Source organism: Subtercola sp. PAMC28395 (assembly GCF_018889995.1).
In the GTDB taxonomy this organism is placed as follows: Bacteria; Actinomycetota; Actinomycetes; order Actinomycetales; family Microbacteriaceae; genus Subtercola.
Genome location: NZ_CP076547.1, coordinates 2,691,997 through 2,922,682, shown reverse-complemented (window position 1 = coordinate 2,922,682; position 230,686 = coordinate 2,691,997). Strand labels below are relative to the sequence as shown.

Genomic DNA, 230,686 nt, shown 5'->3' with positions numbered 1-230,686 from the left:
CCCGGGCAGCAGCAGAACAAGTTCAGCTCGAACCCCACTGTCTCGCAGGCGCTCAACCTGCTGAAACAGGGCTCGACCGACGTGATCAGCGGTAACCTGCTGACCCTCCCGGTCGGTGGCGGGTTACTTTACGTGCAACCGGTCTATGTCAAGTCACGAGGTGAGACGAGTTACCCGCTGCTGCAGAAGATCCTCGTGGGCTTCGGTGACAAGATCGCCTTCGAAGACACCCTGAATGCGGCCCTCGACGACCTCTTCGGGGGCGACTCTGGCGCGACCGCTGGCGACGGTAATACCCCCTCTCCGGGAGCTGGCACTGGGACGGGCACTGGCACGTCGACAGGCACCGGCACGACTACGCCGTCGACAACCAACAATGCGGCTCTCCAGCAGGCGCTGAACGAGGCGCAGGCGGCATTGACGGCGAGGGATGCTGCGCTCAAGGCGGCCGACTGGGCAGCGTACGGCGTCGCTGACGCGCAGCTCAAGACGGCCGTTGCCGCAGCGATTGCGGCCAGCGGGCAGTAGGCGAGCGGAGCGGGCAGCCGGAGCCGGCTTGGTGGCCGGTTCTCGCGCCGGTTGTCGCTCCGAAATTGCTCTCGTCGTGCAGCCGAAAGGGCCCCGCGGTCGACTGCCCTTGAACCCTGTGGTAGTGTTACATCTTGTGCCGCGGGGTGGAGCAGTTCGGTAGCTCGCTGGGCTCATAACCCAGAGGTCGCAGGTTCAAATCCTGTCCCCGCAACAAAAGAAAGAAAAGGTCCGGCCTCTGGCCGGGCCTTTTCTTGTTTCGCGGGGTGTCCCAATGCCGGTATCGGGGTTGAGTCCGTGACGCCAATTCGAGTCCGGTGCGGCTGTCTCGATCTGTCGCAGCAGGCTAACTTGGGCAGAACTGCGCGCCGCGCCTCGCCGCCTGGGGCTGGCTGCGAGCGTACGCACTGGGCGGGGCTGCCGTCTTTCTTGGACGCGTCTTGTCCTCCACATTTGGTGTACGAAAGTGGTTGACCACTGGTGTTGATGACGGCCCTCGTTTAGTGAGGGATTGTCAGTGGTGGGTGTTTGAATGGGGGTATGAATACACCAGCTGCCGGAGGTTCCGGGTCGTCGCCTGAGGGTCTTGATGACCCGCGGGTTGCGGCGTTGCGTGCGGCTGTAGAAGCGGTGGTGTCGTCGGGCGGGTTTGGGGCTGCCGCGCCCTGCGGGCTTGCCGACGAAGAACTCCTCGCGTGGGTGGTGACGGGTGAGGCGCTGTTGCGGTGTGCGGAGGGGATCGTTGTGGAGGCGGCGGGGGAGCTGGCTGAACGATCTAAACGTGAGCATGGTGATGACCGGTTGACGGTGAAGCATGGCTGCGCGGATGTGGTGTCGTTGATCAGTGGTTTGACGGGGGTGTCGAAGAAGACCGCGGCAGCCCGGGTGAAGTTGGGTATGGCGGTGCGGTCGTCGATGTCGGTGGTGGGTTTGGTGAATGAGAGTAACTTCCCGTCCGTGCAGGAGGCGCTGCGGGAGGGTCGGCTCGGGGTCGATAGTGCGCAGGTCATCACCCGGATGTTGGGGGATTCGGCCAGGCGGGTGGGGTTCGGTGCGGATCTGCATGAGTGTGAACGGATGTTGGTGCTCGCCGCTGACCCCAGGGCGGATGTGGGGCTTTCGTTGTCGGCGGATCAGGTTGCGGTGATGGTGGCGCAGTGGCAGGGGCATCTGGATCCTGATGGTGCCGAACCCACAGCTCGGGAGTTGGAAGAGAAGCGCGGGTTGTGGCTGCGGCAGCAGGTGGACGGTACGTTCAAGGTCGGTGGGCTGTTGACGGCGGTGCAGGGTGCGAAGTGGCAGGCCATCGCCCAAACCATCCTCAGCCCCCGACTCCCCACATTCACCAGTGACGAGAACGCCGACTACACCGACGACGACACCGGCGACGACACCGACGATGAGGTGAGTCCGGTGTTGGCCGACAGCCGCACGCGTGAGCAGTTGTTGGTGGATGGGTTCACGGCGTATATCGATCGGGTTGCGGGGTTGCCGGGTATGCCGGTGTTGTGTGGGGCGCGTCCGACGATCAACGTGCACGTCACCTTGGAAGATGTTGTCGACGGGCGGGGTGTGGGCTGGGTTGACGGGGTCGACCAGCCCGTCCCGGTGGCAACCGTCGAGCAGTTGCTGTGCCATGGGGATGTGATTGCGACGGTGATGCGGGAGGGGCGGGTGTTGCAGCACGGGAAGACGAAACGGTTGTTCACTCCGGCGCAGAACAGGGCCCTCGCCGCCCGCGACGGCGGATGTGTGTGGCCGGGGTGCGGGAGACCCCCGTCGTGGTGTGAAACCCATCATGTTCTCGATTGGCGTGACAAGGGTTATCTGCCCGGCCGAACAGATGTCGACAACGGGGTACTGCTGTGTCACTTTCATCATTCGAACGTGCACAAGAGCCGGTGGAAACTCGTCATGATCACGGGCGCACCGCACATCGTCCCGCCGCCCGAGATCGACTGGACACAAACACCCAGGCCATGCACACAACGACGAACAGCCGGCCACGATTTGCGTAGGTCTGCGTGAGAGTACAACGGCGGGGGACACATCCAGGTCGAATTTCGAGTTGCGCTCTGATCACCCTCGATGGGGCATCTGGTCAGGATATTTCGGTCCCAACGGAAGCCGTCCGCCATAACCTCATTGATCGAGCTGAGAGCCATAAACTACTGGGGAACGTGAGCTACAAGACAAGTGCGCAGTGGATCGAAGAACTCGACAGGTAGCAGTTCAGGGAGAGTTCAACTAGATCGAGGGGGCTTTGTGCAGTCGAAAGCTAGTGCAGAGGAAATCGTCGCTGCTCTGCAGCTTGAGCCGAATCAGACGTGCGGGTTCGTTCGGGTGACATATGTGAGCGGTCTGGCAGTGGAGGCAAATGTTCTTGCGCCGCCGTTCGAGGCTGAGCGGGCCGTGGGAAGTGCGCTGTACTTTCTGGTGACTCCGCAGGCGCCGGTGAAGCTTCATCGGATCATGAACGACCAGCTCTATCACTACTACCAGGGCGAGGCGCTGGAGTTGCTGCTGCTTCATGATGACGGCAGGAGCGAACGGCTGGTGATCGGCCCCGACATTCTGGGAGGTGAGCAGGTGCAGTTCCTCATTCCTGGCGGCACGTTCCACACTGCACGGGTGAGAGGGGGTAGCGGCTGGTTTCTGGGCGGGAGTACGGAGTGGCCAGGAGTCGTGCCACTCGACGTCGAGCTCGGAGACGTCGACGAGCTCGCGGCCAGCCATCCTGAAGTGGCTGAGGAAATACGAAAATTCTCAGTCGCTGTGTGAGCGCCAGCTCCGGTGTACTCTGAGGTGAACAAACGACAGGGGAGCGCACGTCAGTGCGCTGAGAGTGCGGCTCGCCGCAGACCCTCGAACCTGCTCCGGTTAGTACCGGCGAAGGGAGTCGGGAATCTCAAGAGTGCTTGGTGATTCCCCCAGATTGAATGAGTGCTTGCGGCAGTCCGTGACATTCGCGCGAATCTGGAGGAGTTTCTGCGCATCTTCCCCGTGGTATCCACTGGATTCAACGGGACAGGAATAACAATGACAACAGACAAGACAGCTGCCGGTACACGTGCAGCACGAAACACCGAACCATCCTCCAGCGAGAGAATCAGCTTCACCGCGTCGGGCCGCCTGACGGCCTGGCGGGGAATCGACCTCATCACTGCGGCGATGCTGGCCGTGGCGTTCGGTGTGGTCTTCTGGGGCTTCGACACCTTCGTCTACCCCGTGGTGGGCCTTGCGTCAGCGGGCTTCCCTCCGCTCGGCGAACTGGCGTTGGGGGTGTGGCTGCTTCCCGCCGTGGTGGGTGCGCTGGTCATCCGTCGCCCGGGAGCCGCTCTGCTCACCGAGCTGATTGCGGCCAACGTCGAGATGCTGCTGGGTAACCAATGGGGCGTCGCCGTGCTGGCCTCAGGCGCGTTGCAGGGCCTCGGGGTCGAGATCGTGTTCGGACTGCTGCTGTGGAGGCGCTTCGGAGTGCCGGTTGCCATGGCCGGCGGTGTGCTCTCTGCGGTGCTCGAGATCGTCGTCTACGAGTGGTGGGCATACGTTCCCGGGTTCTCGTGGACCTGGCGCTTCGTGTACCTCGCGAGCGGAATGGTGTCGGGCGCGGTAATCACCGGCATCGGCGGGTGGCTGCTTGTGCGGGCCCTGGCGCGCTCTGGCGCACTGAACGCGTTCCCTGCGGGGGCCGAGCTGCGTGAAGCGCGCGCTGGAAAGTGACTCGCGCTTTGCCAGTGATCTTCGCTGCCAGATGAAGTGGGCGGTGAACTGTGGAGGCTGATTCGACGGGGGCCGTGACCGGTGCTCCGATCGCCTCGTCTGGTCACGGCTCTTTTGGTCACTGCTCATCTGGTCACTGCTCGTCTGGTCACGGCGTGCCCGTAGACGGCCTGACAGCAGACGGCGTGCCTGTAGGCGGCCTGACAGCAGACGGCGTGCCTGTAGGCGGCCTGTCTGTGGATGGCCTGTCTGCGGGTGGCCAGTCTTTGGGTGGCCTGTCCGGAGGCGACGGCGAACGCACTGGCGCTCCGGATGCCCTGCCCAGCGCAGGTGCAGATCTCGAAGTTCTCGGGCTCACCTGGCGTCCTTTCGGTCGTACCGAGCCCATCTTGCGTGGTCTCGACCTGCATGTGGGTGCGGGGGAGCGTGTTCTCGTCACCGGGCCGAGCGGCTCGGGCAAGAGCACGCTGCTCCGCGCCCTTGCGGGGGTCCTGGGAACCACGGAGTCCGGCGGGCTCTCGGGTTCGGTGACGGTCGATGGTGTGGACCGGGGTGATGGTGTCGACCGGTGTGATGGTGTCGACCGGGGTGAGGGCCTCGACCGGGGTGAGGGCCTCGACCGGGGTGAGGGTGTTGACCAGGTTGCGGGCCTCGACCAGGGTGACGGCGTCGACCAGCTTGGCGAGGCTGGAATGACGAGCGTCGGACTCTTGCTTCAGGATCCGGGCGATGCTCTCGTGGCCGCGACCGTGGGCCGGGACACTGCGTTCGGGCTGGAGAACCAGGGCGTCGAACGCGCGCAGATGGGTGCACGAGTCGTGCGGACGCTCGATGCGGTGTCGTTCCCCTACGGAACGGACCATTCGTCGAGCCGGTTGTCGGGAGGGGAGGCCCAGCGCCTCGCCCTCGCCGGGGTGCTGGTCATGGGCCCGCGGCTGGTGCTGCTCGACGAGCCGACGTCGATGCTCGACCCGGTTGCGGCCGCAGCGGTCAGGGAAGCCGTGTGGGCGACGGCCGCAGCATCCGGTGCGACGGTCATCGTCGTGGAGCACCAGCTTGCCGAGTGGTTGCCCCGGGTCACGCGTTTGGTGGTGCTCGGCGAAGGTGGTGAGATCGTCGCCGATGGGGAGGCTTCGGCTACCCTGGTCGCCCATCGTGATGCCCTTGCCCGCGCTGGTGTCTGGGTTCCAGATTCGGCCCCGCCTGCGCCGCAGAAGGTGTCGGCGGAGCTGTGCCAGGCCAGACCAAGAGGGCCCGTCAAGCCGGCCAATCACGCCAAGCCGGCCAATCAGGCCAACCAACCAGGCGGGCCCCTCGTGAGCGCCCGAAACGTCGGCGTCGCCCTTCAGCGAGCAGCGTCGTTCGGCCAGCAGAGCTCAGCACGCGCAGCCGCTGTGCCGGTGCTCGTAGACGTGACCGCCGACATCTTCGCCGGTGAGATCACGGCTGTCGTGGGGCCCAGCGGGGCAGGAAAGTCGACGTTCACCGCCCTGCTCGCCGGCCTCTCGAACCCGACATCCGGCGACGTCGTGTGGGAGGGTGGCGGCCTGGAAGGCGCTGCCGAAACCAGCGCTGCCCGGACCAGCGCTGCCGAACAACACCCTGGCCGGTGGGCCTCGCGGCGACTCGCTGAGCGCGTGGGGTGGGTGCCGCAGAACGCCGAGCTGGCGATTGTGGCCCGAACGGTGCGCGACGATGTGCTCAGCACGAGCATCCGTCTCGGGTACGACGCCCACGAAGCGCATAGTCGAGTGGATGCCCTGCTCGCCGCTCTCGGCCTGACAGCCCTCGCGGCCGAAGATCCTCACCACCTTTCGGGGGGCGAGCTCCGGCGGGTCGCCCTGGCCGGTGCCGTCGCGCACGGGCCGGCGCTGCTCGTGCTCGATGAACCGACAGTCGGACTCGACCGCCACACCTGGTCTGCGGTCGCGGGTGTCATCGTTGCTGCGCGCGACGCGGGGGTGGCGGTTGTCGTTGCGACGCACGACCCGCTGCTCATGCAGCTCGCCGACCGGACAATTCGGCTCGAGGGCGGTCGGGTCGTGGGAGGTGCTGGGAGTGAGCACGCAGAGCCACGTGGCACTGCGGTGGCGGGCGCATCCGCAGAGGCAGCACCTGCAGAGACAGCACCTGCAGACGCAACACCTGTAGAGATGACACCCGCAGAGACAATGCAACAGCCAGGCGTTCGCCCGGGGGGAGCCGGGCATCCATTCGGGTTCGTCAGACAGGCATCTGCACGGCTTGGTCTCGCGCGGCGCTGCGGGCCGCTCTCACTGCTGGCTGGAGGGATGCTGATGCTGGTCGGGTCGCTGTTCATCACGAGCATCGGGCAGGCGATCATCGGTGTCGCCGTGCTGCTTGTGGTGGCACCTGTGGTGATCGATCTGCGATCGATCCGGCTGCGGCGTCTTGCCCCGGGGCTCCTTGCGGCCGCGTCGGTCGCCTTCTCCACCTGGCTGCTCAGCCCTGATCAGAGTCTGTTGGCCGGAGTCACTGCAGGGCTTCGGATTGCGTTCTTCGTGCTGCCCGGCGTGCTGTTGGCGGGGTATATCGAGCCGTCGTCGCTCGGCGACCATCTCGGGCAGCTGCTGCACCTACCTGCGCGGCCCGTCGTCGCTGCGACCGCCGCGCTGCAACAGTTCTCCATGCTCAGCGAGCAGTGGCAGCAGCTGCAACGGGTGCGGAGGGTGCGCGGGCTGAGCGCGGGCCGGTCACCATTCAGACGTGCTTCGCAGTTCGGCTCGCTGACTTTCGCTCTTCTGGTGCAATCGGTGCGCAAGGCTGGGCGCATGGCGGTGGCGATGGATGCCCGGGGCTTCTCCCGCCTCGAAACACCCAGCCACACACGAACCTGGGCCGAGCCGGCCCATTGGACTCGCGCCGATACCGTGTTGCTTGTCGTTGTCGGACTGGTCGCGAGCGTGCCGTTGGTGTTTGGTTCTGTGTTTGGCTCAGTGTTCTGATTGGGCTCAGTGTTCTGAGGGCTCAGTGTGCTGATTGGGCTCAGTGTTCTGACACGGCTCAGCGTTCTTAAGACTGCCAGGCTGCGCTGATAAGTCCGGTTGCGTGGGCGACGTCGAGTTGGCCGCAGATGGCGCTCACGACGGCCACGCCCGCGGCACCGGCAGAGCGAAGGGCGGGGATGCGCTCGGTGTTGATACCGCCGATCGCGACACATGGCCACGGGCTCGCTGCGGCAATGTGAGCGAACCCGTCAAGGCCGCAGGGAGCGGCAGCGTTCGGCTTGGTCTTCTGGTGCCAGACGGGGCCGACGCCGAGATAGTCGATGGTGCGCGGGGGTGTGGCCCGGGCATCCGTGACGTGGTCGAGGGTCTGGGCCGAGAGGCCGAGCAGCGCGTGGGGGCCGAGGAGCTGCAGGGCCGCGATGACGGATAGATCTGACTGCCCGATGTGGGCTCCCTGCGCACCGATGGGTTCCACGAGATGCACCCGGTCGTTGACGAGCAGTGGAATCGATGTGCCGGCGAGAACCGTGATGAGCGACCTGCCGAGGGTGACGAGTTCGGCGTCGGTGGCATCGGGGTCGCGCAGTTGCACCATGGTCACACCTGCATCGATTGCGGCCGCGACAGTGGCGGCGACGCCGAACGCACCGCAGAGGCGGGTGTCGGTGACGAAGTAGACCGAGAGGTCTAGCGCCCGAAGCGCGCTGGCCTCGAGCCCGCTCACGACAGGCGCGTCAGTTCTTCGAGGCGTTCGGGTGTGAGCGTGGTGAGCTCGTCGAGCAGGCCAACGGCGAAGCTGCCTGTTCCTCGGCTGTAGACGGCTGCACGGTCGGCCACCACAGTGAGCGTGGCCGTTGCGGCCGCAGCGGCGAGCAACGCGTCGTCGACCACCCCGCTGAATCCGGCCATGAGTGCTCCGAAGGCGCAGCCGACGCCGGTGCGCCGGTGCGGCGCCGGCTGCGAGCAGCACATTGGCGGTCCACTGGGCGACGACGATGTTTGTGATGCACTGGACCAGCGGCGGGCTCTCCCGTAAAAGGCGAAGCGCGTGGCCGATCGCCTGTGCGGTCACGGGTACAGAGTTGCTCCTGGATTCGCCGGGGCTGGTAGGGGCGGAGTAGAGGGCAGAGTCGGGGGCAGGTTCGGAGCCACTGAGGTGACGTCCCTTCGCTAGTTCGAGCTAGATCAGGTTCGACGGGTATGTTCTCAGCGCCAGTGCGCACCCCGCGTCGATCACCACCCCAGACCACGGGTCGAAGGGGATTCCTCACTCATCGCGGGCTAGCGCGGCGCGCAGGTTATGACCGCTCTCAGACGCGCTTCCAGACGTACTCGAGCTCTGGCCTGCCGGGTGTGCCGTACCGGGGCGATCTCACGACGGTGCCTTCGGCGGTGAGGTGTTCGAGGTATCTCCGAGTGGTGACGCGCGAGAGTTCCAGTGCCAGTGCGAGCTCGGCGGCAGAGACAGGCACAGGCTCGGCGCGAAGACGGGCGACGACGAGCTGAAGGGTCTCCGTCGTGAGACCCTTCTCGAGTCCGGCCGGCCGGGCGCTGCGCAGTTGCGCCAGCGAATCGTCGACGTCGTTCTGGGTGGTGACACCGTCGACGAGGTCGAAGCCGGCCCGGAATGCCAGATAACCCCGCAGCTTCTCGGCGAACACAGAAAAGGTGAATGGCTTGATGAGGTACTGCACGATGCCGAGTGAGACTGCGGCGCGCACCACTGAGACATCACGTACGGCAGTGATGGCGATGACGTCGACGTCGAGGCCAGACGAACGGATGTGCCGACACAGTTCGATGCCATGGATGTCGGGCAGGTTCATGTCGAGCAGCACGAGGTCGATCGAGCTCACGCCTGAGGCGCCGCCCGGCGTGCGCGGATCGACGCTGTCACGCAGCATCCGGAGTGCGCTCGTTCCGTCATTCGCCACACCCGCGACAACGAAACCGCCGACCCGTTCGAGGTAGGTCGCGTGGGCGCTCGCGGTGATCGGCTCGTCGTCGACGACGAGCACTCGCACGCTGTTCACCATTTCACGCTGTTCACCATTTCACACAGTTCACCATTTCGCGCTGTTCACCATTTCACGCTGTTCACGGGTTGCGGCGAGCTTTCGGACGCCGCTTGCCCGAGTCCGGTTTGCCCGGGTCCGGTTCGCCCGGGTCCCGTTTGCTCGAGTCCCGTTTGCCCGGGTCCGGTTTGATCACGACTTGGCTTCGTGATCGGAAGCGTGACGGTGAACGAGGCTCCCGTCGAAACCCCGGTGCCAGGGGTGCCGGCCGCATTCACGTTGCTCGCGACGACGTCTCCGCCCAGTCGCCGCACCGACTGTTCCACAAGTGCCAACCCGATTCCGCGACCTGTCTGCCCGGGGTCTTTCGTACTGTAGCCGCGAGTGAAGGCCCGGCTCAGATCGGTGATTCCCGGGCCGTTGTCAGTGACGGTGATCATGACCTCGTGGTCGCGACATGAAATGGCGACAACGACCTTCGGATGATGCGCAGCCACATTCGGCGCAGCCACGCTACAAGCATCTACCGCACCTGTACCTCCCGCACCCGCATCTCCGGCACCCGCATCCAGGGCATTGTCGACGAGGTTACCGATGATCGTGACCAACTCGACCGGCGGCAGATCGCCGAGGTCGAGACCGTCGTCGACACGCACATCGAACTCGACTCCGCGTTCGGAAGCCTGCGCCGATTTGCCGAGCAGGAGGGCGGCGAGCACGGGCTCGTCGACAGAACCGATCACCTCGTCGACGAGCGTCTGGCCGACGTGAAGCTCGTTCGACGCGAAGGCCAGGGCTTCGTCGCGCCTGTCGAGCTCGATGAGCGCGATGATCGTGTGGAGGCGATTTGAGAACTCGTGGGTCTGCGACCGGAGGGCATCGGAGAGGGTGCGCATGGTGGTCAGCTCTCCGGTGAGTTGCTGCAGTTCGGTGTGGTCACGGAGCGTGGTCATTGTTCCGATCCGGCGAGCAGCCCCTGCCGTCGCGGAGGAGATCGCGGGCGACTGGTTCACGATCAGCACTCGGTCGTCGGTCAGCACCGGCTCGTCCACGGCCACGGCGCCGCTGGCGAGCAGTTGCCGAAGCCCATCGGGCACGGCGAATCCCGCCACCGGCGACGGGCTGGCGGGCAGCAACTGCCGAGCCAGCCCCAGTAACTCGGCCGCCTGGTCGTTGTAGAGCACGACGTTGCCGTGCGGGTCGGTCAGGATGACCCCTTCCCGCACGGAGTGGAGGACGCCCTCGTAATACCCGAACATCCGGCTCATCTCCTCGGCACCGAGGCCCCAGGTGACGCGCCGGAGGTACCGGCTCAACAGCCAGGAGGCGAGTGCGCCGAGCGCGAGAGTGAGCGCCGCGATTCCGAACACGATCGGGAGTCGGGAGCTGAGAGTGGCGCCCAGGCTGCTGACCGTGACGCCGGCGGACACCAGCGCGACAACTCGTCCGTCGGAACTGAACACGGGCGCGACCGAACGCACAGAAGGGCCGAGCGTTCCTGCATACGTCTCAGTGAAGGTTCGCCCTTCGAGGGCTGGCTCGATGGTTCCCTGGAACGGCTTGCCGATCTGGCTCGGATCGGGGTGCGTGTAGCGGGTGCGGTCGGGAGCCATGATGGTGATGAAGTCCGTCGATGTGTCGGCCATCGCCGTCAGAGCGTACGGCTGCAGGGTGGCACTCGGATCAGGTGACTGCACCGCGTCGAGGACGAACGGGTTGTCGGCGACCGCAGTCGCCACCACCAGTGTCTTGGCATCGGCGTCGGCGTTCACATCGGCCTGTGCATCGCTCCAGAGCCAGAGTGTCGCGATCGCCGTGAGCACCACGATGGCGGCAACCTGCAGCACGAAGAGTCGGGTGGCGATGGTCCACCTGCCGATTCGGGCCTTCATCGTGCCTCACTCGCTGAGTTGATGTGTGCTGAGTTGATGTGTGCCGGCTGATGTGTGCCGGCTGACACCTGCCGTGCTCTCTACGATATGCCGCTCCCGACCCGGGACCCGCGAACAGTATGAACGCAAGTTCCGGGTGACGGCGTGTGGAGCGCAGGCTGGTGCAGCTGGTTTCCAGTGCCGTCGACGAAGACGTGGGCGGCTCCCTTCACCAAAGGAAGACCGATGTCACAGACGCATTCACCAGCGAGCCCGGCCGGACGCCCGCCGGTCAGCCAGCCTGGAAGCCAAACTCCGCGCCCGGCGCGGCACCGTCGACTCGACCGATCGCATTATCTCTACATCGCTGTGATCGTGGCGGTTGGTGCAGGTATTGCAGTCGGTCTGCTCGCCCCCGAATTCGCGAAGGGATTGAAGCCGCTCGGTGATGGTTTCGTCTCCCTGATCAAGATGATGATCGCGCCCATCATCTTCTGCACCATCGCCCTCGGTGTCGGGTCTGTCGCCAAGGCGGCAACGGTCGGCAAGGTCGGCGGTCTCGCGCTCGGGTACTTCGTTGTCATGTCGACTTTTGCGCTCGCGATCGGCCTGCTCGTCGGCAACCTGATCCACCCGGGTGAGGGGCTGAACATCAGCACCACGTACGATGCAACGAAGACCGCCGCCGCATCGTCGACCGACTTCGTTCTCGGCATCATTCCGACGTCGTTCTTCTCAGCACTCACGAGCGGCAGCATCCTCCAGGCCCTCTTCGTCGCGCTGCTCGTAGGCTTCGCCCTGCAGAAGATGGGCTCGAAGGGTGCGCCCATCCTCGAGGCCATCCGCCAGCTCCAGCAGCTGGTGTTCCGAATTCTCGCGATGATCATGTGGGTAGCCCCGCTCGGTGCATTCGGCGCGATCGCCGCAGTCGTCGGGGCGACGGGCGTCGCAGCGCTGGTTGCGCTGGGCACTCTGATGGTCGCGTTCTACATCACCTGCATCCTGTTCGTCTTCGGCATACTGGGCGTTTTGCTGAAGGTCGTCACCGGTATCAACATCCTCCGGGTGATGAAGTACCTGGCGCGTGAATACCTGCTCATCGTCTCGACCTCGTCGAGCGAGGTCGCGCTGCCCAGGCTGATTGCGAAGCTCGAGCACCTCGGCGTCGCCAAGCCCGTCGTGGGCATCACCGTGCCGACCGGTTACTCGTTCAACCTCGACGGTACGGCGATCTACCTCACCATGTCGTCGCTGTTCATCGCCAGCGCGCTCGGCACCCCGCTCAACATCCCCGAGCAGATCTCCCTCCTCCTGTTCATGATGATCGCATCGAAGGGCGCCGCCGGAGTCACCGGTGCGGGCATCGCGACCCTCGCCGGCGGCCTGCAGGCACATCGCCCCGACCTCGTCAACGGCGTCGGCCTCATCGTCGGCATCGACCGGTTCATGTCAGAAGCCCGAGCCCTCACGAACTTCACCGGCAATGCGGTCGCCACCGTGTTGATCGGAAAGTGGACCAAACAGATCGACATGGTGCAGGTCGACCGGGTGCTCTCAGGCGAACTGCCGTTCAACGAGTCGACGATGAGCGCCGACGATCACCTCAGCGCCGACGAAGAGGCGTATCGCGCCCGCCGGCTGGCAGACGAGAAGGCCCTGGTCGATCAGAAAGCGCTCGCTGGCGAGAAGGCGCTGGATGATCGGCCGCAGTTGGTCCGCTGACGCGCTCCCCACGCTCGGCGGCGGGCTCGGGCGAGGGCTCGGGCGAGGGCTTGGGCGTGCGCGGCAAGATCGGCCCGGAGGGCAGCCCTACGATCGCGCAGCGAGCAGCTGCTGCATGTAGGCGATCTCGCCCGTCTGGGCGGTGATGATCGTGTTGGCGACCGCCAGCACAGTGGAGTCGGCCGAGCGCGCCACGAGCGCCTCGGCCATCTGCACGCCACCCTGGTGGTGAGCGATCATCAGGCTCAGAAAGAGCTTCTCGGCCTCCACGCCGGTCAGGGTGCCCAGCCGATCGACGTCGGCCTGGGAGGCCATGCCCGGCATCGTCTGCCCAGGGATCACCGGGCCCGGACTCGCTTGCCCGGCACCCATGTCCATGCCGTGATCGGCGTTGCTCTGGTCGAGCGTCGGGAGGGTCATCCAGGTCATCGCGGGTACCGGTGAGGCCTGTGGCAATCCCCACAGATTGAGCCACGCGAACATCTGACCGGCCTGCTGGCCCTGCGAGGTGGCGATGTCGTAGGCGAGCTGCCTGATCTCGGGGTCGGTTGTCTGGTCCCGGATGATCATGGCCATGTCGATCGCCTGCTGGTGGTGCACCTGCATGTCGCGGGCGAAGCCGGCCTCCGCGCTCAGGGTGCCGGGAGTCTGCGTCACGGGCGTGGTGATGCGCCCGACCACGAGTCCTACGACCAGGAGGAGCACGCCACCCAGGATGAGGGCGATGCGCAGCCTGATGCGTGAACTCACGTCACGAGGCCGGGGGCGGTGATCCCGCCGGTGCAGGCTGCCCCGGGCTCAGGCGAATTCGGCGACTGCCAGTACGTCTTGATGAAGTCCGCGAGACGCGCGTCGCTCACCCCGGTGAGCTGGATCTGGGCGCCCCAGGCCGACGCGACCACGGGGGAGGGCAGACCGACGAACGGTGACAGGACGATATACGTCGTCGGAAGGGCGGCGCGCAGGGTGGCGAGCTGGTCTGCGGTGACCTGCGATGCGTCGTAGGTCACCCACACAGCGCCGTGTTCGAGGTCGTGCACGGCATTCTCGCTCGGTACGGGCTGGTTGTAGACCCCGCAGTTGAGCCAGACCGGGTTGTGGTCGCCGCCGGCCGGAGGAACCTGCGCGTACGTCACCGTGCCGGAGACGTGGTTGCGGCTGAGCCCGGGGAACGTCTGCACGCCGTCTGCCTTCGTTGCAACGGGTGCGGGCGTGGAGCCGCTGCCGGTGACGACAAAGACGATCACCAGCACGATGACCAGGCCTGCTGCCCCGATGAGCGAGCCGATCGTGATGCGGCGGTTGCGCGCGGCCCTGGCCTGGGCGCGTTTCATCGCTTCGACCTTCTCGGCCCTGCGAGCCTCCCGTTCCTGCTTGACCGTCAGATTCTTTGGATTCTCTGGCTGTGAATTCTCTGGCTTCGGGTTCTCTGGCTGCTGGTTCTCAGGCTTGTCTTTTTCGCTGGGCACCACGCCAGAATAGCGATCGAAGATCACAGAAAACTGTTAAAGCGACAACTATGAAGCCGCCGCCGACTTCTTGGCAGTGCGTTTGGCCTTTGTCTGCTTGGTCGCCCCTGCGTCGCCGTCGCTGTCAGCCGACTGGCTCTTCTCCGCGCGGCTGCGTTCTACACTGCGGCGCAGCGCCTCCATAAGGTCGATGACGTCGCCACCTGGGCCTTCGCCACCGGGGCCTTCGCCACCCGCCCCGTCATCACTGTCTCCAGCACTCTGCCCGAACGTCGCCTCGGTGTCGATGGAATCCCCGTGTTCGAGCTTCGCGTCGATCAACTGCCGGAGCTGCACCTGGTAGTCGTCGCTGAACTTCTGCGGCTCGAAATCGGCCGAGTATGAATCGACCAGGCGCGCTGACATCTCGAGCTCCTTCGCCGAAATGGTCGGATGATCTGCGAGAGACGTGAACTGGGCATCACGCACCTCGTCATCCCAGAGCAGGGTCTGCAGCAGGAGTACATCGCCGTGCACACGCAGCGCCGCGAGTCTCGACTTCTGCCGGAGTGCGAACTTCACGATCGCGGTCCGATCGGTCTGCCCGAGGGTCTCGCGAAGAAGCACATAGGCTTTCGACGACTTCGAGTCGGGTTCGAGAAAGTAGCTTCGGTCGAACCTGATCGGGTCGACCTGGTCGCTGGGCACAAACTCGACCACGTCGATCTCGCGGCTCTTCTCCGCCGGCAGCGTGGAAATGTCGTCGGCCGTGATCACCACGGTGCGTTCTCCGTCGTCGAACGCCTTGTCGATGTGTTCGAAGTCGATGACCTGACCGCAGACCTCGCAGCGGCGCTGATACCTGATTCGCCCACCGTCGGCGTCATGAACCTGGTGCAGGGCGATGTCGTGGTCTTCGGTTGCGCTGTACACCTTCACCGGCACATTCACGAGGCCGAAGGTGATGGCACCCTTCCAGATCGATCTCATGACACCAGTGTTGTCCGCTTCTGCGTCAAGTGCTAGAGGCAGTGCCGCGTGCAGTGCCGCGTGCAGTGCAGCGTGCAGTGCAGCGCGCGCATACGTCAAGCGCTGGCGCGCGGGCTCCCGTCGCGATGATGATAGGGGTTATGAGCGAGAAAGCCGCTACCAACATTCGCGAGAAGGCTTCCGAACCAGTGACCGTCTCGGTCGGTGGCCACCGGCTGCGGCTCACCAACCTCGACAAGGTGCTCTACCCCGAGACGGGAACCACGAAGGCTGATGTGCTGCAGTACTACTCCGACATCAGCGAGGTCATGCTGCCGTACATCCGCGACCGCCCGGCCACGCGCAAACGCTGGGTGCACGGAGTGGGCACTGCCGGGCATCCCGAGCCGATGTTCTTCCAGAAGAACCTCGATGACTCGACACCCTCGTGGGTGAGGCGGCGCACGATCGCCCACTCCGATCACGACAACGAGTACCCGCTGGTGAACGACCTCGCGACGCTCACCTGGCTCGCGCAGATCGCCGCCCTTGAGATCCACGTGCCGCAGTGGCGGTTCGGCAGTACTGCTGGGGGTCTGTCTGCTGGGGGAGTGGCTGCTGGGGGAAGCGCTGCCGGGGCAAGTACTGCCGGGGCAAGTACTGCCGGGAGAAGCACTGGAAGCGCTGGAGCTGCCGGCAACCCCGACAGGCTCGTGCTCGATCTCGACCCGGGTGACGGAGTCGGGCTGCTCGAGTGCGCGGAGGTTGCCCGGTTTGCCCGCGAGCTCCTGCAGGGCATGGGGCTTGACCCGATGCCGGTGACGAGTGGGAGCAAAGGCATCCACCTCTACGCGGCGCTCGACGGGTCGCAGACCTCGGAGCAGGCGTCGGCGGTGGCACACGAGCTTGCGCGCGCGCTCGAGGCCGATCATCCACATCTCGTCGTGAGCGACATGAAGAAGTCACTGAGGGCAGGCAAGGTGCTGGTCGACTGGAGCCAGAACAGCAGAGCCAAGACGACGGTCGCGCCCTATTCGCTGAGGGGGCGGGAACACCCCACCGTCGCCGCACCGCGTACCTGGCGCGAGCTGGCTTCGCCAAAACTCGCCCAGCTCGAGTACAGCGAGGTGCTCACACGGGTGAAGCGGCGCGGCGACCCGCTCGCGGTCATCCTCGACGCTGACCATGTGGGTGACGCTGACCATGTGGGTGACGCTGACCATGTGGGTGACGCTGACCATGTGGGTGACGCTGACCATGTGGGTGACGCTGACCATGTGGGTGACGCTGGGGCAGCTTCCGCGCCAGAGCGCGATGCGCTTCACATCTACCGGTCAAAACGCGATCGAACGAAGACTCCAGAGCCGGTTCCGGATACTCCCCCCGAGCCGGGCGACGGCAACACCTTCGTGATCCAGAAGCACGCTGCGCGGCGTCTGCACTTCGACTTCCGGCTCGAGCGCGATGGCGTGCTCGTGTCGTGGGCCATTCCGAAGGGGCCGCCCACAGACGGGCATCAGAATCACCTCGCCGTGCAGACAGAAGACCATCCCCTCGAATACGGCTCGTTCGAGGGGAGTATTCCGCGCGGGGAATATGGCGCAGGCACCGTCGAGATCTGGGACGAGGGCACCTACGACCTCGAGAAGTGGAGACCAGGAAAAGAGATCATCGCCACGCTCCATGGCACCAGGGAGGGAGGTCTGGGTGGCGATCGAAAATTCGCGCTGATCCACACAGGCAGAGGTGACAACGCCGACAATTGGCTGATCCATCTGATGAGCGAGAAGTACAGCGCCCAGAGCGAAGCACGGCACGCTTCGCTGCCTGCGCAGGAGGACGACGAGGCTCCAGCCATCAATTCGGCCCTGCGAGCGGCACGGGAGTTGCACGACGGCGGGAAGAATGGTGCCGGGCAGAACGGTACTGGCCAGAAGAGTGTCTTTCCTATGCTCGCCACAGCGGGATCGGCAGCAGACGTGAGTTCGGGTCACTGGGCCTACGAGATGAAGTGGGACGGCATCAGGGCGATGGCGTCGATCGACGTTCCCGTGTCGCGCAACAGTGGGGCCGACGGCTCACCTGCAGGCAGCTCGGTGGTTCGACTCTCGAGTCGCAGCGGCAGTGACCTGACCCAGAAGTACCCTGACCTGCTCGATGCACTCACGGATTCGGCGAACGGCCGCCGGCTCGTGCTTGACGGCGAGATTGTCGCATTCGATGGCTCCGGTCGCCCGAGCTTCGGTCGTCTCCAGCAGCGCATGAACCTGCAGGGCGAGGCCGACATCTCCCGGGCGGTGAAGGCCGTGGCTGTGCACTACATCGTCTTCGACGTCGTCGAGGTCGACGGTGCATCGCAGCTGAAGACGCCATACTCAGAGCGCCGGATGCTGCTGGAGACTCTTCTGGAAGCGCCAGCTGGCTCGAGGGTGCAGGTGCCGCCCGTCTTCGACGGGGACTACGACGCGGCCTTCCAGAGCAGTGTCGATCTGGGACTCGAGGGGATCGTCGCCAAGCGGGTGAACGGCACCTACAGCGCGGGCAGGCGCTCGCGGGCATGGATCAAGATCAAGCATCACCGGGCACAGGAGGTCGTGGTCGGCGGCTGGCGGATGGGAGCCGGTCGACGGGCGAACGGAGTGGGTTCACTCCTGCTCGGCATTCCTGCGACCGGCCTTCCCGGGAGAGGACTTCCTGCGGGGAACTTTGCCGCGAACGGCACTCTGCAGTACATCGGCCGCGTCGGCACGGGGTTCTCCGACGCAGAACTCGATCTACTCATCGAGAAGTTTGCAGGCATGGAGAGTGACGAGTGCCCCTTCGGTGACCTGCCGCGCGAAGCTCGGATGGGCGCTCGCTGGTTGAGACCCGAATTTGTGGGAGAGGTCGAGTTCGTCGAATGGACGGCCGCCGGAATTCTGCGCCAGCCCACCTGGCGCGGCTGGCGCCCGGACAAAGCACCCCGCACTGTCGTACGTGAATCATGAGCGTGGATCATGAGCCCGAATCGTGAGCCCGAATCGTATGCGTGCCCGTCATCACTGAACCACTCGACTGCAATAGGATGGTGTCATGACACAGTTAGGTAAAGGCCCCGTTGAATCTCGGCAGTCATCCGGGGGAGTTGTGACGGTCGTGTCTTTGGTCGTCTCTCTCGCTCTGTTCATCGGAGGAATGTTCCTCTTCGGATTCGCATTCGAGTACCCCGACTTTGCAACCCTCATCTTCGCCTCCGGCCTCGTAGCCGTCACCCTCGGCGTGTTCATTCCGCTGCAGCTGCTGCGCCATGTCGACGGGGCGTAGTACGCACACCACCTTGCTGTGAAGAGAGGGTGTCTGGCCACTGTGGCCAGACACCCTCTCTTCTGCTTTTCGGCGCTGAGCGCCGTGCGCGTTACTTGTAGTCGCGAATGAAATTCGACGCCAGGGTTTCAGAGAAACCACCGTTGGCAATGTCTGGCAGTCGCAACAGCGTGATTCCGTAGAATCGCCGCACCGAATCCCGGTCGAAGGCTGCACGAATGTGCGTCCACCCGTCGTTGTCGACATCGCCGTCTGAGTAGAGGCCACCATTCAGGGCATTCTCGCCCTTCACTTCGACTCCTGCCGCATAGGCCGCGTCGGCGATCCAGCCGACCTGGTCTGCCGCAGCCGAGTAGGCGAGCTTGCCTCCGTCCCAGAGCTTGTTGGGCTTCTCGAGCTCGGTGTAGTGAAGAATCACGTGGTGGGTTCGCGGCGACGTGCCGTCACCGTGCACATCGGCATCGTGGATCATGTTGAGAATGGCATCGTACCCGTGACCACTTGCCGCCGAACTCAGGTCGACGTTCGACGAGATGAGGCCTGCGGCGATCTCAGGGGCCCGGGTGATGGGGCTCGCGCTCATGGTCTGCCAGTGCACACCCGGGATCTTCTCGCTGAGTGTGACCGCCTGGAATCCGCCGTCGAAGGCTTCGATCGCCGTGTTCAGCATCTCGCGACCGTGGTTCACCAGGCTGTCGTTGTTCCACTGCGTGAAATCCTTGCCGTACTGGATCTTCAGGTACGAACCAGAAGTGAAGAATCCGTCGTGGTCGTTCGGCGGGGTGATGGTGGCGAGGGTGAGGCCCGGAATCCCCCAGGCGGTGGCCGCACCGGCAACAGAGCCGTACTTGGCCAGCACCCACTGGGTGAAGGAGGCCCGCGCTGCGGGCGAATAGGTCTGCAGAACGCCCCTGTTCGGGAACAGACCGGGTGAACCCGCGACACCGCCATCCTGGTAGTCGTAGGACGGTTCGCGCAGCTCGCCGGTGGGGCCGGAGCTGATGGCGATCTCGCTGACTTTTCCGCGGTAGTCGGTCGAACCAGAGGTGTAGTGGTCTTCGAAGGCATTCATGAAGGCTTTGACATAGCCCAATGCGCGGGTCGAGGCCATTCCCCAGGGAGCAATCGCAGCGTGGCTGACGTTGCCGTACTCGCTCTGGTAGTAGTTGTCTGCGGGATGTGTTCCGACGACACCGCCGTAGTTGACCGGATCCCACACGAAGTCCGGCATGCCGATCTTCGTCTTGCAGTCGCCGTCGTCGCCAGGGCCACCGCCGCACTCGTGAGTGGACATGATCGGCACGATGCTGAGGCCGGCATCGCTGATGGCCTTGAATTCCTTGTCGTAGTAGGCCCAGGTGTAGTTCGTCGGCGAGAGCGCGACTTTGCCCCACCACACATCCACTGAGATTCCGGTGATGCCCATCTTCTTGGCTTCAGCCAGCTGTTTGACGAAGGCCTGCCATTCGGGGCCGTCGGTCGCCCAGTCGCCGATCCAGAGACGTGCCATGGCGTTGACTGTGGGGGAGTCTCCCGGCGACGCCATCGCAGCGCTCGGGGCGACCACAACGCCCGCGGCCAGCACCGCCGTGACTCCGACCGCCGCACCCCAGCGTTTGGCTGAGGTTCGCAGGCGCGAGGATATCTTCATTGATTTCTCCAACTCTTGCAGGTTTCTTCATGCGCAGAGCCTCCCAGCATGAAGAAACAAGCATAGCTGAGAAAAAGTCAACTAGCTGTGAATATCCAGTACACCCTCAACAGCCCGTGGACCGTAGCAAGGCGGAATCAGGCATCCACTCCGTCGCTCGACCCAGCCGCTCGAGCAGCAAGGGCGGATTCATACTCCTTACGGACGTCGACCATGTCGAGCTGCCGAACCTGTTCGATGAGGTTCTCGAGGGCAGGTTGGGGGAGTGCGCCCGGCTGGCTGAAGATCGGGATTCCGTCGCGGTACACGACGAGCGTCGGGATGGAGGTGATGCCGTAGCTTGCGGCAAGGGCCTGCTGGTCTTCGGTGTCGACCTTGGCAAAGGTGATGTCGGCGTTCTTGTCGCTTGTCGCCTCGAAGACCGGGGCGAATTGGCGGCACGGCCCGCACCAGGCCGCCCAGAAGTCGATCAGCACGATGCCGTCGGCGACAGTCTCGTCGTGAGTCTCTTGTGTCAGTGTCTGCGTGCTCATGCAGAGTGAAACACTCAGATCTGTGCGGTATTCCCCGCTGTGAGGTTGGCCGCTTCGCCCACGGCTGGGGAAGCAGCCAGGACTGCCGGCCCTTGTGCGCTGCGTCGTGAGCGTCGCGCCGGGAGCTCGGGTTTGACGAAGACCGAGCGCATGTGGTCCGAGGAGAGGTAGTCGGCAACCCCGATGAGCACCAGGCTGAAGAGGATCTGTTCGGTGATCATCCAGAGTGGGTACAGGCCGGGGATGGCCGCGATCACCAGTGTGACAACGGGAAAGATCTTACTGAACAGTTTCAGACGGGAATATGCCCAGTAGTACCCCGCGCGCGCCCGCCAGGAGAAGTAGAACAGTGTCAGGGTGATTCCGAGCACGACCAGGCCGCGGAACCAGACCGCCCACGCCACGGTCTGGCCGTTGAGCGTGAGTGTGAGCGCAATGACGAGTGCGGCTGTTCCCAGAACGAACTCGAAGGCCAGCAACCAGGTGATCGCTGTGAACGCCCGCCTGGTTTTTGCGTGGGTGCGCTGTTCCTCGGGAATGCGGAAGCCCGCCAGACGCCCAGCCGCCAGCCGGTCGATGCGGTCGAAGATCATGCCTCGATTCTAAGAGGTTGCGTCAACAGGTGGCGGTCCGGGGGAATCGGGTGTGGTGACTGCCCAGTGGCTGCACTCCCAGAGGCTGTCCTCCCATAGGCTGAACTGCTATGAGAGCCTCTGGACCCACATCCTCCGCCACAACTGCAGGAGCGGCGCGGTGAACGTCGCTTCGCGTTCACGCGTGGAGTCGAACCTCGCGGTCACCCTGGGTGTTGCTGTGGCGCAGTTCGCGCCGGGTGCCGATGGCGTGGCGAATCTCGACGAGATGGGCAGGCTCGCGGCCACCGCGGTCGCCCGCGGAGCTGGGCTCGTGGTCTTCCCTGAATACTCGTCCCATTTCTCGTCCCCGCTGGGCCCCAACGCCCTGGCTGCAGCACAGCCACTCGACGGGCCGTTCGTCCAGGGTCTCAGTGCCCTGGCGCAGCGATCGGGCGTGCATGTGGTCGCCGGCACCGTCGAGAGCGGTGATGACAATCACTACTACAACACTCTGGTCGCTGTCGACCCGTCTGGCGAGCTTGTCGCGCGCTACCGCAAAGTGCACCTCTACGACGCCTTCGGCCAGCAGGAGAGCGAGTGGATGCGCGCGGGTACCGTCGAGCATCCGGAGACCTTTCTGGTGGGGGACTTCACCGTCGGGCTTCAGACGTGTTACGACCTCAGGTTTCCCGAGTCGACGCGCTGGCTAGTGGACGCGGGGGTCGACCTGGTGCTGGTGCCGGCCGAGTGGGTGCCTGGCCCGACGAAGGAGCGGCACTGGACGACGCTGCTCGAAGCGCGCGCCATCGAGAACACGGTGTACCTCGCTGCTGCAGATCACACGGCTCCTGGCGGGGTGGGACTGAGCATGGTCATCGACCCGACCGGAGTGCCCATTGCGGTGCTCGGGGCCGAGGCCGGTGTGGCTGTGGCCTTCCTCTCGCGGGCGCACCTCGAAGAGGTCAGGCGGGTGAACCCGGCCCTGGCTCTGAGACGGTTCGCCGTTTCGCCCAAGCAGGTGACGTAGGGCTGGTGAAGTAGGGCTGGAGTCGCTGGGCTGGTGTCGCATGGCCAGCGACCCAGGCTAGCGGCCCAGGGCTCGTGACTCACCGCTCGTGACTCACCGCTCGTGACTCACCTCTCGCGGCTGAGGCGACCGAGTTGCGCCGCTGCGCGGTCGAGAACCTCGATCTTCTTGCAGAAGGCGAATCGCACGAGCGATGAGTATTCCGCCGCGAGTTCGTCGTGGCAGAACGCGGAGATCGGAACGGCGACGACGCCGGCGAGTTCGGGCAGATCGCGGCACAGCTGCACGGCATCGTCATAACCGAGCGGTCTGGCATCTGCGACGACGAAGTATGTGCCGTGGGAGTCGAAGACCTCAAAACCGGCCTTGACGAGTCCGCTCGAGAGCACGTCACGCTTCGAGCGGAGGTCCGCGGCGATGCCGGCGAAGAATTCATCGGGCAACGCCAGCCCCGCGGCGATAGCGGGTTGGAACGGCGCACCGTTGACGTAGGTCAGAAACTGCTTCACGGTGAGGATCGCGGTGATCAGCTTCGCAGGGGCCGTGATCCAGCCGACCTTCCACCCGGTCGTGTTGAACGTCTTGCCGCCAGACGAGATCGTGATCGTGCGCTCCCGTGCGCCGGCGAGAGTCGCCACAGGAAGGTGCGGCTCGTCGAAGATCAGATGCTCGTAGACCTCGTCGGTCACGATGAGCGCATCGTGTTCGTGGGCCAGTTCGACGATCAGCTCAAGGGTCTCCCGGCTCAGCACCGACCCGGTCGGATTGTGCGGATTGTTGATCAGGATGATGCGGGTGCGGTCAGTGACGGCTCGCCGGAGATCGTCGTGGTCGGGTTGAAAGTCGGGTAGGCGAAGCGGCACAGTTCGGTGTTCACCGCGGCTGAGTGAGATGAGGGCGCCGTAGGCGTCGTAGAAGGGTTCGAGCGTGACGACCTCGTCGCCGTCGTCGACCAGACTCAGGATGGTCGCCGCCAGCGCCTCCGTGGCGCCCGCAGTGACGAGAACCTCCATCTCAGCATCGAGCTCGAGCCCATAGAACCTCTTCTGGTGCTCAGCGATCGCGTGCCGCAGTTCCGCAATACCTCGCCCCGGTGGGTACTGGTTCTGGCCCTGGGCGATGGCTCGTCGGGCTGCGTCGAGAACTTCGGCGGGGCCGTCTTCATCGGGAAAGCCCTGCCCGAGGTTGATTGCCCCCGTTGCGGAGGCGAGGGCGCTCATCTCCGCGAAGATCGTCGCCTGGATTGCTCCATCGGCTGACAGGAGGCCAGCACCTTCTGCTGTGCGCTGCCAGGGACCGCTGATCGACATGATGACCAACTTACAAGATGCCCCGTCTCGGTAAGTCCGCCCAGGTCGAGCTCGGCTGCACGAGTGGCGCACACTTGCCATGAACTCCCTATGAATGGTCGGAGCCGACTGAGTGGAAGATTACGCTTGCAATCGCGCTCGATCGAACGAATCGCTGGGTTCCCAGCGTCGCTGCCGGCCGGCGTACCGGCAAGACGGCATCTACGTGTTCAGCTTTCGTTGATTGAACACTCAGGTTCGCCGGGAAAGCTTGCACTGCTTGGAAGGAGCACCCCGTGTCAGACAGCACTGAAAACGACAGCACTCACAGCGACAGCACTCACGACGGCAGCACTCAGAACAACGGCACCGAAAACGTTCGCGCTGGGAACACTGGGGCTGAGAACACCAGCGCTGAGAGCATCAGCGCTGCGAACACCAGCAACCCTGGCGACGTGATTCCGAACGGCGCTCCAGGCGCCGATCGCGCGGCGGCTGGAACGAACGTCACCGGCGTTCTCCCCGACAACACCACGGCCGTGCTTCCAGCCGGCTTCGGCGCCGAGCAGCCCACCATTCCGATTCCGCCGATTGCGCCGGTGTCTCCCCAGGGCTCCGAAGTCGCGCCCGCATCTCCGTACGGTTCGACCCCGGTAGCCGGCGTAGCGCCCTATGGCGGTGCTGCACCTGCCGCGCCCGTTGCCGGCCAGGCTCCGTACTACCCTTCCCAGCCAACAGGCACCACCCAGACCGCGCCCCTGCCGGACTACGGCAACGGCGCATTCGGCCAGCCGGTCGGTGGCGGACCCTACGGCCCAGACGGGCGCCCTGTCGCTGCGGCTCCGGCACGACGACGCGGTGGAGCTGCGCTGATCGCTGCGCTCGCCATCGGCGCGCTCATCGGTGGCGCATCCGGTGCGGGCATCAGCGTGTGGGAGCTCAGCCAGAACAATTCGGGTTCGACACAGGCGTCGAGCCCCCAGACGATCAACGTGAACAACCCCGGCAGCGTGAACGACATCACCGCCGTCGCCGTGAAGGCGTCGCCGTCGGTCGTCACGCTGTCGGTCACCGATGGCACGACCACGTCGGGTACCGGGTCAGGTGTCGTGCTCTCGTCTGACGGCTACGTGCTCACGAATACCCATGTCGTCACCCTCGACGGCGCGACGGCCAGCCCGACTATCTCCGTCACTGCTGCCGACGGCAAGATCTACGTCGGCAAGGTCGTCGGCACGGACCCTGTAGCCGATCTTGCGGTCGTCAAGCTGCAGGATGCCAGTGGCCTGACCAAGATCGAGTGGGGAGACTCGTCGAAACTCAACGTCGGCGACACCGCAATCGCGATCGGCGCACCACTGGGCCTCTCGGGCACCGTGACGAACGGAATAGTGAGCTCGCTGAACCGCAGCATCACTGTGGCATCGTCAGCTGCTCCGAAGAGTTCCGGAGAACAGGCGACGCCCAACCCCGGCAGCACCGGCAGCCCCTACGACTTCTGGAACTTCGACATCCCCGGTCAGGGTGGCTCCCAGTCACAGGCCCCGTCGACGGCGAACAGCACCATTTCCCTTGCCGTCATCCAGACCGATGCCGCGATCAACCCGGGGAATTCAGGCGGGGCGCTTCTCAACTCGAGCGGCCAGTTGATCGGAATCAACGTGGCGATCGCCAGCGCCGGTTCGACGAGCTCCTCCTCGGGCCAATCGGGCAGCATCGGCGTCGGCTTCTCGATTCCCGCCAACTTCGCCAAGCGGATCTCCGATGAGATCATTGCCACCGGTTCGGCAACCCATGGGCTTCTCGGTGCATCCATTTCGGCATCGACGGATTCGTCCCAGTCTGTTGTCGGCGCCCTGGTGGCCGACGTCACCAGCGGTGGAGCTGCTGCGGCAGCAGGCATCCAGAAGGGTGATGTCATCACAGCGTTCGATGGCATTGCGGTCACCGATGCGACCGATCTGACCGCCCAGGTCAGGGTGCTTCCGGCAGGCGCGACCGCTACGGTCACCTACCTTCGCGGTGACAAGTCGAGCACGGTGAACGTCACCCTCGGACAGCTGGCCAGCTGACTCGGTAGGCCCACCGATACACACTCCGGGGCTCAAATGGCCACCTGATAGGCTCATCGTTGCTAATGGCGCGATGGGCCTATCGGTCTGTTTGCACTCCCATCCACCGAGCGGAATAGATGATCGACTCCACCCCTGGCCCGACTTCGCCTGGCCCGTCTGTGATACCTCCGGTCACGGCTGTTCTCGCCGTTCGAAATGACGCACAGACCATCGAGCGGGCGGTCAGGAGCATTTTCGCGCAGCAGTATCCGCTCGAACTCGCAGTCGTGATCGCCTCGGCGCCGAGCACAGACGGCACACGCGAGATCGTTCGGGCTCTCGCGTCTGGCGATCCGCGGTTGAGTGTCATCGAGACGACATCGGCATCTCCGGCGGTTGCTCTCAACGAAGCCATCGCGGCCGCGACGAGCGCGGTTCTCATCCGGGTCGATCCACGAAGTGAGCTGCCTTCCGACTACGTGAGGGTGGCAGTCGAAGCAATGGCACGGACTGATGCAGCGGCACTCGTCGGACGAACCAGGCCCGTCGGAGAGACGCCGTTCGAACGGGCGGTGGCCACGGGCTTCCGGCACCGCCTGGGTCTCGCAGACGACCCTCTGCGTTCGCCTGGCCAGGCGGAGGGCCCCACGGGGCAGCCGAATGATCACGTCCTTCGTCGGCGAATGTTCATCGACGCAGGACTCTACAGCGAGGAGCTCAGGCACGGTCAGAGCTGGGAGATGAATTCGAGACTCCGTGACGCCGGTAACACGGTGTGGTTCACGCCAGAACTGGTGTACTCGTACAGGCCTCCGTCGAGGGCTGTCGCACTCACCAGAGCCCTGTTTGCTGACGGCCTCTGGCGAGGGGAGTTCTTTCGCGCCTTCCGGGACGAGAGTGCTCTCAGGTTCAGGCTCCCTGTAGCGATCGTGATCGCGACGATCGCCGGGTTCATTCTCGGTGCCATCGGACTGTTCGGCATCGTCGCGGGGGCGCTCGGAGCCGCCTTCGTCGTCTCGGTGATCCTCTTCGCCCTGATCCTGGCACCGGCGGCCTACGTGGTCGTTGTGCTGACCCTGGCTGGCATTGTCGCGGTTCGTGAAGACCTTCGCACCGGGGCCTGGTTTGCCCTCGTTATGCCGTTCATCCATTTCAGCTGGGGTTTGGGATTCATTGCGGGGTTCCTGAACATCGAGGGTGCGGCAGACACCCTCATCGTGGACTTTGAGTGAAGACAGTGCTCCAGGACGCCCCCGTGGCATCGGTGATCTTCACACACACGTGACGAGGGCCATCGTGCCGTTCAACTCGAACTCGCGCATGGAGTTCATCATCGCCGGGCGAGGCGGTGTTGTCGACAGAACCAGTCCAGGCGGCCGCGAACGAGACTCCATCGAACGACGGATCGATCTGCCAGAGCACGATGGGTGATCCGAGGGGCGACATGCGATCGTCGAGTCGGATCGTGGCGTCGTGCCACAGGGGTTCGGGAAGATGCCAATCGACAGTTGCTGCGAAAGGCCGCAGCTTCGTCACGGGCGGTATGACTACAGGCATGATGCATTAAAGCACCAACTACAGACACCTCAAGCTCGACCTTGTCTTCGACGCGGCTCTGACCGCCTGCATCGCCCGGCTCAGAAGCTCATGCGCCACAGGTACTCTTCGCCAGTCGGTCGGAACCACCGCACCAACAAGACGGTTCGTCTCGACAGGTCTTCCCCTCGAATAGTGATGCCGGCACATGCACCGACTTCGAGCACACGTGGCTCGCACGCCGGCATCACTCCGGAACCCAGGAGACAGAAGGTCACCCCCACCAGCCGCTCATGACCGACATTCGTGATCGTGTACTGGGGGGCGCGGGAGCGGTCGACCCGGAGGGGTACGGCGTACGCCGCCTCGGGGAGCGGGTTGCGGTTCTCGACACCTCTGGCCATGGCGAGAATTCTAGAAAGAGCCTCTGACTCAGACGATGTCGTCGATGGTGAAGAGATCAGAGTTGTTCAAAGTCCCGTTGCCGACGGTTCTGGTGGAGGAGACGGTTCTGCCAGGGCGTGGCGTCGGAAGGGCCTCAATGACCCGGGTGACGCTGGCAGCCACCGGCGGCCCCGCGGACTCTTCGCTGGGGTAGTCGGAGTGTTGATGTCGTCTGTGGGACCCGCGATCCGGACTGTGGGCTCTGTTCCCGCAGGGAACTGCAGAGGGGCAGGGCCGAACGCAGAGCGAGACTGCACGATGACACGGCGTCCCAGCATGAGGTTTCCGCCGCCCCCGATGACGGCCCCGATGCCGAACGGCATCATCCTGCCGATGGCGGTGCCTCCGGTCCAGACCGCGAAATGCTTGAGGAAGGTCTTCTTGACCTGGTCTGCAACCGGCCCGACCGTGGCCTGGGGCAGATTGCGTGTGATCAGCGTTCCCCAGAACTGCGTCAGAGGCAGGCCTGACCCGCCGGCCTGCCTCGCGAGGTTCTGAACGAGATCCGCACCACCGCTGCCCATCATGAGAGTCATCACCAGCGCCCTCGCCCTGTCGGGGTCACCCACGGCGATGCCGTGCACTTCGGTGATCGACTGGGCGAAGAGCGCACTCGCTTCGAGAAACCCCAGCGTCTCGACGCCGGTCAGCGCAAGTGACGCGCCCGTGCCGACGGCAGGAATCACGGCTGTGGCGCCGACGGCTGCGCCCCCGGAGGTCACGGCAGCAAGATAGTGCCTCTCGAGAATGGCGATGAGCTGTTGGGGAGTAGCTGCCGGATGCCGACGCCTCAGACCCTTGATATGTGCGAGCACAACCGGGCGATGGATGCTCAGCACCCTGTCTAAGCCTCTGATGGCCTGGGAACCGGGCTGCGACGGCGAGTGTGCCTGGGTTCCGGGGTGATCGTCGGACGTGCTGTCGCTCATCAACTTCTCTCCACTGCATCATTGGCCCTGGTGTCATCGGCCACTGCGTCATTGGCATTACGCCTTCGGCGTCTCGAGCGGTCAATTGTACGGGGGCCCGCCGAGCGATGGCAGGGCACAGCGCCGTCGCGATCCACTGTGATATACATGCACGAGTCGTCGCGACACACAACGTTCGCCAGGCAGCATTCACGGGGCAACACAGGGATTGATAGGTTGGTGTAGTGAGTTCAGCTTCTGACTTCTCCCCCGATGACGGCACAGCTGTCAGCGCGCCCGATGAGGTCACCGCTGGGTCTGCAGAATTCGACGCTGACGGATCAGGCACGGTCGAACAGCGCACATCGCCAGCGCGGGTGACCGGCTCGAGTACTCCGGCACGGAGGGCGCCGGCCCGGCCGAAGACTGCTCCCAAGAACACGCAGAAGCCAGCGCCCACCCGCAAGCCTGCAGCCGCTTCGACCGCAGAAGCCGATACCACCAGCACGGAGTCGCCGGCTCCAGCCAGAAGACCACAGGCGCCCCGCCGCCCTGCCGCGCGTACACCTGCTCCGCGTACACCTGCTCCGCGTACACCCGCCCCTCGTACAGCCGCCCCGCGTACACCCGCCCAGAAGGCGCCTGTCCGGAAGGCCGGAGAGCGAACCACGCCGGTGAAGGAGACTCCAGCACAGGAGCTGCCAGCACAGGAGCTGCCAGCACAGGAGTTGCTGGCACAGCAGATTGTCGAATCCGAAAGCGTCGAACGGCGCGTTACCGCTCCGCTGGAACCAGTCGAGCAGTCGCCGGAGGCGCCCGTGACCGCCGCGGTCCTGGTCACGATGTACGCCGACCCGGATGAGTCGAACGACGCGCACGATCCCGACGAGCCGGGCGATGAGGTCGACGCCGTGCACGGAGTCGACGCAGTGCACAGTGTCGACGCAGTGCACAGTGCCGACCCAGCGCACAGGGGGGCCAGCCTTGCTGTCGACACGGAGGGTGTGGCCGACACGGGTGACACGGTCGACCCCGTTGATGTCGTCGAAGCGATCGAGACCGCGTTCGTGGCCGCAGAAGTTGCTGAACTGCGTTCAGCCGAGCGCATCGACCAGGTCATCCGGTTTCAGGAGCGCGACGAGATGTGGACTTCCGAACTCCCGAACAGTTCAGCTGAGGCGATCGACGACAGTGTGCTCTCCCTGACTGGCGTGGTGAAGCGTTTCGGGTCGACGATCGCCGTGGACGGTATCGACCTGCACGTCCGGCGGGGAGCGTTCTACGGCATCGTCGGGCCGAACGGTGCCGGGAAGACCACCACATTGTCGATGATCACCGGGCTTGTTCGACCGGATGAGGGGTCGATCGTCGTCAACGGCCTGGATGTCTGGAAGGACTCTGCCGGGGCGAAGAAGATGATCGGTGTGCTGCCCGACAAACTGCGTCTCTTCGATCGGCTGACCGGTCGCCAGCTGCTGCACTATTCCGGCTCCCTGCGCGGGTTGAAAGCCCGGGAGGTGAAAGAACGCAGTGAAGAACTGGCAGAGGCCTTCGGAATCCAGGATGCGCTGGGGCGGCTTGTGTCGGACTATTCGGCGGGTATGACGAAGAAACTCGCACTCGCAGCATCGATGATCCACTCTCCCAGCATGCTCGTCCTCGACGAACCTTTCGAAGCCGTCGATCCGGTTTCTGCCGATATCGTCACCGACATTCTCAAGCGGTACGTTCACAAGGGTGGCACCGTCGTGCTCTCCAGTCACAGTATGGACATGATCGAACGCGTCTGTGACGGGGTCGCGATCATCGTTCACGGTCGGGTTCTCTCCAGCGGTACCGTGGAGGAGGTCAGTGCAGGCTCGACGCTCGAAGACCGGTTCATCGAACTGGCCGGAGGCCACAAAGCAGTTGAAGGCATGGAATGGTTGCTCAGCTCATTCGACTGAGGCTTGCCCTCCTCTCGAATATCTTCAGCGGAACGAGACGTCGTGCCGTCGGTGTGACTGTCGGCCTTCTTCTGGCAACGATCGCACTCGTTTCAGTGTGCCTGCGCATCGTAAATCTGGCCGCCGAGCCGTCGTCGACTGTCAGAACCGCCGTTGTGCTCTCGGGTTCTGCTGTGGTTGCCGCTTTCTTTCTCGTTCCGATGCTCTTCCAGCGGAGTGATGCTATGGATCCGAGGCGGTTTGCCGTGTTCGGCTTTGCCCCCCGATCGTTGGCCTTCGCATTGGTCGCCAGTTCGATCGTCGCCCTTCCTGTAGTCGCGGCTGCTCTTTTCATGCTGTCCACGGTGGTGGCCTGGTCCCAGAACGCCGGTGTCGCGATCGTCGCGCTGATGGCTGGAGTCCTGGGCCTGGCGACGTGTGTACTGTTCGGAAGGCTGTCGTCGTCGCTTGCCGCGTACTTCCTGTCGAGCAGACGCGCACGCGAGGTGGCCGGAACCGTCGGCGTCTTCGTCATCGTTATTCTGGCGCCGGCCGCGGTGCTCCTGCTGAGCATCAACTGGGGTACAGAAGGGGCAACCTGGGCCCAGCGACTCGCCGGAATCCTGGGCGTGACACCATTGGGTGCGGCGTGGTCGATCCCTGCTGCCCTGGCCGCGGGCGACGGAGCCGGAGCATTCGTCTCGTTCGTCATTGCAGCGGCCACCGTTGCTGTTCTGTGGGCGGCGTGGCAGCTTCTCTCAGCGACCATGCTCACGTCGACCAGGCGCGAAGACGAGTCTTCGGAGCCGAGTGCCCTCGGGTGGTTCGGGCGCCTTCCCTCCACCCCGTCTGCGACTATCGCTGCCCGGAGCCTCACCTACTGGTCGCGCGATCCGCGCTACTGGGTCCCGCTGCTCATCGTTCCGGTCGTTCCGATCGTCATGGCTGTGCCGCTTGTGCTGGTCTCGTTCCCCTTGTCGTCCTACGCACTCATTCCCTTGCCGGTCATGTGCCTCTTTCTCGCATTCATGGTGCACAACGACATCTCGCTCGACAACTCGGCCGTCTGGCTGCACATCGTCTCGGGTCGGCGCGGAGTGGCCGACCGGCTCGGCCGGGTCACCCCCGTGATCCTGATCGGAATTCCCCTCATCGGGATCGGTTCGGTGGTGACGGTGCTTCTGGCCAACAACAGTGCGGCGTTGCCCTCCGTCCTCGGTGTGAGCACCTGTGTTCTGCTTTCGACCCTGGGGCTTGGCAATCTGATCTCCGCGCGTTTTCCGTATGCGGCAACGCGCCCCGGGGACAGCCCGTTCACGCAGCCCCAGTCGACAGGATCGACGTCGGTGTTCGTTCAGGTCGCTGTCGTCGTCGGTACCCTGGCGCTGACCCTACCGAGCATCGCCTACGCCGTCGCCGCCGACTTCGGTGACAGCGAAGCGCGCTGGAGTTCGTTGTGGTCGGGAGTCGGCGTCGGACTGCTTGTGTTCATCGTCGGCACCCTCGGGGGCGGAGCGCTCTTCAACCGCCGGGGACCAGAAATCTTGGCGACAACGCTCCGAGGCTGACAACACGCGGTTAGAATTTTCACATGGATTCTTCGTTCTTCATGTCACTCTCCGAGCCGGGTGCTCTCCCCGACGGCGGCGGCACGGCAACGCTCGACCGGGAGCTCGAAGAGCTGCTCGCCACCGAGCAGATGGAGCCGGGCGACCACGAACGCTTCTCCCACTACGTGCAGAAAGACAAGATCCTCGAGTCCGCTCTCACGGGCAAACCGGTGAAGGCCCTCTGTGGCAAGAAATGGATCCCGGGTCGCGACCCCGAGAAGTTCCCCGTCTGCCCCACCTGCAAAGAGATCTACGAGAAGATGCAGAACGACTGAGCTGCAGCCCAGTTCAGAGACGCTCAGCCCACATACTCGGTCGGGATGATCGGCTCTCCGCCCCTGGCGAGACGCAGTCCCTGCTCCGGCAGTTCTGCGATGGCAGCAGCATGATATTCGCGTGCGCGACTCACGCCCGTGGCACCGGTGAACGAGTCGTCGATCTGGCCGTCGGTCACCAAGGTCTGGGTCAGTTGGCGGCCCGCAGCGGTGATCGTCGGAGATGAGCCCGCCGTGGTTGAACCCGTCGGAGATGAACCCGTCGGAGATGAACCCGGTGAAGCGGTGCCCACGTAGAGCACCTCGGCCGTGGCCGTTCCGTCGTGCCCAAGCCGACGGAACGCGACCTTGCGGCCGCCGACAGTGGCCTTGTTTGCCGAGCGTTTGGCCACGGGAATCCATCGGCCGGAATCGTCGGTGTGGGCGACGAGCTTGTAGACCATGCCGGCGGCGACCGAGCCGGAGCCTGTGACGAGCGACGTGCCCACTCCGTACGAATCCACCGGCGATGCCGCGAGAGCAGCGATGGTGTACTCGTCAAGGTCGTTGGTGACGGTGATCTTCGTAGTGGTGTTGCCGAGAGCATCGAGCCTGGCCCGCACCGATGCAACAAGGGCCGGAAGGTCTCCGGAGTCCAGGCGTACTGCTCCAAGCTCAGGACCTGCGACGGCGACGGCGAGTTCGGCGCCCGCGGCGACGTCATAGGTGTCGATCAACAGCGTCGTGCCTGGCCCCATGGTGCTCACTTGCGACCGGAAGGCCTGCTCTTCGGTGTCGTGGAGGAGGGTGAAGGCGTGGGCGGCGGTTCCCATCGTGGGAATGCCCCACGTTCGGCCGGCCTCGAGGTTCGACGTGGCCTGGAATCCGGCAATGTACGCGGCCCGCGCTGCCGCCACGGCCGAGTGTTCGCCTGTGCGACGTGAACCCATCTCTGCGAGCGGGCGGCCATGGGCTGCGGAGACCATTCGGGCAGCAGCACTCGCAACGGAGGAGTCGTAGTTGAACACGCTCAGGATCATGGTTTCGAGGATCACGCCCTCGGCGAACGACGACTCGACCGTCAGGATCGGTGACCCGGGGAAGTACAGTTCACCCTCGAGGTACCCGGTGATCGTGCCCCTGAAACGGTACCCAGCCAACCACTCGAGTGTGTGCGCACCCACGATGTTGTTGTCGGCGAGCCACTGGAGTTCAGGTTCGCCGAAGCGGAAATCCCGGATGAGTTCGAGCACGCGGCCTGTCCCGGCCACGACGCCATAGCGACGGTCGTGGGGGAGGGTGCGGGCAAAGACCTCGAACAGGCTGCGGCGGTGCGCAGTGCCGTCGCGCAGGGCCGCATCGAGCATCGTCAGTTCGTAACGGTCGGTGAGAAGTGCTGTCGAAGTACCCACCATCGAAGCCTACTGGCCCGGGGTGGCCGGTCGGAGTGTGCGCCGGGTGAGCGCCAGAAACCATCGAACGGCCGAGTCGGTCTGCGCGCGCCCCCCGCTTGGAGGAAGGGAAGGTAGGCTGTGTGGCTGTGAGCGACGCACCCATTGGCATCTTCGATTCCGGGGTCGGCGGGCTCACCGTTGCCCGATCGATCAGGGACCAGCTGCCCAGGGAATCGCTTCTCTATGTGGGGGATACCGCCCATTCGCCGTACGGGCCGCGGCCCCTGGCCGAAGTGCGGCAGTTCGCGCTGGCTGTTCTCGACGATCTGGTCGCCCAGGGTGTCAAGATGCTCGTGATCGCCTGCAATACGGCGTCGGCCGCCATGCTCCGCGACGCGCGGGAGCGGTACTCGGTGCCGGTGATCGAGGTGATCCAGCCCGCAGTCCGTGCCGCGGTCACTGCCACGCGCAACAACAGGGTCGGTGTCATCGGCACGGTCGGCACGATCAATTCACGCGCCTACAACGATGCCTTCGCGGCGGCGCCGCACCTCGAGCTGGTGACACAGGCATGCCCCCGGTTCGTCGACTTCGTCGAAGCAGGCGACACGTCGAGCCCCGAGCTTCTGGCTGTCGCTGCCGAGTACCTCGCACCCCTGAAGCGGGCGGGGGTCGACACAGTGGTGCTCGGATGCACCCATTACCCCTTTTTGAAGGGTGCCATCCGCGTGGTGATGGGAGCCGGCGTCACACTGGTCTCCAGCGACACCGAGACGGCCAACGATGTCTATCGCGAGCTTGTGGAGCAGGGCATCCAGCGCGTGGCGCCCGGCGAACCAAGCTACCGCTATGAAGCAACGGGCGAGAGCGCTGACGAGTTCCTCCGACTTGCGCACCGCTTTCTCGGGCCGGAAGTGTCTGCTGTCGATCTCGTGGAGACCGGCGTGATCTCGCTTCCGCCCTTGTTCGCCACACCGCCGGCCTAGCGCCGACCCGCTGATTCGCCCCCCACCCCGACCCTGCTCGCACCCTGGAGAAGAACTCATGACCGACACCTCATCTGCACCCCTGGTGCGCCACGACGGCCGTGCTGTCGCAGACCTCCGGAACGTCACCATCGAGCGGGGCTGGAGCACTCAGGCGGAGGGATCCGCCCTCATCTCGTTCGGCAACACGAAAGTGCTCTGCACTGCTTCGTTCACGAACGGCGTTCCCCGCTGGATGTCGGGCAAGGGCAAGGGCTGGGTCACAGCGGAATACGCCATGCTGCCGCGCTCCACCAACAGCCGTATGGACCGCGAGGCCGTGAAGGGGAAGATCGGCGGGCGCACACACGAGATCTCGCGACTCATCGGGCGCTCGCTGCGAGCCGTCGTCGACATGAAGGCACTGGGTGAGAACACGATCGTGATCGACTGCGATGTCCTCCAGGCCGACGGAGGCACTCGCACAGCGGCCATCACGGGCGCCTATGTCGCCCTGGTCGACGCAATCGAGTGGGCCCGCGAGAAGAAGTTCATCGGCCAGAAGTCGAAGCCCTTGATCGACAGCGTGTCTGCGGTGTCCGTCGGCATCATCGACGGCACTCCGATGCTCGATCTGGCCTACGTCGAAGACGTTCGGGCCGAAACCGACATGAACGTCGTCGTCACCGGCAGGGGGCTCTTCGTCGAGGTGCAGGGCACGGCTGAAGGTGCTCCGTTCGACCGGTCAGAGCTGAATTCCCTGCTCGATCTCGCGCTCGTCGGCACCGCAGAACTCGAGCGGCTGCAGCTGCTCGCTCTCGGATCCGAAGCCTGAGCGAGAACCGACAGTGAGCGTGCGTATCGTTCTGGCCACCCACAACCAGCACAAGGTCGACGAGTTCCAGAAGATCCTCGGTGCACGGCTGCCTGAGCTCGAGATCGTGCGTTACGACGGCCCGGAGCCGGTCGAAGACGGGGTGACCTTTGCCGCCAATGCCCTGATCAAGGCCAGGGCTGCCGCTGTGCACACCGGGCTGCCCGCCCTGGCCGACGACTCGGGACTGTGCGTAGACGTCCTTGGGGGTGCGCCCGGCATCTTCTCGGCCCGCTGGGCAGGCCACGGCAAGGGAGACGTGGCGAACCGTGACCTTCTCCTGGACCAGTTGGCCGACCTCCACGATGAAGACCGGGGCGCTGCCTTCGCCTGCACGATTGCGCTTGTCGTCCCTGCGGGCGTACACAGCTCACAGATCAATGAGCACGGCTCACAGGTCGAACACGGCGTACCGGATGCTGAACCCGTCGAGCGCGTCGCGACGGGCCTCTGGCGTGGCTCCCTGGTCCGCAGCTCCCGTGGCGCGAACGGCTTCGGCTACGACCCCATCTTCGTTCCCGAGGGTCTCAGCGTCACGGCTGCCGAGTTGACGGCCGAGGAGAAGAACGCCCGGAGCCACAGGGCACTGGCATTCGAGAACCTGATCCCGCTACTGAGAATGAGCGTCATTCCCAACTAGAGCGACCCGGTTCGGCGCGCTGGCCAATTCGGCTCCGCCTGCCTAGTCTGGGGCCGTGACTCTTGTCTCAGAGGCGTCACATCGACGAGCGAGGTCTGGCACGAGAATGAGTGGGCACGAAGCAGGGCACAGCCACGCAAGCGGCTCCACCAACCGTGCACGTCTCGGCATAGCGATCGCGATCGTCTCCGTCGTGCTCATCCTCGAGGTCGGTGGCGCGATCGTCAGCGGCTCGCTGGCCCTGCTCGCCGATGCCGGGCACATGCTCTCCGACCTGTTCGGGCTCATCATCGCCCTCATCGCCTCGATCATCGCGCTGCGCCCAGCGTCAGACCGGCACACGTTCGGCTTCCAGCGCGCAGAGGTGCTTGCGGCGTTGCTCAACGGAGTGATTCTTGTCGGTGTTGCGGTCTACGTCGCCGTTGAGGGGGTGACCCGGCTCCTGAACCCCGGCACTGATCACGTGCAGGGCGGCACGATGCTGGTCATCGCGGGTGTCGGGCTCGTTGCCAACGTGTCGGCGCTGCTGGTGTTGCGCGGTGGCGATACGAAGTCCTACAACATGCGGGGAGCGTACCTCGAGGTGCTCGGCGACACGCTCGGGTCCCTGGCTGTGATCGTTGCCGCCATCGTGATCCTCACCACGGGATTCGTCGCCGCTGACGCTCTTGCCTCTCTTGCCATCGCTGCGATGATCGTGCCGCGCGCCTTCGTACTGATCCGAGACGTGGTCGGCGTTCTCGTGCAGTCGGTTCCCCGGGAGACCGACGTGCAGCAGATCCGCGACCACATCCTGCGGACCCCCGGCGTGCTCGAGGTTCACGACGTGCACGTGTGGGCCATCACGTCGGGGGAGCCGGTCTTCTCGGCGCACGTGGTCGTCGACAGCAGCGTCTTCGTCGACGGCACGACGGGAGCGGTGCTCGACCAGCTCTCCGAGTGCCTCGCCGAGCACTTCGACGTGGAGCACTCGACCTTCCAGCTCGAACCGGCTGAGCACGCGGGGCACGAACCCGGGCAGCATCGCTGAGCCACTTCCCGCAACCGGGAGCGGTAGTCACTCGCTGGGCAGGATGATCGCCAAGCGTTGAACTCAGTCGGCGGCGTGTCCCTTGCCTGGCCGGCGGTTGAAGACCTCGGGGTCGAGCAGCAGTTCTTCGGCTGCCCCGGTGGCCTCGACGGCGTCTGCGTCGGCAGCAGAGGCCAGCTTCTTCGACTTGCGGGCCGACATGACAGTGTGCAGAACGGTGGGGACCAGCGTGATCACGACAACGGCGAGCAACACGACATCGATGTACTTCGCGGTGAAGTCGGCGACAACCGGGATCTGGCCGAGGAAGTACCCGAGCATGACGAATCCGCCACCCCAGATGATGGCACCGATCGCGTTGTAGAGGCTGTACTTGCGGTAGTCCATGCGCCCGACGCCGGCAGCGACCGGGGCGAAGGTGCGCACGACCGGCACGAATCGTGCGATGACGACGGCAAAGCCGCCGAACCGTTCGAAGAACGCATTCGTGCGTTCGACGTTCTTGATGCTGAAGAACCCGGATTCCTTGCGTTCGAAGATGCGTGGACCTGCCTTGCGGCCGATCAGGTACCCGGCCTCACCACCGATGAATGCCGCGAGGGCGATGGCGGGGGCCACGAAGTAGATCGGGACGCCGATCGTTCCGGTGAAGGTGAGCAGCCCGGTGAAGAAGAGCAGCGTGTCGCCAGGAAGCACGAATCCGACCAGGAGCCCGGTTTCAGCGAAGATGATGAAGCAGATGCCGAGCAGCGCCCAGGGGCCGAACGCGTTGATCAGCGTCGTGGGGTCGAGAAACGGTATGAGTGCGGTGTGCAACGTCAAACTCCAGTCGTCGTGCGGCCGGTTGGTCAGTGCCTGCGCCGGAGGAATCGACGCAGCCTGTGGCGCGTGCGGGAGAAGGGACTTGAACCCTCACGCTCGAAAGCACAGGTACCTAAAACCTGCGTGTATACCAATTTCACCACTCCCGCGGAGAACACCCCCAGTGTAATGGGTGCGTTCACGGGGGGACTGTGTTGGTGCGGGCCCTGCGAGCCTGCGGGTTATTCGGGGGGTGTGGGGGCGAGCATCCGGCGGCCGTTTCGGGGCCCCTTGCGAGGGCCGTCGCGGGGATCGCCTCCCGGGGCATAACGCGGTACGTACCGGAGCAGCACTCCTGCCCCCACGAACCCGAGAAGTCCGAGAACAGCGGCAGCCAGTGGCAGCGAGGCGACGGCAACGACGAGCGAGATCACCAAGGGCGCACCGGCCGTACCGAGGTCGCCCGTGAAGCGGAACGCACCGAGGAACGGCGCAGGGTCATCGGGTGGCGCGAGGTCGGCGCCGAGGGTCATGACGATTCCGCTGCCGATGCCGTTCGAAATGCCCAGCACGATCGTGAGCACAATGAACCAGATGAGTGCCGCAGGCAGGTCGTGCGTCAGCGAGAGGGTGATGAGCGCGACGCCCATCCCCAGCATCGACGGAATGACACTGAAGAGCCGCCCGAACCTGTCCATGATCTGGCCGCTGGTGTAGAAGAGGGCGAAGTCCAGGGCGCCGCCGACGCCGATGATCAGCGCCGTGCTGCTCTCGCTGAGCCCGAGGCTCACGGCCCAGAGCGGCAGGATGATCATCCGTGCCGCCCTCAGACCCATGACGAGGGCCACACCACTGCCGATGCGCGCCAGAAGCCCTCTGTACCCCCAGAGCGTCTTCACAAGACCAGAGGACTCTTCGGCGATGCACTCACCGCCCACGTCGGGGAGGCTGAGTTTCTCGATCGGGTCAGGCACGACGATGAGCAGCACGATGATCGCGACGGCACAGACGCCTTGGATCCAGAAGACCGACTGCGAGACGCCCGTCACAGCGATGAGGCCCGCCCCGAGGAACGGCCCGATGAACCAGCCGGCACGGAAGGTGCCGCCCAGGGTCGACAGAGCCCGTGCCCGGTAGGGCTTGGGCACGAAGGTCGTGAGGAAGGCATGGCGGGCCAGCGAGAAGATCGCGGCTGCCAGCCCGAGAAAGAAGATGCCGACACCGAACACCACGGGGCTGTCGGCCAGCAGACACAGCACGACCGCGAGGATCGCGAGGGCGGCGGCGTAGATCATTGCGCGGCGCTCACCGATTCGGCTGACCACCCAGCCACTCGGGATGTCTCCCACCAGCTGCCCGAGCATCGTCATGCCCGCGATGAATCCGGCGACGGCGAGACTGGCCCCGAGGTTGCTGGCCAGAGCGGGGATGAGCGGGATGATCGCACCCTCGCCGATCGCGAACAACAGCGACGGCAACAACGCCGGCAGGGCTATCTGCCGGAAGGAGAAATCGGATTCGGCGATTGTCACACGAGCCCTTCGCCGGTTGACGATCGCCGAGGGCACAGGGAAGTCTCGGCGATAGTACACATCAGTTAAGGAGTTTACGCGGCTGGCGACCAGTAGTCGCGGGTAGGCTGGGTGACCGTGTTAGAACTCGACCTCTCTGAGCAGATCGCCGCCCTTCGTTCGACCTTCGGTGACATCAGGTCGGTGGTCGACGTCGACAGCCTTCGTGAGCAGATCGCCGAGCTGAGCGAGCAGGCGGGGGTTCCCGACCTGTGGAACGACACCGAGAAGGCGCAGAAGGTCACGAGCGCCCTCTCGCACCGGCAGGCCGAGCTTGCGAAGATCGTGAGCATCGAATCGCGACTCGACGACCTCGAGATCATGGTCGAGCTCGCCAATGACGAATCCGACGAGGAGTCGGCGACCGAGGCCAGGGCCGAGCTTGTCAGCCTCCAGAAGGTGTTGGGCGAACTCGAGGTGCAGACCCTGCTGAACGGGGAATACGACCCTCGTGCAGCCGTTGTGACGATTCGTGCGGGGGCTGGGGGAGTCGACGCCGCGGACTTCGCGGAGATGCTCATGCGCATGTACCTGCGCTGGGCCGAGCAGCACGGCCACAAGGCGACCGTTCTCGACACCAGCTACGCCGAGGAGGCGGGCATCAAGAGCGCGACCTTCGAGATCGACTCGCCATACGCCTTCGGAACACTCTCGGTCGAGGCGGGTACGCACCGGCTGGTGCGCATGAGCCCCTTCAACTCGGCGGGCAAGCGCCAGACCAGCTTTGCGGCCGTCGAGGTGGTGCCGCTGATCGAACAGACCGAGGTGGTCGAGGTGCCGGAGACCGACATCCGCGTCGACGTCTTCCGGTCATCCGGGCCAGGCGGCCAGTCGGTGAACACGACGGACTCCGCGGTCCGCATCACCCACTTGCCGACGGGCATCGTGGTGAGCTGCCAGAACGAGAAGAGCCAGATCCAGAACCGCGCCGCAGCGCTTCGCGTTCTGCAGTCACGGCTGTTGCTTCTGCAGCGCGAACAGGAGAACGCGACCAAGAAGGAGCTCGCCGGAAACATCACGGCGAGCTGGGGCGACCAGATGCGCAGCTATGTGCTCGCGCCGTACCAGATGGTGAAAGACCTTCGCACGGACTACGAGGAGGGCAACCCCTCGCACGTGTTCGACGGAGACATCGACGGGTTCATCTCCGCGGGCATCCGCTGGCGCAAGCGCAAGATCGAGTAAGCGAGCGCGGCGTGCGCCCTGAACGGGCGCTCGCTTTGAGCGCGGCGCACTAGGCGCTCTGCTGCCGCACAGGGTTCTCCAAGCCTTCGCTGTTGGGCGCGTCGCTCAGGCCCGATGTGGGGCATCCTGCTTAGGCTCGACTCGATCATGATTCGATTTGACCAGGTATCCAAGATGTACAAGGGCACGGCAAAGCCGGCGCTCAACACGATCGACCTCGAGATTCTTCGGGGTGAGTTCGTTTTTCTCGTCGGCGCGTCAGGGTCGGGTAAGTCCAGTTTCCTGCGCCTCGTGCTGAAGGAAGACAGGCCGTCCAGCGGCAGCATCCACGTGCTCGGGCAGGATCTGGGGTCGATCTCCTCCCGCAAGGTGCCCTACTTCAGGCGCAACCTCGGGGTGGTCTTCCAGGACTTCCGGCTACTGCCCAACAAGAACGTGTTCGACAACGTTGCGTTCACCCTTCAGGTCATCGGCAAATCCCGGGGGTTCATCCAGGAGGCCGTGCCAGACGTGCTCGCGATGGTCGGGCTCGCTGAGAAGGCCGGCCGGCTTCCGCACGAGCTCTCCGGTGGGGAGCAGCAGCGGGTGGCCATCGCCCGCGCCGTGGTGAACAAGCCCGCCATCCTGCTCGCCGACGAGCCGACGGGCAACCTCGACCCGGTCACAAGCGCTGGCATCATGAACGTGCTCGACCGCATCAATGCGGGAGGAACGACGATCATCATGGCCACGCACGACAACGCCATCGTCGACCAGATGCAGCGCCGGGTTGTCGAACTGGTCAGCGGGCAGGTCGTCCGCGATGAGCGCCAGGGCGGCTACGGCAAGATCACCGAGATCAGCCTCCAAGACAGCGGAATGACCGCAGAGATCACCCGTCCAGACCCGCTGTCGCTGCGTATGCAGGCCACCGGAGCCATCGACCGGCCCGTGATGCCGCTCGTCGCGCCTGCACCGGTCGCCTCCCTGTCGACCGCCGCCGATGCGCGTGCTGCTGCACCTGCTGCCACCACCTCGATGCCTGCCGCAGCCTCGACGTCTGCCGCCACCTCGACGTCTGCCGCAGCCTCGACGTCTGCCACCACCTCGGCGCCTGCCACCACCTCGATGCCTGCGGCAGCCGTGCCGGCCTTCATCGGTGGGGTCACAGCCACTCCGGTGCCATCGGCGACACCGTCACGCGCCGTTCCTGTTGTTCCGCGGGTGCCCGTGGTGTCTGCATCCACCATTTCCCCGTCACCGGGTCATCCCGCCGCAGAAGACCCGGCCTCGCGGTCAGGAGGTGTCGATGATCCGTCCTCCGACGCTCACGGTGGTGAATCACCCGAGCCAGACTCCGCAGTATCCGGCACGGCGCCAGAAGACGACCTGGCGACGGCCTCACTGAGCCTCGCCGAGAAGCTCGGGCTGCGTGCCCCGGGCGACAGGCATGACCCGACCGCCGACCAGAAGGTGGGGCCCACCTCGTGAGACTCGCACTGATCCTCGGTGAGGTCGGCACGGGCCTCCGCCGCAACATGTCCATGGTCGTCTCGGTTGTCCTCGTGACCTTCATCTCGCTGACCTTCGTCGGTGCCGCCATCCTGCTGCAGATGCAGATCGGCCAGATGAAGGGCTACTGGTACGACAAGGCCCAGGTCGCGGTCTATATGTGCACTGCGACCTCCAGCAGTGCCAACTGCGCCAACGGTGAGGCCACTCCCGATCAGATCGCCGCCGTCGACGCCCAACTCAAAGGCTCGACGCTCGCGCCCTTCATCAAGACCTACGACTTCGAGAACCACGAGCAGGCCTACGAGAAATTCAAGGCGCAGTTCGCGGGAAATGACGTCGCCCGGTACGTCACCGCCGATCTGCTGAACCAGACGTTCTGGATCAACATGGTCGACCCCCAACAGTCAGAGGTTCTGGTCGAGAGCCTGACGACGGCTCCCGGGGTCGACTCAGTGGTCGACCAGCGAAGTTATCTCGAGCAGATCTTCTCGATACTCAACGCGGCGAGCTACACGGCAATCGGCATCGCTGCCCTCATGCTCGTCGCCGCGGTGCTGCTCATCGCCACCACCATCAGGCTCTCCGCGTTCTCACGGCGTCGGGAGATCGGCATCATGAGGCTCGTGGGCGCGTCGAACAGGTTCATCCAGACGCCCTTCATTCTTGAAGGCGTCATCGCAGCTGTGGTGGGTTCAGTGCTCGCAGGCGCGACGGTGTGGGCGATCGTGCACTTCTTCGTCGAGGGGTACCTGCAGAAGAACCTGCCGCTCACCGCCTTCGTCACGGTCCAGGATGCCCTGGTGATCGTTGCTCCCATCCTGCTCGTGCTCGGGGTGGTCCTGGCGGCCATCTCGGCGAAGTTCGCCATCACGCGGTACCTCAAGGTCTAGCTAACCCGCACAATCGGATAGACTGGTGGGCTGCCAGCAACACCACCACCAGAGCCAGGAGTCATCGTGCCACGCGAACGCGGAGAGAAGGTCGTCGCGACCAACCGCAAGGCGCGCCACGACTACACCATCGAAGACACCTATGAAGCGGGGCTCGTGCTCACGGGCACCGAGGTCAAGTCGTTGCGGGCCGGCCGGGCATCCCTCGTCGACGGCTACGGCTACATCGACGGCGGAGAGGCGTGGCTCGATGCTGTGCACATCCCGGAATTCAACCAGGGCAGCTGGAACAACCACCCGCCGCGCCGTAAGCGCAAGATGCTGTTGCACAAGGCGCAGATCCTGAAGATCCACAACAAGGTCAAAGAGGGCGGGTACACCCTCGTTCCCCTGCGGCTCTACTTCAGCGACGGTCGGGCGAAAGTCGAACTCGCGGTGGCGAAGGGCAAGCGGGAGTATGACAAGCGCCAGACGCTGCGCGAGCGGCAGGACAAGCGCGAGGCCGACAGGGCGATGGGAACGCAACGCAACCTGGGCGACTGACCCTCTCTGTCAGATCAACGCTCACCCGCCCCGATTGTACGCATGCCAAAAGTTGCGCGGTGACGTTTTCGCAGTGAACATCTCATCGTGATTGTGAGTGTTCCTTGCGAATGTCGGAGGCTGTGGTTATCGTCTCGGCATGACGTACATCACGGCAGAGAACCTTGAGAAGGTCTACACGCCACGGGGCGCGCCGCCCGTTCATGCTCTCGACGGCCTGACTCTCTCCGTACCGCAGGGCACCATCACGGCGTTGCTCGGGCCGAACGGCGCAGGCAAGACGACCACCGTGAAGGTGCTCACGACGCTGATCAGGCCGGATTCCGGCGTTGCGATGATCGGGGGTGTCGATGTGGCGAAACACCCCGAGCGCATCCGGCCGATCATCGGCGTCTCCGGTCAGTACGCGGCGGTCGACGAGAACCTGACCGGGTTCGAGAACCTCGACATGGTGGGGCGGCTCTACCACCTCGGTGCGAAGCAGTCCCGAGCCAGGGCCACAGAATTGATCGAGCTCTTCGACCTCACAGAGGCGCAGAACCGACCGGTCAAGGGCTTCTCCGGTGGCATGCGGCGTCGCATCGACCTCGCGGGTGCCCTCGTCACGCGGCCCCAGGTGCTCTTCCTCGACGAGCCGACCACGGGCCTTGACCCCCGCAGCAGGCTCGGCATGTGGGACATCATCAACTCCCTGGTCGGTGAGGGCACGACGGTTCTGCTCACCACCCAATACCTCGAAGAGGCCGATCAACTCGCCGACAGCATCTCCGTCGTCGATGACGGCAAGGTGATCGCCGAAGGCACGGCAGACGAGCTCAAGGCGTCGATCGGCGGCCAACGGGTGGAGATCAATCTCGTCACGGCGACCGACACCGCGGCGGCGGTCCAGATCCTGTGTCGCCACGGCTCCGGTGAGCCCGTGGTGTCGAGTGAGGGCCGAAGCCTCACTGTCGGGGCGATAGACGCGCCCGCGGTCCTGCAGGTCGTCCTCGGCGAATTCGGTCGGGAGAACATCGAATTGTTCGACGCGGGCATGAGGCGCCCAACACTCGATGACGTGTTCCTGCGACTGACCGGCCACGCAGCGACCGCGGTAGACGATGACAGCGACGATCAGTCCGGCGGCGATGGCAAGAAGACGAAAGCGAAATCGAAAGCAGCGGTGAAGTCATGACCACGATCCACACCCAGACTGGTGCTCCATCGACAGCGCGGCTGCAGCCCGAAACCGCATCAGGAACGGCGTTCGGCCACTTTTTCAGCGACGGCTGGATCACCACCCGCCGCAACCTGATCAAGATCAAGCGCGTTCCCGACATCCTGGTCTTCACACTGCTTCAGCCGATCATGTTCGTTCTGCTGTTCAGTTACGTCTACTCCGGTGTGATCTCCATTCCGGGCAGCAGCTATACCGAGTTCATCATGGCGGGCATCTTCGCCCAGACCGTGGTCTTCGGATCGACCTATTCCGGGTCGGCAATGGCGCAAGACCTGAAAGACGGCATCATCGACCGTTTCAGAACCTTGCCGATGAGTCCGTCGGCCGTGTTGGTCGGGCGCACGAACGGCGACCTGATCATCAACAGCATCTCGATGGTCGTGATGATGACCACGGGGTTCATCGTGGGGTGGCGGGTGCGGTCGAGTTTCTTCGAGGCCGTCGCTGCGGTGGGGCTCCTGTTGCTGTTCGCCTACGCTCTCTCGTGGCTGATGGCCTTCGTCGGCATGAGCGTCAGAAGCCCCGAGATCATCAACAACGTGTCGTTCCTGATTCTGTTCCCACTGACGTTCATCTCGAACGCGTTCGTGCCCTCCGACACACTTCCCACGCCGCTTCGCATCTTCGCCGAGTACAACCCTGTCTCGGCACTGGTGCAGGCAGCCCGGCAACTCTTCGGCAACGTTCCTGCCGGCACTCCCGTGCCCGACGTCTGGACGCAGCAGTACCCGATCCTCGCCGTGCTGATCGGCATAGCCGTCATGTTGCTCGTGTTCGTGCCGCTGAGCATCCGGAAGTTCGCCTCGATCACGACGCGGTGACACCTGCCTTGCCGGCACCGTGGCCAGCAGCGAGGTCGCCTCGGATTACAGGGAGAGTGCTCTGCCCGTCATCGTCTCGGCCATCGCCCACAGCTCACTGGCCGTTCGAATGTCTCGGGCCCGGTTGCGGGCACGCACCACGGCGGGGTCGCCCTTGAGCTGCCGCCAGCCGTCGGGCCCCCAGTACTCGCCGCCGCGGGCAACCGGGTCAGCCACCGCTCGAACGATGGGCAAGGCGCCGGCGTCTTTCCCCTGAGCGAATGGATCAAGGGCCGTGCGTACGAGCGCGTTGTACCGCCCGCTCTTGGCGATACCCGGTCGCTCGGCACTGAGGCCGTCGAGCGCGAAGCCCGGGTGGGCCACGAGGCTGCGGGTCGACAGTCCTGCGGACTGAAGTCGTCGGTCGAGCTCGAACCCGATCAGCATCGCCGCAAGTTTTGACCGGCCGTAGGCTCTGAAGCTTCGGTAGTCGACCTCGCTCATGACATCGGCGAGATCCATTTCGAAGAACTCGTGGCTGATGCTGCCGAGTGAGACGACGCGTGAACCCGGTGTTGCGAGCAGTGTCGGCATCACGTGGGCAATCAGGGCGAAGTGGCCGAGTACGTTTGTGCCGAACATCAACTCGAAACCGTTGTCGGTGAACTGCGGCTTGGCTGAGCCGAGGACTCCGGCGTTGGCGACAAGTCCGTCGATCGGTTCGCTGCCCAGCACTGCTGCAGCCGACTCCACGGATTCGAGGTTGGCAAGGTCGAGCTTGACGAAGCTGACAGAGCCGAGGGGCGCACGCGTCAGGATCGATGCTGCCGCTGATTCGGCCTTCTGCTCGTTACGGGCCGCAAGCACGACAGAGGCACCGCGACGGGCGAGAAACTCTGAGGCCCAGTAGCCGAGACCGGCGTTGCCACCGGTGACGACGAAGCGTTTGCCTGCAAGCGAGGGGAGTTGCGCGGGAGTCCAGCGGCCGATGCTCATAGCGAAGAGAATAGTCGACCGGGTCTTGAGGCGGCTGGGGATTGTGTTGGGCCTTACGAGGCGACAGGGCTCCGGGGTTCCGGCATTCGCCAACCGTGCAATCTGTCGGAAATGATGCGCCTCTACGATGAAGGCATGACCGAAGACGTTTCTTTCGAAGTGCCCACCATCGACATCACCGCGTATGTGGCCGGTGGTGACGCGGATGCTCGTGCCGAGGTTGCACGAGACCTCGACAGGGCCTGCAGAACGGTCGGATTCATGCAGATCATCGGACACGGTGTTCCCGTACCGGTGACCGACGGACTCGCCGAGGCGATGGACTTGTTCTTCGGGCAGGATCTGGAGACGAAGAAACTCGCGACGGCTCCCACCGGCGCGAATCGCGGCTACTCGGCGCCGAAGAGTGAATCCCTGAGCCTTTCGCTGGGAGTCGAATCCGCCTCGAGGATGAACGACTTCTTCGAAGCGTTCAACATCGGTGATGCGGCGTCCCTCCACCCTGACCTCGAGCTGCCGACCTCTATCTATGCCGAGAATGTCTGGCCAGAGCTCGACGCTCGTTTCGAGACGCAGGTGCTGGCTTACTACGAAGAGGCGCGGCGCGTTGCACAGACGATGACCGTCATTTTCGAAGATGCCCTCGGCGTCGAGCACGGTTTCTTCGAGCGCGTCACCGACCATTCGATCGATGTGATGCGCATGAACAACTACGCACTTCCTGAAGGCACCGTCGATCTCGATGGAGACCTCACCGGAATGGGGGAGCACACCGACTTCGGCATCGTGACCATCCTCTGGGCTGACCAGGTCGCCGGTCTCCAGGTGCTCGGTCGCGACCGCGCCTGGCATGATGTAGCACCGGCCGATGGAGCGCTGCTGATCAACCTGGGCGACGTCACCGGCCGGTGGACGAACGACCAGTGGATGTCGACCCTTCACCGGGTCAAACCTCCGATCGTGAATGGCACCATCCAGCGGCGCCGCTCGGCGGCGTTCTTCCATGACGGTAACTTCGACGCTGTGATACAGACGATCCCGTCAACGGTCACCGAAGCGACGCCCAATCTCTACGCTCCGATCACGATCGGCGACCATATTGCGCAGAAGCTCGCTGGCTCTCGCCAGGGCAAGCTCAACGAATCCGCAGCCTGCGATGCAGAGAGAGTGAAGTCTGCGCTATACTAGAGGGCTGCACTCGATTGCTGGGTGCGGTGAAAATTCAACAGCGCGCGGTAGTGACTCAAGCTTCTGCTTGCCCGGGGGGATGATCGGTTTCGACATTGCCTGAGTGAGTGTGAGAAGCGGGTCGAGGATGCAGGGTTAACTCGTAAACGCTCTCTGCAAACTATAAGTGCCAATCAAAACAGCACTGTTCCGGCCTCCAAGGCCGCTTTCGCTCTCGCAGCCTAAGCTCCTTGTAGCCCACTAAGGAACCGTCAGACCGGGAATGCCCTCTACCCGGAGCCTGGCGTTATCTAGAGGGATTGCTTGTGTGTTTCGCCTGAGGGCACGCAGGGACTCTTACTGAGGCTGGGCTTGTCGGATTAGGTGCCAGTGGCACATTCCGGAGCCGAGTAGAACGATTTCACTGGCTACACCCGTAGAAGGCACATGACCACAGCAGTGGACCGGGGTTCAATTCCCCGCATCTCCACCATTGCCCGCGACCGCGCGTTGTTGACCAGAAGGGTCGCCCGAGAGGGCGACCCTTCTTCGGTTTCGGCTGCGGAAGGAACACTGCGGGCGAGCCATCGCGGGTCCTCTTTAGCGCTAGCGCGGGAACACAGGGATGCTGCCGAGCGCAAAGATCCTGTCGGCGTATTCGCTGAGAGGTTCTCTCCACGCATCGCTCTCCGTGAGTAGCGCGCCCACTCCCACCACGTCGGCACCCGTGGCCACAAGGAGGCGCAGCGCGGCTGCCGTCGACGAGCCGGTTGAGATCACGTCGTCGACGAAAAGCGTTCGGCGCCCGGCCACGCTCGGGATTCTGTTTCGATCGAGCAGCAACGACTGGCCGCCTTCGCTCGTGATCGCATTGACCGGTTCGCTGAGGGCATCTCGAAGATGGATCTTGCGGGTCTTCTGCAGAATGAGGTAGTCGTCGAGACCGAGGCTGCGAGTGACCTCGATGGCCAGGGGAATGCCGAGCGTCGCGGGCGCGACCACGACGTCGGGCTTCACTGCGGCGAAGTGTGCGGCCAGTTCGGCGCCAGCCGTTGCGGCAAATCTGACGCCGTGGTCGATGATCATCATCAGCGCGATCGAGAGCGAATCCGAAACCGGCACAATCGGCAGGTCGACGCTCTGGCTACCGATCTGGGCGGTGTAGACGGCGGGGATGGGTTCTGATTCGTCTTTGCTCTTCGCGTCGTTCACGTTCCAACGCTACTGTTCGCGGACGTGCCTGAATTCCTTGTCGTCGGCGTTGCATCGGGGGCGATCGACATCCCTAGTTCAGTCGGGTGGCTTTCGGCGCGTCGCCGACCGTGGGCGAGACAGCAACGGGCGAGCCTGCAGCACTAGCCGCTCCGATCTTGCTGGGCCACCAGAACCTGTCACCAGTGAGGAAGACGAGAGCCGGCACCAGAACGGTTCGCACGAGCAGGGTGTCGAGCAGAACGCCGATGCCCACGATCACGCCGATCTGGGTCAAGGCGATGATCGGCAACACGCTCAGCACGGCGAAGACCGCAGCGAGAAGGATGCCGGCACTCGTGATCACCCCACCGGTCGCTGAAAGAGCGTGGATCATTCCTTCGCGGGTACCCAGACGCAGAGACTCCTCCCTGGCCCGCGTGACGAGGAAGATGTTGTAGTCCACCCCGAGGGCCACCAGGAACAGGAAGCTGAACAGCGCGACGCTGGTATCGAAGGCCGGAATCTTGAAGACCGACGTGAAGACCAGGTTCGCCGCCCCGAGGCTGGCGAAGTAACTGGCAACCACGGTGAGAATCAGCAGAACCGGCGCGACAACAGCCCGAAGCAGAACGAGCAGCACGATGAAGACGATGGCCAGGATCAGGGGGATGATCAGGGCCTGGTCGTGGGCCGCGGCGACCCTGGTGTCGAGGGCCGTGGCATCGCTGCCGCCGACGAGCGCGGCGGATGCGGCGTTCGGAGCGTCTGCATATGCCTGCCTGAGCGTGGTGATGGTGTCGAAGGCCTGTTGGGACCCCGGCTCGGCGTCGAGTGTCACGTTCAGCTGGGTGATGGATCCAGCCGACTGGCCGGGCGTGGCCGCAGAGACGCCGGGGGTGGAGGTTGCGATCGCCAGGGCGTCAGTCACAGCATCCGTCGGCACGATCACTGCTGTCTGGGCACTCTGCCCGGCGGGGAAGGCAGCGTCGATGACCGCCTGGCCCTGGGCCGATTCGGGGTTGCCCCTGAACTGCTGAACCTGCGAGAGACCGACCGAGATGCTGAGGGTGCCGATGGCCAGAGCACTCAGAACGACGACGCTGACGATCGTGACGACGGCGGGGCGCCTCGAGACGGCGCGACCGAGTCGGGCCCAGAAGCCGTGTTCGGTCGGCGATTCGGAGCCGAACCGCGGCACGAAGGGCCAGAACAGCCCACGGCCGAAGATGACCAGGGCCGCGGGAAGAACGATGAGCGCGAAGATCATGGCGGTCACGATGCCGATCGCACAGGCGAATCCGAGCGCCCGGTTTCCTTCGAGGGAGGCGAAGAGAAGGGTGAGAAGGCTGAGAGTGACGGTGCTGCCACTGGCCAGGATCGCCGGGCCCGCGCCGCGCAGAGCCATCGACATGGCGGTGCTGCGTTTGTCGTGTTTTCGGAGTTCTTCGCGGTACCGCGCTATCAGCAACAGGGCGTAGTTGGTGCCGGCACCGAAGACGAGCACCGACAGAATGCCCGAGATCGACGCATCGACGGTGAAACCGAATACCTGGGCAAGGTCTTTGACGATCACGCTGGCGAGGGCATCTGCGGAGCCGATCACGGCGAGCGGCACCAGCCAGAGCCAGGGGCTCCGGTACGTGATGAGAAGCAGAGCCGCGACGACGATCACGGTGACGAGAAGGAGTTTGAAGTCAGCGCCCTTGAACGCCGACGCAACGTCGGCCTGGAAGCCTTCTGGCCCGGTGAGGTAGGCGTTCAGTCCGTCGGGTAGATCAGCCTGTGCGGTAGCCCTCAGGCTCGTGACGCGCTCGCCCTGAGCCGTGCTGTCTGCCACTGCTGCCAGGGGCATCGGGATGAGCGCCGCGGTGCCGTCTTCTGAGTATTGCGCCGGGGGCAACTGGCCGCTGAGTGACTCGGGAGCCAGGGCTGCGGAGCGTGCCGCGATCGCCGTCTTGTCGGCCTCTGTGAGGGGTGCCCCGCTCCGGTCGAAGACGATCAGCGCGAACCCGGCATCAGAGTTCGGGAGAGTCTTCTGAAGTTCGGCGACCTGCGCGGACTGGGTCGTGGAGGGCAGGCCGGCGGTCGGAGCGATTGTTCCCGAGCTTGCCGGAGCTGTCGCAAAGAGGATGCCCGCGGCGATGACAGCGAGTGCCAGAACGATCCACGCGGTGAACTTTCCGCTCACGAACTCAGTGATGTGGCGCATGACCCTACCCAGTCTCTTAGTACCCTGATTATTAGGCAACTTAACCGTATCAGAGCCTACAATGGTTTTCATGTCGAATCCCGCTCCCGAAGCTCCGTCTCTGTTCGACGACGGTGCCCCGGCGATGCGACAGGCCAGTATGGTCTTTCGCGAGATCCTCTCGCTCATGGGTGATTTCGATCGCGTTCTCCAGGCGCATCTCAACGTGAACAGTACCGACCTCGAGGCCATGGAGCTGCTGATCGAACGCGGCCCACTGAGCCCCACCGAACTGGCTCACGGTCTGGGCATCAGCACCGCGGCGACGACGCTGGTGATCGACAGGCTCGAGAAGGTCGGTCATGTGGGTCGTGAGGCACACCCGAGCGACCGCCGGAGTGTTCGTGTGGTTCCCACCGTCGCCTCGGTCTCGGCGACCTTTGCTGCCATTCGGCCGCTCATCTTCGGTGTCGACGCTGTGCTCGACGACTTCACGGTCTCAGAACGAGAGGCGATCGAGTCGTATCTCTCCAAGGTGGCAGGCGTCTACCGCGAGGTGATCGACCAGTCCCACCCCGCCCACTAGCACTGGCGCGGGCGTTCGCCTGTAACGTGTTCGACTCTTCGGCTCGCTAACGTGAGGGCCGCGGCTCGGCCCTGTGGGAGCCCGCAAAGCAATGGACTGCTGGAGGATCATGCCTGAACACGCCCTGACCATCATGAACGCGATCGTGATTCCGATGGCCGACGACACCTCCTGGTTCAGAGGCTGGATGACCATCGACAGTGAGGGGCGCATCAGCGACCTCGGCGAGGGTGAGGCCCCTCCGCTCCAGACCGGCGAGACGGTCGATGCCCAGGGTGCTTTCGTGGCGCCGGGGTTCGTCTCAGCGCACAGCCACATCTTCACTTCGGGCATGCGCGGAATGACCCCAGGAGACAACCTCTACGGCTGGGTCGGTACGCAATCGAGTTTCATCTCGGCCGCAGACGAAGACGACATCTACTGGTTCACGTTGCACGGCTGTCTCGACTTCATCAACAACGGCATCACCTCGGCCTACAACTTCACCGATTCTCGGGTCGTCGGCCGCTATGACCCCACCACGGACCGCCGCGAGATCTTCTCGATCAGGAGTGAGCGGTACCTCCAGCGCCAGGTCGACGCGGCCCGCGATTCCGGGCTTCGCACCGTGAACTCGATCCGTCTCGACAGCGAGTTCCAGCCGGTGGACCAGGCGTTCGGCGTGTTCGCTGACGCTGTCTCGTACGTGACGTCGGAGGTGCCGACCGCTCTCAACCTCGGCACGAGCGTCTTCGGCGCGGTTCAATGGTCGGAGGCTGCGGGTGCGGCACGCGACGAGGTGCGCGCAATGGATGCCCACGGAATCGGCAACCAGGCCCACTTTCTCGAGACCAGCGAAGCGCTCGACCAACAACGCGAGAAGTTCGGCTGGTACGAAGACGCCGGGGCCCTCCGCGAGGGATTCCTCTTCGGGCATTTCGTTCACCCCGACGCCTACATGGCCGAGAGGGCGGCGAGTTCGGGCAGCGGAATGGTGTGGCAGCCGACATCGAACGGCCGCCTCGGCTCAGGTATCGCCGACATCGTGCGGTATCGCGAGCTGGGCATGCCCATCGGCGTCGGGCTCGACGACCAGTCGTGCACTGACATCAGCGATCCCTTCCAGAACATGCGCATCGGCATGTACACCCAGCGTGCGCTGCACGAGGATGCGTCGGTCATCATGCCGCGGGACATGATGCGGCTCCACACCCTGGGTTCTGCAGAAGCACTTGGTGTGGCCGATCGCATCGGAAGTCTCGAAGTGGGAAAATTCGCCGATTTCGTGGTGGTGAACCCCTCGAATCCCGACACAGGGCCCGTGTGGGATGTGTACGCGAGCTACGCCTTCGCCTGCGGTCTGCGCAACCTTGAACGCGTGTACATCGGCGGAACTCTGGCTTCTGAAAGTGGCCGAGCCGTGCATCCTGCCGCTGGCCGCGTGTCAGACGAGCTGCACGGCAGAGTACGCGATGCGGCCGCGAAGACGGGCCTCAGGCTGGCCTGGTGAGGTCCTCAGGCTTCTGGCTTCAGGCTTCTGGGCAGAACGCTACTCGGCCTGGCAGGCCCCAGAACTGACAGGGTCGGATGCTGCGACCTGAGCCAGCACGGGCTGGATCTGGTTCAGCGTGAGGGCGTAGCCGGTGTCTGCGTCAGTGGTCGATCGCGCGAAGACGACACCGACGACGGCTCCGTCTGTGTTGAAGAGCGGGCCGCCGGAATTGCCGGGGAGGACGGTGGTGCGGAGCGAATAGATCTCGCGGGTCACGGAGGTATGACCGTAGATGTCGAGGCCTGTCGCCTGCACCACTTGCCTCACGCGGGCGGTGACGGCCTGGTAGGGGCCGTTCTCGGGGTAGCCGGCGACCACGGCGGAGTCGGAGGCAGCGAGTTCTGTACCGAGCGCGAGGGGAGCCGCGGGAAGGTTGCTGACTTCGAGCACAGCGAGGTCGCTTTCGGGGTCGAAGACGACCAGTTGCGCAGCGAGCAGGGTGTTCGATGAGCTGGTCTGCACGTAGATGTCGGAGCCACCTGCCACGACGTGCGCATTCGTGATGATGCGGTTGTCGGCGACGACCCACCCGCTGCCTTCGGAGTCGGTGTTGCAGTTCGGGGCCGACGTGAGTACCTTCACCACACTGGCCGACGCCGTGTCGACAGCGTTCGGCACGCTGGAATCGGGAGCCTGCGCCCCGGCGATGATTTCGGCACCGTTCGAGAACACCGTCGGGAATCCGGCGCTGCCGAGGGCGCTGTCGAGGGTCCCGAGCGCGGTCGTGGCCGGCACGGGAGCCAGTCGGTTGAGCGTCTGCACGATCGCCGAGGAGTTGACCATCTGTGTGGCCTGGAGTTGCCCGGTCGACAGCAGGAACCCGCCCGCGAGCCAGACGACGATCGCCCAGGCGAGCAGCCCCATGGCGGCACCGACCAAGGAATCGATGCCCCTGGCGATCCTGAGCCGGCCGATGGTGCGCCGCAGCAGAACGGCGACAGCCCCGAAGACCGAGGAGGCGATCACGATGCAGAGCACGAAGACGACGCCGGCGACGATGGAACGCTGTAGGGAGCTGGTCCACCCGTAGCCGACCAGAGCGGTCACCACGAGGGGCGACACGATCGTGGCGGCCCAGGCGCCCACGGCGATGCCCAGCAGCGAAGCGGCCGTGACGACAGCACCGCGGCCCCAGCCGGCGGCGACTGCCACCACGGCGGCGACGATGAGCACAATATCGACAGCGAGTTCCATAGGCTTCCAATCTGGTCGAAGAAGCTGGGGGATAGCTGCGCGCACCGCCGTGCCTGTGGCCATGCGCGGTACTCGTCACGTCACCACGACCCGCCACGCGGGCCCAACCCATGAGACACGTTCGAAACCTCTCGTAACGTGTTGTCAATCTGTTCGCGCTAGCGTATTCCGGTGACCACTATCGCAGACCAGGATTTTTCGGGCCAGGATGACAGCACTGCCTCATTTCGTAAGGAGCCCACCCGCAAGGACATTCGCGACGAGGTGAACGAAGACCTCCGTGGCGACGTTCGGCTTCTCGGCAGCCTGCTGGGCCGGGTGCTCACCGAATCGGGCAGCTCAGAACTCCTTGCAGACGTCGAGAGGCTCCGGGCGCTGACCATCGAGGCCTACGAGAACGACGACGCCCAGGCGATCGAAGCGGCTGAAGAGCTCGTCGATTCGTTCTCCCCGACACGCGCAGCACAGGTCGCCAGGGCCTTCACGTGCTACTTCCACCTCAGCAACCTCGCCGAGGAGCACCACCGCGTGCGTGTGCTTCGTGCGCGTGACGCGGCCGGCGGGGCCGTCACGACCGACTCGCTTCCGGCAGCGATCGAGCAACTGGTAGGCGAAGTCGGGGCCGACGAGGCGTCGAGGCGCCTGCGCGAACTTCGTTTTCACCCTGTGCTCACCGCGCATCCGACGGAGGCCCGGCGCAGGGCGGTCGCTTCGGGTATCCGACGAATCAGCGAGCTGCTCTCCGAACGCGACGCCACCAGTGCTGGAACGCTCTCCGGAGCTGAGAACGATCGACGGCTCCTCGAGGAGATCGACGTGCTGTGGCGCACCTCACCGCTTCGAACCACGCGCCCGACGCCCCTCGATGAGGTGCGAACCGCCATGAACATCTTCGACCAGACCCTGTTCGAAGTGGTGCCCAGGGTGTACCGGATGCTCGATGACTGGCTGCTCGCAAACGACGCCGGTTCCCGACCGACCGAAGCGCCCGCGTTCTTTCGCCTCGGCAGCTGGATCGCGGCCGACCGCGACGGCAACCCTTTCGTCACTGCCTCGGTCACGAAGACGGCCGCAGCGATCGCGTCGGAACACATTCTGCTCGGCCTCGAGCGTGCGGCTACGCGCATCGGGCGCACCCTCACGCTGGATTCGGCCGACACTCCCGCCGACGCCGGGCTCAAGGCCCTGTGGGCGAGCCAACGGGCGTTTGCCGGTGAGGTGACGGCCAAGGTGGGTACCAGGGCTCCGAACGAACCGCATCGGCGGGTGCTTCTGGTGATTGCAGCCCGCATTGCAGCCACCCGCCTGCGAAATGCCGATCTCGCCTATTCCAAGCCCGAAGAACTGCTCAGTGACCTCCGCGTGATCCAGACTTCGCTTCGTGCCGCTGGCGCGAATCGCAGCGCGAACGGCGAATTGCAGAACCTCCTCTGGCAGGTCGAGACGTTCGGCTTCCATCTCGCAGAACTCGAAGTGCGGCAGCATTCCAAGGTGCATCGCCAGGCACTCGCAGAAGTGGCGGCCGGTGGTGAGCTCAGCGAGATGACCAACGAGGTGCTCGATGTCTATCGCACCATCTCCTACCTCCAATCTCGATATGGCCTGAACGCATCGCGTCGCTACATCGTCTCGTTCACGCAATGCTCCGAAGACATTGCGAACGTCTACGCGCTCGCGGAGGCTGCGCTCGGCTCGGCAGACGCCGCACCGACGCTCGACGCCATCCCGCTCTTCGAGACCTTCGACGATCTGCAGGCCAGCACGACGATCCTCGCCGAGATGATCGAGCTGCCCGCCGTGCAGGCACGCCTCGCCCAGACCGGTCGCCGCCTCGAGGTGATGTTGGGTTACTCCGATTCGTCGAAGGACGTGGGCCCGGTCTCAGCGACACTGGCGCTGTACTCCGCCCAGGAGAGGATCGCAGAGTGGGCACGCGACAACGAGATCGAGCTCACCCTCTTCCACGGGCGCGGCGGCGCACTTGGGCGTGGCGGGGGACCTGCAAACGAAGCCGTGATGGCTCAGCCACCGGGATCTGTCGAGGGCCGGTTCAAGCTCACGGAGCAGGGCGAGGTGATCTTCGCCCAGTACGGTGACAAGACGATTGCCGCGCGCCACATCGAGCAGATGGCGGCAGCGACCCTGCTCGCCTCGAGCCCGACGAACGAGAAGTCGAATGCCGACGCCACTGCGGATTTCCGCGACGTCGCCGCCACGATGGACGTGCGGTCGCGGGAGCGCTTCTACGAACTGATCAGAAGCGAAGGCTTTCCCCAGTGGTTCGCGCAGGTCACGCCTCTCGAAGAGGTGGGTCTGCTGGCGCTGGGTTCGAGGCCCGCCCGGCGCGGCCTCTCTGTGGAGTCTCTCGAAGACCTCCGAGCCATCCCGTGGGTCTTCTCCTGGACCCAGGCCCGCATCAACCTGACCGGGTGGTTCGGGCTGGGTTCGGCCCTGGCGGCCGTTGGAGATCTCGACGTTCTGCGCGACGCCTACGCTCGCTGGCCTCTGTTCACCGCCATGATCAACAACGTCGAGATGTCATTGGCCAAGACCGACGACAGGCTTGCGAAACGCTACCTGGCGCTCGGCGATCGTGATGACCTTGCGGCCCTCGTCCTCGAAGAGATGCGGCTGACCCGGGAGTGGGTGGGTCTCACGACAGGCCACGCCGAAGTTCTCGAGACGCGCCCTGTGCTGCGACGCGCAGTGCGACTGCGCAGCCCCTATGTCGACGCGTTGTCGCTGTTGCAGCTTCGTGCGCTCAGGGAGGTCAGGGCATCCGGTAGTTCTGACCCCCTGGACGAACCGCACCAGCTGCTGTTGCTGGCTGTCAACGGAGTCGCAGCCGGACTGCAGAACACGGGTTGATGCGACGCGGCGGTCAGGCCGTCGACTTCGGCAACGGGGTCGAGGATTCGCCGGGTTCTTCGATGAAGGTGAGCCCGGCCCCGCTGTTCGCAGAGGCCGTCATGGCGGTGATCCAGTCACGATTGATGGTGGGCACTCGACTCCCGCTGAAGCGGAAGTACAGCGGCACCGAGGAGTCGAGCCAGATGCTGCTCCGACCGTCACCCACGGAGGGGTCGTCCTTCCAGGAGAAGAAGAAGCTCTCACGACGTCGGAGCTTGGCGCCGATGACGATCTGCAGGTGGGTGAGGACCCGGTCGTCGAATTCTATTTCGGTGCCGGCGTCTCCGTAGACCAGTTTTCCCATGACTCTCCTTCGCTACGCGGGCCAGCCTGCGGTGTCGATTCGCCGACGCAGAGAAGGTGGTCTGGTTTCGCAACTACCCGATTGCCGCGAAACCAGACCACAGGATTCCAGAAGGTCGACAGCGTCAGAACTCGCATGCCGACAGTTCGGGAACTCCGACGAACGTGGCCTTCGTGGGGGGAGAGGCCACCGCGTCATAGATGAACTATGGCCCGGTTCTGCGCCGTAGACAAGCGTGATATTGGGCCTTGACGGAGGCTGGCGCGTCGCCTACCCTCGCTCGTTCACACAGGTCACGAGCAGCCCGGCCAAGTCGGTCTCGGTCCCGTCCGAACGGGTTTGGACGGGATTCAGATGGTCTGCGCGGGCAGTCCGATGCGCTATCATCAGTTCAAGTCATTTCAACCTTTACTCGAATCGATGCCCGATGACAGCCAATGAAGCAGCGCACGCGCCCCGTGTTGCCTCGTTGTCGCAGCCTGATTCGTTGCGCGCCGACGAAGTGGTTCTCGCCGTTTCTACCGTGATCTTTGCGCTGCGGGCAAGCGAGGCGGGCGCTCCTGCCACGCTGTGGTTGCCGGTCGTCCGCAGGATCCGTGAGCCGTTCCAGGGTCTCTGGGCTCTGCCGGGTGGGCCCGTGCGGGCCTCCGAGAGCCTGGCCGAGTCGGCCGGCCGAAACCTTCACGAGACCACGAGTCTGGCTCCCCAATACCTCGAGCAGCTCTACGCCTTCGGAACGGTCGACCGGTCGCCGGGACAACGCGTCGTCTCGATCGTGTACTGGGCGTTGGTCAGGCCAGACGAAGCAGAGCGGGCTGCGGAAGGCGAGAACGTCCGGTGGTACCCGGCCGATGACCTTCCTGAACTGGCGTTCGACCACAACACCATCGTCGAATACGCCCTCTGGCGACTGCGCACCAAGATGGAATACAGCCAGATCGCCCACGCCTTCCTGGGTGAGCGTTTCACACTGGCCCAATTGCGAGAGGTGTATGAGGCCGTTCTGCGAAGACCGCTCGACCCCGCCAACTTCCGGCGCCAGGTGGAGTCGACCAAGTCGATCGTCGCCACTGATGAACGGCTCTCTGGCGGTCGCCACCGGCCACCTCGCCTGTACAAGTACAACGAGTCGGTCGGGCTGGTCGACAACGGCCCGCTTCCCGGTCTCTAGTCGAGCCAGACGCGCCGAACCCCGCTTTCTCGACCGACTTCTTTTCCCCCCCGCCCCACCTACCACTTCGAACCCCCGTTCTGACACTCCCGAGGAGCGCCGCATGGCATCTGTGAACACCACCATCCAGTTGATCCGCCCCGGCGGACAGGTGACCAGTTGCAGCCCCGCGCTCAAAGACGCGCCCTGGAACTTCGACTCGGCGCCGGTGGCCGAATACGGGCCGGGTTCGTCGATGTTCGATGTCGCTCCTGTCGACACGCCGCGCCAGGGCGAGATCCCCGCGGAGTACCGACTCGCTTCAGACGAGGAGCTCGACCGCCGCATCCGTGCTGCCAAGGCGACGCTGGGTGACCGACTGGTGATCCTCGGCCACTTCTACCAGCGCGATGAAGTCATCACCTACGCCGATTTTGTCGGCGACTCCTTTCAGCTCGCCCAGGCTGCCAGGGCCAGGCCTGACGCCGAAGCGATCGTCTTCTGCGGCGTGCACTTCATGGCAGAAACGGCCGACCTGCTCTCAGGCCCCGGCCAGAGCGTCATCCTTCCCAACCTGGCCGCAGGCTGCTCGATGGCCGACATGGCCGACATCGATTCGGTGACGGAGTGCTGGGAGCAACTCGAAGAGCTGTACGGCACCGAGCCGGATGCGAGCGGGCGGGTGCCGGTCATCCCGGTCACCTACATGAACTCCTCGGCTGCCCTCAAAGGGTTCTGCGGCGAGCACGGTGGAATCGTCTGCACCTCGTCGAACGCGGCCACCGTGCTCGAGTGGGCGTTCGAGCGGGGCCAGCGCGTGTTGTTCTTTCCCGACCAGCACCTCGGCCGCAACACCGCCAAGGCGATGGGGGTTCCGCTGGAACGCATGCCGATGTGGAACCCGCGCAAACCGCTCGGCGGCAACGAGAGAGAGGCCATCCAGGATGCCCAGGTCATTCTCTGGCACGGATTCTGTTCGGTGCACAAGCGTTTCACCGTGGCCCAGATCGACCGCGCGCGGGCCGAACACCCGGGCGTACGTGTGATCGTGCATCCGGAGTGCCCGATGCCCGTCGTCGACGCTGCAGACGAGGCCGGTTCGACCGACTACATCAAGAAGGCCATCGAGAGGGCGCCAGCCGGTTCGACGTTCGCCATCGGTACAGAGATCAACATGGTGCAGCGCCTCGCCGCGGAACACCCCGAACACACGATCTTCTGCCTCGACCCGGTGGTGTGCCCGTGTTCGACGATGTACCGCATTCACCCGGGTTACCTCGCGTGGGTGCTCGAGGCGTTCATCGCCGGTGAGATCGTGAACCAGATCACGGTCGCCGACTCGGTCGCCGTGCCAGCGAGGGTCGCCCTCGAGAGGATGCTGGCGGCGAGGCCATGACCACCAGTCCCCAGGCACAGCCAGCGCCGTCCCGCGGCACGATCGTCGTGGTCGGCAGCGGGATCGCCGGCCTCGTGGTGGCCATCCAGGCCAGCCGCACACACGATGTGACCCTGATCACCAAGGCCGAGCTCGGTGAGAGCAACACGCGGTATGCCCAGGGCGGAGTTGCTGCGGCGCTCTTCGTCGACGACAGTGTCGAATCGCACGTGCACGACACTCTGGTTGCCGGTGCGGGGCTGAACCGCCGGTCTGCCGTGGAGGTGCTGTGCGCCGAGGGGCCTGAACGCATTCGTGACCTCATCAGCCTGGGGGTGGAGTTCGACCGCTCCGAGGGTGGTGAACTGGCCGCAGGGCTCGAGGCGGCCCACTCGCACCCTCGAATTCTTCACGCGGGAGGGGATGCGACGGGGGCTGAGATCGAGTCGGCGCTGGTTCGGGCCGTTCGGACTACGGCCTCGCAGATCCTCGAATTCACCTTCGTCGCCGACCTCGTGGTCGATGATGCAGGTGCTGTGGTTGGCGTCTCGATCATCGACGCCGAGGGAAGGCCATCGGAGCTTCGTGCTGATGCGGTCGTACTGGCCAGTGGGGGAGCGGGCCAGCTCTTCTCGCACACGACGAACCCCGTCGTGACCACCGGTGACGGCGTCGCGGCGGCCTATCGGGCAGGGGCCGAACTCTCCGACCTCGAGTTCTACCAGTTCCACCCGACGTCGCTCGCGGTGCCCGGGAACTTCTTGATCTCCGAAGCCGTGCGCGGAGAGGGAGCAGTGCTGCTGAGCAGCGACGGCCAGCGGTTCATGCTGGCCGTGCATCCGGATGCCGAGCTCGCGCCGCGCGATGTGGTGGCACGCGGGATCGCGGAGCAGATGCACAAGCAGGGGGGCGCTCCGGTACTGCTCGATGCAACGGCGCTCGGCGCAGACTTTCTCCGTCGTCGGTTCCCGAGCATCACCGAGGCCTGCCGTCGAAATGGCCTCGACTGGAGTGCGCAGCCGATTCCGATCACCCCGGCCGCCCACTACTGGATGGGCGGCGTCTCGACAGACAATTGGGGTCGCACCTCGCTTCGCGGGCTCTTCGCCGTCGGGGAGGTCGCCTGCACCGGGGTCCACGGGGCAAACCGGCTCGCCTCGAATTCCCTGCTGGAATCTGTCGTCTTCGCGTGGCGTTGCGTGCAGGCGCTGCGGGGTGAGGCGGAACCCGCGGACTGGCCGGAGCGCGTGGATGCGACAGATGGCATCCGAGGCGGTGCTGGCGACGACGGTGCTGGCGAGAACAGTGCTGGTGAGAGCGGTGCTGGAGACGAGGCCGTCGATCCACCCGACTTCGACCATGGCACGGGCGGCGGCGCAGCCCGGTCCATCGACCGTCTCGAGCTGCAGCAGCTGATGTGGGACACCGTCGGCGTCTACCGCGACGCCCGTATGCTGGGTCGGGCTCTCGATCGGCTCGCACAGTTGCAGCCGGCAACCGACACGCTGCACGATCGGGAGAACGCCAACCTGCACCTGCTGGGCACTCTGATCGCCCGCTCGGCGCTGGCCCGCGAAGAGTCGCGCGGTGCACATTTCCGTTCGGATTTCACTCAGCCGAGCCCGGAATTCCACCATCACCTGATCGCAGCACGAAAGGCGCGGGTCTCCCTGTGAGCACCTCGAACACCATGACGACCTCGTCCGCACCCATCGGCCAGCTCAGCAGCGCACTCACCCCGTTGCAGATCACGCCCATCGTCACGATGGCGCTGAACGAAGACGCCCCCTGGGGCGACCTCACGTCCCAGACACTGATCCCGGTCGACGCCCGTGCCTCCGCCGCTCTCATTGCGCGGGAATCCGGGGTCTTCAGCGGCGGTTCGGTCTTCGCTGCAGCCTTCACCCTGCTCGACCCGGTGGTCGTCGTCGAGGTGCAGGTGCCAGACGGCGCGGCGTTTGCGAAGGGCGACACTCTCGCCACGGTAATGGGCCCCGCCCGCTCCGTGCTGCAGTCCGAGAGGGTCGCGCTGAATTTCGTGCAGCGACTCTCGGGCATAGCCACCCTCACTGCCGAGTACGTCGCACTGGTCGCCGGCACTACTGCACGCATCGTCGACACCCGCAAGACCACGCCCGGCCTCCGTGTGCTCGAACGCCACGCCGTGCGCTCTGGAGGCGGGTACAACCACCGCTTCTCGCTCTCTGACGCCGTCATGGCAAAAGACAATCACCTCGCTGTCCTGACCCAGGATGGACGGCTGAGCGTCACCGAAGCGCTGAGGCAGGTTCGGGCATCCCTGTCGCACACCACGCACCTCGAAGCCGAAGTCGACAGGCTCGACCAGATCGAAGCCGTTCTCGCCGGTGGTGTCGACACGATCATGCTCGACAACTTCGGCCTCACAGACCTCCGCCGGGGAGTCGAACAGGTCGCCGGGCGCGCGATCGTCGAGGCGAGCGGCTCTGTGAACCTGGGAACGGTTGCTGCGATCGCCCAGACGGGTGTCGACGTGATCTCCGTCGGTGCGTTGACACACAGCGTGCGCGCCCTCGATCTGGGGCTCGACGTGACGATGACCGTATGAATGCCCCGACACGAAGCATCCCCGCATGATCTACCTCGACTCTGCCGCCACCACTGCCATACGGCGCGAGGTTCTCGAGGCGATGTGGCCCTACCTCACGGGAGATTTCGGCAACCCGTCGAGCACCCATTCGCTGGGGGAGCGCGCGTCGGCGGCGCTCGGGGAGGCCCGTGCCACGGTGGCGCGACTGCTCGGAGCGCGGGTGAACGAAGTCATCTTCACCGCAGGGGGTACCGAAGCCGACAACCTCGCACTCAAGGGAATCGCCCTGGCGAACCCACGGGGGCGACACCTCGTGACGACGCCGATCGAACACGAAGCCGTGCTCGAATCGTGCGACTATCTGCGGCGTCACCACGGGTTCGAAGTGACGCTGTTGCCGGTCGACGGCACGGGCCTGGTCGACCCCGAACGGTTCGCCGCCGCACTGCGGCCCGACACCACGCTGGCTTCGATCATGTTCGCGAACAATGAGATCGGCACAGTCCAGCCGGTTGCCGAACTCGCCGCTGTCGCCGCGCGGGCAGGGGTGCCATTGCACTCCGATGCGGTGCAGGCTGCCGGGTGGCTCGATCTCGACATCCGCCAGCTCGGTCTCGATGCTCTCACGATTTCGGGGCACAAACTCGGTGCACCGAAAGGTATCGGCGCCCTGGTTGTTCGCGGCAGGCTCTCCCTCGAACCGGTTCTCCACGGAGGCGGGCAGGAGCGTGGGGCGCGCTCAGGCACCGAGAACGTCGTCGGAGCGGTGGGGCTGGCGACCGCCCTCACACTTGCAGAACAGACCAGAGTAGATGACGCCCACCGTGTGAGGGCACTCCGTGACGAATTCATCACCACGGTGAAGTCGACGGTACCGGATGCCCTGCTGACCGGGCACGAGACCTCGAGGCTGCCCGGCCACGCCTCTTTCTGTTTCGCCAGAACCAGTGGTGAGGCAGTGCTTCTCGAGCTGGAGCGGCGGGGTGTCGTGTGCTCGAGTGGATCGGCGTGTGCGGCCGGGAGCGACGAGCCATCCCACGTTCTCCTGGCGGTGGGAATCGATCCCGGACTGGCGCAGACCGCCGTTCGTTTCACTTTCGGCGCCGGCACGACCGCTGGCGATCTGCAGCTCGCGGCAGCCGCTGTGCATGAGGCCGTGCTGGCCGTTCGTGGCCTTACCCCAGAACCTTCCGGCGGCGCAAGGCCCCCCCGAACAGGTGTACCCGCAACGTAAAATTGGGCCGCGGCCACCGCCGTTCATACATCTCGGGAGGGATACACCATCATGAATATTCTTGTTGCGATCATCGCGATCATCGCGATCGTGCTGCTCATCACCGGAGGCATCTCGTCGTCGCTGAGCTTCTTGATCTGGGTCGGAGTCGTGCTTCTGGTCATCGCCCTGATCGTGTTCCTGCTGCGCTTCATCACCGGCGGGCGCACCCGCGTCTGATCGTTCAGACACTCAAAAAAGAACCCGGCCCGCGATCGCATCGCAGGCCGGGTTCTTTTTTGCCGCGGTAAGGGTCGAGCTCTCCGTAAATTCGTGGAACCTGTGCCTTCACGGAACCGGGACCCTCACGGCACCTGACGATGGACCCTCGGGCGTACCACCGCCGGAACCCCGGTGATGAGCGAGTGCGGCGGGGCATCCGTCAGTACGACAGCATTGGCACCGACCGCGCTTCCCCTGCCGATGGTGATCGGGCCGAGAAGCTTTGCACCCGCACCCAGCAGCACATCGTCTTCGACTGTCGGGTGGCGGGGCCCGTGAGACGCACCTGTACCACCGAGGGTCACGCCGTGGTAGATGAGAACATCGTTGCCGACGACCGCCGTCTCGCCGATCACGACGCCCATTCCGTGGTCGATGAAGACCCGACGGCCGATGGTGGCACCGGGATGGATCTCGACGCCGGTCAGGAACCGGGCGAACTGCGAAACGAGGCGCGCCAGACCCTTCAGCCCATCACGCTGCCAGAGGCGGTGCGACAGGCGGTGCGCCCAGAGCGCGTGCATGCCGGAATACCCGAGCAGCACTTCGACACGCGACCGTGCAGCGGGGTCACGCCGCAGGGCTACGGCGAGGTCTTCGCGGAGGCGACCGAAGAAGCCGGGGGGCTGCGAAGGCTTCGGTGATTCAGCCACGAATGTCGTCGTAGAGCACCGACGAGACGTACCGCTCGCCGAAGTCGCACACGATCGCAACGATGGTCTTTCCGGCGTTCTCGGGCCTCTTGGCGAGCTCGAGGGCGGCCCACATGATGGCGCCCGACGAGATGCCCGACAGGATTCCCTCGTCGGTGGCCAACTGGCGCGACACACGAATCGAATCGTCGAGGCTCACGTCGATGATCTCGTCGTAGACCTCGCGGTCGAGAATGTCGGGCACGAAGTTGGCGCCGATGCCCGCGATCTTGTGCGGGCCCGGTGCTCCACCGTTGAGAATGGGCGAGTCGATCGGCTCGACGCCGACGATCTGGATGCCCGGCTTCTGCTCTCGAAGAAAGTGCCCTGCGCCGGTGATGGTCCCGCCCGTACCGATACCGGCGACGAAGATGTCGACGGCGCCGTCGGTGTCGTTCCAGATCTCGGGGCCGGTGGTGGCGTGGTGGATGGCCGGGTTGGCTTCGTTCTCGAACTGGTGCGCCAGAATCGCCCCCTCGGTCTCGGCAGCGATGCGGTTCGCCGTCTCGACGGCACCCTTCATGCCGTCGGCGCCGGGCGTCAGCACCAGCTCGGCCCCGTAGGCGCGCAGAACCACGCGGCGCTCCATGCTCATCGTCTCGGGCATCGTCAGAATCACTTTGTAGCCACGGGCAGCGCCGACCATGGCCAGCGCAATGCCGGTGTTGCCGCTCGTGCCTTCGACGATCGTGCCACCGGGCTTCAGTGCACCGGATTTCTCGGCTGCATCGATGATGGCGACGCCGATGCGGTCTTTGACGCTGTTCGCGGGGTTGTAGAACTCGAGCTTGGCCAGAATGGTGGCGTCGATGCCAGCCGTGAGCCTGTTGATACGGACCAGCGGGGTGTGGCCCACGAGGTCGGTGATGTTGTCGTAGATCTGTGACATGCGTTGCTGCTCCATTTGCTCGAAGTGCGTTGCTACAAGTGCTCGGCCAGCTCGGTCTGAGCGTGCCCACGGCGAGTGTGGGCGTCACGGAACAGCCTAGCTTTTCAGCAGTCGCACTGTTTCGCTGTGGAGGAGCCCATTCGTTGCAAGTGCACTGCCTGACCCGATTGCCGGATCTCCCTCAATGCTTGTGAAGACCCCGCCTGCCTCTTCGACGATGGGAATGAGAGCGGCGACGTCATAGGGCTGCAGATCGTATTCACCCGCGACGTCGACCAGGCCCTCTGCGACCATCATGTACGCCCACATCTCCCCGTAGGCGCGGGTGCGCCAGACGCTGCGACTGAGGCGGAGCAGGTCATCGAGGTGACCGGCCTCGTCCCACCCCTTGAGACTGTTGTAGCTGATGGAGGCGTCCAGAAGGTCGGCGACTTTGGATACGCCGAGACGACGGGGTTCTACAGTGAGGGCGCCGGGATCGGCTCCGTTGCCCTCTCCGGTGCTGTCTACAGGGCTGCCGCCGGCACTGTTCTCCGTCATCCATGCGCCGTTGCCGAGGGATGCCCACCAGCGCTTGCCCAGAGCCGGGGAGCTCACCACTCCGACAGAGGGCACGCCGTCGATCACGAGCGCGATGAGGGTGGCCCAGACCGGCACACCGCGCAGAAAGTTAGCCGTGCCATCGATGGGATCGATGATCCACTGCCTCGTCGATTCGCCTTCGGTGCCGTATTCCTCGCCGAGGATCGAGTCGCCGGTGCGCTCAGTAGCGAGACCCTCTCTAATGGCACGTTCGACTGCCCGGTCGGCATCCGTCACCGGTGTTCGATCGGGCTTCTGGTCGACCACGAGGTCGAGGGAACGAAAGCGGCGCAGCGAGATCGTGTCGGCTGCGTCGGCCAGCCGCAGTGCGAGGGCGAGGTCGTCGCTCAGGGAGAAAGTCACGCCCTCTACGTTAGACGATCCGGCCGTGATCACTTCTCGAGAGTGGTGATGATCTTCTGCAGCGATTCCAGGCGAGCCTTGCCGCTTTCGCCGAGCTCGCCAGCAGCGATGCGATCGACGATCTCCCAGTCGTGAGCCTGGGTGAGGGCGATTCCCTGGGCCTCAGGGGGAAGGGTGGCCGCCGGAATGGCGTAGTTCGCAAATGATCGCAGGATGTTGGCGGGGTCGACGTGTCCCAGACCGAACGAACGCACGCCGGGGGTGTCGATGATCCAGCCCGAACCTCCGTCGTCGTCAAGTACCCGCAGGCACACGGTCGACGATGAGGTGTGGCGACCCCTGCCGGTCACGTCGTTGACCCGGCCCACTGCGCGGTCCGTTCCTGGTACGAGCGCATTGACGAGGGTCGACTTGCCCACGCCCGAATGACCGACCGTCACAGTGGTGTGCCCGATGAGCAATTCCTTCAGTGCACCAATCGGAAAGGAGTCTTTGTCGCCGCTGATGATCTCGAGATCGAAGCAGTCGAACTGACGGAGAAACGGTTCGGGGTCGGCCACGTCGGTTTTGGTGATGCAGAGGATCGGTGCGAGCCCTGCGTCGAACGCGGCGATCAGGTACCGGTCGATCAGGTTCGCCCGCGGTTCGGGGTTGCCTGCGGCAACGACTATGAGCATCTGGTCGGCGTTGGCCACGATGATGCGCTCGACGGCATCGCTGTCGTCCGCACTCCGACGCAGCAGCGTGGTGCGTTCGTCGACCCGCACGATGCGCGACAGGCTACCCTCCGCGCCGCTGGTGTCGCCGACGAGATCGACCCGGTCGCCGGTGACGATTCCCAGACGGCCCAGCTCTCTGGCCCTGGATGCCGTGATCAGGGCCTCTTCTGGAGTGTTCTCGTGCACCAGCACGCCGAACCGACCGCGATCAACCGACAGCACCCGTCCACGAACCGCATTCGCGTGTTCTGGCCTGGTCTTGGTGCGGGGTCGATTGCCTTTGGGATTGGGCCGGATGCGAATGGTCGATTCGTCGAATTCATCGAATTCGTCTGGCTCGTCTTCGGTGCCGTCTGACCACCAGCTCACGCCGGTGCCCCGCTCTCATCGCTGCCCGCCTCAGAGTCGACTGAAGCAGAGGTGGGCGAAAGAGAACTGGGCGAATGAGGGCTGGGCGAATGAGAGCTGGACGGGACAGAGATGGAAGAAACCGCCTGGCCCCGATCGGTCGCGCCGAAGACCATGGCCTGCCAGAGTTCGGCGAATTCGGGCAGCGTCTTTGCGGTGGTGGCGATGTTCTCGACGACAACCTCGTCGACGGCCAGCCCGATGATCGCCCCGGCGTGGGCCATACGATGGTCGTGATACGTCTGCCAGAGCCCGCCGTGCAGGGGCCGGGGTTCGATGCGCAGGCCATCCTCGAGCTCGGTCACCGATCCGCCGAGGCGGTTGATCTCCGTGGCAAGTGCTGCGAGCCTGTCGGTCTCGTGGTGCCTGATGTGGCCGATGCCCGTGATGGTGCTCGGCGAATCGGCCAGAGCCGCGATCGCCACGAGGGCGGGGGCGAGCTCGCCACCGGTACTCAGGTCGAGCGTCACGCCCCGGATGCCCGAACCACCCGTCACCGTGACCCGATCTGCCTCGCGCGTGACGTCGGCGCCGAACAGCGGCAGTAGGTCGAGGAGATCGTCGCCGACCTGGGTGGTCGCCGAAGGCCAGCCGACGATGGTCACCGAGCCACCGGCGACAAGGGCTGCGGCGAGGAACGGTGCGGCGTTCGAGAGGTCTGGCTCGATGTCCACATCACGTGCGGAGATCGTTCCGGGGCTGATCGACCACTCGCCGGCGCCTGTGGTTTCGACTTTCACGCCCCGCGCCCCCAGGGCGGCGATGGTCATCTCGATGTGGGGCATGCTCGGCAGGCGATCGCCGTCGTGAGTGAGCCGAAGGCCTTCGGTGAACCGTGCGCCAGCGAGCAGGAGGCCGGAGACGAATTGTGAAGAAGAGGAGGCGTCGATGGTGACGTCTCCGCCCCGGACCTGGCCGGTTCCGTGCACCGTGAACGGGAGGGTGGATCGGCCGTCGGAATCGATGTCGACGCCGAGCGCTCGCAATGACGAGATCGTCGTCGCCATCGGCCGCTTTCTGGCACCCTCGTCGCCGTCGAACATGACGGGACCGAGTGCGAGTGCTGACACCGGAGGAAGGAATCGCATCACCGTGCCAGCAAGACCACAGTCGATCGTCGTGCTGCCGAGCAGTTCGTCTGCCGGTGTGATGACCCAGTCGGGGCCGAACCGGCCGGGGCCCGCGACATCGTCGATCGTGACGCCGAGCGAGCGCAGCGCGGCCACCATGAGGGTCGTGTCGCGGCTGTGGAGCGGGGAACGGAGGCGAGACGGTGCATCTGCGAGGGCTGAGAGCACGAGTTCTCGATTGGTGAGGCTCTTCGATCCCGGTAGCGACACCGTGGCCGCGAGTCTGTCGCGCGCGCGCGGAGCAGACCAGTCCGGGTTCGGCGGCAGGGGAGCTGCGTCGCCGTACGGATTGAAGTCGGGTGTGGAATATCTCGAGATCAGCATCAGTTGTCTAGGGTATCGGCGATTGATGGGATTTCGGAGGAGAGACGCATGGCGACAGCATCCACAGTGCTTGAACGGCCTTCGAATACGCGACCCACAACGACGTCGTCGACCCCATTCGCGCAGCTGCGGCGCGTCGTAGACTTGCCGGTGATGACATCACCAGACAGTGAACCACGGGCAGCAACAATTGTGTCTGCACCTGCAGACCCGCGCGCGCTTTTCGAAGAACAGGCCATTCCGTTCCTCGACCAGTTGTACGGTGCCGCGCTCCGGATGACGCGAAACCCCGCCGATGCGCAGGACCTCGTGCAGGAGACCTTCGTCAAGGCTTACGCCGCGTTCGCGCAGTTCGAGCAGGGCACGAATCTCAAAGCCTGGCTGTATCGCATTCTGACGAACACGTTCATCAACGTGTACCGCAAGAAGCAGCGTGATCCCTACCAGGGTACGACCAGCGACCTCGAGGACTGGCAGCTCGGCAATGCCGAGTCGGCCACGGCGACGGGTACGTCGAGCCGTTCAGCCGAAGCAGAGGCCATCGATCACCTGCCAGACAGCGCGGTGAAGGATGCCCTGCAGTCCATTCCCGAAGACTTTCGTCTGGCTGTCTACCTGGCCGATGTCGAGGGATTCTCCTACCAGGAGATCGCCGACATCATGAAGACCCCCGTCGGAACGGTGATGAGCCGGTTGCACCGCGGCCGCCGACTGCTGCGCGGGCTCTTGTCTGAATACGCCGAGGGCAGGGGAGTCGCTGTGAAGGCCGCGAACCCCGCCGCATCGGCGGAAGCCGCACCCAAGCGTGCGGCAGTGTCGAAAGGAACGAAGAAATGACCGACTGCGGTTGCACGAAGGCCAAGGCCGAACTCGAGGAGTTCCTGCACAACGAACTCGCCAGCACCGATGCTGCCGATATCCGTGAGCACATCGAGAACTGCAGCGACTGCTCGTCTGAGCTTCATATCGGTGTCGTACTGACCGAGGCCGTGCAGCGCGCCTGCAAAGAGGTGGCACCGGAGCAGCTTCGCGACCAGGTGCTGCTGAGCATCCGTGAGATCCAGAGCACACACACCGAGGTTCGTGTCACGCTCTGACCGACTGACGCCTGCCCGACTGACGCCTGCCCGACTGACGCCTGCCCGACTGACGCCGGACCCCTGACGAGCCCGAGGCCTGTCGAACAGCAACACGATGAGATATCGCCGGTCGAGTAGCGGCGAAGCCGCGTGTCGAAACCCCCGCCTTCCGGGTCCCGCTACGCAGCTCCGCCCCACAACTCCTAGAGGTTCAGGGCCTTCGCAAGCAGCTCAGCCTGCTCCTTCGCGTGACGCTTGGCAGAACCGGCAGCGGGTGACGCTGCTGCAGCGCGTGAGACCACGCGGATGGTGCGCTCGACCGGGAGGCGAACGGGCAGTTCAAGGCAGATGAACGGCCACGCACCTTGGTTCTGCGGCTCGTCCTGCACCCACACCAGCTCGGCGTTCGGGTACGTCGCCAGAATTCCGGCGAGTTCCGGTGCGGGAACCGGGTAGTACTGCTCGACCCTGACGAGTGCGATCTCGTCATTCGGGGTTTTCGCCAACTCGTTCAGCAGGTCGTAGTAGATCTTTCCGGCCATGAGCAGGACCCGCTTCACACCGGTCTTCTGCGCGTTGGACTCCGACCCGAAGCGGGCGTCGTCGATCACGGGTTCGAACTTGCCCTGCGTCAGGTCGTCGACCGAACTCGACGCGCCACGCAGGCGAAGCATCGCCTTGGGCGTGAAGACGATCAGCGGGCGTCGCGGCCGGGCATAGGCCTGGCGTCGCAGGAGGTGGAAGTACGACGCGGGGGTCGACGGCCGCGCCACCGTCATGTTGTTCTCTGCGCACAGCTGGAGATAACGTTCGATACGGGCTGACGAGTGGTCAGGGCCCTGGCCCTCGTAACCGTGCGGCAGAAGCAATACCAGCGACGAGCGTTGGGCCCATTTCTGTTCGGCCGAAGAGATGAACTCGTCGATGATGATCTGGGCGCCGTTGCCGAAGTCTCCGAACTGCGCCTCCCAGAGTACGAGTGCGTCGGGCCGCTCGACCGAGTAGCCGTATTCGAAGCCCATCGCAGCGTATTCACTCAGCAGGGAGTCGTAGATCCAGAACTTGGCCTGGTTGTCGCTCAGGTTGACCAGAGGCAACCATTCCTGGCCGTTGTCCCGGTCGTGGAGCACGGCGTGCCGTTGCACGAAGGTGCCACGACGGGTGTCCTGGCCCGCGAAACGCACCGGGGTGCCCTCGAGAAGCAGCGAACCCAGGGCGAGAAGCTCTCCGAACGCCCAGTCGATGCCGCCGTTCCGGCTCATCTCGAGGCGCTTCTGCAGGAGTTGCTGGAGCTTCGGGTGAACGGTGAAACCGGCAGGCGGATTGTTGAACGCATCACCGATGAGAGCCACGGTACTGGCGGCCACACCCGTCGATTCGGGTTCGCCGGCGCTCTCGTCCTCCTGTTGCGCGTCTGGGCGCTCGAGATCGGCGACGGGATCCAGATCGTCGGTGATGATGGGAATCGACGAGGTCTGCGCCGCGTGGGTTTCGGCGAAGGCCCGTTCGAGGCGGTCCTGGAAGTCGCGATGAGCGGCTTCGTACTCCTCCTGGCTGATGTCACCGCGGCCGATCAGCGCTTCGGTGTACAGCCGCCTGACAGAGCGTTTCGCCTCGATCAGGTTGTACATCAGCGGCTGCGTCATCGACGGGTCGTCGCCCTCGTTGTGCCCGCGACGGCGGTAGCAGATGAGGTCGATCACGACGTCGCTGTGGAATTCCTGGCGGTATTCGTAGGCCAGCTGCGCGACACGCACCACTGACTCGGGGTCGTCTCCGTTGACGTGGAAGATCGGAGCCTGGATCGACTTCGCCACATCGGTCGAGTAGACGGAGGAGCGTGAATCACTCGGCCGGGTGGTGAACCCGACCTGGTTGTTGATGTTGACGTGAATGGTGCCGCCGACGCGGTAGCCGCGCAGTTTCTCCATCTGAAGCGTCTCGTAGACGATGCCCTGGCCGGCCATTGCTGCGTCGCCGTGTACGAGGATAGGCAGCGTCGAGTACGTGCCCCGGGGTTTGCGATCCTGCTTGGCACGCACGATTCCCTCGAGCACGCCGTTGACCGCTTCGAGGTGCGAGGGATTCGCCGCGATGTAGACCGGAATCTCCTTGCCGTCGGCACTGGAGAACGTGCCCTCGGTGCCCAGGTGGTACTTCACATCACCCGAGCCCTGGACGGTGCGTGGATCCTGGGTGCCTTCGAACTCGCGGAAGATCTGGCCGTAGGTCTTGCCGGCGATGTTGGTCAGTACGTTCAGACGACCCCGGTGGGCCATACCGATGGCGACCTCGTCGAGTTCGTCGCTGGCGGCAGCCTGCAGGATCGCATCGAGAAGGGCGATCGTCGACTCGCCGCCTTCGAGGCTGAACCGCTTCTGGCCGACGTATTTCGTCTGCAGGAAGGTCTCGAAGGCCTCTGATTCGTTGAGCTTGGCGAGAATGCGCATCTGCTCGTCATGGCTCGGCTTGGCGTACTTGCGCTCGATCTTGTCCTGGATCCAGGCGCGTTGCACCGGATCCTGGATGTGCATGTACTCGATGCCCGTCTTCCGGCAGTACGAGTCACGCAGGATTCCGAGGATGTCGCGCAGGAGCGCGGTGCGCTTGCCGCCGAGCCCGCCGGTGATGAACTCGCGGTCGAGATCCCACAGCGTCAGACCGTGGCTCGCGATGTCGAGGTCGGGGTGGGTGCGCTGCTGGTACTCGAGCGGGTCGATGTCGGCCATGAGGTGGCCGCGTACACGGTAGGAGTTGATGAGCTCCTGCACCCGGGCGGTCTTGTCGACAGCGTCGAAGTCGACGCTGATGTCGGGCGCCCAGTGGATGGGAACGTACGGGATTCGCAGCTCGGCGAAGATGTCTTCGTAGAAGCCACGCTCTCCGAGGAGAAGCTCATGCACCTTCTTCAGGAACTCGCCAGAACCGGCGCCCTGGATGACGCGGTGGTCGTAGGTGCTGGTCAGGGTGATGACCTTGCCGATGCCGAGTTCGGTCAGCGTGCGAATGGATGATCCCTGGAACTCGGCCGGGTATTCGAGTGCGCCGGCGCCGATGATGGCACCCTGGCCCTTCATCAGGCGAGGCACGGAGTGAACTGTGCCGATGCCACCGGGGTTGGTGAGCGAGATCGTCGCACCCTGGAAGTCTGCACCGGTGAGCTTGCCCGAACGCGCCTTGGCCACGAGCTCGTCGTACGCAGCGAGGAATTCGCCGAAGTCCATGGTGTCTGCACGCTTGATGGCCGGTACCACCAGTGAACGTGTGCCGTCGGGCTTGGGCATGTCGATCGCGATGCCGAGGCCGATGTGTGCCGGCGACACGACGACCGGCTTGCCGTCGACGACGTCGTAGTAGACGTTCTGGCTGGGAAAGTCCTTGAGGACCTGCACGAGCGCCCAGCCGATGAGGTGAGTGAACGACACCTTCCCGCCGCGGGTGCGCTTGAGGTTCGAGTTGATCACGATGCGGTTGTCGATCAGCAGCTTCGCGGGAATGCTGCGCACACTGGTCGCTGTCGGCACGGTGAGGCTGGCATCCATGTTCGTCGCGAGGGACTTCGCAGGCCCACGCAGCGGTGTGACCGCGTCTTGTTCGGCTGCCTCGCGGTCACTCGGTTGCGCCCGCACGGTCGCCTCTGCGGGGATCGGCTGAGCGCGCGCCACCATCGACGTGGTTCGTGCGACCGGAGCCGTCGACGGTGTCGTGACCGGCACCGTGCCTGTGGTCACCGGCGGGGTGGAGGCTGGAGCTGCAGGCGTTGGTGCTGCAGAGGCTGGTGCTGCAGAGGCTGGTGCTGCGGCAACCGCTTCTGACTGCGCTGCTGGTGCTGCGGCAACCGCTTCTGACTGCGCTGCCGGTGCCTCGACTACGGCTGGTGCAGCGGCCGGGGCATCTGTGCCGACAGCCAGCTCTGAGCTGCTCGGCTTGTAGTGCTCGAGGATGCTCCACCACGACTCGTCGACCGAGTTCTTGTCGACGATGTACTGCTCGTAGAGCTCATCGACCAGCCACTCGTTTGCTCCAAATTCGCCCGACGAACCGTCGTCAGTTCCCGTTCCGGTCAACTGGCTTGACACAGCCGATCGCCCACTCTCGTCAAATTGCACGCTGCTGATAGGTATCGTGAGCACGCGCCGAATGACCGCGCAGAGTGAATCCTCACGCGCCGACACGTGCTTGTTAAGCCTAAACCCATCGGATGATCGTTCGTCACCGGTGTTTCGCCCACCGGAACTTCGCCCGAGCCGGTTCAGGCGAACAGGTCTAGCGTGGAGGCATGAAGTTCTTGTCACCGTCAGAGAAGACAGACCTGACCTACTCCGACGTCTTTCTCGTGCCCAGGCGCTCGTCGATCCACAGCAGGCTCGACGTCTCCCTCGCACCCGAAGACGGCACAGGAGCCACGATTCCCATCGTCGCCGCGAACATGAATTCGGTCACCGGGCCCAGACTGGCCGCAACACTCGCCCGGCGCGGCGGCCTCGGGGTGCTGCCCCAGGACATGCACCTACAGGACCTCGATGCGGCCATCCGCTGGGTGAAGGCCCAGTCGACCTCGTACGACACGCCATTCGACTTCCGGCCCGACGCGACGGTCGAAGAGGCACTGACCGTGCTCCCGGCGGTGGCTGGGCAGGGAATCGTGGTGCACGATGATTCGGGCACGTTCCTGGGTTGCATCCCCGCACTCCGACTGGCATCGGCCCTGCCCGATGCATCGCTGGGCGATCTGCTCCACGGTTCGCTCACCTCGCTTTCGGCCGACGATCTGGACTCGCCCCGCGAAGCCTTCGATGCGATGGTCGCCGCAGACCTGGATTTTGCTCCAGTCATGCAGCACGGCAGGGTGATCGGCACGCTGAGCCGAACAGGGGCGCTGCGCTCGACGATCTACGAACCTGCGATCGACTCCCACGGGCGCCTTCGTGTCGCGGCGGCGATCGGCATCACGGGTGACGTCGCCGCAAAAGCACGCGCCCTGGCGGCCGCCGGGGTCGACGTTCTGGTACTCGACACCGCGCACGGCCACCAGGATTCGATGGTGACTGCGATCCGTTCTGTGCGGCAAGCGGGCCTCGGCCTGCCGATCGTGGCCGGCAATGTCGTGACGGCAGACGGCGTCCGGGATCTCGCCGAGGTGGGCGCCACGATCATCAAGGTCGGAGTGGGGCCAGGGGCGATGTGCACCACACGCATGATGACGGCCGTCGGCCGCCCGCAGTTCTCTGCAGTGCTCGAGACAGCTGCGGCCGCAACGCTCTACGGAGCCACGGTCTGGGCTGATGGGGGAGTGCGCTACCCCCGCGATGTCGCTCTCGCGCTGGCGGCAGGCGCCGCATCCGTGATGATCGGGTCGTGGTTCGCCGGCACGATCGAAGCTCCGGGCATGCTGCGCAGGGATGCAGGGGGTCGCCTCTACAAGGAGAACTACGGCATGGCATCCGCCAAGGCGGTCACCGACCGGTTCGGCCGGCTTGGAGCCTACGAACTCGCTCGCAAACAGCTCTTCGCCGAGGGGATATCGAGCAGCACCATCTATCTGGACCCGCTCCGGCCATCTGTCGAAGACCTGCTCGACATGATCACCTCAGGGCTCCGGAGCTCGTTCACCTACGCCGGTGCGTCGAGCGTCGCCGAGTTCCAGGAGCTCGCGCACGTCGGAATCCAGTCGGCTGCCGGCTACGAAGAAGGCAAGGCCCTCCCCGTCAGCTGGTGATATTCGTACCTGGAGTCACGCGGCAGGCGATTCCCCAGCGTCGTCGATTGTGAGCCGGTACAATCGAGGTACCCATGGATGACCCTCCCTCACCCCGTTTGACGTGTTCGACCGCCGACTGCTCTGCCCGGGTCGGTGAGGCCCTGTGAGCACAGAGTTGCTGCTCCTTCTGCTGGGTCTCGTGCTCACTGTCGGCACCGGGTTCTTCGTAGCCAGCGAGTTCTCGCTCGTGAACCTCGACCGCTCCGACCTCGAAGGTCGCCAGGATCGCGGTGAGAAGAGCCTCGGGGCCACGATCGCGGCCCTGAAGATCACCTCGACGCACCTGTCGAGCGCCCAGCTCGGGATCACCCTCACGACCCTCCTCACCGGTTACACGATGGAGCCGGCCTTCAGCAGCCTGCTTCGGCCTCCGCTGGGTGCACTGGGGCTCTCGCCAGACGCGATCACGATCGTCGCCTCGACCCTCGCCATCCTCATCGCCACGCTGCTGTCGATGATCGTGGGCGAGCTCGTCCCGAAGAACTTCGCGCTGGCCCTGCCGATCCAGACAGCGAAGCTCGTCATCCCGTTCCAGCGGGTGTTCACCGCGGTGTTCCGCCCCGCGGTGACACTGCTCAACAACAGCGCTAATGCGATCATCCGGGCCTTCGGCATCGAACCGAAAGAGGAACTCTCCGGCGCGCGCACTGCCGACGAACTCTCCTCGCTTCTTCGCCGTTCAGCACTGCAGGGCAGCCTCGATGTCGACACGGCCACGCTGCTCAACCGCACCCTGCTCTTCTCGGGCCGCGACGCATCAGATGTGATGACGCCGCGACCGCGCATCGCCGCCCTCAAGCGGACAGATTCGGCGCAGGCCGTGCTCGACCTCACCCGCACCACGGGGTACAGCCGCTTTCCCATCGTCGACGAGAGCATCGACGATGTGGTCGGCATCGTGCATGTGAAACAGGCGGTGGCGGTGCCGAGGGCGAAGCGCGGCGACGTTCCCGTGGTTGCCCTCCAGAGCGAACCGCTCCGGGTGCCGGAGACCATGAACCTCGACGTGCTGCTCGGGGAACTGCGCGGTCGCGGGTACCAGATGGCCATTGTGCTCGACGAGTACGGCGGAACTGCAGGGGTCGTCACACTCGAAGACCTCGTCGAAGAGCTCGTGGGCGAACTCAACGACGAACACGACAGAACCAGGGCCGGCGTCATCAGAAGCACCAATGCGATCTCCTTCCCAGGCCAGCTCCGGCCCGACGAGGTGCTCGAACGTGCTGCCGTGCGCGTGCCCGAAGACGGGCCCTACGAAACCGTCGCCGGGTTCGTGATGAGCGAACTCGGGCGCCTTCCGCAGGTTGACGACGTCGTGCAGTTGCCCGATGGCGAATTGCGCGTCGAGAGAATGGATGGCCGGCGAATCGATCGCATCAGATTCACTCCGACCGTTCCCGGCGTCGCCGGCGAAGGGGCAGATGCAACGGTAGCTCTCGACCCCATAGCTCGCGACACGGTGGCGCCTGGCAGGGCAACGCCAGGTGCGGTTGGTGCACGAGTGACGAAGTCCGGCGTCGACAGGTCGCGGGAGTCGACCGGGGGTGAGAGTCATGTCTGATTGGGCCGGAATCGCGTGGCTGTTCGTGCTGTTGTTGGTGAACGCGTTCTTCGTGGCCGCGGAGTTCGCGGTCATCTCTGCCCGGCGTTCCCAGATCGAACCGTTGGCAGAGGGCGGAATGCAGCGTGCCAAGACCGCACTCTGGGCGATGGAGCACGCCACTCTGATGCTGGCGACCAGCCAGCTGGGGATCACCGTTGCGTCGCTGCTCATCCTGAACGTTTCGGAGCCGGCGATCCACCATCTCCTGGAGGGCCCTCTGGGCCTGACCGGATGGAGCGAAGAAGTCACCGGAACGGTCGCATTCGTGATCGCGCTCGTAGTGGTGTCGTTCCTGCACGTGGTCATTGGCGAGATGGTGCCGAAGAACCTGTCGTTCTCGCTTCCCGACAAGGCTGTGCTGCTTCTGGCACCGCCGTTGGTCTGGATCGCGAGAACCCTGCGTTTTGCGACGGTCGGATTGAATGCCACGGCGAACGGCGTCGTGCGCCTCTTCGGAGTCGAACCGAAGAGTGAAGCTGCGAGCACCTACACGCTCGACGAGGTCTCGAACATCGTTGCTCAGTCCACCAGGGAGGGTGTGCTCGACGACAACTCCGGTGCGTTGCACGCGGCGTTCGAGTTCACAGAGAAGAAAGTCGAGGCCGTTGCGTTGCCGCTTGAGCGCCTCGTGACTCTCGGCCCTGGTGCAACACCCGCCCAGATCGAGCATGAGGTCGCCAAACACGGCTTCTCGCGCTATGTGCTGGTCGACGGCGAGGGCCAGCCGACGGGGTATCTCCACCTCAAAGACGTCATAGACCTCGATGATGACGAATACGACAGGCCCGTGCCCGCCAAGCGCATCAGGCAGCTGGCGTCGATCTTCGACGGCACCGAGCTCGAAGATGCGCTGGCCACGATGCGTAGAACGGGTGCCCACGTGGCTCGCGCCTTCAACGAACACGGCGCGACCACCGGCGTGCTCTTTCTCGAGGACGTCATCGAGGAACTGGTCGGCGAAGTCCAGGACGCCACCCGCCGCAACTCCTGATACGACGATCTGCGCCTTGCAGCTCTGCGCGTCAGGAGTTGCGACTCGGTGAGTTCTAGAAGGCGCGCTCGTACTGCTTCGGCAGGTAGTCGAGGGTGACGCCCAACTCCACGGCTGCGTCGAGGGCGAAGTGGGGGTTGCGCAAGAACTGGCGTGCCATCATCACGACGTCGGCCTGGCCGCTTGCGACGATGTCGTTGGCCTGGGCGGCAGTCGTGATGAGTCCCACTGCGCTGACCGCCACCTCGGCCTCGTCGCGAACGTGTGTCGCGAGCCCCACCTGGTAACCGGGGCCGAGGGGAATCGTCACGCCGGAGAAGTTTCCGCCAGAGGAGATGTCGAAGAAGTCTGCGCCGGCAGCGACCGCCCATCCTGTGACAATCGCCGTCTGCTCCACGTCCCAGCCGCCCGATTCGACCCAGTCTGTTCCCGAGAGCCGCACGAGGATGGGCACGTTCTCGCCGACCTCGTCGCGCAGCGCGGTGACGACCTCGAGGAGAAGTCGGGCCCGGTTCTCAAGGCTGCCACCATAGGCATCCGTTCGCTTGTTGCTGAGCGGCGAGAGGAACTGGTGAATCAGATACCCGTGGGCCGCGTGGACTTCGAGCACGTCGAACCCCGCGTTCACGGCCCGTCGGCCGGCCGCCCGAAAGTCGTCGACGATGCGTGCTATCGCGTCGACGGTGAGTTCTTCAGGCACGTCATAACCGGGGAACGCCACGGCAGAAGGCCCGACGGCGCGCCAGCCGCCCTCCGACTCCGGCACGGTGCCGTGCTTGCCCGACCACGGGCGATTGGTTGAAGCCTTGCGGCCGGCATGGGCCAGCTGGATGCCCGCCACAACGCCCTGGGAGTGAAGGAACGCCGTGATTCGGGCAAAGGCGGCCTCCTGCTCGTCGGTGTAGAGCCCGAGGTCGTACGCCGAGATCCGGCCGACCGCGTTCACTCCCGTCGCCTCCGTCAGAATGAGACCGACCCCGCCCGTCGCGAACGAACCCAGGTGTGTGACATGCCAGTCGGTGGGGACGCCGTCGCGGTTCTCGACTGAATACTGGCACATGGGCGCGACCCAGAGCCGATTGCGAACGGTGGTCTCCCGGATGGTGATGGGGGAGAAGAGTGTGGGGTTCGACATGTATTTCACCTTTCGTCTGCCCAGAGTCAAATACCGCGGGGCGCGTGGTTATTCCGCGTTCACCGATAACGCGCTGTGTCGGGCATCCGTGCGTCCTATCGTTGGATCATGACTGGACCCACCGAAGCTGTGTCGTGGCGCGATTTCACGATGGCGGATGCCCGGGGCTACCTCGCCGCACCGACCCCCTCTGACGACAAGTACACCCGCGGCGTACTCGGTGTCATCACCGGCTCGCGCGCCTACCCCGGCGCCGCGGTGCTCGGAGTCGAAGCGGCCAGTCGCACCGGGCTCGGAATGGTGAGGTACCTCGGGCCGGGCCGGGCGACCCGTCTGGTGCTCCAGCGCAGGCCGGAGATCGTGACGGCAGAGGGGCGAGTGCAGGCCTGGCTTGTCGGTTCTGGAATGGATGCATCGGCCCGAAGTGGGCGCGTGACAGCAGAATTGGTCGAGGCGCTGGGGCAGGGGCATCCTGTCGTGGTCGATGCGGGCGCGCTGGACCTCGTGCACGCGGGCACGGGGAGCATGGTCATCACACCGCACGCATCCGAGCTCCAGCGCGTGCTCGGGGAGCGAGGCGTCGCCACGAGCGTCGAAGACATAGCCGAGCATCCTGAAGTCTGGGCGAAGCGGGCGGCAGACCTTCTGAAGGTCACCGTGTTGCTGAAGGGGCACGTCACCCACGTCGTGCAGGGAGACCGTGGCTACCGGGTGACGGCGCCGACGACCGAGCTCGCAACCGCCGGGTCTGGCGATGTGCTCGCTGGAATTCTCGGTGCTCTGCTGGCCACTCATGCCCAGGCGATAGGCAACGACCCGAGCGTGATGGCACGGCTGGCCGCAACGGCTGCAGTTGTGCACGGGCTGGCGGGCGAGAAGGCGTCGGATGGTGGCCCGATCACGGCCCTCGACATAGCGGAAGCGGTTCCCGCGGTCGTTTCAGGGCTTCGTTCGTCGTACTGATCCCGGAGCTGGCATCGTCTCTGGCCGAGCCAGCGGATCACTGCCGGGTTGTCACCAGCGAGAAGGTGATCGAGCCGGAGTCGTTCACCGATGCGAACCCCAGGTCGGGAGCAGTCACGTCGTAGTCGGCGAAGGTGATCGGGATGCTGCCCTGCACCGTGACGCTGGTCGCGGAGTGACTGACCTGGAGATCGACCGAAATGCTGTGGCTGACGCCGTGCATCGTCAGGTTGCCGGTGGCGTGGATCGTTGCCGGTCCGGCCGACGGCAATGGGGTGGACGGTGATTCAGTGGACGGCGAGGGGGTGGCGGAGTCGGTTGCTGGCAACGCGGCGACGGCGGGCGAAACGAGACTGAATGTCGCGGTGGGGAACTCGGCAGTGTGTGCAGCGTTCTGGGCCGCAGTGTTGTGGAGGAGACTGTCGGTCACAGAATTTCCGGTGGTCACCGGGTCCACATCGACGGTGACCTCTGCAGCCGTGATCGTGCCATTGTCGAGAGTCATCGAACCGGAGACCTGGGATGTGACGCCGGAGAGCGTGACGCTGTCTCCGCCGAGGTCGGCGCCAACCGAGTACCCTGCCCACGATTCGGCCGAGAGCGCCCACGAGCCGGAGAGGCCGGGCGGGTCGGCGAGGGTACTGGCGGAGCCGTCGGTGATCATCGGCACTTCACTGGGCGGGTTGGTCACTGAGCCGTGAGATGCCGAGCCGTCAGATGCGGTGCCGCCGAACGCCGTGCCGTCGGGTGCCGTGCGGGAGAGGATGGGCATTGCCACCGCGGCAACGATTCCGAGCGACACTGCCACTGCGCCCACGCACAGGGCCGCACTCAGCAATCGTCTCATCGTGGAATCCAGCTAAACAGCAGGAGGTGGCGGCTTGCTGGGAGAACCGCGCGTGTGGCCTGTGCCTCGCATCTGAAGTCGCCGTGCATCCTGATTCTGGTGCACGCCGTTTCTGGTGCACACCCTTTCTGGTGCACACTGTTTCTGGTGTATCCCGCCCGATGTCTCCCGCTTCAGGGCGGCCTCCGGTGATCGCACAGCGTCTACGCCTATGATTGCGGGGTGCGTCGACTGGCTGAAAACACCCCGCTCCTCTGGTCGGTGTTCATTGCGATCCACGTTTTCCTCGGATATGTGGGCCTCACTGCTGTCACACTGCCGTGGGGTGACGTGACCATTGTGTACAACTCGTGGATCAGCCACGGGCTCGAGGGGTACTGGGTCGGCATCGACGGCCCGTGGGTCTACCCTCTTCTCGCGTTGGTGCCGATGATCGCGGCGATGAGCCTGGGCAGCGGCCTCTACGGTGTCGGCTGGCTGCTGCTGGTCACCCTGGCCAATGCCGTGGTGCTGGGTTTCCTGCTCAATTCCCGGTCGACGTCGGTTCGCCCGAGCCAGCCCGGAGTCGACGCGCGTGGCGGTTTCGGCCCGCGAATCCGTTTCTACACTGCGTGGTGGTGGCTCGCCTTCCTGCTCCTGCTCGGTCCCGTCGCACTCGGCCGGATCGACACCTTCGAGGTGGACCTGGTCATTGTGGGTCTGCTGCTCGTCATCCGGCGGCCCGCGATTGCCGGGGTTCTGCTTGCCCTGGCCACCTGGGTCAAGGTGTGGCCGGCGGCCCTGATCGTCGCCGTCATCATCGCGACGAAGGACCGGCTGCGCGTAGTGGTCGGTGCTGGTGTGACCGCCGTCGCTGTCGCCGTCATCGGGCTGATGCTGGGCGCGGGAGCCAACCTGTTCAGCTTCATCACCCAGCAGACCGGTCGCGGCCTGCAGGTCGAGGCGCCGATCAGCCTGCCCTGGATGTGGATGACCTACTGGGGTGTACCGGGATCGACCGTGTACTACGACCAGGACATCCTCACCTTCCAGGTCAAGGGCATCGGTGGCCCGGTTGCCGACTTCCTCACGACGCCACTGCTCGCGATCGCGGTGCTGTGCGTCCTGCTGCTTGGCGTGTACGTCGTGCGGTCAGGAACATCAGTGACGAGAGTCCTTCCGAGTCTGGCCCTTGCCGTCGTGACCGCACTCATCGTGTTCAACAAGGTGGGTTCACCCCAATTCATGCTCTGGATCAGTGCGCCCGTGATTCTCGGGCTCATCTGGCAGGGCCGCGAGTTCCGATTGTTCGCCGTTCTGACGGCTGTTCTTGCGGCTCTGACGCAGGTCATCTATCCGTACCTCTACGACTGGTTGCTTTCGCTCGACCCGCTGATGTTGCTGGCACTCACCTCGCGCAACATTCTCGTCGTCGTGCTCTTCGCCCTTGCGGTGCGGTCGCTCTGGCGCACACGTGTTCGAACGACCGATGCGGTTCCCGCCGCGTCAGAAACGGTGAAGATCTGATGCTTGTTGCGTTCTCGGTTGCCCCGTCAGGGGTGGGAATCCGGAGCAGGTCAGTTTCGACGACCACGTCGGCGGGCGATTCCGTGGCGGAGACAGCAGCTGACGACGCCTCGGTTCACGATGCAGTGGCGGCAGCCGTCCGGATCGTGCGCGATTCCGGTCTGCCCAACCACACCGATTCGATGTTCACCACCATCGAGGGCAGCTGGGACGAGGTCTTCGAGGTGGTCCGCCGTGCTACTGAGGCCGTCGCGGAATACGGTTCCCGGGTCTCCCTCGTGCTGAAGGCCGACATCCGGCCGGGCTTCGAGGGGGAGTTGAGCGCCAAGGTGGAGAGGCTCGAGCGAGCGCTCGACCATTCCTGACGCCAGGGCCTGAATCGCGGAGGCGCGCAACCATGCTCGCTTCGTGAAGACTGTGTTTCGTCGACTCGGATCGAGTCGAATCGATTCGATCTTGTGCACGCAGCGATCTATCATGAAGCAGTGACTTCTCTTGCTTCGGGTGCTGGCACCCTCTCTGCTGGCCGCGTGCGCCTTGCGCTCCTTGCGCTTGCGCTCGGAGGTTTCGGCATCGGGTGCACCGAATTCGTCGCCCTGGGGCTGCTGCCGAACCTTGCGCACGACCTCCTGCCCGCGGTGTTCGCCGTCTCGACCGAGCAGGCCAATGCGCAGGCAGGTCTGCTCATCACGGCCTATGCTGCTGGCGTTGTCGTCGGAGCACCGACGATCGCCGCCGTCGCGGCCCGGTGGCCACGCAAGATCGTGCTGGTCTGGTTGCTTGCCGCCATCATCATCGGCACGCTGGCCAGCGCCACCCTGCCTTCCTTCGGACTTGTCGTACTCGCACGCTTCGCTTCGGGCTTGCCTCACGGAGCCTACTTCGGCATAGCTGCACTGGTCGCGGCTTCACTGATGGGACCCGGCAAACGCGGCCGGGGAGTCGCGCTCGTGCTCGGCGGACTCACTGTGGCCAACGTGATCGGCGTGCCGTTCGTGACCTGGGTGGGGCAGACGTCCGGCTGGAGAGCCGCCTATCTCGTGGTCACGGCCATCTTCGTCGTGGCTCTTGTCTCGGTGGTCCTCACTGTTCCCCGGCTGCCGGGAGACCGGAACGCGACGCTCCGGAACGAACTCAGTGTCTTCCGGAGATCGCAGGTGTGGTTCGCCCTCGGCATCGGAGCGATCGGGTTCGGAGGCTTCTTCAGCGTCTACACCTACGTCTCTCCGATCCTGACATCGATCACCGGCCTGCCGGAGTTGTTCGTTCCATTCGCACTGGCCTGCATCGGAGTCGGCATGACCGTCGGCAACTTTCTCGGTGGCGCTGCAGCCGACCGCAGCGTCAAACGGTCGATGCTGGTGTTCTTCGGCGTGATGATCGTTGCACTCTTTGTGCTGGTGCTGTTCTCGAGCACGCCGGCAGGATTGTTCATCGGGATCTTCTTCGTCGGCATCGCCGGGTCTGCGCTCTCCCCGATCATCCAGACCCGCTTGATGGATGTCGCCGGCGACAGCCAGTCGATCGCCGCAGCCCTCAACCACTCCGCTCTCAACACCGGCAATGCACTCGGGCCTCTGCTCGGCGGAATCGTGCTCACCGCCGGCCTCGGCTACATCGCGCCGATCTGGGTGGGCATCGCCCTCAGCCTGTGTGGTGTCACGCTCGCCCTCGTGGCGTTCGCGGTGGAGCGCAGGGGCCGCGCCGCGGCGGCCTACTCGGCTGACGTCGAGGATTCCGACAGCGAGTCGTTGCTCGCGACGTAGTCGTCGTGCAGCAGAAGGCCGTCCTGGATGGCACGCTTTCGCAAGGCGACCTTCGTTCCCACATCGATCCCGAGCACGCGGTACTTCTCGCGGATGCGCTTGAGGTAGCTCTTTGCGGTCTCTTCGGAGATGCTGAGCTGTTCCGCGACCTGTTTGACGGGTTCACCGCCGCCGTAGAGTGCCATGACCCGGCGCTCCTGGGCGCTCAACTTCGGTGCGCCACCCATCTCCTGGGCATTCAGTGCGAGATCGAGTTCGCTCGAAATGAAGGGTTCGCCCTTGGCTGCCGCACGAATGGCTTCGACGATCATGTCGGCTTCCTCGCTCTTCACGAGGTAACCCAATGCGCCGGCCGCGAGCGCTTCGCGGATGACGACGGGTTCGGAATAGGTGCTCATCAGCACCGTCTTCACTCCTGCAGATTTGAGAGCACGGAGCTTCACGGAGATCGGCAGGTTGTCTTTGAGGTCGAGGTCGAGCAGAACCACATCGACCGGGAACTCCGGGTCGGTGAGCAGGTCGGGCCAGGTCGTCACAGCGGCGACCATGCTGATGTCTGCCGCTGCCCCACGAATCCATTCGGTGAGAGCCCCGAGCAGCATCCGGTGGTCATCAACAATCGCCAATCGAATCGTGTCGTGTGACGCGGGCATCTGGGGCCTTCCTGGCGGAGCGTGTGGGGTCGTGCTTCGATCATCTTATGATTCCGGGGTGTCAACCTGTACATTGATGCGAATGTTCAGGGAACCGTGTCGGACGGTTTCCACATGGCTTCCTACGCGGTCGAGGGCACCCCAGATGGTCACATCGATTCTGCTCCGGGGGATCCCGTCTACGGAGATCTCCAGCGGAAAGAGAATCTGGTCGAGCTGGTTGCTGGCATCGTCGTCCTGCTGGGGTCCGATGGTGATCGAGATCTCGGTGCGCTGCCGGGTCGGGGCAGCAGCGATCAGCCAGATCGCTGAGAGCAACCCTTCCCGCTGGTTCTGCGACAGAAAGCCGGCGAGACCTGCCTGGTCGTAGAGATCAACCGTCGGGCTGAGCACCTCAGAATCATCGATGGCGTGCTGCAACCAGGTCTGCCGCCTCCCGGCGACCAGCCGCAGGCGTAATTCGCTCGCCAGCGACGACGCGGCAGCCGACTGCTCGGCGTTCAGCGGTAGGGCGATCCGCCCCGAAGCCACATCGCTGAGCAGTTCTTCTGCGGTCATGTCCAGGCGCGCGAGTTCGTCTGAGCCGAGGATTCCTATCGCGAAGCGAGGCGAGGAGATGGTTGCTTCGACGAGAGTTCGGTCGAGCTCACGATCGATGAAACGGCTGAACGACTTGACGATCAGGATGGCGATCAGTGTCGGTGCGAGAGCCGCGACGATCACTTCGATCTGGGGTTTCGAGCCCTCCGGGCCAGTTCCGACGCCGACGATGGTGACGATGAAGAGGAATCCAGCAAGTACCAGCGTCGCCAGGATGAGCTGGTTGAGCGGGCGGTACGCGACGAGGGCGAGCAGGGTGGCACCCGCGCCCACGATCACAGTAACTTCCGGCGTGCCCGAGGTGAAGCCGTTCGCAGAGACGACGTCGATGATCACGGCGACGCCGAGCAGGGCGAGTACGACGGCGAAGACAGGAGTCGGCAGGTGGCTCCCACGTGAGTTGGCGACAACGACTGCGGTGACGAGTGCGCCCGCCGTCAGGATCCAGGCCACGAGGGTGAGCCAAGGATTGTCGTAGGCACCCCAGTTGAGAATGAAGATGGCAAGCCCGCGAACCGAGAGGATGACCGCAGCGACGATCGCGCCGATGCCGAGGTATCCGATGCCGATGCGGGAATCCGATGCGACATCTTTGCGAAGTGCGTCGATGGCGTCGGGTCCGAGCGTGCGCGCTCGTACGAGCCTGGTCAGCAGCCCGCTCGTGGCCTCGTCGCCCTCTGATTTCATCGCGGTACCTCCAGCACAACGGTCGTGCCGGCGCCAGGGGCGGAGAAGATGCGTGCGTTCCCACCGACGTCCCTGATGCGCGCAACGACGGACTCTGTGATGCCCAGGCGACCCTTCTCGATTTCGCCCATGTCGAAGCCGACTCCGGTATCCGTCACCATTGCCCGGACCCCCGCAGCATTCTGGGTGATGGTCACGTCGGCCGAGTCGACCCCGGAGTGGCGACGCACGTTCTCCAGGCATTCGCCCAGTGACAGGAGAAATGCGCTGCGCACAGACTGCGGCAGCGTGATGTCGCCGTCTCCATGCCAATGCACGGTGAGTCCTCGGCGCTGGAACCGCTGCTGCAGGGCGCGTATGCTCTCGGTGACCTCTGCCACCTCGTTCGACTGCAGGGTGTAGACACCGGATGCGCGGGGCGCAGGCGTCTCGCCGAGTCGAAGTTGCCGCAGGAGCACGGCGTCTTCAGCGGCCTGGCCCCGCAGGGCATCCGGATCCACGCCCACTCCGGAGTGGGCCAGAAGGGTCAGCGTGGCCAACACTGTGTCGTGCAGGAGCCGTGCGCTCTGTCGGCGCTGTGCCTCGAGCTCACTCGCCCGGCGCTCCGCTTGGTGCGCGGTGCCGAGGCGGGCTATGCGGGTGCGGGCCCGCCTCACGCTGTCGTCGAGCCACACTCCGACGAGAACGTTCACAGACCAGCCGACGATGAAGATCGTCAAGGCCTGGGTGCGCACGTCGGGGCTCATCACCGGCAGTGTGGCGGCGAGGTTCAGCAGGAAGAAGACGATCAGCACGAGCCTGCCAGAGCGGGAGGACTGCAGGATGATGGCCATCGCGCCGATGCCCCCGCCGGAGAGCAGCAGAATGGCGCTGAGAATCGAAGGATGGCTGCCTTCGATCGTGCCCAGAAAGGCGCTGAGGAGAAGACCGGAGAGAGCCGCAGAAGCACCCCAGCCGAGCGAGCCGGTGCGGTTCATCATGAAGTAGCTGAGCACGATGAGCAGGTAGGCCGGGATGGCGATCCACACGGCGAGGGGGGGCACATCCCCTGCCAGGCCGAAGCAGGCCAGGGATGAGACCGTGAAGACGGTGCCCTCGAGCCACGCCGCCGTTCGAAGCAACGGCTCCTGGTGCTTGATCATGTGGTGCCCGGGGCACTGTGCCCATTCACCGTGCACGATCGTGCGCGCAGGCGCCGCGCAACCGCGCGCGTCATGGCGGCAGCACGCTGGAGGTCGGTCACACTGTCGATGCTAGCTGTTACGAGGTCAGCAGACGTTTCAATTGGGTGCCGACGGTGTCGTATTCAATGAGAAAGCCGTCGTGGCCGAATCGTGACGAGATCACGTGCGCCTGTGTGCCGTCGATATTGCCCCTGATGTGCCGAGCAATGAGCTGCTGGTCCTCGACCGGAAACAATCTGTCACTGTCGATCCCGATGATGAGCGTCGTCGCTGTGACCCGGCGCAGCGCCTCGATCACACCGCCCCTGCCGCGGCCGACATCGTGGGAATTCATCGCCTCGACCAGGGTGATGTAGGCGTTCGCATCGAAACGCCGGGTGAACTTGTTGCCGTGAAAGTCGAGGTACGACTCGACAGCGAAACGCCCGTGGTGCCCGAGGGGGCTGATGCCGCTCTGCCAGCTCCGTTCGAACCGGTCATTGAGTTCGGTCGGGCTCCGGTAGTTGAGAAGCGCCATGCGTCTGGCCAGAGCGAGCCCTTGGTGAGGTCCCTCGCCGATCTTCGCGTCGTAGTACGAGCCGTGGTGAAAGAACGGGTCTGCCCTGATGGCTTCGATCTGCACCGAATTCAACGCGATCTGGTCGGCGCTCGACAGGGATGGTGCTGCGATGATGGCCAGTCTCTGCGCTTTGTCGGGGTATTCGATTCCCCATTCGAGCACCTGCATACCGCCCATCGAACCTCCGACAACGGCGGCCCACGTCTGAACGCCGAGCGCGCCCATCAGGCGCCGCTGGGCACGTACCTGGTCGCGGATGCTGGTGTACGGGAACCGGGCTGCCCACTCCTCGCCGTCTGGAGCGAGGGAGGCAGGGCCCGTCGACCCCTGGCAGCTGCCCAGCATGTTCGGGGCGACAACGAAGTAGGTGTCAGTATCGAGCGCGAGGCCGGGGCCGACGATGCCGCTCCACCAGCCTGCTGTCGGATGCCCGGGGCCGGCGAGGCCCGTGAGGTGACTGTCGCCCGTGAGCGCGTGCGCCACCAGGATCGCGTTGTCCTTGTTCTCGTTGAGAGTGCCGAAGGTCTCGTATGCGATCCGTACGTCGGGGACGAACCCGCCACTCTCGAATGTCACATCACCGATGTGCGCGAATCGGCGGTTGCCGACGGGGTCACCGTCGCGCCAGGCCCCCGTGGCAGCGGGCTTGCCGAGAATCGACCGGATCTGCGCGTCGGTGATGAAATCGCTCGGTACGGTGTCTTCAGATATCTGCCAGTCCATGGTCTGTCCATTCTGGCTGAAGGAATGGGGTGGCCGGGCGACTGTTACGTCACCCGGCCACCCCATGGTCGCTGCTCAGCGTTATCAGAGCGCGTTCGCCCGGGCGACCTCACGTGCAGCGGCGAGGCCGGCCGCGAGGTCCGCCTTGATGTCGGCGATATTCTCGAGCCCCACCGAGAGGCGCACGAGGCCCGGTGTGACACCCGAGGTGAGCTGCTGCTCCGGGGTGAGCTGAGAGTGCGTCGTCGAGGCCGGGTGGATCACCAGGCTCCGTACATCACCGATGTTCGCGAGGTGCGAGAACAGGCTGAGCGTGTTGACGAGGGCGCGACCGGCGTCGACGCCACCCTTGAGCTCGAACGACAGCACCGCACCGACACCCTTGGGGGCGTACTTGTTCGCGGCGGCGTACCACGGGCTCGACGGGAGCCCCGCGTAGTAGACCGTTGCGACATCCTCGTGGCTGTCGAGCCATTCGGCAACGTCCTGGGCGTTCTGCACGTGGCGTTCGATGCGCAGGCTCAGGGTCTCGATGCCCTGGATGAGCTGCCACGCGCTCGCGGGGGCGATCGATGATCCGAGGTCACGCAGGAGCTGCACGCGAGCCTTGATGATGTAGGCGATACCGTCGCCCAGCGCCTCGGTGTAGGTGACGCCGTGGTAGGACTCATCGGGTGTGGTGAGACCCGGGAACTTCGCCGAGTTCTCACTCCACTTGAACTTTCCGCCGTCGACGATCACACCGCCGATGACCGTACCGTGGCCGCCGAGGAACTTGGTCGCGGAGTGCACGATGATGTCCGCTCCGTGCTCGAACGGGCGGATCAGGTACGGGGTCGCGATGGTGTTGTCCACGATGAGCGGCACGCCGTTCTCATGGGCGACCGTTGAGACCAGCGAGATGTCGAGAATGTTGATCTTCGGGTTGCCGATGGTCTCAGCGAAGAACAGCTTGGTGTTCGGGCGAACGGCTCGGGCCCACTCCTCTGCGTCGTCCTGGTTCTCGACGAAGGTGGTCTCGATGCCGAGCTTGGCAAGGGTGTACTTGAAGAGGTTGTACGTTCCGCCGTAGATCGAGGCGCTCGACACGATGTGGTCGCCGGCCTGGGCGATGTTCAGAACGGCGAAGGTCTCTGCAGCCTGGCCTGAAGCGACCAGCAGCGCTGCTGTTCCGCCTTCGAGAGCTGCAACGCGCTCTTCGACCACGTTCTGGGTCGGGTTCTGGATGCGCGTGTAGATGTTGCCGAATTCGGCAAGAGCGAAGAGGTTCTTCGCGTGGTCCGCGTTGTTGAAGACGTACGACGTGGTCTGGTAGATCGGCGTCGCGCGGGCGTTTGTCACAGGATCAGGTGCGGCGCCACTGTGGATCTGTTTGGTTTCGAACTGCCAATCGGCGGAATTGTCGGTCATCTGAAGTGTCCTTCGAGTTCTGGGGAGGAGGGCTGGGTGAACGCAGGGAGACGAAACGGTGCGCTCTCTCTGTCGTAACAGTAGGCACCAGCGGGGACAGCGTCAACGAGGAATGAAATACGAGGTAATGAGAACGAAATACCATCTCCGCTAGCGTTGTCAGAGAGAGTGCTTCTCCTCTCGCCAGTCACACTTCACAACAGTCATACTTCACACCAGGAACAGAAGGCGGATACTCGTGTCCCAGCAAAATCGTCGTGCCGTCGTCACAGGAGCGAGTTCGGGTATCGGTGCCGCCACGGTGCGCCGGCTTCGCGCCCATGGGTGGCCGGTGGTGGCCGTGGCACGCCGCGAAGACCGGCTGCGTGCGCTCGCCGAAGAGACGGGGGCGACATATTTCGTCGCCGACCTGACCGTTCAGGCCGATGTCGACGCGCTCGCCGTTCATCTCGCAGAAACAGGTGGCGTCAGCACCCTGGTCAACAATGCCGGTGGGGCCGTCGGGCTCGACACCGTCGAGCACGGCAGCATCCAGGACTGGCAGTGGATGTTCGAAATCAACGTTGTCGCGGTGAAACGCGTCATCACGGCCCTCCTTCCTCTGCTTCGCGCCTCGGTCGCAGGCGTACCGACGGGGGAGGGCGTTGCCGACATCCTCACGGTCTCGTCGATCGCGGGTCACATCGCCTACGAGAAGGGTGGCGGATACAACGCAGCAAAGTTCGCCGTGGCGGCCATGATCGACGTTCTGCGGCTCGAACTGAGCGGCGAACCCATCCGCGTTCTGGAGATAGCGCCTGGCATGGTGCACACCGATGAGTTCTCGCTGGTGAGGTTCAAGGGTGATCAGGCGGCGGCTGACGCGGTCTACGCCGGGGTTCCGAACCCGTTGACCGCAGAAGATGTTGCCGAGACCATCGTGACCATGGTCGAGTTGGCTCCGCACATCAGCCTCGACCTCGTCGTGATCAAGCCCGTTGCTCAGTCGGCTGCGTACAAGGTGCACCGTGGCCCCCTCGAAGTGAAGCAATAACCGGTAGCTTTGGTGGATGGCCGAGAGCACAGAATTACCTGAAACCGTCGTCGTCGAAGAAACCCCCGAACGCGAGGTGTTGGGGTGGCTGGAATTCGGTGAAGCGTCACGAGTCCTCGCGACGAGTGTGCTCGAAAGCGGGTTCGTGCCCGACTTCGTGATCGCCATCGCCCGCGGCGGGCTCCTGCCCGCCGGTGCCCTTGCCTACGCCACCGGCACCAAGAGCTGCGGCAGCCTGAACGTCGAGTTCTACAGCGATATCGAGACGACACTGCCTGAGCCGATCATCCTGCCGCCGATGCTCGACAACACCGCACTGATCGGCAAGAACATCCTGCTGGTCGACGATGTCGCCGACTCGGGGCGCACGCTGGCGCTTGTGGTCGGATTGCTGACGAAGATCGGCGTCACGGTGAAGACGGCGACGCTGTATGCCAAGCCCCGATCGGTGATCGAGCCAGACTTCTACTGGCGCAAGACCGACCGGTGGATCGTCTTCCCGTGGTCGGCCCACCCACCGGTGACGGTATGACGCGCATGGTCGCGGGTTCGGGAGAGAACCGGTGAGCATCCATCTGGTCGGCGGGGGCTGGCCCCCGGAAGATGATGGTGCCGTGTACCGCGAGTTCCTCTCGGAGAGCGCGGAGCGTGCCCTGCAGGCCGGTCGGCTCGAAGGCCCGCGGATTGCCCTGATTCTCGTTCGGGACGGCGACGGGCCAGAGAAGTATGCGGCTCTCGTTGCTTCTCTCGAACTTCTCACCGAACTCCAGCCGGTGCCCGTGCTCATCGCGGAGGGCGAGTCGGTGAATCCCACGCAGCTCGCCGACGTCGACGGAATCCTGGTCTGGGGTGGCCTGACTCCGGCGTACCGTGACAGCCTCGACCCGGCATTCGGCGAGATCCGGCGCCAGGTCTCTTCGGGAGTGCCCTACCTCGGGTTCTCCGCCGGAGCAGTGATTGCAGCAGACCGGGCTCTGCTGGGTGGCTGGAAGATCGGCGAGGTCGAAGTCTCGCCGCACGACGCGGCCGAAGATCTCGAGGAGATCACCATGGGAGAGGGCATCGGGCTCATCGACCTTGCGGTCGACGTGCACGCAGCCCAGTGGGGCACGCTGTCGCGGCTCATTGCGGCCACCGAGGCCGGCCTCGTCGAGAGCGGCATCGCCATCGACGAACACACGGCCCTGGTCATCGGCGAGGGCCCGCTTCGGGTCGTCGGTCGTGGCAGCGTGTGGACAGTGACGACCGAAGGCGGCGGAGTGCGGGTTGCGACGATGGGTGCGAGCTGACCGCCGCGCCTGGCTCGTCGCTTGACGAACTCGTCTCGCGAGGCCTGATGGACCCGGGTTGGGCAGCAGCCCTTCTCCCGGTGGCCCCGCAGATCCAGCAGATGGGCGAGTTTCTGCGCGCCGAAGTGGCGGCAGGGCGCGGGTACCAGCCCGCAGGTGACGACGTGTTCCGGGCGTTCCGGTACCCGTTCGGCGAGGTTCAGGTGCTCATCGTCGGGCAGGACCCGTACCCCACCCCCGGGCATCCGATCGGCTTGTCGTTTGCTGTCGACAGGCGGGTCGCGCCGCTGCCCCGGAGTCTTCAGAACATCTATCGGGAACTGAACGACGACCTCGGCCAGGCTCCGGCCGTGCACGGTGACCTCACGGCGTGGTCGCGGCACGGTGTGATGTTGCTCAACCGGGTGCTCACCGTGCAGCCGGGTCAGGCAGCTTCGCATCGGGGTGGCGGCTGGGAGGCGGTCACCGACCAGGCGATCAGGGCGCTGGTTGCCCGGAACACTCCGCTTGTCGCAATTCTCTGGGGCAAGGATGCGGCCACGCTCCGTCCGCTGCTCGGGGAGGTACCGGTGATCGAGTCTGCGCACCCGAGTCCGCTCTCTGCTCGCCGTGGATTCTTCGGTTCGCGGCCGTTCAGTCGGGCAAACGCGTTGTTGATCGAGCAGGGTGCAGCGCCGATCGACTGGTCGATTGACGGCGAGTGACCGGCAGCCTCACGCTGCCGGCCGTCACCCTCGCGCCTTCATGGGCCAACGGGGCCATTGCCCATTAGGCTGCTGCCATGCTTGAAGAGGAATACCAGCCCCGTCGCCAGCTGCCCGTTCACCTACGCCCTCCGGTGCAACCCGAGCCGGTCTTCGAGTTCACGATCCGCGATGCGACTCTCGCAGACATGCCGTATGTGCGCGAGATCTACAACCACTACGTGGCAAACACCGTTGTGACGTTCGATGAAGACGCCATGACGCTCAAAGAGTGGCGGGCGAAGTTCACCTGGGTCTCCAAGCTGAGCATGCCGTTCCTGGTGGCGGTCTCGCCGACCTCGACCGTGCTCGGGTTCGCCTACGTCTCGCCCTGGAAGCAGAAGGCGGCGTACCGCCGAACCGTCGAGGATTCGATCTACCTCGGGCCGGCAGCCACGGGCAAGGGTCTCGGCAAGGCGCTGATGAAAGAGCTCCTCACCCGGTCTAAGGCCGCGGGAATCAAGGAAGTTCTCGCGGTGATCGTCGACAAGGGCGCCGAGGGCTCGATCAGGCTCCACGAGAGTTTCGGCTTCGTCGAGGTCGGCAGGCTCGGCAAGGTCGGCTTCAAATTCAACCGGTGGCTCGGCACCGTGCTGTTGCAGAAGCACCTGAAGTAGACGCGAGCTGCGCTGGCATGGCGGACATTCACGACCTCGGAGCGCTCGAGCTCTGGCAGCTGCTGCAGAAGGGCGAGGTGTCGCCCACCGAGGTGACGGCACACTATCTGGGGCGCATCGCGAAGCTGAACCCCGGACTCGGGGCCTTTCATGAGGTGACCGCCGAACTGGCTCTGGTTCGAGCCCGCCACGTTGAAGAGAGCGTGCCGCGAACGACCACGCTCTGGGGGCTGCCCTTCGCCGACAAGGACCTCGTGCGGCGCAAGGGCGTGCGCACCACGTTCGGCTCCCGCCTTTTCGCTGACCATGTACCAGCAGACAGCGACGAGATTGTCGAGGTGCTCGACGCGGCAGGGGCCATCAGCCTCGGAAAGTCAGCAACGCCGGAATTCGGCCTGCCGAGCTACACAGAGAACCTCGTCGCTCCACCGGCGCGTAATCCCTATGACACAGCGCGTGGTCCGGGCGGTTCGAGTGGGGGAGCAGCGGTCGCGGTGGCCGCCGGACTGGTGCCCTTCGCTCCCGGCTCCGACGGAGGTGGGTCGATTCGCATTCCCGCCGCGGCAACCGGCCTCGTGGGCCTGAAACCGTCGCGTGGCCTCATCCCTGCCGCGTCGGGTATCGGCACGCTCGCCGGTCTCGCCGTCGGCGGGCCGCTTGCACGCTCGGTGACGGATGCTGCGCTGCTGCTCGACGGAATGATCACCCCGAGCGGCGGCACTCCGCACCACCACTTTGCGCTGAGGGCCCCCGAGAACCACGACGGGCCGTACCTCGGAGCGGCAATCCGGGGCGAGGGTCGCTTTCAGCTCGGAGTGCTGCTCGACTCCCCGTGGTCAGACGCCTACGACATCGCCATCGACCCCGAGGTGCTGGAGACGCTCGAACAGACGGTCGGCTTGCTCTCCGATCTCGGCCACGGTGTCGAGGAGCTCTCGCTCCTGCCGTCGCCGGAATACGCCCCCGCATTCCGCACGATCTGGCAGGCCGGAGCCGCGTCGATCCCCGCGGACGCCTCGAACGAACACCTGCTCGAGCCCCTCACCCGATGGCTTCTTCACCGGGGCCGTTCGTTGAGCGCTGCAGAACTCTCGGCGGCGCTGGGTGTGCTTTCGGGGTTCGAGCGGTCGATCATCCGGCAGTTCGACTCCTTCGACGCCGTTGTCACCCCGACCCTCGCGTTGCCTCCGCGCCCGATCGGGTGGTTCGACAGCGTCGATGCCGAGAAGAACTTCGCCCAGCAGGTGCAGTACACCCCGTTCACCTCGTTTGTGAACGTGAGTGGGCTGCCAGCGATCACGCTCCCCGTCGGCGAGACGCGGCCGGTCGCTGAGGGGCTCCCGGGCCTGCCCGTCGGGGTGCAGCTCATCGGTCGCCCGGGAGGGGAAGCCACACTGTTCTCCCTCGGGCGCCAGCTCGAACGTGTGCTTCGCTGGGAAGTCCATCACCCGCCGCAATGGTGAGCTCAGCGCTGCGATGAGGCTGAGGCAGTGACTGCGAGTCACCAGGTGCAGCGCATCAGCGGTAGCCGCCCTTCTCGAGCCCGGCTTCGATCTCGAAGCGATTCTTCAAGGGGTCTCGCCCGGCGAGAAAGTAGGCCAGTGGGAACGTGAGCCCGTACTTCTTCCACTGCAGCCGATGAATGGCCTCGTGTTCGAGCACAGTCGGCGAGGCGTTCGTGTCAGTCAGGTATACCCCGCCGATGCACGACCCGCCACGCGAGAACGACCAGGGCGGCATTCCGGTGAAGACGAACAGTCCGTCGACGCGGCGGATGCGGCCGGTGCTGAGCACGGCCCCCCAGACGACACCGACCAGGGTCGCGTAGAGGTATCCAGCCGCAGCGAGCGGAGGGGCGAGGAGGATCGGGCGGGCGATCGCGACCACCAGCCGCCGCAGGGGAGCAGGCACGAGTGAGCGCAGCGCTGCTGGCAGTGGGGCTGTCACGGTCTAGAAACTCGACGCGTCTCGGCCGTAGGTCTCGAGCAGTCGTAGCCAGACCTCGCTGAGGGTGGGGTACGACGGCACGGCATGCCAGAGTCGGCTGAGCGGCACTTCGCCGACCACGGCGATGGTGGCAGAATGCAGCAACTCTGCGACGTCTTGCCCGACGAAGGTCACGCCCACGATGACCTGTCGGTCTTCATCGACGACCATGCGTGCCTGACCTGAGTAGTTCTCGCTGGTCACGCTCGCCCCTGCGACATTGCCGATCTCGTAGTCGACGGCGCGCACGGAATAGCCCGCCTTCTGCGCTGCAGCGAGGGTCAAGCCGACGGAGGCGACCTCCGGGTCGGTGAACGTCACCTGTGGCACGGCTTCATGGTCGGCCGTTGCGACATGCGCTCCCCACGGTGCGATCGAGAGGCGTTTGCCGAGAGCCCGCGCCGCAATGACGTCGCCTGCGGCCCGCGCCTGGTACTTGCCCTGGTGAGTGAGAAGCGCCCGACGCGTCACATCTCCCGTTGCGTAGAGCCACTCACCAGACAGGGGCGTGCCGTCTTCGCCGACGACGAGCATCGTGTCGTCGGTCGGCAGCCAGCTGTGGGGCTCGAGGCCGATCGTTTCGAGCCCGAGGTCACCGGTGTTCGGTGTTCGGCCAACGGCAACCAGAAGCTCATCTGCGACGAGGTCTGTGCCGTCGACCACGAGGGTCACCTCTCCGCCAGCGCCGTCTCGTGATACCGAGGTGGGGGAGACCCCGAGTTGCACGTCGACGCCGAGTGCGAGCAGGGCATCCTTCACCCGCTCGCCGGCGAAGGGCTCCAGGTTGCCGAGCAGCGCACCACGTGACAGCAGCGTCACTTTCGATCCGAGCGAGGCGTACGCGGTTGCCATCTCACAGCCCACCACGCCTCCACCGAGGATGGCGAGCCGTGCCGGTACCTCCTGGGCGCTCGTCGCCTCGCGGCTCGTCCAGGGGGCGGCTCCAGCGAGACCGGGGATGTCGGGAAGCAGGGCCGCAGAACCGGTCGAGACCGCGATGGCGTGGCGTGCTGTCAGCTGCGTCACACCACCCAGGGCATCCGTCAGCGACAGCGTTTTGGGGCCCGTGAACCGCGCGAAACCCCGGAGCAGCGTGATGCCTGCGCCGGCGACCCACTCTGCCTGGCCCTCGTCGTTCCAGTTGCTGGCGATCGAGTTGCGCTGCTCGAGCACGGCGCGCACGTCGATCTGGCCGGTGACGGCCTCTCGTGCTCCGGAGACATTCTGAGCAGCGCGGAGTGCCGCACCGCTTCTCAGCAGCGCCTTCGAGGGCATGCACGCCCAGTACGAACATTCGCCGCCCACCAACTCGGCTTCGACGAGCGCGACGCTGAGCCCTCCCTGCACGGCCCGGTCAGCGACATTCTCGCCGATCGCACCCGCACCGATCACGATCAGGTCGAACGTTGTGTCTTCTGGTGAAGCGGTCATCGCTGCCCTCTCGATTCCGGGTCGAAGAACCCTGAATCCACACTACCGACCGACGAACTCGGCGGGCTTTCTTTGCATGAAGGCTTGCATTCCGATCGCTGAGTCCTCGCTGCCGACCAGCCTCACAAGCTCCGGTTGCAGTTCGCGTTCGGCTTCGGCGTCGCCCGATCGCACGGCGAGATGGGCGTTGGCGAGCACGGCCTGAACGGCGAGTGGCGCCTGGGCGGCGATGCGACCAGCGAGTTCGAGAGCCCGCGCGAACTGCTCGCCGTCGGGCACGACCTCCTGCACCAGGCCGATGCGATGAGCTTCGGTCGCATCGAACAGGTCGCCGGTGAGCATCCATCGCATGGCATTGCCCCAGCCGACGGCGCGCGGGAACCGCAGGGTGGCGCCGCCGAAGGGCAGGATGCCCCGCGAGACTTCGATCTGCCCGAACCTGGTTGAGGCGGCGGCGACAGTGATGTCGCTGGCGAGAATCAGCTCGATTCCGAGGGTGAGGCAGGTGCCCTGCACGGCCATGACCACCGGCTTGCTGAGGTAGTGGCCCTCGAGTTGCCAGGGGTTGATTCCGCCTTCGACCACGTAGTCGAGACCGTCAGGGCCGATTCGCGGGCCGATGTCGGCGAGGTCGAGACCAGCGGTGAAGTGGTCGCCGACCGCGTGTACGAGGCCGACCCGCAGTTCGGGGTCACGATCGAGTTCGCCGTAGGCCGCGGCCAGCTCCTCGAGGAGGGCGAGATCGGCGGCGTTGCGCTTTTCAGGCCGGTTGAGGCCGATGAGAAGAATGTGGCCCTGGCGTTCGACGGTGATACGCGTGTTCATGCTTCGATGCTACGTCGAACTCGGTGCCGGGACCTGTCAGCCGGCCCGCTGCCCGGACTCAAAGGGGCCGGGTCAGCGCCGAGATGATGCGCAGCACCGCTGACAGGTCGTCGGCGGCCGTATCGGGGCTCGACGGCGCGAACTGCGTTATTCCGGCCCCGACGAGGGTGAAGCGTCGGCGAACCGCGGTGATGTTCTCCACCAGGGCTGCCACGGTGAGACCGAACGGCTCCGGGTAGCTGATTCCGGCGATCTCGGCAGGGTCGAGAACGTCGAGGTCCACGTGCAGGTACACCGACGTCGCGCCGGTCGACTCGACTGCGGCAACCAGGGCGTCTCCGCGTTCCAGGTCTTCGCTGTGCTGGAGCTGGTCGACCGTGACGAGCCGGATCGCCTTCTCCTCGATGAAGGCCTCTTCGTCGTCGCCGTACGATCGCGTGCCAGCCAGCACCACCCGCGAGGCCGTGAGCGTCTCGCCGGCGGCAGGCACCAGCAACTCTGGACCGTCGCCGAGCAGCGTGCGCAACACCATTCCCGAGAACGCGCCGGAGGGTGATTCGTCAGGCGTCGAGAGGTCTGCGTGGGCGTCGAGCCACACCACAGCCAGTTCGGGGTGCTGACCGACCGCGCGGGCGACGGGCGCGAGTTCGACACCGCAGTCCCCGCCGATGGTCACGACAACGCCAGGTTCGCCCTCGCCCTCATCGGAATCGGCGCCGAGGGCCGCTGCAACCGCGTCCCGGATCATGCGTATCGAACTGGCCCGGTGCACACCCGTGTCCAGGCTTTCGCCGGCACCGAGCGGCACCTCGACACGCCGCGTCACTGCCGCCGGCAGGTCGCCCGCAATCGCGTCGGCACCGTCACTGAGCTGCATGGCCCGGCTCGAACCGGAACCCTGCCACTGGGGAACAACGAGAAAGGTAGCTGGCACATTCTCAGTCTGGCACGAGCGTTCGGCCAATTGGTTGCCAGGCATCCATCGCGTGTCGCACGGTACGTGGCCGCGAGGATTGTGACGGCACGTTACCTTGCGACTGGCCGTGGGGCTTGTGGAGCCGTTTACTTGAATCACGCACACGCCCTGAACGACGGATCGACCGCAACGAGGAGAATTCCGGATGCCTGACACCACCGCCACGAAGACGCTCGCCGTCGTCGAGGTGACGCGGTTTCGGCCCGATCGCCCGGAGTACCATGCCTACGTCAACACCCTGAATTCGGCCGTCGTCGCCGAAGGAGAGCGTCTCGGGTACTCGGTGCTCCGCGTTGGTGCCGCCGATGTGGGCACTGAGAAGCTGCTCGAACTCACCCGAAACGCCGACGCGCTCGTCGTGATGGGCGGCGAGGACATCGACCCGCGGTTCTACGGTGCGTCGTCAGGCTACCGGGGCGAGGGCAGGCACTGTGAAATCGCCGACGAGGCGCAGATCGCGTTGGTGCGTCGCGCGCTCGAGACGCAGACCCCGCTGCTCGGCATCTGCCGGGGACTTCAGATCATCAACGTCGCGCTCGGTGGCACTTTGCTCCAAGACCTGGGCGAACAGACCTCGCACACGAACGTCGGCGTGCCGGTCGAATCGACGATGACCCGACACGAAGTCGATCTGAGCGAGGCGAGCAGGCTCGCAGGCCACCTGGGGGCCACTCGGGTCGGCGTGCAGAGCGCACATCACCAGGCAGCAGATCGCATCGGTGACGGTCTCGTCGTCGTGGGAATCGCAGCCGACGGCACTCCGGAAGCACTCGAACACCGCTCGGCTCCGATCTACGGCGTGCAGTGGCACCCCGAAGCCCCCGGCGCTCCGATCGGGCAGCTCTCCCTGGTCCTCTCCGCACTGGCCAGTTCTGTGGTCGTGCCCGTCGCTGCGTAAAGCGGGAGCGGCGCCGACGTGCTTCGGCGCGGCATGCACGCCGAGAACCAGACGAGCACCTGACAGATTCGCCTGAGGCGGCCTGCAACGAGCCTGACGGTCAGGAACCCGGCGCGGCATGCAACGGCGAAACGCGCGCTCCTACGGCGATATGGTCGCGCGTCGTTGGTGCCGCTGGCTGCGCGCAGTCAGCGCGTGATCGTACCGACGACGCCGCTGGCAGCGGTCTCGGCGTGTTGCAGCTCTGCTCGCTCAGCGAGGCGAGGAATTCGCCCCATGATGAGGGCGATGGGCAGAGAGACGATTATCCAGACAGTGAGAAGAATGGCAACCAGTGCAAACATCATTGTGTGCTCCATGGGCAGGGTAGTCGGGTGTGGAGGAATGATCCGCCGACGGGCCCGAGAGGAGCCGAACCCGACGCTGGGTCACTGGTGCATTTCTCAGAGCATAACGGTCAGCCGAGCGGCGAATGACCGATTTCTGCGTGTCGCAGTCAAATAGTCCAGTATTCGTTCCGGGGTTGACTTTTTCCCCCTCAAATGAGTGAATTCGCGCTGAATTCCGGCATAGACGCCTGCCCGGCGGCTGTCACGCGGCGGCGGCCCACGTGCCCCGTTTCAGAATGCGACGTTGTTCGTGATGTCCCAGGCCGCCACGCTCGGTTTGAGACCCACGGCGAGGTTGGTGATCCTGATTCTCGCGAAGTTCAGTGTCACTGTTTCCAACCCCGGGGCATCCGCGGCGTTCGTTGCAGCCAGAGATGTCACAAGCACATCGGAGAGTTCGTAGGTGGTGCCAGTGATCGTCGTACCCGTTGACACGGAATTCGGATTTCGCAACCAGACGGTCGCGGTCGGGATGTGAGTCCCTTTGGCAATCGCTATGAAGAGCGAGATGCTGAGGTTCGATTGCTTGATGTCGAAGCTGATATCCCGCACGTTGACCTTGCCTGCCCCGCCGCCGCTACCCACATGGGTTGACCCAGAATTCGACGCACCGAAGACGAAATTCGAGATCTCGAAGGCCTTGTTCGCGAACTGCTTGTCGGTGGTACTCGATGACGAGTCCACCGGGATAGAGCTGAATGAGGCAAACATGTTCGATGGCATGGGAATTCTCCTACATTGTCGGTAATTGCGTGCTCGGTGGCTGTCGGTTCACGCTGGGCGGTCGTCGAGTGAAGGGTCTGCGTCAAGTAAGAACGATGGAGAATGCTCCCGTGCCGCGCCCACCGGAGTTGGGGTGAAGCGTTGTGGTGTAACTGCCACGGACCCCGCTGAACCGACCGGTGCCACCGGTGACGGTGAAGTGTCCGCTTCCATCATGACGAACGAGGCCTGATCCCGTTATGGTTCCGGCCCTTGCGGTGCCTTCGTCGAAGCTCAAGACCTGCGTTTCGACGGTCGCGTGGGAGTTGTCGCCGCGCTGAGGAAGGGAGAGAACCGTTCCCAGGGAGTAGAACGAGCCCGTGACGGGGCCGCCCGGCTGGTCATGCAGGTAGCCCGTCAGCGTCACGCTCGCTCCCACAGGGCGCGGTGCGTGGTCGCCGAGCGACTGCACAGCGCTCGCTTCCAGAGCGATGGCGTCGGATTGTTTTGGTTCTGCTGTTGCAGGTATGGTCGGGGCCGTGGCAGTGACCGACGCAGATGCGCTCGCACTCTCCGGTGCCAGCACCCCGCCGAGGCCTGCAGCCGAAGTCGCGATGACAAGCAGATTCCGTCGTGAAATCGGTGGCATGATTCTTCGCTTCCATGGTTCGTAGACGAAAAATCTGAGAGGGTCCCAAGTCCAGTGACCAGAGCCTAGCAACACTTCGCAATTCTCCACGGCACGCTCTTACAGCCTCAACCGTCGGGCTGTTGCGGTGCCGATGCTCATGCCTGCACGTCCCCCCGGAATCACAGCCCATATTACGGAGACCGCCACGGGGTGAGATCGCCCGCACAGACGCAGTGACTCTCCGTGAGCTCCGCGTTAGCCTGAGCCTTACCGCGCCGAAATCGTCGCGCAGGGCTGGTTGGTTGATGCGCTGCTGACAGGCGCAAAATGGTCGGTCACCCGACCGCAGAGAGGAGACATCGATGATTCTTCGACGTAGCCAAGGTGAGCTCAAATTGCATGTCGCGATCGATGTGGGCGCGGGCCCACCGGTTGTGTTGCTGCACGGCGTAGCATCCTCGTCGGTGACCTTCGCGAACGTGGTGCCGCTTATTCAGCAGAACCACCGTTGCATAGCGATCGACCTGCTCGGTTTCGGTGGATCGCCCATTCCTGAAAATTGCGATTACACCATCGGCGATCATGCCGCCGCCGTCGAGCGTGCCATCCGAAATCTGCACCTGAAGACCCCCTTCGTGCTTGTCGGGCACTCGATGGGCAGTCTGATCGCCGCCCGCCTCGCCGCCCGAACACGGCTCAGCATCGAAAAGGTGGTTCTCGTGAGCCCTCCGATCTACCTTTCTCCCGAGGAACTCAGTGACAAGCTCGATCGCGGCGTGATGGACTTCTACCTCCGCGCCTACAAGTACGTGCGGGAAAACAAGGAGTTCACGCTCCGTCATGCCGCGATCGTCGAGCGCTTCCTCTCCATACCCAAGGCGATGGATATCAACGACCGCACCTGGACCCCGTTCGTTAAATCGTTGAAGAACTCCATCGAATCGCAGACAACCATCAGCGACTTGGCCTCTATCACGGTACCCGTCGATGTCATTTACGGAAGTCTCGATGAATTCCACTCGGAAGGAGTGCTCAAAATCGTCTCGCGCCTGTCAGGCGTTCGTACACACAGAATCCTCGGCAGTGACCATCTGATCGGCAAACGCCTGGCCAAGGCAACGGCCTCTGCGATAGAAGGAACTGTCGTCGACTGAGGTGTAGTGACCACCGGGCATTCCAGCGAAAGTGCCCTCAAGGTCAATTCCTCTCGAGCGCCCCTCCAAGCCCCATAAATCCGTCTGAGGTGGTGACCTCGAGCGGGGCTGAGGCTAGGTTGAGACTATGGACAGTCGTGTAGGTCGGATAGTGCTCGTCGTTGTCGGTGCTTTTGCCCTCATTGTGGGCGCGGTGTTTGCCGGGCAGGGCGCAAATCTCATTCCCGGCAGTTCAATGACCGGTGACCGCATGTGGTTGTACATCGGAATTGTCGTCGCGGCGGTCGGAATCGTCTTGATTCTGCTGGGCCTGCGCCGACCGCGGCGAGGCCTGTGACAGATCTGTGACGGGTGTGCTCAGGGTGTCAGCCATCTCCCACCAGAGCCGGGCCAGGTCAAAGTACCGATCAGAAGGATCGAGCGGCCTGTCCCACGGCTTGTCGATGATGTAGTGGATGTTCTTCACTTTCGTCAGGTCCCAGACCAACGGGTGTTGGTGTGGCAGGGTCTTCAGCGCGTTGTACACGTAGGGCAGCGGAAGCCAGCGGTCGCGGTAGAACTCGTTGAGGAAGTCCTGCTCGGCGAATGGGTACTGTGACAGGTCGTCCACATCCGCTATCCGCCTCACCATCTCGGTGAGAACGGCCTCGTCGGGCGACAATACGATGAAGCCACCGTTCAGGTAGTTGTCGGTCGCTCCCGGCTCGGTGACGTGGTCCCCACCTCGGCAGTGAGTGTAGAAGCAGTTGCCCGGAGTCCAACTCGATGGATAGCTTGCAATCCGATTGGGGTTGCATCGGCATGCGTGGCACGCGGCAATGGCCCCGTCGGCCAGATCGAGCGAGAACAGCTCATCCATGTTCTGTGTCACCAGCATGTCGGCGTCAAGAAAGACGACACGCTCGAACTCGGTGAGTCCCCAGACGGCGAGCTTGGTCCACACCTCCGCGAAACGGGAGTTTGCGTAGTTGCTGGTCGACCCGTCGGCTGGGCGCAGGGGAATCACCTCGCGCAGGAGGCACCCATCGTCTCGGAGGACATTCCGGGCCTGCTCGTCGATTCCCTCAGTGACCATGACGACGAGTGGAGCCTCGCTGCCAGAAGCCGCCAGTGAGGCGTTCAGCGTCCGGACCCCAATTAGGTAGTTGGGCTGCGTCAGCAACGTCACCCAGGCGTTCATGGGCGGTGCTCCTCTCGTGGCAGGGTCACGTCAGTCGAGCAGTGCTTCAGTGAACGCATTGCCGAAGCGGTGCTGCGGGTCAAGGGCCTCACGCACGCGGCGGAAGGCTTCCCACTGAGGGTAGAGCGCCGCCCAGTCATACAGGGACTCGTCGAAGTACTTGCCCCAGTGCGGCCGGCCACCCTCCTCGGCCAGCGCTCGTTCCACCGCCCTCAGATAGCTCTCGCCCTCTTCAGACAGCGAGCCGTCGGCTGCGTAATAGACCACGAAGCCGAAGTAGCAGGTGTCCTGGTCGTGAGAGGGACTCAGCCACCCGTCGGATGGGCCGGTGCAGCGCAGGATGACCGGGTAGTGCATTCGGGGCTGGGTCTCCCGGTGCCACTTCTTGATCTTTGTGATCACCTCTCCGGCCCGAGCCAGCGGGATGGCGATTTCGACATTTATCTGGGGGGTGGCGATCCCTCGGCAGAAGATCTGGTACACATCACCCGTCACGTCGGTGAAGTCACGGAATCTCGTCACGGTTTGAAGCGGTTTGCCGTCGTCGGCGACGCCCTTGGTATCGTCGCGAAGGTGGCGCAGCGTCGACTCCACGGTGTCGTTCATCGTGTTGTTGGTGATCGCGTGCTGCAGCAGCTCGCCACCTCCGGCTCGATAACGACGTACCTCATCGGCGGTGGCCTCGTTGGCTTTCCAGACCTGGACCTGGTTCTCCTGGGGGAACCACCACGCCTTGACCAGACTGTTCTCCCGGTTCCACGTCTCCAGGTCAGCGTCGAGACGGTCGGCCCCGACGGCGTTCTTCAGGCAGGTGTAGATCATCGACTCCCGCGCGCGCAGCGTCACCGCCGTGATGACTCCCAGCGAGCCGAGGCTGAGCTGGACTGCAGGAAAGTCCGGGTGGTCACGGTCGAACTCTGTCACCGTGCCGTCGGCAAGCACCATCCGAATCGACAGTGCGGCCCCTGCGATCGAGCTCTGATTCAGGCCCTGACCATGGGTTCCGGTGGCCAGGGCGCCAGCCAGTGTCTGCTCGGCGATCACTCCGGGGGAGGCAGGTAGCATCTGCCCGCGCGCGGACAGGAATGCGTACACGTCGGCCAAGGGGGTCGAACCAGCGAAAGTCGCGGTGTCATCGGTGCTGGAGATCACGCCGCTGAGCCTGCTGAGGTCGAGGAGGGTGCCCATCCGGTCTGCGACCTGGATCATTCTGCCGGGCGACATCCGGCTGCCGATCATCCTGACCCGACCGTCGCTGGTTGACAGATAGTCGCACAGTTCTGCTTCAGTGGCCGGGGCGACGACCGACCCGGGCGGCCCGAGCGTGGAGTTCTTGGCCCAGTTGCGGAGACGTGTGTCCTCGCCGGCGAGCTCCTGCTCCTGGCGGGGGTAGGCGAGCGGCGTTGTTGTCATGGCGGGTCTCCTGTTCGAGTTCAGTCCTGCCCTCGGGGCCGGAATGTTCGGTAGAGCTGATTCACCGGCACCCGAGCTATGAGTCGCCATATTTCAGTCTAGGTACTTCCGGTCGACGAACTTCCACGTTGTGTAGAAATCTCGGAGACAACACAGCGAAGGCCTGGTCTCGGCGTTGACTACGCTGGAGCTATGACTGTGGTCTGCGTACCTGATTCAAATGCTCGAGAGCTTCTCGGTGACCTGCCCGACGGTGTCGAGGTGATCATCTGGAACGGCGAGCGCGACAAGCCCGAGCGCCTGGCGGAGACCGTCTTCTGGGTGCCGCAGGTCGAGGATTCCACAAACCTGGCCGACAAGTTCGCAGCCATGCCCAGGCTCGAGGTCACCCAGCTGACGAGCGCCGGCGTGGAGGACATCCTCGACTTCGTTCCCGACGGCGTCACGCTCTGCACCGCGCGCGGCGTGCACGGTTCGGCGGTCGCAGAGATGGTGCTGACGGTCATCCTGGCCACGCTTCGTCGACTGCCACACTTCGTCGAGGCGCAGCGACAGGGCCAGTGGGATCCGATGGAGGCTGACGACCTGCGCGACAAGCGGGTTCTGATCATCGGCGCCGGTGACCTCGGTGAGCAGACCGCCCGCCGGCTGAGGAGCTTCGATGCTGATCCGGTGTTCGTGGCCCACACGGCACGCGACGGTATCCATGCGATCACGGAGCTGCCGAGCCTTCTGCCCGAGGCCGACGTGGTGGTGCTGACGGTTCCGCTCACCCCCGACACGACTGGTCTCGTAGACGCCGAGTTCCTGGCCCTCATGGCCGACGGAGCTCTGCTCGTCAACGTCGCGCGCGGCAAGGTCGTCGACACCGACGCACTGCTCGCCGAGCTGACGACGGGTCGGCTGCGCGCTGCCCTCGACGTGATGGAGCCGGAGCCGCTGCCAGCAGGCCACCCGCTGTGGAAGGCACCGAACCTGATCATCACCCCGCACGCGGCCGGCTCCATCACGCAGGCCGGGCCGCGAGCCTTCGCGCTGGTGAACGCCCAGGTGCGGCGGTACGTATCCGGCGACGACCTCATCAACGTCGTGAAGGGCGCCTACTAGGCACTCAGGCTTAGGCGGTGCGGTGCGGCCGGGCTCTCACCAGACCGGCGGGTTCACGTACCACGACCCACCGCTCCCGGTGTTGTGGGCCGGAAAGGACTCCGGCGCTAGCCCGACCTTCGCCCGCCACCCGACACCCCATTTGGCGGTGAGACCGTCCAGGATCTCCGACCGGTTGCCCTCCGACGTCTGATCAGTCTGGTTCATCGTCTGTCGCCGAAGGTGCGAGACATAGGCCTCCTCGGTGACCACGCACCGAAGGCCGGCCGCGCGCACCCGGATCGCCAGGTCGATGTCCGCGCCATAGCCGTGCCCGGGAAAGGTCACCTCGTCGAGACCGCCCAGGTCGACGACGGACGGCACCGCGAACGCGATCGCAGTGCCATCACAGAAGTCGACGTCGCGAAGCATGTCGCGAGGGACGTATTCGGCGGCGGTCGGCGGGATCGTCTGAGCTCGTTGGTGCAACCAGAAGTCGTCGTAGCAGGCCGCTGCCAGCGCGATGTTTTCCGCGGCCCTCAACGGTGCGATCAGTCCGTTCAGGAATCCCGGCGACAGGCGGATATCGTTGTTCAGCACGACGCAGGCCGAATACCCTTCGCGCGACGAGGTTTGCAGGGCCCAGTTGGCGGCACCGATCCACCGCAGGTTTCGCCCTGGGCGATAGACCGAGATCTGCCCCTGAGGGAGCACGTAATCACCCGCGTTGTCGACAACGACGATGCGCACAGCCGGGTCGAGATCGCTTCCGTCGCGACACAGGTCGTGCACGACCGCATCGGTCAGCTCGGGCAGACCGAACGCGGGAATGACCACCAGGGTCGACGCGCCGTCACGTGAAGAGATCACTGCTCGGCGCGCGCCACGCGAACCCCGCGGTCGCCGTTCAAGGTGATCACAATCGTTGGTTCCCATCAGTTCGGGTGCACGTCGGCTTCGGCAGCTAACGATATCGGTAGCTCGACCGGCGCCGCGAACCAGACCGGCACGGGCATCCGGATCGTCGCTGTAGAACACGATGGCGACAAGGCGGTGATCCAGGTCACTGCAACCACGTCCCGAAGATCGACAGAAGCCGTCGTGCGCTGATTCCGCGCCGAACGTGCACTACTCACATGGTGTCTGATGGATGATCGTTGGCCACCGTCCTGATCGGAGCCACCCCGGTCATAGACCGTGCGATCCGGAAGGCGCAGTCGTGTCTGGGCGGGCGAGTGGAGCTGATCAGCCCAGTTGTGCGACAGCAGAGCGCAGCCGTTCGAGGGCGTCTCGAAGCAGGGTCGCGAGGTCAGCCTCACCGTCCGGTCCGTCGGCGATCCACACTGCGAACGCTTCCTTGAACGCCAGAACGCCCAGCTCTGCCGCCGTTGAGGCGACCTGGGTGTCGACTCCGCGGGCGCGGAGGGCGTCCGCCATGGCCAGTGCCATTCCAACCTGCTTGAGCGCGGCGCGCGCTTGTAGTTCTTTACTCGTAGCGATGACGGCCTCAAGGCGCGGGGCAAGCTCGCGGTTGAACGGTGTCATGGCAGAGGCGGCGTTGGCCAAGCCTGCGGCCACGGCCGAAAGCGGGCTCACTCCGCTGGGCGCGGCAGCGATCCCCTCGGTGAACAGGCGCGACAGTGTCTCCTGCCCAGCCGCGAGCACCTCGCGCTTGTCACTGAAGTGCCGGAAGAAGGTGCTCTTGGTGAGCCCGGCCCGTTCGGCGATCTGAGCCACAGTCGTCTCGTCGTAGCCCTGATCGGTAAACAACTCGAGAGCAGCAGCAACGAATCGTTCGCGTGCATCCGGTTCCCATCGAGACATATCTCAATCATATCGATGCGACTTGTGTCCCATCACGGTGTTACAGTGATGGGACACAAGTCGCATCAAAAAGGAGTCTTCATGCGAATTTTCATCACCGGAGCATCCGGCACGATCGGATCGACCGTCGTAGAAGAGTTGGTCGCCCACGGGCACGACGTTCTCGGGCTAGCCAGATCGAAGGAGTCCGCCGCGAAAGTCGAAGCCGCTGGCGCCACGGCCGTCCAGGGCGGTCTCGGCGACCTCGATGTCTTGACATCAGCTGCGCACGAGACGGATGGCGCCATCCATCTCGCCTTCAGCAACGACTTCACCGATCTCGAGCGCAGCATCGCAGAGGAGGGCCACGCAATGGACGCTATCGGCACCGCGCTTATCGGTACGGGTAAACCCTTCTCGATCGTGTCGGGCACCACTCTTGCCCAAGGCCGACCAGCGACGGAACAGGATCCGCTGACAACCGCAGGCCCGGTTGGAGGCCGAGGCATCAACGCCCAACGTATCCTCGACCTCTCGACGCAGGGCGTGCGCACCTCCGCCGTGCGGATGCCGCGATCGGTCCATGAGCGATTCGTTGCCTACGGTTTCGCGGGCATACTCATCAATACAGCCCGTCAGAAAGGCATCTCGGCATATGTCGGAGACGGCAGCCAGCGCTGGCCTTCAGTTCATCGTCGAGACGCCGCTTCTCTTTTCCGGCTGATGATCGAAAAGGGTGAGCCCGGTACATCCGTCAACGCCGTCAGCAGGGAGGGCGACAGCATGCTCGAGCTCGCGACGATCATCGGCGAACAACTCGATGTGCCCGTGCAAGAGGTACCCGCCGAGGCGTTCGGCCCACTCGGCATGATTTTCGGCATCGACCAGCCTGCAACTAGCACATGGACTCGTGAGACCTACGGTTGGGATCCCACGCACCCGAGCCTGATCGACGATCTGAAGGCCGGCCATTACCCAGCCTAAGCCTGGATTCACCGATGTTTTTGAGTGGTGAGCCGTTGACGGTTTCTGGGCAGTTCGGTGTTGCTGGGCGTGCTGGTGTTGCGTCCCTCGCTGGCCGCGGTGTTCCACTGGTTCGTTTCGTCGTTGCCTGGGGTGGCATGTTGGTCGGGTTCGTCAGCGTCGTGGTGGAGCCAGCGAATGCGTGACGAGCGTGGTCCATGCGGTTTCCCAGGGCCAGTTCTCGGGGAGATGCAGTCGAATGCGGCGCGCGGACGTCGCGATCCTCGCGGGGATGTTGATGAGTTTCTGGCGGATCGTCCCGGTCGTCGCGGACGCGAGAGCGGAGCCGGTGATGGTCGCGGCGGTGCGGGTGAGGTTGAACGCGATGACGGCGAGGACGAGCCAGGCGGCGTTGGCGGTGAAGACGCCTGAGGGCATGTGGGCGAGTGCGGAGTTCTTCAGGTCTGCGTTGACTTGCTCGATGATCGCGTGGCGGCGGTGGATCTGGTCGGCGGTGATCGTGTCGAGGGTGCTGGTGGTGAAGAACGCGTGGAAGCGGTGCGTGTCGAACAGGGTCGGCTGAGACAGCTTCTTCTTGTTCAGTTCAGGGATCCGCCGCACCACGAGGCGCCCGTGCACGTGGTCCTTCTTCGGTCTGGAGGCGAACGCAGTGAACGGGACCTCGGCGACTTCCGCGACAGAGGTCCAGGTGGCGGTGTCGGGGTCATAGATCGCGTTCGGATACTCGATCTTCGTCCAGGCATCATCCGGGATGGCGTGGATCGCGCGTTTCACCGCGGGATCCTGCCGGGCGGTGATCGACACGTTCGCGCCCGCGCGGAGCGCGGCGCTCACCGTCGCGTGTCCGTAGTAAGCGGAGTCCGCGCGCAGCAGCACCGGTGCAGCGTTCATCCCGGGGAGTCGGGTGACGGTCTTGAGCGCGTCGGCGACGATCCGGGCAGCGCCTCGTGGGGACCCGGCCGCACCCTTGCGGAGGCGCTGCCCGATGACCACGGGAGCGGTGGTGTCGGTCGATACGGTCGCGAGCAGCGCGTTGATGCCGCGGACACCGGAGTATCCGAACCCGGCGCCCTGCTTCTTCGGGCCGTGCACTTCGATGATCGTGTCATCGACATCAACGAACACCAGCCCGCCGTCGGCGGGCGGTGACACGATCGGAGCCTCAGCGGCGAGGTTGATCAGCAGCCGGGACGCGACGGCGTCGAGTTGGCGGACGTGCCCGAACGTAAACGATCGGAGGAACGACCCCAACGTCGAGGGGGCGTAGATCGATGTGAAGATCTTCCCCATCCCGCCGTGGCGCAGCACCGCCATGTCATCAATCGAATCCGCGCCGGCGACCATCCCGGACACCAGCGAGGACACCTTCAACCCGGCATTCGCGCCCTTGTCTGTCGGGACGCTCAACCACTGGTCGGCGAGGTCACGGAGGCCTGCGTTCTCGGCGAGGCGCATGACCGGGAGTAAGCCGACGGACGACACGAGATTCGGGTCATCGAATGACCAGGCAGCGGACCGGGAGACGTGAGAAACTTGCACCTGCGAGATGCCTCTCTTTTCAGAGTAATAGGACCTTAGACAAGCTCTATTTTCCCTGATCAGACAGGCATTCTCCGTTTAACGCGCCGACCTCAACTCATACTCCATCGGTGGATCCAGGCTAAGCGGGCACCACGACTTTAATCCGAACTCTAGCTCCACCACATCGGTTCGCCATCGGTTCCGGAAGCCCTGGCGGTACTGCCCGACACTCCGTTGTGTGAGGGTGTTGCGGAGCGCGTTCTCGAAGAGCGATTCGGTCGACGGCGTGGCCCGAATCCTGCCTGCTGCTCACTCAGTCCCTTGTTGCAATCGCGTCGCTCATGTGACGATGATGTTCTCAGCCTGCTATGGGAGTAAGGAACTGTGATGACTACACCCGCCGTGAACGTTCCAGGGGCAGACGCAATCGCTGAGAAATGGCGAGAACTCGGGGGAGAGGCGGGAAAGCTCGGCCCAGCCGAATCGGCGCCGGAAGACTCTGGTTTCGGGGCGCTCCAGAGATTTCGAGACGGATCCATCGCTTGGCACGAGCAGTTCGGCGCTCACGTCTTGTTCGGCGCGATCAGCGTTCGTTGGCTGGAAAGGACCAGGTTCCAATACTCGGCGTTCCCTATCGAGGATCAGCGGTCAGTGGCAGACGGCGCTGGTTCCCTTGTGCGCCTCCGCGGACTGGATCCGACTGGCAACCCGACCGAGGAGTTCGCTCTGTGTGCCACGTCGGATGGTCGCGCTTCTGAGATTGACGGCGATATCTGGCAGCGCTGGTCGGACTCCGGAGCGGAGTCGAGCCCGGTAGGGTTGCCGGTCGACACAGCGGGCACGACCATCGACGGCCTTGGCTGGCGCCAGGAATTCCAGCATGGCTGGATGTCCTGGCATCCTGTAGTCGGGGTCGCGATGTTGCATGGGGAGATCGCAGACCGTTGGGCAGAACTTGGCTTCGACCGATATGGCTACCCGGTAGCTGATCAGGCAGTACTGCCAGACGGGCGTGGCCAGCGCGCTGAGCTTGTGACACTGCAGGCCGACGGCGTCAGCGCAGCCGGCCCACTGCTGTACTCGACACCAGAGTTCGGCGCCTGGGAGGTCACCGGTGACATCCAGACTGAATGGACGCGGCGTGGTCGCGAGACAGGTGAATTCGGTTACCCAGTGGGCCCGCCGAATGATCGAGCTGACAAACCTGGTGTCGAGCAATTGTTTGAGAATGGCAAGATCGTCTGGCCGCCGGATCCGCCTGGCACCCCGGCACCCGTGGTCGCTACCGGGTCCATTCGATCTGGCGGGGCAGCCGCGTTGGGCGGGCGGGTCACGGTGCAGGTCAACCCGGATGGTTGTGTGCAGTGGTCAGGTCACGCGCACAACAGCGGTGCCGACAACTACGACTACGCCGTGCGCGCACTCCTCCGCTCACCGAATGCTGAGGCCCCCACGATCGTGGTGGGGCACTCGGGCAGCGTCTACGGCACCTTCCACTCGGGTTCACGTAACGATGACTGGAGTGAGATCATCCCTTCATTGGACCCGGATGGGTCAGCTTTACTAGAACTACTGCGCGGGTCAAAGCTGGAGACCGCGACCGAATACGAGAGTGGGATCGCTGGAGTACTGGAAACCATCGCCGGGTGGGCGATCAAGGCGGCGGTCGCCTACACGGCGGGAGCCGGCACGATCGTTCTGGTGTTTGTCGGAGTCGAGGCCGGCAGCCTGGCGGCAACCGGATCGCTGCTGCCTGGTGCGCAGATCATCAACGACATGTACTGGATGGCCGGACCCCTGGGCACCCTGGTCTCGCTCGGCGCGCAGGGGCTCATTGCGGCTGGTAGCCAGGAAACCGAGGTGACGCAAGAGCAATACGACTGGGCTAATGACACTGTGTTCAAGGGGGCTTTGCCGCCGCGCGAGTTGTTGAGGGTCACCGACTGGTCGGGAGTGGATGATCGCGCATTCACGTTCCCCCGGTTCGACGGCAAGATCACCCTCAACATGGGGCGCTCCGGCTACCCCGATCCGCGCGACTACCACACGTCCCGTCCGAAGCCGAAAACGTACGGCGAGACGTTCGTGCACGAACTCGTGCACGCCTGCCAGGCGCACCACGACAAGATGGGTCTTTCGTACCTCGGAAAGGGCATCTCCGCATGCGTCGAGGGAAAGGCGTCGTACAACTACCCAGAAACCGCCGACTTTGACTACACCACGATGGGATTGGAAGCACAGGCATCGATTGTCAGCGATTGGTACGCAAAGCACTATTCCTCCGACCGCCACGGGCCGTGGCCGGACGGTTTCGACGATCCATTCGACCGGTACATCACAGACAACCTTCGGATGGGCTTGTTCTAACGGCCTTCGGGAGGCGCCTGATGGTGATTGTTGAGGCAGACGACCCCATCAATCGGTGTTGCTATCGCGGCTCAACACGGTTATCGATTCGGGCTCGATGTAGAAGCGGACCTCGCCGGTCGTAATGTCAACGGAGGCCTTGACAGGTACCCGGTGGTTCGCGTTGATGCGTTTGCCCGCTGAAAGTTCAACCTCATACACACCTGAGGCGAACACATTCAAATTATCGATATGCGTCTTGTCCATGCACGAAATTTTCTCACGCAAATGCTCAACCGAGTGAAATGTCTACATATCCGGTATCGGCTGGCGGGTGTTTGTAGTTGTCAGGCAGAGACAAATCTCTCGAGCAAAGTGGCAATCACGCCCAAGCCGGCTACCACAAACGATGCGTTCTGCCAGGTCGACCAGCGATTTGACTTTTTGGGGAACCTGAACGGCCCGCCAGCGCCGGCCGACAGGTCGTACCCGGAGGCGATGCGATGGTGGAGTGTCTCTTTATCGAGGAACGGCTCACCTGCTGCGCGAATAGTGCGTCCGGTTCCCGAGGCCAACTGCTCAACGTCTTGGTTTTGCCGCGGGAGCGTCGTGTACCCGAATCCGACCTCGCTCGTGACGCGGTACGAGAAGATGACGCGAAGAGTATGGAATGCCATCGTGAACGCAATGAAACCACCGAGATATACGGACAGGATCAGGAGGCCAACGGGGCGGCGATCTTGAACGTTGAGGGCGAAGCCCAGGAACATCACGCCGGCGAATATCCAGGCATCGAGAGCAACTATTCTCATGGCCTGGCCGAGTTGTTCGGCAGTGGGCCCGGGAATCAGGCGACGCGCCACTACCCCGTCCCCGTACCCTGACGGAAGAGCTCGAGAGCCGCGATCAAGACTCCCGAGCTCAAAGCCCCGAGACCCGCGCCCAGGAGACGGGCGGAGGGAATCCGAGCAGTGTACGCATCGTCATCCTGGTCTGCCGCTTTCTCGTGCGCGGTCGCGCGTCGAATTCTGATGGCTCTCACGATCAGCAGCACCGTGCCGCCGAGACTCCCGAGTACGCCCCATATCAGGAGCAGGAAATTCGTCAGGTTCATCAGTTGCCGGTCGTCGTCACGAAACTATCCACGTCAGTGGTTCTCTACCGTCGACCAGCGAGCACGCTGAGGGTGAGAACAATCACAACCATGCCGAGGACACAGTAGGAGAGCGTCACGGCAGCGAGTGCTCGGCCTCGGCCGAGCTGCGGAGTTCGCTTGATCTGCGAAAGCGCGATGTGCCCCAGAATCAGGCCCGGTATGACACCGCCTACAAAAAATCCGACAAGAGCTAGGGTCGCAAAGAGATTCGTCTGCGGAGTTGGTGCAAGCTGCGGTGGAGGCAAGTATCGCGGGTCAATCGTGGACGCCGACGGGGGAAGCATCGACGGGGAACGCCCGTCTTCTGGCTCGATTTCGAGGCTCATGCGTGCATCAAAGCCACCAGTGCAGAGGCAACCAAAAATCCAGACACGAGCAATGTCACGCCCCCGCCGCATATTGCGCGGATACACGCCCCGAGACCACCAAGTCGCGCCGAGCGGGCGGCCCCGATCGAGCCGTGGATGACTGCTGTGCAGCCGAGCCCGAACGACAGGACCAGAAATCCGAGCATCCCAACACGGGCAGTGTGGCTCAGCTGATTGCCGAAGACCGCGACGACAAGGAAGAACACAAAGAATGATAAGCCGCTGGTTGTGGAGGCCACCAATGCAATCCTCGCTGGGCGATTCAATCCCGGGCGCATCGAGCGCGCGTAGCCAGAGCCGTACATCGACTTTCGCGGGGCCTTGTGAAACCGGTCTGTCCAGAGGAATCCGTCCCACCAACGATCTTGGCCGGTTCCCTCGGGGTCTTCATACCAGCCCGGCTTCACCTGCGGTGCGCTCGAGTCGACCGACTGGGAGGGTATCGTCATGGCACGAGTATGGCATCGCTTCGCGTTGAAACAGCGCAGCCATGTCTGCCTGTCAGGCGGCTTGCGGGCTTCGAAGGTTGCCGTGTCGTACGCTCGGAAGACCCCGACGAGTGCGCGGGGGTCTACGTGTGCCACCAGGGCCAGGATGGGTAGGAGATCCGCTGTGCTGAAAGTGCTCAGCTACAACTTGTGGCACGGTCGAGCCCAACGCGAACTGGAATTGCTCGCCACGACGTACTCTCCCGACGTGCTCTGCGTTCAGGAAGCCTATTCAACGAGCCTGCCGGAACGGCTCGGTGACCTGACACTGGCATCCGGTACGACCGGCAACCGTCTGGCTGTCGCGCTTTACGTACGCTCCGAACGCTTCACTGTTGAGGCGGCAGCGAAGGTGAAGCTGTCCATCTCACGGCATGACCGACTAGTCGGCGGAACCGATCACCGACTGGTCACAGCGCGTGTGCATGATTCGCAGACCGGGCGGCGCTTGGTCTTGGGGTCATTCCATGGCACGCCCTTCACAGACTCCAACGCGTTCCGACGCCTTCAGGTCGACGACGCCCATGAAGCTCTACGACGGCTGGGGCCCGGCCTGCCCACGGTGATGGCCGGCGACTTCAACCATCCCATCCTGCTCAGCATGCTCCATCGCCACCTCAAACGCCGCGGCTTCACGGTCGCGCGCACGGCCACCAGCACATTCCACAAAAACCGGAGCCTCGTGCGAGGTAAGTTCGACCTCGCCACCTTCTCCGGGCTCGATGTCAGCCGCGCCGAGGTGCTGCCCCGAGGAGCATCAGACCACCGGCCGGTGCTCTTCACCTTCGAGTAGGCTCGCTGAGCCAGCGAAACAGTCGGGGGACGTCGACCGGGGCTAGGGCTGGGTTGCGATCATGGACACGCGGGTTGGTCGGATAGCGCTCGTGATAGTCGGCGCGATCGCTCTCAGCGCGGGCGCTGTGTTTGCGGGGCAGGGCGCAATTCTCATTCCGGGCAGGTCGATGACCGGTGACCGCATGTGGTTGTACATCGGGCTCATTGTCGCGGCGGTCGGTATTCCGAACCGGCAGGTCAGAGCTGGTCGGGGTTTGCGACTTCAGTTGCGAGTGCGCCTTGCGCAGCTCCTGAACCCGAGTGACCACCGCCGTGACCACGCAGGACAAACGCCACACCGACTGCGACGACCGCACCAGCGATCGGGCCGACCACGTAGACCCAGTAGTCACTGAAGTCGCCCGAGACGAGATCGGGGCCGAAGGTGCGTGCCGGATTCATGGAGGCACCCGAAATCGGGCTGCCCCAGAGTCCGGCAAGTGCGATGTACGCGCCGACACCGAATGCCCCGGCGATGCCGATGTTCTGTGCGCCCGATGCTGTGCCCAAGATCACGCAGACAAGCCCGAAGGTGAGCGCGAGTTCCATCAGGAACGCGTTGGCGCCGGAGTAGCCGTCGGCTGGGTAGTTCGATCCGTACGACGACGAGACATGCACCACGCCTTCCAGAAACCAGGCTGCGAGCGAAGCGCCGATGAGCTGCACGAGCACGTACCCGGGTACGCGTGCCCACGGAAAATCACCGCGCAACGCGAATGCAATACTCACGGCCGGGTTCAGATGTGCACCCGATACCTTTCCCATGAACAGGATGATCGCGAGCACCATCAGCGCTGGTGCGACAACCGCGTCGGTCCGGGTGATGGTGTTCGGGAACGCCTGGCTCATCATGCCCCCGCCGGCCGCTACCAGCACAAGAAAGAAAGTGCCGAGCAGCTCGGAGAACAGTCGACGCCATTCCTGCGAGGAGTCGTGAAAGTCTTCGACAGACTGCGCAAAACTCGCTGGCGCATGCCGCATACGGCCGTGCAGCACATCCGAGAGAGCTGCGCGAACAGGACCTTCGGGCACTCGAGTGTCAGCCATGACCACAAGATAGACCCTGCACTCCGTCAAAGGCGAGACCCTCTCTGCATCGATCCAGACATCGCCATTGAGACATTGGCGCGCGGCCGGCCGGTGACGGCTTTCGGGTCACCGGATTGCGTTCACTTCCCGTTCATCACACGTCCGTCTGATGTCACCCCCATGTGGGGGGTTTTTGCCGTTGATTCTCCTTAGGCTCGACGGCGGAACCATATCGACAACCGAAGGGTGGATCCATGTCATACACAGTTTCTCAACTGAAACGGACCTCGTTCGTGGCGCTCGGCGCCGCAGTGGCGCTCGGGGCGATCACCGCATCTGCGATTCCTGCGTCGGCCGATGAAGGCCATCGCCAAGACGCGGAGGCCAAGCATGTGCTGCTGATTTCCGTGGACGGGCTGCATCAGAAGGATCTGGATTGGTACGTGAAGAACCATCCGTCGTCGTCTCTGGCCGCCCTTGTGGACCACGGTACGAGCTACACGCACGCACAGACTCCCGTGCCTTCCGATTCGTTTCCCGGCATGGTCGGGCAGTTCACGGGAGGCAATCCCGGAACGACGGGAATCTATTACGACGACACGTACAACCGGGCACTCCTGCCGGCGGGCACGACCGACTGCAAGAACGCCACCCCCGGAACCGAGGTCGCACTGACCGAGGCCGCTGACCAAGACCCGCTTGCACTGGACGCCGGGCAAGGTCTAGGCGGCCTGCCGGCGAGCATTCTGAACATGACCGGCCACCCCGAGACGCTACTGAACCCGGCTTCTCTCCCGGTCGATCCGGCGACGTGCAAGCCCGTTTACCCACATCAATACCTCAAGGTGAACACCGTCTTCGAGGTCGCCAAGAGCGCGGGACTGACGACGGCTTGGTCAGACAAGCACCCCGCCTACGAAATCCTCAACGGCCCCTCCGGGAAAGGAGTGGATGACCTCTTCACTCCCGAGATCAACAGCACGGCACCCGCACCCTTCACTGGCGACTGGACGAAGGACAACGCCGCAACCCAGCAATACGACGGTTACAAGGTCCAAGCAGTCGTCAACGAAATCGGCGGGAAAGACCACTCCGGCACCCATGCGGCGGCGGTACCGGCAATTTTTGGCATGAACTTCCAGTCCGTCTCCACCGCCCAGAAACTGCCAACATCGGATGGACTCACCGGCGGCTATCTCGCCGGCGGCACCGTGCCCGGCCCCCTGCTGAGCAAGGCCCTGGACTACGTAGACGCATCCATCGGAAAGCTGGAGTCGGCCTTGTCGACGACCGGGCACACCAAGGACACGACGATCATCCTCTCGGCCAAGCACGGTCAATCTCCAATGGACCCGAACCAGCTCACCAGGGTTCCGGACAGCACGATAATCGATGGACTCAACGAAGCGTGGAAGGCCGCCCACCCGGGGTCTTCGGATCTCGTGGCGTTCTCCACCGATGACGACATCATGCAGCTCTGGCTCGCGGACCACTCCCAGGGTGCCGCGCAATTCGCCAAGGACTATCTCACATCACACTCGGCTGCCGGTAACGACATCAGCACTACGGCGAAGACCGTCGCCACCTCCGGGCTCAGCACGGTCTACGCAGGCAGCGAAGTAGCCACCTACTTCGGCACTAAAGCCAGCGACGCACGGTACCCCGACATTTTGGGCATCGCGCAGACCGGCATCGTATTTACCGGCGGAACATCCAAGATCGCCGAACACGGCGGCGCCTCCGCCGATGACCGGGACGTACCCCTCGTCATCTCCGGCGACACGCACGACAAAGCCCGAACCGTGAACAGCACCGTCGAAACCACACAAATCGCCCCGACAATCCTCAAAACCCTCGGCCTGAACCCGAACAAGCTCCAAGCAGTGCAAAGAGAAGGAACCAAAGCCCTCCCGCAACACTGAGCAGCGTGCCCCAACCGAGGGGCTTCCGCAGAACACCACTCGCGGAAGCCCCTCTCAACGTCGGCAAGATTCGGGACTCTTCCAGACTTGCCGACGTGCCGCTTTACGGTGGCAGAGATTCAACGTGACTCCGTCACCCAGGCTTCACTGCCAGTCGATGATTTAGTCGCTCCTTTCGGATTTTCGGCGACCCCGCTCGACAACGACGAACATGAGGCTTCCAAGGCCGAATCGCATAACGTAGCAGGATGACCGAAGAAACGAGCCCCCCAATCGGTGAGGTTGCAGTGGCTGGCCGTCGAGCGCGACTCCTCGAGCTGGTCTACCGCGTCGGCATCATCATCAAAGGCATCGACGGACTCATCGAACTCCTTGCCGGGCTCCTTCTCTGGCTGGCACCGGGCGTTCTCCGGGCCTCGCTCGCGCCCCTCATGCGCACGGACTCCGACGACGAAACCCTACGGTTGTTCATTGCCCAATACGCCGGCCGCCTCGACACAACCCTTGCCGCCGGCGCGAGCGCTTTCGTGATCGTGTTCCTGCTCACCCACGGGATCGTCAAACTCGTGCTCGTCTACTGCCTGCTAAAGGAGTACCGGTGGGTCTACCCCTACGCGCTGGCTGTGCTCGGGCTGTTCGCCGTCTATCAGATCTACACGGTCATCCAGAAACCAAGCTTCGGCCTGATCGTGCTCGCCCTGCTCGACATCGTCATCATCTGGCTCGTCTGGCGAGAATGGCGAACCCTCACGCGGGCCGCGCGCGTCAATCCCGTGTGATCAAATACTGGTGGTCCGGATGCCCGATCCCATTGTTCTGATCACACCGCGTTCTTGACGACCTATTTTTGGAGTGCACTATGACGACACCCAGCTCACGGCCAGCCCGCACCGCCACGACAGAGGGGTTCAGTCGGCCCGATCTCATTCCCCGCCGCCTTGTCGCGAACGCGACAACAACAAGACTGCACCCCGCAGTGCTGTCAGAAGCGGAACGACGTGCCGCGAGTGTGCAACTGCGGGTCGCCGACGCGATTACCGCATTCGCGGGATCGATGAAATTCGTCTACCTGCACATCGTCGTGTTCGCCGCGTGGATGCTCTTCTTCGAACCAAGCCCGTGGCCTACGCTGACCCTTATCGTTTCACTTGAAGCGATCTTCCTTTCCACGTTCGTGATGATCGGACAGAACCGGCAGGCATCATTCCAACAGGCCAAAGCCGACCGGGACTACAACTCATCAGAGAAACTTCTCGAAGAAAACACCGACCTCACCCGCCTTGTCCACGAACTCAGCAAGCAGATCCACGCCGCAGTGCTCGCCGAAATCGCAAACCCAACCCTCGAGACGAAACCAATCGCGACGACTGACTATCGCAGCCCCTCAGATCGGACCTCTTGATCGACTTTCATTGGGTGGGTCTCATTGTCGGTCTTTTTGTAGTGCTGGGCGCAATCTGGGGCATTTTGAATCGGGAGCAACTTGCGAACTGGAATGCCGACTCGTTGAGGGCATTCCGTCCGGGCGCCGGTGAGCAGGCAGCAAAGAATTCCACACCCCGTCGCATGCTTATCGTCAGCGTTGGCGGCCTCGTGTTGGGCGCGATTCTCTTCGGGACAAGTCTGATTGCACTCGTCGGCCCGCCAGCATTGATTCCCCGTCCCGACCGCAACCAACTGGGTGGGATGATCAACGTCGTCGTCGCGATCACCTTCGGCTGCGTGTTCATCCTGATCGGTGCGGGGCTGGTAATTCGCAACCGCATGGCGATGAACTACATCAACCGCCGCTTCAGCCAACTCGCCGAGCGCTACCAATCAGAAGGACTACCAAGCCCGTGGGAGCGCCACACTGTCCCACAGAAGAAGCACATCATCTTTCTTGGCGCGGTCTGCATAGTCATCGGGATAATCGTGATGAGCATTGTGAGCTAGCTCAATTCACGGTCCTCTCCGACGGGTAACTACACGAGAACTCAAGGACAGACGCGGAACCGTCGCCCGTCGAAATCGACAATATCGCCCAGCTGGAGCTGCCTTCCTCGGCGCCGATCGACCACATCGTTTACCATCACATGGCCATTCACGATGGCGTCTTTCACGTCCCCACCAGAGTCGAGAATTCCAGCAAACTTCAGAAACTGCCCAAGGCGGATGATCCCATCACCGATCGAGACGTCGTCGACCGGAGCGTGGTTCACCATCTAGAAAGGCTAGCCGACCAAGCCATCCGCAAGTCGGACCTTTCGCGGGACAAACTTTGCGCGATCGGATAGCCCCGGCTCCCGGCGACCGGGAGGGTGGTTCAGAGTTGGATGTCTCAGCGCGCGACAGGCGATAGCGTTCAACTGTGACTAGCGCGAACTGGACAATGCTCGTTCTGGGGATCGTGTTTCTGCTCGTTGGTGGTTTATTTCCTGCCCGAAGACTTCGGCGAGCTGCCCGCATTTCAAACACCGAGAGAGCAAGAGACACGTGGTTGGGCCGGTACCGCGCCTACGCTTACGACCCGTTTCGGCTGAAGGTCGCCCTAGGCTGGTTTGTCGTATTCGGCGTCGGCCTCATACTCTTCGGATTGTTCTACCGCACGGCCTGACCGACCAGTACAGCAACGGTCACCATAGCTGGGACCTTCAGCGGAATGAACCGAGACGTCTGCGATACTCTCAATCAGGGTTGCCAGGGCTAGGAGTCCGTCCATCATTTACCGACGTTTTGCACGGGCTTGGGCACCCATCGTTGGTGAGGTCTTCGTGTCCCGAGTGTTCCGAGCACACTTGCCACTGATCTTGTTTGCCATCACCATCCTGATCTCGTGGGGAGTCACCCTCGTCAAGGATGCTTTCGCGAGCCCGAATCCTGTGATTTTCGGATCCGTAAACATCACGCTGTTTCTAGCGCAGTTCGTCGAGCTCATCGTCTGGGTTCTTCTTCTCGCCTCTCTCCGAAGAAACATTGCCAACAGATTGACCAGTGCTGGTATCAAGATCAGCTCAGAGCCGCGGATATTGTCTCCGTCTCGGTTCCTGCGCTGGTGCCTCGACCAGGGATTCTCTCGTGAACAAGCGGTCGCGGCCCTCAGCGTTACCACGACGCGACCCTGAGTATTAGCTACGCACTGTACGAGTCTCGAATCGCAATCGCGGGACGCCCACTGGGACAGAAGCTGCTCCCACCGAGGCAGCTGGTACGTGGGACTAGTTCATCTCGAATGTCAGAGTGCCTAGCTCTTTCATCGAGAACTCAAGAACTTCTGGAATAGTTGAGCCGTGAAGGGTCACAAGATGCGGTCCGAGATCTGCCACACCCGCGAATCCAACCGTCGACGTATGTACCCACAGAGCGAACTTGGTGCCATCGACAAGGATTGGAACTACCGACCAAACCGAAGCGTCAAATACTTTGTCGCCTAGTTCTTGTGCGTCATCATCCATCCTACGAAGACGCAATATTTCCTCATCGCGAGTGGATCCAGGGCTCGTCGCACTCAGCAGGAGCTCCTTCACTGCCAGGTAGGCGAACGCTCGCACGTCATCGACGAAGCAGTACACGCCGCCGTCGGCGTTTATACGTTTTCCCGAACGCTCGATCGTGCGAACGGTGTACCGTCCGTGACTGTCGATTCGAACCGAGTGATCCGACCCATCGTCGGACTCCGCGACCAGACGCAATAGCTCTGGGGTTGGAGACGGGATGAGGACAACAGCGGTGGAGACCATGGTTCTAGTCTCCTGCTCGACGCTTGACCCGACAACCGGACGCATTTTGTCGCGCCCAGCGCAATGAGACGACGTCGTCATGACGACGGCTGCCGAAATGGCAATCACCCTTTTCAGAATCGCAGAGGTGCCTCTGGATCCGGGGCTCTCAGAGGAACAGCTCGGAGCGTTTGAGGCGGAGTACGGTTTCGTGTTCGACATGGACCATCGTGAACTCCTCATGCTCGCTGTGCTGACCGGTCAGGGTTGGTTCGATTGGCGTCGTAGTTCCCGGGAGCAGACCCAGGCTCGACATCGACGAAGCGATACCACTCTGAACCGCATCGGCCTATCGAATTCTGGTCACCGTTGGCTGAGCTGGACCCGCGATTTCGCTTCGTGCGTGCACGCACCAGAGCAGCATCAGGAGTGGTTCTGAGATGCCAACCGTACGTCGGACCTTGTGCCATGGGGATTAGATTGTACTGGTTAGGCAGCTACGATGTCAGAAAGCCCACACGACCCCATAGCATACCGCGAAGCATGGTAGTTCTGAGCAGAGAAGGTTGGCAATGAGCGACGAGATTGGCAGTGCCGACAGCGAAACTGGTCCGAGTCTCCAACGTCGTCAGCTGCTGAAGGCGGGGGCATGGGCGGTACCAGTGATCGCCGTCGCGGCGGCATCGCCTGCGGCCAGAGCTTCTAACAACGGCATCGTGCTCGTATTCAATCATTTGGCGGCCTGGTATCTCTGGACGGGAGGTGACAAAACCGGAATGGGAATGTCCACTTCAGTTCAGGCCACCGGATCTGGCACATCGACCGGAGACGTCACCGTGACGATCACGACTGATAGTGCAGGGCTGTTGCCCGTCGCCCCAATTTTCGAGTCGCCGTCCACGGGGTGGAGCAACGTGTCGCAGGGCATCAACGGAACGAAGATCGCTTTCACTTTTCTGTGGCCAGGCCCGCTTCCCCTATATGCAAGCACAATAGAACTGAGATTCGCTCTGACCGGAGACGGCACGAAACTGAACGAGACTCCGAAAAAGGAGGTGCTCGCGCTCGCGCAGTCTGCGGGCGCTGTCGACGCGAACACGTCTACAACGGCAAATCTCCGGTTCAACTTCGAAGGCAAGGACGATGCGGAGCCCATCTACCTCCCAGGTACGTAGGTCAGCCGAATAGGCAATAGGCCCGGCAGCGGCCGTTGAATGTTTGGAATGAGCCAAATGCCGGAGGACCATACCAACGCGACCCGTGATCAGCATTCCGCGGGATCTGATCGCTCCGGTGCCAGCATGTCCGGATGGCTCACGTTTCGCGAAACACAGGGGGTGAGCAATTCGCCGCGTTCATGACGCTCGCCTTCATCGGACATCAAGAGTTCCACTCTGCCGTCAATGTCATCGTCCCCTCGATCGACCGGATCACCGACGACTCCTGGGCTACGGCTGCAAGCCTGGCGATCAGTGCTGGGGCCAACGTGAAAGCCGTTCAGCGCATGCTCGGTCATGCTTCTGCCGCGGTCACGCTTGACGTGTACTCGGATCTGTTCGATTCCGATCTCGACAGCGTTTCATTTGCGCTTGATCAGGCCATATTCAAATCGAATGTTGCCAGAACGTTGCCAGATGGTGAACCTGTGGGCAAGTTCGCTGAAGCCGCTTAGCTCCGCATCCCAGCGTTTATGCGGGTTGTAGCGGTGTGGCCCCACGCAGATTCGAACTGCGGCCCCTGCCTCCGGAGGGCAGTGCTCTATCCCCTGAGCTATGGGGCCAGGAGTGCGGTGTCTAGGCTATCACCGAGAATTAGGCCGTGCGATCCGTGGCAGGATCGAGAGTATGCAGAGAACGGTCAGTGCCCACATCGAATGTGTCATCGACGCCCCCGCAAACCTCGTCTTCTCGATAGCAGTCGCCGCAGGGTCGACCGTGGTCAGTGAGTCGGTCGAGTACCTCTACAACGGGCATCCACTGACCCAGATCGACGTGCTCGACGTGCACGGAACGCGGCTGCACGAATTCGATGCGCAGGCAGGCACACTGACCCTCAACTACCGGGCTGTCGTCGACGGTGATGCAGGCCCCATGCCGATTTCGAAGAACGATCTCATCACGTACCTTCGGCCGAGTCGATACTGCGAATCAGACATTCTGCTGCCCACCGCGCTCTCAGAGTTCAGCGGTCTGAAGGGCCGGCTTCTGCTCGACAGCGTGAGTTCGTGGGTGGGCGACAAACTGAGTTACGTGCCGGGTTCGAGCCTGCCGACCGATGGCGCCGTGCGTACGCTGCTCTCACGCCAGGGGGTGTGCCGCGACTACGCGCACCTCGTGGTTGCCCTGCTGCGCGCGCTCGATGTGCCTGCGCGGCTGGTCTCGGTCTACGCACCGGGGCTCGACCCGATGGATTTCCACGCGGTGGCCGAGGCCTACATGGACGGCCAGTGGTATGTGGTCGACGCGACGGCGCTGGCACCGCGCCAGAGCCTGGTGCGCATTGCGACCGGCCGTGACGCTGCAGACACCGCCTTCCTCAGCAACCACGGGGGCTGGCTTGCCCTGACGGCGCTCGAGGTGACGGCGACCGCAGAGACGCTGCCCTTCGACGACACCCGTGAGCTCGTGCAGCTCCACTAACTTCTCCGCCATTCCGCTCCTCAGCGATCCACTTTCCCGTATGTGCGGGAATCCGCGCTGATCACAGCACATCCGGGAAAGTCGATCAGGCGCGTTCGGTAGAGTTGATGCCCGTGACTCCCGAAGACCTCTCCAGCGCTCTGTTCGACATCGTGACCGCGAACATCGAGCGACGCGCCATCGAGAAGCAGCGAGTGGATGCTGCGGCAGAGGCCACCGCCGAGAACGCCGAAGCCCCGCTCGCGTCGCTGCCCACCATCACTGTGGCCGACGTTCTCGTCGAACGCCCGCGTAACCGCGACCACGGCGACTGGACCACGAACATCGCCATGAAGCTCGCCAAGTCGCTCGGTACGAATCCGCGTGCGCTCGCAGCCGAACTCGCCCCCGCGATCGAGGCCATCGACGGCATCGCCAAGGTCGACATCGCGGGCCCCGGCTTCATCAACATCACCTTCGAGACGGCGGCCGCGGGCGAGATCGTGCGCACGATTCTCGAGCAGGGCGACAGCTACGGCCACACGAACGTGCTCGACGGCCTCAGCGTCAATATGGAGTTCGTTTCAGCCAACCCGACGGGCCCGCTGCACCTCGGGCACACCCGCTGGGCCGCTCTCGGTGACGCCATTGCCCGGGTGCTGAGCGCATCCGGTGCCGAGGTCACCACCGAGTACTACATTAATGACGCGGGCAACCAGATGGACAACTTCGGCGCCTCTGTGCTGGCCGCAGCGAAGGGCCAGCCGACGCCAGAGGGCGGTTACCCGGGGGAGTACATCCAAGAGCTGGCGGCGAAGGTGCTCGCCCAGGTTCCCGACCTCCTCGAGCTGCCCGATGCCGAGGCGATCGCCGTCGCACGCGACCTCGGCTACCTGCAGCAACTCGAAGAGATCAAGCAGTCGCTCGAGAATTTCAACGTTCACTTCGACGTCTTCTTCTCTGAGCGCACGCTGCACGAGACCGACCCCGCCACGGGCACGAGCCTCATCGAGCAGGCTGCCGTTCGCCTCGCCCAGCAGGGGCACGTCTACGAGAAAGACGATGCCGTCTGGGTGCGCACCACCGACTTCGGTGACGACAAAGACCGGGTGCTCACGCGCGGCAACGGCATCGTTACCTATTTCGCCGCCGATGCCGCCTACTACCTCAACAAGAAAGACCGCGGGTTCACCGAGAAGATCTACCTGCTCGGTGCCGACCACCACGGGTATGTCGGCCGGCTCAAGGCGCTTGCCGCCGCCGCCGGTGATGACCCCGACGTCAACATCAAGATCCTCATCGGCCAGCTGGTCAACCTCAACGGAGCGAAGCTCTCCAAACGCGCCGGCAACATCATCGAGCTCGACGACCTGCTCGGCTGGGTGGGTGCGGATGCCCTGCGGTACTCCCTGGCACGATTCCCTGCTGACTCACCGTTGTCGCTCGACGGCGAGAAGCTGCGCGAGCGCACCAATGACAACCCGGTGTTCTACGTGCAGTACGCCCACTCGCGCACCCGCTCGGTCGCCAAGAACGCCGCTGCCGCCGGGGTCGACCGCAGCGCTTTCGAGCCGTCTTTGCTCACACACGAGACCGAGACCGAGTTGCTCGGTTCACTTCAGGAGCTGCCCAGGATCGTGTCGCAGGCGGCCGAGCTTCGCGAACCGCACCGCGTGGCGCGGTATCTCGAAGAGGTTGCCGGCCACTATCACCGCTGGTACGCCTCGTGCCGCGTGCTGCCGCTCGGTGACGAACCGGTCACCGACCTGCACCGCACCCGCCTCTGGCTGAACGACGCCACCGGCCAGGTCATTCGCAACGGGCTGAGCCTGCTCGGAGTTTCTGCTCCCGACCGTATGTGAGTCGCCGAGCCGCTGAGTCGCTGAGCCGCTGAGTCACCCTGTCGCTGAGGCGGTGGAGCGGCTGCGCCTCGCACAGAAAACTTTCAGCGAGTATGCAGCATCTCCCCGTGAGCGAACAGCAGATCACGGCCAGAATGAAGAAATGAAGAGACGAAACAGGGTCATTGCCATCGTGGTGGCTGCATCCGTGATTCTCGGAGGAGTTGTCGTCGTGGCAGATTTCGGGCTGAAAGCCTTCGCCGAGGGCCAGATTCGCACCGCTATCGTCAAGAATCTCCCCTCGAACGTGACGGGTGACGTCTCGGTCCAGATCGGCGGAGGCTCGTTCCTCGCACAGTACGCCTCGGGGTCGTTCAGCGAGGTGACGCTCAACAGTGACAATCTCACGGTGAACGGGGTGCCGCTGAAGGCGCACGTGGTGGCCCACGACGTGTCGACCGACCAGACGAAACCGATTCCCCGGGCATCCGGCACCCTGACCCTCGACCAGGAGGCGGTCAACTCCTTCCTGAGCATTCCCGGGTCGAGTGAGATCGTGCTGGCCGACGGAACCGTCGGCTACCAGGGCTCATTCCAGCTTTTCGGCCTCACGCTCGGGTATGACGCAACGGCCACGGCACAGCCAGTGGGCGGCACGGTGCAGCTGACCCCCACCGGTGCCACGCTCTCGGCCGGTTCGGCCTCACTCGACGTCGGCGGCGCGTTGAAGACGATCGTCTCGAAGCCCATCTCGATCTGCGTGGCCCAGTACCTGCCGAAATCGATGCAGGTCACGGCGATCACTCCGTCGGTCGGCTCCGTCGCGGTCGACCTCTCGGCTACCGACCTGGTGTTGACAGAGGATGCCCTCAAGCAGACAGGCTCGTGCGACTGACGGGTCAGCGCTGACAGCAATTACTGGCGCCAAGCACTGCCGGCCAGCACTGACAGGTCTGCGCTGACAGCAAGCACTGATAGCAAGCACTGATAGCAAGCACTGACAGCGAGCCCTGCCGGCCAGCATCGATCATGGCTTGGGCTGGTCGGCCACCTTCACTGCGATGTCGTAGGCGCCGCCCTTGATGCCCGAGATGGTGACGGCCGCGTCGTAGTGCTGGTCGGGGGAGTCGGCGCCGACGACATCGCAATGCACGACAGCCGACTCGGTCAGGTCGATGTCTTTGCTCCCGCAATCGACCGTCGTGCTGAGCCCACTCTGTTTGTCGAGCGAGGTCTTGACGTTCTTGGCGAAGTCCGCCGACGACACCGCCGGGTTCGCTGAGAAGGAGCAGGCTGTGAGCCCGAGCCCCACGCTCGTTGCCAGCAGAGCGGTGAGAACGAGCCGATTCGAGTTGATGATGCGCATGAGAGACCTCCATAAGTGACAAATGCTTAGGCAAGCATAGAGGAATACTCAGTACCGTGTGGCCCCGAAGTCACTCGCGCTTGTGCCGATGTCGGGTAGGATTTTCGCTGTCGACGGCTTCAGGAACCAATCCGGGTTCGCTCGCCCCTCCATCCTGCGAATCCGCCCGCGGTCGCTCTCCCTCCAAAGGTCTACCCGATGTCTGCCAACCCGCTCGCACCGTCGTGGCTCGCTGTGCCAGACGACGCCAACGACATCGCCCGCGCGGTCTGGTCACAGAATTCGGGGCGCAATGGCGGGGGTGAACTGTGTATCGGGGGAGTGACGGCCTCATCCCTGGCCGAGCAGTTCGGTACTCCCCTCTACGTCGTCGACGAAGCCGACGCTCGATCACGGGCCCGCGGGCTGCGTGAGGCCTTCGAGCGGGAGTTCGCGCGCATCGGCACCGGCGTCACCGTCTACTACGCCGGCAAGGCGTTCCTCTGCTCCGCCGTCGGCGAATGGATGATCGCCGAGGGCCTGAGCATCGATGTCTGCAGCGCGGGCGAGTTCGCGGTCGCGCTGGCCGCCGGCGTCGACCCGGCCCACGTCGGCTACCACGGCAACAACAAGTCCCTCCCCGAGATCGACAGTGCCGTCGAGCACGGCGTGGGCGCGATCGTGATCGACAGTGAGATCGAGATCGAGCGCGTCGCTGCGGCAGCTGCCGCGCACGGTAGAACCCAGGCAGTGCGTCTCCGGGTGAACAGCGGAGTCCACGCGCACACCCACGATTTTCTGGCCACCGCCCACGAAGACCAGAAGTTCGGAGTCTCGCTCGGCGATGCGCCGAGGCTCGTGGCAACGATCCGGTCACACCCCGAACTGCGGTTCCTGGGGCTGCACTGCCACATCGGCTCTCAGATCTTCGGTTCGGGTGGTTTCTCCGAGTCAGCCGCACGGTTACTGGCCGTGCACGCCGAGCTCCTGGCCGGCGGAGAGATTCCGGAGCTCAACCTCGGCGGCGGATTCGGCATCGCCTACACGACCGCAGACGACCCTACTCCGGTCGCCGAACTCGCCGCCCAGATCGCTGACATCGTCGGGGCGGAATGCGAGCGGCTGCAGATAGAGGTGCCGCACCTCGCGTTCGAGCCCGGTCGCGTTATCATCGGCCCCTCGACAGCGACGCTGTACACGGTGGGTACGGTCAAACCGGTCGTCGTGACGGTCGGAACGGAGATCGATGACGTCGAGGGTGCGCTCGACACGGCTCCAGACGACGCGAGTCCGGCCACAGCCATCCGCACGTACGTGAGCGTCGACGGCGGCATGAGTGACAACGCCAGGCCCGCCCTCTACGGCGCGGACTACAGCGTTCGCCTCGCCAACAGGCGATCCGACGCCGATCCCGCCCTGGTGCGGGTCGCCGGCAAACACTGCGAGAGCGGCGACATCGTCGTCTACTCCGACTACCTTCCGGGCGATGTGACGCCCGGCGACCTGCTCGCGGTGCCCGCCACCGGTGCGTACTGTTGGTCGCTGTCGAGCAATTACAACTTCCTGGGCAGGCCCCCGGTCGTCGCCGTGGTCGACGGCTCGGCCCGGCTCATCATGCGCGGTGAGACCGTCGATGATCTTCTGGCACGCGACCCGGGAATCGCGCGGGGCACGCGCAAGGCGCAGACGGTCGCCGAGCATCCGCCAGTCTTTTCCCCCACCTCCGAGAAAGCATCATGATCGAATACCGCAACCTCAAGATCGCCCTGCTCGGAGCGGGCAGTGTCGGTTCACGCGTGGCGCAGCTGCTGCTCGAGCACGGCGACGAGCTCGCTTCCCGGGTCGGCGCCGGCCTCGAACTGGTCGGCATTGCCGTTCGCGACATCGACGCACAACGCGACGTGGAGCTGCCACAGGAGCTGTACACGACCGACGCGGAGTCTCTGATTCTCTCTGCCGACATCGTGATCGAGCTGATGGGCGGGATCGAACCCGCGCGCACGTACATCCTGCAGGCGCTGCACTCCGGGGCAGACGTCGTCACGGGCAACAAGGCGCTGCTCGCACTGCACGGCACCGAACTGTTCGAAGCCGCGGAGCAGGTGGGTGCGCAGCTGTACTACGAGGCTGCCGCCGGCGGGGCGATCCCGATCATCCGGCCGCTTCGCGACAGTCTTGCCGGAGACAGGGTCAAGAGGATCCTCGGAATCGTCAACGGTACGACCAACTTCATTCTCGACCGGATGGATGTCGAGGGAGACAGCCTGGAGTCGGCGCTCGCCATTGCGACCGAGCTCGGGTATGCAGAGTCTGACCCTACGGCTGACATCGAAGGTTACGATGCAGCCCAGAAGGCCGCGATCCTGGCACGCCTGGCATTTCACAGCGCCGTACCGGTCGAGGCCGTGCATCGAGAGGGGATCACGGGTGTGACTCCCGCTCTCGTAGAGCAGGCGCGCCGTTCGGGATACGTGGTCAAGCTGCTTGCCATCTGCGAGCGGGTTACTGACCCGCTGACGGGCGAAGAGGGGATCTCGGCGCGGGTTCACCCGGCGCTTGTCTCGCGCCTCCACCCCCTCGCTGCCGTGCACGGCGCGAAGAACGCGGTGTTCGTCGAAGCAGAGGCCGCCGGAGACCTGATGTTCTACGGTGCCGGAGCGGGCGGGTTGGAAACAGCATCCGCAGTGCTCGGAGACCTGGTTTCTGCTGCACGGCGCCACGTCGCCGGTGGCCCGGGTGTCGCCGAATCGCTGACAGCGCACCTGCCGTTCGTGCAGATCGGCAAGGTGCTGACGCGCTACCAGATCACGCTCGAAGTCGTCGATGAGCCGGGCGTTCTGGCTCGGATCGCGGGATTGTTCAGCGAACACGACGTGTCTGTCGAGGCCGTGCAGCAGTCCGTCGGTTCACGACGAGACGGCAGCGTCGAGGGCGCAGGCACGCTCGCCGTCGTACCGGGTGCCGGCCCGCTCACCGCTACCCTTGTCATTGTGACCCATGAGTCCACCGAGGCGGCGCTGTCTGCAACGGTCGACGACCTGGCCACCCATGCCGCTGTCACCAGCGTGCAGTCCGTTATGAGAGTTGAAGGAAACTAGTGTCTTCGAACAGTAACCGCATCCCGTCCCGTCAGTGGAGGGGCGTGTTGCACGAATACGCCGACCGCCTCAACATCAGCGAGGCGACGCCGATCATCACGCTCGGTGAGGGAGGCACGCCGCTCATTCCCGCCCCGGCACTCTCCGCGCGCACGGGTGCGAAGGTCTGGGTCAAGTTCGAGGGCATGAACCCCACCGGCTCCTTCAAAGATCGCGGAATGACGATGGCGATCTCGAAGGCCGTCGAGCACGGCGCGAAGGCCGTCATCTGCGCCTCGACCGGCAACACCTCTGCCTCGGCTGCGGCCTACGCAACACACGCGGGCATCAAGGCAGCGGTGCTCGTGCCCGAAGGCAAGATCGCCATGGGCAAGCTCAGCCAGGCCATTGCGCACGATGCCGAACTGCTCCAGGTACAGGGCAACTTCGACGACTGCCTCGACATCGCCCGCGAGCTCGCTGCGAACTACCCTGTTCACCTCGTGAACTCGGTGAACCCCGACCGCATCGAAGGCCAGAAGACGGCTGCGTTCGAGGTCGTCGAGGTATTGCAGGATGCGCCCGACTTCCACATCGTTCCCGTCGGCAACGCGGGCAACTACACCGCGTACTTCCGCGGGTACTCCGAAGAACTTGAACGCGGTGCCACCACGAAGCTCCCGCGCATGTTCGGGTTCCAGGCTGCCGGCAGCGCCCCCATCGTGGTCGGTCACGTCGTGAAGAACCCGGAGACCATCGCCAGCGCTATCCGCATCGGCAATCCGGCCTCCTGGAATCTGGCGATCAACGCGCGTGAGACGAGCGACGGGTACTTCGGCGCCATCTCCGACAAACACATCCTCGAAGCCCACCGCATCCTCTCGGCCGAGGTGGGCATCTTCGTCGAGCCGGCGTCGGCCATCAGCGTCGCCGGCCTGCTCGAGCGCGCTGAAGCCGGCATGATCCCCGCGGGCTCCACCGTCGTGCTGACGGTCACGGGCCACGGTCTGAAAGACCCCCAGTGGGCCCTCCGCGCGGCCGACGGCAGTGACATCAAGCCCACCATCGTTCCGGTGGACGTCCCCGAGATCGCCGGTGTGCTGGGTCTCTCCAAGGCCACCGCGTGACGGCCACGGCCGCATCGGGCTCGCAGACGACTGACCTTTCGGGCAGGTCTGTCACGGTGCGGGTTCCCGCGACGTCGGCAAACCTCGGCCCTGGTTTCGACACCCTCGGGCTGTCGCTTTCTCTCTACGACGAACTGACGGTCTCTGTGCGCGACGCGCCTGGTGCGACAGTGGATGTCCGGGGTGTCGGTGCAGGCGAAGTCCCCACCGACGAGTCGAACCTCGTCGTGAAGTCGATCGCCCACACCTTTGCGGCCTACGGGCAGCCGATGCCCGGTCTCGACCTCATCGCCCGCAACTCGATCCCGCACGGCAGAGGCATGGGATCATCCGGTGCAGCCATCGTGAGCGGAATCATGGCGGCGCAGGGTCTGCTCGAGGGTGTCGTGGAGATCGACGCGCTCGGACTCCTGGCCCTCGCGACAGAGCTCGAAGGGCATCCTGACAATGTCGCGCCGGCACTCTTCGGCGGACTGACGATCGCCTGGGTGACACCGGAAGGCCCCCAGTTCAAGAAGCTGATGGTGCACCGAGGCGTCTCGCCGTTGGTGCTCGTGCCCCAGGCCACCATGTCGACGGCGCTGGCGCGCAGCCTCCAGCCGGCCACTGTTCCGCACGAAGACGCCATCTTCAACGTCTCGCGCTCGACGCTGCTCATCGCAGCGCTGATCCAGAGCCCCGAACTGTTGTTCGCTGCGACCGAAGACAAGCTGCACCAGAGCTACCGTGCCGCTGCGATGCCCGAGACCGATCGACTGATCCGTCTACTGCGCGCGCAGGGATTCCCTGCCGTCGTCTCGGGTGCTGGCCCGAGCATTCTCGTGCTCTGCAGCGACCCGGGCCAGCGGCTCGCCGCTGCAGATCTGGTGTCCGCAGAGGCCGCGACACCCTGGGACTCACTCGTACTGGCAGTCGACTTCAAAGGTGCTACAGTGATATCGCATCCGGTCGACGCCGCATAGTTCTTGTGCTGCAGAACGTCCCGGTCGCACATCCTCCACATTACCGCTGACGCTTGTTGTGCCGTGAAGTGCCACGATCAGTAGCCTCCGCCCAACGCAAACAAGCGCGTACAGCTCTTCTGCCGCAACTCATAAGACGGCAGAGGAAGGAAAATCACCTTAGTGACTGACATCAACATCCACGCTTCAGGCGTGGAGTCCCGAACAGATCTTGCGACCCTCAAGGTCTCAGAACTACAGACGCTCGCCGCGGCCCTCGGAATCGCGGGTGCGTCGAAGCTTCGCAAGGGCGACCTCGTGGCCGCCATCACGAACGCCCAGCCGGGCAACGCCGACACCTCCGTCGCCGGTTCGCCGGAGTCGGCCGCCGTGGTCGAGGCAAGCGAATCGCCGGTCGCGGCAGAGCCGGTGCTGCCCGAGCCAGAGGCCATCGTGCCCGAGGCCGTCGCGCCTGAAGCTGTTGCAGCCGACGGGCCCATCTCCGACACTCTCGAGGCATCTGCTGCCGCCGAGTCGCCTGCCGCAACTGAAGCGCCCGTCGTTGCCGACGTAGCGCCCACCGAGCTGGGGGCACCCCGCCGCCGCGCTTCTCGTCGCGTCACCACGGCTGCGCCGACCAGCGCCCCTGCAGTGGAATCGAAGGCGCCTGCTGCTCCGATCGTGACTGAGAATGCCGAAACTTCCGAATCTGGCAATGCGCCTCAGTCAAGCAACGGCGCAAGCGCCGGCCGTGGCCGCCGTTCGGCTGTGCAGCACGTGAACGCCGCTGCATCCGAGCACGCACCGCTGGTTCCCTCTGACGCCGAAGCGAGCCCCGCGCTCGACACGAGCAGGCTCGACGCTGTGCTCGACGCGGCAATCGCTGCCCAGGACGGCGCTGCCGAAACCACCGACAACGCGGGTGCTGGCAATGCAGGTGCCCCGCGCAACGAACGCCAGGTGCGCACCCCCCGCCTCACCCGCGCCCAGCGTGCGGCCCAGGCCGCGCGTGACGCTGCCGCTGGCATCGACGGCGCTCCTGCCGTCGACCGGTCACGTACCGAGTCGATCCTTCCCGACCTCCCGATCGTCGGTGGTTCCGATGCCGACAACTCTGCAGAGGGTTCTCGTTTCGAGGCCGAGGGCGACGAAGCCCGCGAGACCGGCGAGGGCCGGCAGAACGGCCGTAACCGAAACCGTCGTGACCGCAATGCCGACCGGAATGCCGATCGCAACCAGGCCGCCAACGGTTCTGCGGGCGCAGACAGGGCCGCGAACGACCGCAACGGTACTGATCGCAACGGCACCGAGCGAAACGGCGCGGAGCGCTCGAACGCAGACCGCACCAACAGTGATCGTCTGAACAACAACCAGCGTGGCGCGAACAACCAGCGCAACCAGCGGGATCGTAACGACCGCCAGGACGACGCGAGCTTCGACGAGCAGCAGCTCGATGAGCTGAACGACCGCCAGGGCCAGGGCCAGCAGAACCCCAACGACCGCAGCGCACGCAACCGCTACCGCGATCGCAAGCGTCGCGGCCAGGGTGGTCTTGACGACCTCGAGCCCGAGATCAGCGAAGACGACGTTCTCATCCCCGTCGCCGGTATCCTCGACATCCTCGACAACTACGCCTTCGTTCGCACCAGCGGTTACCTGCCGGGCAACAGCGACGTGTATGTCTCGCTCGGGCAGGTCAAGAAGTACAACCTGCGCAAGGGTGACGCCGTCGTCGGTTCGATCCGCCAGCCACGCGAAGGCGACAGCAATGGTCGCCAGAAGTACAACGCCATCGTCAAGGTGGAGTCGATCAACGGTCTTCCGATCGAAGAGGCAGCCAACCGCGTCGAGTTCTCGAAGCTGACTCCGCTCTACCCGCAGGAACGACTGCGTCTCGAGACCGAGCCGGGCAAGCTGACGCAGCGCATCATCGACCTGGTCGCCCCCATCGGCAAGGGCCAGCGCGGACTCATCGTCGCGCCGCCCAAGGCAGGCAAGACGATCGTCATGCAGCAGATCGCCAACGCGATCTCGACCAACAACCCCGAGGTTCACCTCATGGTCGTTCTGGTCGACGAGCGCCCTGAAGAAGTCACCGACATGCAGCGCACGGTCAAGGGTGAGGTCATCGCCTCGACCTTCGACAGGCCCGCTGAAGATCACACGATCGTCGCCGAACTCGCCATCGAGCGAGCAAAGCGCCTGGTTGAGCTCGGTCACGACGTCGTCGTGCTACTTGACTCGATAACCCGCCTCGGTCGTGCCTACAACCTGGCTGCCCCGCCGTCGGGTCGCATTCTCTCCGGTGGCGTCGATGCCGCGGCCCTGTACCCACCCAAGCGGTTCTTCGGTGCAGCACGCAACATCGAGAACGGTGGCTCGCTCACCATCATCGCGTCGGCGCTCGTCGAGACCGGTTCGAAGATGGATGAAGTGATCTTCGAGGAGTTCAAGGGCACCGGCAACATGGAGCTCCGTCTCTCACGCCAGCTTGCTGACAAGCGCATCTTCCCTGCTGTCGATGTCAACGCATCCGGAACCCGCCGCGAGGAGCTCCTGATGGGCGTCGACGAGACGAAGATCACCTGGAAGCTCCGTCGTGCCCTCGCTGGTCTCGACCAGCAGCAGGCACTCGAAATCGTTCTGGGTCGTCTGAAAGACACCACGAGCAACGTCGAGTTCCTCATGCAGGTGCAGAAGTCGATGCCTGCCGCTCCGGCGACCAGCCACAGCAATGGGCACACCACCAATCACAACGGTCACAAAGAGGATTAGGTAGACATGTTCGAATCGGTAGAGACTCTGCTGATCGAGCATGACGAGCTGCAGGAGCAGCTCGCCGATCCAGCGCTTCACTCGGATCCTGCTCGATCCAAGAAGGTCAACAGACGCTATGCAGAGCTGAGTCGCATCATTGCGGCCTGGCGTGAATGGCAACAGCTGACCGACGACGTCGAAGCAGCGACGGAGATGGCCGCAGAAGATGCGTCGTTCGCGGCCGAGCTCCCCGGTATGACCGAGGAACTCGAAGCCGCGACCGAGAAGCTTCGTCGGCTGCTCATTCCCCGTGACCCCAACGATGGCCGCGACGTCATCATGGAGATCAAGATGGGGGAGGGCGGGGCAGAGTCTGCCCTGTTCGCTGCGGATCTTCTACGCATGTACCTGCACTATGCAGAAAGCAAGAAGTGGAAGACCGAGATCATCGAGCAGACTTCGAGTGACCTCGGCGGCATCAAAGACGTACAGCTGGCCATCAAGGGCAAGTCGACAGACCCAGCAGAGGGTGTCTGGGCGCACCTGAAGTACGAGGGTGGCGTGCACCGCGTGCAGCGTGTGCCGGCGACTGAGTCGCAGGGGCGTATCCACACCTCCGCTGCCGGCGTGCTGGTCTACCCGGAGGTCGACGAGCCCGAAGAGGTCGAGATCAGCCCGAACGACCTGAAGATCGACGTCTATCGCTCGAGTGGCCCCGGTGGCCAGTCCGTCAACACCACGGACTCTGCCGTTCGAATCACCCACCTTCCGACCGGAATCGTGGTGGCGATGCAGAACGAGAAGAGCCAGCTGCAGAACCGCGAAGCGGGGATGCGCGTTCTGCGGGCCCGTGTTCTGGCGAAGCAGCAGGAGGAGATCGACGAAGCGGCCTCCGCAGTGCGAAAGAGCCAGATCCGCACGATGGACCGCTCCGAGCGCATCCGCACCTACAACTTTCCCGAGAACCGCATCGCCGACCACCGCACCGGTTACAAGGCCTACAACCTCGACGCCGTCATGAACGGTGCCCTCGAACCGGTTGTCGAATCGTGTATCGCGGCCGACGAAGAGGCGCGACTCGCAGAGCTCGGAGCCACGGCGGAGTGAGCACTGCAACGAACGCGACAGGTGCCGGCGTACTACGGGCACCTGCGAGGGACTGGTGACGATCATCCAGACCGACAGGCCAATGACCGTTCGCGTGCTGCTCGAGCATGCGACGGCGGTTTTGTCGCGGGCTGGTGTGCCCGACCCCGAAGTCGACGCCACCCTTCTGCTGGGCCACGTTCTGGGCGCTTCGCGAGGCCAGATCCAGGCGTTCACCTACACTGACGTGCCCGTCGGCCCCGAGGATGCCGTGGCGATCGCCGAGGTCATCGAGCGCCGGGCCGCACGTGAGCCCCTGCAGCACATCACCGGCACGACGGGCTTCCGCTCACTCGAACTCGCGGTCGGACCCGGCGTCTTCGTGCCTCGCCCCGAGACCGAATTCGTCGCCGGCCTCGCGATCGACTCACTTCGATCGATGGCAGATGAATCGCCGCTGGCCGTCGATCTGGGTACCGGTAGTGGCGCGATCGCCTTGTCACTTGCGACCGAAGTGCCGCACGCTCGCGTGGTTGCCGTCGAGAACTCGTCTCCCGCGTTCATCTGGGCGAAGCAGAACTTCGCGGCAGTGGATGCCCGGAATGCCCGCCTCGTCTTCATCGACCTTGCTGTCGCCCTGCCTGAGCTCGACGGGCTCGTGTCGGTGGTCGTCTCGAACCCGCCGTACATTCCGGCTGGCGCGATTCCCCGCGACCCTGAGGTGCGTCTGTTCGACCCGGAGCACGCGCTCTACGGAGGCGAAGACGGACTGGACGTCGTGCGTTCCGTTTCGCAAACGGCCCGGCGACTGCTGAGGGCCGGGGGAGCGCTCGTCATCGAGCACGGTGAACTGCAGGGGGCGGAGATCCGCACGCTACTCGCAGCCGACGGGTGGAACGCAACCGCGACCCACCGTGACCTCACAGGGCGCGACCGCGCCACCACCGCGCTCCGCTGACCCTCACCACCCACCTGTCGCGTTCCGCTGACCCGTCGCTCCGCTGACCTGTCGCTCCGCTGAGCGTGCTCTACCGACCACTGCTCGCCCGCTGACTACCCGCGGGGATTGCTGGGTGCGGCCAAACGGCCCGAAAATCGGCATCTTAGGGACGTTCGGCCGCACCCAACGGGCCTCGCGCCGTCAGCGCGTCCACTCGTTCGTCCAGACGCGGGGGTATGTGCACTCTGCACGCGCCAAGCCGTGTGGACGAACGAGTGGACGACGTGGAGTGCCGGAGTGCGATTCAGCGTGAATCAGCGTGCGGCGAAGGCGTCGATCGCCGCACGCATCGCGGCTCCGTCGGGCACGTGGTCGACCGAGGGAACCTGGAAGGCGTGAATTCCGAAGTTCTGGGCAGCAGAGACATTCCGGGCGTTGTCGTCGAGGAAGAGAGCATCTGCGGGTGCCGCGCCGAAGCGTTCGAGGGCGAGCTCGAAGATGTGCGGGTTCGGCTTCGTCACGCCGAGGTCTGCGGACACGAGGTCGTGGTCGCCGAGAATGTCGGCGACGTCGGGCGCAAGAACCGGCAGTGAGGTGCGAAAGAGGATGTTGTTGTTCGACAGCAGCGATGCGGTGCCCAGCGTGGTGGCGTACCGCAGGGCATCCACCGCACTGTCGCTGCGCGTCATGGCGGCTCCACGCGACTGTTGCCACGCCTTCAGCGTCAGAACGGTTCCCGTCGCCTCTCCCCACGCTTCGAGGTAGGCGTCGACCGTCGCGTACTCGCCACGGTCCGCGCGCTCTTCATGCCCCGCAACCCACCACGACTTGGCGAGGTGGTACTGCGTGCAGTTCGTCAGCTCAGCGAGAGCCGGCAACCGCTTGTGAAAATCGTAGGCGTAGAGGGTCTGGTCGAAGTCGAAGAGGTAGAGATCCACCAGTACAGTATTCCAGCCGCCGGGCCATCCAGCGGCGCGGGTTCAGGAGCCGCAGTCGGCGTCAAGCTATCATTGCAACCGATATGGCTGCCATCTACGACTGCACGGTTCCGACCGAACTACTGACGGGCATGCGACTCGCCCGGGCGGCGATTGCCCGCGGCGAACTCGTGGTGATCCCGACCGACACCGTCTACGGCCTCGCGGCCGACGCCTTCAATCCCGAGGCCGTGCAGCGCCTGCTCGATGCGAAGGGCCGAACCCGGCAGTCACCGCCGCCCGTTCTCATTCCGAATCTGCGCACCCTCGACGCCCTTGCCGAGTCGGTGAGCGAACCGGTCCGTGTACTCACCCAGAAGTTCTGGCCCGGCGGCCTCACCGTCGTCGTTGCAGCCCGCAATTCTCTGGTGTGGGACCTGGGCGAGACCGCGGGCACCGTGGCCCTGCGCATTCCTTCCGACCCGATCGCACTCGAGCTCCTCGAAGAGACGGGTCCGCTGGCGGTGTCCTCCGCGAACCTGACGGGCGAGCCCGCCGCGCTGACGGCCGAAGACGCCGAACGGATGCTCGGCGACAGCGTCGCGGTCTACCTCAGCCTCGGGCATCCCGGGTCGACTGCGCCAGCAGGTGTCGCGTCGACAATTCTCGATGCCACCGAACCGGATCACATCAGGATCATCAGGCGCGGGGCCATCACTGAAGAACAGCTCCGTGACGAAATCGGCGATGTACTGGCGACAGACGGGCCGGCCGGCTAACTGTGCGTTTCTATCTGCTGATCGGGGCCGTTTCGGCCATCGTCACCTTCGGGTTGGCCATTCTGGTCTACAAACTCAGTACGAAGTATCGGCTCTACCCATCCATCCGCGAGCGTGATGTACACACGCGCCCCACGCCGCGCCTGGGTGGGGTAGCCATGTTCTTCGGAATCGTCGTCGCCGTCGCCATCGCCTCCCAGGTGAGCTGGTTCGGTTTGGTCTTCGCGAACCCCGGGCCCATCCTCGCCATCCTCGGGGCTGCACTCATCGTGGTGCTGATCGGCGTGGCCGATGACATCTGGGATCTCGACTGGTTCACCAAGCTCGCCGGCCAGATCGTGGCCGCACTGCTGCTGGCGTGGCAGGGAGTGCAGATCGTGTCGCTGCCGATCGGCGGGCGAACGATCGGGTCGAGTGGAATGTCGCTGCTCATCACGGTGCTCGCAGTGGTGCTGGTGATGAACGCGATCAACTTCATCGACGGCCTTGACGGTCTGGTGGCCGGAGTTGCCATCATCGCGAACAGCGTGTTCTTCTTCTACAGTTACATGCTCACCAAGCTGACCTCGCCCACCGACTACTTCAACCTTGCGTCGCTCATCACGGCTGTGCTGATCGGCGCGTGCATCGGCTTCCTGCCGCTGAACTGGCACCCGGCGAAGCTCTTCATGGGCGACGCAGGATCGATGCTGGTCGGCCTGCTGATGGCGACGAGTGCGATCGCGGTCACCGGGCAGATCGACCCGACCCCGCTCGGCCGGTCGCAGCTGCTGCCGGCGTTCATCCCGATCCTGTTGCCGTTCGCGATTCTCATACTCCCGCTGCTCGACTTCAGCCTCGCAGTCATCCGTCGCCTCCGTGCGGGCAAGAGCCCGTTCAGCGCGGACCGGCAGCATCTTCACCATCGACTGCTCGACATGGGTCATTCGAAATTCCACGCTGTGCTGATCTTCTACGCCTGGACGGCGGTCGCCTCGATCGGCTGCCTGTTGTTCTTCATTCTGAACCCGTACTGGCTGGCGTTCATCTTCCTGGGCGTCGGGATGATCCTCTGCACTGTGCTCACCCTTGCGCCGCTCACGCGTCGCAAGGCACTCGAGGCGACTGTGCAGCTCGCACCCGCATCGAGCATCATTTCAACCGAAGGTGCTGTGCTTGATCCCCTGGATCAGGCCAGCGATGAAAGAGACGTGTGAACCGTGTCAGAAGATCACCACGCCCTGCCCGATGACGACACGTCGAGCCCCAATCCGAGCGCTGCGGTCGTGAATACCGGAGCGACGCTGAGTTCGACCCCGATTCTGATGAGAGCGCTGCGGGTAGCAGCGCTCCTCACTGTTGTGCTCGTTGTCGTCGGAGGAGTGGTCGGGTACTTCCTCGACGGATGGGTCGGCGTGGTGAGCGCTGTGATCGGTGCGGCCATGGCGTTCGTCTTTCTCGCAATCACGGCCACGAGCATCCTCATCGCCAACCGCTATTACGCATCTCCGTTGTTCACCACGCTGTTCTTCGCCATCGTGCTCGGGGCCTGGTTGCTCAAGTTTGTTCTCTTCATCATTGCGGCCCTCCTGCTTCGCAACCAGCCGTGGACGAACAACGGAATTCTTTTCACCTGCCTGATCATCGGTGTGATCGGCACTCTCGTCGTCGATGTGGTCGTCGTTGCACGTTCCCGTATGCCGTATGCAAGCGACGCGAAGCTGCCCTGACGCTGCCCCCGACGCTGCTGCGACGCTCGGGCACGGTTGCTGTGAACCCTCACAGAGTGCCGATCGCCACCCAACTTCTACAGAACGTCGAAATACGTGCGAAATTCGTACACTTCTCCGGTTTTTCGGGCACTTCTGTTCGTCCAGCAGGCCGAAAGCTTGATAGAGTCTAAATTGTTCGTTCCGCTGCCCCGGCTGGGTCTCGAGCTGTGCTTCTCAACTGCACAGCACTTGTTCATCGCCTGTGCGCAGCAATCCCACACTATTCGTCGACGCGAGAGCCGAGCTCCACGCCCCGATACAGGAGAAAGCGCTGATATCTAACGCTGTAAACCTGCTAGCCCCGTTAGCAACCGATGAAGGTGGCTTTACGGGTCCCTCCATCAATGAATTTTTTCCCCAGGTCCTTCTCTTCGCGGGTACTCCGTTCGAGATCAACAGGATCATGGTCATCAGATTCATCGCGGTGGCAGCCATTGTCCTGATCTTCTGGATCGGCACGCGCAAGATGAAGATCGTGCCGGGCCGTTTCCAGAGCCTCGTTGAGATGGGGCTCGACTTCGTTCGGGTCAACATCGCTGAAGACCTGCTCGGCAAGAAAGACGGCCGGCGGTTCCTGCCGGTACTGACCACGATGTTCTTCATGATCCTGTTCTTCAACCTGACAGGAATCATCCCGGTGCTCAACATCGCGGGTACCTCGGTCATCGGTGTTCCGATCGTGCTGGCACTGGTGTCGTACATCTGCTTCATCTACGCCGGACTCCGAAAGCATCCTGGGGCGTTCTTCAAGAACGCGCTCTTCCCGCCAGGTGTGCCGCTGCCGCTCTACATCATCGTCGCGCCGATCGAGTTCGTCTCGACGTTCATCCTCCGGCCGGTGACGCTGACTCTCCGACTTCTCATGAACATGGTTGTCGGCCACCTCTTGCTGGTGTTGTTCTTCTCGGCTACGTCGTTCTTCCTCTTCACCGCTGGCGGCTGGTATTCCTTGTTCGGCATCGGCACGCTCGCGTTCGGCTTCGTCTTCACGCTGTTCGAGATTCTGGTCGCGGTGCTGCAGGCATACGTCTTCGCGCTTCTGACCGGCGTCTACATCCAGCTCGCGCTGGCTGACGAGCACTAGGCACCCGACCAAGCGGGTACCGACGCAGAAGGCACCGTCCCTCAGCTTTTCGCAACACACCAGTTTTTGAAGCAGCACAGTTCACCAGCACCACCCAGTTACACCACAAACGAAGGCACCCCGGCAGAGGCCGGGTTCGCCCCAACGGAAGGAAACACTCGTGGCAGACATCTCAACCCTCGCGGCTCTGAGCGGAAACATCGCTACCGTCGGTTACGGCCTTGCGGCCATCGGCCCGGCCATCGGCGTGGGTATCGTCGTCGGCAAGACCATCGAGGGCGTTGCACGGCAGCCCGAGCTGGCTGGTCGTCTCCAGGTTCTGATGTACATCGGTATCGCGTTCACCGAGGCGCTCGCCTTCATCGGTATCGCCGTCGGCTTCATCTTCGTCTAAGCCCCGATCAGAATTCGATTTAGACGAGTTAGAAAGGAGGCGAAATGATGAGTGCCATCACAAACGCAGTCCTGGCTGCTGAGCCAACGCACAACCCGATTTTGCCCGAGACCCCAGACCTCGTCTGGGGCGCGGTGTGCTTCGTCGTACTGCTGGTCTTCTTCTGGCGTGCGATCCTGCCACGCATGAAGAAGCTCCTCGACGAGCGTGGCGAAGCCATCGAAGGCAACATCGAGAAGGCCGACGTGGCACAACGCGAAGCAGAAGCCATGCTCGCCCAGTACACGGCCCAGCTTGCCGATGCCCGCGTCGAAGCCGGTTCCATCCGGGACCAGGCCCGCACCGACGGCCAGCGTATCCTCGCTGAACTCAAGGAGCAGGCCACGGCCGAAGCCGCACGCATCGCGTCGAACGCACAGGTGCAGATCGAAGCCGACCGCCAGGCCGCCGTCGTCTCCCTGCGCTCCGAAGTCGGTTCGCTTGCCATCGACCTCGCCTCCGGCGTGATCGGTGAGAGCCTCAGCGATGACAAGCGTTCCGCAGCGATCGTCGACCGCTTCCTGGCTGACCTCGAAGCCAGCGAGACGAAGGCGTAGTCATGGGTAGCGCAACCAGAGAAGCTCTCGCGTCATCGAAGAAGGCTCTCGCCAGTCTTCCGGCTTCGGCGCTGACGGTCTCGACCGGCGAAGACCTCTTCGCAGCAGGCCGCATCATCGGGGAGTCCGCGCAGTTCCGTTCACTGCTCGGCGACCCGTCGACGGATTCGTCGCAGAAGTCGGCCCTCGTGAAGGGTGTCTTCCAGGCCGGTCTCGGTGCCGACGCCCTGTCACTGCTGACGGCGATCGCATCGGCCCGCTGGTCGAACTCCGATGAGCTTCTCGCGGGAATCGAGGAGATCGGCCTCCGGGTTGTTGCTGCTTCGGCTCCCGCCTCGGTGTCGATCGAGAGCGAGCTGTTCGAATTCGGCGAAGCGGTCTCCTCCGACTCCGAGCTCGAACTCGCCATCGGCACCTCACTCGGTTCGCCTGCGGCAAAGGTTGCGCTGGTCGATGCTCTACTCACCGGCAAGGCATCCGAACAGACACTGGTGATCGTTCGGCACCTCGTGCAGCAGCCCCGTGGCCGCCGCATCGCGGAACTGTTGCGCAACGCTTCAACCATCGTGGCCGACGCGAAGAACCAGTCGATTGCAACCGTCACGCTTGCTTCGCCGATAGCAGCTGAGCAATTGGATCGCCTCCGGGCGTCGCTCGGCCGCCTCTACGGCCGCCAGCTGACCATCAACCAGATCGTCGATCCAACCGTTCTCGGTGGGCTCCGGGTGCAGGTCGGTGACGATGTCATCGACGGCAGCATCGAGTCTCGCCTGAGCGAACTTCGACAGAAGCTGGCCAGCTGACCGGTTCCCCCACGCCACGGCGGCTCGGGAACCACCCACAGATTTTCACACTCAGAGGCTTCTGGCCTCACGGAACACGCTTCACCCAAACTCAAAGGATAGGCAATGGCAGAACTTACGATCAGCCCGGATGAGATCCGTAACGCTCTTCAGGATTTCGTCAAGTCATACGAGCCAACTGCGGCCAGCGCGGTCGAGGTCGGTTACGTCATCGATGCCGCTGACGGTATCGCCCACGTGCAGGGACTGCCCGGCGTCATGGCGAACGAACTCATCACCTTCGCCGACGGCACCCTGGGCCTTGCCCAGAACCTCGAGCAGGATGAGATCGGCGTCATCGTTCTGGGTGAGTTCAGCGGGATCGTCGAGGGCATGCAGGTGCAGCGCACCGGTGAGGTGCTCTCCGTGCCCGTCGGAGACGCCTACCTCGGTCGCGTCGTCGACCCGCTCGGCAACCCGATCGACGGTCTCGGTGAGATCAAGGCCACGGCTCGTCGTGCCCTCGAACTTCAGGCTCCCGGTGTGATGCAGCGCAAGAGCGTTCACGAGCCGATGCAGACCGGCATAAAGGCTATCGACGCCATGATCCCGATCGGCCGTGGCCAGCGCCAGCTGATCATCGGTGACCGCCAGACCGGTAAGACGGCCATCGCGATCGACACGATCATCAACCAGAAGGCGAACTGGGAGTCGGGCGACACGAACAAGCAGGTGCGTTGCATCTACGTCGCGATCGGCCAGAAGGGCTCCACCATCGCTTCGGTGAAGGGTGCCCTCGAAGACGCCGGAGCGATGGAGTACACCACCATCGTCGCGTCTCCCGCGTCAGACCCCGCCGGCTTCAAGTACCTGGCTCCCTACACCGGCTCGGCCATCGGCCAGCACTGGATGTACGACAGCAAGCACGTTCTCATCATCTTCGATGACCTCTCCAAGCAGGCCGAGGCCTACCGCGCGGTATCACTGCTGCTTCGTCGCCCGCCGGGACGCGAGGCGTACCCCGGTGACGTGTTCTACCTGCACTCCCGTCTGCTCGAGCGTTGTGCCAAGCTCTCCGACGAGCTGGGTGCCGGTTCGATGACGGGCCTCCCGATCATCGAGACCAAGGCGAACGATGTCTCCGCCTACATTCCGACCAACGTGATCTCGATCACCGACGGCCAGATCTTCCTGCAGTCCGACTTGTTCAACGCCAACCAGCGCCCCGCCGTCGACGTGGGCATCTCGGTCTCGCGGGTCGGTGGTGACGCCCAGGTCAAGAGCATCAAGAAGGTCTCAGGTACCCTGAAGCTCGAACTCGCCCAGTACCGCTCACTTGAGGCATTTGCGATGTTCGCTTCTGACCTCGACGCTGCAAGCCGCCGCCAGCTGGCTCGCGGTGCGCGACTGACCGAGCTCCTGAAGCAGCCCCAGTACTCCCCGTACCCCGTCGAAGAGCAGGTCGTCTCGATCTGGGCCGGCACGAACGGCAAGCTCGATGAGGTTCCCGTCGAAGACATCCTGCGCTTCGAGCGCGAGATGCTCGACTACTTCGCGCGCAACACCGATGTGTTGACGAAGCTGCGCGACACCAACGTGCTGTCTGACGACATCACGGCGGCACTGGTGTCAGGGGTCGACAAGTTCAAGCAGGAGTTCCAGACGGGTGAGGGCAAGCCGCTCGCTTCGGTGGGCAGCGAGAAGTTCGATGCGATGCCCAAAGAAGACGTCAACCAGGAAAAGATCGTCAAAGGTCGTCGATAGATAATGGCAGCTCAACTCCGGGTCTATCGACAGAAGATCAAGTCTGCCCAGACGACCAAGAAGATCACCCGGGCGATGGAACTGATCTCTGCGTCACGAATCCAGAAGGCGCAGAGTCGGGTGGCAGCATCCGGCCCCTACGCCCGTGCGGTGACGCGAGCGGTTTCGGCTGTCGCGACGTACTCGAATGTCGAGCACATTCTCACGACTGAGCCGCTCAAGATCGATCGCGCGCTCATCGTGGTGTTCTCGTCAGACAGAGGCCTCGCCGGTGCGTTCAGCTCCAACGTGCTGAAGGAATCCGAGCAGCTCGCCAGCCTGCTGCGCAGTGAGGGCAAAGAGGTCGCGTATTTCATCGTCGGCCGCAAGGCTGCGGCCTACTTCGCCTTCCGTAAGCGCCCTGCAGAACACAGCTGGACCGGCGGCACCGATCAGCCCACCTTCGAGGTCGCCAAGGAGATCGGTGACGCACTTGTCGAGATCTTTCTGAAGGATGCGTCGGAGGGCGGCGTCGACGAGATCCACATCGTCTACAACCGTTTTGTGAGCATGGTCTCGCAGGTTCCTGAGGTCGTGCGCTTGTTGCCACTCGAGGTCGTCGAAGGCGTGGAAGCCCCGTCGAGCAATGAGGTGCTGCCGCTCTACGAGTTCGAGCCCGATGTCGGTGATGTTCTGGATGCCCTGCTCCCGGTCTACATCGAAAGCCGCATCTTCAACGCCATGTTGCAGAGCGCCGCTTCTGAGCACGCTGCACGTCAGCGGGCCATGAAGTCTGCAAGCGACAACGCAGACAAGCTCATCCGTGACTACACGCGACTGGCGAACAACGCTCGCCAGTCGGAAATCACCCAGCAGATCTCAGAGATCGTGGGCGGCGCCGACGCGCTGACCCCGTCCCGCTAGCCGCTGCGCTCCCGCACACACGTTTTCAGAACCTTTAAGAAAAGGAAGAAGTTATGACACCGACAGCAACAGAGACCTCTCCAGCTGCCGCCGACGTGACGGCCGGCGGCATCGGCCGCATTGCCAGGGTCACAGGCCCGGTCGTTGACATCGAGTTTCCGCACGATGCGATTCCCGGTATCTACCACGCGCTGAAGTCGACGATCACGATCGAAGGCGAGACACACGTCATCACGCTCGAGGTTGCACAGCACCTTGGTGATGACCTCGTTCGGGCGATCGCGCTGAACCCGACGGACGGCCTGGTTCGCGGCCAGGAGGTGACCGACACTGGTGCACCGATCTCGGTTCCCGTGGGTGACGTCACCAAGGGCAAGGTCTTCAACGTCATCGGTGAGGTGCTGAACGCCGACGCCGATGGCACGATCAACGGTGAGAAGATCGAGATCACCGAGCGCTGGCCCATCCACCGCAAGCCCCCGGCATTCGACCAGCTGGAGTCGAAGACGACTCTGTTCGAAACCGGTATCAAGGTCATCGACCTCCTCACCCCGTATGTACAGGGTGGAAAGATCGGACTGTTCGGTGGTGCCGGTGTCGGCAAGACCGTGCTCATCCAGGAGATGATCCAGCGTGTTGCGCAGGATCACGGTGGTGTGTCGGTGTTCGCCGGTGTCGGTGAGCGCACGCGTGAAGGCAATGACCTCATCATGGAGATGGAAGAGGCGGGCGTCTTCGACAAGACCGCACTCGTCTTCGGCCAGATGGACGAACCGCCGGGAACGCGTCTGCGCGTCGCGCTGTCGGCACTGACGATGGCGGAGTACTTCCGTGACGTTCAGAAGCAGGACGTTCTTCTGTTCATCGACAACATCTTCCGCTTCACCCAGGCGGGCTCAGAGGTGTCGACTCTTCTCGGCCGTATGCCTTCTGCCGTGGGATACCAGCCGAACCTCGCCGACGAGATGGGTGTGCTCCAGGAGCGCATCACCTCGACGCGTGGCCACTCGATCACCTCGCTCCAGGCCATCTACGTTCCTGCTGACGACTACACCGACCCGGCACCGGCGACGACCTTCGCGCACCTTGACGCGACGACCGAGCTGTCTCGCGAGATCGCCTCTCGCGGCCTGTACCCGGCCGTCGACCCGCTGACATCGACCAGCCGTATTCTCGACCCCCGCTACCTGGGTGCCGATCACTACAACACGGCCGTTCGTATCAAGGCGATCCTGCAGAAGAACAAGGAACTCCAGGAGATCATCGCGATCCTCGGTGTTGACGAGCTTTCTGAAGAAGACAAGATCACCGTTTCGCGTGCACGCCGCATCCAGCAGTTCCTGTCTCAGAACACCTACATGGCGAAGAAGTTCACCGGTGTCGAGGGCTCCACGGTTCCGTTGAAAGACACGATCGAGTCGTTCTCGGCCATCGCCAACGGTGACTTCGACCACGTCGCTGAGCAGGCCTTCTTCAACGTCGGTGGTATCAACGACGTCGAAGAGAAGTGGGCTCAGATCCAGAAGGAAGACAACTAGTCGTGGCTGACGTCTCAGACTCCTCTGCTCCCCTTCAGGTGAGTGTTGTCGCCGCCGACCACGAAGTGTGGTCGGGCGGTGCGACGCAGGTGATCGCAAAGACCACCGAGGGCGAGATCGGCATTCTGCGCGGGCACGAGCCGCTGCTGGCCATTCTGGCCGAGGGCGAAGTCCGCGTGACGCTCGCCGATGGCAAGAGGATTGTTGCGAAGGCAGACGAGGGCTTCCTCTCTGTGGAGAACAACCGCGTGACGATCGTCGCCCGAGCGGCAGAGTTGGTTTCGTAGGAATTTGATCATTCTGCTGCCCCCTTCGGAGACGAAGCGTGATGGCGGCACCGACATTCGGCTCGACCTGACCTCACTCGCCTTCGGGCGTCTGAGGCCACGTCGGGCCGAAGTCGTTCGTGCCGTCCGATCGCTCGCCCGTGACTCTGAGGCGACCATTGCGGCCTTGAAGCTCGGGCGAACCCAGCACGACGAGGTTCTGCGGAATCGACGCCTTGCGCTGGCGCCAACCATGCCCGCGCTCGACCGTTACACCGGCGTCGTCTTCGACGGACTGGGCGCGTCCACTCTTTCGAAAGCCCAGCGGGCGTTTGCCTTCGAGCACGTCTTCATCCACTCGGCACTGTTCGGGCCGATCAGCTCGGGTGACCTGATCCCGGCGTACCGTCTCTCGCACGACTCCCGACTGAGAGAGCTGCCGAAGGCCGTCACTCTCAAGAATCACTGGGCCAAGCCGACGTCTGCCGTTCTCTCTCAGGCTCCTGGGCTGCTTCTCGATTTGCGTTCGGAGGGTTACGTCGATTTCGGGCCAGTCGATTCCCGGCCGAACTCGTTCTTCCTGAGGGTATTCACCGTCGACGACAGCGGCCAGAAACGTGCACTGAACCATTTCAACAAGAAGGCCAAGGGCGAACTCACGAGAGCGATCATCGAATCGGGAGTCGACTTCGCTTCTGTGGACGAGATCATCGAGTGGGCTCAGGCCACCGGGTTCGATCTTCGTCGGTTCGGGGATTCAGAAATCGCGTTGACCGTCTGAACCGCGGCATTCGCTGTCGCCTGGTTGTCTCAGTGGGGTCGAGGCACTACCGGGCGAGAAAGCACCCTTCGACGTGATCGTCGACGAGCCCCGCCGACTGCATCAGCGCGTACATCGTTGTCGGTCCGACGAAGCTGAAGCCACGCGAGCGCAGCTCCGCGCTGAGGGCTATCGATTCGGGGGTGGTTGCCACGAAGTCGGCAGCGGTTCTGGGTCGTGCACGTGAAACAACCGGGGTGAAACTCCAGACCAGGCGATCGAGCGCTCCCGTGCCGGATTCGGCGATCAGGGCTGCCGTCACTCTCGCGTTGTTGACGACAGCGCGGATCTTGCCGCGATGACGGATGATCGAGGAATCGTTCACCAAACGCTCGACGTCGGCCTCGGTGAAAGCCGCCACTCGGTCAATCTCGAAGTCGTCGAAAGCTCTGCGGAAGGCGGCTCTGCGTCGAAGAATGGTGATCCACGACAGGCCGGCCTGGAACCCCTCCAGGCTGATCTTCTCAAAGAGTGCCCGGTCGGAGTGGAGAGGTCTTCCCCACTCACGGTCATGGTAGCGCTGGTACTCCATGTCATTGCCGGCCCACGCGCATCGCTCGATACCGTCTGTACCCACCAGGGAGATCGGAGTCTCACTCATCGGTGTAGTCCACTATCGACCGCGGTGTGCGCTCGTGGACTCTGCTCACAGATGCCCGATACTCTCGTGGTCGAGGAGCCAGACCTTGGTGGGGATGCCGTTGCCGCCGCTGTACCCGGTGATCTTCTGGTTCGATGCCAGGACCCGGTGGCACCCGACGATGATGGGGATGGGGTTCGCCCCGACAGCACCGCCGACAGCGCGGCCCGAACCTGGTCGACCAGCGAGAACGCCGAGCTCGCCGTAGGAGATGAACTCTCCGTGACCGAGGGTAGCGAGTGACTGCCAGATGGACATCTGAAACGGTGTTCCAACAAGCTTGACGGGCACGTCGAACTCTTTGCGCTTGCCGTCGAAGTACTCCGTCAATTGGCGCGCAGCCTCGGTGAGAACGGCGTTCGGCTTCTCTGGCAACGCGTCGTGCGGCAGGGTGCCGCCGCCTTCGATGCTGAGGGAGAGCACGGCATCGTCGTCGGCGGTGAGTTCGAGGCGGCCGATGGGGCTGTCGACTCGCAGAAGGTAGTCGGGAATAGTGAGTGTGCTGGCTGTCATGTTTCGACTGTAGCTGGGTGCGAGCGGCCTGGACTGGCCACCATCGGACATTGTTCAGCTTCGTTGCCAGACGCCGAATGTGAGGGAGGAGTGTCTGGGGAGAGTAGCGTGATGACTCTCATGGATTCCCTCTCGACCCACACCGATTACGGCAGCATTCCGCTGTCGGCCAGCGACCTCGACCCCGATCCGATCGCCCAGTTCGCCCGGTGGCTGAGTGAGGCGGAGGCAGCAGGCTTCGCTGAGCCGAACGCTATGGTGCTCGGCACGATCGACGATGACGGTTCACCCAGCAGCCGCACGGTGTTGCTGCGTCGAGTCAGGGCGGAGGGATTCGAGTTCTTCACGAACTACGGTTCCCGGAAGGGCCGGGCGTTGGCCGGGCATCCGGTTGCCACTGCCGTCTTCCCCTGGTACGGGCAGCAACGGCAGGTCATCGTCACGGGTTCGGTCACCCGGCTCGATGCAGAGAGCAGCGACGCATACTTCGCATCCAGGCCACGGGATTCGCAGATCGCTTCCGCTGCCAGCCAGCAGTCCCAGCCGATCGAAAGCCGGGAGCTGCTCGAGCAGCGCATCGAAGAGCTGGCTCTGGCGTACCCGGAAGGAACGGCCGTGCCGAGGCCCGCGAACTGGGGTGGCTTTCTGCTCAGCCCCATCCGTATCGAATTCTGGAAGGGACGCAGCTCGCGCGTTCACGATCGCTTCGTCTACAATCGCCTCGCTGAAGGCTGGAGCATCACGAGGCTCCAGCCCTGAGAACTGAGTTGGGCGCGAGGGGCTCAGTGGCCGGTCAGCGGGCCCAGGAGCCTGGCTGTGAGTGACGATCTGCCGGTCATCCGCTCTTCGTGGTCGGCAACTGACGCCGACGTGAGGCCGAGGTTCGCCCCGATGAACCGCAGCGGTTCTGGTTCCCAGCGCGGTGACAGATGATTCACCCACGGCAGGCGTGTCAATTCAGTGTGTCGACCCGTGATCAGGTCGCTGAGGGTGCGGCCCGCGAGATTCGTCGTACTGAGCCCGTCGCCCACATAACCGCCGGCGAACGAGACGCCGGTCTTCGGGTTGTGGCCGGCCGAGGCATGCCAATCCCGGGGCACGCCGATCGGGCCACCCCAGCGGTGGGTGACTTCCGCGGCTGCCGCATCGGGGAACAGTTCGGTGAGTGTGTCGCTGAGGTGCGAGAAGACCCGCTCGACCTGGTCGTACGAGGGGTGGATGCTCGAACCCCAGTGGTAGCGCGCGCCCCTGCCGCCGAACGCGAAGCGGTTGTCTGCCGTGCGCTGGCCGTAGATGAGCAGGTGGCGGTAGTCGCTGAACGTGTTGCCGTGTTCGAGCCCCACCGAGTCCCAGAAGTCATCAGAGAGAGGTTCTGTCGCGATCATCAGCGAGTACAGCGGCAGGATCCTTCGCCCGACACCCGGCAGCTGGGAGCCGTAGGCTTCTGTCGCGATGACGATCTGGTTGGTGGCAGCGACTCCCGGCGCGGCGATCGCCTCGAAACCGGGCGACACCTGGTGGCCGCGGAAGTTTACGAAGTTCGGCAGCCACGACGTGACTTCGGTGTGCTCGTAGATGCGCACTCCGAGGGATTCGACGACCCGGGCGAGGCCGTGAACGAGCTTCGCGGGGTGAAGTCGGGCGCAGGCCGGGTCGAAGGCGGCAGCTCTCGCGCCAACCGGATGCCCGCGACCGGCGTAGTGCGCATGCGCCGGGTCGAAGTCCCAGTACTCCAATTCGTCGACACCGAAGTGTTTCGCCTCGTCGACGTCGGCCCTGGCCGATTCGACCTGCAACTCGTTCATCGCGTAGGTGATCGTGCCACCCCGTGCGAAGTCGCAGTCGATGCCCTCTGCCGCAGAGACCCGACCGACCTCGGTGACGGTGTCGACCATCGCCCGGCGCATCGCGACGGCCCGATCGAACCCGTAGGCGCGTTCGAGTGAGGCGGCGGAGCGGGGGAAGAGCGCAGAACACCACCCGCCATTGCGGCCGGAAGCTCCGAAGCCGACCGTCTCCTTCTCGAGGATCGCGATCGACAGGCTCGGGTCTGCTTTGGCGAGGTAGTACGCCGTCCAGAGCCCTGTCAGGCCGCCGCCCACGATACACACGTCGACATCGAGGTCTGACACGGGCGGTGGCCGCAGTCGCCCGGCCTCGCCGTCGGCTGACGCACCTGATTCGGCCCAGTAGTTGTTCGCGATCATCCGGCAGCCAGCCCTTTACGACTCCAACTCACAGCGCGGCTAGAGCTGCGCCCAGGCCTCGGTCAGAACCGAACGCAGGATGCCCTCGATCTCGTCGAACTCACGCTGGCCGATCGTGAGAGGCGGCGCGAGCTGGATGACGGGATCGCCCCGGTCGTCTGCGCGGCAGTAGAGGCCCGCATCGAAGAGTGCTTTCGAGAGGAAACCGCGCAGCAGGCGTTCCGACTCGTCGTCGTCGAACGTCTCCTTGGTCTTCTTGTCTTTGACGAGCTCGATGCCGAAGAAGTAGCCGTCCCCGCGCACGTCGCCGACGATCGGCAGGTCATGCAGCTTCTCGAGGGTGCGTCTGAACGCCGGCGAGTTCTCGCGCACGTTCTCGTTCAGCTTCTCCTCCTCGAAGATGTCGAGGTTTTCGAGCGCAACGGCTGCAGACACCGGATGCCCGCCGAACGTGTACCCGTGGTAGAACGAGGTGTTGCCGTGCTTGAACGGCTCGTACACCTTGTCGCTCACAATCGTGGCGCCGATGGGGGAGTAGCCGCTTGTCATACCCTTGGCGCACGTGATCATGTCGGGCACATAGTTGTACTCGTCGCAGGCGAACATGTGGCCGAGGCGGCCGAACGCGCAGATGACCTCGTCGCTCACCAGGAGAACGTCGTACTTGTCGCAGATCTCCCTGACCCGCTGGAAGTAGCCGGGGGGAGGAGGGAAGCACCCGCCGGAGTTCTGAACCGGCTCGAGGAAGACGGCCGCAACTGTTTCGGGCCCTTCGAACTCGATCATCTCTTCGATGCGGTTGGCGGCCCAGAGCCCGAACTGCTCGAGGTGGTCACCGTGCTCCGGAGCGCGGTAGAAGTTGGTGTTCGGCACCCGGAAACCGCCCGGGGTGACCGGTTCGAACATCTCCTTCATCGCCGGGATCCCGGTGATGGCCAGGGCGCCCTGCGGGGTGCCGTGATAGGCCACAGCCCGGGATATGACCTTGTGCTTGGTGGGCCGGCCCTGCAGCTTCCAGTAGTACTTCGCCAGTTTGAACGCGGTCTCGACGGCCTCGCCGCCGCCGGTGGAGAAGAAGACGCGGTTCAGGTCTCCGGGAGCGTAGTCGGCGAGTCGGTCGGCGAGTTCGATCGCCGAAGGATGCGCGTACGACCACAGGGGGAAGAACGCGAGCTCAGCGGCCTGCTTGGCGGCGACCTCGGCGAGCCGCTGGCGACCGTGGCCGGCGTTCACCACGAAGAGCCCGCTCAGCCCGTCGAAGTACTTCTTGCCCTTGCTGTCCCAGATGTGATGACCGTCACCCTTGACGATGATCGGAACGCCGTGGCCGTCTTCCATCACCGACTGGCGTGCGAAATGCATCCAGAGGTGATCTTTGGCCTTCTGCTGGAGGTCGGCTTCGTCGAACTTGGTCGACAGGCCGCTGGTGGGATGGGTGATGGTCATGAGTTATCTCGTTCCCCAGTTGTAGAGCTGTTTGTGCAGCTTCAGGTAGACAAATGTTTCGGTGGAGAGCACGCCATCGAGCGTGCGGATATCGGAATTCAGCAGCGAGATCAGGTCGTCGTCGTTCTCGCAGACGACTTCGACCATGATGTCGAAGGTGCCGGCCGTCAGAACCACATAGTCGACGGCCGGGAGGGCGGCCAGGGCATCTGCGATCACTCGGGTGTCACCGGTGACCCTCAGACCGACCATGGCCTGGCGGTAGAAACCGAGCTGGAGGGGATCGGTCACGGCAACGATCTGCATCACGCCGCTCTCGGTCAGCTTCTGCACCCGTTGCCGCACGGCCGCCTCGCTGAGACCGACGGCTTTGCCGATTTCAGCGTACGAGCGTCGACCGTCGACCTGGAGCTGTTCGATGATCGCTTTTGACGTGTCATCGAGATGGGTCGAACGAGGCCTGGTGTTCATGCCTCGATTCTGTCAGTGACGTAGGGGCTCAGCAAGTGAATCCGTAGCTGTTTTGCTGATTGACCTACGAAATCCGCCGAAAATGTCAGCGTGCCGGAGTCTCGTCTAAAGTTGTCACGTGCAGTTGCCCGCCCGAATGGCAGCGTATGGGAAAGAGAACACGCGTGACCCAAATCGGTGAGCAGACCGCAACCCTCCGGGTTGTCGGGCCAAAGCCTGAGGCAGAACCATTCACCCTCTCGTGGGCGGCTCTCAGCGATGTCGGCAAGAAGCGCGCTGTGAACGAAGACAGCGTGGTCGCAAACCCTCCGATCTTCGCGGTGGCAGACGGCATGGGTGGTCATGCGGCAGGCGATGTCGCCAGCGCGGCAGTGGTGAATCGTCTCGGAGCTGTGCACGGGTTGTCGTTCACGACGGGCGACATCATCGACGAAGCGCTGTCGCTGGCACTGGCCGACATCGATGTGGTCGGGGACGCGAATGCGCTCGGTACCGGAACGACAGTGACCGGCGTCGCTCTCACCCTGGTCGAGGATGAGCCGGTCTGGGCCGTCTTCAATATCGGTGACTCGCGGGTCTACCAGATGTTGGATGGCTCACTCGCGAGACTGACAGTCGATCATTCCGTGGTGCAGGAGCTCGTCGACGCCGGTCTGATCACTGCTGAGCAGGCCGAGACGCACCCCGACAGCAACATCATCACCAGGGCGGTGGGATTCCATGAGAAGCCTGCGCCCGACTACACGCTGCTCGAGGTCACGCCCGGCCAGCGACTCCTGGTCTGCAGTGATGGCCTGACGAAAGAACTCACCGATCACGGCATCGCTCACTACCTCGGCCGTGCCGGCAGCGCAGCAGAGGCCGCGAACAATCTCGTCGTCGCCGCGCTGACCAACGGGGGTCGGGACAATGTGACTGTGCTTGTCATCGACGTCGCGGCCGATTGACACTGCTGCGTGACACTGCCGCTGATGGCAATGCCCAGTGACGAAATCATCGGTCATCTGCAGAAATCGATGCTGATTTCGTAAAGATTGTGTTTCAAGATCGTTCTTTTCGTGGCTTTTGCTGTGATTCGCTGAGTCGGTGTGTCAGTATCAAAACACCTTTTTCGCGAGACCTTGGAGTGCACCACTCATGCCACTGACGCCACCGCGCGACCCGATGATCATCGAAGCCATCAAGCAATCACAGGCAATGCAGAACGCCAAGCGACTCTCGATGAGCCGCCGCGGCTTCCTCGGGGCCGTCGGGTTGGGGGCCGGAGCCCTGGGCCTCGCTGCCTGCGCACCGACCACAGCCACCAAGGCGGCGCTCACGCCGGCCACCGATGTCTCTGCCACAGAGAAGACCCTGATCTGGGACAACTGGCCTGCCTACATGGACGAAGACGCCGAAGGCAACCACCCGACCCTGGTGGGTTTCCAGCAGAAGTCCGGCATCAACGTCACGTACAACGTCGCCGTCGATGACAACAACACCTACTACGCCAAGGTGAAGGACCAGCTCGCACTCGGGCAGGACATCGGCACCGACACGGTGTGTCTCACCGACTGGATGGTCGCGAGGCTCGTACGCCTCGGTTACATCCAGGACCTCGACCACGCCAAGATCCCGAACATCTCGAACCTGAGCGAATCCTTCGCCAACCCCGACTTCGACAAGGGCCGCCAGAAGTCCCTGCCCTGGCAGGGCGGCTACGCCGGAATCTGCTGGAACAAGGAGAAGGTGCCGAACGGCATCAAGAGTATCGACGACCTCTGGGCCACGGAGCTCAAGGGCCGCGTGGGCGTTCTCTCCGAGATGCGCGACACGATCGGTCTCATCATGCTCTCCCAGGGAACCGACATCACCGGGAACTGGTCCGCCGACCAGTTCAACAAGGCGATGGATGTCTTCACCAAGGAGGTCAGCGACGGCCAGATCCGCAACATCAAGGGCAACCAGTACCTCAACGACCTGCAGAACGAAGACACCTTCGCGGCGATCTGCTGGTCGGGTGACATCACCTCGCTGAACGCAACGGCCGGTGACAAGTGGCAGTTCGCCATCCCCGACTCCGGTGGCACGCTCTGGAACGACACCTTCGTCGTGCCGATGGGCTCTCGTCACAAGGCCAACGCCGAAGCCATCATGGACTACTACTACGAGCCGGCCGTTGCCGCAGAACTCGCAGCGTGGGTGAACTACGTGACGCCGGTCAACGGAGCCAAGGAGGCGATGGATGCCATCGACCCCACCTTGGCCTCCAACCCGCTGATCTTCCCCGACGCCGACTACCTCAAGCAGGTCCACGTGTTCCGCACGCTCAGCGCCCAGGAGGAGAGCGACTTCGGCGCTTCGTTCCAAAAAGTGCTGCTGGGCAGTTGATGGCCGCCGGGACATTCGCCGAGAAGGGCGCCGACCTCGAACTCGTCGGAATCAACAAGCACTTCCCCGGCTTCACCGCCATCGAGTCACTCGACCTCTTCATTCCCGCGGGCTCGTTCTTCGCCCTCCTTGGGCCGTCGGGCTGCGGTAAGACCACCACGCTGCGCCTTGTCGCCGGCCTCGAGGAGCCGACGGCAGGACGCATCCTCATCGGAGGCAAGGACGTCACAGCGACGAAGTCGTTCCAGCGACCGGTGAACACCGTGTTCCAGTCCTACGCACTCTTCCCCCACATGACTGTTCTCGAGAACGTCGCCTTCGGTCTCCGTCGACGCAGCATCGCCAAGCCTCTCGACAAGGCGCACGAGGCTCTTCGGCTGGTGGAACTCGACCACCTCGCGTCGCGCCGGCCCGGCCAGCTCTCCGGAGGGCAGCAGCAGCGTGTCGCTCTGGCACGCGCAATCGTCAACCGCCCAGCGCTCCTGCTGCTCGACGAACCCCTCGGAGCTCTCGACCTGAAGCTCCGTCGCCAGATGCAACTCGAACTGAAAAACATCCAGACCGAGGTCGGCCTGACCTTCCTGCACGTCACCCACGACCAGGAGGAGGCCATGACCATGGCCGACACCATCGCGGTCATGAACAAGGGCGCGATCGAGCAGATGGGCGCGCCGGAAGAACTGTACGAACTGCCCAGAACCGCGTTCGTCGCGAACTTCCTCGGCCAGTCGAACCTGTTCACGGGGCCCGTCGTTTCAACGACTCCGGATGCCCTGACAATGTCGATCGCAGGCAAAACCCTGGTCATCCCTCGTGCCCGTGCCCAGCGCAACAGCGGAGTGATCACCGTGGGGGTGCGGCCAGAGAAGGTGCTGCTTCTCACCGAGGCTCCGGTAATCGACGGATCACGCAACGTCGTAGGCCCCGGCCGGGTGATCGATGTGTCGTTCAGCGGTGTGAGTACGCAGTACATCGTCGCGGTTCCCGGTGTCGGCGACATCGTCGTGTTCGCACAGAACATGATCTTCGGGCCCGTCGTGCACGTGGGAGCCGAGGTCTGGGTCAGCTGGAGCATCGAGCACAGCTTCGGGCTGGAAGATGCGCCGCTGCCCGACTCCGCAGTTTCAGACGAGGCGGCCGACACGGCGACGATAGCCACGCGCGCCCGTGTGGATGCACGCGCCGCCGAATCCGAGCTCGAGCAGGCCTGAGATGGCCTTCACCGCGTTCGCGAGTTCGACGGCGGCGGCTGAACCCGCTGTTCGCAAGCGCAGCTGGATCGCCCTGATTCTTCTGCTGCCGGGCATCCTGTACCTGATGCTGTTCTTCATCACCCCGCTGATCTCGCTGATCTTCACCTCTTTTCAGCAGCCGGTGATCGACGGCGACATCGGGCAGTACAGCGCCGGCTTCCAATGGCAGAACTACACCGATGCGGTCGGGCAGTACCTGCCGCTGATTCTGCGGGCTTTCGGGTACGCGGTGATCGCCACCGTGCTCGCGCTGGTCATCAGCTACCCGATGGCGTATTTCATCGGGGTGAAGGCCAGGCGCTGGCCACTCTTCCAGAGCCTGCTGCTGACCCTGGTGATCGCACCGTTCTTCATCAGCTTTCTGCTGCGCACGCTTGCGTGGAAGCAGATCATGAGTGACGAGGGGCCCATCGTGGTCGCGCTCAAGGCGCTCTCGATCTTTCCGGCCGACGGGCATATCACCGGCACGCCGTTCGCGGTGATCTTCGGCCTGACGTACAACTTCATTCCGTTCATGACGCTGCCGCTGTATGCGACGCTCGAGCGTCTCGACGTTCGGTACATCGAGGCGGGGAGCGACCTGTATGCCTCACCGTGGACGACCTTCCGCAAGGTGACCATTCCGCTCTCGATGCCCGGCATCGTGTCGGGCACACTGTTGACCTTCATCCCTGCGGCCGGTGACTACATCAACGCCAGCGGGGACTTTCTGGGAAGTTCGCAGACGTCGATGGTCGGTAATGCGATCGAGGCGAACTTCCTTGTGCTGCAGAACTATCCGATAGCGGCCGCACTCTCGATCATCCTGATGGCCGTGATTCTGATCATCGTGGGCATCTATGTTCGACGAGCAGGAACGGAGGACCTGATATGAGTGCACTCTCCACAGCCGGGCCAGGGGCCATCGCCGCTGATCTCGAAGCTCCGATGGCCGCGCCTCCCCGCGCGGGCGGCCGCCGGGTGAAGATCAGGTTCAAGGGTCTCGGGCTTCCGATCTACACGATTCTCGCGCTGATCTTCCTGCTCATTCCTATCGCCTACACCTTCGTGTTCTCGTTCAACGATTCGGGCAAACTCAACATCGCCTGGCAGGGTTTCACCTTCGACAAGTGGCTGCACGTCTGCGATGCACAGGGGGTCTGCGAGGCCTTCGGCAACAGCATCCTCGTCGGTGTGGTCGCCACGGTGCTCGCGACCGCACTCGGTACGGCAATCGCGATCGCGCTCGTGCGCTACCGGTTCAAGGCGCGCTCGGCGATCTCGCTGCTGCTCTTCCTGCCGATGGCGACGCCCGAAGTGGTGCTGGGTGCAGGGCTCGCGGCACAGTTCCTGTCGTTGGGGGTGAACAAGGGCCTCGGGACCATCATCATCGCGCACACGATGTTCTGCATCAGTTTCGTGGTGGTGACGGTGAAGGCTCGCGTGGCAAGCCTCGACCCGTCGCTCGAAGAAGCGGGGCGCGACCTCTACGGTTCTGCTTCAGCGGTGTTCTGGCGGATCACCTTTCCGTTGCTCGTGCCGGGAATCGCTGCGGCCGCGCTGCTCTCGTTCGCGCTGAGCTTCGACGACTTCATCATCACGAACTTCAACTCCGGCGCGGTCGACACCTTCCCGAAGTTCATCTACATCGCTGCGGCGCGAGGAATTCCGGCGGAGGCGAACGTCATCGCCTCCGCGGTCTTCCTCCTGGCGATCGTGATCGTGGTCGTCGCCCAGGTGTCACGAGCGGCCCGCGCAAAGAGGCTCGCGCGGATCCAGTAGGAAGAGTCTGGCTTCGATGCTCCGCTGCGCAGCCACTCAACCGTCGGATTCACGTCGCTGGTTGAGGAGCTGGGCAAAGCCCGGCGCATCGGAACCGATTGCCTAGGCGGCGATGACCGCTGAAGAAACCTGTATGGCGCCGACCGGCTCGGTGCCGCCGTACACAGTCAGGTCGAGAGCAGGCAGCACCCGGTCGACGTCAGCCTGGGCCAGTGCTCCGGCTGAGACGAGGAGCGTCAGGCCCACCAGCGAGGCCGCGCGCAGGCTGCCGTCGAGCATCTTGAGGGCCACCGTGGTTCCGTCAGGTGCCGCCATGACCATGACGCCCTCTGCACCGAGCTTCGAGAAGACGCCGAGTTCGTCGATGCAGACGGTGTTTGCGCGCCCCGGGCCGTCGATCGCCCAGCCGTTGGCGAGAACCGAATCGGTCAGGTACTGCGCTGAACCGTCGGTCGAAGACGTGATGCGACCGATGCCACGCGCCAGGCCCACCAGGCTGATCGCATGCACCGGCGCGCCGCAACCGTCGACCGCGGTGGCTGCAACACTCTCTCCGGTGAGGTTTTCGATCGTGCTGCGGATCCGTTGCTGCAGGGGATGGCCCAGTTCGAGATAGGTTTCTGTCGGCCAGCCGTTCGCTACGCAGGTGAGCAGCATCGCTGCATGTTTGCCCGAGCAGTTCATGTAGACAGATGCACGGCTGGAGCCCGCGCGTACGAGGCCGTCACGCGAGCCGGAGTCACCGGGCCAGTCGTGGGGGCACTGCAGGGCATCCGGTGTGAGGCCGGCCCGGTCGAGGATGCTCCGCACGACCGCAACGTGCTCAGGGGTTCCGGCGTGGCTCGCCGTCGACAGCACGGTCTGAAGGGGGGTCAGCTCGACGCCCGCGCTGGCAAGCGCCTCGGCGACCGCAACGGCCTGGAAGGGCTTGAGGCACGACCGGGGAATGATGGGCGCTTCGGGGTTGCCGAGGCTTCGGATCACCTGCCCGCCGGGGCCGACGACCACGGCCGAACCGCCGTGGCGGGATTCGATGAACCCACTGCGATCGATGAACGCGAGTTCGACGGCCTCTGACGTCGCGAATGTTTCTCTTGCCGTCACAGCGTGGCGAAGCCAGCATCGAGAACGCCCAGCGCGTCTTCGAGCAGTGCATCGCTGATGGTGAGGCTCGGAAGGAACCGCAGCACGTTTCCGTAGGTGCCCGCCGTCAGGATGATGACCCCGTGCTGGGCTGCGTAGGCCGCGAGGGCCGTGACTGCTGCAGGGTTGGGTTCTTTGGTGGTCTGGCCTGTTCCGGGCTGCACGAGTTCGATGGCGATCATCGCACCCACTCCGCGCACCTCGCCGATGACGTCGTACTTCTTCTGCAGTTCGAGAAGGCCCGCTGAGAGCGTCTGCTCGACCCGCGTGGCCTCAGCCAGCAGGCCGAGTCGCTCGATCTCTGCAAAGACGGCGATCGCCGCCGCCGTGGCAACGGGGTTGCCGCCAAAGGTGCCGCCGAGCCCGCCCGGCAGGGCGGAATCCATGATGTCTGCTCGCCCCGTGACGGCTGCGAGGGGGAGACCCCCTGCGATTCCCTTGGCCGAGGTGATCATGTCGGGCACGAGGCCGAAGTGCTCGCTGGCGAAGTAGGCACCCGTTCGTGCCATGCCGCTCTGGATCTCATCGGCGATGAAGACGATGCCCTTCTCAGTGCACCAGGCCTGGAGGGCAGGCAGGAAGCCCTCCGCTGGCACGACGAAGCCGCCCTCGCCCTGGATCGGCTCGACGACGAGGCAGGCGAGGTCGTACGACCCCACGGTCTTCTCGAGGTAGTTGATCGTGCGGGTCGCTGCCTCGGCGCCCGAGAGGCCGTCGTGGTAGGGGTACGAGTTCGGTGCGCGATAGACGTCGCCGGCGAAGGGGCCGAATCCGGTGGAGTAGGGGGCCGCCTTGAAGTTCATCGCCATGGTGAGGTTGGTGCGGCCGTGGTAGGCGTGTTCGAGAACGGCGACGCCGACCCGGCGGGTGTGCTTGCGGGCGATCTTCACGGCGTTCTCGACGGCCTCTGCGCCGGAGTTCGCGAGCATCGTCTTCTTGGCGAAGTCGCCGGGGGTGTGTTCGGCGAGGAGCTCGGCCACCCGCACGTACCCTTCGTAGGGCGTGACCGTGAAGAGGGTGTGGGTGACGTCGTGCAGCTGCGCAGAAGCTGCCTCGACCACAGCCGCCTCGGTGTGACCGACGGTCGTGACGCCGATGCCGGCCCCCATGTCGATGAACTGGTTGCCATCGACGTCGACCAGGATCGCGCCGTTGGCCCTGGCGATGTAGACGGGAAGCACCGACGAGACACCGGTGGGCACGACGGCCAGACGCCGGGCATGCAGGGCATCGGACTTCGGGCCGGGGATCGCCGTGACGATCTTGCGCTCCTGGGAAACGGTGAACACGGAACTGCCAATGATGTCGGTCATAGTAATAAAGATTACCCCCGACGTAGTCTGAGGAGGTGAACACCGAACACCACTACCGCGTCGACGTCGAATGGCAGGGAAATCGCGGTTCGGGAACCACCGGGTACCGCGACTACAGCAGAAAGGGTGTTGTCAGGGCCTCCGGCAAGATCGAACTGCCGACGTCTGCCGACCGGACCTTCCACGGCGACCGCGATCGCTGGAACCCCGAGGAACTGCTGCTGGCCGCGTTGGCCGAGTGCCACATGCTCTCGTACCTCCACGTCGCGGTTCAGCACGGCGTCGTGGTGACCGGCTACACCGACTCGGCCGAGGGCGTGATGGAGCAGGTCGGCCAGGGTGGCCACTTCACCTCTGTAACGCTCCGCCCCGTTGTGACGTTGGCAGACCCCGGGCAGGCTGAGCTAGCGAATTCGCTGCACCATGAGGCGAGTCAACTCTGCTTCATTGCGCAATCGGTCAACTTTTCTGTTCTACACGAGCCGCGGGCACAGTGAACGCCCCTTGACGTCACCACAGCCAGTGCCTGCCCTGCAACCAGTGTCTTCGTCGGGCCCGATGTCGAGCTACCAGCGGCGGGTTCTGACCGTTGCCGTGTTGTCGTCGTTCATCGCGTTTCTCGACGGCACCGTCATCAACGTGGCGCTTCCCGCGATCTCACGGGAACTCGGGGGAGGCCTTGCCGGCCAGCAGTGGGTCGTCGATGCGTACCTCATCTCACTGACCGCCGTCATCCTGCTCGCGGGTTCGCTCTCCGATGCCTTCGGTCGGCGCCGCGTGATCTTCTGGGGACTCGTCGGTTTCGGCGCTGCCTCTGTGCTCTGCGCCGTCTCGGTGACGGACGCGATGCTGATCGTCTCCCGGGGCATCCAGGGTGTCGCCGGGGCGTTGCTGGTACCGAGCTCGCTGGCGATCATCGTGGCGAACTTCGATGGGCCGGCACGGGCAAAGGCGATCGGCCGCTGGACAGCGTGGACGAGCACAGCGTTTCTCGCTGGCCCTCTGTTGGGCGGAGTGCTGGTCGACCTGGTGTCGTGGAGGCTGGTGTTCGCCATCAACGTCATTCCGATCGCGGTGACTCTCCTGGCCCTGCGCGGGATCGACCTCGAACCTCCCCGGGCCGTGAGGCCGGTGATCGACTATCGCGGTGCCATGCTCGGTATTCTCGGTATCGGGTTGCCGGTTTTCGCGCTCATCGAACACGGCAGATTGGGCTGGTCGAACCCGATCGTCTGGGGAGCGCTGGCGCTCGGCCTCGCCTCGTTCGGGCTCTTCCTCTGGAATGAGGCTGTCGTGAAGCACCCGATGCTCCCTCTCTCCCTGTTTCGGGTGCGCAACTTCTGGGTGGGGAATGTGGCCACAGCCTTCATCTACGCGGCGCTCTCGCTCGGCGGATTCGCCCTCACCCTTTTTCTGCAACAGGTTGCCGGTTACTCCGCCACCCAGGCCGGCCTGGCCTCTCTGCCGTCGACCGTGATCAGCATTTCGCTGTCGTCACTGTTCGGCACTCTTGCCGGCCGGTACGGTTCGCGCTGGTTCATGGCGGCCGGCCCGATCGTGGGCGCTGTGGGTTACCTGCTGCTCTCGCAGGTGACAGCGCAGGCAGACTATGTCAGCCAGGTGCTGCCCGGAACGGTTGTGTTCTCGCTCGGACTGGTGATGACGGTGGCCCCGCTGACCGCGGCCGTGCTCGGCTCGATCGACCCGGAGCGGGCGGGCATCGCGTCAGCGACCAACAATGCCGTCTCCCGCGTCGCCGGCCTCATCGCGACCGCAGCTGCGGCACTCATCATCGGCGATGCCCTCACGGTAGACGGTTTCTCTCGCGCTGCGCTGGTGACGGCGGCCCTGCTGGTGGTCGGCGGAGTCGTCTCCCTGGTCGGCATCCAGAATGCGAAGCGTGCTCCTCAGTTGAGGTAACCGGCAGATGAGGTAGCTGGCAGATCGCCGTCGTGTCGGCCGTCTAGCGCGCTGTGCGCTTCGGCAGCTTCGGCAAGCCCGACTGGTCGAGCCAGGCCGCGAACAGGGAGCGTACGGGCACTGGAGAGTGTGTTTCGACCAGAGCGATGAATTCCGGGGTGCTGACGTTGCCATGGCGATGCGTCGCTGCCCACTCGCGCAGAATCGTGAAGAAGACATCGTCGCCCAGCGTGGTGCGGAGGGCATGGAGCGTCAGTGCACCACGCTTGTAGACCCTGTCGTCGAACATCCGGGCGGAGCCCGGGTCGCCGATCACCAGGTCTTTGGGCAGGCGATTGATCTTGTTCCAGGCCTGGGTTGCTGAAGCGTCGGCCGTCAGCGAGCCCGACTCCTCGGCCCACAACCACTCGGCGTAACAGGCGAATCCCTCGTGCAGCCAGATGTCCTTCCAGTGCGAGATGGTGAGGCTGTTGCCGAACCACTGGTGCGAGAGTTCGTGGGCGATCAGTCGCTCAGAGCCTCCGACACCATCGATGTGGTTACGGCCGAAGATCGCCAGGCCCTGGGCTTCGAGGGGAATCTCCAGCTCATCGTCGGTGACGACGACGGTGTAGTCGGAGAACGGGTACGGCCCGAATGAGCGCTCGAAGAGTGCCATCATCCGTGGCTGGTCCTCGAAGTCTGCGAGGGCGTTCGAACGCAGGTCTTCGGGCAGCAGAACATACTGCAGCACTCCGCGCTGGGAGACCCCCATGGTCTCGTAGAGGCCGATCTGCACGGTCGCCAGATACGTTGCGACGGGCTCGCGCGACTCGAATTCCCACCGGGTGCGGCTGGCCCGCTGCGTTCGAAGCACCAGTTCGCCGTTGCAGAGCACCCGGTAGGCCGTCTCGGCCGAGAAGGCGATGGAGTACGTCGCCTTGTTCGATGGATGATCGTTGCAGGGGAACCACGAAGGTGCCCCACTCGGCTGCCCGGCCACGATCACCCCGTCAGAGAGCTCCTCCCAGCCGACCTCACCCCATTGGCTGCGCACCGGTTTCGGAAGCCCTGCGTACTTGATGACGACAGTGAACTCGGAGCCATTGTCGAGGGGGAGGGCCGGGGTGATCACGAGTTTTCGGGCCGTCTGGATCACGTTGGTCGCCCGGGTTCCGTTGACGGTCACCTTGTTGGCGACGAGGCCCGCGAAGTCGAGGCTGAACCTGCTCAATTTCTGGGTTGCACGCGCCGTGATCGTGGCCGTGGCGCTGAGCCTGTTGGAGCTAACCCGATAGTCGCAGTCGAGGTCGTAGTGCAGCACGGTGTAGCCGCCGTTGCCACTGGTGGGCAGATACGGGTCTCCGAGTGAACGGGCGCCCTCAGCGGCCAGGGCTGTCGACGTGGGCCGTGTGGAGCGCGGCATCAGGCCGTCGTCCCGGGAAGGTCGTCTGCCCAGGGAGCGATCGGATTCCCGGCCCACCGCGACCCGGCTGGCACGTGTTCTCCGCGCATGACGAGCGAGGCCGGCCCGACGGTCGCGTCTGCTCCGATCGAGGCGGCCGGCAGGATGACACCGTGCGGCCCCAGGGTCGCACCGTCTTCGAGGTCGACGGTGTCGAGGCTCATGACCCGGTCGTGAAAGAGATGGGTCTGCACCACGCAGCCCCTGTTGACCGTCGAGGCCGCGCCCAGGCTCACGAGGTCTGCCTCTGGCAGCCAGTAGGTCTCGACCCAGGCTCCGCGCCCGATTTTCGTGCCCAGGGACCTCAGCCACACAGCCAGGGCGGGCGTGCCAGTGGCAGAGCCAGCGAACCACGGAGCAGCAACCATCTCTACAAAGGTATCCGACACTTCGTTGCGCCAGACGAACGACGACCAGAGGGGATGCTCTTCCCGCCCGATTCTGCCCACCAGTGCCCACTTGGCGGCCGTCGTCACCAGCGCGGCCACCGCTCCGGCGAGCAGCATCACCGCCCCCGAGAGCACGATCGCCCAGCCGAGACCGGCAGACGCGACAAGGTACTCCAGCAGCACGACGACGCCGAGCCCGATGGCGACGCTGATCATCACCGGCACTATGCGCCCGATCTCCCACAGTGCACGCGCGACCCGGCGCCAGGCTGAGGGCTGGAAGGTGCGCGTCTCGTCGAATTCCGCGACCTGGCGCCGCAACCGCACCGGCGGGTTGCCGAGCCACGAGGAGCCACTCTTTGCCTTGCGCGGAGTCGCAGAGAGCACGGCGACCAGGCCGTTGCGAGGCACCGTTCGCCCGGGGCCCGTCATGCCGCTGTTGCCGAGAAAGGCGCGCTTGCCGACCCGGGCCTCGTCGATGCGGAGCCAGCCGCCTCCGAGCTCGTACGAGGCCACCATGGTGTCGTCGGCGAGGAACGCGTGGTCTCCGATCGTGGTCATCGCCGGCAGGAGCAGCACCGTGGAGGCTTCGACGTTCTTGCCCACCTTCGCCCCGAGCATCCGAAGCCACACGGGAGTGAAGAGGCTCGCGTAGAACGGGAAGAGGATGGTTCGAGCAGCATCGAGCAGGCGCTCGGTGGCCCAGACCTGCCAGCCGACCCGGGAGCGCACGGGGTAGCTCCCCGGGTGGATACCCAGGCCAAGGAGTCGGGCGAAGACGACCGTGAGACCTGCATAGACGATGCCGGCGGCGAGGGTGGCCAGCGGGATGGCGGCCAGCGCGCGAAGCGCCGCGTCGCCGAGGGTGGGCAGGAGGATCGCGGCCGGTTCGGTCACGACAGCAGTGCCTGGGTCGATTGTGAGCGGCGCGTGCCCCAGGCCGAGGAAGAGACCGACAACGACACAGCCCGCCAGCACAGCGAATGCCGGCAGGAGCGAGAGCACGATGGAGCCGAGGGCGAAGGGCACGAGCCAGCGGGTGTTGCGGGGCGGGCGGAAGTCGGGCCAGTTCGGTTTTGCCTTGCCGACCCGTTCGGCGGGGGAGCCTGCCCAGAGCTGGCCTCCCTGCACGCGCCCGGAGACGGCGGAGCCCGGCGCAACCTCGGCCCGGCGGCCGATGTGTGTTCCCGGCAGCAGCGTACTTCGCGCGCCGATGGCAGAGTCCGCGCCGATGTGCACCGAACCGAGGCGCAGAATGTCGCCGTCGACCCAGTACCCGGCCAGGTCGACCTCGGGTTCGACGGAGGCGCGTGCCCCGATCTTCAGCATGCCCGTGATCGGCGGCAGCGAGTGCAGGTCGACCCCGGGCCCGATCTTTGCACCAAGTGCCCTGGCGTAGGTGATGATCCACGGGGCGCCGGCGAGGTTCGTCGCTCCGACGAGGTTCGCGATCTGCTCAGCCAGCCAGAGACGCAGGTGCACGCTGCCTCCCCTGGGGTAGTTCCCGGGTTCCACGCCAGCCAGCAACGCCCGCGCGAACACGACGGAGATCGCCATGCGGCCGAACGGGGTGATGAGCAGCACGAAGCCCGCAAGAATCCACCACCACGACACCGTCGGCGCCCAGGCGAAGTCGCCGAAGAGGGCGAGCACATTGTTGGCAGCCAGAACATAGACCAGCCACCGCAGGCCCACGAGCACGTAGAGCGGAATGCCCAGCAGCGTCTGCGCCACCTGGGTGCCGAACGGGGTCGGGCGGACCGTGCGCCGTTCGCGTGCGGCGGCAGGTGCCCGCGCATCGAGTTCGGTGGCAAGGGCGCCGATTCGCGGGTGATCGTAGATGTCGGCGACGGTCGTCTCAGGGAAGCGCACCCGGATGCCCGACACCAGCTGGGCGGCCGAGAGGCTCCCACCTCCGAATGCGAAGAAGTCGTCGTCAGTGCTCGTCACTGGTGCTCCGAGAATGGCCGTCCACTGCACGGCGAGCCAGGCTTCGGTGGCAGAGAGCGGAGGCCGGGCATCCGAATCGCCGGCGCCGGGGGTGTCGTCACTGCGGCTGGCGTCACGGCGGGTGCGGTCGCTGACCGGCGTAGAGGGTGTCGGCAGCGGCCAGGGCAGGGCGGCCTTGTCGACCTTGCCAGAGGTGCGGGTGGGGAGCGATTCGACCACGGCGAGCAACGGCACGAGTGCACCCGGCAGCGTCTCGCGCAGCAGCTCAGAGGCGTGCTGGGTACTGAAGCCCGATACGGCCTCGGCCAGGGCGATGTACCCGACGAGGATCTGGTTTCCGGCCTGTGTTCGCTGCACCACTGCGGCTGCACTCGCTACTCCAGGCAGGGCTGCCAGGGCAGCTTCGACTTCACCGAGCTCGATGCGGCGGCCTCCCAGCTTGACCTGGTCGTCGGCGCGGCCCTGGAACAGCAATCCCTCGGCGCTGAAGAGCACGTTGTCGCCGCTGCGGTAGGCGCGATCCCAGCCGAGGGTAGGCATGGGGGCGTACTTCTCGCGGTCTTTGGCTTCGTCGAGGTACCGGGCGAGCCCGACTCCGCCGATGACGAGCTCGCCGATCTCACCTTCGCCGACGGGTGTACCGGAGCCGTCGACCACCGCGAGGTCCCAGCCGTCGAGGGGCAGTCCGATGCGCACAGGGCTTGTTCCGTCGAGCAGTGCAGCACACGCCACCACGGTCGCTTCGGTCGGCCCATAGGTGTTCCAGACCTCCCGCCCGTCGACGGCCAGTCGTGCGACGAGTTCGGGAGGGCAGGCTTCTCCGCCGAAGATCAGCAGACGGACGAGTTCGAGCGACTCCAGTGGCCAGAGGGCTGCCAGGGTGGGAACCGTCGAGACGATCGTGATGCCGTGGGCGATCAGCCAGGGCCCGAGGTCGACGCCCGAACGCACGAGTGAGCGGGGTGCCGGCACCAGGCAGGCGCCATGGCGCCAGGCCAGCCACATCTCTTCGCAGGAGGCGTCGAAGGCCACCGACAGCCCGGCGAGCACCCGGTCGCCCGGCCCGAGGGGCTCGGCCTGGAGAAAGAGGCGCGCTTCGGCGTCGACGAAGGCAGCGGCCGACCTGTGGGTCACGGCGACGCCCTTCGGCGTGCCCGTCGAACCCGAGGTGAAGATGATCCAGGCGTCGTCGTCAGGGGTCGGGCCACCGACGACCGGCATCGTGCCCGTCGGAGTGCCAAGGGTCGGGGGCGAGGACTGGCTGGCGCGCGGAGCAACGGCGCTCGCGAGATCGATCGTGCCAGAGGCGCCGATCACCCCGACCACTTTCGCTTCGCCGAAGACCAGTTCGGCGCGTTCCTCGGGGTCGTCGGCGTCGACGGGAACGTAGCTGGCGCCGACCGCGAGGGTCGCCAGAATCGAGATGTAGAGCACCCTGGTGCCCGAGGGGATGCGGATCCCGACCCTGTCGCCGTGTCGCACCCCCGCCGTAGCGAGCCGTGCAGCGGCCGCGTTGACCTCCCTGAGCAGTTCGCGGTAGCTGAGGGTGCCGGCCGCGTCTGCGAGTGCAGAGGCCTGAGGATGCTCGGCGGCAGTCGATCGCAGGACATCCATCAGCGTGCGAGGCTGCGGTGCCCGGCCGCCGCCCAGGAGCAGCCCGGGCAGGGCCAGGGCGGTGTCATCTGGGAGTGTGCTGCCGGGCATCCTGTTGGGCATCCTGTTCTGTCTGTCACCACGGTTCGGGCCGGGCTGCGTGAACCGAGCCTCGAGCGTCGCGTTCGGATTTTAGTGGTGCGCGGTGACGCGGGGGTGAACGGCCACAGTCTAAAGGCCGCCAGGGGGCCGATGAAGGACTTTCGGCGCGCGCCCTGTCGACTGCCTCGCGTATCATGAGGGTTTTGAACAGCTGAGGATGTATGCGTAAATTCGTCGTTATAGCTGCGGCCGCTGCGGTCGCGCTCACCCTGGCCGCGTGCAGTGGCAGCCCCGCAGCGCCGTCTGCCAGTCCGGTCGCCTGTGCGCTCACCGCGCCGGGCCCCGCCTCGGATTCCGTGAAGGTCAGCGGTGACTTCGACAAACACCCGACCACGACGTTCACCTCGCCTCTCACAAGCGACATCACCGAGCGCACTGTGCTCACCGAGGGTACAGGTGCCAAGGCCGGCACCGATATGCAGGCGACGATCGACTTCACGCTGTACAACGCGACCTCGGGCGCCGAACTGTTCACCACCATCAAAGACGGCGGCCAGCCCCTGCCCGTGATAGTGAACGAGTCGCAGTTCCTGCCGGGCCTCGTCAAAGCCGTCTCGTGCTCGACGGTCGGGTCGCGAGTGGTGGCCGTTGTGCCGCCAGGAGACGCCTACGGATCGAAAGGCAACTCGAGCCTCGGCGTCGCCGCCGGTGACTCGCTGGTCTTCGTCGTCGACGTGAAAGACGTCACTGCTGCGCCATCAGCCACGCCGTCGCCGACGGTCGACCCGAACATGCCCACGCGGGCGACCGGTGCAGACCAGCCCGCACCAGCCGGATTCCCGACCGTTGCACTGGCGGCCGACGGAACCCCGACGGTCACGATCCCGGCCAGCGACCCACCGACGACCGTGCAGATCTCCGACCTGAAGAAGGGTGAGGGCGCGGTCGTTGCGGCCGGCGACAACGTCACCGTGCAGTACCAGGGCGTCATCTGGGGTTCAGGCAAGGTCTTCGACCAGAGCTGGGGCAAGTCACCGGCGACGTTCGCGACCAACCAGGTGATCCCGGGCTTCACGCAGGCTCTTGTCGGGCAGACCGTCGGCTCACAGGTGATCGTGATCATTCCGCCCGACCAGGGCTACGGTTCGGCGGGCGTGCCGTCTGCGGGCATCTCGGGCACCGACACCTTGGTGTTCGTGATCGACATCCTCGCCACCGCACCGAGCAAATAGGCTTGGGGCTCTGATGTCAGCACGGCGGCGGGTCATCGTTCTCGGCTCGACTGGTTCGATCGGAGTGCAGGCGCTTGACGTCATCCGTGCCAACGGTGACCGGTTCGAGATCGTCGGGCTCGCCGCAGGCAGCAACAGGGTGGCGATGGATGCCCAGGCCGCCGAGTTCGGTGTCGCCGACGTCGCACTCGGGGCCGTCGAGGCTGAGCAGCTCGTTCGCACTGTCGACGCAGACGTGGTGCTCAACGGCATCACGGGCTCGGTCGGGCTCGGCTCCACGCTCGCCGCGCTCGAAATGGGCAGAACGCTGGCTCTGGCGAACAAGGAGAGCCTCATTGTCGGCGGCGAACTCGTGCGAAGCGTCGCGAAACCCGGGCAGATCGTGCCCGTCGACTCCGAGCACTCTGCGATTGCGCAGGCCCTCCGCTCCGGAACCGCGGCAGAGGTCGCGCGTCTTGTGCTCACCGCCTCGGGTGGCCCGTTCCGTGGCCGCTCACGGGAGTCGCTTCTGCACGTGACTCCCCGTGAAGCCCTGGCGCATCCGACCTGGGACATGGGCCTGGTCGTCACGACGAACTCGTCGACCCTGGTGAACAAGGGCCTCGAGATCATCGAGGCTCACCTGCTGTTCGATGTTCCCTATGAGCGCATCGAGGTCACGGTTCACCCGCAGTCGGTCATCCACTCGATGGTGGAGTTCATCGATGGGTCGACCATCGCGCAGGCGTCGCCGCCCGACATGCGCCTGCCGATCTCGCTCGGTCTCGATTGGCCGAAACGGGTGGCAGGGGTTGGTGTGCCGCTGGACTGGAGCTCGTCGCACAGCTGGACGTTCGAACCCCTCGACAGCCAGGCCTTCCCCGCCGTCGCGCTGGCGAAGCAGGTCGGCCAGGCCGGAGGTACCTATCCCGCGGTCTTCAATGCTGCGAACGAGCAGGCGGTGGCGGCCTTCCATGCCGGGCGCATCACCTTCCTCGACATCGTCGAGACGATAGCCTCGGTGGTGCAGCTGCACGAACGACCGTCTGGCGTACTCACGCGCGACTCGCTGGCCGATGCCGAGCTCTGGGCGCGCCGCGAGGCCGACCGCCTCATCGCCAGCGCGGGCTGAATCACTCGAGCTGTCACCGGGCGAACGTGAAGCGGGCGCTCAGCCCGCGCCCAGCGCCCGCCGGATCCCGGGCGGTATCGTGTGCAGGTGGAAAACGTGCTCCTGTTCATCGTCGGTGTGGTCATCATCGCGCTCGGTCTCGCGGTGTCCATCGCCCTGCACGAAGTCGGGCACCTCGTGCCGGCCAAGCTCTTCGGGGTCAAAGTCACCCAGTACATGATCGGGTTCGGCCCGACCGTCTTCTCGCGCAGGCGCGGCGAGACCGAATACGGCCTGAAGGCGATTCCCCTCGGCGGCTACATCTCGATGATCGGCATGTTCCCGCCCCAGAAGGAGGGCGGAAAGGTCAGGCGCACCAGTACCGGCTTCTTCAGGACCCTGGTGCAGGATGCTCGAAAGGCGAGCGCCGATTCGATCGGCGACGACGACGTGCGCTCGTTCTACCGGCTGCCGGTGTACAAGCGCGTGATCATCATGCTCGGTGGCCCGACGATGAACCTCCTGCTGGGCATCGTGTTCTTCGCAATCGTGCTATGCGGTTTCGGTATCGCCGGCCCCAGCACCACTGTCGGTTCGGTGAGCTCCTGTGTGCTGCCGGCGAGCAGCACCAGGCAGACGTGTGAGGCCGGCGACCCGGTGTCGCCGGGTGCCGCAGCGGGCATTCTCCCGGGCGACACGCTCGTGAGTATCGACGGCACGGCAGTGTCGAGCTGGGACCAGTCGACCGCGATCATCCGGGCCTCCTCTGGCAAGACGCTGGCGGTGGTCGTGACACGCGACGGGGCCCAGAAGACGCTCAGTGTCACCCCGCTTCTCACGGAGCGCGACACGACGCAGGTGGTGAACGGCCAGGTGCAGACGGTGACGGATGCCTCGGGCAAGGCCGTGACCGAACAGGTCGGCTTTGTCGGCATCGGTTACGCAAGCCAGCTGGTGCCACAGCCGATCACCTCGGTGCTGCCGTTCGTCGGCCAGAATGTGGCAGGTGTCGCAAACACGATCGTCAACCTCCCCCAGCGGCTGGTCGGGGTGGCGAACGCTGCGTTCGGCAACGGAACCCGCGACATCAACGGCCCCATCAGCGTTGTCGGTGTCGGTCGGGTGGCCGGGGAGATCGCAACGATCGACATTCCACTGGCCAGCAAGGTGGCGACCCTGATCGGGTTGCTCGGGTCGGTGAACATCGGCCTCTTTGTGATCAACCTCGTGCCGCTGATGCCCCTCGATGGCGGCCATATCGCCGGTGCCCTCTGGGAGGGCCTGCGACGCCGTCTCGCGAAGCTCTTCAAGCGGCCAGACCCGGGGCCCGTCGACACCGCGAAGCTGATGCCACTGACGTTCGTGGTCGTCATCTTCCTCGGTGGCGTCAGCGCCCTCCTCATGTACGCCGACATCGTGAACCCCGTGAACATCTTTGGCTGACCATCCCACTGAGCGAATGGGCTGTGCGGCGCATACTCCCAGGGGAGTACCCTCCACGCCTCGGTCGAGGGATGCCCGGCGGCGCACACTTCGATACGATTCTGCGCATGCCCAGTCCTGACCACGATCCCAGCGCTGATAGAACTCCGGAGGCCTGGGCGAATCGCGCCGACGCGATATCGAGGTGGGAGCGCCGGACCTCAGCAGACGCTCCGGCAGGCAACCGCTCAGGTCCGCCACGCTGGGCCCGTCTCTGGCTTCCTGTCATCATCTCGTTTCTCGTGCAGGTCGTACCCGCGCTGGTCGTGACAAACCGCGCCAGGCTTCCCCCCGAGCTGGCCCTGCCGATTGTCGCGCTTGCTCTGGTCGGGCCACTGGCTCTCATCGGGGCACGGCGCTTTCCCGGCCCCGTAGTGGCAATCGCCACCGCTGCCACAGCCGCGGACCTGCTCTTCACTCCGGGTTCCGGGGCGCCGTACCTGGCGCTGGCGTTCGCCGTCATCTCGGCGATCGTGCGCGGTGCCAGGCGGTGGGCCTTCGCGTCGATCGCGGCGGGCTGGGTGGTCGTGCTGGTGGGTTCTGCGACCCTGGGTGTTCCATGGCATCCGGGCAGGGTGTTGCTGACGGCGCTCGGCATCATCGTCGTGATGCTGATCGGTGAGGCCGTCCGTACGCGGGGTGAGCGCGTTGCCGCATTCCAGGCCGCGTCGAGAAAGCGCAGGGAAGACGCCGCCGGCGCTGAACGCGTGCGGATCGCCCGTGAACTTCACGACGTTCTCGCCCACTCGCTCTCGCAGATCAACGTGCAGGCCGGAATGGGGTTGCACCTGATCGACTCCCAACCCGAGAAGGCACGCGAAGCACTCAGCAACATCAAGGCGACGAGCAAGACCGCACTCGACGAGGTGAGGGGAGTGCTCGGCTTTCTCCGCTCTGAGGGAAACATCGGTTGGGGTGCAGAGGAGATCCTCAGTGAAGCTGCCCTCGTTCCCCAGGCCGACCTCTCGCGGTTGCCAGCGCTGGTGAAGTCCATCTCGACCGATGAGCTCAGCGTGCAACTGGACAACCGCCTGACCTCCGAACCGCCGCCCGGCGTGCAGTTGGCGCTGTACCGCATCGCCCAGGAGAGCCTCACGAACATCGTGAGGCACGCAGGGGCCACGAACGCGGAGGTGCTTCTCGTCGAGCATCCGGCTGACTATGTGCTGGCCGTGACCGACAACGGAACGTCGACTGACCACCGCGCGGCCAGCTCCGTCACCGAAGGCAGGGGGTTGCTCGGCATGCGTGAGCGCGCCGAACTCCTGGGCGGCCGCCTCGATGCCGGTCCGGCAACAGGTGGGGGTTTCACCGTGGTCGCGACACTGCCCAGAAGGAGCGGGCAATGACGGTTCCACTCCAGCCCCCTCATGCGCACGGGGTAGCCCTGTGATCCGGGTAGCGATCGCAGACGACCAGCAGTTGATCAGGGCGGGCTTCAGCGCACTGCTGGCGAACGAACCCGACATCGATGTCGTCGGCGAGGCCGCAACGGGCACCGCGGCCGTCGAGCTCGTAAAGCGGCTTCATCCCGATGTGGTTCTGATGGACATCCGGATGCCCGACGGCGACGGCCTCTGGGCCACCGAGCAGATCGCGGCAGACCCGGCGCTCGTCTCGACGCACATCGTCATCGTCACGACCTTCGAACTCGACGAATACGTCGGGCGCGCGATCCGGGCCGGGGCCAGCGGCTTTCTGGTGAAGGACACCGAGCCGGTCGAACTCATCAGAGCCGTTCGTGTCGTCGCAGGAGGAGAGGCGCTCCTCTCGCCGAGCGTGACCCGCCGTCTGCTCGAGCGTGTCGCGAGCGGGCTCAGGGACTCGTCGCACGCGGTGCAACTCGAGGCGCTCACCGACCGCGAGCGTGAAGTACTTGCCCTCGTCGGGCAGGGGCTCACCAACACCGAGATCGCCGGGCGTCTGTTCCTCAGCCCACTCACGGTGAAGACCCATGTGTCGCGCACGATGAGCAAGCTGGCCGCGCGCGACCGCGCCCAGCTCGTTGTCGTCGCCTACGAAGCTGGGCTCGTGCGGGCCGGCTGGAACTGAGGCGTGCCGCGGGAGTGATCTGGCGGGGCAGAGATGCAACCGGGGGAGTACCCCACGAGCATCCGCCGGCTGATGTGCGAAGGATGCCCGAACGGGAACCTTGATACCGGGCCCAAACGGGTCTTCTCGGCCCTCTCGGGTCGACTTGTTGAAAGGAACCATCGTGTTGACAACTGCTGTCGCTGCAGCCCCCACCCAGGCTGCGCTCACCCACTGGGGTCACTGGGGGGGCCCCGGCGGCTTCGGATTCCTGTTCCTGCTGATCCCGCTCTTCTGGATCGGCGTGGTCATTCTCATCGTCTCTCTCGTGAGTCGTCGTCGCCGCAAGTACTGGGCCGCGAACGGCGGGCACCCCGGCTGGGGTGGCCCGGGCTGGGGCGGGCGCGGCCCGTGGGGTGGCCAGAACTGGGGCGGCCAGAACTCGACCAGCGACGCTGAGAAGACCCTGGCCGACCGATTCGCCAGGGGCGACATCGACGAAGTCGAGTACCGCGCGAGGCTCGAGGTGCTGCAGGCAAACCGCCCGAGCGGCCCGACACCGCCCGCTGCCTGACTTCTGAATTCCACATTCTGACGAACCTCAGCCCCACCTCGCACGTATTCGGGATGGTCGGGCTGAGGTTCGTCCGAATTGAGCCGGACCGGCGTTCGGTGGGCCAGCCGGATGGGGGGTGAGGGTACCGATTGCGGAGGTAAGCTCGTGACGTGGCTGCAATCAACTTAGGGATGCCCAAGGTCGTCGAGACCCTCGCCCCCCGTCGCAAATCCCGTCAGATCAAAGTCGGCAAGGTACTCGTGGGCGGTGACGCCCAGGTCAGTGTTCAATCGATGTGCACAACACCGACGACGAACATCAACGCCACCCTCCAACAGATCGCCACGCTCACCGCGTCGGGCTGTGACATCGTGCGGGTGGCCGTTCCGAGCCGTGATGACGCAGAGGCGCTTCCGATCATCGCGAAGAAGAGCCAGATCCCGGTGATCGCCGACATCCACTTCCAGCCCAACTACGTCTACGCGGCCATCGACGCCGGTTGTGCAGCCGTCCGCGTGAATCCGGGCAACATCCGCAAGTTCGACGACCAGGTCGGCAAGATCGCCGCTGCGGCCAAGGCTGCCGGCGTGAGCATCCGCATCGGCGTCAATGCCGGTTCTCTTGAGCCGAGCCTGATGGAGAAGTATGGCAAGGCGACCCCGGAGGCACTCGTCGAGAGTGCGGTCTGGGAGGCGAGCCTCTTCGAAGAGCACGATTTCCACGATTTCAAGATCTCTGTGAAGCACAACGACCCGGTGATCATGGTCAAGGCCTATCGGCTGCTCGCCGAGCGCGGTGACTGGCCACTGCACCTCGGCGTAACCGAGGCGGGCCCGGAGTTCCAGGGAACGATCAAGAGTGCGACGGCCTTCGGAATCCTCCTGGGCGAGGGTATCGGCGACACCATCAGGGTCTCGCTCTCCGCTCCGCCCGAGCAGGAAGTGAAGGTCGGCCTCCAGATCCTGCAGTCCCTGAACCTGCGGGAGCGCAAGCTCGAGATCGTGTCCTGCCCGAGCTGCGGCCGTGCCCAGGTCGACGTGTACAAACTCGCGAACGACGTGACCACAGGGCTCGAGGGCATGACCGTTCCGCTGAGGGTCGCTGTCATGGGCTGTGTCGTCAACGGGCCGGGTGAGGCTCGCGACGCCGACCTCGGTGTCGCATCGGGCAACGGCAAGGGCCAGATCTTCGTGCGGGGTGAAGTCATCAAGACTGTTCCGGAGTCGGAGATCGTCGCCACGTTGATCGAGGAGGCAAACCGCCTCGCCGCTGAGATGCCGGCAAGCGCGACGGGCAGCCCCCAGGTCATCACCAGGAACTGAAGACACGTTGCTTAGCTCTGCTAATGAGCTAGGCTAACGATATGACCAGCCATGCCGACACCCCTGGGACGGGTCCCGAGACCGATCTCTCGTCCCAGCTCAGGCAGGCGGTTCTTCGCACCTCGCGCCGGCTCAGGGCCGAGAAGGCCGACAGCGAGCTGAGTGACACACAGTCGGTCGTCCTGGCCTACCTGTACAACCACGGCCCGAGCACTCCCGGCGAGCTCGCGCGTTTCGAGCGCGTGACCCCGCCCTCCATGAACCGCACGATCAATGCTGTCGTGGCCGCGGGGTACGCCGAGCGCAGCCCCTCCGCCGAAGACGGGCGCAAGGTCGTCATGACGCTCACACCGCTTGGCACTGCGCTGGTGCTCGAGACCCGTCGTCGTCGCGACGAGTGGCTGCACCGTCGGCTCGACGAGTTGACGGATGTGGATCGCCACACGCTGCTGCGGGCATCCGAAATTCTTCGAGGGATGGCCGACAGTTGACGGTGCCCACAGCTGTCAGCGAGGGCCGCCCCGTGTTGGTCGAGGCGCACTGGTGAGCGCGATGTTCCGCTCCTTCAGCGACTACAACTACCGCCTCTGGTTCGGCGGAGCCCTGGTTTCGAACATCGGTACCTGGATGCAGCGAATCGCCCAGGACTGGATCGTGCTGACGGTTCTGACCGACAATGACGCTGTGGCGGTCGGCGTCGTCATGGCCCTGCAGCTCGGCCCACAGCTGCTCCTCGTTCCGTGGACCGGCATGGTGGCCGACCGTGTCGACCGGCGCGTGCTGCTCATGTTCACCCAGGCGACGATGGGCCTGCTCGGCCTGGGGCTCGGGGTGATCGTGCTGAGCGGTACGGCGCAACTGTGGCAGGTGTACCTGTTCGCCCTGCTGCTCGGCATTGCCTCGGCGTTCGATGCGCCAGCCCGCCAGTCGTTCGTCTCGAACCTCGTCTCTGACAAGAATCTCCCGAACGCTGTGGCGCTGAACTCGGCCTCCTTCAACGGCGCACGGATGATCGGCCCAGCACTCGCGGGCGTACTCATCGCCGTGGTCGGTGCCGGCTGGGTGTTCGTGATCAATGCGGCGAGTTTCGCTGCGGTGCTCGTCTCGCTGACCCGCATGCGTCGGCAGGACCTGCGGGTCGCGCAGAAGGCGCGCGGTGGCCCCGGGCAGCTGCTCGACGGGTTCAGATACGTCTCCAGAAGACCGGATATCGTGATCGTCTTCGTTGTGATCGCCATCATCGGCACCTTCGGGCTGAACTTCCAGATCTTCACTTCAACGATGACGACCAGCGTATTCAAGCTCGATTCGACCGCCTTCGGGCTCCTCTCGTCGGTGGTGGCTGTCGGGTCGGTAGCGGGCGCACTCCTCTCTGCACGGCGTGAGACTCCGCGACTGCGGCTCATGTTCGCCGCCGCCGCGATGTTCGGCCTCAGCTGTCTGCTCGGAGCCCTCGCGCCGTCGTACCTGACGTTCTCCCTCGCCCTCGTGCTGTTGGGCTTCTCCGCCCAGACCCTGATGACGACCGCCAACGGGTCCGTGCAGCTGACAACCGCGCCGGAGTTCCGCGGCCGGGTGATGGCGCTCTACATGGCGATCTTCATGGGCGGTACGCCGATCGGGGCACCGATCGTGGGCTGGGTCGCCAACGTCTACGGTCCGCGCTGGGCGATCGGGGTCGGCGCCGCCGCAGGTTTTGCCGCTGCGCTGGCCGGGTTGATCTGGATGATCGCCCACCAGCATCTCCGCATCGCCGTGCAGGCGCACGGCTCGCCGCGGTTCATCGTCACCCACGATGGCGATGGTCGCAGCATCCACGTGCTCGAGACGACGCCGATCGTTCTGCCAGGAGACTTCAACGCCGAAAGAGAACAACTGAAGGATGAAATTGTGATCGACGAGGTCGAGAACAGGCGCTGAACGAGGGTGAATTGCGCTCTGAGGTCGTATAGTGAGATATTCTTAGTACTGGGGAATGCTCACTAACACGGGAGGCTATTGTGCCCACCACTCGTTCTCGCTTCGGTCTGCTTCGTGGCTTCAACCCGCGACTGGCCCGAGCCGTTGTCGGGGCAGCGGTGATCTGCGTGGCGACCTCGACGCTGTGGCCGGCGCTCGGCGGCACGGTTGCCGCCGATGCTGCGGGCACCGCTGCCGATCTGCCGCAGGAACAGGTGGCAGCGATCGGAGAAGCCGGTACGGTCTACCTCAGCGGCACCTGGTCGGGCTTCGTCGACTTTCCGAAACCCGATGGCAGCTCAGCATGGTCGAACGAGGTCGATGCGTCATTCAGCTGCAGCGGCTTCATCGCGAGCTCCGACGGCTACGTCGTCACCGCAGGCCACTGCGCTGACCCCGCGGAGGGCAAGACCAGCCTGGTCGACCAGTTCCTCAGCGACGAGGTGTCCAACGGAGACATCACTGAAGCCGACGCGCAGGCGTACATCGCCGCTGGTGCCGAAGAGAACTGGCCGGTGGAGGGGGCGCAATCGGGCGAACCGCCCGTGTTGGCGATGAAGGTCTACCCGGCCATCACCATCACCGCTGACAATTCCCAGAGCTTCGACGCTGTGCTGGTCGACGACAGGCCGATCGGCCAGGGCGACAGCGCGCTGTTCAAGATCGATGCCCGAAGCCCGCTGCCGGTTCTGCTCGTGTCGCCGAACGCACCCTCGACAGGCCAGACCGTCGACGCGATCGGCTATCCCGGCAACGTGTCAGGGCTCGTCAGTGGCAACCCCGAACCGACCTTCGCCCAGGGGCAGGTGAGCGGGCGGCAGCAGACCAGCGGTGGCCCCTTCACCCAGATCGGCGTCGCCATGAGCCCCGGTATGAGCGGAGGGCCGGTCGTGAACACCAGTGGAGACGTTGTCGGAACCGTGAGTTTCGGGCCATCCAGCGACACGCAGCAGCTCAATTTTGCGACAGCACCCGAGACGATCTCGGCAATCCTCTCGCGCAACGGTGTCACCAACAGACTGAGCGACCTCGACACGCTCTACCGAAAGGGCTTGAACGAGTACTTCACCGGTCACTTCCACGATGCCGCTGCCGACCTTGGCACGGTGACCACGCGCGACCCGTCCAACGCGATAGCGCAGCAATACCAGACCAAGGCGATCGCCTCATTCCCGCAGGAGAACACCACAGGCTGGGTGATCTGGGTCATCGTCGGTGCGGTTGTCTTCTTCGTCATCGTGATCGTGGCGGTCGTCCTTCTGCTGGTGTTGCTTCGCGCCCGACGCCGAAAACTGGCCACTACGCCACCCGCACCCGTGCCCGCACCCTTCGCTGGGCCAGACCCTTCCGGCACGGCTCGCCCGCTGCCTTCGGATCAGGCGCAGGGGCCAGGCGACCAGCAGGGGCACTGAGCGATACGGGGAGAACAAGCGGCACAGGCAGAACAAATAGACTCGTACAGTGCCAACACGTCTCACCAACTACTTTCTCAAGACTCTTCGCGAAGACCCCTCCGACGCTGAGGTGACGAGCCATCGGCTCCTCGTGCGTGCCGGCTACATCCGTCGGCAAGCGCCGGGGATCTTCGCCTGGCTGCCACTCGGGCTGCGGGTGAAGAGCAAGATCGAAGCGATCATCCGGGACGAGATGACGAACGCGGGTGCGCACGAGGTGCACTTTCCCGCCCTCCTGCCCAAGGAGCCATACGAGGTGACCGGTCGATACGTGGAGTACGGCCCGGGCATGTTCCGTCTGGAGGACCGGCGCGGTGCAGGCTACGTGCTGGCGCCGACGCACGAAGAGGTCTTCACGCTGCTGGTCAAAGACCTCTACAACAGCTACAAAGATCTGCCTCTGTCGATCTACCAGATCCAGGACAAGTACCGCGATGAGGCGCGCCCGCGGGCGGGGCTCCTTCGGGGCCGTGAGTTCACCATGAAAGATGCGTACTCGTTCGACTACACCGATGCCGGCCTCGACGCCTCCTACCAGGCGCAGCGCGATGCATACGAGCGCATCTTCACCCGGCTCGGTCTCGAATACGTGATTGTGAAGGCCGACGCCGGCGCAATGGGTGGGTCCAAGAGCGAAGAGTTCCTGCACCCCACCCCGGTCGGTGAAGACACCTTCGTGCGCTCCGCCGGTGGGTACGCCGCCAACGTCGAAGCCTTCACGACGCTCGTGCCCGACACGCTGCCGATCGAGGGGTTGCCTGAGCCGACGGTTTTCGACTCACCGAACACCCCGACCATCCAGACTCTCGTCGACCTGGCCAACGCCGAACAGCCCCGCGACGATGGACGAGCGTGGACGGCGGGCGACACGCTCAAGAACGTCGTTCTCGCCCTCACGAACCTCGACGGTTCACGCGAGATCGTGGTTGTCGGTATGCCGGGCGACCGCGAGGTCGACCTGAAGCGTGCCGAGGTCGCCTTTCAGCCGGCCGAGGTCGACGCGGCCAACGAGGCCGATTTCGCAAAATACCCGGAGCTCGTCAAGGGCTACATCGGCCCGTGGACTGAGGCCGGGGCCGTGCTGGGAGAGAAGTCTGCCACGGGCATCCGGTACCTTCTCGACCCGCGCGTCGTTGACGGTACCCAGTGGATCACAGGCGCAAACGAAGACCAGAAGCACGTCTTCGGTCTTGTTGCCGGGCGCGACTTCGTGGGCGACGGCATCGTCGAGGCCGCGAACGTGAGAGACGGTGACCCGGCTCCTGACGGCTCCGGCCCCATCGAGACGGCACGCGGCATGGAGATCGGCCACGTGTTCCAGCTCGGCCGCAAGTACGCGGAGGCCCTCGGGCTCAAGGTGCTCGACGAGAACGGAAAGCTCGTCACGGTGACGATGGGTTCGTACGGTATCGGTGTCACGCGCATCCTGGCGATCATCGCCGAACTGAACAACGATGCGAAGGGACTGATCTGGCCTCCTGAGGTGGCACCGTTCGATGTGCACGTTGTCGCGACCGGTCGTGATGAGTCGGTCTACGCGGCTGCAGAAGCGATCGTCTCGCAGCTCGAGGCGGCGGGCAAAGAGGTTCTCTTCGATGACCGGCCGAAGGTCTCGCCCGGCGTGAAATTCGGCGACGCTGAGTTGATCGGTGTGCCGAAGATCGTCATTGTCGGTCGCGGCGTGGCTGACGGAATCGTCGAAGTGTGGAACAGGGCAACGGGAGAGCGGGCAGAAATCACGCTGGACTCCGTTGCGGGCGCAGTGTAGCGGTTGCGCTCGGTCGATCACCCCGGGCGAACTCCCATCCGGGCGGACCTAGACTTGTTCGATGCGCAGTCATGGATCGACTGCACAACGCTCATCTGCACAACGCTCATCTACATCATGGTCATAAAGGACTCCCTTGACGAACAGCAATGCCACGTTCCGGCATCAGAACTCCGCTCTTCTGGCGGTCAAAGCGCGGCTCGCACCCCTCGTGGTCACGTCAGAAGAGATCGATGTTCGCCTCGCCGAGGCTCTGACGCGGCTCCGGCTGCCGACGGGCCTGCTCGAGCGGGTGGCCGGCGTCGTTTCACGCCGCAACTGGGATGAGACCCAGACGTTCGACCAGGCAGCAGCATCTGCCGCACAAGACGCCCTCGAGGCTGCGAAGGTCGACCCGAAAGACGTCGGTCTGCTCATCAACACCTCTGTGACGCGCAAGCACCTCGAACCGTCGGTCGCAGTGGGCATCCACCATGCCCTGGGGCTGCCGTCGTCGGCGATGAACTTCGACATCACGAATGCCTGCCTCGGATTCGTCAACGGCATGACGCTTGCCTCGCAGATGATCGACTCCGGTCAGATCAAGTACGCGGTCATCGTCGACGGCGAAGACTCGAACGAGATCCAGGCGAACACCATCCACCGGCTCTCGCAGCCCGGCATCTCACGCAAGGACTTCGTTAACGAGTTCGCGTCGCTCACTCTCGGATCGGGTGCCGCCGCCGCCGTTCTCGGCCCGGCCGATGCCCACCCAGAGGGCCACCGGATCATCGGGGGTATCTCGCGAGCCGGTACCGAGCACCACCTGCTCTGCGTCGGCGACAAAGATGGCATGTTCACGCACACGAAGGAGCTGCTGGCCGGAGGCATGGCTCTCGTGGTCGAAGCGTGGAAGGAAGCCAAGGGCCAGTGGGACTGGCAGAAGATGGACCGCTACATCCTTCACCAGGTCTCCGATGTGCACACCGACTCCATCGTGAAGGCCGCGAAGATCGATCGTAAGAAGATCCCGCTCACCTATCCGCTGCTGGGCAATGTGGGGCCGGCTTCGCTGCCGATGACCCTGGCACTCGAGGTCGAGAAGCTCATCAAGGGCCAGCGGATTCTCTGCATGGGGGTCGGGTCAGGCATCAACACAGCGATGACCGAGATCGTCTGGTAGTGATTCCGGCATCTCTCCCGCCTCGCGGTATGCCGGGACTCCGTGATGAGTGGTCCCGCCTGGTGTCGGCACCCGATTCCCTCGGTGGCTCACGCACGTGGCACATTCTCGACAATGGAGCCGAACTCGCGGCGGCCGGGCTGACGCCTACGGGAACGATTCTCTGCGTGCACGGCAACCCCACCTGGTCGTACCTCTGGCGAACCGTGTTGCAGCAAGCGACCGAATGGGCTCGATCTGGCGGCGATGCACCTCAGGGCGATGCATCTGAGGGCGACACCTCCCAGGGCATTGCAGAAGTCTGGCGGGTCATCGCCGTCGACCAGCTCGAAATGGGCTACTCCGAGCGCTCCGGCCAGAGCCGCACGCTGAAGACGCGCGTCGCCGACCTCGGCCTGCTGACCGAGACCCTCGAACTCCAGACTCCCGTCGTCACACTCGGGCACGACTGGGGCGGCGTCGTCTCGCTCGGCTGGGCTGTCGATCATCCTGACCTTCTGGCCGGCGTGATGCTGCTGAACACCGCGATCCACCAGCCAGAGGATTCGCCGCTGCCGGCCGTGCTTCGTCTCGTACTCCAGCGGTCTTTGCTCGTCACGAGCACGGTTCGCACCACCGGTTTTCTCGACACCACCCTCGCGATTGCTCATCCGGCTCTGGCTGGAGATGTACGAGCAGCCTTCCGGGCTCCCTATCGAACGGCTGCCAGGAGGGCGGGCATCGGTGCCTTTGTGGCTGACATTCCGGTGGATGACGAGCACGAGAGTTCTGTCGAGCTCAGCCGCATCTCCACGGCTGTAGCGAAACTGTCGGTTCCTGCACTCATGCTCTGGGGTCCTCGTGACCCTGTCTTCAGTGACCGCTACCTGGCCGACCTGATCACCCGGTTGCCCCACGCCGACGTGGCGCGATTCGAGCGAGCTGGGCACCTCGTGGGCGAAGACGTGGCCGTCGCGCCGATCATGATGACGTGGCTCGCAGAGCACATCACGGCTTCGGATGATCGCCAGCCCGTCAGCGCACAGGGCACTCATCCCGCAGCCGAGCACTCCGCGGTGCCCGCCGGTGATGAGATCAGTGTTGCCCCGTGGCGTCCGCTCTGGGCGACGCTCGACGAGTTCGCCGGAGACAGCACCCGGGCAGCAGAAACCGCCCTCGTCGAGATGGCTCCCCGCGGTTCCCGTGAGCAGCGTGTGGTCACCTGGGGGTTGCTTGGTAAACGCGTGTCGGAGATCTCAGAGGGCCTGCTGCAGATCGGCGTGAAGAAGGGCGACCGGGTGTCGCTGTTGATTCCGCCCGGTGCCGACCTCACAGCCGTCGTGTACGCCTGCCTCCGCATCGGGGCGATCATCGTGGTCGCCGACGCCGGGCTCGGTCTTACTGGTCTCGGGCGTGCCGTACGGGGCGCCCACCCCACACACATCATCGGAATCCAGCGTGCTTTGACTGCCGCCCGCGCCCTCGGCTGGCCTGGGCAGAAGATCTCAGCGGGTCAGCTCGGTCGGCCGCTTGCCTCCGTGCTCCGGGTCTCGCACTCACTGGGTGACATCGCCCGGATCGGCCGCGACGCCCGAAAACAACGGGGAGAATTGCCGCTCGGTTCTGACGATGCCGTCGGCGCAGATGTTGCTGTCGGCGCTGGTGACACCGCGGCTATTCTCTTCACCTCGGGCTCGACCGGCCCGGCCAAGGGAGTCGTCTACACCCACGGCCAGCTCAGTGCCCTCATCTCCGTGTTGTCACGCCAATTCGGCATCGGGCCAGGTACCGGTCTCGTCGCCGGATTCGCGCCCTTTGCCCTGCTCGGCCCGGCCCTCGGCGCAGTCTCGGTCACACCGGACATGGACGTCACCTCACCTCGAACGCTGACGGCGCAGGCGGTCGCCCAGGCCGCCATCGCGGTCGACGCCACCGTCGTGTTCGCCTCTCCCGCCGCCCTGGTGAACGTTCTTGCGACAGCGTCGGAGCTGACGCTGTCTGAACGGCGTGCCCTCGGGTCGGTCTCGACCGTGCTGTCTGCGGGCGCCCCCCTCGCCGTGCCGCTGCTCGAACGGGTTCAGAAGCTGGTTCCTGAGGCGATCATCCATACCCCCTACGGAATGACAGAAGGGCTGGTGATGACCGATGTCACACTGGCAGAGATCCTGAGGTCGGCAGCCGACGGCGGGGTAGCGGGCGGAGTGTGCGTGGGCAGGCCCGTCGCCGGGGTCAGCATTCGGATCAGCGCCCTCGACGCTCTCGGAGGAGCGACAGGCGAGCTCCTCGCTACGCCGGGAGTGACCGGGGAGATCGTCGTGGCGGCGGCACATCTGAAAGACCACTACGACCAGCTCTGGGTGACGGAACGCGAATCGCGGCGCGATCGTGATAGCGCCGCCAAGACCGCGTCGGGTCTCTCCGAATCGCGCTGGCACCGCACCGCAGACGTGGGCCACTTCGACGCGAACGGCCGCCTCTGGGTCGAAGGGCGCTTGTCGCATGTCATCTCGACGGCCGCGGGTGTGATCACTCCGGTCGGCCCCGAGCAGGCCGTCGAGAAGCTACCCGGAGTCAAGCGGGCCGCGGCAGTGGGCGTCGGGCCCAGCGGTGCGCAGCAGCTCGTCGTCGTCGTCGAACTCGACGGTGCGAAGCGTCTGCGCTCAGGGGTGACTCTGGCAACAGCCACTCTCAGTAGTGATGTACGAAACGTTGTGCGGGCTTCCACAGCCCACGTCGGGGGGAGTGACGTAGCCGCTGTGCTCGTGGTGAGCGACCTGCCGACGGATGTTCGGCACAACTCGAAGATCGACCGGATCGCTCTCGCGGCCTGGGCTGGCGACATTCTCGCCGGCGGGCGTCGGCACGCACCATGACGGTACTGGTCACCGGCGCGAGCGGAATGCTCGGGCGGGCGGTTGCCACCGAGCTGATCCGCGCTGGCCACACCGTGTCGACGTTCCAGCGCGGAGTGTCGGGCGTGCCTGGAGCGAGGGACGTTCGCGGCTCGCTCACCGATGAGCGGGAGGTGCAGCGGGCTGTCGAGGGAGTGGAGTCGATCATCCATCTTGCTGCCAAGGTGTCGATGGCAGGTCGCGTCGCCGACTTCGACGCGGTGAACGTGCAGGGCACTCGATCACTGTTGGAGGCGGCTCGCCAAGCCGGCGTCTCACGGTTTGTGATGGTCTCTTCGCCCTCTGTCGCCCACGCGGGAGTCGCGGTGATCGGCGACGATGCACTGCCGGCCGACCCCGCAAACGCCCGCGGTGACTACGCACGAAGTAAGGCTGAATCCGAGTTGCTTGCACTGGCGGCGGACCGGCCCGGATTCGCTGTCGTCGCGGTGCGGCCACACATCGTGTGGGGGCCCGGCGACACCCAGCTGATCGAGCGCATCGTCGAGCGCTCCAGACAGGGTCGCCTGCCGCTTCTGAGCGGGGGGCTGGCGCTCATCGATACGACGTATGTGGACAACGCGGCAACGGCGATCGTCGCTGGCCTCGGTCGTGCGGTGCAGGTGCATGGAGAATCCTTCGTCGTGACCAATGGTGAACCGCGCACCGTGAGGGAACTGCTGGCGGGAATCTGCGCTGCAGCTGGCGTGCCTGCGCCGCAGTGGGGAGTGCCGGCACCGCTGGCTCGGGCAGCGGGCGGCGCGATCGAACACTTCTGGGGCCTCAAGGCACGCGCCGACGAACCGCCGATGACGCGGTTTCTCGCCGAGCAGTTGTCGACGTCGCACTGGTACGACCAGCGACGCACCCGGCACTCTCTTGGCTGGGAGCCCGCGGTGAGCCTCGATGAGGGCCTTGGCCGTCTGCGCGACTGGTACGCAGCCCAGTAGTGCTTCGAAGCTTGCCCGTACTGGCGAGGACTGCGAGGCGTGCGACATTCGGCTATTCTTGGTAGCTGGACTGCAGAACTGAATACAGAAAAAGAAGGAGGCCGGCCGTGGACATCGACCTCAGCGTGCTCAAGCTCATGGAACGCGAACGTGACATCCCGTTCGACGAACTCGTGCAGATCATCGAGCAAGCGATCTTGACCGCGTACCTGAAGCACACCGGCCAGGCAGACCATGTCCCCGCCGGTTCATCGCCTTCACACAGCTCGTCAGCGCACAATTCGTCAGCGCACAGCTCGACCAACCACACTTCGACCAGCCACGGTGCGACCAACCACAGTGCGGCGACACCACCCGAGGCGCCCAAAGCACGGGTGCACCTCGACCGCAAGTCCGGTCATGTGAGTATCTTCGTGCCCGAACTCGACGACGAAGGCCTGGTCATCGGGGAATCCGAAGACAACCCGAGCGACTTCGGTCGCATCGCCGCGTTCGCCGCGAAGCAGGTCATCAACCAGCGACTGCGTGACATCGCCGACGACGCTGTGCTCGGCGAGTTCAAGGGTCGCGAGGGCGACATCGTCGCCGGGGTCATCCAGCAGGGCCCGAACCCCCGCATGATCCACGTCGACCTCGGTACGGTGGAGGCCATCATGCCGCCAGAGGAGCAGGTGGCCGGCGAGGCATACACCCACGGGAATCGCATCCGCGTGTACGTCACGGCCGTGACCCGTGGACTCAAGGGCCCGCAGATCACCGTGTCGCGAACGCACCCCTCGCTGGTTCGAAAGCTCTTCGCTCTCGAAGTGCCCGAGATCGCGAGCGGTGCCGTCGAGATCGTCTCACTCGCTCGCGAGGCCGGGCACCGCACCAAGATCGCCGTTCGTGCGACAGAACCGGGCATCAACGCCAAAGGCGCGTGCATCGGAGAACTCGGCCAGCGTGTGCGCGCCGTCACCAGCGAGCTCGGCAACGAGAAGATCGACATCGTCGACTACTCGGATGACCTGCCGACCTTCGTCGCGAACGCCCTGTCTCCTGCCAAGGTCACCAGCTCGTTCGTTATCGACGCTTCGCTCAAGGCTGTGCGTGCCCTCGTCCCCGATTACCAGCTCTCTCTCGCGATCGGCAAGGAGGGCCAGAATGCCCGCCTAGCCGCGAAGCTGACGGGCGCGAAGATCGATATTCAGCCGGACTCGATCCTCGAGGGCGACTGAATATCGGGCTTCGCGCCGTGCCGACGACGCGCTCAGCGTTGGCGACGCGGTTTAGACTCGCTGTATTCAGCCGGACTCGATCCTCGAGGGCGACTGAATATCGGGCTTCGCGCCGTGCCGACGACGCGCTCAGCGTTGGCGACGCGGTTTAGACTCGCTGTATTCAGCCGGACTCGATCCTCGAGGGCGACTAGCCGATCATCCATTGTCCGTGCGTTGCCCGTACAACGCCGGGTCATTCGGGCGGCAGCAAAATTGGCGGTGCTAGAATGAATTCCGTAAGAACGTGTGTCGGTTGCCGAACACGTGCCAGCAAGTCGGCTCTTCTGAGGGTCGTGGCCCACAATTCAGAGCTTGTTGCCGATGAGGCTGCTGTTCTGCCGGGTCGTGGCGCGTATCTGCACGCGACAGAGCGTTGTTTTCAGAATGCACTCAAGCGTCGGGCCTTTGGCCGGGCCCTGCGTTCTGAATCACAATTGGATACGGGCGCGCTGCGTGAAAAGCTGCGAACATCCGTCAACACCGAATCACTCAACAACGAAACCGTGAGTAAAGACACTGTGAACATCTAATGAGTAGCAACTAATGAGCGGCTCGAAATGAGTCCCGCACGTAGCTAAGGCCTGCCCCTTTTCGGGTGCCGGCCCGAACAAGGAGAATTGTGGCAAAACCACGCGTACACGAGATCGCAAGCGAACTCGGCGTCGACAGTAAGGTCGCCCTGGCGAAGCTCAAAGAAATGGGCCAGTTCGTCAAGGGGCCGTCATCAAGCATTGAACCGCCCGTTGCGCGTCGTCTCAAAGAGGCGCTGCAGGCTGAGAGCGCTGCCGCCAAGGCGACGGCGGGCGCTGGCACGAGTGGTGCGGGTGCTCCCGCAGCCGCATCGGCCGCACGCCCGGGCACCAGGCCCGGCCCTGCTGCGCCGAAGTCGCCGTCACCGGCTGCCTCGGCACCTGCGCCCTCAACTACGCCATCTTCAGCCACGCCCGGCGCGGCACGTCCTGGAGCTGCAACGGCTTCCGTACCTTCTGCGCCGACGGCCCCAGCCGCGGCGGCCTCTGCCCAGCCCGCTTCGCGCGATTCTGCTCCTTCGACTCCGTCAGCACCCGCTGCTCAAGGGTCGGCAGCACCAGTTTCGCCGGCAGCAGCACAGCCAGCACCATCGAGCACTCCCGCAGCCACCGCCGGTTCCACGCCGACGCCTTCTGCCGACGCCGCAAGCAGCGCTGCGTCAGTGGGCGCAACAGACGGAACTACTGGCTCGGCTCCTCGCCCCGGCAGCATTCCCCGTCCCGGTGGCCCTCGTCCGGGCAACAACCCGTTCGCCTCGAGCCAGGGAATGCAGCGCCCCGGCGCTCCCCGTCCCGGCAACAACCCCTTCGCCAGCCAGCAGGGCATGCAGGCCGGTGGCTCCGCCGCCCGGCCCGGTGCTGCGCCTGCAGCTCCCGGTAGCGGTGCCAGCAACATTCCCCGCCCTGGCGCTCCGCGCCCGGGTGCACCTCGTCCCGGCGCGCCGCGTCCGGGTGGTGCCGGCCAGGGTGCACGCCCCGGTGGCTTCGGTGCGCGTCCGGCAGGTGCCGGTGGCTTCCGCCCCGGTGGTGCAGGTGGGGCACGCCCCGCTGGTGCCGGTGGAGGCTTCCGTCCCGGTGGCGCCCCAGGTGCTGCTCCCGGTAACACCTTCGGCGCTCCTCGCCCCGCAGCGGGTGCCGGCGGCCGTGGTCGTGGGCCCGGCGGCGGTACCGCAGGTGCCTTCGGTCGTGGTGGCGGTCGTGCGAAAGCGCGCAAGTCGAAGCGTACGAAGAGAGCAGAATTCGAACTCAGAGAAGCGCCATCGCTTGGTGGCGTGAGTGTTCCCCGCGGTGACGGCACGACCGTTGTGCGTCTGCGTCGTGGAGCTTCGATCACCGACTTCGCTGACAAGATCGACGCGAGCCCGGGAAACCTGGTCACGGTGCTGTTCCACCTCGGTGAGATGGCGACGGCGACCGAGTCGCTCGACGAGGCGACCTTCGGAGTGCTCGGCGACGAGCTGGGCTACAAGATCCAGATGGTCTCACCCGAAGATGAAGATCGCGAGCTGCTGCTCGGCTTCGACATCGACATCGATGAAGAACTCGCCGAAGAGACCGATGACGAACTCGAGATCCGCCCGCCGGTCGTCACCGTCATGGGTCACGTCGACCACGGTAAGACTCGCCTGCTCGACGCCATTCGCAACGCGAATGTCGTCGCAGGTGAAGCCGGTGGAATCACCCAGCACATCGGTGCCTACCAGGTCATCGCGCCCCACGAGGGCATCGACCGTGCCATCACCTTCATCGACACACCGGGCCACGAGGCGTTCACCGCCATGCGTGCCCGTGGTGCGCAGGTCACCGACATCGCGGTTCTCGTGGTGGCGGCTGACGACGGAATCATGCCCCAGACGATCGAGGCACTCAACCACGCACAGGCAGCAAACGTGCCGATCGTGGTCGCAGTGAACAAGATCGACGTTCCGGGAGCAAACCCGGCGAAGGTTCGCCAGCAGCTCACCGAATTCGGCCTCGTCGCCGAGGAGTACGGCGGAGACGTCATGTTCGTCGACGTGTCTGCTCGCCAGGGCATCGGCATCGAGAAGCTTCTCGACGCTGTGTTGCTCACTGCAGACGCCGGGCTCGACCTGCGGGCCAACCCGAACAAGGATGCCCGGGGTGTCGCCATCGAGGCGAAGCTCGACAAGGGTCGCGGTGCTGTCGCTACCGTGCTCATCCAGTCGGGTACCCTCCACGTCGGAGACGCCATCGTCGCCGGAACCGCCTACGGCCGAGTTCGCGCCATGCACGACGAGAACGGTGTCGCTGTCACAGCGGCAACGCCTTCCCGCCCCGTGCAGGTGCAGGGTCTGTCGTCGGTGCCTCGCGCCGGTGACACGTTCCTGGTGACCGAAGAAGACCGCACTGCACGCCAGATCGCTGAGAAGCGTGAAGCCGTCGAGCGCAACGCCCTGCTGGCCCGTGCTCGCAAGCGCATCAGCCTCGAGGACTTCACCAAGGCGCTCGAAGAGGGCAAGGTCGAGTCGCTCAACCTCATCATCAAGGGCGACGTTTCAGGTGCTGTCGAAGCGCTCGAAGAGTCGTTGCTCAAGATCGAGGTCGACGATTCGGTTCAGCTCCGGATCATCCACCGTGGCGTCGGTGCCGTCACCGCATCAGACGTCGACCTGGCGACGATCGACAACGCGATCATCATCGGGTTCAACGTGCGCCCCGACCCGAAGGCCCGCGAACGTGCGGCGCGCGAGGGCGTGGATGTTCGGTTCTACTCGGTCATCTACAACGCGCTCGAAGACATCGAGAACTCCCTCAAGGGCATGCTCAAGCCGGAGTTCGAAGAGATCCAGTCGGGTGTCGCCGAGATCCGCGAGATCTTCCGTTCTTCCAAGTTCGGGAACATCGCTGGTGTCATCGTTCGCTCGGGTACGATCACGAGAAACGCCAAGGCGCGGGTCATCCGCGACGGTGTCGTGGTCGGAGACAACCTGGCGATCGAGTCGTTGCGTCGCTTCAAAGACGACGTCACCGAGGTTCGTACGGACTTCGAGGCCGGTATCGGGCTCGGCAAGTTCAATGACATCCAGATCGGTGATGAGATCGAGACGATCGAACTGAAAGAGAAGCCGCGTAGTTAGTCGTGGATGCGGGGGTCCTGCTGAGTTGCCATCTGGGCAAAGAGCAGGGCCCCTACCCCGATTTGCCCAGATGGCAACTCAGCAGGACCCCCCTCACGTCGGGGCCGGCTTCTCGTCCAGATTCGCTGGGCTGGGGGCCGGGAGCGTGGGATCGTTGTTGCAGAAGATTGTATTTGCGTAGTGAAGAGAAGTGGTGATTGTCGTGGTGGACGAAGCGCGGGCACGCAAGTTGGCCGACCGGATCAAGGTCATCGTGGCCAAGAAGCTCGAGCGTGGGGTCAAAGACCCGCGCATGGGGTTCGTGACGATCACCGATGTTCGGGTGACGGGCGATCTTCAGCACGCGTCGATCTTCTACACGGTGTACGGCACCGATGAGGAGCGCGCCGACAGCGCTGCGGCGTTGAAGTCAGCGACGGGAATGCTGCGGACAGAGGTGGGTAAGAACATCACGTCGCGCTTGACGCCGTCACTGGAATTCATCGCTGATGGAATCCCCGAGAATGCCAAGTTGATCGATTCGCTGCTGACCGAGGCTCGCAACCGCGATGCCGAGGTGGAGAGTCTGGCCAAGCAGGGCACGTACGCGGGCGATGCTGACCCCTACGTCAAGCCGCGGGTCATCGCGGACGAAGACGTGTTCGACGACGACTAGTCGCAAGTCGATCTCTGTGGGGCGCTAGCGAGCGTCACCGAACACGGCCCGCTGTACCGCGTTGGCCGTGAAGAAGTGGCCTGTGCGCTCGACTTCATGCACGAGCGCCACGAGGGCGGCGTTCACCGGCGCCGTCAGGCCTGCCGATTCGGCTTCAGCGACGACGGCTCCGTTCAGATAGTCGATTTCGGTCAGCTGGCCACGGCGGATGCTCTGCAGGGTCGATCCCGGGTTCGGAGTGCTGCCCATCCTGCGCCCCATCAGCTTCGGCAATCGGCTCCCGAGGCCCAGTGGCGCCTCGGAGAAGATTCGCAGGAGAAGGTTGTTGAGCCCCTGCACCTTTCCGTAGTGCACTCCCAAGGCGAAGCCGATTCGCACCGCCTCCCGCATTCCCGATGTGATGATGGGGTTCAATAGCGGGTGCGTGAGGGTCTCCTGCGCGCTCAGCCCCGTGATTGCGGGCATCGCGTTGACCTGGTTGACGATCAGCTTGGTCCATTGTGCGCCACGGAAGTTCGAGATTGCGGTGGTCGGCATGACGGTGTCGAGAATGGCAGCGGCGCTGATCGCTGCCGCATCCGCTGCACCTTCGCCGGTGCCGAGGTACGTCGGGCCCGCCGTGGTGATCGTGATCTTTCCCGGTGCGAGGTAGCTGGCTGCATAGAGTGCAAGCGCACCGACCCACTGCGGCAGCTGGTCCTCGTCGCCTGACGGTACCTCGTCTGCAAACACGCTGCGGGCTGTCGTCAGGGATTCGAGACCGTTCTGCACGACAACGACGGGAATCCCACGGAGATGCTCGGCATTCGCCGTGATGGCGGCCCGCGCATCCTGAGCCTTCGTGCAGATGAAGGCTAGCTCTGGGCGACGAGTGAGTGTCGGGTTTGCCTCTACTTGTGCAACGTGCGTGCCCCAGGCGCCTGTCAGAGTGAGGCCCTGTTGCCGGATGATCGAGAGATGCTCTCCGCGGGCTGTCAGCTCCACCTCGTGGCCGGCGCGGGAGAGGAGCGAGGCGATTGTGCCGCCTACGGCCCCGGCTCCGATGATTCCGATCTGCATGTGTGTTCCTTGGTGTGGATAGGTCAGGGGAGCCGGAGGCCGGAGGGAGACTCGATCGCGAGGCCGTCGGCCAGGAGACCTTCGATGGCTCGATCGAGTTGCGTCGATTCCTGCCAGACAGCCGCCAGACGTTTGCGCGAGAGTGTGCTGGTGTCGTCAGCGGGCAACGAGCGCAACTGTGCGAGAACGAGACCCCGCACCTGGCGGTCTGAGCCTTCGTATTTCTTCTGCGCGGCCTTCCGCTTGCCGTCGTACCCGGGGTACCCTCGCGCCCGCCACGCGCAGCTCCCCGAGATCGGGCACAGCTCACAGCGTGGCGCTCGAGCTGTGCAGACGACGGCACCCAGCTCCATGATGGCGGCGTTGAATGCTCGTGCTGCTGCTGGTTCGAGGGGGAGAATCTCGAGCATCGCAGCGAGGTCGCGGCGGCCACTCGGAGGGCCAGGTTCTGCGTCCCCTGTCACTGCGCGAGCGATCACCCGCCGGATGTTGGTGTCGACGACAGGGTGACGATCACCGAACGCGAATGCCGCGACGGCGCGTGCTGTGTAGTCGCCGACTCCGGGAAGGGCGAGCAGATCATCCACTGCTCGAGGCACCTCTCCGCCGTGTCGTTCAGTGATGGCCACGGCACAGGAGTGAAGCCAGAGGGCGCGGCGCGGGTAACCCAGTGACTGCCAGGCCCTGACGGCGTCGCCGGGGGAGCTCTCAGCGAGGGCTGCGGGTGTCGGCCAGCGTTCGAGCCACTCCTGGAGCCGCGGCACGACACGTGCGACGGGCGTCTGTTGCAGCATGAACTCGCTCACCAGCGTGCCCCAGGCCGAGAACCCCGGTCGCCGCCATGGCAGGTCACGCGCGTTTGTCGCAAACCAGTCGATAAGCGTTGGAGCTAGCTGCGGAGCGGTATCTCCGGCGGCGCTGGTATTCATCGAGTCCAATGTACGCGAGTTGCGCGGGTGCACAGATCGCCACCGTGCGATGCACGAGTTCACGAGTCGCTGGACCGGTGGCAGGCAGTTGGTGCTGGCCCACGGTCGTTGCCGAAACGTATGCTGGCTGCATGTCCGCCTACCCTCCGACACCGCGCAGTCAGTTCTTCGAAGCCCTGGCCGCGGAGATCGTGCACAACTATGGTCGTGGGCGGGCCATTGTTGCCGTCGATGGCGCCGTCGGCACGGAGAGGTTCGCTGACGACCTTGCCCTTTCCCTGCGAGACACTGGTCGAAGTGTCATTCGCGCACGACTCGATGACTTTCAGCTCCCGAGCGAGACCAGGCTGCAACGCGGGCCTGATTCAGCGGAGGGTTACTACTTCGACCGATATGACTACGCGGCTCTGAAGCGTGTGTTGGTTGAACCGTTTCGTCTGGGTGGGAGCGCGGGGTTCGTGACCGCGCAATTCGACACCCGACGCGACGCCGTGCTCGAGACTCGCTGGGTGACTGCGCCGAAGGATGCGCTGCTGGTCATCAGTGGCCCATTCCTTCAACGCCCGGAACTTCGGGGTGTGTTCCACTTTGTGACGTTCCTCGAGTCGGCGACGGCGATTCTTGATCCGGTGGTCGCCGAAGCGCACGAACTCTACCGGGCAGAAGTTCAGCCGCGCATGAGCGCCGGTGCGATTGTGTCCATCCGCGACGAGGACCACCCGAAACGCGAGTTCGCCGACCGCTGCTGACCGGATGATCGTGCTCATCTCGGATGCACCCGACACTCTGATCGGCGCCTCAGGACACGGGTGGTGTAACCGATGGCCATGATGAAGGTGTGTCCCTCTCCGGTTTGATCTGATGTCACTTTCAGATCGGTCTCAGAATGGCGGGGCATCGCTGATTCTGCCATCGTTGCAGCCATTTTCGACGTCGATCGAGCCATTCGGGCCCACGTTCATGTGTATGTCTGGGTCAGGGTCGGGGTCGGTGTCGGTGCCGGTGCCGGTGTCGATTTCGACGTCGGAGTCGGCGTGCGCGCCATCATCACCTTCGGTGCTTTCTTTGTCGTCGCCTGTCGTTTCGGTGAACTGCATGATGGGTTTCGCGAGTGGTGTGGGGTCGATGGTGTATTCGTAGCCGGCGGGTGAGGTCCAGGTGATGGTTGGTGGTCGCCCGTTGGTGTTGGGGGTTTGCAGGATGGTCCATTCGGTGTGGTGTTTGACTTTGTGGTGCGAAGCACAGAGGGGGCTGAGGTTGTCGTAGCTGGTTTCACCGCCGTCGCCCCAGGCGATGGTGTGGTCAAGGTCTGCGGTGGTTGATGGTTCGCAGGGTGTCGGGAAGGTGCATTCGGTGTGGGTGAGCCGGATCAGCTCGTCAAGGTCGGTGGGGGGTTTGTATCGTTGCCGGCCGTAGCTGAGCACAGCACCGGTGGCGGGGTCGGTGAGGATCCGGGTGAACGAGTGTGCGTGGCGGGTGATGGTGAGGGCGGTGTGCCGGTCGATCGGCCCGAACCCCTCCAGGTTCGCTGGCCCAGACGACTGATCGGGGTCGGGATTCCCGTGGTGGTCGCGGCCCAGCAGTGTGAGGGCGGGGACGGTGACGTTCACGCGGGCCCGGATACCGGGGGCAACCCGTGGGGTGTGGGTGTCACCGTTGAGCATCAGGTCGGTCAGGACGTCGACTTTCAGTTGGCTGAGGGTGCGGGGGTCGCCGTTGTGTTTCGCGGACCTGGCCATGTCGGTGGCCCGGTTGTGGATGGCAGCAGCTTCGACGGCGGCGGTGTACAGGGTCAGGTACGCCATCCCGTCAGACCCGGGCTCCAGATACGTACGCCTCCCAGTGACGGCGTCGGTGTGGCGTTGGCTGTCGGTGCGGGGTTGCACTTCTTCCACACAGGCGCGGGCGATCTTGTCGAGGCGTTGCACGGTCACTTTCCGCGCCCAGGGCAGTACTGTCTTCTCGTACCGTCCGAGCGCTTCCCGGGGGAGCGGGTGCGAACGGTGAACGAGGGTTTCGGTGTGCCGGTACGACACCCGCCCCGCCAACAGAGCCTCCCGCGTGGCCGTGAACGGGCCGGCAAGCCCTTCGCAGGTATCGACCAGCCGGCGCGCGTCGATCTCGGTGAGGTGTAAGGCGACGGCGAGCTCTAAGACGACTTGGCGTTGCACGATCTGGTCAGAGGACCACTGCGGGCCTCCACCCCCACTGCTCGCGAAACTGTCCTGGGTATGAAGCGCGAACCCCACCACCCGGGCCTCCTCGACCAGGAGAGCATGCTCTGCGTGCGCCGCAGCGATCGCCCGATGCGACACCACCACCGCAGCGACCGCAGCCGCAAAACGCTCCCGACGCAACGACGACGACGCTGATGACCGCGACCCTGAGGAGGCCGATCCCGTCTCTGAGCCGAAGCAATCGGGGCCCGTGAAAGTCGGATCAGTCGGGGAGGGATCAATCTCGTCATCAGTGAGTAATGCTCGTGTCATGGCGACAGTCAATCATTCGCCGCCGACACCAACAGCCAAAATCCGCGATCAGTGGACAACTCACAAAGCACGCCAGTTGTGGAGGAGAAGCCCCTTCTGCGCCAGCACCCAGCCGACTTCACCGCCAGGCAGCCACCGATGCCGATCGCTGTTAGCGTTGGTGGGTGACATCATCCGGCCTCACGAGTGGCATCGTGCTCATCGACAAGCCGCAAGGTCTGACCAGCCACGACGTCGTGGCTCGCACCCGCAAGCTGGCGGGCACCCGCAAGGTCGGCCACGCCGGAACGCTCGATCCCCTCGCAACAGGGCTCCTCGTGCTGGGCCTGAATTCATCGACACGTCTGCTCACGTACATTGTCGGTCTCGACAAGGAGTATGAAGCCACCATCCGGCTTGGCGAAGCAACGACTACCGATGATTCTGAGGGCGAGACAATCGAGTCGGCCGATCCCGAGGCGGTGCAGAATCTCACTGCAGCCGACATCGAGCGTGCGCTTGTTCCTCTGACCGGCGACGTCCTCCAGATCCCGAGCTCCGTCAGCGCCATCAGGGTCGACGGCAAACGCGCCTACACCCGCGTTCGCGAGGGCGAGACAGTGGTTCTGGATGCCCGGCCCGTCACCATCGCATCCATCGACGTACTTGATATCTCCCGTGCATCCTCCACCGCGCTTTCAAGCACCCTGACTTCGAACACCGCGCTTTCGAACACTCCGCTTTCGAACACCGCGCTTTCGAACACCCCGACTTCGACCACCTCGACTTCGACCACGGCTGCGTCGCCGCCCCCGGCCTTCGTCGACGTTGCCGTGAGGGTGACGTGCAGTTCGGGGACCTACGTTCGAGCCATCGCCCGCGACCTGGGGGAGGCGCTCGGCGTCGGCGGGCACCTCACTTCGCTTCGGCGAACTCGGATCGGCCCGTTCCAGGTGAACACGGCGCACACCTTGCCCGAACTCGACCCGGCACGAGACCTTGTGCCGCCCGCGACCATCGCCGCGAAGTTGTTTCCTGTGGTCACGCTCGATGCCGAGCGCTCAATCGACCTGCGGAATGGCAAGCGAATCGCCGTGGATGCTCCGAAGGGCTGCACCGTCGCCGCCATCGATCCAGCTGGGGAGCTCATCGGGTTGTTCGAGTCGAAGGGCGGCACGGCGCGCGTGCTGGTGAATTTTCCTTCCGATGCCCGCACGGCGGCAGAAGCGGCCGTAAAGCATGATGCCGTCACAGACGCCGCCGCAGATGAAACCACCGCTGACGAAACCACCGCAGACGAAACCACCGCAGTAGTGACCCCGGAGCAGGATCCCTCATGATCGAATGGTTCTCGACAGCTCAGATCGCGATAGCCGTTCTCGCCGGGGTGCTCTGCCTGGTGCTCGGGTTCGCCGGGAAAGTGCCGAACGACCTCACCATGGGGGCGACGGCACTCGTCGAACTGCTGTTGATCATCCAATTCGTGGTCGCACTGGTCTCACCGGCGCTCGGCAACAACCCTGCTGGAGACCTGCTGATCTTCTACGTGTACATGGTCTCTGCGCTGCTCGTGCCTGTTGCCGCAGCGTTCTGGGCCCTCATCGACCGCACACGATGGAGCACCGTCGTTCTGGGGGTCGCCTGCCTCGCGATCGCTGTGATGGTCTTTCGCATGAACGAAATCTGGTTCGTTCAGAACGTCTAAACTTGGCAGTGCCATGCCATCACCTTCTGCCCCCGACGACATCGGGCACACACCGGTTGTTCCCACGTCGAAGCGCTCCCGAATCTCGGGAGTGGGCCGGGTTCTGGTCGTCGTCTACGCCATTCTCGCCCTCGGAGCATTCGGTCGTTCCCTCGTGCAGATCCTCCACCAGTACAACGATGCACCCCTGGCCTACACGCTCTCCGCCGTCTCGGCCGTGGTCTACATCGTCGCCACGATCGCGCTGGTGGCAGGTGGGGCGTTCTGGTACCGCGTCGCGTGGGTGACGATCTCCTTCGAGATGCTCGGCGTTCTCGTCGTCGGTACCCTGAGCGTTGTGCAACCCGAACTCTTCGCCCATGCATCGGTGTGGTCGTTCTACGGCATCGGGTACCTCTTCATTCCCCTCGTACTGCCGGTTCTCGGCATGATCTGGCTGTCGAAGAACAAGCCCGCCGAGCGAACAGAAGGGGCGGCTGCCTGATGGACGTGTTCAGGTCGGTCTCTGACATTACGGCAGACTTCGGGCCATCGGCAGTGACGGTGGGCAAGTTCGACGGCGTGCACGAGGGCCACCGGGCGGTCATCGGCGAGGTGCTGAGCACTGCGCACCGGGAGGGCCTCCGCGCGGCTGTTGTCACCTTCGACAGGCACCCCCTGCGACTGCTGGCGCCAGAGCGCGCACCTGTCGCTCTCGTCGGTGTCGAACAGAAGCTCGAACTGCTGGCAGAGACGGGTCTGGATGCTGCGCTCATGCTCACGTTCGACGACGTCACCGCGAACCTCAGTCCCCGGGAATTCGTGGAACATATTCTCGTAAACGGTTTGCACGCGCGCGTGGTGATGGTGGGTGCGGACTTCCGTTTCGGCCATCACAGCGAGGGTACGGTTGCCGTGCTCCAGGGCCTGGGCCGCGAATTCGGTTTCGAAGTCCGTCTGATCCCTGATGTGATGCCCACGTCAGACCGGCGCGTGTCGTCTACCTGGATCCGCGAGCTCCTGGCAGAGGGCGATGTGGCGCACGCGGCCAAACTGCTCGGTCATCTCCCGGCTGTAGGAGGTGAGGTCGTCCATGGTGCCAAACGCGGCCGCGAACTCGGTTTTCCGACGGCGAATCTCTCGCCGCGCTCCGAAGGACTCATTCCGGCAGACGGTGTCTACGCCGGGTGGCTCACCGACGGCGACACGCGGTACCCTGCGGCCATCTCCGTGGGCAGCAATCCCACATTCGATGGAGTTCCTCCGAAACAGGTCGAGGCCTTCGTTCTCGATGAGACGATCGATCTCTACGGTCACGAGGTGCTGATCTCGTTCGCCCACTGCATCAGGGGAATGGTGAAATTCACCGGGATCGAGCCCCTCATCGACCAGATGAACGACGATGTGGAGCAGGTCAGAAGTCGCCTAGCGTGACCGGCTCGGGAGCTGATTCCGTACCTCGCCCACCCGTTCCACCACTTACGCGCCCGCTTCCGCTTTGGGCCGGGCGGTCGCTCGCCCTGGTGGGAATCATCCTGGTCGCTGCGAACCTCAGGGCTGCGGTTGCGGCACTCTCTCCGATCTATGCCGACATCTCGGCGGACATTCCCCTCAACAGCCTGGGAATCGGGGTCCTCGGAACGTTGACCCCCGTGTGCTTCGCGCTGTTCGGAATTCTGACTCCCCTCTTCCAACGTCACCTGCGGATCGAGTCCCTGCTCGTGATCGGGCTCGTCGCGACCATCGTCGGAACAGTGGTGCGAATGCTGTCGCCGACGTATGCAGTACTGGTCGTGGGCAGTGTGATCGTTTTCGCGGGCATGGGCGTGGCGAACGTGCTGTTGCCGCCATTGGTGAAGAAGTATTTCCTCGATCGCCTCGGTCTCGTCACGGCACTGTACTCGACGACCCTGGCGATCTCGGCCATGATTCCGGCCCTCGTCGTGGTCCAGCTCAGCTCTGAGGCGGGATGGCGGAGCGCTGTGGGGGTGTGGGGTGTACTCGCGGTCGCTGCGCTCGTGCCGTGGATCGTCATGTATTTTCGCGATGTCAGGCAGAACCCCGACGTCAGGCGAGTCGAAGGTGTTGTTGCCATCGCTCCGGCAGCGGTGGTCGGTAGAGTGAGGCACTCCCGTGTCGCATGGGCCCTGGGGATCCTCTTCGGTCTGACGGCGCTCAACGTCTATGCGGCATTCGCCTGGATGCCCCAGATCCTGCTCTCGATCGCCGGGGTCGATGAAGGGCAGGCCGGAGTCCTGCTCGCGCTCTACGTGGCAATGGGAATCCCGGCGTCTCTGCTCATTCCCGTCCTAGCGGCGCGTTTGAAGAACGTGGCTCTCCTGATCTGGCTTGGGGCAGGGTTCTACGCAACGGGATACCTCGGCCTCTTGATCGCTCCGACCGCGGCGCCCTGGCTGTGGATGATTCTCGCCGGGCTCGGCCCGCTGCTGTTCCCACTCTCACTCCTGCTGATCAACCTCCGCACGCGCACCCAGGAGGGAGCCGTCGCCCTCAGTGGGTTCGCCCAGGGCCTCGGCTACCTGGTCGGTGCCTCAGGGCCACTGGTTGTCGGGGTGCTCCACCAGGTCTCTGGCCAGTGGACGGGATCGCTGGTCTTTCTGCTCTGCACCGCCGTTGCCGTCGTCGTCGTCGGACTGATCGTCGCCAAGCCGCACTTTCTCGAAGACGACTGGCACAAGGGCGTGCGGGCTCGCTGACCGCACCGATCCGGGCTGTTGCCTCGGAATCAGGCAGACTGAGTCCATGCGCATCATCATCACCGGATCCAGCTCAGGCATCGGCCGGGCGGCCGCCACAGCACTCGCGGCCCTCGGCCACGACATCGCGGTCGTCGGGCGGAGCAGAGCCCGCGTCGAGGAAGTGGCCCGCGAGGTCAACGGAGACCCCTTCGTCGCCGATTTCGACAGCATCGCTGAGGTGCGAAAGCTCGCGGCCGAGTTGCTCGATAAGTATCCGCGCATCGACGCCCTCGCGAACAACGCTGGCGGCGTCATCGACAAGCGTGCCATCACGCCCGACGGCTTCGAGCGCACCTGGCAGAGCAATGTGCTCGCTCCCTTCGTGCTCACCCAGATGCTGCTTCCGCGCCTGCTCGAAAGCAATGCCACGGTCGTGTTCACCTCGAGTGTCGCCCAGAAATTCGGCACAGTCGATGTCACCGATCCCAACTCCACGGGCGGCGTCTGGTTGCGCGGCTTCTCCGCCTATGGACAGGCGAAACGCGCCGATGCAATGCTCGCGAAAGAACTTGCCCGCCGCACCCCCCTCTCCACCTACTCATTTCACCCCGGCGGCGTCGCCACCCGCTTCGCCGGCCTCGACCAGAGCCCGGTCTCCGGCCTCGTCCGGCGTTTCATGCGCACACCTGAGGAAGGCGCCGCCCTTCTTGTTCGTCTGCTCACCGAAGAGGTGCATGCCGCATCCGGCTCGTATTTCACGGCGTGGGACAAGCCGGACAAAGGTCTGGTGAGCCAGGCGCTCGACCCGAGCGAAGGTGCAAAACTGTGGGAGCTCCTCGAGCGCGAAAGCGCACAGCACCCGTAGCCGCCTGCACGCCTGAGCGACCATCTCGCTCGAAGTGACCGGGTGTCCGTCATTTCGTGCATCCACCCAGCGCAGCGGCGTAGCCTGTAACAGTGACGACTGAAGTGACGAATGAAGTGACGACTCAACGGACTGTATTGGTGACCGGTGCGACCGGCTACATCGGTGGGCGACTGGTTCCCCGCCTCCTCGACGCGGGGTTCGCGGTGCGGGTGCTCGTTCGCAATCCCGTCAAGCTTGCTGACGTGCCCTGGGCCGACCAGGTCGACATCCGACAGGGTGACCTGAGCGACGGGCCGTCCCTCGAGACCGTCTTCGACGACATCGACGTGCTCTACTACCTGGTGCATTCCATGGGCGGCAAAGGGCACTTCGACGGCACCGAACTCACGAGTGCCAAGAATGTTGCGCAGCGCGCTCTCGCTTCCCACGTGAAGCGCATCGTCTACCTCGGTGGGCTCCACCCCGAGGGTGTCGCCCTTTCAACACACCTGCGCTCGCGTGCTGCTGTCGGCAGTGTGCTCTTGCGGTCGGGGGTTCCGACGATCGCCCTGCAGGCGGGAGTCATCATCGGCTCCGGCTCCACGAGTTTCGAGATGATCAGGCATCTCACCGAAGTCCTGCCCTACATGCCCGCGCCCAAGTGGGTGCGCAACTTCATTCAGCCCATCGCTGTTCGCGACGTGCTGTACTACCTGGTGAAGGCGGCGGATGTTCGGCAGAGCCTCAATCGAACCTTCGACATCGGCGGCCCCGATGTGCTTCGGTACGGCCAGATGATGAATGGATACGCGGTCGAGGCCGGGTTGCACCAGCGGCCGATCGCCTCGCTGCCCGTCTTCACCCCGTGGCTTGCTTCGCAATGGGTGAATCTCGTCTCACCGATTCCACGCAACCTCGCCGTGCCGATCATCGAATCGCTGCAGTTCGACTGCGTAGCGAGTGAGCATGACATCGCCGACTACATTCCCGACCCCGAGGGCGGCCTCACCGGATATCGTCGCTCGGTGCGGCTGGCTCTCGAGAAGATGCGCTTGGGCCAGGTCGAGACGAGCTGGCAGGATTCGGATGTTCGCGGCGCCCCCAGCGACACCCTGCCAAGCGACCCGGAGTGGACGGGCCATACCGTCTACACAGACCTGAAGGTTCGCGAGACCGATGCGAAGCCGGGTGATCTCTGGCGCGTCATCGAGGGGATCGGGGGCGACAACGGGTGGTACTCCTTCCCGCTCGCCTGGACGATCAGGGGCTGGATGGATTCCGTCGTCGGCGGCGTGGGGTTGCGGAGAGGGCGGCGCAACCCGGATCACCTGCACACGGGCGACGCGCTCGACTTCTGGCGGGTCGAGGCGATCAAACGCGGCAGGTTCCTGCGCCTGCGCGCTGAGATGAAAGTGCCAGGGCGCGCGTGGCTGGAGATGACCAGCACCCCGGCCGCAGGTGGGGGCTCTGTGTACACCCAGCGTGCGGTGTTCTTTCCGACGGGACTTGCGGGTCGCCTCTACTGGTACTCGATCCTTCCCTTCCATGGCATCATCTTCAACGGCATGGCACACCGCATCACCGAGACTGCACGGGGCGAGGCGCTTCGTCAGAACGAGCATCCGAAACCCACAAAGAAAGCACCGGAGTCGGCTGCCACCACGGCAGAAGAGGTCGTCTGACCAGCTGTTCCTGTGCCCGCCGACCGTGTTCTGGTCATCGATTGACCGCCGGTCGGCGCGTGTTGCGTCACTGCGAAGCGACTGGCTAGGTGGACGTTTCGGGTGAGTCGGGGGAGAATGGGGGTTCGCGTAGCCCGAATCACGGCACACCCATACTTTCGGAGGCGAAGTTGCTCGAAAACACCACTCTCGTATTCCTCGGTGACAGCATCACCGAGCATGGCCGCTGGCAGGAGTGGTTCGGCAGCTACGAGACGCACAACCTCGGCGTTGGCGGCGACACGACCGACGAGGTGAAGGCCCGCCTCGACGATGTCGTCGCGCTAAGCCCCGGCACTGTGGTGTTGCTCGTGGGGTCGAACGACCTCGCCAAGAACCGTTCGGTCGAACACATCGTGCAGAACATCGAGACGATCCTCGTGACCCTGCGGAACGAGTTGCCTGACGCGGAGATCCTGTTGCAGTCGGTGATGCCGCGAGGGCACGAGTACGCCGACGAGATCCGCGACATCAATCGCCACATCTGGCAGTTCGCGTCGAGCGTGCGAACCCACTACCTCGACCTGTGGCCCGCACTCGCACTCCAGGATGGCGAGCTCAACCCGGAGTACACCGACGACAGGCTGCATCTCACCGAAGCCGGTTACGAGGCGTGGCTCTCCGAGCTGGAGCCGGCCCTGGAGCGCGTGCACGGCCTGCCGCCCAAGAGCAGGCCCATCCGGCTGCCCGAACTGCGAAACATCAACCTGGCCTGAACTGCCCTCGACTGCCCTGGCTCGGTCTGCCTCCGTCTGACGCAGCGCCGGCTGCGGATGCCCGTCAGCGGTGATGGTGTGAGACGACGCCGGGCGGCCGGGCCCCGACGACACTGATCGCCCGGGATGCCGTTGCCACTCCGAGGTCCCCTGCCCGTTGCAGCCTGACCGACTCCGAACCACGCATGCTCCCGCCCGGTTCTCCCGGGTTGAAGGGGTTCTCGCCGGCGTGCAACCCCTCGAACATTCCGGCGAGAAACCCGGCATTGAAGGCGTCGCCGGCCCCCGTTGTGTCACGCGGCTCTGCCGGAACGCAGTCGATCGTCAGTCTCAGCCCTGACTTGGTGGCGACCAGGGCGCCGCTCCGACCCAGTGTCAGCGCGACGACGTCGAACAGAGTGACCAGTGAATCGACGATCTCTGCCGGAGTGGTGTGGCCGGTCAACGCCCGACCCTCGTCGAGATTCGGGAAGAGCACGTCGGCCCCGCTCACACAATCGAGAAAAGCCGCGGCGCCGTGATCGTCGAGAAAGCCGGAGGAGCCCGGGTCGACCGAAACTGTAACCCCGTTCAGATGCGCCCTCTCGACGAGCGCCCTGAAGGCTGCCAGAGGCTGCCCGCTGAACACGGTGTACCCGGTGAAATGGAGGTGCGAAGCGACCACCAGCAGGGCGTCGCTGACGTCGTGTGGTGAAGTGAGGCTGTTCGCGCCGCGTTCGGTCAGCATGGTGCGGCTGTCATCGCGACCGACGATGACGACGATCGTTCCTGTCGGCAGGATGCTCTCACCCAGCAGGTGCGGAGTGACACCCGACTCGCGCAGCGCATTCGAGTGCCTGACCGTGTCGACCATGTTGGTGTGGCCCACGAAATCGACAAGCGTGCCCAGCGTGCCAAGCCATGCCGCGGTGTTGGCCGCGGATCCGCCCGGACGTCGTTCGATGTGCGCGAGAGTGTCGGTGTCGGGCCTGATCTGCGAGTCAGGTGTGACGATGATGTCATCGAAGACGTCACCTATGGTGACAACCCGTACGGCTCGGTGGTCGGCAGAGTCTTCGCCCGCTTCCGAACCGGTCACGGTCACCGACTGCTCCCGGCCGCGCTGGTCCAGGCTGTGGCGATCTCTCCGGCCAGCCGCACGTTGTTGCGGGCGATGTCGAGGTTCACTTCGAGGCTGCGACCACCGGAAGCGCCGACGATGTACGAGAGCAGGAAGGGCGTCACGGCCTTGCCGCGGATTCCGCGGGCATCCGCTTCGGCCAGGGCTTCGAGAAGCACCGCGTCGTGTTCGGCGGGTTCCCACTGAAGTTCAGGGGGAAGCGGGTTCGCGACGATGATGCCCTGGCCGTGGCCGAGGTCGTCCTGCCCCTGCATGACGGCGGCGACCTCCTCTGGTGAGTCGACCGACCAGTCGATCTGCTCACCAGATTCGGTGAGCCAGAAACTCGGGAAGTTGGTGGTGCGGTACCCGACCACAGGAACACTCAGGGTCTCGAGCCGTTCCAATGTTCCGGCGATGTCCAGCACCGATTTGACCCCTGCCGCCACCACAGTGACTCCGGCGAGGGCGAGTGCACTCAGATCGGCAGACTCGTCGAACGAGGTGTTGGCGCCGCGGTGCACTCCGCCGAGGCCACCCGTGGCGAACACCCGAACGCCAGCCCGGCCGGCGAGGTACGCGGTCGCAGCCACCGTGGTCGCGCCGCTGATCTTCTTCGCTGCAAGGATGGGCAGGTCGCGCACGCTGGCTTTGACCATGTCTTCGTCGGCGATTCGGCGCACTCCGTCTTCATCGAGGCCGATTCGGGGCACCCCGTCGAGAACCGCGATCGTCGCCGGAGTCACTCCGGCAGAGCGCAGGATCTCTTCGAATTCCTGGGCCGCCTCGAGATTCCGGGGCCGAGGCAGACCGTGCGAGATGATGGTCGACTCGAGGGCGACGACGGGTCGCCCGTCCTGCAGGGCGTCGGCGACAGCATCGGAGATGACGAAGGGCTGGTTCATGGTTCTAGGCTAGGCCTTACCATGAGCCAGCAGAAGTCGACGTCCCGCTACCCCACCTTCACCCGAACGGCCCTGGCGCCAGGGCTTCTGGCGGCGATCTGCCTCCTCGCAGCCGTCGCCGTCATCGGCTCGGGGTGGTTCACCATCCTGCAGTTCGCGATCACCATCCTCGCGCTGATCGTGTGCGTCTTCGCCTGGCAGGCCCAACAGTGGTGGTGGCTCATCGGGCTGGTCCCGGTCGCCGTCGTCTGGAACCCGGTGTGGCCCCTGAGCTTCGACCCGCCCGTCTGGTACGCCCTTCATCTCGCCGCCGCGATCATCTTCGTTGCCGCCGGCCTGTTCATCAAGGTTCCGGTCTCCACGAAGAAGTGACCTTGCAGGGCACTGACTCGCGCACAGCCCTGAGCGTCGCGGGCGAATTCTCGGCAGGATCGGGTAATATGGCTGCAGCACGGGGAAGTTCGGCTCTAACGTCGTCCGTGGCTCGGTGGATCACCGCTGGAGTTGTTACACAGCTGTCATCCGCTCGCGTCGCGTTGCACGACCACGAATTCCCTGTGAGTCACGTCACCACTCCACAGGAGGAGCATGTCTCGATCAGGCGTTCGCCGATCATCCCGCACGGTCGACAACACCGGCCTCATCCCGATTCTTGCGCGCAAGGTGAGGGAAGTCGAAGCGGCTGCCCAGCGGGGTAAGGTCGTGCCGTCGAATCGCACGAAGTTCCTCGTCGTGGCGCTGCTCATGCGCGAGGAGCGCGCTCGCATCAAGGCCGATGCCGAGCTCAGCGAGCCAGAGCGCACGGAACAACTCAAGCGACTCGACGGTATTGCGGGCATCCTCGCCCAGACGGCAGCCCGCGACACCTCCCTGATCACCTTGCTAGAAAGCGATGCCGCAGTTTCACCCGTCGCTCAGCGGCTGCGTCGAGAGTACCTGACCGACGCGGGGATCGAGGTTCCTGAAGAGGCACCGCAGGCACCTCTCGCCGCCTCGCCCTTCGCTTCTGACTTCTCTGAGCGCCAGGTCGTTCCCCAGTCGGTGAAGGCACGGCAGATGGCCAATCCCTTTCTGGCTCCGGACTTCAGTGCGGCAGCCGCCCACAGGCCAGTCTCGCGCGGTAGGCTCTCGAGCTGGGAACTGCTCGGCCCGCTCTACCGGGCATTCGAATACGGTTCTGGCGGCAGCGTCGCCAGCATGGATCTTCCTCCAGCGCCCGTGATCGACCGGATCTCTCCTCCCGGCCACGAACTCATGCACCACCAGGCACGGTTCATCGCCTCCGTCGCTGCCGGTCACCGGTCTTTCCTGCTTGCTGACGAGCCCGGCCTCGGCAAGACCGCGCAGTCGCTGCTCGCCGCCTCGGTCTCCGATTCGTATCCGCTGCTCGCCGTCGTGCCCAACGTCGTGAAGATGAACTGGGCCCGCGAGGTCGAGATCTGGACGCCGCAGCGCCGGGCGACGGTCATCCAGGGCGATGGAGCAACGCTCGACGCCTTCGCCGACGTGGTGATCGTGAACTACGACGTGCTCGACCGTCACCTCGCCTGGCTCGGAACGCTGGGTTTCAAGGGCATGGTCGTCGACGAGGCGCACTTCATCAAGAACCTGCAGTCGCAGCGGTCGAAGAATGTCCTTGCCCTGGCCGAGCGAATCAGAAAGTTCGCTCCAGGGGGAGACCCGCTGATGATGGCCCTCACCGGAACCCCGCTCATCAACGACGTCGACGACTTCCGCGCCATCTGGCAATACCTCGGCTGGATCGACGGCGACAAGCCCACTCCTGTGCTCATGGAGAAGCTCGAAGACACGGGCCTCACCCCTGCCGACTTCGGTTTCTTCGCCGAGGCCCGCGATGCCGTCATCGACATGGGTATCGTCAGGCGCAAGAAGGTGGATGTCGCCGCTGACCTCCCGGCAAAGCGAGTGGTCGACCTTCCGGTCGAACTCGACGACGACCTGGGCCGTTCGATCAGGCAGGCCGAAGCCGAGCTGGGTAAGCGGCTGCTCACGCGCTACAAGCGCGCAGCATCCGGAGCCCTCGGCTCGAGCTACGACACCTCCGACGGCCCGAATCGCGAACTCATGCGCATGGTCGCCAAGGCCGAACTCGAAGAGTCGAAGGCGTCGTCGTCGGGTGAGAACGTGTTCACCATGGTGCGCAAGATCGGGCAGGCCAAGGCTGGTCTCGCGGCAGACTACGCGGCACAACTGGCCAGGTCGGTCGGCAAGGTCGTGTTCTTCGCCAAGCACATCGATGTGATGAACCAGGCTGAGGAGGCCTTCGCCAAGCGCGGGCTCCGCACGATCTCGATCCGGGGAGACCAGTCGGCGACGTTCCGGCAGACCCAGATCGATGCCTTCAATGGTGATCCCGAGGTTTCGGTCGCGGTGTGCTCCCTGACCGCAGCGGGCGTCGGTCTGAACCTGCAGGCGGCTTCGAACGTGGTGCTGGCCGAACTCTCATGGACCGCAGCGGAACAGACCCAGGCCATCGACCGGGTACACCGCATCGGCCAGGCCGAGCCTGTCACCGCCTGGCGGATCATCGCAGCGCAGACCATCGACTCGAAGATCGCCGAACTGATCGACAGCAAACAGGGTCTCGCGGCCCGGGCACTCGACGGTTCTGACGCGGAGATCACGACGTCAGACAGTGTTCAGCTGGATGCCCTGGTGCACCTGCTCGAACAGGCGCTGTCATAGACTCGCCCCTTACCCCGAAAACCCGTTTCGGTGCGTCATGACGTGCTTCGTCATGTGCACAATGACAACTTTCACGAAGAGAACCTTCACGAAGAGAACTAAGGAGTTGTTCCGCTGATATCGACAGGTAGTGCTGCGACTCACAATGTCGCCCTCGAGACGCCACTCGAACCCGAAGCTCCCGAAGAGCTCTTCAGCGCAGCATCCGGGCACCTGGGTGCTCCGCGATCGTGGCCGAGGAGCCACGGGCGAAGCGATGTGGTGGTGCGCAAGGGTCTGTTGACGCAGGTCAACACGACGCTGACGCCACACGAAGCCATGGTCGAAGACCTTCTCTTCGTCAGGCAGGCTCTCGCCGACGCGGCGATTCCGTTCTTTCTGATTCGGGGCAACGATGAACGGCCGGTTGTTGTGGTCAGCGCAGCCCGGCGGCTGAAGCTCGAGCGCGTGCTTGCTGCGGCGTGTGCAGACGAACCGATGTACTCCAAGACTGTCGAGGGTAAGAAGCGGCCGCCGGTGCTCGTGTGCGATGGTGTGCTGTCTGAGAGTCGCAAGGCCCGGATCTTCAGGCTCTACCGCCCGCGTGTCGAGCCCGTGGGTGGCCTGACGTATGGGTCGTCGACGGGAATCGAGCTCCAGCTCTGGAGTTTCGAAGAAGACGTGATCGTCTGCCCGGTGGAGAACTCGCTCACCAGGCGTGTCCTGCAGAGGTCAGAGGCGATCGAGTCCACCGTCGAGCTCTACGGCAAGACGTGGAACTCGCTGCGTGGCATGTTCGACGTTCAGGCCAACGACGTCGTCTTCGACATCGACATGGTGTTCTCCTGGGTCGACGGCAACGACGTGGACTACCAGAGACGTCGTAAGGCTCAGACGGGCGAATACATCCTGGGGGAGGGAGACGATTCCGATGCCCGGTTCCGCCAGATCGACGAGCTCAAGTACGCCCTGCGATCGGTGTACATCTTCGCGCCCTGGGTCCGTCGGATCTTCATCGCGAGCGACTCGGCCAAACCCGACTGGCTCGCCGATCATCCGCAGGTCACCTTCGTTCGCAGCGAAGAGTTCTTCAGCGACCCCTCGGTACTGCCCACCCACAACTCGCAGGCCGTCGAGAGCCAGTTGCACCACATCCCCGGCATCAGCGAACACTTTCTCTACTCGAACGACGACATGTTCTTCGGTCGGCCCGTTCAGCCCAACATGTTCTTCTCCAGCGGCGGAGTCACCAAGTTCATCGAGGCGACGACGAGAATCGGCCTCGGCGAGAACGGCGTTGAGCGAAGTGGATTCGAGAACGCGGCCCGCGTCAACCGCCAGCTCCTCTTCGACACGTTCGGGCGCATCATCACCCGGCACCTCGAACACGCCGCGGCACCGTTGCGGCGCAGCGTCATGAGCGAACTCGAGATGGAGTTCGCCGACGATTTCGCCCGCACGGCAGCGAGCAGGTTCCGGTCGAGCACCGACATCTCCGTCACCAATTCGCTCTACCACTACTACGCACTGATGACCGGCCGGGCCGTCGTGCAGGAGTCGGCCAGCGTCTGCTACGTCGATACGACCATGCGCTCAGGTCTTGGATTGTTGCCCGGAATCCTGCGCAAGAGGGCGTTCGACTTCTTCTGCCTGAACGATGGCAGCTACCCAGAGGTCTCGGCCGAAGAGCGCCTGCAGACTGTGCAGGCGTTCCTCGAGCACTACTTCCCCTTCAAAGCGCCCTGGGAGAGGTAGAGCCCCGGCACCCCGGAGAGATCACGGATCACGAACGAGTGTCGTCGCCTCAGGCGACGACCAGGGCCGGGATGACCAGCGGCGCCTCTGCGGGAACCGGTGCGTTGACCGCGGGAGCGATCTCGACGCCGGCCGTCTCGAGAATCGCCGCCGTCTCTGCGGCGCTGGTGTACGAGACGCGGGCGTAATGGCCGATCGGCACGACCGAGTGCAGCACGGTGTTCTCATACACGTGGATGAGGTTGAACGCCTGGGCGCCATCGCGAGCGAGCGTACCGCCGACGGGTACGTTCAGATCCTGGGTGTAGCACGTTGCAGAGGCAACGGAAACCGGCACGCCGGCGAACATTGCCGTACTCGAGTAGTGCAGGTGGCCTGCGATGATCGAGCGCACGTCGGAGCCCAGAATGACTTCGGCGAGCGAGGCTTGGTCGCGGAGTTCGACCATCACGGCAAGGTCGAGCACGCTCGGCACAGGCGGGTGATGCAGGGCGAGGATCGTGCCGTGCGGAGCCGGGCTCGCCAGCTCCTCTGCCAGCCAGTCGAGCTGTTCGTGGCTGATCTCCCCGTGGTGCGAACCGGGCACGGTGGAGTCGAGCGTGATGATCCGCAGTCCATTCACGTCGTAGACACGGTCGATGGGCTTCATCGACGGAAGCTGGTCGAGGAGACCGGCACGGAACGCAGCGCGGTTGTCGTGGTTGCCCATGACCCAGATCACCTCTGCGCCCATGGTCGCGGCAGCCGGCTCGACGATCGCCCGGAGCTTCTCATAGGCCTTCGGGTCGCCCTTGTCGGCGAGGTCCCCGGTGAAGACGATTGCTTCGGGCCTGGCACCAGAGGCCGTCAGATCTGCGAGGATCTCGAGCAGGTGGCCCTCGCTGTCGACCTTGTCGTACAGCAGATCATCGGAACCCACAAAATGGGTGTCGCTGAAGTGAAGGATGAAGTGGTCTGGCCTCGGGTACTGGGTCTGTTTCCGGTACTGGGCCGGCTCAGTTTCCTGGGCCACAGTGACTGACATCGGGTGTTCGCCATTTCGGGTTAGCGTGCTGCGGTTCTGGCCAGGCTTTCATCCTGGCCTCGCTGCCGGGCTCGTGACCCGTCAGATCGTGCTGTGGAACAACACAAGCAGAGAAACCTGAACGAGCGGTTAACGCCACGCGGTCAGTGTGCTAACGCTCCACAGTTTCTCACCAAGTGATTTGTGCCTCACAGAGTATGGCATTCTGGGACCGAAACGCCCAGTGAATTTGTCACAGTGTGGTGTCATGTTCAGCTTCGGGTCAGCTGGCCCACAACGGGGCCAGGAATGGGAAGGGTGGCGCAGCCGGTGAAGACCACGAAGTTCCAGAGCGTTATCAAGGGGATATCGGGCATCCGGCCGGGTTCGAAGGCCCCGGAGACGGTCGAGACTCCAACCATTCCTGCTGCCGCCGGCACCAGGCGAAGCATGGTCGACAACGCCATCTATGCTGGCGGAAAACGAGTGCTCTCACCCTCCACTCCCGACGAGACGATCGCGGCGCTCGGGGCCATCCCCGACGGTCTTGCGTGGATCGGCCTGTACAGGCCTTCGGCACCCGAACTCCTCGAGATGGAGAATGACTTCAACCTCCACCCGCTCGCCATCGAAGACGCGGTGGGCGCCCATCAGCGACCCAAGCTGGAGCGCTATGGCGACGTTCTGTTCGTCGTGCTGCGCGCGGCGTTCTACGTCGACGAGCGTGAAGAGGTCGAATTCGGCGAGCTGCATATCTTCGTCGGCCCGAACTTCGTGATCTCGGTTCGCCACAGTGAATCTCCTGACCTCTCGGTTGTGCGCAGGCGCATGGAGAGCGAACCCGAGCTTCTGGCTCTCGGGCCGGTGGCCGTGCTCTACGCCATCATGGATGCGGTGGTCGACCAGTACGCGCCGGTCGTCGCCGGCCTCGAGACCGACATCGACCAGATCGAGGCACAGGTCTTCGAAGGAGACCCCCAGGTCTCCCGGCGCATCTACGAGTTGTCACAGGAGGTGCTCGACTTCCAGCGCGCCACACTCCCGCTGACGGGCATGCTCGAGACGCTTCGGGCCCTGTTCGACCAGGTCGACGGCACGATCGAGTTGAAGCGCGCCTTTCGTGACGTTCTCGACCACGTCACGGTCGTCAACGACCGGGTCGACGGTTTTCGACAGACCCTTCGCGAGATCCTGACGGTGAACGCCACGCTCGTGGCCCAGCGCCAGAACGAAGACATGAAGAAGCTCGCAGAGACAAGCAACCACCAGAACGACGAGGTCAAGAAGATCTCAGCGTGGGCGGCGATCTTCTTCGCGCCGACGGTCGTGACCGGTATCTACGGTATGAACTTCGACATCATGCCCGAGTTGCATTTCGCCTGGGGTTACCCTGCGGCCATCGGACTCATGGTGGCACTCAGCACCGGCCTCTACGTGATGTTCAAGCGCCGCGGCTGGCTGTGACGACGAGCCTGTCAGCGACGGCGATTCGCCAGTCTCGCCACGGCGGTGACAGGAATCGTCACCCAGCTCGGCCGGTTGCGCACTTCGTAGATCGCTTCGTAGAGCGCCTTGTCGATCTCGAACGCATCAAGCAGGGCACGGTTTGCGCGCAACTCGATGCCTGAACGTTCAGCGTAGCCGTCGAGAAACGCGTCCCTGGCCTCGTGTGCCCACGCGGCGGCATCGTCGCCGAGCTTCTCGTCTCCGGGGTGTGACTGGGCGAACGAGCCCGCGACGTAGTCGAATGATCGCAGCATGCCAGCGATGTCACGAAGGGTCAGGTCAGGCTGGTTTCGCTCGACCATCGGGCGGAGCGGTTCTCCTTCGAAGTCGACGAGTACCCACCCACCATCGGGTACGGCGAGCACCTGGCCCAGATGGTAGTCCCCGTGGATGCGCTGCAGCCGGGGCCACGGGCTGGCCGCGGCGACTTCGAACAGGTGCTCGATCGCTTCGCTGTGTGCGGCGAGAGCTGGTACCTCCCGCACAGCCCCAGCGTGGCGCCGACGCATACTCGCCAGTACGCCGGCGATGAGTTCAGGCGACGGTGCGAGCGTCGGCATGACCTCTGCGAGCGTCTCGTGAACCTCTGCCGTCGCTGCACCGAGCGCTCGTGCTTCTGCCGTGAACGATTCGACCTTGCGTGCCGATTCGAGGGCGACTCGCCACGCGTCTTCGACCCCCGGCAGGAACTGCTGTGCGAAGGCCAGATGACCAGAGGTGCGGCCGTCGGGCATCCGGGAGTCCTGCCACTGGCCCACGACGCTGCCGATGGAGGCCGGGACTTTGTCAGACCCGGCCTTGGCCAGCGCTGACTGCAGAACCACATCGGGGTTGTTGCCGTGGTGGAGCACCCGGAAGACCTTGCAGATGACGCCAGGGGCAGGCTCGCCGTCAGCGGTGGTCACCGTCATGATGATCGAGGTGTTCGACTGCTCGCCACTCAGGACTTTCGACGAGACGACGACAAGTGGATGCCCGGGGGTCTGGCTTCGGCCGCTCGCAGTGGCGCCACCGATACTTGCCGAGGCGCCTTCAGCTGCGGTCACTCCGTCGCGCGTGACCAGGTCGAGCAGAGCAGAAGAGTAGTCGAGATCGTGCGTGCCGTCGTAGACGAAGGCCGACGGCCCGGGGTGGTCGAAGACTGCAATGAGCGGCTGGCTTTCGCCGGGCATCCGATCGCGCCGAACGGTTATCGGCACCTGATAGAGCTTGCCCTGAGGGCCGCCTTCGTCGAGCACCAGAGCCGTCACGAGGTGAGTACCCGGATCCGCAGCGGGCCCAGGGGTGAATTCGAAGCTGCCGACCAGCCGCAGGTCTGGCTGGGTTCCCTTTCCCTGGAACCAGCGCTGCGACGGCATCCACAGGGCGAGAGCATCGACCAGCGCGACTTCGTCGACGCCGCCGATCTGCGTTGTGCCCATTTCTGCCATCAGCCCGACCCCTTACGCTCTGCGTTGCCCTCCCACCCTACGCGAGACCCAAAACGTCGAGCATCCATGCATATTCACAGGCCGTCTCCTTCCAGCGCGCGTAGCGGCCGCTCACGCCGCCGTGACCGGCCGACATCTCTGTCTTCAGCAGGGGAGTGGCCCCCGCTTCGCGCAGCCGGGCGACCCACTTGGCGGGTTCGACATAGAGCACCCTGGTGTCGTTGAGGCTTGTCATGGCGAGGATGCGCGGGTATTCTGCCCCGTCGCGTACGTTTTCGTAGGGCGAATAGGACTTCATGTACGCGTAGACGCCCGGGTAGTGGAGGGGATCGCCCCACTCATCCCACTCGATGACGGTGAGGGGCAGCGAGGGGTCGAGAATCGAGGTGAGCGGGTCGACGAACGGCACCTGCGCGAGAATGCCGGCGAAGAGTTCGGGCGCCTGGTTTGCAACGGCGCCCATGAGGAGGCCTCCTGCACTCCCTCCCTGTGCAACGAGCAGCTGCGGCGTTGTGGCACCGATGTTGATGAGGTGCCGGGCGCACGCGATGAAATCGCTGAAGGTGTTGCGTTTGGTGAGGGTCTTGCCGGACTCGTACCACCAGCGCCCGAGTTCGCCGCCGCCGCGCACATGGGCGATGGCGAAGACGACCCCGCGGTCGAGCAGCGAGAGCCTGGCGACCGAGAACGAGGAGTCGATGCTCGCTTCGTAGGAACCGTAGCCGTAGAGGATGACCGGCTGGGCAGTCTCGTCGATGCGGGTGTCGCTTCGGTAGACCAGGGAGAGCGGCACGCGGGTGCCGTCGTCGGCCGTCGCCCATTCGCGCCGCTGGGTGTAGTCATCGGGGTTGTAGGCGCCGAGAACAGGCTGTTGTTTGAGAACGCGCAGCTCACCGGTCGAGACGACGTAGTCGTACACCGTGGAGGGCGTGACGAAAGAGGTGAAGCCGACGCGCAGGGTCGGTTGCGACCATTCGGGGTTGCCGCCCGTCCCAACGGTGAACAGGGTCTCGGTGAAGGGGAGTTCGGTGAGCGTGCCGTATCCCGTGCCTGGTGTGGCGCCGAGCGCCATCACGGCGACCCGGCTCAGCGCGTCGCGGCGATACTCGACGCTCAGAAAACCCTGGAAGGCATCCACGCCTTCGAGTCTCACGAGGGGGTCGTGGGCGAGGATGACCCGTTGACGTGACGCGTCGGTGGGATCATCCACTGCGACGTCGACCACCTCGAAATTGTCTCCGCTCGCGTTGTGAGTGATGAGGAGCCGGTCTTCGCCTTCGACGACGGCGTGTTCGAGGGAGTATTCGACGCCCTCCGTTCGCGGCCAGACCACCGTGAATTCGCCCAGAGGGGTCGAAGCGTCGAGCAGGCGGGATTCGCTGGTGACACTCGATGAGGCAGCTATTTCGAGGTAGCGGCGACTGCGGGTGAGGCCCACACCGACCCAGAACCGCTCGTCAGGTTCGGTGAAGACGGCGACATCGTCAGAGGCGACGGTGCCGACTTCGTGGCGCCAGATGGTGTCAGGTCGCCAGGAGGGGTCGACGGTCGGGTAGAAGACATACGTCGAATCGGCGCCGAAAGTGGCGCCGGGAGAGGTGTCTTCGATCGTGTCGGGCAGATCGAGACCAGTGACGAGATCACGGATGCGCAGTGTGTAGCGTTCATCACCCACGGTGTCGATCCCGTAGGCGAGGTAGCTACCGTCTGCACTCACATCGAAACTGCCGAGCGAATAGAAGTCGTGGCCCTCGGCCTCGGCATTGTCATCGAGAACGATCACCTCGCCCGGCACGGCGACTCCCGGGTCGAGCACAGGTGGATTCCAGTCATCCGGCGAGGCGATCGGGGCCCGCGCATGCACGCCGTACTGGCTGCCTTCGATGGTGCGGGTGTAGTACCACCACGCTCCATCGCGCACGGGAACAGAGAGGTCGGTTTCGCGGGTGCGGCGCTTGATTTCGTCGAAGATACTCTGCTGGAGACCCGCGAGAGGCAGCAACTGGCTGTCGGTCCAGTCGTTCTCCGCACGCAGGTGGTTGAGGACCTCTTCGCTCTCCTTGTCTCGGAGCCACTCATAGTTGTCGATCACCACATCATTGTGGTGCTCTCGTCGGTGGGCGATCTTCTGTGCAATCGGGGGAGTACCGGTGGGCATCCTTCAACCGTACTCCGCACCGGCGCAGGGTGCTGGTCGCACTCTGCCGCCTGCGTACAGGCCGGATACGTTACCGTGAGTGACGGAAGTAGAGGTAAAGCAGATGTCCCCTCAGATGCACATCGAGATCGAGCGAAAGTACGACGTCGATGCTGCGGCGGTCGTACCCGATCTGACAGGCGCCGGTCTTGTCGTTCACGTGTCGGCTCCGGAGACCACGACACTGGAGGCCGTCTACTACGACACAGCAGATCTCGCGCTTGCTGCGCAGCGCATCGTGCTGCGGCGGCGAACCGGCGGTTCAGACCAGGGCTGGCACATCAAGCTTCCCGGCGACGAGGGTCGTCTCGAACTGCACTGGCCGCTGGGCGAGGACGGCCCCATTCCCGACGCGGTTCTGGACCTCGTGATGGTGCACCTTCGGAACCGCCCTGTCTCACCGGTTGCCCGGATCACCACAACCCGAACGACGACATGCCTGTTCGGCGCCGACGACGTTGCCATCGCCGAGGTCTGCGATGACCTCGTGTCTGCGGGAGATGTCGCTACCGGCCAACTGAGGGTCTGGCGGGAGTGGGAGGTCGAGTTGACCGACGATGCTCCCGGGTCTCCGAAGAAGCGAGACGCCCTGCTCGATTCGATCGAGAAACAGCTCAGCGAGGCCGGCGCGAGCCCGGCCTCGAGTATCTCCAAACTCGCGCACGCTCTCGGAAAGGAGAAGCTCGGTGAGCTCGGTCCCCGCTGGGTTCTGACCTCGCGGAGCACGGCCGGCGACGTGCTCCGTGCCGCGATCACCTCTCTCACCGAGAGGCTTGTCGCCGCAGACCCGCAGGTGCGCCAGGACGAGGCCGGTGCCATCCATGAAATGCGCTCCTCAGTGCGGCGTCTGCGCAGCGTGTTCGCGAGTTACCGCACGCTTCTCCCTGCACCAGAATCGACCTTTCTGGAATCCGAGCTCGAAGTGCTCGGGCAGACCCTGGGCGGGGCCCGTGACCCCCAGGTCATGCACGACCGGGCGAGGAACCTCGTGCGGTCCCAGTCGAACAAGCGGATGCACGAGGCCGTGCTCGCCCGCGTCGTCGTGCAGAAGGAGGCCGAGTACCACAGGGCCCTCGAACGACTGCACGACCTCATGACCAGCGATCGGTACTTCAGGTTGCTCGATGCGCTCGAGCACCTGGCAGCGCGCGCCGTTCTGCCCAAGGCCGCGCAGCGTCCAGCGGCCAGGGCTCTTGCCGAGGGGATCGTGACGGACTATGCCCGCGTCAAGCGGAGGATGGCAGGGGTCAACCAGGCTTCAAACGCCACGGAATGGAACCAACGGACGCACCGGGTTCGGAAGGCCGCACGCCGCCTCCGTTTTGCGGTCGAGGCGCTCAGCACGGGAGAAACCGCGATCTTCGGCGAGAAAGCCGGGAGACTGGCACGCGCGGCCGAGGGTGTGCAGACGGCCCTGGGCGAATACCGTGACAGCATGCTGTTGCAGCAGCTCCTGCTCGCCAGCTCCGAACTGGCGTTTGCCGAGGGTGAGAACACTTTCGGCTATGGTCGCCTCCACGCCATCGAACAGCAGCGCTCTGATTACGCAATCGAAGAGTACAGTCGTGCCCGCGACGAGTTCACGGCGGCCAAGAAATGGCTTCCATCGCGATCCCGGTAGGCTGACACCACACTGCAGGCGGCCGCGAGTGGGCTAGCGGCCCTCAACGACGGGGCTATTCATGAAAAATCGCACCTCACGCTCCAGGTCACAAGCTCGCTTCGCCGGTTCCTATGCGGAGGTGTCGGATTCAAGCGCCCGTGGCGACGATTCGCCGACAGTCGATCAGACGGCATCGTTCGATGCGGAAGACGAGGCGAACGCCGCCGCCATCACCGACCGGATCACCGATGTCCTGACCGAGGCGCTGCCCGGCAGGAGCGGAGGGGAAGGCTTGGATGGCCCCGCCCAGACGTTTTCCCGCTCGCGGTTGCGCTCGTTCGGCTTCACTCGAAGCGATGAGGGGCAAGCCGCGTGGAATTCGGCCGCGGAATGGCCGCTCACCGTCGTGTCGATCGTCTTTCTGGTCGCCTACTCCTGGGATGTCATCGGCAATCTCAAGGGTGCAGCGAACCTTGCCGCCGAGATCGTCATGTGGGCGGTCTGGGCGTTCTTCGTCGTCAACTACGTCGCGAACCTGGTGCTCGCCCCTCGCAGACTGCGATGGTTCTTCACGCACATTCTCGAATTTCTGATCGTGGCTCTGCCCATGCTCCGGCCGCTCCGGTTGCTGCGACTGGTCATGCTGTGGACCGTTTTGCAGAGAACGGCAGGTACCGCCTTCCGGGGCAGGGTCGCGACCTACGTGATCGGCTCGGCAAGTCTGCTCGTGCTGATTGCCGCGCTGGGAATCCTCGATGCGGAACAGAACACGCCCGGCGCTTCGATCACGAACTTCGGAGATGCGTTGTGGTGGGCTTTCGTGACGATCACCACCGTCGGGTATGGCGATTATGTTCCGATCACCGGCGAGGGGCGCCTGATCGCGGTCGGCCTGATGATCGCGGGAATCGCTCTCCTGGGTGTGATCACCGCAACTCTCGCCAGCTGGCTCGTCGATCGTGTCCGAAGCGGAGAGGCGCGAGTCGAGAGCGCGAATGTCGACCATATCGATGCGCTGGCAACCCAGTTGGAAGAGATGAGGGCAGAGCTGGCCCGGTCACACGAATCCTTCTCCGAAGAGATCGCGACGCTCAGACGAGCGAATCTTCAGAAGGGGCCGATGAGTGCTGCGCGTTTCAACTCACGTGCACGGCGGGGCGCAGCTTCACGTCCTTCTCAGCCTCGCGGAGCACTTCGCGGGTCACCGGGGCAACCTCGCCGCCGCCCGTGATGAGGAACTTGAGCATGTTCGAAAGGGGATTGCCTTCGGTCCACTCGAAGTAGATCTCGGGCACGACGCCTGTCTCGTCGCGAATCGTCAGAAGCACGACGGCAAGAGTGTTCGGGATGTTTCCGCTTCGTATTTCGAGTACACGGTAGCCGTGTTTGGTGACGCCACGAACGACGAGGTCTTCTTCGAAGTCTGATGAGTCGGCCGGGTAGACCTCCACGAAGATCACCTTCGCGCTGGTCGGTATGTGGCTGTCGTGCCGTTCCTCTTTGTTCTTGATGCGATATTCGAGCGCGCTGCCGTCGTCCGGTTCGTTGGCGATGAGGTTGATGACCCCTCGATCCGCGTCGGCACGAACGAACGCGAGGGCCGATTCATCGAGGGTGACGGAGGTCGCCCGCAGCTGGAACGACCGTTGGATGCGTGAGACGAGCGAGATTCCCAGGATTCCGACGATGAAGAGCGCGGCAATCTTGACGCCGTCGGGACGTTCGAAGACATTCGCCACGGTCGTGTACAAAAACACGAGGGAGACGATTCCGAAGCCGATCGTGCGTTTGGGCTGTTTCTGTCTGCGTGCAGACAACGTCACAGCAACCGAGGCAGAGGTGATGAGCACGAGCACACCGGTGGCGTAGGCCCCGCCCTGCGCATCGACGCTCGCGTTGAACGCGATGGTGATGATGAATGCGATCGCCGTGAAGACGAGCACGAGAGGTCGTACTGCCCGCACCCATTGGGGAGCCATTCCGTATCTCGGCAGGTACCTCGGTACGAGGTTCAGCAGGCCGGCCATTGCTGACGCCCCGGCGAACCAGAGGATGGCGATGGTGCTGATGTCGTAGAATGTACCGAACCCAGCTCCCAGGTACTCGTGGGCCAGATATGCCAGGGCCCTGCCGTTCGCGGCCCCGCCCGCCTGGAATTCAGACTGGGGAATCAGCAGTGTCGTCACGATGCTCGAGGCGATGAGGAACGAACTCATGATGAGTGCCGCCGTCGTGAGCAGGCGCCACGTTCCGCGGATTCGCCCAGTCGGGTTCACCGGAGTGTCGCTCGGTGAACCCGTGATCTGGGGCATGACGGCCACGCCGGTCTCGAAACCCGAGAGCCCGAGCGCCAGTTTGGGGAACACGATCAGCGCGATTCCAACCATGACCAACGGGTTGCCGTGCTGGGCGTTGAGTGCCGACCACCAGTCACTGATCACAACGGTGTTCTCAAAGACGTGGGCGATCGAGACGGCTACCACCACCAGGTTCAGTAGCAGGTAGACGGCGACCAGTACAGTTGCTATGCCGATGGCCTCTTTGAACCCCCTGATGAAGACGGCTCCGAGAAGGGCGACAAGAACCAGAGTGATGATCACCTCATTGCCATGGAACCACGACGGCGCAAAAGGATTCTCGATGGCGTGAGCTGTCGCGTCTGCCGCGGAGAGAGTGATGGTGATCATGAAGTCGGTCGCGGCGAACCCGAGCAGTACGAGAACGAACAGCTTGCCGCCCCACCACGGCAACAGTCGCTCGAGCATGGCGATGGATCCCTCGCCCTTGAAGCTCTCTTTGGCAACCCGGCGGTAGACCGGAAGGGCGCCGAAGAGGGTGAGCAGAACAAGAACGATGGTCGCGAACGGCGAAAGGAGTCCCGCTGCCAATGCCGCGATAGCCGGCTGGTAGCCCAGGGTGGAGAAGTAGTCGACACCCGTCAGGCACATGACACGCCACCAGCTGTGCGTCTTCTCGGCCTTCGCTGCGTACGACCCCTGGTAACGGCCGGACTGGTCGAGGAGGCCCTGCAGGAGCCAGTGCCTCACTCGCCCGTTCGGACGTGTGTCTCCGTCGGTGATGACGTGTCGGGCGGTTTCACCGACGGTGTCGTTCCGAGGTTCGGGTTCGGGCGCGATTGTGGGCACAGACCAACAATACGACCCCCGGGGTCAGTGCAGATTCCAGGCCGGGACGACGTCGAAACCGTTGTCGAGAAGGCCTCGCCGGAGGAACGCTTCAAGGGCGTCTGCGGCGACAGTGGAATGTCCGACGGCCCGAGGGAATTCGGCCCAGCACAGTGGATCTGGCCGATAGTCGATCACCCGCACTGCAACGGCGGCTTCGCGCAGCAACTCCGGCAGATCTTCGCGGGGATCAGGCGTTCCGGATACGGCATCCCGTTGTAGGAGGGTTGGTGGGAGCTCGCTCAGGCGGGCGACCAGCGAGACCACTTCGGCCTCTGCTGTCGCGGGTGGCCCGATCAACAACGCGAAGTCCGGCGAGATGAGGGCTTGCCGAACAAGCTGCGGTGCACCGCTTTCGAGCGAATCACGGGCCCGCATTGCTGTTCTGGCGGCCAGAGCTGCTCCGTCTCCGGTGCCGACAACGGCGAGCAGGGCAGATGGGGCTTCGAGTGCGCACTGCTCCAGCGCACGGAATGCCGCCTCCCGTGCATCGCCGGTCCCCTCCCCGATCTGGACCACCACGACCGTCAGCGACAGCCGGCGGCACAGCCTGCTCGCAAGCCACGCGCCGGTACGTGCCCCGTGCCAGCGCAGTTCCGAGCTGGCGGCGAAGTAGAGCACCCTGGGTGCCGTTCCATTCGTACTTGACGCGAGAGGCGGGGAGTAGCTGCGAAGCGAGACGTGCTCGAAGGGCGCCCCCAACGCGGAGTCGCGCGTCTTCACACCCTTCACCCGATCGTCAGCGTAGTAGCGGCGAACAGGGCTGAGGTGCGTGACCGCCCACCGTCGAAGGCCGGGTCGGGGTTCTGGCTGCAGAGCTTCACTCATCACTGTTCACGATAGTCCCCCGTCAGCCGACGGTGTTGCCTGGGGAGCAGGCGAAGCGCGGTCAGCGGCGGTTGCGCGTCATCGCCGAGGTGTCGAGCGCCAACTGCTCGGAGTCGATGCCGCGCAGAACACTGCGCATGACCTCTTCATCGAGTTCACCATTGTTGCGCTCACGGATGATGATCGACCGGCGATGGTCGAGAAGCTCGCGTCGCAGTTCGGTGAGCTCCGGCCCGCTCAACCGGGGTGCTCGCACTGTCGAGGTGTCGACACCGGCGGAGTCGATGTCCTGTTCTTCGAGGTCGTGTTCGTCGAGCAGAACCGCGACCTGGCGTTCGAACTGGCTGATCAGCGTACCCAGTGAGCGGTCGAGTTCCGCGGTTCCGTAGCGGGCGGCCCACTCATCGTGGTGCTCGTCGATGTAGTCCTTCGTCTCCCGGACACTCCGTTCGAAGATGCGAACCTCGTCTTCGGCATCGCGTTCTGCCTGGCCGAGGTCGGCGACGGAGAGTCTTCGAATGACCCACGGCAGGCTAAGCCCCTGCACGATCAGAGTGCCGATCGTCACGACGAAGGCCACGAGGTTGATGGTGTCGCGTTGCGCGACAGGCCCGGCGGCAGTCACCACCGGCACTGCAGCGGCCGCAGCAAGAGTGACGACACCTCGCATTCCCGACCACGATATGACAGCGAGTTCCTGCCAGGAGAGCTCTGGCTCGTGTTTGGAAGCCAAGTGCCGCAATATCGGGATCTTCTTCTGCGCGCGGGCCTGCCATCGGGCCCGGAAGTACGCGGTGTAGACGAATACCGGCCTGACCAGGATGACCACGGCGAAGACGGCGGCGGCGAGGCCGATGGATTTCGCAAGGCCCAGTGAGTTGGATGCCACGTTCTGTGTGACGCTGAAGACCTGCAGGCCGATGAGGGCGAAGACGAAGCCTTCAAACAGAAGGTCGATCGAACTCCACACCGGACGTTCCTGGAGTCTCGTCTCGTAGCCGGTTTTCGGCGAGTTGTAACCGATGTAGAGTCCGGCTGCGACCACGGCGAGAACGCCTGATCCATGGAGCGCCTCGCCTGCGGCGTAGGCGCCGAAGGGAACCAGGAGACCGAGAGTCGCTGCCACCACTGAATCCCTGAGTCTGACTCTCACGAACTGCACTACGACCCCGATCGCGAGTCCGACGACCACGCCGACCACGATCGCGAGGACGAAGGTGCCGATGACCCCTCCGAAGCTCAGCGCCGACCCCCCGATGATGGCAATGAAGACCCGGAAGAGTGTGAGCGCCGCGGCATCGTTGATGAGACTCTCACCCGAGAGAACAGTCATGACTCCGCGCGGCAGGCCGAGGCGTCGCCCGATCGCAGCGGCAGAGACCGCATCGGGCGGGGCGACGATCGCCCCGAGAAGCAATGCGCCCGGCAGAGTCAACTCGGGGACGATCCAGTACGCGATGAGGCCCACGACCACGGTCGTCACGATGACGAGCCCGACACCCAAGCGCCTGATGTGACGAACGCTCTGGGTGAAGTTCTGGAATGAGACGTCCAATGCCGCCGAGTAGAGCAGCGGTGGCAGCACGACTGTGAGAATGACCTCCGAGTCGATCTCCACCGGCGGGATGCCCGGAATGAATGACACGCCGAGTGCGACGGCGACGACCAGCAGCGGCGCCGGCCAGCCCCTCCAGCGCGCGAACGCGCTCACGGCCAGGGAACCCGCAAGGATGAGCAGAAGTTCAGGGGTGTTCATGAACACCTACCTTAGATCGGCTCAGGCGCGTGAACCGACGGCCTGGGGAATGCTGGTTGAGCGATAGGCGGGTTCCCTCCGCGGAATGAAGAACGCGGCGACGACTCCGAGCAGGGCCACCGCAGCAGCTATGGCGAAACAGAGCTGGAACGCCCCCTGGGTGGGAATCGGGTGCCCAGCCGAGATGACGACATTCGATGACAGGATCAGACCGAGAACGGCTGCGGCCACTGTGGAACCGAGGCTCCTCATCACAGAGTTCAGTCCGTTCGCCGCCGCCGTCTCAGTCGCAGGTACAGCGTGCATGATCAGCGTCGGCATCGCTGCGTAGGCGAACCCGACCCCGAACCCCACCGCAGTCGCCACGAAGACCGCGTGCCACACTTCGGTCATCAAGCCGATGGCAAGCGCGTAGCCGACCGCGATGATGATGCCGCCGAGAACGAGGCTCGTGCGGGGGCCGCGCGCTGCGCTGAGTCGAGCCGCCACGGGCGACATGAAGAACATCACCAGGCCGCTGGGCATCAGGCACAGGCTCGCGATGAGCAGGCTCTGGCCGAGGCCGACTCCGGTGGAGGTGGGTGCCTCGAGCAACTGGGGGAGCACTGCCGCGCTCGCGAAGAAGGCGAATCCCACTGTGATCGAGGCCAGGTTCGTGAGGAGCACAGGCCGTCGTGCGGCAATCCTCAAGTCGACGAGAGGGTTGCTCGTGCGGAGCTCGAACAAACCCCACAGCACCAGCACGAGCACACCGCCGCCGAGCATCCCGAGCGTGACCGGGCTGGCCCAGCCCCACTCGCTGCCCTTCGAGACGGCGAGCAGGATGCCCACCAGACCTATCGCGAAACCGATCGCGCCCACGAAATCGAACGAGCCGCCGGTGCGAAGCGTGCTCACCGGAACGACGAGGAACACCAGCACGAGTGCCACCAGTGCCAGGAGCCCGGCCAGCCAGAACAGGAAGTGCCAATCGAGGTTCTGGGCGATGAGGGCCGAAACCGGCAGTCCCACTGCGCCGCCGATGCCCAGCGTCGCGCTCACCAGTGCGACAGCCGCGCCGAGTCGTGCCGGGTGCAGAACGTCTCTCAGGATGCTGACACCCAGGGCGATCACTCCAAGACCCGTACCCTGCAGGACGCGCCCGATGATCATGACGAGCACGTCGTTCGACAGTGCAGAAACGACGGAGCCGGCGAGCAGGAGAACCAGAAGAATCAGGACCATGCGTCGCTTGCCGAACATGTCGCCGAGTCGGCCGCTGATGGGCGTCGAAATGGCTGCGGCGAGCAGGGTGGCCGTCAGGATCCAGGTCGCGTTCGAGGCAGTGGTGTTCAGCAGCAGCGGCAGCTGGGGCGTGATCGGCGTGACCAGGGTCTGCATGAAAGCGGCGATGAGGCCGGTGAAGGCGAGGGTCGCGATGATGGCCCGTTCACTCGAGGGCTTGGTGAGACGCTTCCTCTCGCGTTCCGTCAGTACACCAAGGGAGTCTTCGACGGTCAGGTCTCGTGGGCTGGCTTCGGTCGGGATTCTGGAGTCTGGCTTCACTGCTCCTTCAACGCGAGTGGCGGCGTGGATATTCCTTAGGAGACAACAAGTATTTCGCCTCGCTAGGGTTGCAGCATGACCCGTACTGCTGAACTGTTCCAGGCACCCATTCGCACCGCACTGATCGGGTTCGGCCTGGGCGGCCGGGTCTTCCACGCGCCGTTCCTTGCCGCGGATGCTCGTTTCTCTCTCGACGCCATTGTGACCGGTGATCCGGCACGACAGGCGGATGCCCACGCTCGTTACCCGGAGACGTCCGTCATCGCGTCGGTGCCAGAGTTCTTCGAGGTCGCAGACGATGTCGATCTGGTTGTGATCAGTTCCCCTCCCTCTGCGCACTACGCACTTGCATCAGCGGCGATCGACGCCGGGCTTTCGATCGTGATCGACAAGCCGTTCACCACGAACTCGGGCGAGGGTCTCGATCTGATCACCCGGGCCGAAGAGCGGGGTCTTCTCCTTACCGTGTTTCAGAACCGGCGGTGGGACGGCGACTTCCAGACGGTCTCCGACCTGGTGGCGGGCGGTGCGCTCGGCGAGATCCACCACTTCGAATCGCGCTTCGAGTGGTGGAAGCCGCAGGGTGGGCGGGCCTGGAAGGGTGAGGCGACGGTGGCAGAAGGCGGGGGAATTCTCTTCGACCTGGGCCCACACCTCATCGACCAAGCCCTGCAGTTGTTCGGGCCCACCGCCGAGATCTACTCCGAACTTGCGACCAGGCGACCTGGCGCCCCCGCCGAAGACGACGTCTTCCTCGCCCTGACCCATGAATCTGGCGTGACCAGTCATCTCTGGATGAGCGGATTCGCGGCTCAGAAGGGCCCCCGGTTCCGGATGCTCGGGTCGAAGGGGGCGTACACGAAGTTCGGCCTCGATGGTCAGGAGCCCGCGCTGATCGCCGGCGCAGTGCCGAACGACGAAGGATTCGGGGTCTCCCCGAAGCACGAGTGGGGAGTTCTCGGCATCGACGGAGACCTCGCACCGGTCGAGACCCGGCGGGGGAGCTACGCCGGTTTCTACTCCCAACTGGCAGACGCCCTGACAACCGGCGCACCCCTTCCGGTCGACCCGCGGGACTCGCAGGCGATCACGGAGATCATCGAGAACATCCACGCCACAACCAGGACCCGTCGACAGAATCGGAGCCAAGCACTGTGAGCGAAACGAGTACGGCTCCGACAATCGGCGTCACCGGCGCGACGGGCAAGATCGGCGGCGCGGTCGCGAGGTCGCTGGTTGACACGAGTCGGGGCGGCCACGCCGGCACCAGTCTGCGTCTGGTCGTGCGGGATGCGTCGCGGGCCCCGGCATTCGAGGGTTCGAACGCCGATGTGACTGTCGCAACGGCGACGTACGGCGATGGGGAGTCGGGCATCCGGGCGCTCGGAGGGGTTGACGTGTTGTTCATGGTCTCGGCCGCCGAATCGCCAGACCGCGTCGCCGAACACGTGCAGTTCGTCCAGTCGGCACTGGAGGCCGGGGTCAGCCATATCGTCTACACGTCGTTCACAGGTGCCGGCCCCGCAGCAGGGTTCACCCTGGCCCGGGACCATGGTGCCACTGAAGAGGTGATCCGGGCAAGCGGTGTCGATTTCACGTTTCTGCGCGACAACTTCTACCTCGACCTACTGCCGTTGTGGGCGGGCGACGACGGGGTGATCAGGGGGCCAGCCGGCGACGGACTGATCGCAGCAGTGGCGCGAGCTGACGTCGTCGATTCGGCGGTGGCGGTTCTCCTGCACCCTGAACGTCACCGGAACGCGGTGTACGAACTCACGGGGGGTGAGGCTGTGACCTTCGCCGATGTCGCTCGTCGAACCTCTCTGGCGACCGGTCAGAAGCTGCGGTTCGAGAATGAGACCGTCGAGGAGGCCTACGCGTCGAGGGCGCACTACGGGGCGCCCGACTTCATCGTCGACGCCTGGGTGAGTACCTACACAGGAATTCGGGACGGCGAGCTGGCTGCGGTGAGCGATGACGTCGTCGTGCTCACCGGTCACCCGCAGCGCACCCTCGAAGATGTACTGGCAGGGAGGTGATTCGGTGACGATACCGCTGGAAACATTCGGCGTCGATTCGGTCGACAGCGCGTCTAGTCGCATCGAAACTGTTGACGTCGAGACACCGAACGGAACTCTTCGCGGCCGTGTCGACGGGGATCTCCTGCGGTTCCGCGGGGTGCGGTACGCCAGGGCCAGCAGATTCGAACTGCCGGTCGCCGAGCATCCGTGGCAGGGAGTGCGCGAGGCGCAGCTCAATGGCCCGATGTGCCCCCAGCCGCCATTCGGTCTCGCCCTCCTTGCGTTGCCCAA

206 protein-coding genes, 3 tRNA genes, 1 other RNA gene, 3 pseudogenes and 2 riboswitches (2 of these 215 running past the window's edge) are annotated in these 230,686 nt (G+C 64.4%); of the genes and pseudogenes, 134 read left to right on the top strand and 79 right to left on the bottom strand.

Annotation, left to right across the window (positions count from 1 at the left end):
• The 6 genes from KPL76_RS13410 to KPL76_RS13385 all read left to right on the top strand — a co-directional run.
• On the top strand, nucleotides 1–528 hold the 3' portion of the coding sequence (locus tag KPL76_RS13410) for a UPF0182 family protein (RefSeq protein ID WP_216333980.1). The gene continues 2,388 nt to the left of window position 1, outside the view; 528 of the gene's 2,916 nt are visible here — the last part of the coding sequence; its start codon lies off the left edge, out of view; it ends in the stop codon at nucleotides 526–528.
• A gap of 140 nt (nucleotides 529–668) precedes the next feature.
• Nucleotides 669–742, top strand: a tRNA-Met gene (locus KPL76_RS13405).
• A gap of 416 nt (nucleotides 743–1,158) precedes the next feature.
• Nucleotides 1,159–2,556, top strand: a complete 1,398-nt coding sequence (locus tag KPL76_RS13400; RefSeq protein ID WP_216333979.1) for an HNH endonuclease signature motif containing protein — start codon at nucleotides 1,159–1,161, stop codon at nucleotides 2,554–2,556.
• 168 nt (nucleotides 2,557–2,724) lie between these two features.
• On the top strand, nucleotides 2,725–3,309 hold the full coding sequence (locus KPL76_RS13395; RefSeq protein WP_371733905.1) for a cupin domain-containing protein: 585 nt from the start codon (nucleotides 2,725–2,727) through the stop codon (nucleotides 3,307–3,309).
• A gap of 27 nt (nucleotides 3,310–3,336) precedes the next feature.
• Nucleotides 3,337–3,443, top strand: a riboswitch (TPP riboswitch).
• Nucleotides 3,444–3,567: 124 nt separating this feature from the next.
• The gene (locus tag KPL76_RS13390) at nucleotides 3,568–4,251 is read left to right on the top strand and encodes an ECF transporter S component (protein ID WP_216333977.1); all 684 of its coding nucleotides are present in this window, start codon (nucleotides 3,568–3,570) and stop codon (nucleotides 4,249–4,251) included.
• A gap of 155 nt (nucleotides 4,252–4,406) precedes the next feature.
• The gene (locus KPL76_RS13385) at nucleotides 4,407–7,217 is read left to right on the top strand and encodes an ATP-binding cassette domain-containing protein (RefSeq protein ID WP_253202047.1); all 2,811 of its coding nucleotides are present in this window, start codon (nucleotides 4,407–4,409) and stop codon (nucleotides 7,215–7,217) included.
• Between the two features lie 67 nt (nucleotides 7,218–7,284).
• Here the strand turns inward: KPL76_RS13385 and thiE are convergent, their stop codons facing one another.
• The 5 genes and pseudogenes from thiE to KPL76_RS13365 form a co-directional block, all read right to left on the bottom strand.
• Nucleotides 7,285–7,944 carry a thiamine phosphate synthase gene (thiE, locus tag KPL76_RS13380; protein ID WP_216333975.1) on the bottom strand — a complete coding sequence of 220 codons (660 nt, stop codon included), beginning with the start codon at nucleotides 7,942–7,944 and terminating at the stop codon, nucleotides 7,285–7,287.
• Nucleotides 7,941–8,129 (bottom strand): hydroxyethylthiazole kinase, encoded by a 189-nt coding sequence (locus KPL76_RS14815; RefSeq protein ID WP_253202260.1) that lies wholly within the window; start codon nucleotides 8,127–8,129, stop codon nucleotides 7,941–7,943. The genes thiE and KPL76_RS14815 overlap by 4 nt, the downstream gene beginning before the upstream one ends.
• Before the next feature lie 79 nt (nucleotides 8,130–8,208).
• Nucleotides 8,209–8,292, bottom strand: a pseudogene (locus KPL76_RS14810) (hydroxyethylthiazole kinase); the annotation flags it as partial.
• A gap of 73 nt (nucleotides 8,293–8,365) precedes the next feature.
• A riboswitch (TPP riboswitch) is annotated at nucleotides 8,366–8,457 on the bottom strand.
• A gap of 73 nt (nucleotides 8,458–8,530) precedes the next feature.
• Nucleotides 8,531–9,256 (bottom strand): response regulator, encoded by a 726-nt coding sequence (locus tag KPL76_RS13370; protein ID WP_371733904.1) that lies wholly within the window; start codon nucleotides 9,254–9,256, stop codon nucleotides 8,531–8,533.
• A 44-nt stretch (nucleotides 9,257–9,300) separates the two neighbouring features.
• Nucleotides 9,301–11,127 carry a sensor histidine kinase gene (locus tag KPL76_RS13365; protein WP_216333974.1) on the bottom strand — a complete coding sequence of 609 codons (1,827 nt, stop codon included), beginning with the start codon at nucleotides 11,125–11,127 and terminating at the stop codon, nucleotides 9,301–9,303.
• 225 nt (nucleotides 11,128–11,352) lie between these two features.
• Here KPL76_RS13365 and KPL76_RS13360 point away from each other — a divergent pair, with 225 nt between their 5' ends.
• On the top strand, nucleotides 11,353–12,828 hold the full coding sequence (locus KPL76_RS13360; RefSeq protein WP_216333973.1) for a cation:dicarboxylate symporter family transporter: 1,476 nt from the start codon (nucleotides 11,353–11,355) through the stop codon (nucleotides 12,826–12,828).
• An 87-nt stretch (nucleotides 12,829–12,915) separates the two neighbouring features.
• Here KPL76_RS13360 and KPL76_RS13355 read toward each other — a convergent pair whose 3' ends face one another.
• The 3 genes from KPL76_RS13355 to KPL76_RS13345 are packed head-to-tail and all read right to left on the bottom strand — an operon-like array spanning nucleotide 12,916 to nucleotide 15,266.
• Entirely contained in the window at nucleotides 12,916–13,578 is a 663-nt protein-coding gene (locus tag KPL76_RS13355; protein ID WP_216333972.1) for a DUF305 domain-containing protein, read from the bottom strand.
• Nucleotides 13,575–14,297 carry a DUF3105 domain-containing protein gene (locus KPL76_RS13350; RefSeq protein ID WP_253202046.1) on the bottom strand — a complete coding sequence of 241 codons (723 nt, stop codon included), beginning with the start codon at nucleotides 14,295–14,297 and terminating at the stop codon, nucleotides 13,575–13,577. The genes KPL76_RS13355 and KPL76_RS13350 overlap by 4 nt, the downstream gene beginning before the upstream one ends.
• Nucleotides 14,298–14,345: 48 nt before the next feature.
• Complete coding sequence (locus tag KPL76_RS13345) at nucleotides 14,346–15,266, bottom strand: Ku protein (protein WP_216333971.1); 921 nt, start codon at nucleotides 15,264–15,266, stop codon at nucleotides 14,346–14,348.
• Between the two features lie 140 nt (nucleotides 15,267–15,406).
• On the opposite strand from KPL76_RS13345, the gene KPL76_RS13340 reads away from it, so the two are divergent.
• Together KPL76_RS13340 and KPL76_RS13335 are read left to right on the top strand one after the other, a co-directional pair.
• Complete coding sequence (locus KPL76_RS13340; protein WP_216333970.1) at nucleotides 15,407–18,232, top strand: ATP-dependent DNA ligase; 2,826 nt, start codon at nucleotides 15,407–15,409, stop codon at nucleotides 18,230–18,232.
• An 85-nt stretch (nucleotides 18,233–18,317) separates the two neighbouring features.
• Nucleotides 18,318–18,548: a hypothetical protein gene (locus KPL76_RS13335; protein WP_205108043.1), complete on the top strand. Its 231-nt coding sequence runs from the start codon at nucleotides 18,318–18,320 to the stop codon at nucleotides 18,546–18,548.
• A gap of 91 nt (nucleotides 18,549–18,639) precedes the next feature.
• Here the strand turns inward: KPL76_RS13335 and KPL76_RS13330 are convergent, their stop codons facing one another.
• From KPL76_RS13330 to KPL76_RS13320, 3 genes are all read right to left on the bottom strand, one after another.
• Nucleotides 18,640–20,199, bottom strand: a complete 1,560-nt coding sequence (locus tag KPL76_RS13330; protein WP_216333969.1) for a family 14 glycosylhydrolase — start codon at nucleotides 20,197–20,199, stop codon at nucleotides 18,640–18,642.
• 137 nt (nucleotides 20,200–20,336) lie between these two features.
• Nucleotides 20,337–20,732, bottom strand: a complete 396-nt coding sequence (trxA, locus tag KPL76_RS13325; protein WP_216333968.1) for a thioredoxin — start codon at nucleotides 20,730–20,732, stop codon at nucleotides 20,337–20,339.
• 14 nt (nucleotides 20,733–20,746) lie between these two features.
• The gene (locus KPL76_RS13320) at nucleotides 20,747–21,325 is read right to left on the bottom strand and encodes a hypothetical protein (protein ID WP_216333967.1); all 579 of its coding nucleotides are present in this window, start codon (nucleotides 21,323–21,325) and stop codon (nucleotides 20,747–20,749) included.
• Between the two features lie 160 nt (nucleotides 21,326–21,485).
• Between KPL76_RS13320 and KPL76_RS13315 the strand changes: the two genes are divergently transcribed.
• Nucleotides 21,486–22,334, top strand: coding sequence for a carbon-nitrogen hydrolase family protein (locus KPL76_RS13315; RefSeq protein ID WP_253202045.1), 849 nt, complete (start codon nucleotides 21,486–21,488; stop codon nucleotides 22,332–22,334).
• Nucleotides 22,335–22,441: 107 nt separating this feature from the next.
• Here the strand turns inward: KPL76_RS13315 and KPL76_RS13310 are convergent, their stop codons facing one another.
• A complete protein-coding gene (locus KPL76_RS13310; protein ID WP_216333966.1) occupies nucleotides 22,442–23,644 on the bottom strand; it encodes a pyridoxal phosphate-dependent aminotransferase in 1,203 nt (400 codons plus the stop codon).
• Between the two features lie 275 nt (nucleotides 23,645–23,919).
• On the opposite strand from KPL76_RS13310, the gene KPL76_RS13305 reads away from it, so the two are divergent.
• The 3 genes from KPL76_RS13305 (at nucleotide 23,920) to KPL76_RS13295 (ending at nucleotide 27,108) form a co-directional block, all read left to right on the top strand.
• The gene (locus KPL76_RS13305; RefSeq protein ID WP_253202044.1) at nucleotides 23,920–25,695 is read left to right on the top strand and encodes a S1C family serine protease; all 1,776 of its coding nucleotides are present in this window, start codon (nucleotides 23,920–23,922) and stop codon (nucleotides 25,693–25,695) included.
• A gap of 119 nt (nucleotides 25,696–25,814) precedes the next feature.
• Nucleotides 25,815–26,909 carry a glycosyltransferase gene (locus KPL76_RS13300; protein WP_216333965.1) on the top strand — a complete coding sequence of 365 codons (1,095 nt, stop codon included), beginning with the start codon at nucleotides 25,815–25,817 and terminating at the stop codon, nucleotides 26,907–26,909.
• 49 nt (nucleotides 26,910–26,958) lie between these two features.
• Nucleotides 26,959–27,108 (top strand): hypothetical protein, encoded by a 150-nt coding sequence (locus KPL76_RS13295; RefSeq protein ID WP_216333964.1) that lies wholly within the window; start codon nucleotides 26,959–26,961, stop codon nucleotides 27,106–27,108.
• A 206-nt stretch (nucleotides 27,109–27,314) separates the two neighbouring features.
• Here the strand turns inward: KPL76_RS13295 and KPL76_RS13290 are convergent, their stop codons facing one another.
• Both KPL76_RS13290 and KPL76_RS13285 read right to left on the bottom strand, forming a co-directional pair.
• Nucleotides 27,315–27,617: a hypothetical protein gene (locus KPL76_RS13290; protein WP_216333963.1), complete on the bottom strand. Its 303-nt coding sequence runs from the start codon at nucleotides 27,615–27,617 to the stop codon at nucleotides 27,315–27,317.
• A 66-nt stretch (nucleotides 27,618–27,683) separates the two neighbouring features.
• On the bottom strand, nucleotides 27,684–28,586 hold the full coding sequence (locus tag KPL76_RS13285) for a hypothetical protein (RefSeq protein ID WP_216333962.1): 903 nt from the start codon (nucleotides 28,584–28,586) through the stop codon (nucleotides 27,684–27,686).
• Nucleotides 28,587–28,810: 224 nt separating this feature from the next.
• Between KPL76_RS13285 and KPL76_RS14805 the strand changes: the two genes are divergently transcribed.
• The 3 genes from KPL76_RS14805 to KPL76_RS13270 are packed head-to-tail and all read left to right on the top strand — an operon-like array spanning nucleotide 28,811 to nucleotide 32,375.
• Nucleotides 28,811–30,511 carry an ABC transporter ATP-binding protein gene (locus KPL76_RS14805; protein ID WP_253202043.1) on the top strand — a complete coding sequence of 567 codons (1,701 nt, stop codon included), beginning with the start codon at nucleotides 28,811–28,813 and terminating at the stop codon, nucleotides 30,509–30,511.
• Nucleotides 30,487–32,058: an ABC transporter permease gene (locus KPL76_RS13275; RefSeq protein WP_216333961.1), complete on the top strand. Its 1,572-nt coding sequence runs from the start codon at nucleotides 30,487–30,489 to the stop codon at nucleotides 32,056–32,058. Before KPL76_RS14805 ends, KPL76_RS13275 begins: the two co-directional genes overlap by 25 nt.
• Nucleotides 32,059–32,081: 23 nt before the next feature.
• Nucleotides 32,082–32,375: a DUF3039 domain-containing protein gene (locus KPL76_RS13270; RefSeq protein ID WP_216333960.1), complete on the top strand. Its 294-nt coding sequence runs from the start codon at nucleotides 32,082–32,084 to the stop codon at nucleotides 32,373–32,375.
• A gap of 23 nt (nucleotides 32,376–32,398) precedes the next feature.
• On the opposite strand, the gene KPL76_RS13265 is transcribed toward KPL76_RS13270, so the two are convergent.
• Nucleotides 32,399–33,766, bottom strand: coding sequence for a nicotinate phosphoribosyltransferase (locus KPL76_RS13265; RefSeq protein ID WP_216333959.1), 1,368 nt, complete (start codon nucleotides 33,764–33,766; stop codon nucleotides 32,399–32,401).
• A 128-nt stretch (nucleotides 33,767–33,894) separates the two neighbouring features.
• Here KPL76_RS13265 and murI point away from each other — a divergent pair, with 128 nt between their 5' ends.
• The 4 genes from murI to KPL76_RS13245 all read left to right on the top strand — a co-directional run bounded on the left by murI (nucleotide 33,895) and on the right by KPL76_RS13245 (nucleotide 37,257).
• Nucleotides 33,895–34,734: a glutamate racemase gene (murI, locus tag KPL76_RS13260; protein WP_216333958.1), complete on the top strand. Its 840-nt coding sequence runs from the start codon at nucleotides 33,895–33,897 to the stop codon at nucleotides 34,732–34,734.
• Between the two features lie 58 nt (nucleotides 34,735–34,792).
• Nucleotides 34,793–35,548 carry a ribonuclease PH gene (gene rph / locus KPL76_RS13255; protein ID WP_216333957.1) on the top strand — a complete coding sequence of 252 codons (756 nt, stop codon included), beginning with the start codon at nucleotides 34,793–34,795 and terminating at the stop codon, nucleotides 35,546–35,548.
• Nucleotides 35,549–35,561: 13 nt separating this feature from the next.
• A complete protein-coding gene (locus KPL76_RS13250; protein ID WP_216333956.1) occupies nucleotides 35,562–36,227 on the top strand; it encodes a non-canonical purine NTP pyrophosphatase in 666 nt (221 codons plus the stop codon).
• Between the two features lie 106 nt (nucleotides 36,228–36,333).
• Complete coding sequence (locus tag KPL76_RS13245) at nucleotides 36,334–37,257, top strand: cation diffusion facilitator family transporter (protein ID WP_216333955.1); 924 nt, start codon at nucleotides 36,334–36,336, stop codon at nucleotides 37,255–37,257.
• Nucleotides 37,258–37,320: 63 nt separating this feature from the next.
• Here the strand turns inward: KPL76_RS13245 and KPL76_RS13240 are convergent, their stop codons facing one another.
• The 3 genes from KPL76_RS13240 to KPL76_RS13230 all read right to left on the bottom strand — a co-directional run bounded on the left by KPL76_RS13240 (nucleotide 37,321) and on the right by KPL76_RS13230 (nucleotide 39,590).
• Nucleotides 37,321–38,073, bottom strand: coding sequence for a DedA family protein (locus KPL76_RS13240; RefSeq protein WP_216336495.1), 753 nt, complete (start codon nucleotides 38,071–38,073; stop codon nucleotides 37,321–37,323).
• Between the two features lie 73 nt (nucleotides 38,074–38,146).
• A tRNA-Leu gene (locus KPL76_RS13235) sits at nucleotides 38,147–38,228 on the bottom strand.
• Between the two features lie 72 nt (nucleotides 38,229–38,300).
• Entirely contained in the window at nucleotides 38,301–39,590 is a 1,290-nt protein-coding gene (locus tag KPL76_RS13230; protein WP_216333954.1) for an MFS transporter, read from the bottom strand.
• A 117-nt stretch (nucleotides 39,591–39,707) separates the two neighbouring features.
• On the opposite strand from KPL76_RS13230, the gene prfB reads away from it, so the two are divergent.
• The 6 genes from prfB to KPL76_RS13200 all read left to right on the top strand — a co-directional run bounded on the left by prfB (nucleotide 39,708) and on the right by KPL76_RS13200 (nucleotide 45,781).
• Nucleotides 39,708–40,814 (top strand): peptide chain release factor 2, encoded by a 1,107-nt coding sequence (gene prfB, locus KPL76_RS13225; protein WP_216336493.1) that lies wholly within the window; start codon nucleotides 39,708–39,710, stop codon nucleotides 40,812–40,814.
• A gap of 147 nt (nucleotides 40,815–40,961) precedes the next feature.
• Nucleotides 40,962–42,284, top strand: a complete 1,323-nt coding sequence (gene ftsE / locus KPL76_RS13220; protein ID WP_216333953.1) for a cell division ATP-binding protein FtsE — start codon at nucleotides 40,962–40,964, stop codon at nucleotides 42,282–42,284.
• Complete coding sequence (gene ftsX, locus KPL76_RS13215) at nucleotides 42,281–43,198, top strand: permease-like cell division protein FtsX (RefSeq protein WP_216333952.1); 918 nt, start codon at nucleotides 42,281–42,283, stop codon at nucleotides 43,196–43,198. Before ftsE ends, ftsX begins: the two co-directional genes overlap by 4 nt.
• A gap of 66 nt (nucleotides 43,199–43,264) precedes the next feature.
• Nucleotides 43,265–43,741 carry an SsrA-binding protein SmpB gene (gene smpB / locus KPL76_RS13210; protein ID WP_188677527.1) on the top strand — a complete coding sequence of 159 codons (477 nt, stop codon included), beginning with the start codon at nucleotides 43,265–43,267 and terminating at the stop codon, nucleotides 43,739–43,741.
• Nucleotides 43,742–43,880: 139 nt separating this feature from the next.
• A complete protein-coding gene (locus KPL76_RS13205) occupies nucleotides 43,881–44,915 on the top strand; it encodes an ATP-binding cassette domain-containing protein (RefSeq protein ID WP_216333951.1) in 1,035 nt (344 codons plus the stop codon).
• Nucleotides 44,912–45,781: an ABC transporter permease gene (locus KPL76_RS13200; protein ID WP_216333950.1), complete on the top strand. Its 870-nt coding sequence runs from the start codon at nucleotides 44,912–44,914 to the stop codon at nucleotides 45,779–45,781. Before KPL76_RS13205 ends, KPL76_RS13200 begins: the two co-directional genes overlap by 4 nt.
• Before the next feature lie 45 nt (nucleotides 45,782–45,826).
• Here KPL76_RS13200 and KPL76_RS13195 read toward each other — a convergent pair whose 3' ends face one another.
• Nucleotides 45,827–46,756, bottom strand: coding sequence for an SDR family NAD(P)-dependent oxidoreductase (locus KPL76_RS13195; protein ID WP_216333949.1), 930 nt, complete (start codon nucleotides 46,754–46,756; stop codon nucleotides 45,827–45,829).
• A gap of 135 nt (nucleotides 46,757–46,891) precedes the next feature.
• Between KPL76_RS13195 and KPL76_RS13190 the strand changes: the two genes are divergently transcribed.
• Both KPL76_RS13190 and ssrA read left to right on the top strand, forming a co-directional pair.
• The gene (locus KPL76_RS13190; RefSeq protein WP_216333948.1) at nucleotides 46,892–47,944 is read left to right on the top strand and encodes an isopenicillin N synthase family oxygenase; all 1,053 of its coding nucleotides are present in this window, start codon (nucleotides 46,892–46,894) and stop codon (nucleotides 47,942–47,944) included.
• Nucleotides 47,945–48,019: 75 nt separating this feature from the next.
• Nucleotides 48,020–48,416: a transfer-messenger RNA gene (ssrA, locus tag KPL76_RS13185) on the top strand.
• Nucleotides 48,417–48,529: 113 nt separating this feature from the next.
• Here ssrA and KPL76_RS13180 read toward each other — a convergent pair.
• Together KPL76_RS13180 and KPL76_RS13175 are read right to left on the bottom strand one after the other, a co-directional pair.
• Nucleotides 48,530–49,135, bottom strand: a complete 606-nt coding sequence (locus KPL76_RS13180) for a phosphoribosyltransferase family protein (RefSeq protein WP_216333947.1) — start codon at nucleotides 49,133–49,135, stop codon at nucleotides 48,530–48,532.
• A gap of 73 nt (nucleotides 49,136–49,208) precedes the next feature.
• The gene (locus KPL76_RS13175) at nucleotides 49,209–51,326 is read right to left on the bottom strand and encodes an MMPL family transporter (RefSeq protein WP_216333946.1); all 2,118 of its coding nucleotides are present in this window, start codon (nucleotides 51,324–51,326) and stop codon (nucleotides 49,209–49,211) included.
• A 70-nt stretch (nucleotides 51,327–51,396) separates the two neighbouring features.
• Here KPL76_RS13175 and KPL76_RS13170 point away from each other — a divergent pair, with 70 nt between their 5' ends.
• Together KPL76_RS13170 and KPL76_RS13165 are read left to right on the top strand one after the other, a co-directional pair.
• Entirely contained in the window at nucleotides 51,397–51,891 is a 495-nt protein-coding gene (locus KPL76_RS13170; RefSeq protein WP_253202042.1) for a MarR family winged helix-turn-helix transcriptional regulator, read from the top strand.
• Between the two features lie 109 nt (nucleotides 51,892–52,000).
• Nucleotides 52,001–53,380, top strand: a complete 1,380-nt coding sequence (locus tag KPL76_RS13165) for an amidohydrolase family protein (protein ID WP_216333945.1) — start codon at nucleotides 52,001–52,003, stop codon at nucleotides 53,378–53,380.
• Nucleotides 53,381–53,419: 39 nt separating this feature from the next.
• Here the strand turns inward: KPL76_RS13165 and KPL76_RS13160 are convergent, their stop codons facing one another.
• Nucleotides 53,420–54,616, bottom strand: a complete 1,197-nt coding sequence (locus tag KPL76_RS13160) for a MarP family serine protease (protein WP_216333944.1) — start codon at nucleotides 54,614–54,616, stop codon at nucleotides 53,420–53,422.
• 264 nt (nucleotides 54,617–54,880) lie between these two features.
• Between KPL76_RS13160 and KPL76_RS13155 the strand changes: the two genes are divergently transcribed.
• The gene (locus tag KPL76_RS13155) at nucleotides 54,881–57,484 is read left to right on the top strand and encodes a phosphoenolpyruvate carboxylase (RefSeq protein ID WP_216336483.1); all 2,604 of its coding nucleotides are present in this window, start codon (nucleotides 54,881–54,883) and stop codon (nucleotides 57,482–57,484) included.
• Between the two features lie 13 nt (nucleotides 57,485–57,497).
• Here the strand turns inward: KPL76_RS13155 and KPL76_RS13150 are convergent, their stop codons facing one another.
• Nucleotides 57,498–57,830, bottom strand: coding sequence for an ATP-dependent DNA ligase (locus tag KPL76_RS13150; protein ID WP_216333943.1), 333 nt, complete (start codon nucleotides 57,828–57,830; stop codon nucleotides 57,498–57,500).
• Between the two features lie 427 nt (nucleotides 57,831–58,257).
• On the opposite strand from KPL76_RS13150, the gene KPL76_RS13145 reads away from it, so the two are divergent.
• The 6 genes from KPL76_RS13145 to KPL76_RS13120 all read left to right on the top strand — a co-directional run bounded on the left by KPL76_RS13145 (nucleotide 58,258) and on the right by KPL76_RS13120 (nucleotide 64,377).
• Nucleotides 58,258–59,001, top strand: coding sequence for an NUDIX domain-containing protein (locus KPL76_RS13145; protein WP_216333942.1), 744 nt, complete (start codon nucleotides 58,258–58,260; stop codon nucleotides 58,999–59,001).
• A gap of 103 nt (nucleotides 59,002–59,104) precedes the next feature.
• Nucleotides 59,105–60,376 carry a quinolinate synthase NadA gene (gene nadA / locus KPL76_RS13140; RefSeq protein ID WP_216333941.1) on the top strand — a complete coding sequence of 424 codons (1,272 nt, stop codon included), beginning with the start codon at nucleotides 59,105–59,107 and terminating at the stop codon, nucleotides 60,374–60,376.
• Complete coding sequence (gene nadB / locus KPL76_RS13135; protein WP_216333940.1) at nucleotides 60,373–62,031, top strand: L-aspartate oxidase; 1,659 nt, start codon at nucleotides 60,373–60,375, stop codon at nucleotides 62,029–62,031. Before nadA ends, nadB begins: the two co-directional genes overlap by 4 nt.
• A gap of 89 nt (nucleotides 62,032–62,120) precedes the next feature.
• Nucleotides 62,121–62,942, top strand: coding sequence for a carboxylating nicotinate-nucleotide diphosphorylase (gene nadC / locus KPL76_RS13130; protein WP_253202259.1), 822 nt, complete (start codon nucleotides 62,121–62,123; stop codon nucleotides 62,940–62,942).
• Between the two features lie 25 nt (nucleotides 62,943–62,967).
• Entirely contained in the window at nucleotides 62,968–64,158 is a 1,191-nt protein-coding gene (locus KPL76_RS13125; RefSeq protein WP_216333939.1) for a cysteine desulfurase family protein, read from the top strand.
• A 51-nt stretch (nucleotides 64,159–64,209) separates the two neighbouring features.
• Entirely contained in the window at nucleotides 64,210–64,377 is a 168-nt protein-coding gene (locus KPL76_RS13120) for a hypothetical protein (protein WP_205108122.1), read from the top strand.
• Between the two features lie 125 nt (nucleotides 64,378–64,502).
• Here KPL76_RS13120 and cysE read toward each other — a convergent pair whose 3' ends face one another.
• The 5 genes from cysE to aroA all read right to left on the bottom strand — a co-directional run bounded on the left by cysE (nucleotide 64,503) and on the right by aroA (nucleotide 69,526).
• Nucleotides 64,503–65,072: a serine O-acetyltransferase gene (cysE, locus tag KPL76_RS13115; protein ID WP_216333938.1), complete on the bottom strand. Its 570-nt coding sequence runs from the start codon at nucleotides 65,070–65,072 to the stop codon at nucleotides 64,503–64,505.
• Nucleotides 65,065–66,000 (bottom strand): cysteine synthase A, encoded by a 936-nt coding sequence (cysK, locus tag KPL76_RS13110; protein WP_216333937.1) that lies wholly within the window; start codon nucleotides 65,998–66,000, stop codon nucleotides 65,065–65,067. Before cysK ends, cysE begins: the two co-directional genes overlap by 8 nt.
• A 96-nt stretch (nucleotides 66,001–66,096) precedes the next feature.
• Entirely contained in the window at nucleotides 66,097–66,945 is an 849-nt protein-coding gene (locus KPL76_RS13105) for an inositol monophosphatase family protein (protein WP_216333936.1), read from the bottom strand.
• 29 nt (nucleotides 66,946–66,974) lie between these two features.
• Nucleotides 66,975–68,033: a ribosome small subunit-dependent GTPase A gene (rsgA, locus tag KPL76_RS13100; protein WP_216333935.1), complete on the bottom strand. Its 1,059-nt coding sequence runs from the start codon at nucleotides 68,031–68,033 to the stop codon at nucleotides 66,975–66,977.
• Complete coding sequence (gene aroA, locus KPL76_RS13095) at nucleotides 68,030–69,526, bottom strand: 3-phosphoshikimate 1-carboxyvinyltransferase (protein ID WP_216333934.1); 1,497 nt, start codon at nucleotides 69,524–69,526, stop codon at nucleotides 68,030–68,032. The genes rsgA and aroA overlap by 4 nt, the downstream gene beginning before the upstream one ends.
• 153 nt (nucleotides 69,527–69,679) lie before the next feature.
• Here aroA and KPL76_RS13090 point away from each other — a divergent pair, with 153 nt between their 5' ends.
• Together KPL76_RS13090 and KPL76_RS13085 are read left to right on the top strand one after the other, a co-directional pair.
• A complete protein-coding gene (locus KPL76_RS13090; protein WP_216333933.1) occupies nucleotides 69,680–70,363 on the top strand; it encodes a sigma-70 family RNA polymerase sigma factor in 684 nt (227 codons plus the stop codon).
• A complete protein-coding gene (locus KPL76_RS13085; RefSeq protein ID WP_216333932.1) occupies nucleotides 70,360–70,623 on the top strand; it encodes a zf-HC2 domain-containing protein in 264 nt (87 codons plus the stop codon). The genes KPL76_RS13090 and KPL76_RS13085 overlap by 4 nt, the downstream gene beginning before the upstream one ends.
• A gap of 185 nt (nucleotides 70,624–70,808) precedes the next feature.
• Here the strand turns inward: KPL76_RS13085 and KPL76_RS13080 are convergent, their stop codons facing one another.
• On the bottom strand, nucleotides 70,809–74,684 hold the full coding sequence (locus KPL76_RS13080; RefSeq protein WP_216333931.1) for a multifunctional oxoglutarate decarboxylase/oxoglutarate dehydrogenase thiamine pyrophosphate-binding subunit/dihydrolipoyllysine-residue succinyltransferase subunit: 3,876 nt from the start codon (nucleotides 74,682–74,684) through the stop codon (nucleotides 70,809–70,811).
• Between the two features lie 200 nt (nucleotides 74,685–74,884).
• Here KPL76_RS13080 and KPL76_RS13075 point away from each other — a divergent pair, with 200 nt between their 5' ends.
• From KPL76_RS13075 to KPL76_RS13065, 3 genes are all read left to right on the top strand, one after another.
• Nucleotides 74,885–76,324, top strand: a complete 1,440-nt coding sequence (locus KPL76_RS13075; protein WP_216333930.1) for a GuaB1 family IMP dehydrogenase-related protein — start codon at nucleotides 74,885–74,887, stop codon at nucleotides 76,322–76,324.
• Nucleotides 76,325–76,469: 145 nt separating this feature from the next.
• Nucleotides 76,470–77,927: a hemolysin family protein gene (locus KPL76_RS13070; RefSeq protein ID WP_216333929.1), complete on the top strand. Its 1,458-nt coding sequence runs from the start codon at nucleotides 76,470–76,472 to the stop codon at nucleotides 77,925–77,927.
• Entirely contained in the window at nucleotides 77,920–78,960 is a 1,041-nt protein-coding gene (locus tag KPL76_RS13065; RefSeq protein ID WP_216333928.1) for a hemolysin family protein, read from the top strand. Before KPL76_RS13070 ends, KPL76_RS13065 begins: the two co-directional genes overlap by 8 nt.
• A gap of 55 nt (nucleotides 78,961–79,015) precedes the next feature.
• Here the strand turns inward: KPL76_RS13065 and KPL76_RS13060 are convergent, their stop codons facing one another.
• Nucleotides 79,016–80,095 carry an NADH:flavin oxidoreductase/NADH oxidase gene (locus KPL76_RS13060; RefSeq protein WP_216333927.1) on the bottom strand — a complete coding sequence of 360 codons (1,080 nt, stop codon included), beginning with the start codon at nucleotides 80,093–80,095 and terminating at the stop codon, nucleotides 79,016–79,018.
• 108 nt (nucleotides 80,096–80,203) lie between these two features.
• On the opposite strand from KPL76_RS13060, the gene KPL76_RS13055 reads away from it, so the two are divergent.
• On the top strand, nucleotides 80,204–81,058 hold the full coding sequence (locus KPL76_RS13055) for an ADP/ATP-dependent (S)-NAD(P)H-hydrate dehydratase (RefSeq protein ID WP_216333926.1): 855 nt from the start codon (nucleotides 80,204–80,206) through the stop codon (nucleotides 81,056–81,058).
• Between the two features lie 37 nt (nucleotides 81,059–81,095).
• Here the strand turns inward: KPL76_RS13055 and KPL76_RS13050 are convergent, their stop codons facing one another.
• Nucleotides 81,096–81,905: a YceI family protein gene (locus tag KPL76_RS13050; RefSeq protein ID WP_216333925.1), complete on the bottom strand. Its 810-nt coding sequence runs from the start codon at nucleotides 81,903–81,905 to the stop codon at nucleotides 81,096–81,098.
• Nucleotides 81,906–82,127: 222 nt separating this feature from the next.
• On the opposite strand from KPL76_RS13050, the gene KPL76_RS13045 reads away from it, so the two are divergent.
• The 3 genes from KPL76_RS13045 (at nucleotide 82,128) to KPL76_RS13035 (ending at nucleotide 85,177) form a co-directional block, all read left to right on the top strand.
• A complete protein-coding gene (locus KPL76_RS13045) occupies nucleotides 82,128–83,411 on the top strand; it encodes a glycosyltransferase 87 family protein (RefSeq protein ID WP_216333924.1) in 1,284 nt (427 codons plus the stop codon).
• The gene (locus tag KPL76_RS13040) at nucleotides 83,411–83,776 is read left to right on the top strand and encodes a thiamine-binding protein (protein WP_216333923.1); all 366 of its coding nucleotides are present in this window, start codon (nucleotides 83,411–83,413) and stop codon (nucleotides 83,774–83,776) included. The genes KPL76_RS13045 and KPL76_RS13040 overlap by 1 nt, the downstream gene beginning before the upstream one ends.
• Before the next feature lie 120 nt (nucleotides 83,777–83,896).
• Nucleotides 83,897–85,177 (top strand): MFS transporter, encoded by a 1,281-nt coding sequence (locus KPL76_RS13035; RefSeq protein WP_216333922.1) that lies wholly within the window; start codon nucleotides 83,897–83,899, stop codon nucleotides 85,175–85,177.
• Here the strand turns inward: KPL76_RS13035 and KPL76_RS13030 are convergent.
• From KPL76_RS13030 to KPL76_RS13010, 5 genes are all read right to left on the bottom strand, one after another.
• Entirely contained in the window at nucleotides 85,126–85,830 is a 705-nt protein-coding gene (locus KPL76_RS13030; protein ID WP_216333921.1) for a response regulator transcription factor, read from the bottom strand. The two genes, KPL76_RS13035 and KPL76_RS13030, sit on opposite strands and share 52 nt — an antisense overlap.
• A gap of 45 nt (nucleotides 85,831–85,875) precedes the next feature.
• Nucleotides 85,876–87,117: a hypothetical protein gene (locus KPL76_RS13025; protein WP_216333920.1), complete on the bottom strand. Its 1,242-nt coding sequence runs from the start codon at nucleotides 87,115–87,117 to the stop codon at nucleotides 85,876–85,878.
• Complete coding sequence (locus KPL76_RS13020) at nucleotides 87,114–88,259, bottom strand: sensor histidine kinase (RefSeq protein ID WP_216333919.1); 1,146 nt, start codon at nucleotides 88,257–88,259, stop codon at nucleotides 87,114–87,116. The genes KPL76_RS13025 and KPL76_RS13020 overlap by 4 nt, the downstream gene beginning before the upstream one ends.
• Nucleotides 88,260–88,377: 118 nt before the next feature.
• Entirely contained in the window at nucleotides 88,378–89,583 is a 1,206-nt protein-coding gene (locus KPL76_RS13015) for a homoserine O-acetyltransferase (protein ID WP_216333918.1), read from the bottom strand.
• 84 nt (nucleotides 89,584–89,667) lie between these two features.
• On the bottom strand, nucleotides 89,668–90,993 hold the full coding sequence (locus KPL76_RS13010) for a bifunctional o-acetylhomoserine/o-acetylserine sulfhydrylase (RefSeq protein WP_216333917.1): 1,326 nt from the start codon (nucleotides 90,991–90,993) through the stop codon (nucleotides 89,668–89,670).
• Nucleotides 90,994–91,231: 238 nt separating this feature from the next.
• On the opposite strand from KPL76_RS13010, the gene KPL76_RS13005 reads away from it, so the two are divergent.
• From KPL76_RS13005 to KPL76_RS12980, 6 genes are all read left to right on the top strand, one after another.
• Nucleotides 91,232–92,026: an SDR family oxidoreductase gene (locus KPL76_RS13005; protein ID WP_216333916.1), complete on the top strand. Its 795-nt coding sequence runs from the start codon at nucleotides 91,232–91,234 to the stop codon at nucleotides 92,024–92,026.
• Between the two features lie 16 nt (nucleotides 92,027–92,042).
• Complete coding sequence (locus tag KPL76_RS13000) at nucleotides 92,043–92,558, top strand: phosphoribosyltransferase (protein WP_216333915.1); 516 nt, start codon at nucleotides 92,043–92,045, stop codon at nucleotides 92,556–92,558.
• A 31-nt stretch (nucleotides 92,559–92,589) separates the two neighbouring features.
• On the top strand, nucleotides 92,590–93,315 hold the full coding sequence (locus KPL76_RS12995) for a Type 1 glutamine amidotransferase-like domain-containing protein (RefSeq protein ID WP_216333914.1): 726 nt from the start codon (nucleotides 92,590–92,592) through the stop codon (nucleotides 93,313–93,315).
• 47 nt (nucleotides 93,316–93,362) lie between these two features.
• Nucleotides 93,363–94,019, top strand: coding sequence for a uracil-DNA glycosylase (locus KPL76_RS12990; protein WP_216333913.1), 657 nt, complete (start codon nucleotides 93,363–93,365; stop codon nucleotides 94,017–94,019).
• A 77-nt stretch (nucleotides 94,020–94,096) separates the two neighbouring features.
• Nucleotides 94,097–94,675, top strand: coding sequence for a GNAT family N-acetyltransferase (locus tag KPL76_RS12985; protein ID WP_216333912.1), 579 nt, complete (start codon nucleotides 94,097–94,099; stop codon nucleotides 94,673–94,675).
• Between the two features lie 17 nt (nucleotides 94,676–94,692).
• Nucleotides 94,693–96,138, top strand: coding sequence for an amidase (locus KPL76_RS12980; protein ID WP_216333911.1), 1,446 nt, complete (start codon nucleotides 94,693–94,695; stop codon nucleotides 96,136–96,138).
• A gap of 55 nt (nucleotides 96,139–96,193) precedes the next feature.
• Here the strand turns inward: KPL76_RS12980 and KPL76_RS12975 are convergent, their stop codons facing one another.
• From KPL76_RS12975 to KPL76_RS12960, 4 genes are read right to left on the bottom strand one after another with little or no spacing between them, the layout of a single operon-like run.
• Nucleotides 96,194–96,574 carry a Fe-S oxidoreductase gene (locus tag KPL76_RS12975; protein WP_371733962.1) on the bottom strand — a complete coding sequence of 127 codons (381 nt, stop codon included), beginning with the start codon at nucleotides 96,572–96,574 and terminating at the stop codon, nucleotides 96,194–96,196.
• 51 nt (nucleotides 96,575–96,625) lie between these two features.
• Nucleotides 96,626–98,092 (bottom strand): NAD(P)/FAD-dependent oxidoreductase, encoded by a 1,467-nt coding sequence (locus tag KPL76_RS12970; RefSeq protein ID WP_216333910.1) that lies wholly within the window; start codon nucleotides 98,090–98,092, stop codon nucleotides 96,626–96,628.
• Between the two features lie 42 nt (nucleotides 98,093–98,134).
• Complete coding sequence (locus KPL76_RS12965) at nucleotides 98,135–98,917, bottom strand: crotonase/enoyl-CoA hydratase family protein (protein WP_216333909.1); 783 nt, start codon at nucleotides 98,915–98,917, stop codon at nucleotides 98,135–98,137.
• Nucleotides 98,918–98,975: 58 nt separating this feature from the next.
• On the bottom strand, nucleotides 98,976–99,851 hold the full coding sequence (locus KPL76_RS12960) for an arginase family protein (RefSeq protein WP_253202040.1): 876 nt from the start codon (nucleotides 99,849–99,851) through the stop codon (nucleotides 98,976–98,978).
• Nucleotides 99,852–100,038: 187 nt separating this feature from the next.
• On the opposite strand from KPL76_RS12960, the gene KPL76_RS12955 reads away from it, so the two are divergent.
• Entirely contained in the window at nucleotides 100,039–100,791 is a 753-nt protein-coding gene (locus KPL76_RS12955; protein WP_216333907.1) for a gamma-glutamyl-gamma-aminobutyrate hydrolase family protein, read from the top strand.
• Between the two features lie 188 nt (nucleotides 100,792–100,979).
• Here the strand turns inward: KPL76_RS12955 and KPL76_RS12950 are convergent, their stop codons facing one another.
• From KPL76_RS12950 to KPL76_RS12940, 3 genes are all read right to left on the bottom strand, one after another.
• Nucleotides 100,980–101,138 carry a hypothetical protein gene (locus KPL76_RS12950; protein ID WP_216333906.1) on the bottom strand — a complete coding sequence of 53 codons (159 nt, stop codon included), beginning with the start codon at nucleotides 101,136–101,138 and terminating at the stop codon, nucleotides 100,980–100,982.
• A 273-nt stretch (nucleotides 101,139–101,411) separates the two neighbouring features.
• Nucleotides 101,412–101,903, bottom strand: a complete 492-nt coding sequence (locus tag KPL76_RS12945; protein ID WP_216333905.1) for a type VI secretion system tube protein Hcp — start codon at nucleotides 101,901–101,903, stop codon at nucleotides 101,412–101,414.
• 82 nt (nucleotides 101,904–101,985) lie between these two features.
• Nucleotides 101,986–102,531: a hypothetical protein gene (locus KPL76_RS12940; RefSeq protein ID WP_216333904.1), complete on the bottom strand. Its 546-nt coding sequence runs from the start codon at nucleotides 102,529–102,531 to the stop codon at nucleotides 101,986–101,988.
• Between the two features lie 344 nt (nucleotides 102,532–102,875).
• Between KPL76_RS12940 and KPL76_RS12935 the strand changes: the two genes are divergently transcribed.
• A complete protein-coding gene (locus KPL76_RS12935; protein ID WP_216333903.1) occupies nucleotides 102,876–103,667 on the top strand; it encodes an alpha/beta fold hydrolase in 792 nt (263 codons plus the stop codon).
• A gap of 232 nt (nucleotides 103,668–103,899) precedes the next feature.
• On the opposite strand, the gene KPL76_RS12930 is transcribed toward KPL76_RS12935, so the two are convergent.
• Both KPL76_RS12930 and KPL76_RS12925 read right to left on the bottom strand, forming a co-directional pair.
• On the bottom strand, nucleotides 103,900–104,847 hold the full coding sequence (locus tag KPL76_RS12930; protein WP_216333902.1) for a glycosyltransferase family 8 protein: 948 nt from the start codon (nucleotides 104,845–104,847) through the stop codon (nucleotides 103,900–103,902).
• Nucleotides 104,848–104,877: 30 nt separating this feature from the next.
• The gene (locus tag KPL76_RS12925; protein WP_216333901.1) at nucleotides 104,878–106,260 is read right to left on the bottom strand and encodes a D-arabinono-1,4-lactone oxidase; all 1,383 of its coding nucleotides are present in this window, start codon (nucleotides 106,258–106,260) and stop codon (nucleotides 104,878–104,880) included.
• Between the two features lie 192 nt (nucleotides 106,261–106,452).
• Between KPL76_RS12925 and KPL76_RS12920 the strand changes: the two genes are divergently transcribed.
• Nucleotides 106,453–107,367, top strand: coding sequence for a 2-hydroxyacid dehydrogenase (locus KPL76_RS12920; RefSeq protein WP_216333900.1), 915 nt, complete (start codon nucleotides 106,453–106,455; stop codon nucleotides 107,365–107,367).
• Between the two features lie 36 nt (nucleotides 107,368–107,403).
• On the opposite strand, the gene KPL76_RS12915 is transcribed toward KPL76_RS12920, so the two are convergent.
• Nucleotides 107,404–108,216: a glycosyltransferase gene (locus KPL76_RS12915; protein ID WP_216333899.1), complete on the bottom strand. Its 813-nt coding sequence runs from the start codon at nucleotides 108,214–108,216 to the stop codon at nucleotides 107,404–107,406.
• 42 nt (nucleotides 108,217–108,258) lie between these two features.
• Here KPL76_RS12915 and KPL76_RS12910 point away from each other — a divergent pair, with 42 nt between their 5' ends.
• Nucleotides 108,259–108,456: a hypothetical protein gene (locus tag KPL76_RS12910; protein ID WP_216333898.1), complete on the top strand. Its 198-nt coding sequence runs from the start codon at nucleotides 108,259–108,261 to the stop codon at nucleotides 108,454–108,456.
• Nucleotides 108,457–108,591: 135 nt separating this feature from the next.
• On the opposite strand, the gene KPL76_RS12905 is transcribed toward KPL76_RS12910, so the two are convergent.
• Nucleotides 108,592–109,170 (bottom strand): TetR/AcrR family transcriptional regulator, encoded by a 579-nt coding sequence (locus KPL76_RS12905; protein WP_216333897.1) that lies wholly within the window; start codon nucleotides 109,168–109,170, stop codon nucleotides 108,592–108,594.
• Between the two features lie 81 nt (nucleotides 109,171–109,251).
• Here KPL76_RS12905 and KPL76_RS12900 point away from each other — a divergent pair, with 81 nt between their 5' ends.
• On the top strand, nucleotides 109,252–110,133 hold the full coding sequence (locus KPL76_RS12900) for an SDR family oxidoreductase (RefSeq protein ID WP_216333896.1): 882 nt from the start codon (nucleotides 109,252–109,254) through the stop codon (nucleotides 110,131–110,133).
• A 153-nt stretch (nucleotides 110,134–110,286) separates the two neighbouring features.
• Here KPL76_RS12900 and KPL76_RS12895 read toward each other — a convergent pair whose 3' ends face one another.
• A complete protein-coding gene (locus tag KPL76_RS12895) occupies nucleotides 110,287–111,672 on the bottom strand; it encodes an IS1380 family transposase (protein WP_216333895.1) in 1,386 nt (461 codons plus the stop codon).
• Between the two features lie 369 nt (nucleotides 111,673–112,041).
• Here KPL76_RS12895 and KPL76_RS14990 point away from each other — a divergent pair.
• Nucleotides 112,042–112,245: pseudogene (locus KPL76_RS14990) on the top strand (LGFP repeat-containing protein); the annotation flags it as partial.
• A 60-nt stretch (nucleotides 112,246–112,305) separates the two neighbouring features.
• The gene (locus tag KPL76_RS12890) at nucleotides 112,306–114,021 is read left to right on the top strand and encodes an LGFP repeat-containing protein (RefSeq protein WP_253202039.1); all 1,716 of its coding nucleotides are present in this window, start codon (nucleotides 112,306–112,308) and stop codon (nucleotides 114,019–114,021) included.
• A gap of 48 nt (nucleotides 114,022–114,069) precedes the next feature.
• Here KPL76_RS12890 and KPL76_RS12885 read toward each other — a convergent pair whose 3' ends face one another.
• The 4 genes from KPL76_RS12885 to KPL76_RS12870 form a co-directional block, all read right to left on the bottom strand.
• Complete coding sequence (locus tag KPL76_RS12885; protein ID WP_216333893.1) at nucleotides 114,070–114,267, bottom strand: hypothetical protein; 198 nt, start codon at nucleotides 114,265–114,267, stop codon at nucleotides 114,070–114,072.
• An 80-nt stretch (nucleotides 114,268–114,347) separates the two neighbouring features.
• Nucleotides 114,348–114,863, bottom strand: a complete 516-nt coding sequence (locus KPL76_RS12880) for a hypothetical protein (RefSeq protein ID WP_216333892.1) — start codon at nucleotides 114,861–114,863, stop codon at nucleotides 114,348–114,350.
• Nucleotides 114,864–115,158: 295 nt separating this feature from the next.
• Nucleotides 115,159–115,482, bottom strand: a complete 324-nt coding sequence (locus tag KPL76_RS12875; RefSeq protein ID WP_216333891.1) for a DUF4190 domain-containing protein — start codon at nucleotides 115,480–115,482, stop codon at nucleotides 115,159–115,161.
• Entirely contained in the window at nucleotides 115,479–115,973 is a 495-nt protein-coding gene (locus KPL76_RS12870) for a DUF2510 domain-containing protein (RefSeq protein ID WP_216333890.1), read from the bottom strand. The genes KPL76_RS12875 and KPL76_RS12870 overlap by 4 nt, the downstream gene beginning before the upstream one ends.
• A gap of 163 nt (nucleotides 115,974–116,136) precedes the next feature.
• On the opposite strand from KPL76_RS12870, the gene KPL76_RS12865 reads away from it, so the two are divergent.
• A complete protein-coding gene (locus KPL76_RS12865) occupies nucleotides 116,137–116,805 on the top strand; it encodes an endonuclease/exonuclease/phosphatase family protein (protein ID WP_216333889.1) in 669 nt (222 codons plus the stop codon).
• A gap of 239 nt (nucleotides 116,806–117,044) precedes the next feature.
• Here the strand turns inward: KPL76_RS12865 and KPL76_RS12860 are convergent, their stop codons facing one another.
• Nucleotides 117,045–117,893 (bottom strand): MIP/aquaporin family protein, encoded by an 849-nt coding sequence (locus KPL76_RS12860; RefSeq protein ID WP_216333888.1) that lies wholly within the window; start codon nucleotides 117,891–117,893, stop codon nucleotides 117,045–117,047.
• 236 nt (nucleotides 117,894–118,129) lie between these two features.
• Between KPL76_RS12860 and KPL76_RS12855 the strand changes: the two genes are divergently transcribed.
• From KPL76_RS12855 to KPL76_RS12840, 4 genes are all read left to right on the top strand, one after another.
• Nucleotides 118,130–119,797, top strand: coding sequence for an alkaline phosphatase family protein (locus tag KPL76_RS12855; protein ID WP_216333887.1), 1,668 nt, complete (start codon nucleotides 118,130–118,132; stop codon nucleotides 119,795–119,797).
• 248 nt (nucleotides 119,798–120,045) lie between these two features.
• Nucleotides 120,046–120,576 (top strand): DUF2127 domain-containing protein, encoded by a 531-nt coding sequence (locus KPL76_RS12850; protein ID WP_216333886.1) that lies wholly within the window; start codon nucleotides 120,046–120,048, stop codon nucleotides 120,574–120,576.
• 80 nt (nucleotides 120,577–120,656) lie between these two features.
• Nucleotides 120,657–121,199, top strand: a complete 543-nt coding sequence (locus tag KPL76_RS12845) for a DUF1003 domain-containing protein (protein ID WP_216333885.1) — start codon at nucleotides 120,657–120,659, stop codon at nucleotides 121,197–121,199.
• 14 nt (nucleotides 121,200–121,213) lie between these two features.
• Entirely contained in the window at nucleotides 121,214–121,732 is a 519-nt protein-coding gene (locus KPL76_RS12840; protein WP_216333884.1) for a hypothetical protein, read from the top strand.
• A gap of 41 nt (nucleotides 121,733–121,773) precedes the next feature.
• Here the strand turns inward: KPL76_RS12840 and KPL76_RS12835 are convergent, their stop codons facing one another.
• The gene (locus KPL76_RS12835; RefSeq protein WP_216333883.1) at nucleotides 121,774–122,001 is read right to left on the bottom strand and encodes an RNA-binding S4 domain-containing protein; all 228 of its coding nucleotides are present in this window, start codon (nucleotides 121,999–122,001) and stop codon (nucleotides 121,774–121,776) included.
• Between the two features lie 585 nt (nucleotides 122,002–122,586).
• Here KPL76_RS12835 and KPL76_RS12830 point away from each other — a divergent pair.
• A complete protein-coding gene (locus KPL76_RS12830; protein ID WP_216333882.1) occupies nucleotides 122,587–122,901 on the top strand; it encodes a hypothetical protein in 315 nt (104 codons plus the stop codon).
• 93 nt (nucleotides 122,902–122,994) lie between these two features.
• Here KPL76_RS12830 and KPL76_RS12825 read toward each other — a convergent pair whose 3' ends face one another.
• Nucleotides 122,995–123,516, bottom strand: coding sequence for a hypothetical protein (locus KPL76_RS12825; RefSeq protein ID WP_216333881.1), 522 nt, complete (start codon nucleotides 123,514–123,516; stop codon nucleotides 122,995–122,997).
• 79 nt (nucleotides 123,517–123,595) lie between these two features.
• Here KPL76_RS12825 and KPL76_RS12820 point away from each other — a divergent pair, with 79 nt between their 5' ends.
• The 3 genes and pseudogenes from KPL76_RS12820 to KPL76_RS12810 form a co-directional block, all read left to right on the top strand.
• Nucleotides 123,596–123,934 carry a hypothetical protein gene (locus tag KPL76_RS12820; protein WP_216333880.1) on the top strand — a complete coding sequence of 113 codons (339 nt, stop codon included), beginning with the start codon at nucleotides 123,596–123,598 and terminating at the stop codon, nucleotides 123,932–123,934.
• A 133-nt stretch (nucleotides 123,935–124,067) separates the two neighbouring features.
• Nucleotides 124,068–124,670, top strand: coding sequence for a hypothetical protein (locus tag KPL76_RS12815; protein ID WP_216333879.1), 603 nt, complete (start codon nucleotides 124,068–124,070; stop codon nucleotides 124,668–124,670).
• A 275-nt stretch (nucleotides 124,671–124,945) separates the two neighbouring features.
• Nucleotides 124,946–125,167, top strand: a pseudogene (locus KPL76_RS12810) (site-specific integrase); the annotation flags it as partial.
• Nucleotides 125,168–125,203: 36 nt separating this feature from the next.
• Here the strand turns inward: KPL76_RS12810 and KPL76_RS12805 are convergent.
• A tRNA-Arg gene (locus tag KPL76_RS12805) sits at nucleotides 125,204–125,275 on the bottom strand.
• Nucleotides 125,276–125,339: 64 nt separating this feature from the next.
• Between KPL76_RS12805 and KPL76_RS12800 the strand changes: the two genes are divergently transcribed.
• From KPL76_RS12800 to KPL76_RS12790, 3 genes are all read left to right on the top strand, one after another.
• Nucleotides 125,340–126,134: a transglutaminase family protein gene (locus tag KPL76_RS12800; RefSeq protein WP_216333878.1), complete on the top strand. Its 795-nt coding sequence runs from the start codon at nucleotides 125,340–125,342 to the stop codon at nucleotides 126,132–126,134.
• Nucleotides 126,135–126,247: 113 nt separating this feature from the next.
• Complete coding sequence (argS, locus tag KPL76_RS12795; RefSeq protein WP_253202038.1) at nucleotides 126,248–127,975, top strand: arginine--tRNA ligase; 1,728 nt, start codon at nucleotides 126,248–126,250, stop codon at nucleotides 127,973–127,975.
• A 142-nt stretch (nucleotides 127,976–128,117) separates the two neighbouring features.
• Entirely contained in the window at nucleotides 128,118–128,849 is a 732-nt protein-coding gene (locus tag KPL76_RS12790; protein WP_216333876.1) for a DUF2993 domain-containing protein, read from the top strand.
• 132 nt (nucleotides 128,850–128,981) lie between these two features.
• On the opposite strand, the gene KPL76_RS12785 is transcribed toward KPL76_RS12790, so the two are convergent.
• On the bottom strand, nucleotides 128,982–129,320 hold the full coding sequence (locus KPL76_RS12785; protein ID WP_216333875.1) for a hypothetical protein: 339 nt from the start codon (nucleotides 129,318–129,320) through the stop codon (nucleotides 128,982–128,984).
• 198 nt (nucleotides 129,321–129,518) lie between these two features.
• On the opposite strand from KPL76_RS12785, the gene KPL76_RS12780 reads away from it, so the two are divergent.
• The 7 genes from KPL76_RS12780 to prmC all read left to right on the top strand — a co-directional run bounded on the left by KPL76_RS12780 (nucleotide 129,519) and on the right by prmC (nucleotide 139,245).
• Entirely contained in the window at nucleotides 129,519–131,039 is a 1,521-nt protein-coding gene (locus tag KPL76_RS12780; RefSeq protein ID WP_216333874.1) for a diaminopimelate decarboxylase, read from the top strand.
• Complete coding sequence (locus KPL76_RS12775) at nucleotides 131,036–132,397, top strand: homoserine dehydrogenase (RefSeq protein ID WP_216333873.1); 1,362 nt, start codon at nucleotides 131,036–131,038, stop codon at nucleotides 132,395–132,397. Before KPL76_RS12780 ends, KPL76_RS12775 begins: the two co-directional genes overlap by 4 nt.
• A gap of 20 nt (nucleotides 132,398–132,417) precedes the next feature.
• Nucleotides 132,418–133,503, top strand: a complete 1,086-nt coding sequence (gene thrC / locus KPL76_RS12770) for a threonine synthase (RefSeq protein WP_216336475.1) — start codon at nucleotides 132,418–132,420, stop codon at nucleotides 133,501–133,503.
• Entirely contained in the window at nucleotides 133,500–134,465 is a 966-nt protein-coding gene (thrB, locus tag KPL76_RS12765) for a homoserine kinase (protein WP_216333872.1), read from the top strand. The genes thrC and thrB overlap by 4 nt, the downstream gene beginning before the upstream one ends.
• A gap of 162 nt (nucleotides 134,466–134,627) precedes the next feature.
• Complete coding sequence (gene rho, locus KPL76_RS12760) at nucleotides 134,628–137,219, top strand: transcription termination factor Rho (protein ID WP_216333871.1); 2,592 nt, start codon at nucleotides 134,628–134,630, stop codon at nucleotides 137,217–137,219.
• Between the two features lie 6 nt (nucleotides 137,220–137,225).
• Complete coding sequence (prfA, locus tag KPL76_RS12755) at nucleotides 137,226–138,308, top strand: peptide chain release factor 1 (RefSeq protein ID WP_205108284.1); 1,083 nt, start codon at nucleotides 137,226–137,228, stop codon at nucleotides 138,306–138,308.
• 82 nt (nucleotides 138,309–138,390) lie between these two features.
• On the top strand, nucleotides 138,391–139,245 hold the full coding sequence (prmC, locus tag KPL76_RS12750; RefSeq protein WP_216336473.1) for a peptide chain release factor N(5)-glutamine methyltransferase: 855 nt from the start codon (nucleotides 138,391–138,393) through the stop codon (nucleotides 139,243–139,245).
• Between the two features lie 296 nt (nucleotides 139,246–139,541).
• On the opposite strand, the gene KPL76_RS12745 is transcribed toward prmC, so the two are convergent.
• A complete protein-coding gene (locus KPL76_RS12745) occupies nucleotides 139,542–140,165 on the bottom strand; it encodes an HAD-IA family hydrolase (protein WP_216333870.1) in 624 nt (207 codons plus the stop codon).
• Between the two features lie 83 nt (nucleotides 140,166–140,248).
• Between KPL76_RS12745 and KPL76_RS12740 the strand changes: the two genes are divergently transcribed.
• From KPL76_RS12740 to KPL76_RS12685, 12 genes are all read left to right on the top strand, one after another.
• Nucleotides 140,249–140,923 (top strand): L-threonylcarbamoyladenylate synthase, encoded by a 675-nt coding sequence (locus KPL76_RS12740; RefSeq protein WP_216333869.1) that lies wholly within the window; start codon nucleotides 140,249–140,251, stop codon nucleotides 140,921–140,923.
• Between the two features lie 2 nt (nucleotides 140,924–140,925).
• Complete coding sequence (locus tag KPL76_RS12735) at nucleotides 140,926–142,119, top strand: MraY family glycosyltransferase (protein ID WP_216333868.1); 1,194 nt, start codon at nucleotides 140,926–140,928, stop codon at nucleotides 142,117–142,119.
• Between the two features lie 3 nt (nucleotides 142,120–142,122).
• A complete protein-coding gene (locus KPL76_RS12730; protein ID WP_253202037.1) occupies nucleotides 142,123–142,632 on the top strand; it encodes a hypothetical protein in 510 nt (169 codons plus the stop codon).
• 334 nt (nucleotides 142,633–142,966) lie between these two features.
• The gene (atpB, locus tag KPL76_RS12725) at nucleotides 142,967–143,758 is read left to right on the top strand and encodes a F0F1 ATP synthase subunit A (RefSeq protein ID WP_256438735.1); all 792 of its coding nucleotides are present in this window, start codon (nucleotides 142,967–142,969) and stop codon (nucleotides 143,756–143,758) included.
• Nucleotides 143,759–143,927: 169 nt separating this feature from the next.
• Nucleotides 143,928–144,152, top strand: a complete 225-nt coding sequence (gene atpE / locus KPL76_RS12720; RefSeq protein WP_253202258.1) for a F0F1 ATP synthase subunit C — start codon at nucleotides 143,928–143,930, stop codon at nucleotides 144,150–144,152.
• Between the two features lie 44 nt (nucleotides 144,153–144,196).
• Nucleotides 144,197–144,748, top strand: a complete 552-nt coding sequence (locus KPL76_RS12715; protein WP_216333867.1) for a F0F1 ATP synthase subunit B — start codon at nucleotides 144,197–144,199, stop codon at nucleotides 144,746–144,748.
• Nucleotides 144,749–144,750: 2 nt separating this feature from the next.
• A complete protein-coding gene (locus KPL76_RS12710; RefSeq protein ID WP_216333866.1) occupies nucleotides 144,751–145,551 on the top strand; it encodes a F0F1 ATP synthase subunit delta in 801 nt (266 codons plus the stop codon).
• Between the two features lie 105 nt (nucleotides 145,552–145,656).
• Nucleotides 145,657–147,294: a F0F1 ATP synthase subunit alpha gene (gene atpA / locus KPL76_RS12705; protein WP_216333865.1), complete on the top strand. Its 1,638-nt coding sequence runs from the start codon at nucleotides 145,657–145,659 to the stop codon at nucleotides 147,292–147,294.
• Between the two features lie 3 nt (nucleotides 147,295–147,297).
• A complete protein-coding gene (locus tag KPL76_RS12700) occupies nucleotides 147,298–148,197 on the top strand; it encodes a F0F1 ATP synthase subunit gamma (protein ID WP_216333864.1) in 900 nt (299 codons plus the stop codon).
• A gap of 53 nt (nucleotides 148,198–148,250) precedes the next feature.
• Complete coding sequence (atpD, locus tag KPL76_RS12695) at nucleotides 148,251–149,735, top strand: F0F1 ATP synthase subunit beta (RefSeq protein WP_216333863.1); 1,485 nt, start codon at nucleotides 148,251–148,253, stop codon at nucleotides 149,733–149,735.
• 2 nt (nucleotides 149,736–149,737) lie between these two features.
• Entirely contained in the window at nucleotides 149,738–150,022 is a 285-nt protein-coding gene (locus KPL76_RS12690) for a F0F1 ATP synthase subunit epsilon (protein WP_216333862.1), read from the top strand.
• A 4-nt stretch (nucleotides 150,023–150,026) separates the two neighbouring features.
• Entirely contained in the window at nucleotides 150,027–150,782 is a 756-nt protein-coding gene (locus tag KPL76_RS12685; RefSeq protein WP_216333861.1) for a YaaA family protein, read from the top strand.
• Nucleotides 150,783–150,828: 46 nt separating this feature from the next.
• Here the strand turns inward: KPL76_RS12685 and KPL76_RS12680 are convergent, their stop codons facing one another.
• Nucleotides 150,829–151,422 (bottom strand): DNA-3-methyladenine glycosylase I, encoded by a 594-nt coding sequence (locus KPL76_RS12680; protein WP_216333860.1) that lies wholly within the window; start codon nucleotides 151,420–151,422, stop codon nucleotides 150,829–150,831.
• Between the two features lie 45 nt (nucleotides 151,423–151,467).
• Nucleotides 151,468–151,974, bottom strand: a complete 507-nt coding sequence (locus KPL76_RS12675) for a methylated-DNA--[protein]-cysteine S-methyltransferase (protein ID WP_216333859.1) — start codon at nucleotides 151,972–151,974, stop codon at nucleotides 151,468–151,470.
• Nucleotides 151,975–152,085: 111 nt separating this feature from the next.
• Between KPL76_RS12675 and pdxH the strand changes: the two genes are divergently transcribed.
• Nucleotides 152,086–152,733, top strand: coding sequence for a pyridoxamine 5'-phosphate oxidase (gene pdxH, locus KPL76_RS12670; RefSeq protein ID WP_216333858.1), 648 nt, complete (start codon nucleotides 152,086–152,088; stop codon nucleotides 152,731–152,733).
• A 23-nt stretch (nucleotides 152,734–152,756) separates the two neighbouring features.
• Here pdxH and KPL76_RS12665 read toward each other — a convergent pair whose 3' ends face one another.
• The 3 genes from KPL76_RS12665 to KPL76_RS12655 are packed head-to-tail and all read right to left on the bottom strand — an operon-like array spanning nucleotide 152,757 to nucleotide 156,098.
• Nucleotides 152,757–154,181, bottom strand: coding sequence for an FAD-binding oxidoreductase (locus tag KPL76_RS12665; protein WP_216333857.1), 1,425 nt, complete (start codon nucleotides 154,179–154,181; stop codon nucleotides 152,757–152,759).
• 39 nt (nucleotides 154,182–154,220) lie between these two features.
• The gene (locus tag KPL76_RS12660; RefSeq protein WP_216333856.1) at nucleotides 154,221–155,627 is read right to left on the bottom strand and encodes an aspartate aminotransferase family protein; all 1,407 of its coding nucleotides are present in this window, start codon (nucleotides 155,625–155,627) and stop codon (nucleotides 154,221–154,223) included.
• Nucleotides 155,628–155,630: 3 nt separating this feature from the next.
• Complete coding sequence (locus KPL76_RS12655) at nucleotides 155,631–156,098, bottom strand: Lrp/AsnC family transcriptional regulator (protein ID WP_216333855.1); 468 nt, start codon at nucleotides 156,096–156,098, stop codon at nucleotides 155,631–155,633.
• Nucleotides 156,099–156,262: 164 nt separating this feature from the next.
• Here KPL76_RS12655 and KPL76_RS12650 point away from each other — a divergent pair, with 164 nt between their 5' ends.
• The 5 genes from KPL76_RS12650 (at nucleotide 156,263) to KPL76_RS12630 (ending at nucleotide 161,482) form a co-directional block, all read left to right on the top strand.
• Nucleotides 156,263–157,045, top strand: a complete 783-nt coding sequence (locus KPL76_RS12650; RefSeq protein ID WP_371733903.1) for a PP2C family serine/threonine-protein phosphatase — start codon at nucleotides 156,263–156,265, stop codon at nucleotides 157,043–157,045.
• Nucleotides 157,046–157,235: 190 nt separating this feature from the next.
• The gene (locus tag KPL76_RS12645) at nucleotides 157,236–158,468 is read left to right on the top strand and encodes a PotD/PotF family extracellular solute-binding protein (RefSeq protein WP_216333853.1); all 1,233 of its coding nucleotides are present in this window, start codon (nucleotides 157,236–157,238) and stop codon (nucleotides 158,466–158,468) included.
• Nucleotides 158,468–159,679, top strand: coding sequence for an ABC transporter ATP-binding protein (locus KPL76_RS12640; protein ID WP_216333852.1), 1,212 nt, complete (start codon nucleotides 158,468–158,470; stop codon nucleotides 159,677–159,679). Before KPL76_RS12645 ends, KPL76_RS12640 begins: the two co-directional genes overlap by 1 nt.
• A gap of 1 nt (nucleotide 159,680) precedes the next feature.
• Nucleotides 159,681–160,595: an ABC transporter permease gene (locus KPL76_RS12635; protein ID WP_216333851.1), complete on the top strand. Its 915-nt coding sequence runs from the start codon at nucleotides 159,681–159,683 to the stop codon at nucleotides 160,593–160,595.
• Nucleotides 160,596–160,648: 53 nt separating this feature from the next.
• Complete coding sequence (locus KPL76_RS12630; protein ID WP_216336468.1) at nucleotides 160,649–161,482, top strand: ABC transporter permease; 834 nt, start codon at nucleotides 160,649–160,651, stop codon at nucleotides 161,480–161,482.
• Between the two features lie 102 nt (nucleotides 161,483–161,584).
• Here KPL76_RS12630 and KPL76_RS12625 read toward each other — a convergent pair whose 3' ends face one another.
• A complete protein-coding gene (locus KPL76_RS12625; RefSeq protein ID WP_216333850.1) occupies nucleotides 161,585–162,586 on the bottom strand; it encodes an asparaginase in 1,002 nt (333 codons plus the stop codon).
• Nucleotides 162,583–163,938, bottom strand: a complete 1,356-nt coding sequence (gabT, locus tag KPL76_RS12620) for a 4-aminobutyrate--2-oxoglutarate transaminase (RefSeq protein ID WP_216333849.1) — start codon at nucleotides 163,936–163,938, stop codon at nucleotides 162,583–162,585. The genes KPL76_RS12625 and gabT overlap by 4 nt, the downstream gene beginning before the upstream one ends.
• A 35-nt stretch (nucleotides 163,939–163,973) precedes the next feature.
• Between gabT and KPL76_RS12615 the strand changes: the two genes are divergently transcribed.
• Entirely contained in the window at nucleotides 163,974–164,435 is a 462-nt protein-coding gene (locus KPL76_RS12615; RefSeq protein ID WP_216333848.1) for an OsmC family protein, read from the top strand.
• A gap of 61 nt (nucleotides 164,436–164,496) precedes the next feature.
• The gene (locus tag KPL76_RS12610) at nucleotides 164,497–165,858 is read left to right on the top strand and encodes an MFS transporter (RefSeq protein WP_216333847.1); all 1,362 of its coding nucleotides are present in this window, start codon (nucleotides 164,497–164,499) and stop codon (nucleotides 165,856–165,858) included.
• A gap of 43 nt (nucleotides 165,859–165,901) precedes the next feature.
• Here the strand turns inward: KPL76_RS12610 and KPL76_RS12605 are convergent, their stop codons facing one another.
• Nucleotides 165,902–167,263, bottom strand: coding sequence for a M1 family metallopeptidase (locus tag KPL76_RS12605; RefSeq protein WP_216333846.1), 1,362 nt, complete (start codon nucleotides 167,261–167,263; stop codon nucleotides 165,902–165,904).
• Nucleotides 167,263–171,345, bottom strand: coding sequence for a Pls/PosA family non-ribosomal peptide synthetase (locus KPL76_RS12600; RefSeq protein ID WP_371733902.1), 4,083 nt, complete (start codon nucleotides 171,343–171,345; stop codon nucleotides 167,263–167,265). The genes KPL76_RS12605 and KPL76_RS12600 overlap by 1 nt, the downstream gene beginning before the upstream one ends.
• A gap of 212 nt (nucleotides 171,346–171,557) precedes the next feature.
• Here KPL76_RS12600 and KPL76_RS12595 point away from each other — a divergent pair, with 212 nt between their 5' ends.
• From KPL76_RS12595 to rbfA, 18 genes are all read left to right on the top strand, one after another.
• A complete protein-coding gene (locus tag KPL76_RS12595) occupies nucleotides 171,558–172,568 on the top strand; it encodes an FKBP-type peptidyl-prolyl cis-trans isomerase (protein WP_216333844.1) in 1,011 nt (336 codons plus the stop codon).
• Nucleotides 172,569–172,581: 13 nt separating this feature from the next.
• On the top strand, nucleotides 172,582–173,679 hold the full coding sequence (locus KPL76_RS12590) for a 1-deoxy-D-xylulose-5-phosphate reductoisomerase (protein WP_216333843.1): 1,098 nt from the start codon (nucleotides 172,582–172,584) through the stop codon (nucleotides 173,677–173,679).
• A gap of 87 nt (nucleotides 173,680–173,766) precedes the next feature.
• Nucleotides 173,767–175,101, top strand: a complete 1,335-nt coding sequence (locus tag KPL76_RS12585; RefSeq protein WP_216333842.1) for an RIP metalloprotease — start codon at nucleotides 173,767–173,769, stop codon at nucleotides 175,099–175,101.
• Between the two features lie 107 nt (nucleotides 175,102–175,208).
• Nucleotides 175,209–176,489: a sensor histidine kinase gene (locus KPL76_RS12580; protein ID WP_216333841.1), complete on the top strand. Its 1,281-nt coding sequence runs from the start codon at nucleotides 175,209–175,211 to the stop codon at nucleotides 176,487–176,489.
• 40 nt (nucleotides 176,490–176,529) lie between these two features.
• Nucleotides 176,530–177,192, top strand: a complete 663-nt coding sequence (locus KPL76_RS12575; RefSeq protein WP_216333840.1) for a response regulator transcription factor — start codon at nucleotides 176,530–176,532, stop codon at nucleotides 177,190–177,192.
• A gap of 163 nt (nucleotides 177,193–177,355) precedes the next feature.
• The gene (locus tag KPL76_RS12570) at nucleotides 177,356–177,745 is read left to right on the top strand and encodes an SHOCT domain-containing protein (RefSeq protein ID WP_216333839.1); all 390 of its coding nucleotides are present in this window, start codon (nucleotides 177,356–177,358) and stop codon (nucleotides 177,743–177,745) included.
• Between the two features lie 152 nt (nucleotides 177,746–177,897).
• Nucleotides 177,898–179,049, top strand: coding sequence for a flavodoxin-dependent (E)-4-hydroxy-3-methylbut-2-enyl-diphosphate synthase (gene ispG, locus KPL76_RS12565; protein WP_216333838.1), 1,152 nt, complete (start codon nucleotides 177,898–177,900; stop codon nucleotides 179,047–179,049).
• A gap of 41 nt (nucleotides 179,050–179,090) precedes the next feature.
• On the top strand, nucleotides 179,091–179,540 hold the full coding sequence (locus KPL76_RS12560; protein WP_216333837.1) for a MarR family winged helix-turn-helix transcriptional regulator: 450 nt from the start codon (nucleotides 179,091–179,093) through the stop codon (nucleotides 179,538–179,540).
• Nucleotides 179,541–179,601: 61 nt separating this feature from the next.
• A complete protein-coding gene (locus KPL76_RS12555) occupies nucleotides 179,602–180,969 on the top strand; it encodes an MFS transporter (protein ID WP_216336466.1) in 1,368 nt (455 codons plus the stop codon).
• A gap of 80 nt (nucleotides 180,970–181,049) precedes the next feature.
• Entirely contained in the window at nucleotides 181,050–182,420 is a 1,371-nt protein-coding gene (locus tag KPL76_RS12550) for a serine protease (RefSeq protein WP_216333836.1), read from the top strand.
• A 49-nt stretch (nucleotides 182,421–182,469) separates the two neighbouring features.
• On the top strand, nucleotides 182,470–184,230 hold the full coding sequence (locus tag KPL76_RS12545) for a proline--tRNA ligase (protein WP_216333835.1): 1,761 nt from the start codon (nucleotides 182,470–182,472) through the stop codon (nucleotides 184,228–184,230).
• 136 nt (nucleotides 184,231–184,366) lie between these two features.
• Nucleotides 184,367–185,392, top strand: a complete 1,026-nt coding sequence (locus KPL76_RS12540) for a 3-oxoacyl-ACP synthase III (protein ID WP_216333834.1) — start codon at nucleotides 184,367–184,369, stop codon at nucleotides 185,390–185,392.
• A gap of 29 nt (nucleotides 185,393–185,421) precedes the next feature.
• The gene (locus tag KPL76_RS12535) at nucleotides 185,422–188,244 is read left to right on the top strand and encodes an alpha/beta fold hydrolase (protein WP_216333833.1); all 2,823 of its coding nucleotides are present in this window, start codon (nucleotides 185,422–185,424) and stop codon (nucleotides 188,242–188,244) included.
• A complete protein-coding gene (locus KPL76_RS12530) occupies nucleotides 188,241–189,212 on the top strand; it encodes an NAD(P)-dependent oxidoreductase (protein WP_216333832.1) in 972 nt (323 codons plus the stop codon). The genes KPL76_RS12535 and KPL76_RS12530 overlap by 4 nt, the downstream gene beginning before the upstream one ends.
• Before the next feature lie 107 nt (nucleotides 189,213–189,319).
• Nucleotides 189,320–190,429 carry a transcription termination factor NusA gene (gene nusA, locus KPL76_RS12525; RefSeq protein ID WP_216333831.1) on the top strand — a complete coding sequence of 370 codons (1,110 nt, stop codon included), beginning with the start codon at nucleotides 189,320–189,322 and terminating at the stop codon, nucleotides 190,427–190,429.
• A 269-nt stretch (nucleotides 190,430–190,698) separates the two neighbouring features.
• Complete coding sequence (locus KPL76_RS12520; protein ID WP_216333830.1) at nucleotides 190,699–191,001, top strand: YlxR family protein; 303 nt, start codon at nucleotides 190,699–190,701, stop codon at nucleotides 190,999–191,001.
• 89 nt (nucleotides 191,002–191,090) lie between these two features.
• Nucleotides 191,091–194,099 carry a translation initiation factor IF-2 gene (gene infB / locus KPL76_RS12515; protein WP_216333829.1) on the top strand — a complete coding sequence of 1,003 codons (3,009 nt, stop codon included), beginning with the start codon at nucleotides 191,091–191,093 and terminating at the stop codon, nucleotides 194,097–194,099.
• A gap of 202 nt (nucleotides 194,100–194,301) precedes the next feature.
• The gene (gene rbfA, locus KPL76_RS12510; protein WP_216336464.1) at nucleotides 194,302–194,754 is read left to right on the top strand and encodes a 30S ribosome-binding factor RbfA; all 453 of its coding nucleotides are present in this window, start codon (nucleotides 194,302–194,304) and stop codon (nucleotides 194,752–194,754) included.
• A 24-nt stretch (nucleotides 194,755–194,778) separates the two neighbouring features.
• Here the strand turns inward: rbfA and KPL76_RS12505 are convergent, their stop codons facing one another.
• Nucleotides 194,779–195,813, bottom strand: a complete 1,035-nt coding sequence (locus KPL76_RS12505; protein WP_216333828.1) for a ketopantoate reductase family protein — start codon at nucleotides 195,811–195,813, stop codon at nucleotides 194,779–194,781.
• 23 nt (nucleotides 195,814–195,836) lie between these two features.
• Nucleotides 195,837–196,742, bottom strand: a complete 906-nt coding sequence (locus KPL76_RS12500) for an A/G-specific adenine glycosylase (protein WP_216333827.1) — start codon at nucleotides 196,740–196,742, stop codon at nucleotides 195,837–195,839.
• Between the two features lie 131 nt (nucleotides 196,743–196,873).
• Here KPL76_RS12500 and KPL76_RS12495 point away from each other — a divergent pair, with 131 nt between their 5' ends.
• A complete protein-coding gene (locus tag KPL76_RS12495) occupies nucleotides 196,874–197,491 on the top strand; it encodes a hypothetical protein (RefSeq protein WP_216333826.1) in 618 nt (205 codons plus the stop codon).
• A 132-nt stretch (nucleotides 197,492–197,623) separates the two neighbouring features.
• Here KPL76_RS12495 and KPL76_RS12490 read toward each other — a convergent pair whose 3' ends face one another.
• Nucleotides 197,624–199,231 carry an HNH endonuclease signature motif containing protein gene (locus KPL76_RS12490; protein WP_216333825.1) on the bottom strand — a complete coding sequence of 536 codons (1,608 nt, stop codon included), beginning with the start codon at nucleotides 199,229–199,231 and terminating at the stop codon, nucleotides 197,624–197,626.
• A 164-nt stretch (nucleotides 199,232–199,395) separates the two neighbouring features.
• Here KPL76_RS12490 and truB point away from each other — a divergent pair, with 164 nt between their 5' ends.
• From truB to KPL76_RS12450, 8 genes are all read left to right on the top strand, one after another.
• Nucleotides 199,396–200,550: a tRNA pseudouridine(55) synthase TruB gene (gene truB / locus KPL76_RS14800; protein WP_216333824.1), complete on the top strand. Its 1,155-nt coding sequence runs from the start codon at nucleotides 199,396–199,398 to the stop codon at nucleotides 200,548–200,550.
• Nucleotides 200,547–200,915, top strand: coding sequence for a hypothetical protein (locus KPL76_RS12480; RefSeq protein WP_216333823.1), 369 nt, complete (start codon nucleotides 200,547–200,549; stop codon nucleotides 200,913–200,915). Before truB ends, KPL76_RS12480 begins: the two co-directional genes overlap by 4 nt.
• A 13-nt stretch (nucleotides 200,916–200,928) precedes the next feature.
• Nucleotides 200,929–201,399, top strand: coding sequence for a hypothetical protein (locus KPL76_RS12475; RefSeq protein WP_253202033.1), 471 nt, complete (start codon nucleotides 200,929–200,931; stop codon nucleotides 201,397–201,399).
• Complete coding sequence (locus KPL76_RS12470; RefSeq protein ID WP_216333822.1) at nucleotides 201,399–202,328, top strand: bifunctional riboflavin kinase/FAD synthetase; 930 nt, start codon at nucleotides 201,399–201,401, stop codon at nucleotides 202,326–202,328. The genes KPL76_RS12475 and KPL76_RS12470 overlap by 1 nt, the downstream gene beginning before the upstream one ends.
• An 89-nt stretch (nucleotides 202,329–202,417) precedes the next feature.
• The gene (locus KPL76_RS12465) at nucleotides 202,418–203,611 is read left to right on the top strand and encodes an MFS transporter (protein ID WP_253202032.1); all 1,194 of its coding nucleotides are present in this window, start codon (nucleotides 202,418–202,420) and stop codon (nucleotides 203,609–203,611) included.
• 46 nt (nucleotides 203,612–203,657) lie between these two features.
• Nucleotides 203,658–204,458, top strand: a complete 801-nt coding sequence (locus tag KPL76_RS12460; RefSeq protein ID WP_216333820.1) for an SDR family NAD(P)-dependent oxidoreductase — start codon at nucleotides 203,658–203,660, stop codon at nucleotides 204,456–204,458.
• Nucleotides 204,459–204,550: 92 nt separating this feature from the next.
• Complete coding sequence (locus KPL76_RS12455; RefSeq protein ID WP_253202030.1) at nucleotides 204,551–206,122, top strand: SDR family oxidoreductase; 1,572 nt, start codon at nucleotides 204,551–204,553, stop codon at nucleotides 206,120–206,122.
• Nucleotides 206,123–206,292: 170 nt separating this feature from the next.
• Nucleotides 206,293–206,877, top strand: coding sequence for a GDSL-type esterase/lipase family protein (locus KPL76_RS12450; protein WP_216333819.1), 585 nt, complete (start codon nucleotides 206,293–206,295; stop codon nucleotides 206,875–206,877).
• A 64-nt stretch (nucleotides 206,878–206,941) separates the two neighbouring features.
• Here KPL76_RS12450 and KPL76_RS12445 read toward each other — a convergent pair whose 3' ends face one another.
• Complete coding sequence (locus KPL76_RS12445) at nucleotides 206,942–207,955, bottom strand: carbohydrate kinase family protein (protein WP_216333818.1); 1,014 nt, start codon at nucleotides 207,953–207,955, stop codon at nucleotides 206,942–206,944.
• A gap of 2 nt (nucleotides 207,956–207,957) precedes the next feature.
• Nucleotides 207,958–208,881, bottom strand: coding sequence for a pseudouridine-5'-phosphate glycosidase (locus tag KPL76_RS12440; protein ID WP_216333817.1), 924 nt, complete (start codon nucleotides 208,879–208,881; stop codon nucleotides 207,958–207,960).
• Between the two features lie 21 nt (nucleotides 208,882–208,902).
• Here KPL76_RS12440 and KPL76_RS12435 point away from each other — a divergent pair, with 21 nt between their 5' ends.
• The 3 genes from KPL76_RS12435 to KPL76_RS12425 all read left to right on the top strand — a co-directional run bounded on the left by KPL76_RS12435 (nucleotide 208,903) and on the right by KPL76_RS12425 (nucleotide 213,321).
• Complete coding sequence (locus KPL76_RS12435) at nucleotides 208,903–209,253, top strand: DUF6804 family protein (protein ID WP_216333816.1); 351 nt, start codon at nucleotides 208,903–208,905, stop codon at nucleotides 209,251–209,253.
• Between the two features lie 216 nt (nucleotides 209,254–209,469).
• The gene (locus KPL76_RS12430; protein ID WP_216333815.1) at nucleotides 209,470–211,587 is read left to right on the top strand and encodes a DEAD/DEAH box helicase; all 2,118 of its coding nucleotides are present in this window, start codon (nucleotides 209,470–209,472) and stop codon (nucleotides 211,585–211,587) included.
• Between the two features lie 117 nt (nucleotides 211,588–211,704).
• Nucleotides 211,705–213,321, top strand: coding sequence for a stealth family protein (locus KPL76_RS12425; RefSeq protein WP_371733961.1), 1,617 nt, complete (start codon nucleotides 211,705–211,707; stop codon nucleotides 213,319–213,321).
• 49 nt (nucleotides 213,322–213,370) lie between these two features.
• Here KPL76_RS12425 and KPL76_RS12420 read toward each other — a convergent pair whose 3' ends face one another.
• The gene (locus KPL76_RS12420) at nucleotides 213,371–214,345 is read right to left on the bottom strand and encodes a phosphodiesterase (RefSeq protein WP_216333814.1); all 975 of its coding nucleotides are present in this window, start codon (nucleotides 214,343–214,345) and stop codon (nucleotides 213,371–213,373) included.
• A 429-nt stretch (nucleotides 214,346–214,774) separates the two neighbouring features.
• Between KPL76_RS12420 and KPL76_RS12415 the strand changes: the two genes are divergently transcribed.
• On the top strand, nucleotides 214,775–215,788 hold the full coding sequence (locus KPL76_RS12415; RefSeq protein ID WP_253202254.1) for a magnesium and cobalt transport protein CorA: 1,014 nt from the start codon (nucleotides 214,775–214,777) through the stop codon (nucleotides 215,786–215,788).
• Between the two features lie 11 nt (nucleotides 215,789–215,799).
• Here the strand turns inward: KPL76_RS12415 and KPL76_RS12410 are convergent, their stop codons facing one another.
• Both KPL76_RS12410 and KPL76_RS12405 read right to left on the bottom strand, forming a co-directional pair.
• Nucleotides 215,800–217,260, bottom strand: coding sequence for a phosphotransferase (locus tag KPL76_RS12410; RefSeq protein ID WP_216333812.1), 1,461 nt, complete (start codon nucleotides 217,258–217,260; stop codon nucleotides 215,800–215,802).
• Nucleotides 217,261–217,297: 37 nt separating this feature from the next.
• A complete protein-coding gene (locus tag KPL76_RS12405) occupies nucleotides 217,298–219,418 on the bottom strand; it encodes a S9 family peptidase (RefSeq protein ID WP_216333811.1) in 2,121 nt (706 codons plus the stop codon).
• 103 nt (nucleotides 219,419–219,521) lie between these two features.
• On the opposite strand from KPL76_RS12405, the gene KPL76_RS12400 reads away from it, so the two are divergent.
• Together KPL76_RS12400 and KPL76_RS12395 are read left to right on the top strand one after the other, a co-directional pair.
• On the top strand, nucleotides 219,522–221,078 hold the full coding sequence (locus KPL76_RS12400; RefSeq protein ID WP_216333810.1) for a CYTH and CHAD domain-containing protein: 1,557 nt from the start codon (nucleotides 219,522–219,524) through the stop codon (nucleotides 221,076–221,078).
• 61 nt (nucleotides 221,079–221,139) lie between these two features.
• On the top strand, nucleotides 221,140–222,291 hold the full coding sequence (locus tag KPL76_RS12395; protein ID WP_216333809.1) for a potassium channel family protein: 1,152 nt from the start codon (nucleotides 221,140–221,142) through the stop codon (nucleotides 222,289–222,291).
• On the opposite strand, the gene KPL76_RS12390 is transcribed toward KPL76_RS12395, so the two are convergent.
• The 4 genes from KPL76_RS12390 to KPL76_RS12375 all read right to left on the bottom strand — a co-directional run bounded on the left by KPL76_RS12390 (nucleotide 222,197) and on the right by KPL76_RS12375 (nucleotide 228,374).
• Nucleotides 222,197–224,008: an amino acid transporter gene (locus KPL76_RS12390; protein ID WP_253202253.1), complete on the bottom strand. Its 1,812-nt coding sequence runs from the start codon at nucleotides 224,006–224,008 to the stop codon at nucleotides 222,197–222,199. The genes KPL76_RS12395 and KPL76_RS12390 overlap by 95 nt on opposite strands.
• 222 nt (nucleotides 224,009–224,230) lie before the next feature.
• A complete protein-coding gene (locus KPL76_RS12385; RefSeq protein WP_216333808.1) occupies nucleotides 224,231–225,073 on the bottom strand; it encodes a hypothetical protein in 843 nt (280 codons plus the stop codon).
• Nucleotides 225,074–225,134: 61 nt separating this feature from the next.
• Nucleotides 225,135–226,829 (bottom strand): sodium:proton antiporter, encoded by a 1,695-nt coding sequence (locus KPL76_RS12380; RefSeq protein ID WP_216333807.1) that lies wholly within the window; start codon nucleotides 226,827–226,829, stop codon nucleotides 225,135–225,137.
• 21 nt (nucleotides 226,830–226,850) lie between these two features.
• Nucleotides 226,851–228,374, bottom strand: coding sequence for an MFS transporter (locus KPL76_RS12375; RefSeq protein ID WP_256438714.1), 1,524 nt, complete (start codon nucleotides 228,372–228,374; stop codon nucleotides 226,851–226,853).
• Nucleotides 228,375–228,449: 75 nt separating this feature from the next.
• Here KPL76_RS12375 and KPL76_RS12370 point away from each other — a divergent pair, with 75 nt between their 5' ends.
• The 3 genes in view from KPL76_RS12370 to KPL76_RS12360 are tightly spaced (at most 4 nt apart) and all read left to right on the top strand, a layout consistent with a single transcriptional unit that may run on beyond the window.
• A complete protein-coding gene (locus KPL76_RS12370; protein WP_216333806.1) occupies nucleotides 228,450–229,532 on the top strand; it encodes a Gfo/Idh/MocA family oxidoreductase in 1,083 nt (360 codons plus the stop codon).
• Nucleotides 229,529–230,413: an SDR family oxidoreductase gene (locus tag KPL76_RS12365; protein ID WP_216333805.1), complete on the top strand. Its 885-nt coding sequence runs from the start codon at nucleotides 229,529–229,531 to the stop codon at nucleotides 230,411–230,413. Before KPL76_RS12370 ends, KPL76_RS12365 begins: the two co-directional genes overlap by 4 nt.
• Before the next feature lie 4 nt (nucleotides 230,414–230,417).
• Nucleotides 230,418–230,686, top strand: partial view of a carboxylesterase/lipase family protein gene (locus KPL76_RS12360; RefSeq protein ID WP_216333804.1) — the start only. 1,165 nt of this gene lie beyond the right edge of the window; 269 of the gene's 1,434 nt are visible here — the first part of the coding sequence; its start codon is at nucleotides 230,418–230,420; its stop codon lies beyond the right edge, outside the window.

Coding starts and splice junctions, on each gene's coding strand:
- KPL76_RS12490 (WP_216333825.1), bottom strand. CDS start 199,231: ATGACACGAGCATTACTCACTGATGACGAGATTGATCCCTCCCCGACT.
- KPL76_RS12965 (WP_216333909.1), bottom strand. CDS start 98,917: ATGAACACGCGTATCACCGTCGAACGCCAGGGCCACATTCTTCTCATC.
- KPL76_RS12870 (WP_216333890.1), bottom strand. CDS start 115,973: ATGACGATACCCTCCCAGTCGGTCGACTCGAGCGCACCGCAGGTGAAG.
- KPL76_RS13000 (WP_216333915.1), top strand. CDS start 92,043: ATGGCCGAGAGCACAGAATTACCTGAAACCGTCGTCGTCGAAGAAACC.
- KPL76_RS13330 (WP_216333969.1), bottom strand. CDS start 20,199: ATGAAGATATCCTCGCGCCTGCGAACCTCAGCCAAACGCTGGGGTGCG.
- KPL76_RS12405 (WP_216333811.1), bottom strand. CDS start 219,418: ATGCCCACCGGTACTCCCCCGATTGCACAGAAGATCGCCCACCGACGA.
- KPL76_RS12505 (WP_216333828.1), bottom strand. CDS start 195,813: ATGCAGATCGGAATCATCGGAGCCGGGGCCGTAGGCGGCACAATCGCC.
- KPL76_RS12820 (WP_216333880.1), top strand. CDS start 123,596: ATGACGACGGCTGCCGAAATGGCAATCACCCTTTTCAGAATCGCAGAG.
- KPL76_RS12925 (WP_216333901.1), bottom strand. CDS start 106,260: ATGACAACAACGCCGCTCGCCTACCCCCGCCAGGAGCAGGAGCTCGCC.
- KPL76_RS12660 (WP_216333856.1), bottom strand. CDS start 155,627: ATGACCATCACCCATCCCACCAGCGGCCTGTCGACCAAGTTCGACGAA.
- KPL76_RS12930 (WP_216333902.1), bottom strand. CDS start 104,847: ATGAACGCCTGGGTGACGTTGCTGACGCAGCCCAACTACCTAATTGGG.
- KPL76_RS13010 (WP_216333917.1), bottom strand. CDS start 90,993: ATGACCGACAATTCCGCCGATTGGCAGTTCGAAACCAAACAGATCCAC.
- KPL76_RS13300 (WP_216333965.1), top strand. CDS start 25,815: ATGATCGACTCCACCCCTGGCCCGACTTCGCCTGGCCCGTCTGTGATA.
- KPL76_RS13145 (WP_216333942.1), top strand. CDS start 58,258: ATGACAGCCAATGAAGCAGCGCACGCGCCCCGTGTTGCCTCGTTGTCG.
- KPL76_RS12815 (WP_216333879.1), top strand. CDS start 124,068: ATGAGCGACGAGATTGGCAGTGCCGACAGCGAAACTGGTCCGAGTCTC.
- KPL76_RS12955 (WP_216333907.1), top strand. CDS start 100,039: ATGCCTGACACCACCGCCACGAAGACGCTCGCCGTCGTCGAGGTGACG.
- KPL76_RS13165 (WP_216333945.1), top strand. CDS start 52,001: ATGCCTGAACACGCCCTGACCATCATGAACGCGATCGTGATTCCGATG.
- KPL76_RS12370 (WP_216333806.1), top strand. CDS start 228,450: ATGACCCGTACTGCTGAACTGTTCCAGGCACCCATTCGCACCGCACTG.
- KPL76_RS13195 (WP_216333949.1), bottom strand. CDS start 46,756: ATGAGCATCGGCCGCTGGACTCCCGCGCAACTCCCCTCGCTTGCAGGC.
- KPL76_RS12530 (WP_216333832.1), top strand. CDS start 188,241: ATGACGGTACTGGTCACCGGCGCGAGCGGAATGCTCGGGCGGGCGGTT.
- KPL76_RS12700 (WP_216333864.1), top strand. CDS start 147,298: ATGGCAGCTCAACTCCGGGTCTATCGACAGAAGATCAAGTCTGCCCAG.
- KPL76_RS13200 (WP_216333950.1), top strand. CDS start 44,912: ATGACCACGATCCACACCCAGACTGGTGCTCCATCGACAGCGCGGCTG.
- KPL76_RS13175 (WP_216333946.1), bottom strand. CDS start 51,326: ATGCGCCACATCACTGAGTTCGTGAGCGGAAAGTTCACCGCGTGGATC.
- KPL76_RS12855 (WP_216333887.1), top strand. CDS start 118,130: ATGTCATACACAGTTTCTCAACTGAAACGGACCTCGTTCGTGGCGCTC.
- KPL76_RS12980 (WP_216333911.1), top strand. CDS start 94,693: ATGGCGGACATTCACGACCTCGGAGCGCTCGAGCTCTGGCAGCTGCTG.
- KPL76_RS13160 (WP_216333944.1), bottom strand. CDS start 54,616: ATGGAACTCGCTGTCGATATTGTGCTCATCGTCGCCGCCGTGGTGGCA.
- KPL76_RS12780 (WP_216333874.1), top strand. CDS start 129,519: ATGTCTGCCAACCCGCTCGCACCGTCGTGGCTCGCTGTGCCAGACGAC.
- ftsE (WP_216333953.1), top strand. CDS start 40,962: ATGATTCGATTTGACCAGGTATCCAAGATGTACAAGGGCACGGCAAAG.
- KPL76_RS12900 (WP_216333896.1), top strand. CDS start 109,252: ATGCGAATTTTCATCACCGGAGCATCCGGCACGATCGGATCGACCGTC.
- KPL76_RS13275 (WP_216333961.1), top strand. CDS start 30,487: ATGGTTGCTCAGCTCATTCGACTGAGGCTTGCCCTCCTCTCGAATATC.
- KPL76_RS14815 (WP_253202260.1), bottom strand. CDS start 8,129: ATGGCCGGATTCAGCGGGGTGGTCGACGACGCGTTGCTCGCCGCTGCG.
- atpA (WP_216333865.1), top strand. CDS start 145,657: ATGGCAGAACTTACGATCAGCCCGGATGAGATCCGTAACGCTCTTCAG.
- KPL76_RS12885 (WP_216333893.1), bottom strand. CDS start 114,267: ATGGACAAGACGCATATCGATAATTTGAATGTGTTCGCCTCAGGTGTG.
- KPL76_RS12950 (WP_216333906.1), bottom strand. CDS start 101,138: ATGATGTTTGCACTGGTTGCCATTCTTCTCACTGTCTGGATAATCGTC.
- rph (WP_216333957.1), top strand. CDS start 34,793: ATGACCGACACCTCATCTGCACCCCTGGTGCGCCACGACGGCCGTGCT.
- KPL76_RS13335 (WP_205108043.1), top strand. CDS start 18,318: ATGACACAGTTAGGTAAAGGCCCCGTTGAATCTCGGCAGTCATCCGGG.
- KPL76_RS13205 (WP_216333951.1), top strand. CDS start 43,881: ATGACGTACATCACGGCAGAGAACCTTGAGAAGGTCTACACGCCACGG.
- KPL76_RS12990 (WP_216333913.1), top strand. CDS start 93,363: ATGGACCCGGGTTGGGCAGCAGCCCTTCTCCCGGTGGCCCCGCAGATC.
- KPL76_RS13390 (WP_216333977.1), top strand. CDS start 3,568: ATGACAACAGACAAGACAGCTGCCGGTACACGTGCAGCACGAAACACC.
- KPL76_RS12985 (WP_216333912.1), top strand. CDS start 94,097: ATGCTTGAAGAGGAATACCAGCCCCGTCGCCAGCTGCCCGTTCACCTA.
- KPL76_RS12480 (WP_216333823.1), top strand. CDS start 200,547: ATGATCGAATGGTTCTCGACAGCTCAGATCGCGATAGCCGTTCTCGCC.
- KPL76_RS12410 (WP_216333812.1), bottom strand. CDS start 217,260: ATGGCAGAAATGGGCACAACGCAGATCGGCGGCGTCGACGAAGTCGCG.
- KPL76_RS12560 (WP_216333837.1), top strand. CDS start 179,091: ATGACCAGCCATGCCGACACCCCTGGGACGGGTCCCGAGACCGATCTC.
- KPL76_RS12395 (WP_216333809.1), top strand. CDS start 221,140: ATGAAAAATCGCACCTCACGCTCCAGGTCACAAGCTCGCTTCGCCGGT.
- KPL76_RS12785 (WP_216333875.1), bottom strand. CDS start 129,320: ATGCGCATCATCAACTCGAATCGGCTCGTTCTCACCGCTCTGCTGGCA.
- KPL76_RS12905 (WP_216333897.1), bottom strand. CDS start 109,170: ATGTCTCGATGGGAACCGGATGCACGCGAACGATTCGTTGCTGCTGCT.
- KPL76_RS13085 (WP_216333932.1), top strand. CDS start 70,360: ATGACCGACTGCGGTTGCACGAAGGCCAAGGCCGAACTCGAGGAGTTC.
- KPL76_RS12460 (WP_216333820.1), top strand. CDS start 203,658: ATGCGCATCATCATCACCGGATCCAGCTCAGGCATCGGCCGGGCGGCC.
- KPL76_RS12495 (WP_216333826.1), top strand. CDS start 196,874: ATGTCCGCCTACCCTCCGACACCGCGCAGTCAGTTCTTCGAAGCCCTG.
- KPL76_RS13190 (WP_216333948.1), top strand. CDS start 46,892: ATGACCGAAGACGTTTCTTTCGAAGTGCCCACCATCGACATCACCGCG.
- KPL76_RS12595 (WP_216333844.1), top strand. CDS start 171,558: ATGCGTAAATTCGTCGTTATAGCTGCGGCCGCTGCGGTCGCGCTCACC.
- atpD (WP_216333863.1), top strand. CDS start 148,251: ATGACACCGACAGCAACAGAGACCTCTCCAGCTGCCGCCGACGTGACG.
- KPL76_RS12520 (WP_216333830.1), top strand. CDS start 190,699: ATGAATTCCGTAAGAACGTGTGTCGGTTGCCGAACACGTGCCAGCAAG.
- KPL76_RS13270 (WP_216333960.1), top strand. CDS start 32,082: ATGGATTCTTCGTTCTTCATGTCACTCTCCGAGCCGGGTGCTCTCCCC.
- KPL76_RS12640 (WP_216333852.1), top strand. CDS start 158,468: ATGGCCGCCGGGACATTCGCCGAGAAGGGCGCCGACCTCGAACTCGTC.
- KPL76_RS12470 (WP_216333822.1), top strand. CDS start 201,399: ATGGACGTGTTCAGGTCGGTCTCTGACATTACGGCAGACTTCGGGCCA.
- KPL76_RS12970 (WP_216333910.1), bottom strand. CDS start 98,092: ATGACCGCTTCACCAGAAGACACAACGTTCGACCTGATCGTGATCGGT.
- KPL76_RS12535 (WP_216333833.1), top strand. CDS start 185,422: ATGCCGGGACTCCGTGATGAGTGGTCCCGCCTGGTGTCGGCACCCGAT.
- KPL76_RS13060 (WP_216333927.1), bottom strand. CDS start 80,095: ATGTCGAACCCCACACTCTTCTCCCCCATCACCATCCGGGAGACCACC.
- pdxH (WP_216333858.1), top strand. CDS start 152,086: ATGACTCTCATGGATTCCCTCTCGACCCACACCGATTACGGCAGCATT.
- KPL76_RS13020 (WP_216333919.1), bottom strand. CDS start 88,259: ATGATCAAGCACCAGGAGCCGTTGCTTCGAACGGCGGCGTGGCTCGAG.
- KPL76_RS13150 (WP_216333943.1), bottom strand. CDS start 57,830: ATGGGAAAACTGGTCTACGGAGACGCCGGCACCGAAATAGAATTCGAC.
- KPL76_RS12845 (WP_216333885.1), top strand. CDS start 120,657: ATGACGACACCCAGCTCACGGCCAGCCCGCACCGCCACGACAGAGGGG.
- KPL76_RS12800 (WP_216333878.1), top strand. CDS start 125,340: ATGCAGAGAACGGTCAGTGCCCACATCGAATGTGTCATCGACGCCCCC.
- KPL76_RS12475 (WP_253202033.1), top strand. CDS start 200,929: ATGCCATCACCTTCTGCCCCCGACGACATCGGGCACACACCGGTTGTT.
- KPL76_RS13345 (WP_216333971.1), bottom strand. CDS start 15,266: ATGAGATCGATCTGGAAGGGTGCCATCACCTTCGGCCTCGTGAATGTG.
- KPL76_RS12600 (WP_371733902.1), bottom strand. CDS start 171,345: ATGCCCGGCAGCACACTCCCAGATGACACCGCCCTGGCCCTGCCCGGG.
- KPL76_RS12435 (WP_216333816.1), top strand. CDS start 208,903: ATGAGCCAGCAGAAGTCGACGTCCCGCTACCCCACCTTCACCCGAACG.
- KPL76_RS12635 (WP_216333851.1), top strand. CDS start 159,681: ATGGCCTTCACCGCGTTCGCGAGTTCGACGGCGGCGGCTGAACCCGCT.
- KPL76_RS12860 (WP_216333888.1), bottom strand. CDS start 117,893: ATGGCTGACACTCGAGTGCCCGAAGGTCCTGTTCGCGCAGCTCTCTCG.
- KPL76_RS12415 (WP_253202254.1), top strand. CDS start 214,775: ATGGTCGACAACGCCATCTATGCTGGCGGAAAACGAGTGCTCTCACCC.
- nadA (WP_216333941.1), top strand. CDS start 59,105: ATGGCATCTGTGAACACCACCATCCAGTTGATCCGCCCCGGCGGACAG.
- cysK (WP_216333937.1), bottom strand. CDS start 66,000: ATGTCACAGATCTACGACAACATCACCGACCTCGTGGGCCACACCCCG.
- KPL76_RS13370 (WP_371733904.1), bottom strand. CDS start 9,256: ATGGTGAACAGCGTGCGAGTGCTCGTCGTCGACGACGAGCCGATCACC.
- KPL76_RS12680 (WP_216333860.1), bottom strand. CDS start 151,422: ATGAGTGAGACTCCGATCTCCCTGGTGGGTACAGACGGTATCGAGCGA.
- KPL76_RS13040 (WP_216333923.1), top strand. CDS start 83,411: ATGCTTGTTGCGTTCTCGGTTGCCCCGTCAGGGGTGGGAATCCGGAGC.
- KPL76_RS12500 (WP_216333827.1), bottom strand. CDS start 196,742: ATGAATACCAGCGCCGCCGGAGATACCGCTCCGCAGCTAGCTCCAACG.
- KPL76_RS12835 (WP_216333883.1), bottom strand. CDS start 122,001: ATGGTGAACCACGCTCCGGTCGACGACGTCTCGATCGGTGATGGGATC.
- KPL76_RS12825 (WP_216333881.1), bottom strand. CDS start 123,516: ATGGTCTCCACCGCTGTTGTCCTCATCCCGTCTCCAACCCCAGAGCTA.
- KPL76_RS13120 (WP_205108122.1), top strand. CDS start 64,210: ATGAATATTCTTGTTGCGATCATCGCGATCATCGCGATCGTGCTGCTC.
- KPL76_RS12400 (WP_216333810.1), top strand. CDS start 219,522: ATGTCCCCTCAGATGCACATCGAGATCGAGCGAAAGTACGACGTCGAT.
- trxA (WP_216333968.1), bottom strand. CDS start 20,732: ATGAGCACGCAGACACTGACACAAGAGACTCACGACGAGACTGTCGCC.
- KPL76_RS12555 (WP_216336466.1), top strand. CDS start 179,602: ATGTTCCGCTCCTTCAGCGACTACAACTACCGCCTCTGGTTCGGCGGA.
- prmC (WP_216336473.1), top strand. CDS start 138,391: ATGACCGTTCGCGTGCTGCTCGAGCATGCGACGGCGGTTTTGTCGCGG.
- KPL76_RS12380 (WP_216333807.1), bottom strand. CDS start 226,829: ATGAACACCCCTGAACTTCTGCTCATCCTTGCGGGTTCCCTGGCCGTG.
- KPL76_RS13285 (WP_216333962.1), bottom strand. CDS start 28,586: ATGAGCGACAGCACGTCCGACGATCACCCCGGAACCCAGGCACACTCG.
- KPL76_RS12875 (WP_216333891.1), bottom strand. CDS start 115,482: ATGAGCCTCGAAATCGAGCCAGAAGACGGGCGTTCCCCGTCGATGCTT.
- KPL76_RS13025 (WP_216333920.1), bottom strand. CDS start 87,117: ATGAAATCAGAGGGCGACGAGGCCACGAGCGGGCTGCTGACCAGGCTC.
- KPL76_RS12940 (WP_216333904.1), bottom strand. CDS start 102,531: ATGCCACCGATTTCACGACGGAATCTGCTTGTCATCGCGACTTCGGCT.
- KPL76_RS12775 (WP_216333873.1), top strand. CDS start 131,036: ATGATCGAATACCGCAACCTCAAGATCGCCCTGCTCGGAGCGGGCAGT.
- KPL76_RS12420 (WP_216333814.1), bottom strand. CDS start 214,345: ATGTCAGTCACTGTGGCCCAGGAAACTGAGCCGGCCCAGTACCGGAAA.
- prfA (WP_205108284.1), top strand. CDS start 137,226: ATGTTCGAATCGGTAGAGACTCTGCTGATCGAGCATGACGAGCTGCAG.
- KPL76_RS13170 (WP_253202042.1), top strand. CDS start 51,397: ATGTCGAATCCCGCTCCCGAAGCTCCGTCTCTGTTCGACGACGGTGCC.
- KPL76_RS12790 (WP_216333876.1), top strand. CDS start 128,118: ATGAAGAGACGAAACAGGGTCATTGCCATCGTGGTGGCTGCATCCGTG.
- KPL76_RS12710 (WP_216333866.1), top strand. CDS start 144,751: ATGGGTAGCGCAACCAGAGAAGCTCTCGCGTCATCGAAGAAGGCTCTC.
- KPL76_RS13340 (WP_216333970.1), top strand. CDS start 15,407: ATGAGCGAGAAAGCCGCTACCAACATTCGCGAGAAGGCTTCCGAACCA.
- KPL76_RS13320 (WP_216333967.1), bottom strand. CDS start 21,325: ATGATCTTCGACCGCATCGACCGGCTGGCGGCTGGGCGTCTGGCGGGC.
- KPL76_RS12945 (WP_216333905.1), bottom strand. CDS start 101,903: ATGCCATCGAACATGTTTGCCTCATTCAGCTCTATCCCGGTGGACTCG.
- KPL76_RS12850 (WP_216333886.1), top strand. CDS start 120,046: ATGACCGAAGAAACGAGCCCCCCAATCGGTGAGGTTGCAGTGGCTGGC.
- KPL76_RS12920 (WP_216333900.1), top strand. CDS start 106,453: ATGACTGTGGTCTGCGTACCTGATTCAAATGCTCGAGAGCTTCTCGGT.
- KPL76_RS12580 (WP_216333841.1), top strand. CDS start 175,209: ATGCCCAGTCCTGACCACGATCCCAGCGCTGATAGAACTCCGGAGGCC.
- KPL76_RS12935 (WP_216333903.1), top strand. CDS start 102,876: ATGATTCTTCGACGTAGCCAAGGTGAGCTCAAATTGCATGTCGCGATC.
- KPL76_RS12715 (WP_216333867.1), top strand. CDS start 144,197: ATGATGAGTGCCATCACAAACGCAGTCCTGGCTGCTGAGCCAACGCAC.
- KPL76_RS12590 (WP_216333843.1), top strand. CDS start 172,582: ATGTCAGCACGGCGGCGGGTCATCGTTCTCGGCTCGACTGGTTCGATC.
- KPL76_RS12430 (WP_216333815.1), top strand. CDS start 209,470: ATGTCTCGATCAGGCGTTCGCCGATCATCCCGCACGGTCGACAACACC.
- KPL76_RS13090 (WP_216333933.1), top strand. CDS start 69,680: ATGACATCACCAGACAGTGAACCACGGGCAGCAACAATTGTGTCTGCA.
- KPL76_RS13290 (WP_216333963.1), bottom strand. CDS start 27,617: ATGGCCAGAGGTGTCGAGAACCGCAACCCGCTCCCCGAGGCGGCGTAC.
- KPL76_RS13310 (WP_216333966.1), bottom strand. CDS start 23,644: ATGTCGATCAGCGGTCCCTGGCAGCGCACAGCAGAAGGTGCTGGCCTC.
- KPL76_RS13065 (WP_216333928.1), top strand. CDS start 77,920: ATGTCTGATTGGGCCGGAATCGCGTGGCTGTTCGTGCTGTTGTTGGTG.
- nadC (WP_253202259.1), top strand. CDS start 62,121: ATGGCGCTGAACGAAGACGCCCCCTGGGGCGACCTCACGTCCCAGACA.
- KPL76_RS12630 (WP_216336468.1), top strand. CDS start 160,649: ATGGCCGCGCCTCCCCGCGCGGGCGGCCGCCGGGTGAAGATCAGGTTC.
- KPL76_RS13365 (WP_216333974.1), bottom strand. CDS start 11,127: ATGAAGGCCCGAATCGGCAGGTGGACCATCGCCACCCGACTCTTCGTG.
- KPL76_RS13030 (WP_216333921.1), bottom strand. CDS start 85,830: ATGCCCGCGTCACACGACACGATTCGATTGGCGATTGTTGATGACCAC.
- KPL76_RS12385 (WP_216333808.1), bottom strand. CDS start 225,073: ATGAGTGAAGCTCTGCAGCCAGAACCCCGACCCGGCCTTCGACGGTGG.
- KPL76_RS12645 (WP_216333853.1), top strand. CDS start 157,236: ATGCCACTGACGCCACCGCGCGACCCGATGATCATCGAAGCCATCAAG.
- KPL76_RS12665 (WP_216333857.1), bottom strand. CDS start 154,181: ATGATCGCGAACAACTACTGGGCCGAATCAGGTGCGTCAGCCGACGGC.
- gabT (WP_216333849.1), bottom strand. CDS start 163,938: ATGACCGACATCATTGGCAGTTCCGTGTTCACCGTTTCCCAGGAGCGC.
- KPL76_RS12605 (WP_216333846.1), bottom strand. CDS start 167,263: ATGCCGCGCTCCACACGGCCCACGTCGACAGCCCTGGCCGCTGAGGGC.
- KPL76_RS13125 (WP_216333939.1), top strand. CDS start 62,968: ATGATCTACCTCGACTCTGCCGCCACCACTGCCATACGGCGCGAGGTT.
- KPL76_RS12675 (WP_216333859.1), bottom strand. CDS start 151,974: ATGACAGCCAGCACACTCACTATTCCCGACTACCTTCTGCGAGTCGAC.
- KPL76_RS13055 (WP_216333926.1), top strand. CDS start 80,204: ATGACTGGACCCACCGAAGCTGTGTCGTGGCGCGATTTCACGATGGCG.
- KPL76_RS12655 (WP_216333855.1), bottom strand. CDS start 156,098: ATGAACACCAGGCCTCGTTCGACCCATCTCGATGACACGTCAAAAGCG.
- KPL76_RS13050 (WP_216333925.1), bottom strand. CDS start 81,905: ATGAGACGATTGCTGAGTGCGGCCCTGTGCGTGGGCGCAGTGGCAGTG.
- KPL76_RS13015 (WP_216333918.1), bottom strand. CDS start 89,583: ATGGACTGGCAGATATCTGAAGACACCGTACCGAGCGATTTCATCACC.
- KPL76_RS13360 (WP_216333973.1), top strand. CDS start 11,353: ATGTCACAGACGCATTCACCAGCGAGCCCGGCCGGACGCCCGCCGGTC.
- KPL76_RS12740 (WP_216333869.1), top strand. CDS start 140,249: ATGGCTGCCATCTACGACTGCACGGTTCCGACCGAACTACTGACGGGC.
- aroA (WP_216333934.1), bottom strand. CDS start 69,526: ATGCTGATCTCGAGATATTCCACACCCGACTTCAATCCGTACGGCGAC.
- KPL76_RS13245 (WP_216333955.1), top strand. CDS start 36,334: ATGAGTGGGCACGAAGCAGGGCACAGCCACGCAAGCGGCTCCACCAAC.
- KPL76_RS12390 (WP_253202253.1), bottom strand. CDS start 224,008: ATGTGCCTGACGGGTGTCGACTACTTCTCCACCCTGGGCTACCAGCCG.
- KPL76_RS12610 (WP_216333847.1), top strand. CDS start 164,497: ATGTCGAGCTACCAGCGGCGGGTTCTGACCGTTGCCGTGTTGTCGTCG.
- nadB (WP_216333940.1), top strand. CDS start 60,373: ATGACCACCAGTCCCCAGGCACAGCCAGCGCCGTCCCGCGGCACGATC.
- KPL76_RS12440 (WP_216333817.1), bottom strand. CDS start 208,881: ATGAACCAGCCCTTCGTCATCTCCGATGCTGTCGCCGACGCCCTGCAG.
- KPL76_RS13075 (WP_216333930.1), top strand. CDS start 74,885: ATGAAGTTCTTGTCACCGTCAGAGAAGACAGACCTGACCTACTCCGAC.